Consider the following 227,987-nt stretch of genomic DNA (forward strand, 5'->3'; position numbering starts at 1 on the left):
TTGCGGTTTTACTTGACGCCCAAGTTGAATGGTTACCCATTCGTTTATTGGAATTAAACGTTGACATATTGTCATTCAGTTTTCAATGTTCTGTTTTGACTGCTTATCTATTGTAGCACTTCATCTTTTCGATTGCAACACTTTTTTTCAATTTCTTTTTGGAAGCAATATGCTGTGTAGTGCTTTTTGCCGTCCTTGTTTTGACGACTTTCATATCATACCAAGCACACACATAAGTGTCAACGATCTGAGTGATTTTAATATTGTAGTGTTACACAATGAGAAAGGAGTAGTGGTCTCCACTACTCCTCAATCCTTGTCACGACGCTTATTTTGACGTGTTTTATTTTTGTATTTCAAACTGTTCCTTTTGTCGATCTGAGCTTTTTCTTTCTGTTGCTGTTGATGCTCTGCTTGTTGTCGTGTGATTTTTTTCTGCTCATTAAGCTCTGCTTTAGTCACTCTTCCCCGCTCTGCTTTTTCCTTTTCCGATGCCTCTATATATTTTGGTAGCATTATAAGCTGGAATGCATTACAAATGATCAATGTAAATATTGAACGGTATATCCATGAAGTGTCTTCTACGCTTAGAAATGGGATCAATCCAATAGAAGTCATGAATATCATGAAGAAGAGTGCCGGAATAAACAAATTGCTACCGGGTGATTCCTTCGCTTTCCACCTGGCTACGATGAAGCCTAACACGATAACAATGATTGGAATCCAAATATAGTTCCAGACATGGCCCGCTTCCACACCCAACCTATAGAACCTAACATAGAATAGATCAAATATGGCGTACATCACAAGAAGCAGTTGAGCATACGGCCATAACTTTTTGAAGATGCCGGATCCAAGTGGGTGTACGAATAAATATATGAAGAAAGAGACTTGGCTAATCGTCGCAATTAAAAGCCCATAACCGAGAAACCATATTAGCCCAGCCAGAAACTCTCCGATATTTCCTTGAAAAAGGTAGCGTGTTACATTCTGATATTCGGTAAACAAGCTCACGATCGCCGTAATTACCATACCAAGAAGCAATGTCCTGAAATAGAATCTTACTAGGTATTTCGATGTCATACTGTAGTTCCTCCGCGATTATTCGCTTTCTTTAATTACGTTGTCCGCAATACTTCTATATATACTTCCAATTTTATGTGTTCCAGAATACACTGAAGGTGCAAAGTCTTGCTCATTCCATTCGGGCTGCCCTAAAGGAAGTTGTCCAAGTAGCGGTGCTTGAAGTTCACGCGCTAACTTCTCTCCGCCACCTTTACCAAAGACGTACTCCTTCTCGTTGGTAAGTTCACTTTCGAAGTAGCTCATATTTTCGATTACACCTATGATTTCATGGTCTGTATGCTGAGCCATAGCACCTGCGCGCGCTGCAACAAATGCTGCTGTCGGATGTGGCGTAGTTACGATAATCTCTTTACTGTGTGGTAGCAGCTGGTGAACATCAAGTGCGACGTCTCCTGTTCCAGGCGGTAGATCGAGTAGCAAGTAATCAAGCTCTCCCCATGCTACTTCATTGAAGAAGCTACTGATCATTTTACCAAGCATGGGTCCTCTCCATATGACGGGTGTATTCTCCTCCACGAAGAAAGCCATGGAAATCACTTTGACCCCAAAGCGTTCGACAGGAATGATTGTTTTATCTTCTATCCCCGGCTTTTCAGTTATTCCCATCATATCGGGGACACTAAATCCGTAGATGTCTGCGTCTATCAAACCGACTCTCTTTCCCTTTTCTGCGAGTGCCACAGCAAGATTAACTGCGACAGTAGACTTACCGACCCCACCTTTGCCGGAAGCAACAGCGATAAATTGCGTATTGTTTTCTTTAAACCTATTTTCCACTTCACTGCCCGCTGTACCCCGGTGTTTCTCAATCACAGATTCTTCAAGCTCATCAAATCGCAAGCCGACAGTCTCTGCACCCGCTTCTTTGAGAAGGTTGACCACCTTCATCTGAAGATCAAGCTGCTCCTGACCGCCAAGGCGACCGATTGCTACTTTGACACTGACATGCTTCTTTTCTTCCTTTATACTAATTTCCTTGATACCATCCGTCTCTTTAATTGGAACGTTGAGAATGGGATCATTTATATTACCAACTATTTCTTCAACTTGTTCTTTAGTGACCATTGGAAATTCTCCTTCTGTGAGCTAGATTCAATACCATCATGATAACATATCGCGATATGCATAAAATACAAAAGTTCTTAATACTTTGTGATAAGTCAGCAGAAGACCTTCGTTTCTCTAGTTCCTTCTTCAGCACCTTCGTGTTTATTTTTTGCTTCTATGATTACATACCGTATTAATAGGCTATATATAGGGACAATCTAATAGAAAAGGACGTTGACCACTTATGAATTTCTCACTTATGCAGTATTTTGAATGGTACATACCAGACGATGGTAAGCATTGGGACCGTCTAAGGGACGATGCACACAAGATTAAAGATATGGGAATCGATGCTGTATGGCTTCCGCCACCAACCAAAGCTGATAATCCATCCAACCCGGGGTATTCGGTTTACGATGTCTACGATTTGGGAGAGTTCGACCAAAAAGGTGCCGTACGCACTAAATATGGGACGCGAGAACAACTTGAAAACGCGATAAAAGCATGTAAAGAAGCAGGACTAATGGTATACCTCGACCTCGTTATGAACCATAAAGCAGGCGGGGATGAAACTGAAACTTTCAAAGTCATTGAAGTCGACCCAGATGACAGGAACAAAGAAATCTCCGAACCATTTGATATCGAGGGTTACACACGCTTCACCTTCCCTGGACGTAAAGGTAAGTATAGTACATTTGAATGGGACTTCACTCACTTCGTCGGTGTCGACTACGATGCTAAGGAAGACCGTACTGGGGTATTTAAGATTGTCGGTGAGGATAAAGATTGGAGCGACAATGTTGATGAGGAACATGGCAACTTCGATTACCTGATGTTTGCAGATATATATTATGACCACCCTGCCGTTAAAGAAGAGATGATAGAGTGGGGGAAATGGCTTACAGATACATTGGACGTCGACGGTTTCCGACTAGATGCGGTAAAACATATAGACAGCCAATTCATCAGTGACTTTATTGATGCTGTGACAGAGCATGCAGACCGAGATATCTACTTCTTCGGCGAATTTTGGAACCCCGAAGTCGAAGCGAAAGAAGGGTTCCTAGAAGATGTAGAGTTTGACATCGACCTATTCGATGTTGGTCTTCACTACAATCTATTCGGTGCCTCGAACGAAAGAGAAGATTACGATCTAAGTAAGATTTTCCAGGGAACACTTGTCGAAGAATCTCCGTGGAATACGGTGACCTTCGTGGACAACCACGATACACAACCGGGGGAGTCACTTGAATCGTTTATTGAGGATTGGTTCAAGCAATCCGCTTATGCACTCATTCTCCTGCGCCGTGATGGTTATCCGTGTGTATTTTATGGTGACTATTACGGAATAGATGGCGAAGGCGAAGAATCCAAAGTAGGTATGCCTGAAGTGATTGATCCGTTGCTCCACGCAAGACACCTGCGTGCTCTTGGAGAACAGGAAGATTATTTCGATCACGCTGATACAATTGGCTGGGTTCGTTTCGGCGAAGAAGAGGTAGAAGGTTCTGGTTGTGCGGTTGTTGTATCGAATGGACTTGAAGACGGTGTTAAAAAAATGTACGTTGGAGAGGAACGGAGTGGAGAAGAATGGGTGGACTTCACAGGCAACCGCGAAGATAAGATCACTATAGATGATGAAGGATTCGGAGAATTCATATCTAACAGCCAAAGTGTGAGTGTTTACGCTCTGCCTGACGAGTAAATTACAAATTTTTTTAAAGGAGAACGCACATGGAATTCATTACAGCAGTGTCGGATTTTCTATGGGGATATCCAATCATCATCATGCTCCTTCTCACAAGCATTTACCTAACGATCAGGCTGAAGTTCTTTCAGTTTGCCTATCCTCTGCATATATTCAAGCAAACGATCGGCAGAGTAGGTAAAAAACCATTTGGCAAAGGAACCATTACTCCGTTCCAAACACTGACGACTGCACTATCCTCGACAATTGGCGCTGCTAATATTGTCGGGGTGCCTGTAGCCATCATGCTTGGTGGCCCTGGGGCGGTCTTTTGGATGTGGGTCATTGCCCTATTCGGGATGGCACTAAAGTTTGGTGAAACGGCGCTAGGCATGCATTATCGTGAAAAAAATGAAATTGGAGATTACGTGGGCGGTCCTACATACTATATGAGAAATGGAATTAAATGGCCGCTTATTGGAAAAATACTAGCTACTTGGTACGCTGCTTTCCTACTGATAGAATTGCTTCCAAGTATCATGGTTCAGAGTAACTCAGTGGCAAGTACAATAGAGGACACATTTGAGTTCAGTCCTCTAATTACAGGAATCATCATGGCAGTTGCGGTAGGTATCGTCGTATTTGGGGGCATCAAGCGTATTGGTAAGGTAACATCTTTCCTAGTACCAATCATGGCTGGATTCTACATTTTCGCAGGATTAATCATCATCTTCATGAACATTTCTTCAGTCCCTGCTGCTTTTGCACTTATTTTTACAGAAGCTTTCAATCCCACAGCAGCACTTGGTGGGGGTGCTGGCGCAGTACTTGCCGAAACTATCCGTTGGGGATTTGCACGTGGCGTATACAGTAACGAAGCAGGACTTGGAACTTCCCCAATTGCTCATGCCGCAGCTAAAACCGACCATCCGATAAGACAAGCACTCTGGTCTGTCGTTGCCATTGTAGTAGATACACTAATCATATGTACTATTACAGCACTTGTAGTCATCATGACAGGCGTTTGGCAACACAATGATGCGCATGAAGACAGTGTCCGTGAATCACTGACAGCACGTGCCTTTGCAGAATCATTTGGACCGATAGGGAGTACAGCCATTTCACTGGCACTCGTCATTTTCGTCTTTTCTACAATCACTGTCGTTGTGTTCTACGGCGCCAGACAAGCAGAGTTCCTATTCGGTCTATGGGCAGGACATGTGATGAAAGGGTTATATGTCCTCTCTATTATTATCGGCGCAATTGGTGGTGCAACGATACTATGGGCCTTCCTTGATCTGACATTATTCTTTGTCATACTCCCGAACATTATTGCAGTCATTCTTCTCTCACCGAAGATTATTGAGTTGAAAGAAGAATACTTCAATTCTAAAAAGTACTATAGAAGAGATTTAGAAAAAGAATAATTTTGCATATAGAAGCCCCCCAGCAGAATTGCTGGGGGGCTTCTAGTCAGTCACGGGTGCTGTCATATTTCATCAGCTGATTCAGTTCTTTACTACTGACTCGCTCTATACCAAGCTTTTTTAAAGTGACTCCTTCTTTGAAATAATCACGTTCAAGGAGCACGCCGGTTAATGTGATCACAGAATCAATCACCGGTGTATGCACATCAACCATGTCACCGATGCTTGCCCATAATACTAAACCATTGGAAACATCTTCTGTTACATAACGATTTTCCAAATCAGTCGGTCCAAGTATATCTTTTAGGACTTTTGAGTTGTTGTATTGCTCCCTTAATGAGGCATTTTCTTCAAAATATCCACTTCTCACGCTGCGCTCCGATTTGGATAATACTTCAAAGCCAAGCGCTTTACAGATTGACTGGCGCTCTTCATCAATACGATGAATGACATTCACCGTATGCTCAGTGATCCCTTCTTTATATAGATAGAACTGATTACCTGCATAATCGATTCTGCCTGCATTGAGAATGGACGGGCCTGGGTGACTTTCAGGGTTCCCGTTGTTTAAAGTCGTTTCGATGATATTCTCGGCCGGCTTTAGATAATCATACATTCGATTTAGAACTTCTAGCATCTCTTCTGTGTGACGTGCAGGGTAAGCTGCAAATAAATTATGCTTGTTGTAGCTGATCAGCTCTGCCTCGTTACGATCGACATGATATCTCGAAGCATAAGTGAGCGACATTGTCTCTCCTACTTTGACATCCACATCGGCCTTCATGTTATGCAGAACACGTTTGAAGCGGATACTGCACATCGCGCTCGCGCTGTTTATGAAAACGTACTGACCATCCTCAAGGTGTGGCGCAATATTTTCAGCGACAGATTCCACCGCAGTGGATGGAATTGCCAGCATTAGTACATCTTGTCCTTTCACAGCTTCTGAGACGTCCCTTGTGAACCTATGAACCTTCACTGGCGAACCTTTAAAGTTGATTTCGCCTGTCTCCTCTATTTTACTCAGATCCTTCTCCGACTGTGGAGACTGGTAGAGCGTCACTTCATGACCTCGCTCTGTCATGTCAACAGCGGCAGTAATTCCACCGTGTCCAGCACCAAAGATACTGATTTTCAAATTCATAGAATCCCTCCTCCTAGTTGTGTGCATCATAGACGATTGTCCCATCGACCACCGTCTTTTCTATTTTCACTTCAAGCAGCTCATCCGCTTCAACTGTCATAACATCTCGATTGAATATGGCGAAATCTGCGTAATACCCTGGTTCGATCAAGCCTGCACGATCTGATTTATAGACAATTTCAGCTGCATTATAAGTATACATTCTGAAGGCATCGTAACGGCTTACAATCTCCTCCTTATTATACACGCCCGCCTTTCCTCTACGTGTCACAAGTGTATGGATACCGAGTAGCGGATTGACTGCTTCGATCGGTGCATCGGAAGAACCTCCGAGCACCAGTCCGTGTTCTTGCATCGTTTTAAAAGCGTAAAGATACTTCAGCCGCTCAGCACCAAGATACGTTTCTACCCAAGGCATATCGGACGTAAGGAATGTCGGTTGGATGTCACAAATTATATTTAGCCTAGACATTCGTTTGATTAGCGACGCATCGAGCAAACTACAATGGATTAAGCGGTCGTGCTTGCCTTCTGGGACAGGGTATCGCTCAATCGTATCCAGAACAAGTTCGCTCGCTTTATCACCGATAACATGCACAGCAATTGCATCGCCATTCTTTCTAGCCTTCTTGACTAGAGATTCGAGTGCCTCTACTGAATGAATCTGAAGACCATGATCCGTAGTGCCCTCATACGGTGCGTTAACGAGCGCCGTCTTGCCACCGAATGCACCATCCATAAACAGCTTCATCGCATCTTTTTCAATCCAATCGGCAACGAAGTCTGGTGCATCTTCTATCATTTCATCGTAGACACGCTCATGTCTAAGTAGATTAACTCGGAATTTTTTGAGGTTCGGACCAAGAGTTCTTCTGTAGGCATCAAATGGTAATTGATAAGGACCATGATACGACATATCTTCAGTATGTGCATTTGTAATTCCATAAGTGTAAAGGTGATCCACTGCCGTCTCGATATCGCCACTCAGGGAATCCACATCATCCTCGACGGTTGCATCGCGGATTGCTTCAAAGGCCTTGTCGTAGACCCATCCTGTTAGCTCTCCGTCTTCATCCCGTTCGTAATAGCCACCCTCGGGGTCAGAGACTGTCCGATCGATACCAAGCAGCTCCAACCCCTGCGTATTGACGACCCCGGCGTGTTGACATACACGGGTCAACAATGTTGGCTTATCTGTCAATTCATCCAGTTCTTTGTGAGAGGGACGATACTGATCCGGAAAATTATTCTCGTCGTAGCCGAGAATGAGGTTCCATCTCTCTTCAGATTCATATGTACTGATCAACCGCTTCACTTCGTCGAGTTTCGTCACCTCGTGTAGCGCAAGCGACTTCAGTTTTTTACCAAGCATGATCAAGTGCTGATGTGTATCCGCCAACCCTGGGAGCATTGTCGCACCTTCTAGATTTATTACTTTATCAGCCAGTCCGAGTAGTCGTTCTGCTGATCCTGTTTCAAGTATTCGACCGTCTTCCTCCATCACCGCTTCTACAGTTTCAAAAGGTGCCTTCATTGTATAGATTGGACCATTGTAGTATACCGTCTTCATTATATTCCTCCTCACAAAAAGTGCTTCATATACAGTTTATATGAAGCACTTTCCATTATACAAATTCATGAACTGAATGCTATTCATCGTCTTTACTTAATTCTTCACTGCGATTCGCTGCTGCATTCAGGGTTGCAGTAAGTATCTTCTTAATACTTTCTCCATCAAGCGCATTAAGACCAGCTTCAGTTGTGCCATTTTTAGACGTAATATTCTTCCTCAACTGACTAAATGGTAGTTCCGAATCCTCGACCATCTTACCGGCACCGATAACCAGATTTCTCGTTAGGAACAGCGCCTCCTCTTCATCGAAACCGAGTTCTACTAGGCTTTCTGCATACTTTTCGTAAATAAAGTAGAGAAATGCCGAGCCTGATCCTGTGGCAGCCGTAATATTGTGCATTACATCTTCTTCAATTACAACCGTAGTACCAAAACTCTCCATGAGCTCCACCAACTGGTCTTTATCTGGGAAGTTTCTAGAATATGTGATGCCATTAACCGAATGCTGCACCATCGCGTTGGTATTCGGCATAATCCTTGCGATTGGATTTTCAGTCCGTAACTCGCGCCGGATGGTCTTGATTTGTGTGCCCGCCATGACTGAGACAATCTTTGTCTTCTTTTCAAGATGCGGCCGAATTCTTTTAGCCACGTCTGGAAAACTCTGTGGTTTACTAGCTAGAATGACATAGTCTGCACCATCCAGAAGCTCAGTATCGTCGTAAGAGACATTGACACCGAGGTTTTCTTTGAAGAACATAATCTTCTCCTGCTGGCTTCTGCTCGTCAAATAGATCTGTTCAGGTTTAACTACATGATTTTCAATCATGCCGATAAAAATGGCACTTGCCATATTTCCAGCACCATAAAAGACGATTTTCATCCAATCAACTCCCGTTTTGATTTCAACATCAACTATCATAACAAACTGCTTGAAAAAATCAAAAAGGCCTGCCAACTACATATGGATGTAGAAAACAATTCCGATATAATGAAGAATACTGGCCAGGATGATAAAGAAGTGCCATATCATATGGAAATACTTGCGTGACTTCTGAGCGTAAAACCATGCGCCTACAGTATAGCTCACACCACCAAGCGTCAGCATAAAGATGAACATCCAGTGCGTGTTACTGATGATTTGGGGAAAGAACAAAACGGCCATCCACCCCATTACCAAGTAGAACCCAAGACTTACTTTACTATTCACTCTAGGACTGAGGACCTTATAGAGAATACCAAAGATCGCTGCCATCCACTGTATGATAAGCGTGACAATCCCCCATGTGCCTCCAATGACGGACAGCGCAACAGGGGTGTAAGTACCGGCAATCGCAACGTATATCAGGCTGTGATCCAACAGGCGCATGATGTACTTATGCTGTGTATTATGTGCCATGGAATGGTAGAGCGTTGAAGTCAGGAACATGAGAAGGATACTAATGACATATACAGAACCCCCTACGGCATGCAATGTCCCGCCTTGCGCATACATATATATTGCTGTAAATGGCAGCATAAATATAAACAATAGTGCTGCAACCCCGTGACTGACACTATTACCTACTTCTTCACCGAACGACAGAGGGACAATGTGCTTCAAAGACTCTTCAATTTTCTCACCCACGCTGTGCTTTTTCCAATATAATTCCTTATGCGATTGATTCTGCCCAAGAAACATTAAAATACGCCTACGTCTATCAGATCTTTGTAGGCTGTCTCGATGCTGTCCTTGCCTACTTTGTTCTTGAGTGGGGAGAATTCACCCTTTCGATCCACTTGTAGCGTCATATGAGTATCGGCATGTACAAAGGCATCAAAGTAGAACTTCTCAAATTTGAGCACTTCTTCTCTTACCGCCTGAAGTGTATGATCCATATGCAGCAACTTCTTTAGAGCAAGATGGTAGGGCATTCTAACATTAGATATTTTCTGCAGATAGTCCATGCTGAACACATGAACACCGATATTGCCATTTTTGAATGCTGCCTCCTCACCTTCCGGTAGTTCAGTGTATTCTACAACACTTTTTCTCCCGTCCACTAAGCATAGCCGGCCGACACTTTCACCTGGTTTCGGTGCGATGGATTTAGAGGTGAGTTCATTTTCATTTTGTATATGGAGACCCACAAGCAGAGGGTCGGCTACTTTTACGACGACATTGTCGATATTATTCATAAATATATGGTTGATGCCCCTGTCTTTCATGTCTTCAAGCACACCACTTTTTTTCAGTGCACTGAAAATTCCCCCGTTACCATTTGGCGTTAACAGAATATCTTTATCCTCTGTAATCAATAGCTCGCCCTCCTTCGAGAGTGCGGGGAAATGCTCTTGTTTAAAGAAATGGATGTTAACAGGATTCAAGCCGAAATAATGATTGGACTCAAAGAAACCTAAAGTTTCACCATGGTTGATATCACTCGTCATGATATACCACTGTATAGGCGTCTTTACTTTATCTTCAAAGTTTTTCAGTTGGCTTGCTTGGAGTTCGAAGAGAGAACGTCCCTCGAAAGAAAATGTCCCTTTGGGTCCTAGGTGTTCGAGGCGCGTTCCCTGACCACCAGCCATAAGCAGAACTGCTACCTGCCCATTGCCCAGAGCATCGTATGCAATGTTCATCAACATCTCTTCATCGAGCGCATCGGCTGTTGTATAGGGTATTTCACTAATGAAATTCATATCGACGGATGATGGGTTCTGATATGTATCTTCATACACATTTCTGATTTCTTCCATATCGAGCCGTTTATATTGCATTTCGAGTTTCTGCTGTTCTTTTTGTTGTAGCAATTCGAATTGAGGTCTCCAGTTCGTAATCATAATTTCATCCTCCGTAGCTTGTTTACCTCATTATAATCCAAACAGGATCAGTCTGTAAAAATAAAAGAAGATGGTGACCGCATCTACTGCGATTTCCATCTTCTATAATGTCACTCTCTACCGAATGTTTCTCTGATGATCTTATATGATTCCTTTAGACGTTCTTCTGACTCAGGTAAGTCCCATTTTTCCCACGTATAGGTTTCAAAGTTTGGCATCCTATTGTTCTCCATAACCGGCAAACTGTCAACGACTTGTTGGTCCTCCATTACGACTACACCGACGCCAATCCCATCAATCTCAGTTGACGCCTCAAGGCCATCTTCAACAATGTCTCCGAGAAACTCTCTTTGACTTGGATCGCGTGCACCAATCAGTCCCCAAGGAAGTCGCATCTCAAGAATGCCTTCTTCACGGTTCCAATTATAGTCTGTTAGAGAGTTGTATCCTTCAGATTCCGGGTTTCCAACACCCTCCCTTAGGAGACCTGTCTCGTATGATTCGAATGGTAACGTTTCGTTTCTATCTGGCAGATAGTATTCTTTGTTCAACGCAAGACGGATAGGATTAAACTGGCCTGAATCTTTTTCAGGGAGACTTCCAGCATCTATCATGTCCAGTGTATGACCGTACTGTACTTCAAAGAAATCGTAGTAGTCGTCCACAGTCACTTTGGACTGTTCCGAGTTGATATCGACAAGAAAGTCGATGCCGTCCTCAGCTTCAACTTGGCCATTCACTTTATGGTTACCCTGGCCTGATACAATGTTCAGCGGGATATTGATGTCTCCCACCATCCCAGGCTCATGTTCCACCTTCATGTAAAGATACCTCTCGTCAGAATCCATCGTTAAGGATTTTAGCGTCCCTGAACCGGTGTATATTGGTTCACTCTCCCACTCAGTAGCGTCACCGTCTACTTGAATTTTGTGAGTGTCAAAACTCAGCAGGCCAAACTGTTGCTCGTTCGTCTGTGCATTAGACCAGAAAGGACGACGATCTGGGTCGTCGTAATCCATCGTATTCCAAGTACGCTTGAACCACTCATCCTGCCAGGTAAAGACAAGACCCCCAAGCGCACCCTCCTCTATAATATCCTCATAAAGGTGGGATACAATTTCTCCTTGTTCCTGCTCAGAATGGAAACCTTGATTCCAACCAGATGGATTACGGTGTGTTAATCCACGAGAACCTGGCACCCCAAATTCAGCCACAAGAACAGGTAGACGATGAGCTTCGATCAGCTCATTAAGATAACCCGCGTAGTTGTTTCTTTCTCCGCGATGATCCGTGTATTCTACATATTTCTCATCATAGTTTAGGAAGTCAGGATAATAAGGATAGATATGATAAGAAGCATATTGTCCGATTTCTTCCATCTCACCTTTTGTATAGATGGCATTCGGATCGACACTCACTAAATCTTCCATATCTGAAGAATCAGAAGGGTGCTCGAGAATATCTGTTGTCACCCAATTTGTAAAACTCATCGGGCGGAGCGAGCCGTATGTTTCATTTTCGTACTTCGAGATGTAATCCATCTTTTCAGCCAACCAATATTCAAACGGTGAGGCATCTTCAGTACGGTAAAATGTACCATCATATTGTCCTATATTTTCGTGCTTCTCGTTGGTTCCAACAACGAATGGTGGATACCACTCCACACCCGTAATCCAGCCGATGACATACCCGGATACATCACTTTTATAATTGCCCGAAGCTTTACCGGGCTCTGCTTCAACAGTTCCACCACCATGGATGGCATCCATTACATTCATCATGTCTTGGTTGAATTCTTCGTTCAAATCAGCATCGAATGCATCGAGACCGTCATGCATCTTTCCTTCGTCTGCCCATAGCCCATGCATAATGTAAATTTTTTCGTCGTTCCTATTGTTGTAACGTGCAAGCGCCTTATAAAATCCTGGGGGATGCAACGTATACACACGTACAGTATTAGCATTCATTTGCCCAATGTCTTCAAACCAGCGATAATATTCATCTTCTGTGATTGCGGCTTCGCCTGGAAAATGACCCGGTTTCGCCATACCGATGTTGACGCCCTTAATAGTCATCTCTTCCCATCCGTCTGGCGTTTTCACTTCAAATTTATCTCCGGTAATGCGTGCGGGCTTTACTTCGTGCGCTGCTATTTCTTGATTATTGCCAAAAACATAATATACACCGACTGCAATGAAAATGATTGAAATAATAAAGAGAATATATTTCTTCATGTCTACCCCTTGTTCCTCCCCAGTCCCTGACGCTCCATTTTGCCCCAGTCGTGTCTTTTACGCATAAAATTGTAGATGCCTTCTATTCTCCAAAATAGAGTCAGTGGACGATACCAGAATGTTTCCAACAGAGCGAGCAGTACCATTATTAAAATCGTACGTGGCCGTGTGTAATTTTTCGTCGTCCATGCTTCAAGTAGCAAGGAAAACGAAGAAAAGATCGAACCATAAAGGATCAGTGCAAGCATCAGCAGGAGTGCCATCTCCACATAAAGATCTCCAAGGAAGAAAGACACAAGAATATAGATATATCCACCGAGCTCAATCAATGCCCCAAGTCCCTCGAACAGCCAAAAGTATGGAAAGGCAAAAAGCCCGATTCTGCCATACTTCGGATTCAATGTCATATGCTTGTGACGCCATAGACTTTCAATAAGTCCCTGACTCCATCTTCTTCTCTGACGTCTTAATACCCTGAGTGAAGTCGGTGCCTCGGTCCAACATACCGGTTCTGGTACAAATTCGATACGCTCGTCCGACTTTGTTCTTCGCAAATGTTCGTGAACTTTAACGACCAGTTCCATATCTTCCCCAATGACACCCGGTGTATATCCCCCAGCCGCGATGACTGTCCGTTTTGAAAAAACACTGAATGCCCCGGATATGATCAACACCATATTGAAGCGACTCAAGAAGATACGACCGAGCATGAACGCTCTCAAGTATTCAATGATCTGCATCATGACGACTGGCCGACGCGTCAGCTGCCGCTCGACAAGTGAACCAAAATGTATATCGTTGCCGTTCGCAATGCGAACATTACCTCCTGCTGCGACCACTTTACCATCAGATGCAATAATAGGTCGCATAACTTTCAGCAAAGAATTTTCATCCAATATGGAATCTCCGTCAATTGAACAGAAGTAAGGATATCTGGCCAGATTGATGCCCGTGTTGAGTGCATCCGCCTTACCGCCATTCTCCTTCATGATCATGAATACTTTTGGATGCAGCCTCGACTGGTACACTCTATTCACTTTTTTAGTCTCTATATGCTGGATGATCTCAGGATAAATCCGCTCCATACTGAAAGCCTCAATAACTGTTTCTGCCGTACTATCTTTTGAACCATCGTCTATGACGACAATTTCTGATTCCGGATATCTCAGATTGATCAAAGAATGCAAACTTTCTACAATACCGGCTTCCTCATTATATGCCGGCACAAGGATAGAAACAGGTTTGGTGAAGAGATTGGTTCTGAGATCATCATCCAGCATTTCGTCATCCAGCAACTTTCTTTTTGAGAGCGCTTGATAGGCAAAAGCCATCATCACAATATAAAAGACAGTGATGAAGAGTACGTAGATCAAAATGATCCACCCAAGTATAAGTCCAATATTTTGCCAATCCATTATTTCTCACCTTCCTTCAGTACAGGCAGTGTCTCCGGTGGAATCGGCACTGCCCATTCAGTCATCGGTTTTTTAAACCTCGACAAGGAGCGGACAGCTTCCTTCCTTACCATCTCGTGAGGATCATCTAGCATTTGTTTAAGTTGAGGGATGACACTCTCCCCAATTAGTGGCGCAATACGTGCAATGAGCATTCTCTCTTCCCACACCTCAGAATTATAGAACTTATCATAAGGCGCTGACTGCTCTACAAGCCCAATTGTCTGTACGGCTTTTAATGCCCGTATACGTACTTCAGGGGTCTCATCCGCAAGTAGTGATTCAAGAAATTCTATGGAAGTACCAGAAGGCATAAGTGAAATTCTGCCGACTAATGCATATTTCCCGGGTAATGGAACTTCTTCGAAACGATTTACCAATACTTCTACCTTTTTATCACTCAACTGGTTAAAAATTTTCTTATTTTCGTACTCTGATAGATCCTGTCTCATGAAGTAGACGTAAGCGAAGCGATCCATATCGAATATGGACAGGTAAGTGAGAAAAAGAAAATATTCGTATCGGCTCAGAATTTTTATCTCTTCATTTGTAAAAATCTTCTCAAAACCGGGCAGTTCGAACTCTATCATCTTGCTTAAAGTGTTAACTCGATATGCCCATTTACCACTTCTGAGTCGCTTTTTGTAGGGTTTTACAAAATGTTCGGTACCAAATTGAACAATGCGTTCATCAATATCCTTTGAAGAAGCGTTCTGCTTGAAGGTAAAAAATATTTTTTCAATTGCTTCTAGATCGGTTGACTTCGATGCAGGCAATTTTTCTATCCCTTCACCCTTTACCAGATAATCATGCCACCCTTCGAGGTGGCGTTCGATGTATTGCTCCACTTCATTCTTCCTTTTGATTCTACGTTGAGACTGGGCAATGAAAACCAAAACAAGTGCTATCAGAATACCAGTTAGCGCAAGGATAATCCAAAGTACAATGCCAAGACTGATACTTACGTCCATAAATTATCTCCCCTGTTGATCAATCGATTGATCCTAGCCTGAAAGACTTTCAAATTGAAAGGTTTGATGAAGTAACTATCGACACCTCTGTTCAATGCATATACCATCTCTTCTTCAGTATTTGAACGTGTCATGAAGTAAATGACACCTTTCATATCTGATTTACGGATATGCTGTACAAGTTCAATACCGTTTTTCTTAGGGAGAATATCGTTGATAATATATATACAGCTTTCTTCCTCATGCTTATAGCGTTCCATGAAGTCATAACCGTCCGAATATCCATGGACACCAACTTTTTGTGTATCGTTTCCATCTTCGAGTGTACGAATTAGAATACGACGAAAGACTTCATCAGGTTCCACTATATGAACTGCAATTCGCTCATTCATTTCTACACTTCCTTGTTATATATATTTCTTCAATTCATATTATACTTACAATCAATGGAATTGGCACTTATTAATCCAATTAAAAATAAATTATTCCATTAAGACAAAAGTAGGATTTTGTTATTTGCAACAAATCGAAGATGTTTCAATACAATGGTATGTTATAGTAGATACTGGTAATCAGGTTACATTATCTCATAAAATACACAAGAGAGATAAACTCTTTTGGGTTCTCCAAAATCCAAGTCCACTTTTATACGTAATAAAATAACTGAGGGAGGGAACTTATGTTTCTGGACATGATGGTACTGCTTTCGATGCTGATTGCATTCTTGTACCTTTACTTTCAGATCAAATGGAAGATGGAGCCGCTACTTCAAAACCGTTTTTACGAAATGACTTTCGGTGGAGCCATGGGCGGGTTCATTTCCATACTACTCAACTACTACGCCGTAAGCACACCTCATGGCGGTTATTTTAGTCTGAGTATGGTTGCGCTTATTCTTGTACTCATGTTCAGTAGTGCACGTGCGTTTCTACTGGGTGCATTCATGTTTTTCATGTGGGTCGTATTTTCACCATGGGCCATTTCGACAGTACCACCCGTCGTTATTTTGACTGTCGTTGGTAGCGTGCTCATTGCTTACAGTATACTAAAAAGATTATCCGACTATGTATTGGGATTGATTCTGGTGTTGGTTGTGGGTGCAATTTATTATTTCACGCTACTCACAAACACAGGAAATATACTTATCTCATTGGAAACAGCTTTCTATTATGTTCTACTAGCCACCGTAAGTGTAGCAGTGAGTGTCTCACTGATAAACTACATGACACGTGCCCACCGGCTCTTCAAGCAATATGAGGAAGAAGCTTCAGTGGACGGGCTGACAGGGCTGTTTAATAGAAGAACTTTCGATAACAAGTTGGACGCACTTAGTCCCAAAGAAAGGGCATCCCTGCTGATTCTAGATATAGACTTCTTCAAATCATTCAACGATCGCTACGGTCACCCGGAAGGAGACAAGATGTTAAAAGCGGTCAGTCGTAAGATGCGATCGGTTGTCGGTGAAACCGGTGTACTCTCCCGTAATGGCGGCGAAGAATTCGCTATTATACTGAAAGAGCAAACACGTGAAGAAGCATCGGAGATTGCCGAAAATCTCAGAAAAGCCATTGAAAATAGCCGCTATATTCTACAAAACGGAGAATTTGTCGGTGTCACAGTATCTATTGGTCTTGCATCCTATCCGGAGCAGGTCGATAGAATTGGAAAGTTATACAAAACAGCTGATGAACACCTTTATATTGCAAAAAAACTTGGCCGTAACCAAGTGTGTTGTGAAGATCTTACTATAACAGGAACACCCCACACATAGATAAAGAGGCTCGCTGGTAGTACTCTTAGAAATTAAATCGTGATTCTAACTTCTAAGAGTAAATTACCAGTTTCGAGCCTCTTTATTTTGTAACGATTTGTTTAATTAAATCTATCTTATTTCGGGTTTCACCAATCGTGTAGTTGTCGATGATCTTCTTTTCTACGTCTGCAACATCTTCTCTGTTGCTGTGGATAATAGCAATTGTATCACCTGATTGCACTGAATCTCCGACTTTTTTCTCGAGGACCAGACCAACCGCAAGATCAATTTCATCTTCTTTAGTCTGACGACCTGCACCGAGCATTGCAGATGCAATACCAATTTCCTCAGCAGCAATCGCTTCTACGAAGCCACTTTTATCTGCTTTCACTTCAAATTGGTATTGTGCTTGTGGGAGCCTCGACACATCGTCTGCAACGGACGCATCGCCTCCTTGGCTTTCGAGGAACACCTTGAATTTCTCAAGTGCCCGTCCGTCATCAATGGCATCCTGAAGCTTCTCTTTGGCCTCATCCAATGTTTCTGCTGCACCACCAAGCACCGCCATCTGCGCACCAAGTTCCAGACACAATGCTGTCAAATCCTCTGGACCTTCGCCCTTGAGTGTGTCAATCGCCTCTTTGACTTCAAGCGCATTACCGATGGCATATCCAAGCGGTTCTGACATGCTTGATATAATCGCCATTGTATTACGTCCTACGTTATTTCCAATCGCTACCATTGCTTCTGCCAGTGCAATCGCATCTTCTTCATTCTTCATGAATGCCCCATCGCCTGTTTTGACATCTAGCACGATGGCATTGGCACCGGCTGCGATTTTCTTACTCATGATTGAGCTTGCGATGAGTGGGATTGAATTGACGGTCGCCGTGACATCACGCAGAGCGTAGAGTTTCTTGTCTGCTGGGGTGAGGTTACCGGACTGGCCGATAACCGCAACCTTATTTTGATTCACAAGATCCGTGAATTCTTGTTCACTAATCTCAACGTGAAACCCTTCGACTGCTTCAAGTTTATCGATTGTTCCACCTGTATGACCAAGACCCCGACCACTCATCTTGGCGACTGGCACATCAAGTGCTGCAACCAGTGGCGCGAGTACGAGTGTTGTCGTGTCACCGACACCGCCCGTGGAATGCTTGTCGACTTTTACACCTTCAATTGCCGAAAGATCAATTTGATCTCCGGATTCAACCATAGCCATTGTCAGATTTGCACGCTCTTCCTCGGTCATATCATTGAAAAAGATGGCCATAAGTAGGCTTGAAACTTGATAGTCTGGAATATCTCCTTTTGTGTATCCGGTGATAAAATAGTCGATTTCTGCTTTTGACAACGCTCCACCGTCACGCTTTTTGGCAATAATGTCTGTCATTCGCATAGATATCTTCCTTTCCACTACATATTTTTGCTTCCGACAGAATGTCTGTCTCTCGCTTCCATATAGAAATCAATCAACCGCTTTGACGTTTCGTCCCACGCATAACCCATCGCTGAATTCCGTGCGTTCTGCCGCATCTCTTCAAGTTTCTCCTCATCTTCAAGCACCGACACTGCTTCTAGCATACTTTCTAAGTTTTCATTCTCAAAAAGCATACCGTTTACGCCATGTTCCACCTGTTCGTTCGTTGGTCCGCTTTTGGCAGCAATTAATGGAAGCCCCGATGCCATCGATTCCAAAATGACAAGGCCTAGAGTTTCCGATACTGAAGGAAAAATGAATGCATCCCCCGATGCAAATGCTTTGGATAAATCTTCTCCATGAAGGAATCCTGTGAAAATGGTGTTCGTTCCTTTGAAACGCTTTTCTATATCTGCACGCGCCGGCCCATCACCAACGATTGCTAGACTGATGTCCGGTCGTTTTTCCAGCAGTGGGAGGAGCTTCGGAATCTCTTTTTCTACTGCAATGCGACCAATGAATACAAGAAGTTTGTTGGAGGGTTTCCCACCTGTCAGACGATTACGCATCTCCTCATCTCTATAGTCCGGATGCCGCCCTACGGTATCGACACCCCTTGGTATGACATCAAGTCTTTCAATACCCTCTGCATCGAGCTCTTCACGTATAGCGTTCGACGTGACCAGGTTGAGATCAGCATTTTTATGGTTACGCTTGATATACCACCACAGCAAGGGTTTTGCCCACTTATATATTTTGTAGTAATCAAGATACTTAGGCAGATGCGTATGATATGAGGAGATGAGCGGGATATCAAGTTGCTGCGCCGCTTTTACTGCACTTGTCGCTAGGAGCACCGGGTTGACTGCGTGTACAACATCGGGCTGGAATTTTTTCAATTCATGATACACTTTACGGGATGGGAAACCCCATTTTCTATACCTGTAAAAAGGGAAAGTGATCGGCTTTATGCCGACCACCTTTGCTCCTTTATAATCATATACACCAAGATCTGGGGCAATGACCAGGACTTCATGGCCTTCCCGTATAAAGTAGTCTATTGCATTTGTCAATCTGGTCACAATGCCATCTGTCGATGGCAGGAATGTCTCGGTGACAATCGCTATCTTCACACGGATTACCTCTCTTTATTTCCAAGTTACTTTTGGAAGGACATTTTCTACAATGATACGATCTTTATGCTCAAGCGCTTCCTTAAGCATTTCTTTGAGGACATCCTGGGTTAATAGATGCGGTTCAAGCCCTAAGTCGATCAGGTTTGTATTAACTGCATTATAGTAGTGATCTTCATTTTCGATACGTGGATTTTCAATGCTTTTGATATTCGCTTCAATATCAAGTTCTGCAGCAGCTTGCTTTGTCTTTTCTGCGAGTTCCTGTACAGAGAAAGACTCTGTAAACTGATTGAAGACCCTGAATTCACCTTGGTCGGCTGGATTCTCAGCAGCGATTTCCACACAGCGTACCGTATCTTTAATATTCAGGAAGGCACGCGTTTGTCCACCTGAACCGTATACTGTCATATCATGACCAATCGCAGACTGGATGACGAAACGGTTTAACGCTGTTCCGAACACACCGTCATAATCTAGACGGTTTGCCAGCACAGGATCTTTCTTAGTTTCTTCAGTATTCAAACCATAGACAACGCCTTGGTTCAGGTCTGTCGCACGAATGCCCCAGATTTTGCAAGCAAACATGATATTATGTGTATCGTGTACTTTGGTGAGGTGATAGAAGGAACCAGGTTGTTTCGGGAATGGTAGCGTGTCTTTTCTTCCTTTATGTTCAATTTCAATATAACCTTCTTCAATGTCGATATTCGGCTGGCCATACTCACCCATCGTACCGAGCTTAATTAGGTGGCAATCCGGTTCAAATTCCTTGATTGCGTAGAGTACATTTAGGTTGCCGAGCACGTTGTTCTGCTGCGTATACACCGCATGTTCACGGTCGATCATGGAGTACGGTGCTGAGCGCTGTTCTGCAAAATGTACGAATGCTTCAGGACGCTCATTCTTGAAGACAAGGCTCAGAAAATCATAGTGGTTCAAATCGCCTTCGTAGACTTTGATCTCTTTTCCAGTGAGTTCTTTCCATTTATCTACGCGTTCTTGTAGAGAGGCGATTGGTGTAACGGAATTGGAATGCAATTCCTCATCAATTTTACGTCTTACCAAGTTATCAACAATCGTCACTTCGTGACCTTTCTCGGAAAGATATAGGGCTGTCGGCCATCCACAAAAGCCGTCCCCTCCTGCTACTATAATTCTCATATGAAAATCCTCCGCTTCAAGTGTTATTTGCAATATTCACAGTATACGGCGAGTATACAATAACCATTATAGAGATAAATATATGCAGGGACAAATTTTTATCGGCGGATTTCTCAAATTAAAGAATAATCGAAAATTTTACTCATGCAATGCTTATTCTCACCTTCAGAATCAGCTCTAATCCACCTTATCATTTAGATGTTGTTGTCCACTCTTTACTGTTACGGTATCGCTTTACGTGTGCATATATGTTATCCCCTGCATAGTCTTCGTTCGTATATATTGTAATATCAAAGTATTTACCATGGGATGAAAATGCTTCGTTGAGATAGACATCTTTAAGATGCTCGAAAAGGTTCTTCATCCCTTCCATATCGAGGCTTGGGTATTCCCTAAGCACTCGCTTGTGAAGTTGTCCATTCTGCTCTGTAACTTCTTGGACAACAATTACGAATGTCTCGTCCTCCTTGATAACATGATCAAAAATGTTCGTTTGTCCGTAGTCCCGCATACTGCCACCTCTTTCTTTAAAGTTCGGATCTCAATTCCCAGAGTTCTGCGAAAAAGTAATCGTCAATGACACGCCTTAAATAATCAACGCCTGAGCTGCCACCGGTGCCTTTCTTAAAACCGATGATGCGCTGGACGGTCTTCATATGTCTAAAGCGCCACTGACTGTACAAGTCTTCCACATCAACCAGTTTCTCGAGCATTTCATATAATTCAAAATACTGGTCGGTGTTCAGGTATATCTGTTTGAACGCTTCCTTGACTGACGGGTGCGGTACATACGTTTCAGTCACTTCACGCTGCAGCACAGCGTCGTCAACTTCAAACCCTGCGCGGACGACTGCACGGATGGCTTCGTCGTAGATGCTCGGTTTCATCAGTTGTGACTTGAGCTGCTCATAGACCACCGAATCTTTTTCATAAATTTTGAGCGCATGTGTCGTCTTGTAGCCGAGACTGAATTCCATCATACGGTTTTGATAGGACTGGAACCCTGAAGCATTGCCGAGGCTGTCACGGAACTTCAGATAGTCACTCGGCGTCATAGTCGACAATACATCCCAAGCCGAAATAATCTGCCTTTGAATATTGGTCACTCTCGCCAGCTTCTTGAAGGCCATCCTGAAATCATCGACCTTTATATCCTCGATTGCAGAATTGATTTCGTGAATGATCAATTTCATCCATAGCTCGGAAACTTGATGGATGATGATGAACAACGTCTCATCGTGCTCATCAGTCAATGCATTCTGTGAGAAAAGAATACGGTCGAGACTGAGGTACTCGCCATACGTCATATCCTTTAAAAAATCTGTTTTTACATCTTCTCCTTCTAATGTGTGGTCCTGATAGTTGCTCATTTAAACTCCTCCTTTGGAACGTAGTGCCGCACGTACAGGCGAACCGTCGCCACCTTTTATCTTCAAAGGCATGGCGATAAAGTCATAATAGCCCGGAGTAATCTCATCCAGCACTGTGTTTTCGATGATCATTATATCCCTTTCATGCAGCAGGTGATGGATATCGAGTGTCTTCGAATCAATTGGATCCACAGAAGCAACGTCGATGCCAAAGAGTTTGATCCCACTGCGTGCAATATGTTCCACCGCCCGCTTTTCAAGGACAGGAACTTGAGCTGGGAAAAGCGTACGCTCAGTATGGTCTTTTGTCTTTATTAGTAGGATTGTTCCTTTAAGTTGAAATTCTTCCAACGCTTCCAATGTAATCGTGTGCTCAGCCGTTATTTCAACAACCGTTGCTTCACCTATATAGCGGTTGATATCCAACTGCTCCACCGTGATGCCGGCATCATCAAAATGAAAAGGCGCATCGATATGCGTACCGATATGCGTACTCGTTTCAATCCTGCCAATATTGACTGAGCCACTCTGTTCTTTCGATACTGTGCGCTCGTAGGTAAATGGAGTATCTTCAGGCCAATGGGCAATATTTTCATCAAGCATCTGTGTAATATCCTGCCACATCAAGCAATCACTCCCCGTCTGTTCTCGTATGCCTCGTAAAGGCGGTTATCCATGATTTCCTTTAGTATCGCCACAGTATGATAGACATCTTCGAATGAATTGTACAATGCCACCGGTGCAATTCTAACATAGCTTGGTGCACGGAAATCCGGAATCACACCTTTTGATTTCAACGCTGCATTAATACCGGCCGCTTGTGGATGCCCAATTAGTATATGACCGCCACGATGCTCAGGTTCCCTCGGTGTTACAACCTCTATGTCATAATCCTCAAGCACTGCATCGATCATAGTCATCATAAAATCAGTAAGTTCGAGCGACTTCTTGCGTATGTTCTCCATACCAGCTTCCTGGAACATTTCCAAGGTACCAAGGAGCGGTGCCATTGAGAAGATATGCGGGGTCCCAACCTGATATTGACTGATATCAGGCGCCTGATCGAAAGTGTGCCCCATATCAAACTGCGTCTCTTTATTGTTACCGAACCAGCCTTTCAGACTTACTCCAACGTCGTGGTGTTTCTCGTGGATATACAATCCGCCAACAGAACCCGGTCCGCCGTTTAGATGCTTGTATGTACACCACATTGCGAAATCCACATCCCACTCCTTGAGCTGATGCGGCACTGAACCGATGGAATGACATAGATCAAAACCAATCAGGATCCCTTTTTCATGTGCCTTTTCTGTCAGTTTCTCCATCTCCAATACCTGTCCACTGCGATAGAGCACAGAGGGTAATAGTATCATCGCAACACTCTCATCCATGTGCTCAATGATCGTATCAGTAGAGAGAGTATGCCCATCGTGGGACGGTACTTTGACCATCCCATCCGGATAGCCGTAATCATCCAGAATCGATTGTACTGCATAGATATCGGATGGAAAGTTAAGATCGTCTACCAGAATCTTATGTCTCTCATCCGTCGGCTGATAGAGCGTTCGGACAGTCTGATGGATGTTTATGGTCGTCGAGTTTGTCGCCAATACTTCATGACGCTCTGCACCGATTATTTGCGCCATCATTTCCCCAATTTTTTCACTCATATAGAACCAAGGACGGTCGCCACGCGTCCATCCATCTATGCCATGCTGCTTCCAATCCTCCATGACATCGAGCAGACTCTGTTCTGCAGGTCTGCTCATCAACCCAAGGGAATTCCCGTCCATGTAATGGACAGCCTCTCCCAAATAGAATTCTTTTTTATACTTGGCAAGTGCATCCTGTGCATCTTTCTTCTGTGCCAGTTCCAACCATTCTTTCATATTAGTGCCTCCTTATCTATACTGCATAATTTTGATTTCATTATACAATGATTCTAACACAAGAAAAGCGTCATCAGTGTCTGAGGAATGTGTATTTGCTACAATGAGATCATAAGTATTATCAAAAAGGGAGAGAAAAACATGCAGAAAATCAGAGGAAAGTACGCTGTCATTACCGGAGGCACGAAAGGTATCGGACTGGCTACCGCTCACGCACTGGCAGCAGAAGGTGTCAATGTCGCAGTCATCGGACGGAATGCAGAGACACTTAAAGAAGCAGTTATAGAGCTTCAAAAACACGACGTGGAAGTCGTTGGATTGAATGGAGACGTTTCAACTAAAGAAGACGTCGACCGTATGATCAATGAATTGGATGAGCCATTTGAACGCATCGATATACTGATCAACAACGCAGGTATCATGAACCCCACTTCTTTCCTAGATAGTTCCGAAGCAGACTTGCGCGAGATGATGGATATCAACGTCTTCGGGATCTATCACATGATGCATGCCGTACTTCCATTGATGAAGGGTCAAGGGCAAGGGGATGTCATCAATATTTCATCTATGTCAGGACTAAAAGGTGGGCCGAACAGTTCGCTCTATTCTGCAACGAAATTTGCAGTCATCGGTATGACTGAGGGGGTCATGCAAGAAATGCGCCAGCACAACATCAGAGTGTCGTACCTGACACCATCAGCTGTACTAACGGATCTTATTGGTGAGACGGGACTTAAAAAGGAAACCATGACACATGCAGAAGACATTGCTGATATCATCGTCAGCCAACTCAAACTGAACCCGAGAACTTTCATCAAGACCAGTCAGATGTGGGCTACCAATCCGATAAAAGAAGACAATTAGAGAATAAATTCCGGAGGCGATAAAATGGCAGGACCAGCACTCAGACAACTCCATGCCCACCGAGCCATCCACGACGCAAGCCTGGGAGGTGCAGAGGACCACGTTGCCGATATGAAAACTCTATTGAATAAGCAAGAACATGAAGCACTCGCTCTAGAGATGCAGTCATTTATCGAATATGTGGAACAGCGTATTCTTACACATGCCGAGAGCGAAGAAGAGGAAAACGGACTTTATCAGGAAGCTGTGGATAAAAAGCCCGCGCTCCATGACAAAGTCCAGCAGCTGACGCGAGATCATGATTTGATGCGTACAATGATTGAACGAATGAAATCCGAACTGTCCAAGGAAGCAGTCGATTTTCAAAAACTTATCGATTATTCCGTCTCCATCATCATTGTGGATGAAATTCACTCAAGAGACGAAGAGCAGTTTCTCCTAGAAGATTAAAATGGCTTGACCGCAATTGCGGTCAAGCCATTTTAATCTTCTACTGTTGTTTTGCGATATGCCAGATGCCTTTTGCATATTCCTCTACGGTACGATCTGAAGAGAATTTTCCTGCGTTGGCCATGTTGATGAAACCTTTTCTATAGAACGCTTTTTCATCTTTAAAATCTTGAGCGATCTGATCCTGTGCCTCTCGATAGCTCTCGAAATCCTCAAGCACGAAGTACTGGTCTTCTTGTATCAGATTGTTATACAGGTTCTGGAACATGCCAGTATTATTGTCTTGGAATGTACCATCCACCAATGATTCGACAACAGTCTTGAGGCCTGGTGTACGTTTTATCGCAGAAGTGGGATCATAATTTTTCCGCTTCTCTACAACTTCTTCTACTTCCATGCCGAAGATGTAGTTGTTCTCTCTGCCTGCTTCCTCCACAATTTCAACGTTGGCACCATCCATTGTACCGACTGTAACTGCGCCGTTCAGCATGAACTTCATATTCCCCGTGCCCGATGCTTCTTTTCCTGCTGTGGATATCTGTTCAGAGACATCTGCTGCTGGGAACAGTCTTTCAGCATATGAGACACCATAGTTCTCGACAAATACCACTTTAATAATATCATTCACTTCCGGATCAGTATTCACACGATTTGAAAGCTCATTAATATACTTAATGATGGATTTTGCCATGTAGTATCCAGGAGCCGCCTTCGCCCCGAAGATGAATGTCCGTTTTGTCCACTCTGCTTCTGGGTCAGCTTTAATACGGTTATACAGATCGCTGATATAGAATGCCATCATCAATTGGCGTTTATATTCATGAAGCCGTTTGATCTGAATATCGAAAATTGAGTCCGGGTCGATATCCACTTCCTCGTGGAACTGAATGTATTCTGCAAGCTCCTTCTTCTTTTCACGCTTTATATCTATGAAGCGATCAAGCACTTGCTCATCATCTTGCATTCCTTCCAGTGCTTTTAATCGATCAAGCTCTGTCACCCATTCATTCGATTCTAGTTGATCTGTAATGAGTTCGCTCAGCTGGGGATTGGACTGGAGCAACCATCTTCTCTGTGTAATGCCATTCGTCTTATTGACGATGCGGTCTGGGAACAGTCTATGCCATGCGCTGATGACATCAGTTTTAAGCAAATCCGTATGAATTGCTGCCACACCATTAACTGCACGTGTTGCGTAGATGGACATAAATGCCATATGGATGCCGTTGTTTTGGATAATCAGGAAGTTATGCCACTCATTTTCATCAATCTTCCATTCCCTCAGTTCTGCAATCAGACGAGAGTTAATTTCCTCTATATACGGATACAGATTGGGCAGTACTGATTTAAAGAGTTCCTTATTCCAAACTTCCAGCGCTTCTGCTAGCAGTGTATGGTTTGTATAGGCCATGGATTTCTGAGTGATATCAAAAGCCTTCTCGAAATCTACACCCTCTTTTTCAAGCAGGCGAATAAGCTCAGGGATAGCCAATGCTGGATGGGTATCATTCAGCTGGATGGAGTGCAGTTTTGAAAAGTCGTCGAAATTCTTGTGTCCGTCTGCTTTATATTTGATCATCAAATCTTGGAGAGAGGCAGAAGTGAAGAAATACTGCTGTTTTAGTCTGAGCTTCTTCCCTTCGTTGGTTGAATCGTTCGGGTAAAGTATACGTGAAATGGTTTCTGCTTCGTCTTGGGCTCTTACCGAGTCGATATACTTGCCCTCATCGAACGCCTTGAAGTCGAATTTATCAATTGCTTCTGCTTTCCATAAACGGAGCGTATTGATGGTATCTCCACCGTAACCTACAATCGGCATATCGCAAGGGACAGCTTCCACCTTGTCAGCATCGCTAAATTCGATGATTCTGGCATCATTACTGTTCTTGATTAGCCAAGGATTACCATTCTCAAGCCAAGGATCGGCAGATTCGACTTGGAACCCGTTAACGAAGTTTTGTTTGAAGATGCCATATTGGTACAGGATACCATACCCGGATAAAGGATAGTCGAGTGTTGCTCCAGAATCCAAGAAACAAGCGGCAAGGCGGCCCAGCCCACCGTTGCCGAGCCCAGCATCATCCTCAGCATCTTCGAGTGCATTGTAATCCACACCCATCTCATCCAGTGTCCTTTTGACCTCATCATTAATTCCGAGATTGACCAGGTTATTACTGAGCGCGCGTCCCATAAGAAACTCAGCAGATAGATAATAAGCTTGCTTCGTCTTGTTGAACTTCCCCTTAGATTCAATCCACTTTGGTACAAGGTACTCCATTACAGCACTGCCGACTACTTTAAATTGTTCCTTTTCATTGAGCGCGTAAAAAGACTGACCATGACTCTCGTAAGCTTTACCTTCGATTCTTTCTTTAAGTTGTAGCGATGTCATAATGACCTCCCGTAGCGTTTATTAAGATTTTTAAGATACGATTTATGCGACTTTAAAAGTGCATCCTGTGTCATGCGCCATTCCCAATTTCCCCCGATGGTTGAAGGCCAGTTGAAACGGGCCGTGTCGTCTAGACCGAGAAGATCCTGAACGGGAATGATAGCTAAGTTGGAAGATGAGGCAAAGACGCCCCTGATACAGCCATTGACGTAGCCTTCGTCATCAGTAAGATTCAGGTAGTTCTTTGCTGTCTCTACAGCTGCTGTGTCTGCAGTATTAAGCCACCCCTGCATTGTTTGTGTATCATGGTTGCCGGTATATGCAATCGAATGCCGTGTGTAATTGTGCGGCATATACTCGGAATCCTCTGCGCCAAAACCAAATTGCATCACCTTCATACCAGGATAACCTGTTGCTTCAATCAAATCATAGACTTCTTCAGTAAGAAATCCGAGGTCCTCTGCAAGAATCTCCTTATCTCCGAGCCTCTCCTTTATTGCTTCAAATAATGAAAGACCAGGCCCCTTGACCCACTTTCCATTCTCCGCTGTTTCATCCGCGGCAGGCACTTCCCAGTAAGCTTCAAAGCCCCTGAAATGATCGATACGAACTGCGTCGAACAGCTCGAAACTCTCTTCGACACGTCTGATCCACCAATGGTAGCCCTCCTGCTTCATTTTATCCCAATCGTAAATCGGATTCCCCCAGAGCTGACCTGTATCACTCATCATGTCAGGCGGAACACCAGCAACAACTTCTGGATGTAGATTTTTATCTAGCTTATAGAGATCCGGTCTGGACCAGACATCCGCACTGTCTGCTGCTACGTATATTGGAATATCTCCGATAATGCGAATCCCTTTTTTGTTTGCATATACCTTTAAATCATGCCAATGTTCGAAGAACAAATATTGGGTGAAGACCCAAAAATGGATATTTTTCTTGTGTGCTTGCCGGAACTCCTCCAACACTTCCCGGTCGCGGAGACGATAGGACTTCGGCCACGCGGTCCAAGCTACGTTTCCGTAAGCTTTCTTGATAGCCATGAAGCATGCGAAGTCAGGGAGCCAGTCTTCATGTACGGCCATGAACTCTTCAAGTGCTTCCTCAATTTCCGGATAGGCACGCTGAAACGCCTTATTCAGTAAAGAGAGCTTTCCTTCGTACAATTTTGCGTAATTTACACTCTCTTCGTCCTCCCCAAGATCTGTCTGTACAATTTCCGATTTTTTCAGCCACCCTTCCTCAACTAATCGATCTAAATCGATGAAGTAGGGGTTTCCGGCGAAGGCGGAGAAGCTTTGATATGGAGAATCTCCAAAACTAGTGATACCAAGGGGCAGTATTTGCCAGTATTTTGTATTTGTAGCAGAGAGGAAATCTACAAATTTATAGGCATATTGACCAAAGTCCCCGATACCGTATTCTCCAGGCAGCGAGGAGACGTGCATCAACAGGCCACTTGAACGCTTTTTCATCGTATCCCTCCTTATGCAAACGTTTGTATCTCTTACATTCGATTATATCATAAATAATGTCAGCCACACTCTGTTCAAAGTATCTAGAACATTATCATTACTTCCAAAATAGGGGCTTCGAACTTTTGTTGCGGTTGTCTCGTTAATGCGTTTCAACTAAGTTCCAAAAAGGATGACCAACTTCTCCTCTTTTTCCGCTCTGTCTCAAATTAAACAATTAAATATCAAACTTAACGTTATTAATAAAGGAAACGAGAGATTATTAAATTTTTAGGTTTGACTAAATAATTTTGTTAGGGTAACCTAAATAAAAAGTCGCGGAGGTGTAGTATGAAGAAAGTATTCGCATTATTTTTGGCCACTTCAGTCCTTCTACTAACTTCTGGATGTAGTGGTCAAAGCAAGGAAGAGGGCAATCCGGATGTCGTAGTAACAACAACATTCATCTATGATATGGTTCAGGTTCTTAGTGAGGACGTCGACGCATTTGATACCTCTCTAATCATTCCAGCAGGTGAAGATCCACATATCTACCAGCCGAAAGCAAGTGATCTTTCGCTGATACTAGATGCCGATACACTACTCTATCAAGGATTAAATTTTGAAGGACGAATGGCGGATGTTTTGGAGAGCGGCACATCCATCACTAGAAATTTTAAAGACGCAACTGTACTTGAAGAAGACGAAGGTGAAGCAGATCCCCATTTCTGGTTCGATATAACTCTTTATAAAAAAGCAATGAACACTGTCTGTGAAAAGCTCTCTGAGGATTATCCCGAATATAAAGACACTTTCGCTCGGAATAAAGAATCTTATTTTGAATCTCTCGACGAACTGAATGACTATGTAGAAAAACGCATTGAAGAAATACCTAAATCATCGAGGCTTGTCATCACCCCTCATGACGCTTTCAACTACCTAGCCGCCAACTACGATTTGGAAGTCCACGCCCCTCAAGGTATTTCTACAGATGCTGAAGTTTCTAACAATACAATCGAAGCAACTGCAGACTTGATTATGGAAAACAATATCAAAGCAGTTTTTGTGGAGACAACTACAAACCCCGATCGGATGCAGCGCCTTGAGGAGATCATCCATTCAAGGGGAGGGGCGGTCGAAGTAGTTGTCACCAACGAAGAGGCACTCTTATCGGACTCACTAGCAGAACCGGGGCGTGAGGGAGACACGTATATAAGTATGTTTAAGCATAATATCGATACGATTACTGATCATCTGAAATAGGGAGATAAATACATGAACTCATTGATTAAGATAAAAGATTTGAACGTTGCCTATCAGGAAAAGCCTGCACTATGGCACGTCAACATGTCCATTCCTGCCAATAGCCGCACCGCCATCGTTGGTCCTAACGGTGCCGGCAAGTCGACACTGATAAAATCCATAATGACACTTATCAAGCCGATTTCCGGAAAGATAGATATCGATGGAAAAGAGGCAAAATACGCCTTAAAAAGAATTGCCTACGTGCCCCAAAAAGGCGAAGTCAACTGGGATTTCCCTGCAACCGTATTAGACGTGGTGTTGATGGGAAGATATGTGCACAAAGGTTGGTTCAAACGCCCGAATAAGAATGACTCGGATATTGCCCTCTCAGCCCTTAAGACTATGAAAATGGAAAGCTTCAAAAACCGTCAGATATCCGAGCTGTCCGGTGGCCAGCGGCAAAGAGTCTTTCTCGCCCGTGCCATTGCCCAGAATGCAGATATCTACATCATGGACGAACCGCTCCAGGGAATCGACATCACTACTGAGAAGTTAATTATCGATGTCATGAAGTCGCTACAAAAAGAAGGAAAAACGTTCATCGTCGTCCACCACCAGTTGGACACAGTAGAAGATTATTTCGATTACGCTGTCATTTTGAACAAGACAGTCATTACCGAAGGGACTGTTGAAGATGTCTGGAACGAGTCGAACATAAAAAAAGCTTACTATGAGACGAGTGGTACGTATGATTGACATACTGACAAGCTATACCTTCATAATTGTGGCACTTGGGACAGTCATCCTTGGCATCGCTTCTGGAATCATTGGTACGGTCAGTGTCATCAAAGGGCAGAGCCTGATTGGAGATGCTGTCGGACATGCGACCTTCCCAGGAGTTGTACTTGCTTTCATGCTTGTTGGGACGCGAGAAACATTGGCTTTGGCACTTGGCGCTCTATTGCTCGGCATCGTTGCCTTCTTCTTCATCCAGGTCATTACAGAACACTCACGTATTACACTTGACGGTGCACTTGCACTCGTCCTTTCCTCATTTTTTGGACTCGGTATGGCCCTGATGAGCTTTGTACAGGGAAATCCAGATTTTGATGGGACACAAGGGCTTTCCGATTATATATTTGGACAGGCTGCCTACATGCTTCGCAGCGACGTATATCTTATATTGGTGGCCTCTATCATCAGTCTGATGATTTTTATAATATTCTACAGCCAACTCAAAATCTACGTGTTCGATCCTGTGTACAGTCGAAGCATCGGCATCAGCAATAAGATGATGAACTTCATGATACTGGCTATCACCATTACATTAATTGCGGTTGGATTAAAAGCGGTTGGCGCCATTCTTATTGTCAACTTGCTGATTGCCCCGGCTGTAATTGGTCAACTCTGGTCCAATAGATTCAGTCATGTACTTGCGATTGCTGGCATAGCAGGCGCTGTCTCAGCTTTTACAGGTACCTACATCAGTACTGCAGGCAATAATATTGCCACAGGACCTGCGATCATACTCGTACTGTCCACCATGGTACTTCTGTCTCTGTTGTTCGCACGAAAAGGTTTGCTCAGACGCAGTATGCTGAAAAAGAAAGCAGGTGAGTACTGATGATGATAGAAGTCCTATTTGTATTAATTGTTACTGCGATGGCCACCAGCCTACTCGGAGTTTTCCTTGTCCTGCGCGGCATGGCAATGGTTACCGACGCAATCAGTCATACAATCTTGCTCGGTATCGTGCTTGCGTTCTTCATTACAAACGACATTCGCTCACCGTGGCTCATCGTTGGCGCAAGCCTGATCGGGCTAGCAACAGTCTATATAATCGAGCTCGTATCAAAAACAGAGCTCGTCAAGCAGGATGCTGCTATTGGGTTTGTCTTTACAGCACTTTTTGCCATAGCCATCATACTTGTCTCAAAATATGCGGGCAATGTACACCTGGATCTAGACGTTGTACTTATGGGAGAAGTCATCTTTGCCCCCTTCAACCGCATTGATATATTGGGGTTCAGTATTCCCAATGCACTCTGGCAACTATCCATCATTCTGCTGATTAACATTGCCTTTGTTACTTTATTCTATAAAGAGTTAAAAGTGACAAGCTTCGATCCAAAATTTGCATATATTGCCGGGTTTTCCGTCGCTTTCATGCATTATGCTCTGATGACGCTGGTTTCCGTTACAGCTGTCGCAGCTTTCGATGCAGTCGGCTCCATTCTTGTGATTAATTTCTTTGTCGCCCCTGCCCTTACCGCCTATCTACTAGTCAGAAGATTAGAAGCAATGATTGTTCTTACGCTGGGCTTTGCTGTACTGAATAGTGTGGCAGGCTACTGCATCAGCTTTTATTTCGATCTTTCGGTCGCAGGAACTACTGCTTTTGTCGCACTGGGTACGTTCATGGTCGTTTTCCTTTTCAACAGCAAAGGGTTGATCAGCAGCCGTCTTCAAAAGATGCAGCAGAAAAAAGCGTTTAGTCGTGCCATGATATTGATGCTCTTGAATGAACAGTCTAATCAATCATTGGCTCAGAAGGATATCTTGACACACTTTAATCTGTCTACTAGACAATTCAAACGGCATATCGATCGCCTAATGAGAAATGGGTATATAGAGAAGGAGTCCGGAACTTACAAGCTCACCGAAAACGGGGAAGAATTCACTCGCTCCATACGTCTCAAATACGAGTTGCCTGCCTAGAGTCTATGCTTCATAATAGTTAGAGGAATTATCGGACTAGAACGGAGGATTATTTTGAGCCCGACTAAAGAAGACTATCTGAAAATCCTGTTTGAACTTGGTGGAAGGACAGAACAGGTTCCAAATAAAGAGATTGCCAACCGGTTGAGTATTTCACCCCCAACAGTAACGGAAATGATGAACAGCCTCGTTAAGTCTGGATGGGTGGTATACACACCTTATAGAGGCAGCAAGCTAACGCATGAGGGTACGGAATATGCAAAGAAGATGATTCGAAAGCACAGACTATGGGAAGTGTTTCTCGTGAAACACCTTGGCTTCTCGATTAACGATGTGCATTCAGAAGCAGAGCTGCTTGAACATACGACGAGCAACGTGCTGGCTGATAAACTCGAGCAGTACCTCGACTATCCGGAGCACTGCCCACATGGTGGTGCCATTTCTGTAGACCGCATGGACGAGCAGGAGGTACGGAGCATTCACCTGACCGAGGCCGAAATAGGCATGCCAGTGAGAATATCCCGAATTGTGGATGACGAAAAACTCCTCCAATACTTCGAAAGCCATAGCCTTGGAATTGGCGATGAAATCACTGTTAAGGAACGGGACAGCGCACTCGATCTGATTGCTCTGCATCACGGTACTTCCGATAAAGAAATACAGATCAGCCAGACAATTGCCCAATATCTCTTTGTTGAATATATAACTTAAAAAACTTCCCTTCGTTGAGAGGGGAAGTTTTTTTACATCTGTTTTATTTATCCTGGTTTGGCAGGGTATTATGCATATATTTCGGAGCCGGATTCAGGACAGGAATTTCCCCATATGCCTTTGGCGTACTTTCGTACTGGAACTCTGCAGCACCGTCTGGTGTTACACCATCCATCCATTCGAGCTGTGAGCTACCTTCACCTTCAGAGAAGTTATAAAGTTTGTACGAGAACTCTGTCGCTTCCATGTTGCTCGTAACTGTAGATGGGGTCACTACGCCTTCTTTTGATTCCAAATCTTTAATTGCTGCAATCCACTGGTTCTGGTGCATTGTGTCTCTAGCCAACAGGAAAGAAAGCATTTTTTTGACGCCAGGATCATCCGTCATTTCATAAAGTCTTGCCACTTGTAGACGACCTTGGGATTCGGCATTGAGGTTTGCTCTCATGTCTGCAAGAATGTTGCCGCTAGCTACGATATATCCGCCACTCCATGGTACCCCAGCACTATTTTCCGGACCCGCACCCAATCCAGTTACAATCGCATGGTGCGGGTTCATACCACTCATGATTGCACCTATTGCCGGGTCTTTCATCGCTTTTTCCTGCTCATCAATCGGTGCACCATCAAGCAACCTTGCTACCATCGTTGCGAGCATTTCTATATGGCCAAGTTCCTCAGTGCCAGTGTCCATGAGAAGATCTTTATATCTTTCATTCCCTCTCGTGTTCCATCCTTGGAATAAGTACTGCATCGCTACTGACATCTCACCATATTGACCGCCAATGACTTCTTGCAACATCTTTGCAAATATCGGGTTCGGTTTTTCAGGCATGGCTTCGAACTGCAATTCTTTTCTATGGTAGAACATGGTATCCCCTCCTTTTCATTATATGTTTTACACATATAAGTTACCCTCTAACTTTTTTAACAAACATATGTAAAAAAAGAGCAGCTGAACGTAATCGTTCAACTGCTCCACTATTCTTACTGTCCTTGTCCTTCTTTGAGCCACTTAGCTATTTCGATTGTGCGTTTCGCCTGGCTTTTCACAGCATCTTCTATATCTCCGACAATGCCATTCTCATCCACCGTTGCAGAAACACCATAAGGATTGCCTCCAGAGGCAAACTGTACAGGATCCGCATACCCTGTAGGTACGATGATTGCCCCCCAGTGTGCCAGTGTCTTATGAATCGACAGCACTGTAGCTTCTTGGCCACCATGCGGATTCTGCGCTGAAGTCATTGCACCAGCGACCTTGTTTACAAGCTTACCTTGAGCCCATAAGCCACCCGTCGTATCGACGAATGCCCTGAATTGTGATGCCTCTACACCAAAACGCGTAGGAACACTGAAAATAATGGCGTCCGCCCAGTCGAGATCTTCTGTTGTTGCCTCTTCGACATTCTGCGTCTTTTCGTGATGTTCTTTCCATGCGGGATTCTGTTCTATGGCTTCCATGGGTGCCGTTTCCGGGACTTTACGTAGTCTTACGTTTGCACCGACACTCTTACCTGCTTCTTCAGCCCACTGGGCCATCTGATGATTTGTACCGGTGGAGCTGTAGTAAACTACAGCCAAATTCAGTTCTGTCATGATATCTCTCCTTAAAAAGAATGGTGTCGCAGATAAGATAGATTACAACGAAACATTTTTCCCTAACTTTTTAAGTAGCTCAATCAGTTCAGCTTTCTCTTCGGGATTGAGACCGTCAGCAACTTGTTCGAGACGCGCTGCATGGTCGGGAAAAATCTTATCCATCAACGATTTTCCTCTACCCGTCAGGGAAACGTATGAAACACGACGATCCGCCTCATACTGCTCCTTTTTTACGTATCCATCCTTTTCAAGATTTGTCACAACATAAGTAATCGAGCTTGAGGAAATCAATACCTTCTCCCCGATATGCTGAACTTGCTGTGGGCCTTTACTGTAAAGTAGCTCCAATACTGCAAAGGCAGTAGGATTTAGTCCGTGTTTTCTCATATCCTTGAATGCTTCTGTTTGAAATGCATGAAATGCATGATGAAGTACCACATAAAGCTTCAATGACAGTTCCCGGTTATTTGATTCTTCCATTTTTCCACCCCCATTTTTAAAACTTTGCTCCGTAATTACGTACCTAGCTAATTGTACTATACCCTTCTAATTATTCTAAATATGAAATTCTATGTTTTAACCTACTATAATTGTTATATATATGTAATATGCGATTAATTTCAAATAATAATATGTAGGGAGCGTTTTTATGTCGGATAAAACAAAAAGGAGTGGGATGAAAGCAATAGACTGGAAAATCTTTTTGCCTTCCTTAATTCTTATACTTCTAGTCAGTGTCCCACTCGCAATTTACGAGACACAATCACTGGAGCTCCTCAACGGTATTTTCGATCAGATCATCGACAACTTCGGTTGGGGCTATATATGGTACGCCACGCTCCTTCTTATCGCCGGTCTTTATCTTTCATTTTCAAAATACGGTAAAGTTGTACTTGGAGAACCGGATGAAAAGCCACGATTTTCACTGATTTCTTATGCTTCTATACTTATTGCCATGGGACTTGGCTCTACGATTATGAGAACCGGGATGGTTCAATGGGCTGAAGTGGCAAACAGTCCTCCGTTTGGTATTGAAGCGGGGTCGACAGATGCATTGCTCTGGGGCAATGCCTACTCCATGTACATGTGGAGCTTTCAGATATTTTCCATATTCGTAATGACGGCACCAGCGATTGCCTACGTCATACACGTAAAAAAACGTCCAATGATGCGCGTTTCGGAAGCGACGCGTGTAATATTCGGCGATCGATTTACAGATGGTATCGGTGGCATATTAATTGATATCCTCTTCTTGGTCAGTATCCTTTCCGGTGCAGCAGTGACCCTAGGACTAGGAACTCCAATCATTACCTCGAATCTCGGTGCCCTTCTTAATATAGAAGTCACCTTTACCATGACAATGATTGTGACCATAATATGGGTGGCATTATTCTCACTGAGTGCCTACCTTGGTATCGAAAAAGGAATCAAACGTCTCAGTGTCCTTAATATATATCTTGCCGCTTTCTTGGCCCTATTCATTCTGGTCATCGGTCCTGGTATATTCATTTTGGACTACTTCACAGATACAATCGGTCACTTGTTGAACAATTACATGACGTATTCTCTATTCACAGATTCCTTGGCACTCGAACAGACAGCTCACATGAGAGATCATATGATTTTCTGGATTGCTTATAGTGCTACTTGGGCGATGCTACACAGTGTGTTCGCAGCGAAAATTTCTAAAGGACGGACCATCAAAGAGATGATTCTAACGTACCTGCTGGCACCAACTGCCCTGTCGTGGATTGCGACCGGTATCCTAGGTGGACTCGGTGTACACAGACAGCTTAATGGTGAACTTGATGTCCTATCATTGGCTGAAGATCAAGAAGCGGTACAGATGATACCGGATATACTGCAGACTCTGCCATGGTCGGGATTCGTTATGGTACTCTACATCATTATCGCAATGATTTTCCTGACGACCACCCTAGATTCCACAACATTTACAATTGCGGCTTACACTAGTCGAAATGACATGAGTGAACAGGATCCATCGAAATTCCTGAGGATTTTCATCGCTTTCGTTATTACAGGTCTAGCACTCGTACTGATGCAGATAGGTGGTCTGGCACCACTTGAAATCATCTCTGGAATGATGGGTATTCCAATCATCATTCTACAATTCCTGACAATCTATGCTGTTAAAAAGATGATAGATGAAGACGAAGCATGGAAGCACAATATCCGAAAACCTGAAGGGTCATCAGCAGATAAGGAATATGGCTACAATAAGCAGTAACATTTACAAAAATTAAAGAAGCCCGGCTCTCCTAGAGAGAGCCGAGCTTCTTTAATTTACTGGGCGACTTCCTTCCCGAGGAAAGATTTAAGCATCCAGTTATTCTTTTCAATATCTGTAACCATGCCGATGAAAATATCGGCCGTACGATCGTCACCGGCCGCTTCAGCCGACTTGATGCCTGCATCGAGTTCTCCAATGACAGCATCGTAGTCTGCTACGAGCTGCTTCACCATCGCGTTGGCATCGACTTCATATTCAGCCTCTGCGATACTTGATCTTTCAATTGCTTCAGACTGTTTACCTATTGGTTCTCCCCCAATTGCTAAAAGTCTTTCAGCCAACTCATCCACGTAGGTGGAAGCTGTACCGTAAAGCTCCTCGAATTTGGCATGAAGGGAGAAGAAGTTCGCGCCCTTTACATACCAGTGATAGTTATGAAGTTTCGTCCATAATACTGTAAAGTTTGCGACCTGTAGGTTAAGTGCATCTCTTACTTCCTGTTTGTTGTCTGTATTGGCCATTGGTCCTCACCTTTCTTTGAGTATGATCATGATAACTATACCCTAAGTCTTTCCCTCAAAACGCTCCTCACCAGTCTTTCACACGGTGTTCACAAATATAGAGAAACTGGAGCCGAACCTCTATTTTCCTATAATTCAGAGCGGTGAGGGGGTGCATAATGATTGAGATAGTTGCTGTTTAAATCATCAACATAACGCTTTAGTATATCATCTATCTCCCTTAACTCAGTCTCGTCGAGAATCCAATTTGTAGTCCCTTCGACATCCTTCAGCTGTTCTGGCTTCCGTGCACCCCAGAGGGCAATGTCGAGTCCTGGCTGTGATAGGACCCAGCGCATCGCAAGTTGGGGTATGCTCTTATTGCGCTCCTTGGCAAAGGCCTCTAACTCTTCAACAGCGTCCATATGCCTGACAAACTGTTCTTTTGAATACATCGGATGCGTACGTCTGATATCCTCTTCAGAAAAGCGTGTCGATTTATCCATCTTACCAGTGAGCATGCCATGAGCCATAGGGGCCCACGCAAGACCGGTCATTTGATGCTTTGCACCATAGGTGAAGCAACTTCTCTGTCCGCGCTGGAGCATATTGAACTGGTTCTGCGTAACATGGAGTGGCGCTTCCTCACGGAATGCATCCATCTCTTCAGGTGTAAAGTTGGTCACCCCGATGGCGCGTATTTTGCCTTTGTCATACAGTTGCTTCATCTTTCCGGCCATTTCTTCCATCGGTACTTCCTTGTCCAGCCAATGGACTTGATATAAATCTAGATAGTCTGTTTTCAGCCGCTTGAGTGTATTATCCACTTCTTCTTCCACTCGCTCAGGACGCATATCGCGATAGACATCTCCATCCTTGGTCCAATCTATGCCTGGCTTTCCTGCAAGAACGATATCTTCCCGCTTCACGTCAGATTGCTCCAACGCCTTACCAATGAATGTCTCCGATCTTCCCAAACCATAGTCGGGAGCCGTATCGATCATATTGATTCCTTGATTGAACGCCTCATGGACAGTCCGTATGGCTGCCGCTTCATCCGGCTCATTTTGCCACATTACGCCACCCATGGCCCAGGTTCCGAGCGCAATGCGTGTCGCCTCTATATCGGTATCTCCAATCTTCACTCTTTCCATCTTCTCATCCTCTCAATTCATCTGGATTGTACATTTCCCTCTTCAGATACCCGGTATCAAAATTTCAAAAACCTTTCACATGGATTCAAAAAAGTGAGACCCCTCTGGATAATAGCCATTAAAAAACCTCCAGAGCACATTTACCCGGGAGGTTTAAAATTTATTCTTGGATCAGTCCAGCTTGTTTCAGACCATTCAGTATACCGTCTTCATCGACATGACTGGTAACGTGTTTGGCGTAGGATTTAACCAGGTCGGTTGCGTTCCCCATTGCATAGCTATTCTCAACAGCAGTCAACATTTCTACGTCGTTCGGCCCATCACCGAAAGCATATTGCCTATCACCAGAGAAATCGAGATGATTTATGATCTTCTCGATGCCATTTGCTTTCGACCCCCCTTTTGGAATAACGTCAACAGATAACGGATGCCACCTGACAAAATCAAATTTATTGTAAGCTTCCTCGTATTGCTGCTCCTCCCCTTCAGGACAAAAGAGTAGCGTCTGATAGAGTTCTTTTTCTTCGTGATAAGAGGAGTCATGAGTGGGTGTAATGCCCAGCTGCAAAGTAGAGAGACCTTCTGTAATATATTCGTGCTCAGGTACATTTGAGCGCATGTCATCTTCGCTCAGATAGATGACAGGATGGTCATTCTCAAGCGCGTGCTCGGTCAAATCTGATAGCGCATGCGCATCTAGTGGATTTTTGTAGATGACCTCCCCTTCCAGTACGACATACTGCCCGTTGCAGCTGATATATGTATCTATATCAAGTGCCTCTCTTAGCTCCTTGTACATAAATGGTGCCCGACCGGTCGCTATTGCGACGATGTGCCCGGCCTTTTTCAGCGCATCCACTGCCTGCCGTGTTGTATCAGGCAGCTTTTTCTCGCTATTTAATAATGTTCCGTCTATATCAAAGAAAATTATACTTTTGTCCTGCATCCTTCGCACCTCATTCTGAAATTTGACTTTGCTCCACCTAATAATACAATACGAAGCACCTTTCATGTTAAAAGAAAGCCTATTCTATATTTGTTCTCAAGTTTTCATACCATGCTCTTGTCACTGCATTCTCTGCGTCATTGACATAAATGTGAGTTTCCCCTTTTTTAATCATCACCATCTCACTCCTCGTATCTTCGATGTTCAGGAAATGGTGTGCACCACCTTCTGCAAAATAACCATGGCGTTGATGCAAGGTTCCGAACACATTGTGGTTGAAAGGGATATCCGGTACTGTGGATATCATTCGTACATCTTCTATTTCGTCATACTCATACTCTACCTCACCAGGTGTTACATTCGCATACCCCTCTTCAAAAGTCATATCGACATCTGCAGTACTGCGTGCGAAAAGAAAAATGAATATACCTACAACCACCCCGGACCATATGATCGCCATAATGAGATGACTCCGGTCGTAGGTTACAGTGTAGAGTTTGAAATCGACAATGAGGCTCAGAAGCATCATTGTCGCAACGAAGGCTCCAAGTATCCATATTGAAAGCACAGGATCGACGAAAATATGGATACCCAACGCTAGAAGTAGGAGAACGAGCATGATAAAAAGAAATACATTCTCCAGTCGGCCGAGGTGCAGACTTTGTACCTTCAAATAGTCGTCATCTGTAAACCGACGGTCGTCAAAGCTGAAATACTTTCTCTTCTCAGATATGTAGCGGGTATGGAAAGATTTGAGGAGCAAACCAGCAAACAATATGTATATCAATGTAAATATCATCATAACGCCTCCTTTGAAAAATTATGCCATACCATGAGCTTAAAAACAAAAAGGCGCAATCTTATTGATTGCACCCCTATTCCATATGCGCTACAAGCTCACTGTACCACTGCGATGTCACTGTCTCGTCACTTGAATTGAAATAGATGTACCGGTCGTGAATGGCCAGTCGTATCATTTTATTTGAGCGATCCTCTATATGGAACGTATATCCTTTATCATCTTTTAGAAAATCCCCGTGGATATGAGGACCAATACCGGACATCCGGTTATCTACTGGAAGCGGCGGAAGCTCCTGGACCATTTCGATCTGATCGATATCGCTATAATGGGTTTTCCACATCTCACCACTTATCATAGCCCCGTCTCCTTCGAATGTTACTTCTACTTTGTCTATACTCAATGACAGCATCATATAGAGGGTCACCGGTATGAGAAGAATCGGCCAGATTGAGTGCCACAAGTGCTTACGCCTGTGCGTCATCCGATATACTTTACAGTTGTTTATTGCGAGCATCAGGAACATGATGATGTAAATTGAAATAATAAACCACACCGAGTTGACTGGGTCGATGTAAAGGTGATGGATGACTGCAAATATGAAGAGACCAAAAATCATAAAAATCGAGAATCTCTCAAAAATGACAACCCAGGAATCTTCAAGCTGCAAGAGCTCCTGTTCTGTAAAATTAGCATCGTCAAAACTAAAATAACGCCTACTACTAGAAAAGAAATGAAGATAAAACGCCTGGATGACAATCGCAAACGTCGTTACGAAGAATATGATTGTTTCCATACTGCACTCCTTCTATTCTACTAATCGATTAGGTCTTCACCGCTGTTCCATCGTCTGCTCATAAAGTACTCCGATTCCCCTGTATTGGCATTAATGTAATAGATCTCATCTTGCCGTTCCCCCCTCAGCACAACTTTCCATAAGGGTAAGTGTACAAGTCTGAGGTCCGAGGACTCGTGATGTGGCTTCTTGAGTACATACGAGCGATCAATCTGCTTTGCCTGTACATCTTCTATATATCGGTCGACCTCAGATTGGTCAATGGTAGCCCGGACGATGCTGTCTTTTTCTACAGCCACTTCGTGTATTGCAGGTACTGTGGAAAGCAGTCCGCGATAGCCTGAGACAGCATCTACGAATATCATATTGGGTGTGCGTTTCGGTTTAAACGGACGCCGCGCGGCAATGACCGTGTTTTTTATAATCCATACTGGGTGATGGATCAGATGGATACTTTCCAACCGCTGTCTGATGACCTCTTCGCTGACTGATACACTGAACTTGCGCATCACTCCAGATGCTCGCCTGATAAAGCGTGGAATTTCGTCTTGCGCCACAGATGAAGCACCAAGCCGTTCGATGTATTTTTCCTGCTTATCAATCAGCATCGACTGGCACCTCCGGAGAACCGGCAGCCGCTTTGCCTTCTGCTTCGATATGCGTATGGTAGCGATCGACCTGGGCCTGAATTTCTTTTGACGGCGCGGGTGTCATCAAACTTACTCCTACAGTGAGAATCAAAGATATCGGCGCGGCAATGATGGGTTCAGCATTCGTCGGAAGTACCTGAACCGAGACAAGTATCAAGAAGACGACGGCGCCCCCGAGCATTCCAGCGAAAGCACCCTGCTTGTTAGCACGCTTCCACCATACACCGAGAACAAATGGCACACCGAAGGAAGATAACAGAAATCCACCGACCCATCCGACCATAATCGCGATCAGTTGTGGGGGGTTGATGGCGATGAGAATGCCGATGACACTAGCTGTCATCATTACGATCAGACTGAGTAGAGTAATGAGCTGCTCGCTCGCATTTTTATTGATGTTTTTCTTATAGATATCGTATGCGACACCAGCTGATACAGCCAGCAACATCGCATCCGCTGATGACATAATTGATGCGAGCAGACCTGCAAGCATGATACCACCGATGATTGGCGGCAAATAATGTTCAACAACAGATACGAAAATCATATCTGCATTGTCCAGCTCTCCAGCAATACCAAGGTTTGCACCGGCCATCGCAACAACCATACCCCCTAGAAAAAGGAGTAGATAGATGAGTGTCCCCCACATCGAAGAGCGCCGGGCAGTTTTGGCATCTCTTGATGCAAAATTACGCATCACCACCGATGGTGAAATGATACCGAACCATAGAAAAGCTATGAATAGACCAAAATAGGCCATCCATGGTTGAGTGACATCGCCGAACGCTGGATCTATCGAGAGTGCGTCGGCGAGCAGTGTCGATATCCCCCCATGGTCGAATAAGATGAACATCACTAGCACAATGACACCGAGCAACATGATGGCGCCTTGGAAAAGGTCAGTATATGTAATGGCCCACATGCCGCCAAGTGCCGCATAGATAGTAAATCCAAGACCGAGGATGATGACTGCCCAGATGTAGTCGATGCCAAGAACGTAAGAGCCGATTAGACCTGAAGCGGTAAGTTGCGGAACCATATAGAATGTCATCGCCAAGACAACGATGATTGCCGCAAGAATCTGAACAGGACGTCCGAACCTCTGATCGAAGAAGTCGGGCATCGTTTTCACCCCTGCCCGCCTCACTTGTCCTGAAATCAGAAACATCGCAAAAGGCAGAATACCGATTGCACCAAAGGCATATGCAAAGAAAAAAGGCAGACCGAGTGTTACTCCGGAACCAACTGCTCCCATCAGTGAACTTGAACTGGCCACAGCCGCAGCAATAGCGAATGCACCGACGAAAGTATTGATATTTGAACCGGCGGTATAGTAGTCGGAAGAAGATGAGCGTGCTCTTTTGTAGAAATATAGTCCGATTCCAATCATGAACAGCAAATATAAAAGGACAATGACCGCTTCAGTAATCCTCATATGCATCCTGCCTTTCTGTTTCTTTCTGCACTAATTTCTCCACACGCTCTATCCATAAGACATAGAGGATTGCCAAGCCGAACCACAGAATAATTCCGGCCAGCATGAGCCAGGCAGTCAGTGCGACACCTGCAATATACGTCTCGTGCGGCCACCATATCCAGACAAAAGCGGAGTATGTCAGTACGACAATAGCGAGTATGAACCCTGGATCTTTGAACTTTGATCGTTGCATCATTGCCACCCTCCAAATATCAAACTTTCACAGATGTTCCTACGTTTCGTTCCTGCGCTTCTTTATATACGCCAATAGCTGATGCAGAGTCGAAATAAGCTGCCCCCACCGATTTGAAGAATGTAATCTCACTATCATTCTGGCGACCTGAGATATCCCCTGTGACCATCCCCATCAATTCACCATGAAGTTTACTGTATGACCACTCATCTTGACTATTTGCATCGATCAATTCACCCGCTTCTTGTGACGCGCCATCAAAGTCGTCGACGACAATCTTATCTGCACATTGGATAAATTCGAAATCTACCTCCCGCATGGAAGGTAAATATGACCCGACGCCATTGACATGTGTACCGGGACGTACATCCTTACCGTTAAATACAGGTACCTTGGATCTTGTACTGCAGCAGATGACATCTGCCTGCCGGACTGCTTCATCCACATTTTTGTGGATTTCGATATCGACTTCAGAGCTGATGCCAAAATCACGCAGTTTGTTCATGAATGAATGTGCTTTTTCAACCGTTGGATTAAAAAGCATGATCCTCGCTATCGTTCTCACTTCAAGAACACCTAGTACCTGTTCGAAAGCCATCGCCCCTGTTCCAATGACAAGCAGTGTATCCGCATTCTCTCTGGCCAGTTGATCTGTAGCTAATCCAGTGAGGGCACCTGTTCTCAGGCGTGTCAGGTAGGATGCATTTAGCATAGCCAGATGACTGCCGTCCTGTGCATCTGAGAGCAGGAGTACACCTTGAGTCGTGGGTTTCCCTTTTGAAGGGTTATTCGGAAATATGGTGACCGCCTTCATACTGATGAATTTTTCATAAATATCCAGGTTCGGCATATAAAGTGCTGATCCATTCGTTTCCTTAGCTTCGATCACAGTACGGTGGGGACTCACGATGCTCCCATCCATCTTATGAACTAGCATGCTCTTGATATCCTCCATACAATGCGACATACCGTAAAACGACTTTATATCCTTTTCACTGAGAATGAGCATTACACACCTCACTATTTGTTTGAATTTTCAAAACATATGTTTTATTAAAATTATCATATCTAATTTTATAGCGCAACACGCATAAAAAATAGACCCTCCCACATTGGAAGTGTCTATTTTACGATTACTACAGGGATACGTGCGTGTTTGACCACTTTATGACTTACACTGCCGAGCACCATCTCTTGAAATATATTGAGACCTCGGCTGCCGATGACCAGCACATCGTAATTTCCTGTATTCGCTTCCTCGATGACTTTTCTTGCAGGGAGTCCACGCCGTATCACGTATTCATGGTCAACTGCCTGTTCATCGAAAAAACGAATAATCGAAGAAAGTATATCTTTTCTCTGCTTATTCAGATGTCGCTCCGAAGTCGACCGCACAACATCTTTTTGTGTATCTTCCGGATCCATGACATGCAGTATTGTCACACTAACTGTATCGGCCAATGCCAGCTTAGCTGCTTCGTATCCCGCCCGCTGGCTATTTTCGGAACCATCTATGGCGAGAAGTATGTTTTTGTACATTTTATCCCCTCCAATCCAGTTCGCTTAATTTGATTGCAAGCCGTGACTATCGTTCAATCACTTGGCTTATCAGAATTACGTATCCTTTGTGTTGATCTTTTCATAAAGAGTGCGTGGACCAGTTTCAATACCGGCCGGCCGAGGAGCTGCAGACTACCAAGCACGAACAGAGCTGTCCCAAAAGTCTGCGTTGCAGACCAGAAGAATAGTATACTCCCTACAGTAAACCATACGCCTAGTGACAGGTCGTTTAAAATGGATAATAAGTTATAGCGTTTCCTAAAGAAAATCTCGAAGTTACCTACATCCATTTCATAAGTGCCTGTTTCATTCTTGAACTCCGCCATATAGCTCACTCCATTTATCAATCGATTGAAAAGCCATTAAAGACAATATACCCCACCAAGACCACTGACAACCTATACCCGGAGCGATTACACGAACAATGGCAGATGCAGTATGTAGCCGGCAACTATGCCTACGAGCACTACCATCCAAGCCGGAAGTTTCCACACAGAGAGTAGGAAGAACAATATAAGAGCAAGCACAAAATCAACAGGTTCGAAAATGGAACTCGTGAAGACCGGGTCGTAGAAAGCTGCCAACAGAATTCCAACGACAACTGCATTCACACCCACCAGAACACCTTGGAATGCATCATACTTTCTTAACATATTGAGAAACGGCAGAGCGCCGATGATCAGCAGGAAGGAGGGTAGAAAGATAGCAATCGTTGCCACAATGCCGCCAGGCACACCGGCCATGATCGTCCCAAGATAGCTCGCGAAAGTAAAGAGCGGACCAGGGACAGCCTGTGCCATGCCGTAACCGGCAAGAAATTCATTTGCTTCCATAAGTCCTGTGGGAACAACTTCACGCTCAATCATCGGTAGAACGACATGACCACCGCCAAACACGAGCGCACCGACCCTGAAGAAGATATCAAAAATATTGAGTAGTGCATGGTCGATGGTCCGGTTGAGCATTGGCAGAAGAACGAGCAGGCCACCGAGAATACCCAAAGCAGCAATTCCCATCTTTTTTGAGATGCTGATTTTAAACACTGCGATATTCGACTCGGCACGCTGTCTGAATATCAGATATCCAGCCACACCGCCAACAATAATGACGATGATTTGTACCCAGGCAGAAGGATAGAGTAGCATGACAGCACCGGCAATAATCGCCATCGCAATTCTTGGTCGGTCAGGTGTTAATTTCTGCCCCATACCAATTAGTGCATGCAAAACTACTGCCACTGCTACAACTTTAAGACTTTGGATGAACTGCGCGCCTTCAAGATTGAGTGCCTGGTACATCAATGCGAATACAATCAAGACCAAAACCGATGGCAAAGTGAATCCAATCCAAGAAAGCAGACCACCAATCAGGCCACCTCTCAGAATACCTATAGAGATGCCGACTTGGCTGCTTGCAGGTCCCGGTAAAAACTGGCACAACGCGATAATCTCTGCATATGTCTTGTCATCAAGCCATTTCCTTCTGTCCACATATTCATCCTTGAAATAAGCAAGATGAGCGACTGGTCCTCCAAACGATGTCAGACCCAGTTTTGTCGATGTTGTAAGTATTTCCGAAAATCGACTCTTCCTATTTCCATTCATCCCTCTACCTCTCCCTGACAATATAGATTTCTTAAACCTATCATGCACATGTCACTAAGACTATAAAACCGACAGATTCAATTTCCACAAGTTTTTACTTAAACACAGCGCTTTAGAGCTTTATCACCTTTTTAAAATACACTATTCTTCAATTGTCAGAGCGATCTTACCCATCATGTCTGCACTTTCCAAGTAGTTAAATGCCACCTTGAAATCGGAGAGCAGATGGTTTTGGTCTATCAGCGGTCTGATTTGATGCTTCTCAGAAAATCTGAGCATATCAAGGAGTTCCTCAGTGCTCGCCATAGTGGAACCAAAGAAATTGAACTGGCCATAGAAGAACTTTCTGAGATTGAAATCTACAGTGTCTCCTGTAGAAGCACCGAATGCAACGATGGTCCCACCTTTTCTGAGCTGGTCGAGTGATTTATTGAAAGTAGAGGCGCCAACACTCTCGATGACCACATCCACCTTCATCCCGTCCATTGCATCCTCCCAGTCCCCTTCACTGTCGATTGCAAAATCAGCGCCGAGTTCGAGCGCCTTTTCTCTTTTCTCCTGTGAACGCGAAGTAACGTAGACGATCGCTCCGGCTGCTTTAGCAAATTGTATAAGATATATCCCTGCGCCACCTGTGCCTCCCGGAATCAGGACGCGTGTCCCCGCTTTTACTGCTCCGCGAGTAAAGAGCGCACGGTAGGCAGTCATAGCAGAAAGAGCGTACACCCCAGCTTCCTGCCAGTCTAGATACTCTGGTTTTGGCACCGCATTCTCTTGTGGTAAGACAATGTATTCAGCAAAAGTACCATGACCCGGAAGACCCACGATTTCGAATCCTTGCGGGGGCGCGTCACTGTTTTTATTCCATCCGAGCGCGGGGTTAACAATGACCGCATCACCAGACTTCACATGCTCTACGTCAGGACCTATCGCGTCCACGATACCAGCACCATCAGAACCGAGAACGAGCGCCGGATCTTCAGGCTGGTGACGATTTGGGATCATAAGGTCTCTGTGATTAAGCCCTGCTGATTTCAACCTGATTCTTACTTCTCCCGGTCCTGGTTCAGGAATCTCCATATCACCATACTTCACACCTGCCATGCCTTTTTCTTTTTCGTGGTAAACTGCCTTCATTCCTCTTCCTCCTTGTTCGGTCTTTCACTTATCATAAATGTACAATGATTATTACAGCAACCAAAACATCTATTTTTCATAAAATTGCGTGTTTTTATTGCACCTGTATAATTAAAGTTAGAAAGGAAGATGATTGATGAAAATAACATTGGCGGCTATTAAAGAAGCGCAGTCTAAGATTGCTCCCTATATCATCAAAACACCACTGATACGGACATATGCTCTAGATGAGATTTTGGGATGCGAAGTCTATCTTAAACTTGAAAACATGCAGGTGACGCATTCATTTAAATATCGCGGTGCAATTAACAAGATGCTTAACCTCACATTAAAAGAGAAGCAAAACGGCATTGTTACTGCCTCTTCCGGCAACCATGGCAAAGCTGTGGCACATGCTGCGAAACAGCTTGGCATCGAAGCTACGGTGGTCGTACCAAATACCGCTTCCCCATTCAAAATTGCCGCCATCGAACAGTATGGTGCTACAGTAGTCGAATGTGATGTAACAGAGCGGTTCGCCGTGAGTGAACGTTTGGCAGAAGTACATGGGTACACACTTTTCCACCCATATGATGATGAGGAAATCATCGTCGGCCAGGGGACAGTCGGGCTTGAAATACTCTCCCAACACCCTGCGCTTGATACAGTTATCGTGCCGACAAGTGGGGGCGGGTTGCTTGCAGGCCTACTCACTGCGATCAAGCAGTCAAACACAGACATCAGAATTCTTGGTGCAGAGCCCTATAATATGCCCCGCTATAGTGAAAGTCTTACCCAAAAGAAAAGAGTGAAGGTGGAAAGCAGAAATACCATAGCGGATGCCCTCGTCACAGCTCAGCCAGGCAAACTTAATTTTCCAATTGTACAGACATATGCCGATGGTATGTTGAAAGTGGCAGATGACGCTACAATAAAAGCTGTAGAGCTCATGCTCATAGAATCCAAAATTTTATCTGAGCCATCCGGTGCCATCGGTCCCGCAGCAATTCTTGACGGGGCCTATTCGCCTGCTTTAGTTGAGAAGGTATGCTTTGTCATTTCAGGAGGTAATATTGGATTAGAACAGCTCTCAAAGCTCGGGGCTGCTCATTAGAATAGAAAATAGCCATCCGGTCCCGGATGGCTATTCTTTCAAGGCCTGTGCAATATACTGATAGGATTTCCGCTTATCTTCTGGGGAGAAAGTAATAGTAATGATCATGAATTCATCCACGCCTGAATCATTTTGGAGTGCTTTTAGCGCGCTTGTAACTTGGCTTGGGTTTCCAATGATCATCTTCTTTTTCATATCGGCGATTTTTTGTTCGTCTTCGGGCGTTATATCGTATGCTTTAGCGGCTTCAATGGAGGGCACTGCGCCGTTTAAGCCATGGGATTGCTGTAACTGCCAGACCAGCCAACTCGAAGCGATCTCCTCAGCTGCCTCAGTAGTCTCAGCACATACGACCGATATGCCCATAATAGTGTATGGAGTATTGTCATGACGCGAGGTATACTTTTCACGATAAATGTTTAATATATCCGCCCCCGCTTCATCACTCATGAACTGGCCAAAACAGTAGGCAAGGCCCTTCTCAGCTGCAAACACTGCACTCTTTCTGCTTGTCCCAAGCATCCATAGTTCGGGCTTGGCTGGTGGCGTCGGGTGTGCTGATACATCTGCATTCGTATCTTCTACATAGCCAATTAGTTCATCAACCAATTCAGGCATTTTAAAGACCTGCCTTAGAAATCCATCTGACAGCGCTTCAGACACCTCTGCAGAACCTCCTGGAGCTCTGCCGATACCGATGTCTACACGGTCTCCAAACAGTGTGGCCAACATATTAAAGTTTTCGGCGACTTTATAGGGTTTATAGTAAGGTAGAAGGACTGCCCCGGAACCGATCCTTATCCGATTGGTCTTGGTACCGACGTAGCCGAGGAACACCTCTGGCGAGCTGGAAGCGAGACTCGACCAGCCGTGATGTTCCGCTACCCAAAAACGTGTATAACCGTACGCATCCCCTGTTTGTGCCAATTTCAGGGAAGCCTCCAGCGCCTCTTTAGCTGTCTGTCCATCTGCTACTGGTGCTTGATCCAATATACTCAGTTTCATATGGCCCTCCCCTTATGCTCCGACTTCCTGAAGTGTGACTCTGAATTCCCCAGTCTGATTTTCTTCGTAGAGATTGTCTAGTGAAGTGGAATAGTTGATAATTGTACCTCTGAACTCAAGCCCTTCCTCTGGAACATTGACATCGAACGTCGCCCTGTAGAGCAGTACTGCGATATCATGATAGTCTTCACTCGATACATCAAAAATGAATGCAACTTCGCGTCGTCCATCCACCTTGTTTAATTCAAGTGCTTTCAGTTTAATTTCTGTATCATCCAATATAATTATGTCAGCCATGGACTCATCCTTTTTCCAAAATAATAACATACTCTACCTTCGCTCTTACACACAGGCGCTCATCTCCATTCAATAGATGAAGGGGGACTATTCAAGAAAAAAAAGAGATTCTACTTTATTCCCGTGTGAGTAGGGTATGGAAAGATAAGTTGAAACCGAAAGGGGTTGTTGAGATGTCCAAGCAACAGACACCAGATATCCGCAGAAACGTTGTATCAGGAGTGTTTTTCGGAATTGGTTTCATGGCTTTAGTTGATGAGATCATTTTCCATCAGCTACTGCAGTGGCATCACTTCTATGACCGCGCAACACCATACATCGGTATACTATCAGATGGCCTGCTTAACGCGTTTGCACTTTTTGCTATCGTTCTGGGACTTTTCATGTTCGCAGATCTAAATCGAAAAGGGACTAGGCATATGGCGACATGGACTGCTGCTTCCTTCATCGGACTGGGTGGATTCCAGTTGATCGATGGCATTATCAATCATAAGATGTTGCAAGTGCATCAGGTGCGCTATGGAGTAGAGCCTCTCCCCTACAATCTTGCATGGAACATCAGTGGCGCCTTGTTGCTCATTATCGGTATCATCCTGATGATTAAAGCAGGCAAGCAACGATCGGGGTGACGTAATGCATACTCACATGAGCCATACCGATTTTGCACCACTTGAAGTTGCAACCGCCATTATAGCGATCATTGCAGTCTGCTTATATCCCCTTGGAATTTTCTTCTCCAATAAAAAACATTCAACATGGAAAAATTCCCGTTACTTATGGTGGTTACTTGGCATCTTTTTCGCCGCGTCAGCTCTGAGTGGACCTCTAGCAGAGCGCGCTCACCACAATTTTAATGCGCACATGATGGGACATCTTCTGCTCGGCATGCTTGCACCGCTACTTATCGTCCTTAGCCGACCCATGACGTTGCTTATGCGGACTCTTCCTGTTAAGACGGCAAAACGTGTCAGCCACCTACTTAACAGCCGATACGTCAAATTAATCACCAATCCGATGGTTGCAGCGACCCTGAATATCGGTGGCTTATACCTACTTTACACGACTAGTCTTTTTACAATAATGCATACATCGCTTTGGCTCTACGCCATTGTACATCTGCATGTATTTCTAGCGGGCTACCTATTTACAATTTCCATACTGTATATCGATATAACGACCCATCGTTACAGCTTTGTACACCGGTCGGTTGTACTTGTGTTGTCCCTCGGACTCCATAAAGTGCTATCGAAGTTAATTTATGCTTACCCTCCGCGAGGCATTCAAAAGACAGAAGCAGAGACTGGTGCAATGCTGATGTATTATGGTGGCGACATCATTGATCTCGCGATTATCATTATACTTTGCTTCCAGTGGTATAGAGCCACTGCCGTAAAAACACAAAACGCGAGTTCCGCTTAAGACGGACCTCGCGTTTGTGATTATTATTTTAAGATGCATTGGGGTTCGATACATACTTGGCATATCTCGAATCAAGCATGTTTGCGAGTAGACGTGTTTCAAAACCGAAAGCCTTCATGACAATCAAATGAATCTTGGCCTGTGTCAACGTATATACAAACCATGGCAAAGTCGGCTCATACTCGTGGATTGCAATAAGTACCTCATCTGTATCCAGAATTCTTCGGAACTCAAGGCGTGCCCGCCCTTTTTCTCTTTCATGAGAAAACTTACCCCCCTTTATATAATAGAGGATTCGGTTTTCGTAAGAACGCGCCTCAGACCTGTCCAAAATAAGAATTGGTGTTTTAAAGAACGGCAAGGCAATCGATGTCACATCTTCTTCTACTTTCGTACTAATGAATCTCCCCCCCATCCGCGACAACCAGTTAACATAATAGTCGGCAGTGTCATCGATAGACCACTGCTTTGGTATACGTATGCGTTGGACCGATTTGACATCATTTCTTTCCACATCTTTCTTTTGCACAATCTCGATACCGGAACTGGAACTAGCATCCATCTCATCATCTAATGCGATGCGTACACTTTCCTTAAAGGTAGTCGGGGCATCGGAAATACCCTCCTCGTAATTCTCTTTTCTCATTACCATACTGTGCGTTAGACTCTCAAGAAGTGGATAGACCATCTCTTTTGGTTTCTGGGCAATCAGACGCACCCAGAGCTTCGATAGGAAAATCGGAATGATCGGCACATCTACCATTGGCAGCTTCTTATCCATAACTTCTGCTGTTTCAACGAACAGCTCCTTATACGTCTTCTCTTCTGGTCCACCGATGTCAATCGACTCGTTATCCTTCGGTTCTCTTTTGACAACTTTCGTTAACCCCGTGATGACATCCTTTAGTGCAACGGGATGCGTACGGTTGTATGCCCATGAAGGCAACAGCATACCAGGCAAGCGTTTGACAAGGTTATGCAGGATTGGGAACGATGACCCTTTCGGACCAACTATTAGGCCCGCACGCAATGTTGTTACAGGTATGCCGTAGCACCCTAGGATTCTTTCACACTCGAGGCGGCTCCTCAGATGTGCAGAGAGTTTGTCGTCTTCAGGAATAATGCCGCTCAAATAAATGATACGCTTAACGCCCTTTTGCTTCGCAGCCCATGCGAAGTTATCGGCAAGTATGGCATCCATGTCTTCGAACTTTGCCTGTGACAATTTTGACGATGGCTGCATGGAGTGGACGAGATAGATGGCAATATCGATGTCCCCCATAACATTCTCGATGTCTATCTGGGAATAGAGATCGGCTTCCTTCCATGTTACGTTCTTTTCATCTTTTTTATTTTCGGTATTTCTTGATATTGCTACAATCTCATAATCTTCTTTAAGACTTTCAAGCAAATTTCCACCGATGTATCCGGAGGCACCAGTCAGTAGTATTTTCATTTATTGAACCTCTCTTCATTTATGATATTTCTCTATACCCCACACTAAGGATTATAGTCGACTCAGGTTGTATCCTTCCTAAAAGTTTGCTACAAAAATTTTCGCACGTTACAAAGACGTTACGAATTTGACATTTCTCGAACATACAGTGATAATACATATCAGGTAAAGCGTTTTCAAAAGAGATTATATCTGTGAGACATGTTATAGAAGTAATTGGTCAATACTTTTCATATTACACATTTATACTCTTGTAATGCCAATGTAATATGCAGTATAATACGAATAGTAAAAAAGGAGTGAATTGTATGAAAAATTTCAAAGCTTTACTGCTTTTCCTGACTCTAACACTCGTTCTCGCAGCCTGTAATTTTGGCGGAGATAACGGTGATAGCAGCGAAGAGAGTACATCAAGTGAGGGAGAATCTGGTGGCGATAAATCCATCAATCTTTCAATCGCTTCAGATCCACCATCTTTCCACCCAGCACTCGCTACTGATACAACATCGGGCGCAATCATGGCAAGTGTCTTTGAAGGATTGACTCGCCTTGACCCTGAAGGTAATCCAGAGCCTGCGATGGCAGAAAATATCGACGTAAGTGAAGATGGCCTTACCTATACTTACACCCTAAGAGACGCACAATGGTCCAACGGTGACCCTGTCACTGCACAAGACTTCGAATATGCTTGGAAATGGGCACTAGATCCTGAAAATACTGCAGACTACGCTTATCAGCTCTACTACATAGAAGGAGCGGAAGCCTACAACTCAGGCGAAGGTTCCATGGATGATGTAGCTGTTACAGCAGTGGACGAGCAGACACTTGAAGTTAATCTCGTAAACCCAACACCTTTCTTTGACGAGTTGACAGCATTCTACACTTACTATCCAGTTAACTCTGACCTAGCCGATGAAAATCCAGATTGGCACACAGATCCAAATGGTGAAAACTACATTGGAAACGGTCCTTTCACGATGGAAAACTTCACAAGTGCAGATGAGATTGTTCTGGCAAAGAACGATAACTACTGGGATGCAGAAAACGTTGCTCTTGATAATATCAGCATCGACATCGTAGAGAGTGAAGCAACTGCACTCAACATGTTTGAAGCTGGCGAACTCGATTATCTAGGTTCACCATTCAATTCCATCGATTTGAATGCGCTCGATCGTTTTAGAGAAGATGGCACACTCAATGTTAGAGACCAAGCAGGTACTTACATGTATGTGTTCAATGTTCAGGACGAAGTCATGGAAAATGAAAACATCCGTAAAGCATTGACACTCGCAATCGATCGTCAGGCACTTATCGATAACGTCACTAAAGGAGAACAAGTACCAGCAACTGGACTTGTCCCACAGACAATGGAAGGTTTTGAGGAGCCAGCTGGTTACTTCGAATCTAACGATATGGAAGAAGCACAAGCAGCACTCGATGCTGGACTGGAAGAACTTGGTATGAGCGATGCTTCAGAACTATCTATCGCACTCTCTTATAATACAAGTGAAGCACACGCAGCGATTGCACAGTTCATTCAACAAGGCTGGAGCGACAATCTTGGTATCAACGTCACACTTAACAATTCCGAATGGCAAGTTTATCTAGAAGAGCTCAATGGCCTCGAACACCAGGTTGGACGTTACGGTTGGCTAGGAGACTTCAATGATCCAATCAACTTCCTTGAAATCTTCAGAACTGAAGGTGGCAACAACAACACTGGATGGACAAATGAAGAATATACACAATTACTCAGAGACGCATCACAAGAAACAGACGAAGCAGCACGTACAGAAATGCTACAAGATGCAGAACAGATTCTGATGGATGACTATCCGATTGCACCAATCTACTTCTACACGAACCTATCTGTTCATGATGATTCAATAGAGAATATGGAGTCTGATCCACTAGGAAACGTTCAATTGAAATACGTAGACATAGCTGAATAAGAATATCAAGACTATACTGTCAGGTGAGTATTTTATATACTCACCTGTCATTTTTGGGAAAGGAGCGCTGAAGATGATCAAGTATTTAGGTCAGCGCCTGATATACATCATCATTGCTTTATTTATAATTGTCACCGCAACATTTTTCCTGATGCGTCTGGCCCCAGGTAACCCCTTCGCCTCAGAACGGGCATTACCACCGGCTATCCAGGAGAGTCTTAATGCAAAGTATGGACTCGACAACCCTTGGTACGTACAATATGGGGAATATCTTTTAAACACAGTACAAGGCGATTTCGGAACATCTATGAAGTATAAATATCGTGAAACAAACGATATGATCGCAGAAGGTTTTCCGATTTCACTAACACTTGGACTTGAGGCAATGTTCATAGCGGTCGGTTTGGGAGTACTTATCGGCACCATTTCTGCTTTGTTCCATAACAAATGGCCGGACTATGTCATGAGTTTGATTGCCGTCATTGGTATATCGGTACCTTCCTTTGTCATGGCATCAGTACTTCAATATTATTTGGCACTGCAAGCTGGACTATTTCCTATCGCAGGATGGAGTGGCTTTATCTACAGCATACTGCCAGCAGTAGCACTCGCTTCCACTCCAATGGCGTTCATCGCTAAACTCACGCGTTCAAGTATGCTTGAAGAGACAAATAGTGAGTATGTAAAAATGGCTAAAGCGAAAGGTATATCAAGATGGGTCGTTGTTTTTAAGCATGCCCTGAGAAATGCTCTGTTACCTGTTGTCACTTATTTAGCACCACTTACAGCTGGTATCATTACAGGTAGTTTTGTAATTGAAGAGATATTTGCCATCCCAGGAATAGGTAAATACTTTGTAACCAGCATCACTAACCGTGACTACACTGTAATCATGGGTACGACAGTGTTCTACTCAATTATCTTGTTGTTTGCAGTGTTGCTTGTTGACATTCTTTACAGTTTCATTGACCCACGCATCCAGTTGAGAGGAGGAAAATCACGTGGCAAATAAAGATATTCCAAAACTCAATTCTTCGGATTTTGAAGTCGTCGGATCCAAAACGGAAGAATCAGAACTACTTGCCAAGAAGTCGATTTCCTTCTGGGGAGAAGTTTTTAGGAGATTCCTTAGAAATAAGCTCGCGCTCGTTGGATTCATTACACTTTTCATTATCATCCTCGGTGCAATATTCGGTCCGATAATTTCAGAGTTTACTTACCGCCAGCAAAATGGCGACTATAACACGTCTCCGAATGGAACCTATTGGTTTGGAACAGACGATCTCGGCCGTGATATCTTCACGCGTGTTTGGGTCGGCGCAAGAATATCGATCTTCATTGGTATTGCTGCTGCAGTCATCGACCTTATCATCGGTGTGGCTTGGGGCTCCATCGCAGGACTCAAAGGTGGCCGTACAGACGAAATCATGATGCGTATTGCGGATATTCTTACTGCAATTCCGTACCTACTTGTCGTAATCATTCTTCTTGTTGTTATGCAACCAGGCTTGATTCCTATGATCATCGCCTTGTCCCTAACGGGTTGGGTAAATATGGCACGTATTACAAGATCTGAAATACTGAAACTCAAAAATCAAGAGTACGTACTTGCAGCAAGAACGCTTGGTGCAAAAAACATGCATTTGATCAGAAAGCATCTGCTTCCGAATGCACTCGGTGCCATTCTCGTTACAATGACACTCACAATACCGAATGCAATCTTCACAGAAGCATTCCTAAGCTATCTGGGGCTCGGTGTGCCTGCACCACTGGCAAGCTGGGGTACCATGGCCAACGACGGTTATCCTGCATTGACGAACGCACCTTGGAGACTATTCTTCCCGGCGCTGCTTATCAGTTTGACAATCTTTGCATTCAATGCCATTGGTGATGGACTAAGAGACGCTCTGGATCCTAAGTTAAGGAAGTGATATAGATGAAAGAACCAGTTCTTCAAATAAAAGATCTAAAAATTGATTTCTCCACCTATGCAGGAACTGTAAATGCAGTTCGCGGAGTAAGCTATGATGTTTATAAAGGTGAAACACTCGCCATCGTAGGTGAGTCCGGATCCGGTAAAAGTGTAACGAACCAGGCGATTATGAAATTACTCCCTCAACCTCCTGCCATCTATTCTCATGGAGAAATTTTGTTTGATGGCAAAAACCTGCTTGATCAATCTGAAAAGCAGATGGAGAAAATCCGAGGAAATGATATCAGCATGATCTTCCAAGATCCGATGACATCGTTGAACCCGACGATGAAGGTCGGCAAACAGATTACAGAAGTAATTCTGAAGCACCAGAAAGTATCTAAAAGCGATGCTAGAAAACGTGCGCTCGAATTAATGCAGATGGTTGGTATACCATTACCCGAACAACGTCTCAACCAATATCCACACGAGTTCTCTGGTGGTATGCGCCAGCGTGTGGTCATCGCCATCGCCTTGGCAGCAAATCCGAAGCTGTTGATTGCAGATGAACCAACTACGGCGCTGGATGTAACCATACAAGCTCAAATACTCGACGTGATGAAGGAGATTCAGCAGAACTCCCAGACTTCTATCATCTTCATCACACACGATCTCGGTGTTGTAGCGAATGTAGCAGATCGTGTCGCCGTCATGTATGCCGGGGAAATTGTTGAAATCGGCACAGTAGACGACATCTTCTACAATCCTCAGCATCCTTACACATGGGGACTGCTCGGTTCTATGCCTGATTTAAACGAAGAAAAAGATCAAAAATTGCGTACAATCGAAGGGTCACCTCCAGATTTGACGAATCCACCAAAAGGGGATGCGTTTGCACCAAGAAATCCCTACGCGATGAAAATCGATTACGAGCAGAACCCACCGATGTTCCAAGTAAGTGAAACACACTTCGCGAAAACTTGGAGATTACATCCCGATGCACCTAAAACTGAAATACCTGACGTAATCAAAAATCGATATATGCAATACTCAGGAGGTGGCAAATAGTGACTGAAGCTATCCTGGAAGTAAAGAATCTTGAGAAGCATTTTGGCTCAAAAAGAAACCCACTGAAGGCTGTTAATAACATTTCATTCCATGTAATGCCAGGCGAAACGCTTGGGTTAGTAGGTGAATCTGGTTGTGGTAAATCCACAACTGGACGTACGATTATTAACTTGTACGAAAAGACTGGTGGAGAAGTGATTTTTGATGGTAAGCCAACTGATAATCTTTCTAGTAAAGAACAGAAGATTTTCAATCAGAACATTCAAATGATCTTCCAAGATCCATATGCCTCTCTGAACCCAAGAATGACTGTTTTTGAGATTCTTGAAGAAGGCTATGATATTCATGGCCTCTACAAGAACAAACAAGAGAGACGTCAGAAGATCTATAATCTACTTGAATCTGTCGGTCTGAACCGTGAGCATGCCAACCGCTATCCACACGAGTTCTCAGGTGGTCAACGTCAGAGAATTGGAATTGCGCGTGCTCTAAGCTTTGATCCTAAAATGATTATTGCTGATGAGCCGATCTCCGCACTGGACGTTTCGATTCAGGCGCAAGTCGTCAATATGATGAAGGAAATACAAGAAGAGCGCGGCCTTGCCTATCTCTTTATCGCTCACGATCTATCAATGGTCAAGTATATTTCCGACCGCATTGCTGTCATGTACATGGGACAGCTACTTGAGATTGGGGATGCATCCGATGTATATATGAATCCAATCCATCCCTACACCAAGTCATTGCTGTCTGCAGTGCCACAACCTGATCCTCGTACCGAAAAGAACCGTACAAGAATCTCCTACGACGCTACACAACACGATTATTCGGAAAACGAAGAAGTGATGCTACGAGACTTCGGTAACAACCATAAAGTCCTTTGTTCTCAGAAGGAATATGATAACTGGAGTCAGTAACATTCAAATAGAAAAAGCCTGGACTGCAATTTTGCAGTCCAGGCTTTTTCTATTTGAACAATATGGCCGTTCTATACATCGTCCCCTTTACACCTTGTTATTTCTTGTAGCACACTGATATGTGTCTATATAATCAGAAGGAGTACTGTATAGCCGAGCATTCCTGTGAAGAAAGCAGGAAAACTGCTCTCCCGCTCTTCTGGCAGTTCCTCCTTCATGACGTTCAATATTACTCCACCGGCAAGAAATGCAGTCAGTATTGAGATGACAAGTATATTTAATTCCGTGAACATACCAATAAGCCAACCGACCGTAATGGCAATTGCGAGAAGCCAGCGGCCGTATCTGTCGTAGTCTTCTTTATGGGCAGACCTTAAGGCTTTGTCGTTTGTAATAAAATGAATTCCCATCGCTACAAAGTAGAACAACATTCCCCATTCGGACTGGTACTCCCCTCTCAGAAGCAAGTAGCCGATGATAGCGTTGTACAACCCAAAAGAAGATATATGAAGCCAGAACACACTAGAGGAGGCTTTGTGTGTCCCTTTTAGATCTCCCTGCCGCTTCGAATTTTTGGCAAGCTGCTCGAGACCATAGAAAACGACGAGACCAAGGAGCGCGATGATATAGATATGGCTTTCTAGAAATTCAAATCCTTCGATTGCGCCTTCAAATTCCTGTTGGTATTCACCTAGTTCGGGCAAAAGATGCATGAATACGTATGCTACTGATATTCCGCCTGCAATGGAGAGAAATTTGCTTCTCGGCGTCACTTTTAGAAACTTCATTTGTTTTGAAACCAGGTGAATGACGACAAATCCTACAACAAACACCAAGCTGAACCATGTCCCCATTCCTTTCGCCTCCTACAAAGTTGATTAATACACAGTTATTCCCGTCGTTTTTTTGCGTAAACAAACTGATACTTAATACGCGAGTAACGCCTAGAACGCTAATATTCAACGTCTAATGCTTGGTCTAATTTAGTTTTCCTCTTATTGATGAATTGCTTGTCCATTTCATGTAATACATCTTTGTCGAACCGGTCATATACATAAAGACTGAATAACTTCATCACTTTTTTTACATCATTCGAGCTGTTGATGGTGATGTTTTCCATCGACTCAAACAATGCCTCTAACACCACGACATCCTGGCGTCCGTAGAAACTGATCTGAGAAAAAGCATTGTATAACTTGTCTTCAACACTGCTCCTTTTGGATATGAGACGCACCATATGCTGAGTATCTTTATATGCGACATAAGTCCCTGTGTACTTGAAGCTTTTAATGAGTGCTTCGGTCATATAGTGGATACATTGCACAGCCGTATTTGGATCATTGATTCCAGGCGAGAGTGCTCTGAGTGAAACATCGACAATTTTGTGTAAACCATAATCCACATCCTGATAGACATTCTGCTCCCGTCCAATTGTTACGTTGCCTATTAGACTTTCCGGTATTTCAGTATCTTCGTCATGGTGGATGGTGAGAATATCCGTCGTTGTTGTCACAAATTCACCGATGAACCGATTAACATGGATTACCGCTTTATTCTTTTCAGCCCACTCGAACAAATCGTCGTGATCTACAAACTGAATAAAACCGAAGCTTTCGGATCTAAGAACAGTAGATGTAGCGTACTCGGTCACCATTTGTGGTTTAATGTCGGCGACTATCACATGATCCTGCTCGATTCTCTTTGCTTCTCTCTCAATCTCTTCTTTGACATCATCCACCAGTGAATCGATCAGGTTACTGACCTGAATACTTGATGCAACAAAATGAATGAAATAGGCAAAGAAGAACAAGCAGAGCACAGCAAGTATAACTGCGACTATTGCAGAAATGACTTCTCCTTCGAAGGTTGCTTGCTGCATAAAAGCAAGTGAAAGAATCGAATACAGGAAACCACCCATGAACACTCCAAGTACCCGCATCGTTCTGTGATCATTTACAAAATTGGTCAAGACACGAGGAGAAAACTGTGAGGAGTAAGTCGTCAGGACTACCATAATAGTAGAGAACGTGATGGTCGTCATAGTAAGGAGTGCACCTGAAATCGAACCGAGTATCTCTTTAGCCAAGTCTACCTCGGTTGCCAAAAAGAATGGCAATTCGAAATCAAGTCTAGGTAGTATATTTATATCGGTATAGACAACAACTAATGCAAGAAGGACCGCAAGCAGACAGTATAATACTGGCGTCACCCATATGCTATTTTTTATTTTTAGTAGATACTTCATCTCAATGCTCCTATTCATTAGATCTTATAGTGCATCATACCCTTCACCATACGGGTTACTCAATTCAAAAATAATAAGAGACCTGCAATCGCAATGATTGCAGGTCTCTCTTAATACTTATCTATTCTGTTACTTCACGCTTGCGACCATTCATCCGGAAATGGCGACGCCCCTCTTTGTTTTCACGGTGCAAGAAGCGATCCAGCCCGAAGCTACCTGCTTTATGTCCAGATACAAGGATGATCATGCCGATGATGATGTAGAGCGGATTCACTGACACTGTACCGGCAAATAGGAATGCAAAGTTCATCATCAAACCGAAGAATGCAGCGTATGCGGTAAATCCACCGAGAATCAGACCCAAACCGACGAATACTTCTCCCCACGGCACCATAACATTGATTACCGGGCTCATTTGTAGAAAGACATTTTCAACCAAGAAGGTGTACCAAGGATATACTGGGTTGCCATCTGGTCCGAGAACCGGATTCTGTACAGCATTTTGCAGGAAACCTGATGCGTCAAAACCACTCGTCACTTTACCAAGACCACTTGTAAACCACCCGAAACCAAGATAGAACCTCAACACCAACAATACAATCTCACTTGCTTTGTGTGCTTTCAACCAATTAATCATAATATTTGCTCCTCTCTTTATGTACCGTTCTTTTCTATAGTTTTATTATATGTGAAATGTATCACAAATGCAATACTTTTTTGTTATTTTTTTCACATAAATTTTAAGCAGACTAATAATAGAAAAACCCCCTTCGTATAAAGGAGGTTTGAGATATAGAAGTGTAACTTACTTTAAGAATTTCAGAATCTGTTCATTTACGTAGTCTGGTTGTTCCTGGTGAACCCAATGCGTCCCATCATCTACCCAAGCTACTGTATTACTGCTTGTGTTATTCAGGCTTTCTTCAGCCAGTTCCTTAGATAGAAATTGATCACCTTTTCCCCAAATAATCTTTACGGGGATTTCGATAGTATTTTTCGGGAGATACTTCGTACTGTAGGGTATGGCACGATACCAGTTGAGCATGCTCGTTAGGGCATAAGGCCTTGCCCATGCTATTCTATAAGCATCTAGCTCATCTTCCGTAAACGTCCCCTCACGACTCGTCTCAACGAGTGCCTGGGCCATATACGCATAATCTTTACCGCTCAGAATCTTTTCAGGTAGTAAAGGAATCTGGAAAAAAGCCATATATGAACTCTTTAGCGCTTGTGACGGTTTTTTTGATAAAACTTTTGGCAGTACAGTAGGGTATGGCATATTGATCACAATCAGACGCTTCACCTTTTCAGGATGTGTCCCAGCAAGCTGCCAAGCCACACCCCCACCCCAGTCGTGACCGATGACTGCTGCATTCTCATATCCGTAATGTTCAATCAGTTCGAGAATATCCTGTTCTAGCTTATCGATACTATAGGCATTTCTACCTTCAGGCTTATCACTCTTGTTATATCCACGTTGGTCCGGTACGACGACTCGGTAGCCTGCATCAGCCAACACACGAATCTGCTTCCGCCAACTGAACCAGAATTCTGGAAAGCCATGAAGTAGGACGACCAGTTCTCCATCTTCAGGTCCTGAAACAGCCACATGGAGCTGAATACCATTCGTCTGAACATATTCAAATTCAATATCTGTTACAGCCACAATTAATCCTCCTGTCATATATTAGATATTCATCTTATTCCCTCTATTCTCAACTGTACCCAGGTTTTTAGCCACAAACCACATTTTGGAATACAAAAAGCCTCTTTGCCATTCGTAGCAAAGAGGTTATATAGTCAAGGTGTCTCACTGCAGAAGACTCACAATGCGTGCAGTGATGAAAATCTGCTCTTTAACTTTTCTTGATAAGTTCCATACAAGACCTTTGGTCAGATCTCCTATACTTTTCTACGTGAGAGCCTGAAAGCGGAAGGAGGGATGAATGACTATTCTTCGTGGATCATCTCTAGCTTCTGTTTAAATAGAGATAGAAACGCAGCTTTATCCTCTTTGCTGAATGGCTTCGGACCTTTTGTCCGGCCGCCACTCTTACGAATCATACTGCCCATATGGCGCGTTGCAAGTAGATTGTCTATATTCAAGTCGTTGTATTCGAATCCCTTGTGATGTAGCACGAAGCATCCTTTAGGTAAAAGCAAAGAAGCCAGCCCATAATCTTGGGTGATAACAATATTACCCTTTTTTGCTAGCTGAACAATTCTGAAATCTGCTGCATCGGGCCCTGCCTCTACGTAGATGGCTTCTACATGTACCGGTAAATCTTTCTCCGAGTAGTGGGAGAGGCTCGATACCAATATCACCGGAAAGCGTAGTCGGCCCGCTTCCTCTATAACGATATCCTTTACTGGGCATGCATCTGCGTCCACGATAATTTTCATTCTTACGTCCTCCTTATCCTATTCAGTATATCAGAGACCGAATGGACACCGCTTCAGTAATTGATTCGATATTTTTCAAGATATACTTAAATGGGACTACTTAATGATAAGAACATGAAACCGGACGAAGAGGCTTCAATGAAAGCTAAAATGAAAAAGGGAAATACTGTTTATTGCTTTAAAGCGACGAACACGAAAGGCTCCTGAATTGGTAATGCGAGTATATCGAGGAAGACATATAGAAAAGACACATAACCTTTGGATGCCAGACCGTCGGAAAAGGCGAACAAGAAAAGGATTTCTATTATAGGATTAATAAGTCGATGCAACTTATGAAACACTTGGGACAGCCTGAACGAACTAATCGAAGACTACTTGAAGTCCATACAGAATTGATTGAAGTGGAAGCATAATTGTGGGACTTATACAGTAAACTCTCCAAGAATAGACACCAGAAAGCCAGAGCAGATGGGGAGGCGACCACTTAAACTGGTTCCACCGCCTAAGCTCTGACGTTGGTCAATCATCGTTTTATCCATACTCCTTTTGGTGTGCTCTCTTCAACTTGAGATAATCTTCATCTTCCCGAACCGTTTTCCACTTTTCTTCAAAAATAGAAGCTGATTCTGCTTTTTCGGAATCAATATCTCGCTCATTCACTTCACCGTTCTTGTCGTACTTTTTGCCACCTTTATAATTTGCGTAGCGTCGAGATCTTGTGTAGCCCATTTGCAAAAATTTCCTCGACATATCCATGCCAACAAAATCATTTTTTTCCTTATAATCCAGATACATCTGATATATCTTGTCAGAAGACTCTCTTGCAATATCTGGTGTCTTGAAACGCCAATGCGGAAGAATCTCACTCTTATAAGGTTCCACCATCAGCACACCCTGCTCGCCTCTTCCTACTCTGTACAGTTCAGGTTGCTCACGGAAGTCAATGTTATCAAAATCCATGTCATAGTCAAAAGCCATTCATGTTCGCCTCACTTTATCTTTTAAACTCATGTACCCGTTATGGATATTCGATATGTGATTGAATCAATTATTTAATAATAAATAATCTGATTAGACAATTGAATTACTACTTTGAAGGTCGCGTTACTCTCTCTGTGATGAGAGCCATACCTTTTCTTGTTATAAATCTACTCACTTGGGCGACCCAGTAATTATTAGCACCATCTACAATGTAACTCTTATTTTTTGCGATACCTTTAAAACCTGTCTTGACGACAGACTCTGGTGTTCCTCTGATTCCTCCCGGCATGTCTGTTGTTCCCATGACATCGAAAAATGATGTCTTCGTAGTACCGGGACAAAGTGCCAAAATCCTTACTCCAAGCCGACGATTCTCTGCATAGAGGGCTTCAGAGAATGACAGAACAAATGCTTTCGTCGCTGCATAGGTTGCCATGTAGGCAAGCGGCTGAAATGAAGCTACAGAGGCTAAGTTTACAATAATACCATCCCTCTGCTGCTGCATATGTGGTAGGAATTGGTGTGTTAGTCCTACAAGTGTAGATATATTGAGTCGAATCATTTCCTGCTCTCGATCAATCGAAATCGTTTCGAAACGGCCGTGTGTACCAAAACCTGCATTATTGATCAAAATATCAACGTTCAATCCAAACTTTTCTATACGTTCTCCTAACTCATGTACTGAATTCGCTTCAGACAAATCTAGCGGAATGACATACGTGTCCACTTTATACTTAAATGATAGCTCGTCTGCCAATGCATTAAGCTTTTCATCAGATCGTGCAACCAGAATAATATCACTCCCTTTGGAAGCAAGTTCTTCCGCGTACGCCTTCCCAATGCCGCCTGAGGCACCTGTAACAAGTGCTGTCTTACCTTTGTATTTCACCATCTCCATAACCTCCACTTTACTTGTATAATAAATAGGGATCCCAAACTTTTTAGAAACCTCTATCCATATTTGCTTTCGCAAATTTCTGCAGGTAGATTTACTTCAATTATATCTACAAGTATCTTCTCTAATATATCAAAATATAATATGTTCTATTTATAATTAAGCTTAAAGATTTGTTTAGATAAAACAAAAAAGCACTTCCCAAGTAATTTGGGAAGTGCTTTGAAACGATAATATCTCGATTAACGTTTTGAGAAATATCTAGATAATTTTCAAGTGTAGCTAATTCATGGAAATCCTTTTATATCAATGTTGCAGGAATTATTATATGGATAAAAATGTATGAAGAAGGATTGAAATTAATATTACTTGAACCAATTTGAACCAAAAAGATGGATGCTAGTTGAATACATCGTTAATTTATCCAAAATAATTCTAGCTTTACTAATTTCACTTTAAATACTTAACAAATTTAAGTACAATGCTAGAATAATGATCTGTTAGTTCTGAGTCCAATTAATATAATTTGCTGCTGTAATATCAATATGTTTCTTACTATACGAATTAATTGATATTTTTAGTACATTCTCAGCAGGCAAAGACATTTTTGACATAAGCAAGTCAGAAAAGTTCTTATTGTGTGTACTTACAATTATTTGTTTTTCTTCGTTATTAATTAGCGAGGTGAGAACATCAATGAACGAATATGTGTTAACATCGTCTAAATGTTGAAAAGGATCGTCAATTCCGATTATGTTCAGATTACTCCAATTTTGTGTAATATTTAAAGATAAGAAGATACTAAGTGCAAGAATTGTGGATTGTGCTGCGCTAAAATTTAGATTCGCATTTACTTCTTGTTTAAGTTGTTCTTTAGTTAGATCATCCAATAGTCCCCAATCATCTTCCTCCGAAAGTAATACGTATAAGTCATTCTCTCTAGTTACAAGTTTGACATGTTTGTAGTATGCGTGAGGAGAGATTTGCCTAAAGAACTGATTAATTATATTGCTATTATCTTTTAGGTACTTGTTAATCAAATCACTCTGAACATTTGTGTGTATTTTTTTTAACACTTCAATATTACTTAAGTTTTCTTCCGCTAATGTACGCTCAAAATCCTTATTCTTTTTAAGCTTAACGATTTTCTCTTTTTGACCTTGTATTTTCGTCAACTTATCTTGCTCTTTGAAAGCTGAAACGTTCTTTAAGCTAGATACAATTTCAGCATCAATATCCAATATCATTTTTGATTGTTGATTAATATATCTTAAACATTCATCAATACTGTAACTTTTGAATGTTTTAGGATAATCTGATTCTAATGTCTTTACAACGAAGTTAATTTGGTCAATTTTATTTCTAATACTATCGATTGTAGATTCCAGTTCAACTGTTTTTAATTTCAACTGTTTAAATGATTTTTTATTTTTATCTAAATAGTTATCCAATTCCTTAACTCTTGTAGCGATTTCATCTTTACTGAATACAGACGTAAACTTACCCTTAAAAGGCTTCTTTAGATTCTCATACTTTTTCTCATTCAAACTGATTTTCTCTCTTACAGATTTCAACTCATTAGACTTATCAAGCACATCCTTAATTAAGTTATAATAATGTTCATGTTCATTTATAAAAGTGTCAATCTCTTTTATTGTAATTTTTATATTTTGTCTATCTAAACCTGACAAATCCAGAATAATAGATTCAAGGTATATTTTCTTACGTTCAATAGTTTTTTTACTTTTCAAAGTTACATTTAGTTTTTCTTCTATTGATTTGATATGCTCTTGTAAAGACTTTATCTCGTTATCTATACTTGAAATTGCAGAAAGTTCTTCGCTAAGCTTTATCTCAACTCCATCATACTTTTCTTGGCCTTCTTTTAGTTTAAATTCAACATGGCTCAAGAGAGCATTTACATCTTTAAAATCACTACCACAGACAGGACACTCTTTCTCGGATTCTCTATTTAAGAGACTTCTTTGTAGTGAGAAAGTTATTTGTTGAAAATTATCTGCACGAATGTCCTTCTTCTTAGATTTTAACTGGTCAATAATTTTATTCTTCTTCTCCCTATTACTGTAAGCTCGTTCAAGTTGTTCTTTTTTGTCTCTAATTTCACTCTCAATACTTTTCAATTTTTTGTTTGTTACCTCTAGTTCTTTAATTTTATTCATTAACTCTAATCTATTTAAATTTTTCTCTTTACTTTCTTTTTTAAATTCAAATTCTTTTATAAAAGTACTGTAGTTATTATACTTTTCGATGATTTTTTTAATTTCTATATTGCTGTTAATATAAGATTGATAGTTTATTATTTCGTTCTCTTTACCTTTTAGATCATTTAATTCTTCTTGCAAACCATTTATTTCATGAAGGTTTTCTTCAAGCAATGACAATTGATTTTTTCTACTTTCAGCTCGTTTTTTTCCCTGTTCTCTTTTTTCTAATTCTCTATTGGTATCTAACAAATGCTTATACGAAGCGTCAAGTTTTGTTTGTTCTTCATTTAAATCGGAATTAGTTATCTCAAATCTATGTATCCTAGAAATCATATTTTGTAATTTTCTATTTTTATTCTCTAAGTTTTCCCTTTGATTTCTAATTTTCTGGATTTCATCTTCTTCCAGGCTTTGGATCTTTAAAGTATCATAACTAACAAAATGTTCTGGTAAAGAATCAAAATATTTATTTAAGTTACTAATTAAATGCGCCTCATTAATTTCACCAGTATATTCCATTATATATTCGTTATCACTATACCGTGTGTCAAGGCGCTTTATTTCGCTTTTAATATCTTTAAGCTCTGAGTCTATACGATTTAATTCATTCTCAAAAGCACCCTTGCTCTTATTAATGTAATTTCTTAATTCTTTCCCATATTTATCAAGACCAAGTATATTTTCAAGTTTTGCATATCTATCAGTTGGTTTATCAACCTTCACAAAGTCTTCTAAAGTCTCTTGAGATAAGATCTGGGTAGAAGCAAATATTGAACTAAAGTTGTTCAACTTTTGTTCTTGATTTAAAAAGTTTCCTTTTGTAATTAGATTGATTATAGCTCTTAATCCATCTCGAATAGTGTACTGTTGACCTTCAACAAAGAGCTTTTTGTCTATATTCCCTGATAATAGTTTACGAACTTCTCTTCTAATAGTACTTACATTTCCATCTCTATTAACTATATCCACTTCTACACTAGATATATAGGTTTGCTTTAGATACTCGTGATTATTAACAAGATAGTTAAATTTGGATTGTTCACTGCTACCAGAAAAACGATTTAATTCGCCTGTGAACACCCAATTTATAGCATCAAATATCGTACTTTTACCGTGTCCATTTGAACCCTCAATTAATATCACTTTCTTATCTTTCAAGTCGAACTCATGGACACCTCTAAATATTCTAAAATTCTCCACTCTAAGTCGACTAATCTTCATCACTTACACTCCTGATTCCTATATTAATGATATCTTTTTCAAGTTTACTAGTTTCTTCTAAGAGGGAATAAGAAGTGAAATAGTAATCTAATAAGTTACTTGCTAGTGAGTAAAAACTATCGAGACTTTCTTTCTCTTCCCCAACAAAATGATTTATCATATTAAAATTTAAGATTCCAGATTTGAACTCTTGATCATAATCGAATTGTGGAATTTTAATAAATTGATTGTTTAAAAAAGGAACATCCGTTATTTCATCTATTGATTGAAAAACATATTTTTTACAAACGTATTCATCTTTAATAACCTTGTTTATGGTAAGCGCTAAATCATCGTCATTATTCAGATCAAAGTTAAGAATCATGAAAAAGTAAATATTATTTTTGTGATTTGCAGAAAGATAATTATAAATGCTTGCTATAAGTGGCTGTTCGGAAATATACCAGTCAAGAAATAACGATTTTGCCTCGTATTCTTTTACAAAAATCACTCTTGAGTCCTTTACCCACATCTGTATCCCACTATAAGACATGTCCTCCTGAAAGGGTTCAAACTCCATTAATTCATAATCCATCTGCTTAAATTTAATAATCAACTCTTCAATTTGCAAAGAGATCACCTACCCCTCTGATAAACTCAATTTCCAATGAGCCTCTATTTCTTTATCCTGAAACGTGGGAACACTCTCTCCAGTTGTATTACTAAAAAACTCGAAGAAAGCATCCACTTCGTCTTTATTAATAAATTTCAAGTTTTCAGGTGGATCAATTATTGATATGTCATCTCTTTCAACTTTAGCAACAGTAAACCTTGCAGCAAGTCTTTCACTAGTCTTGGATTTCTCAGTTTTTTGTTCTTTCTTCTCATCAATTATTAAACTGAATAAATCTTGATTAATGTTAGAACCGTACTCACATTGTTGCAAAGCAGAGACCACAGTATTTTTTACAATAACAGTATCTGATCTATTTCTGGCATTATAAATAGTAAATAAAAGTTTTTCATTTTCTATTTCCCCTGTGTGAAACAATAACTGAGAGTTTTGGAATTCCACTTTCCTAGAGGGATAGAAAACTAAACAACGGATGATATACGATAGAGAACTCTTAATATGCTGCTTGTTCTTATCATTATTGAACTGCTCAACTTTGATTATGCTTTGTAAGTTAAACAATTTGTTTAGAAATACTAAGCAATATTTTGAGTCCTTTCTAAACTGCTTCTCAAATTCTGTTCTAAACCAATCTAATGTCTCAATTAACTCCTTAAGTAACATTTGATTAGACTTAAACTCATCTTGATACTCGCTCCGAAGCGCTTCTAGCAGATATTTAATTGTTCTTAATAGAGAATCGTCATCTAAATAATTCGAGGCGTCGTCTTTCAATGACTCACTCCATGTGTAAATTAATGCTTTTACATCTTCTCTTTCAAAGACTAACTCAGTCTTATCCATTTCTGGATCATCTCTGTAAGTTCGTTGTGTTATTTCAGCCAATAAATTACTGAAGATTCCTCCAACAATTGTTTTCTTGATTGGGTGTGTAATTCCAATAATATCTTCTATTAGACCTTCAATTGTATTTTTTAATGAATCGAAAGAACCAAGCTTATTAATGTATAACTTTTCTAAATAAAAATTCACTGGTTTTGAAAAAACTTCACTGAATTGTATATCCTTATCTTTAATAATTACTGGAGTTTCTATTTTTGGCTTTAGAATATTGTCGTCTAAAAGATCTGCTTTAAATGATGTATTAAGTGTAAATACTTCTAAACCTTCAAGACTATTATGGGGTGTATTACTTACAAGTTCAAACTCCGGATTAACAAAGGGCATTTCTTCCATGTAGCCTTCAATTAGCGACGCTGGGTCTTTATCCATAAAGACATCATAATTTTTAAATAGTTTCTCTATCCATGAATTAAAATGATCATATTCACTATCCACACGTTTTTTTTGACTTCGTGAATAGATATCGTTTGGTTGCAATCTATTTGAACTGTTCTGTCTCACAGTCTTAACTTGAATAAAGCGAATCCTATCGTTTCGCAGTAATGCGACATCATCAAAATATTCAAATACAACTTTGTCCCACCAATTATTTTTAGGGTCTTGTACCATCTTAAGAATATAATATATTGTCACGTAATATTGATACACAAATCCTCTAATTGCAGTTATTCCACCTAAATCTTCAAAGTCTCCCTCCATCAGTTTGCTAATTATGTCCTCTTCCTCAATTCCTTCGAAATCTTCCCCACTTTGCTCCTGATATATCTTGAACTTTTCTAAATGATACTGATATGCCGAATCTTTATATGTATTTACCATTATCATACCCCCAAATAATCACTAGATAACTTGTAATCTCTCATGAAAATTTTACCATATATTCGGATTTTTTAATGTGTAAATTCAGAAAATCCCTATTACCATTTCATTTATAAACGATCTCAATCCTTTATAGATTGTACATACCTGTTATACTAAACTAATCATTACCTCAATAAGTTTGTTCAATAGAATTCTGAATTTTCTTATCCACATATCTATTAAGCAGATGTTGATAAAATAAATAATGTCCATCCATAGTCTCTATAGAAAATCTATCTTTTTCTAAAACTGAAAAGATAAGGTTTGAAAATTTAGTATCCGTAATTACATCATTAAATAATTCATTTTTTATTTCTTTATATTTAAGGTCTGACTTTATTATTCTGTTGAATAAATTCCCTTCGAAATATTCTATAAATAATTCCTTATGCCGTCTCCACATTTTTTCAAACGCATTTGCAAAAATATAAAAATTATTTTTATCCCCTATTAACGTTCCGCCAATCATCCCTTTATTTTCTAGAAAAGAATATACAACATCATTAGATTCATTTATTTCACATACCTTACTCATTCTTAAGATATAGTAATTTGCAAATTCTAAATCACCCATCAATAGTTTAATTAATAAATTAGAAATTAGTTCTATTCTGGAATGAGGTTCGCCTAAAAGAAATTGATATTTTTCATATACTTTTTCATTTGTAAAAAAAGGGTACATTTCTTTAACCTTGTTTAAACCGCTTATAGTCCTTAGATACATTTCATTATTTTCACTTAAAGTTACTATTTTATTTTTACTTTCACTTGATTTCTTCTTAATGCTTTTTCTTAACTCCGGACTATTTTTCTTCCCAAATAAAAAGTCCATAAAAGGGAGAATATATTTCCCTTCCTCGTCTTTTTCACTATTCATTATTATTGCTAATAAAAATATTTTCACGCTTTCTTCTTCATCAATATGATTGCCAAAAATCAATTCTTTCTTTTCGCAATTAAGTAACTCAGTAAATCCCTCTAACTGAGATTCAGTTAATAGATGGGGATTTTTCTTTTTATGTGGTCTACCATTTTCAATAGCAGATAATCTAGAAGTATCCACACTTATGTAATAATCAGTCTTTAGTTTTGCAACAAGTTTGTCTTGCTTGACCCCTAGCTTCTTAATTCTATAGTTTTTGATTCTCGACCCTATACCTTTATATAAAAACGTCTCAAAATCAAATATTATCTTCACCCCCAGAACATGGTAGATATTCTTCTATCAAACTACCAAAAGCATACCATCTTTACATAAATATAAAAAGTTAATATATTACTAGGCCTTATAGAAAATGAAGATAGTGACTATCAATATTAAATGGAGGTGCTAGTCTTGCCAAAAAAAATCGTTCTTTGAATTAAAAAGTATAAAAAATAAATGAGAAGAGGAATTTAATATGCCAATTGCAAATGCATGGGTTTTTACTGAAACCAAATTTAAAGCAGATGAGTTTCTAACAAATACAAACAACCTTTATCGATTAGTAACACAACGACCGTATATAAGTAAGAAAGATCCTAATGAGAGTGGTGTCACTTTAACGTTATCAATCACTAAGGATATAACGGATTATGGAGTAGATAAAAAAAGTGGCTTAAAACGTGACAACAATGTTCTAAATACTTTTGATGTAACTGTTCTAAATAATAAGACCTCTATCGAAGTTCAAAAAGGTGAATACGTACAACTTATAAATTTCATTCCAGAAAAATCTTTTGTTATAGAGTTTGATTTAATCCTTAGATTTGAAGATGTGGAGAAAGTAAATGTTAATAAGAAATAGAAATATAAGTACAAGTAGAATACAAAATGGTATCTACTTAAACACAACACTTATCTTACTAACAGGATTTACATTGATTATCTCGGTTATTGATAATTTATTGAATATAGGGTTTACGAAATTCAGTAACCCTTTTTTAATAACTATTATCTTTTCAATAATTGCAGTTCAAACTCTTATTTGGATGATAAGAAATAAAGGTTATAGAGGGATAAAGTATTCCTTTATCCACTATTCTACTGTAATGAATTTGAGAAAAGCCTTTTTAGATTCCAAGTATTATAACATAAGATTTCACCTTAATAAAAAAATAGCACAATTACCAAAAATCAAGATAGACTTTGAAAAAGGATTATCCATTGGTAAGTTGTATATTGAAAATATTCAATTAGATAAAGATCTTAGTTCTAGCAATATATCGTTTGCTTTAAATAAATATGTTGTAGAGAGAAGTTATTTATCCAGAGATGAAAAATATTTTATATTTGAAATTTACGATAGTAACATTAACCGTCAGCTTACATTTGAAAATTTAAAAGAATTTCAAGAGTATTCATCCAAAACAAAGGAGCAGCATCTATTCATTGATAAATTCACTGACATACCGATGCACAGCTCATTGATTGCTGGTCAGTCAGGGTCAGGGAAAACTTACGCTCTGTATACATTGGTACTTCAAATGCTACTTAAGAAAGATTTATATAATCTTTACTTTGCTGACCCTAAAAACTCAAGTCTTGCAGTTATCGGTGAAGAAATAGCTAGTAACAATACTGCAAGTAATTTTGATGAGATCATTCATTTATTAAAGACATTTAATGAGTTAATGGATAATAGAAAAGCTTATATGAAAGACAAACTAAACTCTCGACTTGAAGCAACATATGTACACTTTGGATACTCAGCACATGTTTTAATGTTTGGTGAATTTGCTAGTTTTCAAACCATATTGCAATCAATGGAGAAAAAGAAACGTGACGAGGTAATGAAGTTAATATCCCAAGTCGTTTTACAAGGAAGACAATTAGAATTCTTTATATGGTTTGTCATGCAAAAATCAGATTCAAATCTATTACCAACATATATAAGGGAAAATCTAGCATTTAAGTTTTTTATTGGAAATTCCGAAAAACAAACATATATAACTGCTTTTGGTCCAGGGATTAACATCAAAGAGAAGGGTTTTCAACTAGGAGAAGGTCTGTTTACTTGCCCTATAATTGCAAACAATCCAAAGATTTGTCATTTCAGTTATTTAGACTTTGACATATTTGAAGCTATAAGAAAGCTTCGATAGTAAGCGGGGGTTATGTAATAACCCCCGCTCCAAAACAAATAATAGTTTGTTCGAGGTTGTTTTACCAATGTTTCATGACTTGAAAGGAGTGATATTTTGTTAGATGTCCAAATCGATGAATTTACATTGGTATTGCAGACTACAAAAAGACCTAATTCCATCGAAACATGGTCTGGTATGGCAATTTCTTTAATTGATGAGTTTACTCAATTAGCAAATATTGAGTTAATACTTGGAGAATTAGAGGATTCTACTGATTCGCTACCTAGAGGTTATTCACACGGATTGTCTTGCAAAAATACACCGTATTATTTTTCAATTGCTTATCATACAGATTTTATCCAAATGGGCGTTTGTATAAAGTTTTCTGCATATGCTTGGATGAAATACAGAGAACAATACGAAGCATTATTTACTCAATCAATACAAATACATCAATTTATATCGAGTATAGATAATACTAATTTGTACACTTCTAGACTTTCAAGAATTGATATTGCAATTGATTTTATTGAAGAGGATATTTCTGTTAATACAATTTATAATCAACTTTCTAAAAAGAATCAGATTGTTCGAACTGCATCCGGAAGAAATAATCTATCTAATCTATCAGCATTAACCAAAAATAATGAAACATCCACCTTTTATCTAGGTACTAGAGGCAAAAATATAAAAGCATTATTGCGGGTTTATGATAAGAAGATGGAGCAAAAAGAAACGATGGGAACTCGCTACAAGGAATCTCTCCACTATAGTAACTGGGTAAGATTCGAAGCAGTTTATAAAGGTGCCTATGCTCATAACATATCCGATAAATTAAAGAGCATAAAAGACAATGTAGAATTAAAAGATCTTCTTGTATCTGCTTTAACTGATCGTTATCAGTTTTATTATGCAAAGTCTAATAAACTAACTACGTATAGTAAAAGTATGCTTGATTTACTTGATAAAAAATCCTTTATGTTTAGTTCGCCCTCACCTCGAATGAACTTATTAGAACAATCCCAACAACATATTTTAAATGGTTCTGGTTTGTTTCCATATTTATTTAAAGTTAGACATATCTGGGGAAAGGAAGGATTAAAAGAGTGTGTAGCGTTTCTTCATAATGAATTTAACAATTACGAACCAAACGATGATGTTATGGTGTGGCTAAAAAGATATTCTACCATCTATGCACAGCAAGGCTATCCATTCAAATAACAATGAACTCATTTTCAAGGAGATGATATATATTGAAGGTTACGACAAAACCAGATAACCGCCCATATCTACTAACACGTGAACAAGCATCAGATTTTTTAGGGATAGACCCAAAGTCCTTTGATAAATACATCCGACAACACGATGAACTAGAGCGCTTCATGATCGGCAAGCATGAACGATACACAATGAAATCCTTAGTGCACTTTATTGAAGAACACTCTGTTTAAAATGTAGACAGTTGATAAGATGCTAGTTTAGAAATACAATATAAATGTATTCAACTAGCATCTATCAACTATTTTTATGAAGGGAATTGATAGCATGGCTAGTATTTTAAAAAGAGGAAAGTCATATAGAGCACAGGTTTCTTTATACAGATATGGAGAGTATAAAAAGCTTACTAAAACATTTGCGACCAAGACGGAAGCAAAGCTTTGGGCATTGGAAATGGAATTAGCGAAAGGAGAAGGTAAAGAACTTGCTCATAGAACAACCACATTTGCAGATTTCTTCGAAAATTGGATTTTTCTTGTTAAGGTCAACGATGTTAAAGAAACGACATTTCAAAATTATGTTCGTACTTAGGCATTATTAGGAACTTATTTCAGGATATCCAAATGAAAGATTTAAATGATATTGTTGTTCAGAAGAAAATTGACGAGTATGCGAAAACACATTCACGAAAAACAACACATGAAGTGCTTCTTAAAATTAAAACATCTTTACGTGATGCATACGCTCGTGGTTATATTACAAACGATTTTGCTCGTTTAGTGAAAACACGAGGAGTAAACCCACCTAAACGAAACAAAGCGTTATCTATTACAGATTTTAAAAAGCTTCGTAATTACGTTTTACAGCATCCAGAAAATGAATTCAACATACTTGTATTACTAGCATTAGAAACAGGTATGCGGCGTGGAGAACTACTAGCAATACGCCCAGAGAGTCTTTATGAATACGGAATAAAAGTTAGACATTCCATCAGTCCTACTTCTGAAGACACTTCATTAAAGACACAGAATTCAAAACGTGATATTTCTATAAACAAAGAGGTGTATGACCTTATTCGTCAAATTCCTGTTAAAGAGAATGGCTATATCTTTAGTTTTGGAGGCTTTAAACAGTCTGAACAATTAGCAGAGTTATTAACAGAATTGGACATTAAAAAAACAACGTTCCACGGTTTGAGAGATACGCATGCATCATTTTTATTCGCCAAAGATATAGACATTGCCTATGTATCCAAACGATTAGGACATATAAATATACAAACAACACAAAACTACTACCTAGTTTTAATGCCTGAACAGGAGCACCAGCAAAACAGTGAGGCTTTAAATTTATTAAATTCATTATAGAAAAAGACACCAGCAAAATGCTGATGTCTTGATATTAATGTTGATTTACACCAATTTGCACCAAAAAATCTTCGCAAACGTTGTTATATCAACAATCCTATTAACGTTTTGAGAACTGTGGAGAACGACGGGCTTTCTTGAGTCCGTATTTCTTACGTTCTTTCATACGTGGGTCACGTGTAAGGAGTCCTGCTCTCTTAAGTGTACCACGGTTTTCTGGGTCTGCTTCAAGAAGTGCTCTCGCAATACCATGACGGATTGCTTGTGCTTGTCCTGTGAAGCCACCACCATGTACATTTACCAATACATCGTAGTTACCTTCTGTTTCTGTAACTGCGAATGGCTGATTCAAGTCAAGAATGAGACTTTCGAATGGAAGGTATTCTCTCATGTCACGTCCGTTTACTGTGACGTTACCTTCACCTGGTACGAGACGTACTCTAGCTACTGCGTTCTTACGACGACCTGTTCCTTTGTATTCTACTTTAGCCAATGAATTAACCTCCTATTCCTAACCGCGAAGTTCGTAGTTTTCTGGTTTTTGTGCTTCATGTGGGTGCTCACTCGCAGCGTATACATGAAGTTTCTTGCCTTGCGCGCGTCCAAGTCTGTTTTTCGGTAGCATACCTTTGATGGAGTTTTCCAACAGGCGTACAGGATTCTTTTCTCTCAGTTCACCAGCAGAGATGGATCTGATTCCACCTGGATGTCCAGTGTGTCTGTAGTAGATTTTGTCCTTCGCTTTGTTACCAGTCATTTCGATCTTTCCAGCATTGATGATGATGACGTTGTCACCTGTATCAACGTGCGGTGTGTATGTCGGTTTGTTCTTACCGCGCAGTATGGATGCAACTTCAGAAGATAGACGACCAAGTGTCTGTCCTTCTGCATCGATAACATACCATTTACGTTCAATGTTGGCTTCGTTTGCCATAAATGTTTGACGCATTTCTAGTCCTCCTAAATATATCAGTGGTTCTCTCGTTTATGCTCTCCAAAATAAAAAAAGCTTCGTTTACTTTATATCTCATTCACAATAAGTTTCCGGGGCTCATCGTGGGTGATATAAAATTATACCGTTGTCTATGATAACCTTAATAGGGTATTTTGTCAATGTCTTAGCGGTTTCTTTTTAATTTTTCAAGTGCCGCTTCACGTTCTTTCTCGGTAAGAAATACACGCTCAAGGTATAATCCTTCGGCCGGCGCTGTTTTAGGCACCATCGTCCTATCTTTGGCGGCGATCACTTCAGGCGTCCTTGCCCCATCCCATCGCCCTTGGCCTACCTCAAGTACATAGGCGACTAGAATCCGCACCATATTATATAAGAACCCTGAACCGACAATGAGGAAGTCGTAACCCTTCTCCGTTCTAATCAAATCGAAACGGTAGATTTGACGTACCTTATTTTCTATCGGTGATTTGGCACTGGTGAAGCTGGTAAAGTCATGGACACCTACGAAAAACTGCATCGCGTTCCGCATTTTAGCTTCATCCAGATCATATGTGTAATGGACTCTGAGACCTTTTTCAAAAGGATCGCGTACACTACTCTGGTAAATCCGGTAGCGGTATACTTTCCCTTTTGAATGATGTCTTATGTGGTAGTCAGAACTGATAGTAGTCACTTCGTGGACCGCGATATCGCCTGGCATTGCACTGTTTAAGGCGTGCTGCCATTTGGACACAGGGATATTAAGCTCAGAATCGAAGTGAAAGTATTGTTCAATCGCATGTACACCGCTGTCTGTGCGACCAGCCGGATGTATTCTGATCGGCGTCTTATGCATACGATTTATTATCTTCTCTATCTCACCTTGCACAGTGCGCCCTTCCATCTGGTACTGGAAGCCATTGAAGCCGGCACCATTATAACTGATTCTAACTAGATAGCGCATATGCTACTCCTCACTGTCTGATCATCCAGAGGATGATGCCGAATATAATCATCGCAATCAAAGCTACCGTATCACGAATCTGCCAGTTCAGAATACGATAATGCGTCCGTCCTTCTTCACCCTGATATCCCCTGACTTCCATAGCGATGGCGAGTTCCTCAGCGCGCTTGAAAGAGGAAATGAAAAGCGGTATGAAGATTGGCGTCAATGCTCGCAACCTCGATCCGAGACTACCGGTCATGAAGGTCGACCCACGAGCACTTTGCGCTTTAATGATTTTTTCCGTTTCGTCCATCAGTGTCGGGATGAAACGAAGACTGATGGACATCATCAGCGCAATCTCGTGCACGGGCACTTTAATGGCCTTCAGCGGCTTACAGATGCGTTCTATGGCGTCTGTAAGCTGCAGAGGGCTTGTGGTCAGAGTCATGATTGTCGTGATCAGCACAAGCAGGACAAGACGTGTAGTGATGTATAGACCATTGATGACACCTGCAGACTCGATGGTAAAGAAACCCCCATTTACAAGTACCGTACCGCCCTTGGTGAAAAAGAGGTGCATGAAGAAGGTGAAAAGTAGCAGAATCAATATCAACTTCAACCCATTGAAGAGGAAACGGAGTGACAGACCAGCGCTCTTCGTCAGCATGATAATAAAAAGGACAAGTAGTCCGTAGCCAGTCCAATGATTCGCAAAGAATACAATAATCATGAATAGCACTACGGCCAATATTTTGGCACGGGGGTCGAGAGTGTGTATGATGCTTGACCCAGGGATATACCTGCCAAGTAGCATCTTACTGAGCATGGGTCGCCCTCCACTCTTCATAAAGTCCGATAAATGCTTCGGTGTTCTTTGGCATCTGTTCGAACCAGATGTCTTTTTCCCACAGGTCATGAACGAGTTTGACGATATCCGGCGGTTCAAGTGAGTACTTCCCAAGCAGTGTTTCATCCGTGAGCAAATCCGCTGTCTTACCTTCCTTAACAAGATGACCGGCGCTCAGTATTTTAACTTCGTCGGTATACTCGAAGACGTCGTTCATATCATGTGTAACGAGGATGACAGTGATTCCCATATCGCGATGGATTCTCTCAAAAAGCGACATCGTTTCTATGTGACTCTTTGGATCAAGACCGGCAGTCGGTTCATCCAAGATGAGCACTTGCGGTTCCATCGCTAGGATACCTGCAATGGCCACTTTGCGCATCTGCCCTCCGGAAAGATCGAAAGGAGAAGTATCGAATAGTGACGCGTCAATGTTGAGCAAATGGAGATAATATTTTGCCTTCTCCTCCGCAGTTTCTCGGTCCATACCCATGTTCTTCGGCCCAAACATAACATCCTTAAGCACAGTCTCCTCAAACAGTTGGTGTTCTGGAAACTGAAAAACCATGCCAACATGCTTTTTTATCTGATGTACGTCTCGTTGTTTCGTCTTCTTCTTGAGCAGGATATCCCCCGCACTTACTTCTCCAAACGTAGGTAGAAGCAGTCCATTTAAAGTTTGGATCATTGTAGACTTACCGCTGCCGGTGTGTCCGATGATACCGTAGTATGTGCCTTCTTTAAATGTAGTGGTGATGTCGTTAAGGGCCAGGTGCTCAAATGGTGTATTCTGATGATAGATGCTTGTGAGGTTTTTGAATTCGATGTTCATAGACGCTCCACCAATGTTTTATATGACATGTATTCACCATCAAGCAGCCTTTTGGATAGTTCCATGTGGAAAGGTAGCACAAGCCGGCTTGCTATTAGGGCATCTGTATCCTGATATATCTCGTCTATAGTACCCTCACTGATGATGCGACCCTCGTGCATGATGACAGCATGATCACTTTGCTCAATCTCTGCCAGATCATGAGTAATATAGATAAGAGTCGTTTTACCTTCATGATGGATCTTCTGCAGAATCTCCAGGACCTCACGACGGCCTTCCGGATCGATCATCGATGTTGCTTCATCCAAGATTAGAACATCGGGCGCCATGGCAAGCGCACTAGCGATGGCGACACGCTGCTTCTGGCCTCCTGATAGCCTTGATGGTTCATGATCCTTGTAGGGATACATATTCACAGCTTTGAGTGCTGCTTCTGTCCTTCTGACCATTTCGGTTCTTGGCACACCCTTATTTTCAAGGCCGAATGCCACATCGTCTTCGACAGTGGCACCGACAAACTGGTTGTCGGGATTCTGAAAGACAATGGCAAATCGTTTCCTAAGTTCAGCCCGGTTATCTTCATCCAATGCTGTACCATTCACTCTGATTGTACCTTCATAATCTTCCAATATCCCCATCAGAATCTTTACCAAAGTGCTCTTACCCGAACCATTATGACCTATTATGGAGACCCATTCACCCTGGCGGATGGATAGGGAAATATGATCCAATGCCTTGTATTCACCTGATCTATAACTATAGGTTAAATTTTCAAATTCAATCATATCTCCACCGCCGTTTTTATGTAATAAAAAAGCGCGTACCCTGCACTTGGGAGTCGCGCGTTTATTCTGTATAGCCTTGCAGGGTACGTTGAGCTAGACAATATAATCCCATAGAGACATATTATCGTAACACTCATTTTGCTTTTATATGATTACGCTTCTTCAGTCGTTGCTGCACCTTGTACGAACTCGATTACTACGAGTTCTGCACCGTCGCCACGACGTTCACCAAGTTTCTTGATGCTTGTGTAGCCACCTTGACGATCTTCAAAACGTGGTGCGATATCTTCAAAAAGCTTTTGAAGTGCGTACTGAGTTGTACCATCTTCGTTTGCGATTTCAACGTTGCGTACTGTCTGACCTGCACGACGTCTCGCTGGAAGATCTCCACGCTTACCGAGAGTGACAAGCTTGTCTACGACTCTGCGTAGTTCTTTTGCTCTCTGTTCAGTTGTTGTAATGCGTTCGCTTACGATAAGGGATGTTGCCAAATCACGAAGCATTGCTTTTCTTTGATCGGATGTACGTCCTAGTTTTCTGTAGCCCATTGCAATTTACCTCCTTTATCAGTCTTCTTTACGGAGCCCCAGACCGAGGTCCTCGAGTTTAAATTTGACTTCTTCAAGAGACTTACGTCCCAGATTTCTTACTTTCATCATATCTGCTTCACTCTTATCAGTCAGTTCCTGTACAGAATTAATTCCCGCACGTTTCAAACAGTTATAAGAACGTACTGACAGATCCAGTTCTTCAATGGACATTTCCAGAACTTTTTCTTTCTGGTCCTCTTCCTTCTCGATCATGATTTCAGCATTTTGTGCTTCATCAGTGAGTCCAACAAATATATTCAGATGCTCTGTCATAATTTTAGCAGCAAGAGAAACACCTTCCTGCGGTGTAATAGAACCATCTGTCCAAACATCTAGAGTAAGCTTATCGAAGTTTGTCATCTGACCTACACGCGTATTTTCAACCGTGTAGTTAACACGCTCGATTGGCGTATAAATGGAGTCTACCGGAATGACACCGATTGACATTTCACTTTTGTTATTACCATCAGCAAGAGTATACCCTCTGCCACGATCTGCGATCATGCGTACTTTGAACTGTCCACCATTGGATACTGTTGCGATCTTTAGGTCTCGGTTCAAAATTTCAACGTCACTATCGTGGGTAATATCGCCAGCTGTAACAACACCTTCTCCGTTAAAGTCGATTTCGAGAACTTTTTCTTCATCAGAATAGACTTTGAGAGCCAACTTTTTGATATTGGTAACGATTGTTGTAACATCTTCCACAACATTTTCGATTGTAGAAAATTCATGCAGTACATTTTCTATTTCTATCGTTTTGACTGCCGCACCAGGTAATGATGATAAAAGAATGCGACGTAAGGAGTTCCCAAGTGTTGTTCCATATCCTCTTTCAAGAGGTTCAACAACAAACTTACCAAACTTAGAATCTTCCGATACTTCGACTGTTTCAATTCTAGGTTTTTCGATTTCTATCATTTGTCTACTTATCCTCCCTTTAAACGTCGGAAATATTATGCAGCCATGTGTTTTACATTACACTCGGAATTGTCCTGTGACAAGTAATTATACACGGCGACGTTTAGGTGGACGGCAGCCATTGTGTGGTACAGGAGTGACATCTTTGATTGCTGTGATTTCAAGACCAGCGGATTGAAGCGCACGGATCGCTGATTCGCGACCTGCCCCAGGACCTTTTACTGTAACTTCAACAGATTTGAGTCCGTGTTCCATCGCTGCTTTAGAAGCAGTCTCAGAAGCCATCTGTGCAGCGAATGGTGTTGATTTCTTTGAACCTCTGAAACCAAGTGCACCTGCTGATGACCATGACAGCGCGTTACCAAAATCGTCAGTGATTGTGACAATTGTATTATTGAAAGTTGAACGGATATGAGCAATTCCAGTTTCAATATTCTTTTTCACTTTACGTTTGCGTGTTTGTTGTCTACGAGCCATATTTTCTCCTCCTTTTCCCTAATTATTTCTTCTTGTTTGCTACTGTTTTAACTGGACCTTTACGTGTGCGGGCATTATTTTTAGTGTGCTGTCCACGCACTGGAAGTCCACGGCGATGGCGGATACCTCTGTATGATGCAATTTCCATCAAACGTTTGATGTTGAGGTTCTGTTCACGACGAAGGTCACCTTCGATTTTATAAGTGTCAACGACTTCACGAATAGTGTTGAGTTCGTCTTCAGTAAGATCTCTTACACGTGTACTTTCAGATACGTTCGCTTTTTCAAGAATTTCTTTCGCTCTTGTGTTACCGATACCGTAAATATAAGTGAGAGAGATTACAACACGTTTTTCACGTGGTACGTCTACTCCTGCAATACGAGCCATATGTTACACCTCCGATATTATAATATTAACCTTGCTTCTGTTTATGCTTAGGGTTCTCACAGATTACCATAACTTTGCCTTTTCTGCGGATGACTTTACATTTTTCACAGATAGGTTTGACTGATGGTCTTACTTTCATGTGTTTTACCTCCTTAGAATGTGGAGTCCATTATTTAAAACGATAAGTGATCCTGCCACGTGTGAGATCATAAGGTGACATTTCAACTGTTACTTTATCGCCAGGAAGAATACGTATATAGTTCATACGGATTTTACCTGAAACATGAGCGAGAATCTCATGTCCATTTTCAAGTTCCACTTTGAACATGGCATTCGGCAATGTATCTAATACAGTGCCTTCCAACTCGATAACATCTTGTTTACTCATTTCGAATTCCCCCTTTACAGCTCTAATCTCTATTAGAAATTCACTTCAGGTGAAGATTGGACTACACTTAACGTCAAAATATGAACTTCAATATTTTTCGTTATTACACAAGTAACATTCACCTAGAAGCGTCTGAAAAGGTGAATATCCTTATATACTTTGCAGAATCGCATCAACATCGTTGAATACTTCATCAATGTCGCGTGAGCCATCCACTTTAACAAGCACGCCCTGATCTTCGTAGAAGTCGAGCATAGGCGTTGTCTGCTGGATGTTCACTTCCAGACGATTTGCAACTGTTTCAGGGTTGTCATCTTCTCTCTGATACAACTTGCCACCATCGAGATCGCAAACGCCCTCTTGTTTCGGCGGGTTGAAAACAAGGTGGTAGGTGGTTCCACAGACTTCACAGATACGTCTGCCAGTCAATCGGTTCATCAGTTCCTCTTCGGTCACTTCAACATAGATTGTTCTATCAATCTTAGTACCGAGTTCTTGCATGATACCGTTCAAAGCTTCGGCTTGCTCTACAGTGCGCGGAAATCCATCCAGCAAAAAGCCGTCTTTAGCATCACTTTGACTCAAGCGCTCTTTGACGATACCAATCGTTACTTCATCCGGAACAAGCTCACCTTTATCCATGAAGGATTTGGCTGCCTGACCGAGTTCTGTACCGTTCTTAATTGCAAGGCGGAACATGTCCCCTGTTGATATATGAGGGATCGGGTATTTCTTTATAATCTTGGACGCCTGTGTCCCTTTTCCAGCACCAGGTAGTCCCATCAATATAATATTCATACGCTTTTCCTCCTACCTACGCTTTCTGAAACCGCGGTATTCCTTTTGGTTTGCTTGAGCTTCCAACTGTTTCATAGTCTCAAGTGCGACACCAATAACAATCAGAAGACTCGTACCTCCAATTTGAATCGCCTGAGGCAGGTCCATGAACTTAGTCACGAGTAGTGGCAGTATAGATATGCCGGCAAGGAATAGTGAGCCTACAAATACAAGTCTGTATAGTACAGATGTAATATAGTCCTGTGTGTTTTTCCCCGGACGAATGCCAGGTACATAACTTCCTTGCTTCTTGAGGTTATCTGCCATCTTTTCAGGATTAACCTGGACAAACGAATAGAAGTACGTGAATGCAATAATCAGAGCGACATAGAAAACCATGCCTATCCAATCGGACGGATCAGCAAATCTTGCGACCGTCTGAGCCCAATTGGCGTCAGGGAAAAATAGCGTCAGTGTCTGCGGTAGCATGAAAAATGCCATCGCAAAGATGACCGGTATTACCCCTGCCGGGTTCACTTTAAGCGGCAAGAAAGTCGATTGCGGTGCTAGCTGTGACGATGTTCTTTGACGTTTGGCATATTGGACTGGAATTTTACGTACCGCCTGCAAAATGAATACAGCAAATGCCGTAATCAAAATGAGGAAGATGAAAAGTCCGACCATTTGTATAACTGCCATTGTCGTATCATCAGCACCGACGAAATTCTGTTGGTAAAGTTGAACAATTGCATTAGGAAGTACACCGAGTATACCTGCAAAGATAATGATTGAGATGCCGTTGCCGACACCGTGCGTTGTTATCTGTTCGCCCAACCACATAAGGAAAGCTGTTCCCGTCGTAAGGACAAGGGCGATGAGCAGATAGGACCCAACATTTGTGCTGTCCAGCAGTGTACCGCCGAACATCCTATTGAAAGCAAAGGACATTCCAAGCGATTGTATAAACGCAAGTACGATAGTGAAATAGCGCGTAAACTGACTGAGCTTACGTCTGCCAACTTCACCTTGTTTGGCCCATTCAGCAAATTTAGGTACAACGTCCATTTGGAGAAGCTGTACAACGATTGATGCTGTGATGTAAGGCATAATACCCATTGCCAGTATAGAGAAGTTCATCAGTGCGCCACCACCGAAGGTGTTCATTAGATCAAGCACGCCCTGTTGACCCGCTCCCATATCGAACACACTCGGATCCACTCCTGGAACCGGGATATACGTGCCGATTTTAAAGATGACGAGCATTGCCAAAGTAAATAGAATTTTACTTCTGATTTCTTTAATCTTAAAGAAATTGGATAACGTGCCGATCATTAGATCACCTCGTAGCTTCCGCCCTGTTCCTCAATTGCTTTTACAGCTGAACTTGAAAACTTATGAGCTTTTATTGTTAATTTCTTCTCAAGAGTACCATTGCCTAATACTTTGATACCAGATTTTTCATTCTTAACAATACCATTCTCTTTCAGCATTTCAGGTGTAACTTCAGTACCTTCTTCGAAACGATTCAAATCGCTCAGGTTAAGCACTGCATATTCTTTACGGTTAATGTTCGTGAATCCACGTTTTGGAATACGACGGAATAGTGGAAGCTGTCCACCTTCAAACGTTGGTCTAACTCCACCACCGGAACGTGAATTCTGACCATTATGACCGCGTGCAGAAGTCTTACCATTACCAGAAGACATACCACGACCTACACGATTACGGCTTTTACGAGCACCTTCAACTGGTTTCATCTCATGTAATTTCATCTTCGCACCTCCTATATCATAATATCATTAATTTTCTTCAACTGAAACTAAGTGGCTGACTTTAGCAACCTGACCTCTGAGCTGAGGTGTATCTTCAAGCTCAACACTGTGCTGAAGCTTTCTCAGTCCGAGAGAAGCAACTGTTCTTCTTTGAGTTTCAGGCTTCCCGATCAAGCTTTTTTTGAGGGTTATTTTAATTTTAGCCATATCTGTAAATCCCTCCTTAATTTTGTAGCTCTTCTACTGATTTGCCACGCAATTTAGCGACTTCTTCTGCGCTCTTAAGCTCAGTAAGACCTGTCATTGTTGCACGTACTACGTTGATTGGTGTGTTAGCACCCAGTGATTTACTGAGGATATCAGAAACACCAGCAAGCTCCAATACGGCACGAACAGGTCCACCAGCGATAACTCCTGTACCAGGTGCTGCTGGCTTCATGAATACTCTACCGGAACTGAAACGTCCAATGATTTCATGTGGAATAGTACCATCTACTAGTGGTACTTCGATAAGATCTTTCTTGGCAGCTTCGATAGCTTTTTTGATTGCTTCAGGCACCTCTTGGGCTTTACCTGTACCAAAGCCGACACGTCCTTTTTTGTCTCCTACTACAACAAGTGCAGAGAAACGGAAGCGACGTCCACCTTTTACAACTTTAGCGATACGGTTGATTGTAACAACGCGTTCTTCGAACTCCTGTACTTTCTCTTCTCTACGAGCCATAAATGTCATTCCCTCCTTCGATTAGAATTGCAGACCGTTTTCACGAGCAGCTTCTGCGAGTGCTTTCACGCGTCCGTGGTATAGATATCCACCGCGGTCGAATACTACACTTTCAATACCTTTGTCTTTAGCACGTTTTGCAATCAGTGCGCCGACTTCAGCAGCGGCATCTACGTTTGATCCGTTGTTGCTGTTAAACTCGGAATCTTGTGTAGAAGCACTTGCCAATGTTACTTTTTGGCTGTCATCAATCACTTGAGCATAGATATGCTTGTTAGAGCGATAGACATTAAGACGTGGTCTTTCTGATGTACCAGAAAGTCTGCTACGTACACGCTGATGTCTCTTTTGACGCACTTTGTTTTTATCAATCTTAGCGATCATTGATGTTCACTCCTCACTTTATAAATTATTTACCAGTTTTTCCTTCTTTACGGCGTACAAGTTCGCCTTTGTAACGGATACCTTTTCCTTTATAAGGTTCAGGTGGACGTACGGCACGGATTTTAGAAGCAAGAGCGCCAACACTTTCTTTGTTGATGCCTTCAACCTTAACGTTCGTATTGCCATCCACTGAAATGGAAAGGTCCTCGGAAGGTTCGAATTCAACTGGGTGAGAAAGTCCAACGCTAAGTACCAATTTGCTACCTTGCATCTGCGCACGGTAACCGACACCAACAAGCTCAAGTTCTTTAGTGAATCCTTCGGATACACCAACAACCATATTGTTGATTAGGGCACGCGTTGTACCATGATTCGTACGATGTTCTTTGGATTCACTTGGTCTTACGACCTGCAGTGTATTGCCTTCCATTTCGTAAGTCATTTCTTCGTTAAATGTGTTTACAAGCTCACCTTTGGGACCTTTAACAGTAACAGTAGATCCATTGATGTCAACTGTAACATCATTTGGTATTTCAATAATACGTTTACCTACACGGCTCATTTATTTGCACCTCCTGTTAATTGATTACCAAACGTACGCGAGAACTTCCCCGCCGATATTTCTTTTGCGCGCTTCTTTGTCTGTAAGCACACCTTCGGATGTCGAGATTAGGGCAATTCCAAGACCATTAAGGACCTTTGGAAGCTCTTGTCTTTGTGCGTATACTCTAAGACCAGGCTTTGAGATACGTTTCAATCCAGTGATAACTCTTTCATTCTTGCTACCATATTTGAGGAATACACGGATGACTCCTTGCTTATCATCTTCGATATATTCTACGTTTTTGATAAAACCTTCTGATTTAAGAATCTCTGCAATTTCCTTTTTAATGTTGGACGCAGGGATTTCAAGTGTTTCATGCCTCACGATATTCGCATTTCTGATGCGAGTCAGCATATCTGCAATTGGATCTGAGATTGTCATTACTAATTGCCTCCTTTCAATTTATGGCGATTACCAGCTTGCTTTTTTGACACCAGGAATCTGACCTTTGTAAGCAAGTTCACGGAAACATATACGGCAGAGCTTGAATTTGCGAAGAACTGAATGTGGTCTTCCGCAACGTTCGCAGCGTGTGTATTCTCTAACTTGGAACTTTTGTTTCTTTTGCTGTTTAGCAATCATTGATTTTTTAGCCACAATTTTGCCTCCTTATAGCTTACTTTTGAAATGGCATACCGAACTGTGTAAGCAGCTCACGTGCTTCTTCGTCTGTGTTTGCTGTTGTAACAACAACGATGTCCATTCCTCTTACTTTAGATACTTTATCGTAGTCGATTTCAGGGAAGATAAGCTGTTCTTTAACACCAAGTGTGTAGTTGCCGCGTCCATCGAACGCTTTTTTGGAAATACCTCTGAAGTCTCTTACACGTGGCAGGGATACTGAAATCAGTTTATCCAGGAAATCATACATTCTTTCTCCACGAAGTGTAACTTTAGCTCCGATTGGCATACCTTCACGTAGTCGGAAAGTTGCGATGGATTTCTTAGCTTTAGTAATTACTGGCTTCTGACCTGTAATTGCTTGTAGTTCTTCTACTGCAGTATCGAGTACTTTAGAGTTCTGAACCGCATCGCCGACACCCATATTAACAACAATCTTATCGATTTTTGGTACTTCCATTACAGAAGAATAGTTAAATTTGCCAACAAGTTCGTTTTTAATCTGCTCATTGTATTTTTCTTTTAATCTTGCCATTGGATGGACCTCCTTCCATTAATAATTAATTTTTTTCGTATTTTACTGTCGGAATTTCTTTTCCTGATTTTACAGCAATTCTCACTTTAGTTCCGTCTTCTTTAACTTCTTGACGGATACGAGTGCGTTCACCTGATTCAGGGTCAACGTGCATAACGTTGGATACGTGGATAGCCGCCTCAGTTTCGAGGATGCCGCCTTCAGGGTTCATCTGTGATGGCTTAAGATGTTTCTTCATCATATTGACGCCTTCGACGATGACACGGTTTTTAGCTGGGATTGCTTTGAGTATAGTGCCCTCTTTGCCTTTATCTTTACCGCTGATTACAACGACTTTGTCTCCAGATCTTACGTGCATGGGAATCGCACCTCCTTGTTTAAATGTCGATTAAAGTACTTCTGGCGCAAGTGAAACGATCTTCATGAAGTTGCCTTCACGGAGTTCACGTGCTACTGGACCGAAGATACGAGTACCTCTTGGACCTTTATCGTCACGGATGATCACGCATGCGTTCTCATCGAATTTGATATAGGAACCATCTTCACGGCGTACACCAGATTTAGTTCTAACTATTACAGCTCTTACTACTTCACCTTTTTTAACAACGCCACCAGGTGTTGCATTTTTTACAGTTGCAACGATGACATCGCCAATATTTGCAGTCTTGCGACCAGTTCCACCCAAGACTTTGATAGTCAGCACTTCACGTGCACCTGAGTTATCTGCCACTTTTAAGCGGGTTTCCTGTTGGATCATGCGAATAGACCTCCTTTATCCTCGATAGTTTAGATGACTACTGCTTCTACAACGACTTCCACAAGGCGGAAACGTTTAGTTGCTGATAGTGGACGTGTTTCTTCAATTCTTACTACGTCACCAGTTTTAGCAGTATTGTGCTCATCATGCGCTTTGTATTTTTTAGAATATTTGACACGTTTGCCAATGATCGGATGTCTTTTTTGTGTTTCAACGACTACTGTGATCGTTTTGTCCATCTTGTCAGACACTACGCGACCTTGGTAAACTTTACGTTCGTTTTTACCTTCCACTGTATGAGCCTCCCTTTAATATTATTGGCTTGCTTTCGCTTCGTCGATCTCTCTCGCACGGATAGTTGTTTTCATTCTAGCGATAGTTTTTCTAACCTCTTTGATACGAGCAGTGTTCTCTAGCTGACCAGTAGCTAGTTGAAAGCGTAGGTTGAAGAGCTCTTCCTTCAATTCTTTGACGTTATTTTCAATTTCAGAAGTTGTAAGATCACGGATCTCATTAGCTTTCATTCGTATCACCACCTAATTCTTCACGTTTAACAATCTTAGTTTTTACTGGAAGTTTGTGGCTCGCAAGACGAAGTGCTTCTCTAGCTACTTCTTCAGGGACACCTGAAACTTCGAACATAATACGACCGGGCTTAACTACTGACATCCAGCCTTCTACAGCACCTTTACCGGATCCCATACGAACTTCTAATGGTTTTTTAGTGTAAGGTGTATGCGGGAAAATAGTAATCCATACTTTACCGCCACGCTTCATATAACGAGTCATTGCGATACGTGCAGCTTCAATCTGTCTGGAAGTGACCCAAGCAGTTGTTGTTGCCTGCAGTCCGTATTCACCAAAACTTACTTCAGTTCCGCCTTTTGCACGTCCTTTAGTGTCTGGACGATGTTGACGACGGTATTTTACTCTTTTAGGTAATAGCATTGTTATTTTCCTCCTTTACTTTTTGTCATTCTTGACAGGAAGAACTTCTCCACGGTAGATCCATACTTTAACACCGAGTTTACCGTATGTTGTATCTGCTTCTTCATGTGCATAATCTATGTCTGCACGAAGAGTATGCAGTGGAACTGTTCCTTCACTGTAACCTTCAGAACGTGCGATATCTGCGCCACCGAGACGACCTGAAACTTGTGTTTTAATACCTTTAGCTCCAGCTTTCATCGCTCTTTGCAGTACTTGTTTCTGTGCTCTACGGAAAGAGACACGGTTTTCAAGCTGACGTGCAATATTTTCAGCAACAAGCTTTGCATCCATATCCACTTTTTTAACTTCTACAACATTAATGTGGATTTTTTTGCCTGTAATATTTGTCAGTGCAGTACGCAACTTGTCGATTTCACTACCGCCTTTACCAATAACCATACCTGGTTTGCCAGTGTGAAGTGCAAGATTTACACGGTTTGCAGCGCGTTCGATTTCAACTTTAGAAACTGCTGCATCTTTAAGGTTGTTTTCGATATATTCACGGATTTTGAGGTCTTCGTGCAGTAGATCTGCAAAGTCTTTCTCTGCATACCACTTAGCCTCCCAATCACGGATGATACCAGTACGAAGTCCAATAGGATTTATCTTCTGACCCAAATTAATTCCCTCCTTGTAGTTTTATGCGTTCTCTTCTACTTTTGTTTCTTCTGTTTCTTGAACTTCTTCAGTTGAAGGTTCTGAAACAACAATAGTGATATGACTTGTACGTTTGTTGATCTTAGTCGCACGGCCTTGCGCACGTGGACGGAAACGTTTCAATGTTGGACCTTCATTTGCATATGCTTCAGAAACATATAGGTTATCAATGTCCATGTCGTAGTTGTGCTCAGCATTCGCTACTGCTGACTTGAGCAACTTTTCAACTACTGGCGAAGTTCTTTTGTTTGTTAGTTTAAGAATTGCAATCGCTTCTCCGACTTCTTTACCGCGAATGAGGTCAAGAACCATTCTCGCTTTGCGGGGAGCAATTCTAACTGTTTTTGCAACTGCTTTCGCTTGCATCTTTCGTTCCTCCTTTATTCCGTCTTAATACCTTATCGTCTTGTTTTCTTGTCGTCGTTTCCGTGGCCTTTGAACGTTCTAGTTGGAGCAAATTCTCCAAGCTTGTGTCCGACCATATCTTCAGTTACATAAACCGGTACATGTTTGCGTCCATCATATACAGCAATTGTATGCCCGATGAAGTTAGGGAAGATTGTAGAGCGACGTGACCATGTTTTGATTACACTTTTCTTGTTATCTTCGTTGAGCTTTTCAACCTTTTTCATGAGGTGATCGTCAACAAAAGGTCCTTTTTTAAGACTGCGAGCCATTTTGGCGCCTCCTTCCAATAATGCGTGCGGATGAATCATCCGCACACTACTTTGGTTTCTTATTTCTTCTTGCGTCCTCTTACGATGAGCTTATCAGAACGGTTTTTACCTTTACGCGTCTTCTTACCAAGGGTTGGTTTACCCCATGGAGACATTGGTGACGGGCGCCCGATTGGCGCACGGCCTTCACCACCACCGTGTGGGTGGTCGTTAGGGTTCATAACAGAACCACGAACTGTCGGGCGCTTTCTCTTCCATCTTGAACGACCAGCTTTACCAATATTGATAAGTTCATGCTGTTCGTTACCAACAGAACCGACTGTTGCGCGACAAGTCGAAAGGATCATACGTACTTCACCAGAACGTAGTCTAACGAGAACATATTTACCCTCTTTACCGAGTACCTGGGCACTTGCGCCTGCTGATCTTACCAGCTGGCCACCTTTACCTGGTTTAAGTTCGATATTGTGGATTGTTGTACCTACAGGAATATCAGTAAGTGCCAGTGCGTTACCAACTTTGATGTCTGCTTCTGGACCACTCATAACTTCGTGTCCTACTGTTACACCTTTAGGTGCAAGGATGTAGCTTTTCACACCATCTGCATATACAACCAGCGCGATGTTCGCTGAACGGTTTGGATCATATTCAATTTGAGTGACACGACCTGGTACACCATCTTTAATACGCTTGAAGTCGATTACTCTGTATTGACGTTTGTGTCCGCCACCTTTGTGACGTACTGTGATTCTACCTTGGTTGTTACGTCCCGCTTTTTTCGGAAGCGGCTGTAATAGTGACCGTTCTGGCGTCGTTGATGTAATCTCGGAGAAGTCAGAGCCAGTCATATTACGACGAGCGTTGGTGGTCGGCTTATATTTTTTAATCGCCATCTCGTTTTACCTCCTTATTGGTAAATATTGATTAGAATATTTCAATAGTGCCTTCTTTGAGCGTCACTATTGCTTTTCTTCTTTTTCTTGTATAGCCGCTGTAACGTCCCATACGTTTTTTCTTCGGCTTGTAGTTCATTATATTCACTTTGTCGACTTTGACATCGAAAATGTTTTCAACTGCATATTTAACTTGTGTTTTGTTTGCTTTTACATCCACATCAAAAGTGTATTTATCCATGGACATCAAGTCAGCAGAACGCTCAGTGATTACAGGGCGTTTAATGATATCGCGTGCATCCATTACAGAAGCACCTCCTCTGCTTTATTGATTGCACCTTCAGTGAAAATAACACGGTTTGCAGAAAGGATATCGAGTACGTTGAGTTGCTCTGGTGTCAATACTGTAACACCTTGCAGGTTACGAGATGAAAGTTCGACGTTTACATCTTCATTCTCAAGTACAAGAAGTACTTTTTTGCTTGCGTCCAGATTTTCAAGAATTGCCAAGAAGTCTTTTGTCTTCGGTGCATCAAGCGACAGACTGTCAACGACTGTCAATGCTTCTTCATTAACTTTTGCGGACAATGCTGAGCGAAGAGCCAGACGGCGCATTTTTCTAGGCATTTTGTATGAGTAGCTTCTTGGCGTAGGGCCGAATACTACTCCACCTCCACGGTAGTGAGGCGCACGGATTGTACCTTGACGCGCATTACCTGTTCCTTTTTGTCTGAATGGTTTCTTACCACCACCGCTGACTGCAGAACGGTTCTTTACTGAGTGAGTTCCGCGGCGAAGTGACGCGCGTTGCAGATTGACTGCCTCAAACAGCACATGCTGGTTTGGTTCAATACCGAAAATATCCTGGTTAAGTTCTATAGAATTAACTTTTGTTCCTTCTTTAGTTAATACATCTATACTTGCCATTGTGTTAAATCCTCCCTTCCTAGATTACTATTATTTAACACCTTTTTTAATTGCTGTCGCGATTTTGACATATCCTTTACGTGGGCCAGGCACGTTGCCTTTTACAAGTATAACGTTGCGCTCTGCGTCCACTTTAACAATTTCAAGATTCTGTAGTGTAACAGTTTCTCCGCCCATGCGTCCTGGCAATGCTTTGCCTTTGAATACGCGTGATGGGTCAGCACCTTGTCCCATTGAACCAGGTCTTCTGTGGTAACGGGAACCGTGGGACATAGGTCCGCGGCTCTGGTTGTGACGTTTGATCGCACCCTGGAAACCTTTACCTTTGGATGTTGCTGTCACGTCTACCAAGTCGCCTGCTTCAAATGTATCTACAGTGACTTCTTGACCGACTTCGAATTCATCTGCTGCGAGATTTTTGAATTCGCGTACGAAGCGCTTAGGAGCTTTACCGGATGCTTTAGCATGTCCTGTTTCAGCCTTGTTTGCATATTTGTTTGTTCTCGCACCTGCAAAGAACTCACGTTTGTCGTCGAAACCGATTTGTACTGCGCTATATCCATCAGTTTCTTCCGTTTTCTTCTGCAGCACTACGTTGCCTGCTGCTTCAACTACAGTTACTGGAATGAGTTCTCCGTTTTCTCCGAAAACTTGAGTCATTCCCACTTTTTTACCTAAGATTCCTTTGGTCATCGAAAGTCGCACCTCCTGCTATAATTTATAATTTGATTTCGATGTCCACACCTGATGGCAGGTTGAGTCCCATTAGGGCATCTACCGTTTTTGGTGTAGGGTTTGCAATGTCGATAAGACGTTTGTGTGTACGTTGTTCAAACTGTTCACGTGAGTCCTTGTACTTGTGCACCGCACGGATGATTGTGTATACAGTCTTCTCAGTTGGAAGTGGAATCGGTCCGGAAACATCTGCACCAGAACGTTTTGCTGTTTCAACAATCTTCTCTGCTGACTGATCGAGCACTCTGTGATCGTACGCTTTCAAACGAATACGAATTTTTTGTTTTGCCATTATTTAACCTCCTTTTGGTCGTCATCATTGATTGATAGACTTCTCCACGAAAATTCTCTTGCACGCTGCCATGGCAAAGCGGCCGGGCGTGTCAGTAACCTCTCGCTTCATCGATTCAGAAACGCGCACCCTCTATAAGACGGCGGTGTATTCTTTAACATGGACATGTCACGTCCATTTCAGTCCAACGTTAGATATATTACACGAAAAGAGTGAAAAAATCAATAGATAAGCCAAGATTTTTTCACTCTTTTTCACCGGACTGCCAATACGCTGTCCAATTATATAGTATTCAGTTACAAATTACAACATCTACTCAGTCATAAATATGAAGTACAATAAGAAAACAATAAAGAGCCCGTACATCATTGGATGAATTTCTTTCCTTCTGCCAGCCATAATCATCGTAATTGGATAGAACACAAAACCAATGGCGATACCCGTAGCGATACTGTAAGTCAGTGGCATCATAAACATTGTTAGGAAAGCGGGCACCGCAACTTCAAACTGGTCCCACCTCACCTTCGCCAGATTCGATACCATAAGAGTTCCGACGATAATCAGAGCAGGTGCTGTCACCTCCGAAGTAAAAGTAACAATGAGAGGCGATAGGAATATGGCTAGGAGGAACAACACACCTGTTACGACGCTTGCAAACCCTGTTCTCGCCCCTGCCGCAACACCCGCAGTGGATTCCACATAGGATGTCGTGGTTGATGTTCCAAAGATTGACCCAGCAATTGTAGCGATGGAATCTGACAGCAAGGCACGACCGCCTCTTGGCAACTTATTATCTTTGATCATATTGGCTTGGCTGGCTACACCGACAAGTGTACCTGCAGTATCGAAGAAATCAACGAATAAAAAGGTGAGTACAACAATCAGGAATTGTATATTAAATATTTCAGCCGGGTTCGAAAATGCTTCGAAAGCAGCACCAAAGGTCGGTTCCATACTAGGTACTGATCCAACAAAACCTTCAGGTAGTGGCACAAGACCGAATGCAAGGCCAAGAATTGCTGTGATAATCATACCGAAGAATATTGCACCTGGCAGTTTCCTCGCCATCAGTATAGCTGTAATGATTAGACCCGCAACCGAAAGTAGGACCGTTGGATCATGCAGAACCCCGAGTCCGACTAAGGTGGATTCGTCTGTCACTATTATGCCCGCACCTTGCAGCCCGACGAAGGTAATGAAGAAACCGATACCCGCGCTGACGGCCATTTTCATCTCCATTGGTATGGAGTTAATGATATACTCTCGCACGCCGCTGATCGTTAACAGCGCGAAGATCACACCGGAAAACAGCACACCTGTCAATGCAGTCTGCCAAGGTATACCCATGGTCAGTATGACAGTGAAAGCGAAAAATGCATTCAGACCCATTCCTGGGGCCAATGCGATCGGGTATTTTGCGTATAGTCCCATCACGAGACAACCGATGAATGCAGCTAATGCTGTAGCGACAAATACTGAGCCCATGTCCATGCGCATGGAATCCGGTATGCCCTCAACGCCCTGAAGGGATAAGATGGACGGGTTGACAGCGAGTATGTATGCCATGGATAGGAAAGTGGTCAACCCTCCGAGTATTTCGCGTCGATAGTTCGTACCATTTCCTTCGAAGTCAAAAAACTTTTTCATAACCTACTCCATTCTTTGATTAATTTGTTTACAACTATATTATCTTGATAATCTCTTTGTCTTCCCCACCTAAGAATCTGACGAGTAGACGACGTGTAAGAGGGAGCCATGCTTCGATAAGCTTACCTAGCGATAAAATAATAATGAGGGTACCGATAAATACTGGCCCACCAAGTAGAAAGCCTGCTACAGCGGCACCAAACTCCATAATATTCCTTGCCATCGATATTTTCAATCCGAATTTTTCGACCAATAACAACATAAGAGTGTCGCGCGGGCCTGCACCCAGATTCGGTGTGATATAGAAAGCAACGCCAAAAGCCATGACAATGAGACCAATCGTGAAAATTACGATGTGCTGAATCCATCCACTAAATTCAGGAAGCAGCCAGTTAAATACGTCAATAAATAACCCCACAGCCACCATATTGATATAGACACCAATTTTAGGAAGGCGCCGGGTTACTATGGCAGTGAACAGCACGATGGAAGCACCAGCGATGATTGCCCAGCTCCCAATCGTCAGACCGAAAGTTTGCCACAAGCCGTAATGTAAGACATCCCACGAGCCGAGTCCGAGAAGTCGACCTTTTATAGTCATCGATATGCCGAATGCAAGAATGACGAGCCCCACTATATAGAAGAGCCAACGTTTTGCTGTATTGCTGAACATGTAGACCTCCCCGACTTTATTAATCTAGACCAGTTTACGCCCATGTGATGAAAAACGCAATATCATTCACTGCCACCTTAATTAGGTTTAATACAACTTTATAGCGGGAATTTTATAAAAAACTAAATAAATAGGGGGGAGAAGGTATGACTAATAGATATAAACTTGCAAGCGTGCTTTTATCTGCATCTCTCGTTATGGCAGCATGTGGAGATAACGAAGATATCAGCGAAGACACGAATGACGAGATTAGTGAAGATAGCAGTGCGGAAGAAACAGAAGTGGACGAAATCGTCGAAGAGGGCGAAGGTGATACTTCGATGGAGACGGTTGAAGACAGTTCAAACGACGAACCTAGCATGGATTCAGATAGTATTGCTGCAGTAGAAGATATCCCTAATGAGGCTTCAGAAGCAATAGACGCCGCTTCAGGAGACTTCGATGGAGAGCTCAAAGAACTTGAATTCGAAAATGAAGATGGACAGTGGGTTTATAAAGTGGATATGGAAAATGAGTCTGAAGAGTACGAAGCGACACTCTCTGCTGAGGATCTCTCCATTATTGAGGCCGAGACAGATGGAAACGATGGATATGACATGGAGGAGCACCTCGACTACAATAACCTAATAGCTGCTGAGGAAGCAATACAGACGGCGATGGATGAAAACGGTGGTGAACTGGAAAGCTGGACGCTCTCCACCGATGACGGACAGCCTGAATATGAAATTGAACTTACTGATGGTGATGTGACTATAGATGCCCAAAATGGCGAAATATTGGAAACGGACGATTGAATTAAAAAGGGCCACCATTGATGGTTGCCCTTTTTAATTTGCTGTGATCTTCATAAACCGGGAAAGTTTTTCGATATCCAAATCATCTTTGATGCGATATCCCTCATAAAAATGCTCTAAGTATTTATTTCCAAGGTGCCTTTCAATATCACGTGTCATAACAGCAAGATCGAAGTAACGATCTCTAACACCGATGCCTGATACGTCAACACTACCCGTAATATAGTTCTCGTTTACGATTATGTTGGAAAGGCTGAAATCGCCGTGACTGAATACCAGGTCCGTATGAAGGCCCTCTTCCGAATATACAAATGGACACCCATCGATACTCTGCTTATGGAAGAAACTCAAATATCTTCCGATCTGCTTGAGGGTCGAAATAATCGTTTCAGACGACTCGCTATGGAAAAATGTCTCTGCATCTCTGCCCGGTAGGGCAAGATAAAATAGACACGCTTGATCTTCTTCATATAGAGTCACTGGTTTTGGTACACCGTTTACTCCATTCAGCTCCATCCACAACAAACGCTTGTATTCTTTGCGGGTCCTACTAGCATCCTCTGGATATGACTTGGCTATCAGAGACTCTTTGGGCTGATATATATTCGGTGCGTCCTCCCCTCCGTACTCGAGCATGTAGGTTTGCGCCTCAGAACCACTCTTGAGTGGTATCCAATCATAGTATTCTTCATATATCTCAAAAGTGTGCATCCAAAGTCCCTCCATTCCCTATCATTCTACTTTAATTATCGTTAGAATGACATCAGTGTTTCCCCTAATATCAATTGCATTATGATATGATACAACTATAATTCAAGGTGGTGAAAGTAATGGATTTGAACTATAGACTCATGGAACTTAAGAATGAGTATATAAGGATTCAGGGCGACCTCGAAAAGCTAGAGTCCACCGGCAATAGTACATCTAAAATGGAAGAACGTCTTGTTCAGCTAGAAACGGAGATTTCCCAAACAAAAAAGGAAATCAGAAATAATCAGTAGGAAGTGCAACCATGAAAAAAATGATCCTTTTCATTATGATCATACAATTTCTCATATATTTCGGCTTCAGTATGATAATACCGGTCATTCCGGAACTGGTAAAAGAGCTTGGTGTATCTACTCTGCACATGGGCTGGCTGCTTGCTGTCTACTCCATTGCCAGTTTCCTCTCTGCCCCCTTCTTCGGGAAACTCAGTGACCGTCATGGGCGCCGGGTGATTCTGTTATATGGACTATTAGCTTTCAGTTTCAGTTTCCTATTGTTCGGCATGTTCATCGACGTGCTTTGGGTTCTTTATCTGAGTCGGCTAATCGGGGGTGCCGCTTCTGGTGCACTTTATACAGCAACCACCAGCATGGTGGCCGACCTAACGACCCGTGAAGACCGCACACGATTTATGGGTCTGATTGGTATGTCAATCGGCCTCGGGTTCATCTTTGGTCCAGGCGTCGGTGGTCTGCTCGCCCAGATCAGTCTGAGTTTTGCATACTACATGACGACTCTCGTCATCGTCGGTGCATTGATATTCAGCATGCTAAAAGTCAAAGAAACCTATCGCCCAGGCAATAGGACAGCCAAGAAGATCACTATGCCGAGAGAGTATTTCTTGAAACCAGTCGGTATTCTTCTCATCTGTACTTTCTTTATCATGTTCACGATGAGTGGCATGGAGAGTACATTTCAGCTGCTTGGCATCGACCGGATCAATATCACACCCGCACAAATGGGCGCTTTGTTTGTAGTGGGAGGCATATTTAACGCTGCAGTACAGGGTGGGTTCATCGGTCGGCTCAAAGATGGGCAGGAGTATCCCGTAATGATCACTGGACAGGTTCTGACGCTGGTCGCCTTTATCCTACTGCCGTTCATGTCGAGTCTCCTGTACGCAGGTGTGTGCATCGTTCTTTTGATGACTGGGAACGCACTCGTCAAAACACTGCTTACTTCCCAGATCACAAAAGAGGCGCACAACGACGAGATGGGACGAATGACGGCCACTACATATTCTCTAGATAGCTTGGGTAGAATATTTGGCCCTATCGTCTTCAATATCCTATTTGTCGCTACTTCAGGACTGCCCTTCCTGTTCGGAGCAGTTGCAACGCTGCTATCCACCTACTTCATTTTCCAATACTTCAGGAAGAGGAGGAATTTCGCTTGATTCTGATTATACTCATGATGCTTTTGTATCTGGTCATTAGTGCAGCAACCATACTTTATGTAAGAAGCCGACTGATGGATGTACTCAGACTCGTCGCCGGCATCGCTTTTATGCTAATAACGACCATCACTGCCATCAGCATCCCAAATCCCGACGGCACTCTCATTTTTTCACTTGCTGCCTGTCTACTAATATCAGTCGAAATCACTGGCTTCAAGGAAGCCAAGGGAGATCATGCACGTCTATTCATGATACATGCCTTTACACTCATGATTTCCGCTGTCCTAATCATCATGCTACTGACGCAGTAAGAAAGAGGTGGAAGTTTGAGACGCGTTATATTGATTCTACTTATCCTCACACAGGCCATGTTTTTCATAAACTACATCATCAATGACGGTGTCATATTCTTTAATATATACGTCTGGGCATCACTCAGTCTCATATCACTCATCGCCGGATGGAGAGCCACGATCTCTGAACCAAACCTTTATGAGAACGGACGTATTCACCTTACACTGTCTATAACGCTACTACTCATGTCACTCATGTCCCTGATATTCATACTGCTCATCGTTATTACCCGTCCATATTTTCTATGACCGATAAGAAGCCTGCCTCCTTTTGGAAGCAGGCTTCTTATCGAATTATTTTCGATCTTTTAATGCTTTTAGTGTTTGATTGAGCTTCACTTTACCTTTTTGGAACAGTGGCACTCCCTTCTCTGCCAACGCATATAAAGGACGATGGAGGACATAGTCAAATTCCCCAACTTTTTCACTCACTTCTGTTCCCCAAATTTTCTTGAATTGCCATAATCCGAAATGGGCAGAGTCTTTCGGTGGCGCGACACTGACACCACCAAAATCGTATGTCTTTGCGCCGTTATCACGGGCGTACTTCATCATTTCATACTGCATATGGTGGTTTGGGAGGTAGTCTCTATAAAGGTCTGATGATGCACCGTATAGATAGTAGGCCTTATGTCCAGACTGCGCAAGTAGCGCACCCGAGAGTACAATGCCATCTGGATGATCCTGCTGTAGCTGCTCAATCTCCTGCTGTTGTTCTCTCAACTTATCTCTTCGATTATTCAGATCTTTGAGTTGATTTTCCTTCTTGATGCCATCCTTTTTCTTCTCGGCCTTCAAGAACTCCTTCTCAACTTTGGAAACATCTTCTTCGAGCGAGGCCGAAACCTGTTCAGGTACGAGTCTGACAAGGAAGAGCTCCATATGTCCATTGGCGTGGAGATTATTGTACAAAGATTCAAAGTAGGTGATATCCCGTGTAAGGAAACCGTCACGCTGGCCGGTCTCCTTCATAAGACTTACAAATATCGGTAAGTCACCCCCGGTAGCCTTGTAGACTTCCGTACCACGACGAATGGCACTACGGACTCTCGTTCGATTGTTCCGCTCGTAGCTCTTGAGCAACTCCTCATCATTCTTGTCAATTGTAGCCACCATTGTCTGGCGGGGCTGAATATTGTCTTTGCTCATTCCATCTTTCAGACCCCGATGTCTAAAGCCAATCGACTCAAGATACTCAATGGTCTGTCGGTGCGCGTCAAGCGGCAGATCCGGATCTATTTTGAGAGCATAAGCCTTCTCGTCTTTCGCAATCTTCAGCGCTTCTGTCAGCATAAAATTGACTAGCTCCCTGTTCTGATAGTCGCATACAAACCCCCTCGATATGTAGCACAGCGTTTGTTTCAATTTCGGAAGTCGCTTAAAGAGCAGAAGTGCGACACCTTGCACTCCTTCATCATTGCCGACTGCAAGGCGTCTTGCATACCATCCAGTGAGACGCTTCGAATCCGCCCAGTCAGTCAATTGCAACAGATCTCCATGTGGGTGGGCTTCTACAAATTTATTATGTTCATCTTCTGTCAGGTTCAATAATTTAAGCATATTGATCTCCATTCAAATAAAATCTGATATAATTATTTCATGAAAGGTGGTCCTATCATGAGACAAGGTATTTTAATACTTCTTCTGCTCATTAATATCATCAGCATCGTACAACTTGGACAATATGCCAACGGTGACCTCATTGGTCTGATGAGTGTCAGAATTATTCTAAGCGTCATCACCATCATGCTGAGCATCGCATATATACTCGTCAGAGCTTCAAAGTCCATTGTCATCCTTAGTATTGTTACGGTACTTTCAGCCCTGATCCATCTTGCTTCAATCGTCTATATAAACTTGTAGGCTGCACCTTTGTATACAACCGGCTCTCCATCCATCCCCACTTCCAGAGTGATGGATGGTTTTTTACTTTCCGAGAGCGTAATGGTGGTGTGGGCATCGACTTCTCCCTGCCATATACCGATGACATCGAAAAAAGCTTCCCATGATGCCTTGTCCAGGACTTCATGATGAATATTCATTTTGGGGCTCAAAAGGTTGCCGCGCAACTGTCTGATTCTCTCCAGTCGTTGATCCTTCGATTCTTCCCACTGAATGAAGAAAGGGAAGATTTCTGTCTCATCTTCGATATACAGTAGTTTCCAGCGGATGGTTTCCGCACCTGTCGTCCGTTCCATATCCACTGGACCGATAGGCGTGAAGCCCTGAGCCCGGTAACGATCCGCCAATTGATGAATTTCATCTGTACTGAGCGCATATCGTATAAATCCTTCTTCGTAGTTCATGTCGTCGATCGTTCTGGCAAACGAGTCTTCTGCCATCTCCAGATGACGATTAAAAAGCGTCTGGTCGTAGATTGTTAGATACTCAACGTACCTTTGGTCGAAGTATGAAAGTCGGTTCTCCGTACCGAGCCATCCATGCCTGCCTCCTGAGTGGACGGGTAGGGGCCCATCAGTCTCAACTTTAGTAAGGTCTTTTACATAATGAATAATATGATCGAATTCCGTCACGTCGCTCACCTCTTTTTCACTATATCATAATACCATGCATCAATCCCGAAAACCAAAAAATGCAGCCTGCCCTCTGCGGGCAGGCTGCTCTTTCTATGCTTTGATGATGTCTGGTGCGTCCTGCTCAAGACTTTCTTTTTCACGTATGCGCTCTTCTCTCGTGACAATCCGTTTTTCGGTTTCACTATCAAAGAAATGCCCTTTGTTCATATCAAAGGCAAACTTTATCACATCACCTGGCTCCAGTTCATTTCGTGCATCTACACGGGAAATGAATTCTTGGCCTTCAAGCTCGGAATAAAGCATGATTTCAGAACCAAGTAGTTCACTCACCTTCACTTCTGCGTTGAAAGCCGAAGCAAGCTCCGATTCTACAAAAACAGCTTCCTCACGAATGTCTTCAGGTCGTATGCCAAATTTAATCGGATGGTTGTCATAGCCTTGATCAACTAGCATACGTCGTTTGGCCTCAGGAATTTTTATTGTTGTATTGCCGATGATCAATTCCCCATTCTTGATTTCCCCATCAAAGACATTCATAGCAGGGGAACCGATGAACTGGGCAACGAAGACATTTTCAGGGAAATCATAAACTTCCTTAGGCGTACCAACCTGCATAATGTCCCCTTTGTCAAGGATGACAATGCGTGTCGCCATGGTCAGGGCCTCCGTCTGGTCGTGTGTAACATAGACTGTCGTCGTTTTCAGGCGCTTGTGCAACTTCGTGATCTCAGCGCGCATCTGCACCCTCAGTTTGGCATCAAGGTTGGAGAGTGGTTCGTCCATCAGAAATACTCCCGCATCCCTGACAATTGCACGACCAAGAGCCACACGCTGTCGCTGTCCACCGGATAGTGCTTTCGGCTTGCGGTTCAAGAAGTCTGTCAGACCAAGTATTTCTGCTGCCTGCTCTACGCGTTCCTTTATTTCTGCTTTAGGTGTCTTGCGTAACTTCAGACCAAATGCCATGTTATCGTAAACGCTCATATGCGGATAGAGTGCGTAGTTTTGAAATACCATAGCGATATCTCTATTCTTTGGTTCTACATCGTTCATTTTCTTATCATCGATGTAAAAGGCACCATCAGTAATCTCCTCAAGTCCCGCAATCATTCGCAGTGTGGTAGATTTACCGCACCCTGAAGGCCCGACGAGCACAATGAATTCTCCATCATTGATTTCGAGGTTGAAATCGTGCACGACTGTTGGCCCGTTATCATATTTCTTTTTTATATGTTCAAGTTTTAGTTCTGCCATCCCCAACCACTCCTTTAAGCCCACCACATATCAGTCGGCGTTTCTCTGATTATAACATTCTGCAAATTCTTTACAGCAGTCTGAAAGCCTTCTTCGATGGACATCAGTCCATCTTCATGTTCAATCGATACAACATAATCGTAATCATAAGTCCTGAGTGCGCTCATCATGTTCGCCCACTCCTGGATGCCGTGTCCGAGACCGACACTTCTGAAAGTCCAGCTTCTGTTCTTGATCTCGCCATACGGGTTCATATCGAGATATCCATACATGTTCAGGTTATCGTCATCGATGTAAGTATCTTTAGCATGGAAATGATGGATCGCATTCTCGCGTCCGAGTATTTTTATCGCTGCTACAGGATTGATTCCTTGCCACCACATATGACTTGGATCGAGGTTTGCACCAATATATTCATTCGTTTCTTTCCTCAGTTCGAGCATCGTATGTGGCGAATGTACAAGGAAGCCACCGTGCAGTTCGAGACCAATCTTAACGTCATGCGCTTTTGCCAGCTCTGCTATGTCTTGCCAATATGGGATGAGCTTGTTTTTCCACTGCCACTCCTTGATTTGGGAGTATTCTTCAGGCCATGGCGTGACCGGCCAGTTGACAGCTGTATCCGTTTCATTACCTGCCGGTGTACCGCTGAAGGTATTGACTACTGGTACATCCAGAAGTGCGGCAAGTTCGATCGATTTGCGCAAAGCAGTATCTGATGCCTCGCGCAAGGAGGATTCCGGTGAAATCGGGTTACCGTGACAGCTAAATGCACTGATGATTAGGCCACGTGATGCAAATTTATCAATATAGGCATTTCTAGCAGATTCCGATTCCAGCAGTTCATCAAGGTTACAGTGCTTACTACCAGGATAGCCGCCAGTTCCAATTTCAACTGCATCCAGACCGGATGCTTTGACATAATCTAGCATTTCTTCGAGTTCCATGTTCTGGAACAATGGGTTGAATACTCCGAGTTTCATCTATTTGCCTCCTATAGTCTGATGCTACGTTGTTCCTTTGAGCTCAAGTAGATTGCTTCTATGATCTTCGATACTTCCTTTGCTTCTGTCGACTTTACTGTCAGTGGTGTATTATATTTAATTGCTGAAATAAAATTCTCCGCTTGCAATCTGCTGAAGGTTTCATCGACTTTTATGTAGTCGATGCGCATGGTCGTCATAAGATCTTCGTCTGCCTGATTGACCTTCATATCGAAAACATCCAGTCCCGCTTTCGCACCCGAAATACTGATATGGTTCTCATCCTCCGGGATATTTGCGGCCCAACTTGTTTCAAACAGCATCGATGCGCCATTGTTGAAGCGGATGAATGCACTGACATGGTCCTCGACTTCAAAAGAATCCCGATTGAATTGTCCCCATTCGTTGACTGTATTGGAGCGGCTCAGTTGGTTGTAGGTCGAGCTCGACACTTCTATCGGCTTTACTTCTCCCATTAGATACATTGCTAAATCGAGTAGGTGGCAACCATAATCAATCAACGCACCGCCACCTTGGAGTTCCTGATTGGTGAACACGCCCCACCCAGGCACCTTACGGCGTCTGAGCCCTTTTACACGGACGACTAATGGCTCACCGATCGTTCCCCGTTCAATAATCTTCTTGGCTGCGATGGCTTCCTTCATAAAGCGATAATGGTAGGCGATGTGCAGCTTCACACCGTTCTTTTCCTCTGCTTCGATCATTGCATTGCATTCCTCTGTCGTCATTGCCATCGGTTTCTCACAGAGTACATGCTTGCCGTTGTTCATGGCATCTATGGCAATTGGCGCGTGATACTTATTTGGTGTGGAAATGACCACCGCATCCACATGGGAATACATATCTTCGACATTAGAAAAGACCTCAGGAATACCAAGCTCATTCGCCACTTTCATGGCACGTTCCTGGTTGACATCCTGAACCGCCGTAATATCTACTTCGTCGAAAGTTCTGAAAGTGGGGATGTGGCGCCCCGTCGCTATCCCACCGACGCCTATGAAACCCAGTCTGATTTTGGACATTTACAACACCTATTCTCCAGTTATAATCTTATTCGTTCTATCTGATTCGAATGCAGCCAGTATGATTTCAACTGATTTCCTGGCATCTTCAGCCGTTACAGGTACACGCTCTTCCTTTGCAAGTGCGTCGATAAAAGCTTCCATGACAAGCGATTTCTTGCTCTGGCCTTCGTCGTCATTCGTCTGAATTCCGCCATAGTTCTCGCGGATTACTTCTCCTTTGTCGCTTGTAAAGATGAAGGAATGCTCAGTATCATCGAGGAGGTTAAGCACGCCCTTCTCGCCATATATGACCGTCGAGTTATCTTCCTCTCCATTGAATGACCAACTTGCTTGGAGCGTACCGACTGCGTTCGATTCTGTACGCAGAATACATACAGCATTATCATCAACATTAGAGAATGCTTTTGCTTCCTGCGAAATGAAACCACCGACATCAACGATCTCCTCGCCAAGGATGTAGCGCATCAAATCTGCCTTGTGCACGCCTAGATCTCCCATGGCTCCCATTGCTGCCTGCTCTTTTTTAAAGAACCAGCTATCTTTACCATCGACACTCCAGCCCTCCGGACCACCGTGACCAAATGTAGTTCTAAAAGCGTAAATCTTGCCAAGCTTCCCCTCGGCGATATAGTCGCGTGCTACTTGATGTTCTTTAATCAGACGCTGGTTGTGTCCGACCATCAACTGCTTGCCAGACTGCTTTTCAGCTTCAATCATACGATCCATCTCGTCCACGGTAATGCCCATCGGTTTCTCACACAATACATGCTTGCCTGCTTTGAGCGCAGCAATGGATATTTCAGCATGTTTGTAATTTGGTGTACAGACACTGACAGCGTCGACGGACTTGTCGGCTAGAAGTTCATTGTAGTCCCTATACACCTTGCCTCCATAGATCTCTTGCTGAGCCTCAGCCCGTTCGATAACCGGATCACAGAAAGCAACCAGCTGTACATTTTCAATATCGGTATATTCTGCTATATGCCGTTTGACTCCAATGCTGCCGCACCCGATAATACCAACGTTAATCATTATGATTTCTCCTTTATCTGTTCCAAAGGTTGGTGGTTCCCGTAGACATGCTTCCTACCGTGCCCGCTGCCGACCCAGTCCACACCATTTTTAATGACCGTTTGGACATTTGCATCGTAGTAGGTCGGATGGGTTTCATGACCTGGACGGAAGTAGAATATTTTACCGTTACCTCGCTTGAAAGTACATGCACTTCTGAACACTTCTCCACCTTCAAACCAGCTGAGCATGATTAGTTCGTCAGGTACAGGTATATCGAAATGCTCACCGTACATCTCTTCTTGGGGCAGTTCAAAGTACTCCCCTAATCCGTCTACAATTGGATGTGTTGGATCTACTACCCATAGGCGCTCCTTCTCCTGAGCTTCCCGCCACTTCAAGTCACAGGATGTCCCCATGAGTAATTTGAAGGGTTTAGAGAAGTGTGCGGAATGGAGCACGACGAGTCCCATACCATCCCATACGCGTTGCTGCACTTTTTCGGCAATTTCATCTGATACTTCATCGTGCGCCTTATGGCCCCACCATACGAGCACATCTGTATTATTCAGTACTTCGTCTGTCAGACCATGTTCAGATTCGTCGAGTGTTGCTGTTGTTACCTCGTGACCGTCAAGAAAACTTGCGATTTGCGCATGAATACCTTCAGGATAGATGTTTCCTACCTCTTCATTTTCTTTCTCGTGCCTGTATTCGTTCCAAACCGTGACTTTCATTTAACTTCCTCCTTGTGTAGATTGCCGCTCTATAATGCGCGTCGGCACAGTGATGTTCTTTTTGGACCTATTGGGATCCTTTATCAGCATGATGATTTCCTCGCCCGCCTCTCTACCGAGTGTTTGAGGGAAGATATCCACCGTTGTCTGGGGCGGGGAGGCAAGCTTAGTCAGTAATGAATCACTGAATGTTGCAGTAGCAACATCACTTGGAATACGTATTTCCAATTGATAGAGATAAGAGAGGATTCTCGAATTCAGTACGCCATCTAAAGTCAACAGGGCTTGAGGTCGACCGTTGCGGAAAAGAGATTCCAACATATGACGAATGGACTCCCCTTCATCTTCGCATTTTACCACTCTACCCCTCTCACTCAAACCAAATGTCTCCATAGCCACTTCGAACCCTTTAATTCTATCTTTCGCGACAGCGAAAACGTCGTTATCTACGACCATTACAATTTCACTATACCCTTTTCGAATCAATAATTCAGTGATTGCATATGCTGACTGAACATTATCATTGTCCACATGGGTAATGTCGTTATTACCGAAAATATTCTTCCCTATGACGACATAAGGAAAACCTTCCGTATTGAGGAAATGCGCTATAGGGTCGTCCATTCTCGAATAGAGAAGAATAAAACCATCCACTTGTTTAGAACCAATTAGTTCTTTTACTTCTGTCAGAAGACTATCATCGTTCGATGCCGAGGTGGTCAAGGTCGAAAAACCATTTTCTCTGCAAGCTTTTGAAACGCCAAGATTTACTTCGGAGTAGAAAGGATTCAAATTTACTTCATGAACACCACTTTTGATTACCAAGCCAATGGTATTAGCCCGATTCGTCACGAGGTTTCGTGCTGTAATATTCGGTGTGTATCCGATCTCTTCCATTATTTTTTTTACTCTTTTTTTTGTAGGTGTGCTGATACCTTCATGATCTTTGATCACTCTGGAAACAGTGGAAGGAGAAACCCCTGCAAGTTTAGCTACATCTTTTATTGTCACCATTTCACACTAACCCTTCTAGTTACTTAACCGCACCATCCGATACCCCTTTGATGATATGCTTTTGGGCTATGAAGTATCCGATAATGACAGGAATGATGGAAATCGTCAAACCCGCAAGTGCCAATGTCCATTGCTTGGTGTACTGTCCAAAGAAGAGGAACAATTTGAGCGGGATTGTTTCATCCCCTCGACCAAGTACCAGACTTGGGAGCAGGAAGTCGTTCCAAATCCATATTACGTTCAAAATGGCCACTGTAATACCGATCGGTCTCAGTAGTGGGAAGATGACATGCCAGAACGTCTGCCATTTTGTCGCACCGTCAATTTTTGCTGCTTCATCTAAAGATATCGGTATATTTTTAAGGGCACCATGGTAGAGGAATAGCGAAAGACCTGATCCAAAGCCTATGTACATGAAGATCAGTCCCCACTTATTCAGACTTTGTAACTCACTGAATATCTTAACCAATGGAATCATTACCGATTGGAATGGAATAAGCATCGAAGCGACAAATAGAAAGAATATCAGGCCGCTGACCTTACTCTTATTCCTTGATAACGCATATGCAGCCATAGCTGAAAAGAAAACAATGCATATAATACTGAGTGAAGTGACCAAGAAAGAGTTGAAGAATGTTCTCAGAAAATCAAGTTCTTGGAATGCCTGAACGAAGTTCTGAAACACAGGCTCACTCGGTGGTGCCAAAGTATTTTCAAACATTTCGCGTTTTGTCTTGAATGCATTTACGAGCATGATGTAAAAAGGGGAAAGCCATAGAAGCGCGAGCAGTATGCCGACAATCTCTAGAATGATACGGCCGGTGGTCTTTTTCTTCTTCATTACAGCTCCACCTCTTTTTTCTTATTATAGTAGACTTGTGTAAGACTTAATATCGCGACGATGATGAAGAACACAACAGCCTTGGCTTGTGCCAGCCCCATAGTATTCATAGCAAATGCCGTATCGACGATATCCATCGCTATCATTTTCGTGGAGCCGCCAGGCCCGCCGCCAGTGAGTGAGAGGTTCTGATCATATATTTTAAATGCACCAGAAAGCGTCAGGAACATACTTACTGTAAACGCAGGTGCAACCAACGGCATGATTACGTTTTTGAGCTTCTGTCCATAGCTTGCTCCGTCTATGTCGGCTGCTTCAAGAAGTTCATCAGGTATGCTCTGCAAGTAGGCGATATAGATGATCATGATGTAGCCAGCCATCTGCCAGACGTGAAGAATCACGAGCCCCCAAAACCCTGTTGCGGGTGTTGCGAGCCAACCTTGGAGCATTTCAATACCAAGAGCGTTACCTAGAGCATTGAAAATATTCGTAAATATGAACTGCCAGACAAACCCAAGAATTAGACCGCCGATCAAATTCGGCATGAAGAATATCGTCCTCAGGAAATCCTTAGATTTTATGTAGCTCGTTACGATAAGAGCCAATGAAAAGCCGACAATATTGATGAGTATCACGGTTACTATCGCATACTTAAATGTAAACCAAAGCGCACTTAGAAAAGTAGGATCGGTTAATAGATTCTGGTAGTTCTGTAAACCGGTGAACACCGGTGTCTGCGCCATGTCTCCAGTCCAGTCAGTTAGAGAGTAGTAAATCCCCCACACGAATGGAACTACAACAACAATCAATAAGGCAGCCAGAACGGGAGCAACAAACACCCAATACATGATATTTTTGGTTTTCACATTAACACCTCATTTAAGAAATAATGGAGCAATATAATTGCTCCATCATCATTCCTATTGTCTATTATCTTCCCAATATGTTTGAGAGTTTTCTATAACTTCTTCCCAAGTAATGTCACCAGAGATATACTGTTGCACATTATCGCCAAATATATCTTCAGAGAAACCGGTTGGATAACCTAGGAATACCCAGCCGCTTGTGTTTCCTTCTTCAGAGTACTCATAGATCTCTTTAGAAAGTGGATCTGCAATCTGACTTGTATCATAATCTTCGAATGCTGGAATGAAGTTAAAATCGTTCAGGACAACGTCCTTACCTTCGTCGGAAGTATACATCCAATCGAGGAAATCGACTGCTGCTTCTTGAACATTATCCTCAGCACCGGAGTTTACTACCCAGTACTGTGGCACACCTACAGGCATTTTAGATTCTCCCGCAACCGGGATGGGGATGATTCCTGAGTTTTCTGCTACATCCGGTGCAATCTGCTCGATGGATGGATACGCCCAGTTTCCTTGCTGGATCATCGCCACCTTTTCCATGGAGTACAATGCTTCGACCTGTTGGGAGTAGTCAAGGCTCAGTACAGGCTGCTCCGAATATTCAACTTGCATGTCGATATAGTTTTTAAGTTCGTCAGAAAGTTCAAATTCAACTGTGTCGGACTCGAATGCTTCTGTCACACTGTCATTAAATTCAGGTGCCAAGAAAGAACTACTGGAGTGGTTACCGTACACCCATCTCTCTTTACCCGGGAATGCGAAAACTGCATCTAGACCAAGTTCTTCTTTCATACCGTCCAGTGTTTCAACGGCACTCTGTAGATCTTCCATTGTTGTCAACTCGTCAGGATTGATGCCTGCCTCCTCGAAAATCGATTTATTGTAAATCAACCCATAACCTTCGAGATTGTAAGGGATTCCATAAACTTGATCATCTATGGTGACTGACTCAAGTGTACCTTCGAGTGCTGCATCTACAGCTTCGGAGTTTTCAATCGGTGCAATGCGGTCCTTGTGATCTTCATAGGCTTGCGGTCCACCGATGTTGAAAATATCAGGCTCATTTCCAGAAGCGATTTTCGACTTCAGTGTCGCGCCATAGTCGTTACCGCCCCCTACTGTTTCGACGTTGATTGTAACGTTGGGATTCTCCTCTTCGTATTGTGCCACGAGACTTTCAAATTGCTCTTTAAACTCAACTTTGAACTGATAGAGGTCTATCGTTACGCTATCTCCTTCAGCGCTGTCTCCCCCGGTTTCTTCAGACACTGAACCGCCGGCATCTCCGCTATTTCCACAGGCGCCAAGCATCAGCATTGTTGCGAAAAGAAAAGCATAGTTCCACTTGAACTTCTTCATCTTTACATCCCCTCTCATATGTAAGCGTTATCATTTCGCTTATAAATTAGATTTTATATTCGAAACAATGGTAAGTCAACACTTTTCTGCAAACGATTGCACAAATAATTTTCAGTATCATAAAGCATTGATGAAAAGTACCAAGACGCTAATACAAAAAACTACCGAAGAAAAGCATTTCAGTATGTCAGAAAGAAATAATATAGGTATACGCTTTTTACTTAGTATGGATCACCTACACGATGTATGCTAAAAAATATTTTGGTATATTTAGAAATACTATATAGAAAAACTAGATATAGAATTTACAGATTTAACTAGTAAGTATACATTTGAGACATTAAAATGATAATGATATTTATTTAGATTCATAAGTTGGATTTCCTAGAAAGAAAGTTGTGTAAGTTTAATCGGATTAACTATAAGAGGATTGCAATAAACTTCGCAGAATAGGGGGGTGCTTTTATGACTTTGGATAATAATATTGAAGAAAATACGGTAAAAGGTAGTAAGGACGAGGAAGTACAACAATTCAAAACAACATCAATGCGTATCGACAGTGAAGTAAAGAAGAATCTTGAAAGTGTACAATGGGATGTACAAGCTAATGAGAGAATCCGCCTGTCTCTCTCCGATACAGTCCAATGGTTAATCAATCAGTATGAGAAGAATAAAGATAAGTAATAATTGCAATATGATGAATTACTAATAGAGATGTTCCTTTCAAATAAATCAAGGATTTGTACAGTGAACACCGTTAATAGGATGTAAAACTGTTCTAAGTAGCTATATAGGAGCTTGCCTATATAGCTTTATTTTTTTGTTGTGTGACTGAATAAAATATACTTCAATCAGTCACTACATAAAGGTTGATTCTAAAGGGTTTTAAACGTCCGAAAAGGGTGTCTAAAATGACAAAGATCGGTTACGCAAGGGTAAGTACAATAGGACAAAACGAAGAACGACAAATCAAGCCGCTTAAAGGTTATAGTTGCGAAAAGATTTTTATAGATAAGCAATCGGGAAAAGACTTCAATCGGACAGAATATAAGAATATGAAAAACTATGTAAGAGAGAAAGACACCATCGTTTTTGTAGAGCTTGATCGTCTAGGTAGAAATAAAAATGAGATCAATAAAGAATGGGAATATTTTATTAATAAAGATGTTGATATTGTTGTTCTGGATATGCCTTTACTTGATACGACAAAATATCAAGATGACCTGGGAAAACTATTACTTAATCTTGCGAAAGAAATAATATCTTACAATGCTGAACAGGAACGAATAAGGATACTCGAAAGGCAAACACAAGGCATCGAGATTGCCAAGCGTGAAGGAAAATATAAAAGTCGTAGCAAAAGCTATAGTGCCACTAGCAAAAATAAAGAAAAACGTCGGTTATATTTTTTAGTCATCGAGTATCTAAATAAGAAGAAGCCTATAAAACAAATTGCAGAAGAATTGAGCATGAGTAGAGATACTGTTTACAGAATCAAAAATGAAATAGAGAACAAATAATTTTCGTTCTCTTTTTATTTAAGAAAATAAAAATAACGAGCTATTATAGCTCGTTATTTGTTTTATTCTTTTTATTTCTTGTATACAGCATAGTTAGTAGGGTTACTAATAAAGAAGAAATGATCGATATTCTTAATAACTGCATAACGTATTCAAAAGCAGTTAAACCACTAGCTACTTTTGTTCCATCTGCACCTCTTACATACATACCAGGATGAAGTAATATCCCTAAACAAAGACCAATAACAAACCCATAGAGTAAAGCTTTGACAATTTTCCTTTCATGGATTTCTAAAAAATTAAATGTTCTTTCCATGTATATCTCAACTTTCAAAATTTTATTGTTTCCCTTCTTCACATAACAACATACAAAGATTCGTCGTTAATATCGCAGTATATTCTTATTGTATTCTATCTTTTCCGTGTGAGTAATCCTAGTAGGGATACTGTGTACGGAATAAATAAATAGAGAAAGAGGACGAATAATTATATCGTCTTCTTTTTTGTCCTAATATAGTACAGCATAGTCTTTAGAATCGACTTGAACGGTTTCCCAAATATCATCTGGGTCTACGCTATCAATATCTTCTTGGATAATATCATTGTCTAACACGTTGATTGCTATATCTGTAGGTACATGTATTTCCTCTTGTGCGATGCTGACAAAAATTTGATATTGCAAGTCACTCATTTTTCCTAACAGTAAGACGGTTTCCGTTACGTCATCTAAACTTGTGTATTCATCACTTTTCTCCCACTCACTTTTAATGCAAGTGATTGTATAGTCATACCCTTCTGCCATCAGCTTATCTTTGTACTCGTGAGCTTTTTTTACATCACATGGATTGGACAAGTCGAATGACAGTGCTGTTTCACTTCTTTTGTTATTACTGATAGTAATTTTCATTATTATTCACTCCTGTTTTAATTAAGGTTTGAGGAACTTAATTTCCCTTTGGCTAAGCGCTAGCGTGTGCCGAAGGGCATTAATTTTCCCTTTGTTCATGGCGACAGGAATAAATGACGCAAAAAGCTGTAAACAGAAAAGCAGCCCTTGATCGCATTGAATCAAGGGCTGCTTTAGCCAAAACAAGTTTTTATAGTGACACGTTAAGTAAAAAGTTTTTTGCGACTGTTTACTGATTTTATGAAACACAGATAACACCGTGAAAAGAGACGGATACTTTCACGGTGTTTGCTGATGTTGAATGTCATTTATTATTAACAAGCAATTTAATTGCGAGTGTGTCGCTTAGAACAAAGGGAAATCTTATATTGCCTTATATAGACTTCTTCTAAAAAAGTAAATAAAGGTGAGTTCGGCAACAAGTTACCGAACTCACCTCATTTTAAAAATCCTAAAAATCTATTTTACTTTTAGTACCACATCAATTTCTTAACTGCCATTATATTTGGTAAGTAGTATAACAGAAACCAATTGCTTGTAAAGTATTACCGGAACCTGCATTGACACCAAAAATATTGGAAACATCAAATGCATAGTTATTGTAAGCAGTGTAACCATCAATTTGATACGCATTTCCATTAGTTTCTATTTCATGGACTGCTGTTCGACTGACACTACTAGTCACGTCAAAGCTAACAGTTGCATTAACTGCTGGAGCACTCACTCCAACATTAGCACTAAAAGAGTTTTCAATCTGGTGTTTCCCACTAAGTCTTAGAATACCATCAGCGCCTCCTAGACCCGAAGTTCTTGCGCTCGCAACACTACTGTAACCTTCTCCTACAAATGTAACATTGCTTACGGAATAGTATGAAGGTAAAGCATTCATTATGATGTCGTTAGGTATGGTGTTATCCAATTCTTTCGTGTCACCCTCGTTATAAGTTACTTTTACGACTTCAACTAATTTAGCATCTAGATGAGGCTTCTCCCATCCCATTTTTCAATAAATTTGTCAGGATCATCGGGAGTAATTACTTCCTTGTTAACCTGACTTTCATCGAAATCAAATTCTGCTACATTAGTTTCTAACGATAGAAAACCTACGGACAAAGTGACTACATTGAAATTGAATATAAACTTTCCCTTACAGTGTTGGTGGTAGAAATACCCTTTTTTGTTTATTTGTTACACACAAAGTGCTACACTACTAATTATTGGACCCCCCCCATTCAGAAAAGGAGAAATTAAAATGAAACGTTTACTAATAGGAATCGCATTGCTAACATCATCTACCTTGTTGTACTGTTCTAATATAGTAGCTGCAGCAGTATACTCTGAAACGAAGCATAATACTAGTTGGACTACAGATTTAGGCGTTTACAAATCTGCCTTAAGAGAAGTATCAATAATTCCTATGTTTGTAATTTTTATCCTCATGCTTGCTGGTTTGGTAATAATATCTATAGAAGTTTATAAAGAATTTGAAAAAAATCAGCACTCTAAATTATAAGTAATTGAAAACATATTGGGCATTTAGAGAGTAACTACTTTAAATATTTATAAAGATATTCTAGATAATGAACGCTAAATTTCATTGGACATCTTTTAAACTAAAACGGTAGTTTAAGTAACAATATTCTTATGGAAGGATATTTTCCTTCCTACACTTCAACTTGATTTTCACCATCGAGCCAGACGGCTAAGCTATCAGACCTCTCAGGTTGTACTGATGTTTCTCCTGAATCATTAGATGCATCCTCAGAAGCTTCTCCACTTTCTAGTCCGCCAGGATGTCCACACGCTCCCAATACCACGACAATAAGTAAAACCAACGTCAAAAACCACTTATAGCTCTTCATTTCCTTTCTCCCTTGATTGTGTGTAAAAGATATATTCGATTTAATATTAAATCGCTCTCATAAAAGTTCAATGCTTTTATTGCAAACGATTGCATAATATTCCACATCTGGACAGCTTATTAAAATTATCCAGACAGATGTTATAAAAAAGAACGCCTCAGCACAGCTAGGACGCTCACGTTATCGATGATGCTTGATGACTTCTCTTGCAAAGTCATTCATATCGCCGACGTATTCAAATGTACCTTTCATTACGGGATAAATATTTTTTATACCGATCTCTCCGAGGGAGGAAACAACGAAGGTGACTACATTCAGCTTGCGCATCTTGAAGATGGCCCCAAATATCGAAGCCAGATGATTGATGTAGTCTGTCGGTTTCTTCATGCCTTTGTCGGTATTCTTGGCACGGTTGATGTAGGTCGCTGCCCTTGGCATCTCTTGTCCGATGATTGCACCATCTGATTCCGACAAGTGATAATGTGATTCGGTCATCTCCTCTATAGATCTATAGGCACGACTGAGGATAATATCTTTGAATCCCGGCGAGAGGAGCTTAGTGGCAAGACCATTCATCTTTCTCGTCAGGAAACTTTCAAGGTACTGTGCACTCTGTACTCTTTCTTGAAACAGTGCGTCCTTGCTTTCGAAGATTTCATCCAGCGCATCTTTCAGTTCGGTGATGCCCGCTTCATCTTTGATACTTGTGAAGTGATAGCATAATGGCTGGTCGAGCTGCTTTTTGAATGTTACATGCAGTTCGGTGTCCTTATCGTTCATCAGGGTTTCCTGAGACCTTTTGCCCGAAACATCGACGAGCGTATCACTTTTATTGTAGACGAAGGTGATACGGGCCCCTCTTTTTGCAAGATACTTGATAGTGGCCTCATCTGCGTCCCGGATTTTCGAGGAGAATACATACAGCACATGCTTGATGTTCGTTTTCGATATTAACTTTCTGTACTGCTTTGGTGTATATTCAGTCGTTCCAACGCCGGGGAAATCTAAAATCTTTCCCCTCTCTCCGTATGGGTGTTCTGTAATGGCACGTGTCGCATCGGTCTGTGTGGATACATGGGAATTCCCGCCCGCCAATTTGTTTACGAGCGCGCTTTTGCCAGCATCGACTTGACCGAGAACTGCAACGCGGTAATCGATTGTAGATTGTATATAGTCATGGTAGGCCGTGACCAGGGGGTGACGTTCCATGTACTCACCTCAATTCATATAGTCTCCTTATTGCGTGTACCCATGAACCAGCTGATCGTAAACCCTAGGAACGCAGCAACCATTGTCACAAGCCAAGATAAGCTTGTTTCCGGCAGACCTGGGTAGATTGCAAAAACGGATCCAACGACCAGGCCGAGAATGAGGGCATAGGTCAGATACGTATGGTTTCTAAGCATATACTGGATGACTCGACTCGCAAGCAGCAGACCAAGAACAATTCCCAAACCTACAGCAATTAATACAGGCAATATTTCCAAGTTGAATGCTTTAAGCTGATTTATGGAATAGATCACAATACTATAGGAACCGAGGATCAATAAGACCAAGGAACCTGATATTCCGGGAAGCAGCATGGTCATTGAAGCCAAAATACCACTGAAAAACATCTGGAGGAGAAGCGGCACAGTCACTACTAAAGTTTCAGGAGGTACCTCATTGCCCCTAATCATACCGATTGAAAACAGCAGTGCCACAGCCACCAGAACCAATATATAGTGCGGAGCTTTGAATTCCACTCTATAGTTGGAGATTCTAAGCATCATCGGAACGACACCAAGCACGAGTCCGATAAAGAACCAGTGTGTGGGAATCATATGATGCTCTAGCAAATATTCTATCAATGAAGTGAGTGTCAAAATGGCAATTCCCATGCCGATTAGCAACGGTAATAGGAATAAAATGGCCTTTTTGTAACTTTTCGTTACGATTTTGCTGACTGCTCCGATGAATTCGTCATAGATGCCGAGCAGCAATGCCATTGTCCCACTGCTGACACCGGGGATTAATTCACAAATGCCCATCAGAAAACCTTTGAATATATTTATCCATCTAATCATTCAATATATACCTCGACTTTTCATTTTATACCATCTGATTGTAGCATATCTACAGCTTTTAGTTGCTAAACGATATGCAAGTGGATTTGATTAACCGCTTCTATACTGATATAAATGGTTTAACACTTAAATCGTTAGGAGACTGCACTTTGAGAGATCTAGGTATTTATTTCGGGACGTTCGCTCCATGCCATGTGGGTCATTTCGAACAGATTATTCGAGCAAAGAGAGAAAACAGACATGCATTCGTCATCGTTAGCGGCTATGTGGGCGACCGCGGAGACAATTATGGCATGACATTAGACAGTCGGGTCAAAGCAATGCGGCAACTGCTTGGACCGGATGATAATGCTACAGTACTTAAGCTCGACGAAACACACATTCCAAGATATCCACATGGCTGGGAGCCGTGGCTTACCATGCTTCTGGACACCATTGCAGATGAAATGCACGAGCTTCCTTTTGGTGTAGGAGAAATGACTTTCTATGTAGGGGAAGCGGAGTACATTGAACCACTGGAGCAATTCTTATTCAGAAAATATCCGGAAATCGATGTGAAGATTACAATGGTGGATCGTAAAATACTCGGTATCAGCGGGACAAATATCAGGGAAGCACCCATACTGAACTGGGATTATGTCATGCGACCATTTCGGAAATTCTTCGTACAGAATGTTCTCGTTATCGGTGCTCCAGGTACGGGGAAAACTTCGATGGTGCAGGATTTGGCCAGACGTTATTCTACTAGCTATTCCACCGAATACACAAAAGCCTACTGTGAAGAGCAACATATCACAGAAGACGAACTGGATGTAAGGGATTTCCACGCCATAGGAATCGGCCAGTTCGAAAACAACAGACGCCACATCCATTCTCCGGGAACACGCAAAGTCTTTTTTGCCGATACCGATGTTTTAACCACTAAAGTTAAAATGAAAATGTACGCAGATGGAGAGGAATTTAACCGCCTAAAATCAGTTTTCGATTACTATATCCATCTGCAACACTGGTCGCTAATACTAGTGCTACCCCCAGAAGCGTCTGAAGATAATCAAGCAGTTGTCAGTTACGGAAAAACAGTGCACGATCTGATAATCAAAGAGCTTGAACAACAAGGTCTAACTCCACTTACACATATCTTGGAAGGTGCGTCGTATAGAGATCGTTATCAAGATGCACATCGCTTAGTGGATGAAATTCTCAAGGAAGGCAAAGATAACTAATGTAAACGCTTTAGGTTGTATTTTTACATTTTAGCTGAATTTTTTTCAGTGTATTCATGGAAAATACAGAAAAAACTGATATTATAATGTACATCTATTCTATGGAGGATGAACAAATGGAACCTAAACTGCTACTTACACCTGGACCCACGCCTATCCCCCCACAAGTCACCCATGCCATGTCTGCCGGGATGATCGGACACCGCTCTTCCGACTTCACTTCTTTGATGGAGAACGTGCAATCGAGTATCAGACCTTTGTTTGGAACAGATCACCCTGTTGCCATCCTTACCTCCAGTGGCACCAGCGCACTGGAAACTTCGATGGTCAATCTGGTGGAGCCCGAGGAAGCGGTCCTCATCATCGTCAGTGGTGCGTTCGGCGACCGTTTCAGAAGCATCGCAAAGTCCTACCCTTATGAGGTACACATATACGAAGTCCCATGGGGAGAAGGACTGGATATTGAAGATTTCAAAGATTTTCTTGCAAGCAAGCAGAATATCAAAGCCGTCTTCTCCCAAGCCTGTGAAACTTCTACGGCTGTAGTCCATCCGATAAATGCACTGGGTAAGTTAGTAAAAGACTACAGTGAAGAGACATTATTTGTAGTTGATGGTGTAAGCGCAGTCGGTGGCATGAAGTTCGACATGAAAGCCGATGCGATAGACTGTCTCGTTACGGGCAGCCAGAAGGCACTGATGCTGCCTCCGGGCCTTGCTTTTGTAGCCATGAATAACACAGCAAGAAAACGGGCTTCAAATAATAAGCTGCCCAGATTCTATTTGGACATCAACAAGTATTTCGATGCATTAGAAGATCACTCCACACCGTTCACCCCAGCTGTTTCACTTATACAAGGGTTGGATCAAGTTTTATCGCTTTATAACGAAGAAGGCATAGAGAAGGTATTTGACCGGCACTTAGCGATGCGCAATATGCTGAGAGCTGGGCTCAAGGCACTGGACCTTGAGCTTCTGGTGGAAGATGCATATGCCTCCCCAACCGTTACTGCTTTCAAATCTGATGAAAATGAGCTCTCACATATTAAAGATGCGCTTAAGAACAAACATGGCATTACCATTGCTGGTGGGCAGAAGCATCTTAAAGGGCGGATACTTCGTATCGGACACATGGGTTACATGTTTCCAAAAGACATGCTGACAGTCCTAGCGGCACTTGAGGCGATTTTAAGCAAGCATCGCAATAAGCAGTACTATGGTAAAGCATTGGCTGCTGCACAGGAGGCATACTATGAATAGATTCAAAGTACTCGTACTAGATCCGATCAGCGAGGATGGTATTAAGGAGTTACTCAATCATCCGAACTACGAAGTCGATGTGAACACAGGGCTGTCGGAATCGGAAATTTTGGAAATTGTAGGCGACTACCATGCGCTAATCGTCAGAAGCCAAACCACCATTACTGAAAAGATTATCCAACACGCACGGCCACTCAAGGTGATTGCACGCGCAGGTGTCGGTGTCGACAACATCGATATTGATGCTGCTACAAAATATGGCGTCATCGTTATCAACGCACCGGATGGTAATACAATATCTGCTACTGAGCATACCCTGGCAATGATGTTGGCACTTACACGTCAGATACCAGCGGCCCACAAGCAGTTATCGGAAGGCGTCTGGAACAGAAAAGCCTATAAAGGAACCGAAATGTACGGCAAGACGCTTGGAATCATTGGTGTTGGCAAAATCGGCTTCGGTGTTGCACGCCGCGCTAGAAGTTTCGGTATGAAAATTGTTGCTTTCGATCCATACTTGTCAGATGAAAAGGCAAGGGAAGCGGATATAGAGAAGTTGGAAATTGATGAGATTGCAAAACATGCGGACTTCCTTACAGTCCATACACCGCTGACACCTCAGACGAAGGGCATTGTAGGCAAGGAATTCTTCAATATGGCAAAGCCTGGACTTAAAATTGTCAACGTTGCACGTGGAGGCATCATCGATGAAGCTGCCTTGCTTGAAGCACTTGATGCAGGGCAGATCGATGGAGCCGCCCTTGATGTATTTGAAAGCGAGCCATCAACCAATCAAGCGCTTCTCGGTCATCCGCAGATTGTGGTTACACCACACCTTGGTGCTTCGACAATTGAAGCACAGGAGAAAGTGGCTGTGAGCGTTTCCCGGGAAATAATTGATATTCTCGAAAACAATGTAATCATCCATGCTGTAAATGCACCAAGAATGAACGAAAATATCAACGAGGAGCTCAGACCCTATATCAACATTGCGTCGCATATGGGTAAGGTTGCCATCCAACTGATGAACAGGCCGCCTTCTGAAGTCAAGCTCAAGTACCACGGTGAACTTGCGCTTGATGATACGAGTATTCTGACCCGTTCATTTGTTTCCAACATGCTAAAACCTCACCTTGGAGAAAACGTCAATATCATCAATGCCCTATACCTTCTGCAAGAACAAGGGGTGACGTATAAGGTTGAGAAACAGGCTCAGACACATGGCTACAACAACTATCTAGAAGTTGAGCTGGTCAATAGTGAAGAGACGCTGACCCTTGGTGCGAGCGTATTGAACGGCTATGGTGAACGCATCGTCAAAATCAATGGGTTCCAAGTAGATATCAAACCGACAAAGCATCTCCTTTTCATCAAACATATCGACCGTCCCGGAATCATAGGGGAAATGGGGCATACTTTGGGCAAGTACGATATCAACATCGCAACCATGCAGCTTGGTCGCAGAGATGAAGGCGGGGAAGCCATGCTTTCATTGCGACTCGATCAGACAGTTGGTGCAGAAGCATTAGAAGAACTAATAAAAATTGAAGGGTTCGATCAAGTTAAACAAGTTGACCTTTCCTAATTAAAAAACCATCACTTAAGAGTGATGGCTTTTTAATATGATTTCTTCGATTTCAAGAACTGTATCGACCATGTGCTCCACTCCCAGAGATTCAAACCTTGGAATGATTGCACGTCCTGTCAGTCCTGTAAGTGTTGCGATGAACTCACACCCGATCGCTTCGGCACAATAGTAATCGGCTACCGAATCTCCGATGATGTAAATCTGTTCGTCTGAAGTGTTGTTCTGATTTACCGCGTCTTTGAAACGGGTATCATCGTGAGCGTACAAGCTCCATAGATAACTATACGGGTGAGGCTTGGCAAGTGATACCTCTACTCCATCTGCCGCTTCGGCAGCGAGCACTTCGGAAGCGGTGGATATCCGATTGTCTCGGAAAATATCTGTCAGCCTTTCTTGCTGGAAAGGAATGATCGTCTCCTGCCTTGGTCGCCCGGTGGCCACACCGATCTCTATCCCAGCATCAAGGAGACGGTTTAGCAAAGCTCTGATATCTTCGGGATCTACAATCCATTCTTCATCATGTATAAAACCGGTCTTATCCGTCTCTTCCGCCTCCATACCCGTCGAAGTTTTTACGTCCCTACTGCCCAAGTACCATTCTTGATATTTATACTGTCCTGTCCGCCATATAGGTCCGGACATTTCAAATGCACTTGCATCCTCTATACCGAGACTCAGCCTCGCATACTCCATCAAAGCTTCGTAGATGGTATCCTTGGTATAATCATCAGCTTTTAGGAAATCGACGACTTTACCATAGTCTGCATTTTGCAAACCGAGCATTTCACCAATACTGTGGACATCCGCGATGTCCACGTTCTCAACATTGAGTTTTGCATCCTTTATTAATTCAATGTAGACAATGGAAAATGTAACAAAGAGCATATCCCAGTTGGAATTCAATCCCATCTGCTTGAAGCGGTCAAGCACCTCATCATTGCTGAACACTTCAGCTCTGATATCTTTTATTTCCTGATCATTGTAATCGGTACGGAATTGATATGTATCCAAGTTCAAATATCTCGGACTATACAGAAGTTCATGCACTGCCAATGCAGATACATCAAAACATCTTTCCTCACTTAAAAAAACACCGTCTACATCAAATAGTACGACCGTCACTATCATGTCCTCCTCATCCGCATTTCATTTAATCTTAATTTTCTCACATCACACCAAGATTGTCGATATTCCTTTGTACTGACGGTGGAAGATAGAACTGAAGGAACTGAATTCGAAATATCCATTTCAATACAGTGGATGATTCTACAGATTAGCGCAAAGAAATGCGGGAATATTAGAAGGAATATCGAGAAAAGCTTTTACCTCAAACATATTATATTAACTCGGATTAATTTTTTTATTTTGGTGCATTTTAATACATTTAACACTATAATGTAAGTCGTAATATAAACAGTAAAGATTACGTTAAGATCATTAATATAATGTTAAGGTATCCGATACCTGGGTGGAGGAATATTTATGGAACTTAGTCCGATGGAAGTCATCTTTCTATTTCTCGGAGGACTTGGTATTTTTCTTTATGGTTTGAAACAGATGGGAGACGGACTACAGGCAGCAGCAGGAGATCGCTTGCGTGAAGTACTGAACCGTATGACTTCCAACCCCATCAAAGGAATATTGGCAGGGATAATTGTTACTGTCCTTATTCAAAGCAGTACCGGCACAACAGTAATTACGATTGGACTGGTATCTGCAGGATTCATGACCTTGCGCCAATCAATCGGAGTCATCATGGGGGCCAATATTGGTACCACCGTCACTGCATTCATTATCGGCCTTAAAATAGGTGACTATGCATTGCCGATACTGGCGCTTGGCGCTTTTATGATTTTCTTTATGAACAAGAATCCAAAATTCAATAACATTGGACGGGTTCTATTCGGTTTCGGTGCCCTTTTTTATGGTCTCGATCTTATGGGACAGGGTGTCAAACCGCTGGCTGACCTGCCGAGCTTCGGAGAACTCATGCTCAACATGTCCAATAATTCATTTCTTGGTCTCGCGGTCGGTACGTTACTGACTGTCATCGTCCAAAGTTCCAGTGCAACAATCGCCATACTCCAAGGTTTCTACTCCAACGATCTTCTCGATCTGAATGCGGCTCTGCCGATTCTTCTCGGTGATAACTTGGGTACGACGATTACAGCCGTTCTCGCTGCCCTGGTCGGTTCGATTGCTGCTAAAAGAGCAGCAGCTGTCCATGTCATATTCAACGTAATCGGTGCTATCATATTCATGATCATCATGCCGTTTTTTGTCCAGCTGATGACATATTTGAGAGAACTTCTCGAACTCAACCCAGAGATGACCATCGCATTTGCACATGGTTTCTTCAATGTTTCCAATACGCTGATCCAGTTGCCGTTCATTGCGATACTTGCTTGGATTGTAACGCGGATCGTACCAGGCAAAGATTTTTCCGAGGACTATAAGCCGAATCATCTTGATCCCCTCCTGCTGAGACAATCTCCTGGACTTGCCCTTCAAGGTGCGCAGAAGGAAGTAAAGAATCTTGGCAATCTCACATTGAGCATTCTCGATGATACAAAAGCATTTAGTGAAACAAATAATCCTAAACTCTACAAGCAGATTAAAGAAAAGATAAATGTTGTCGATACGCTCCAGGATAGCCTTAGATCCTATATCATCGATGCATCCAAGTCCGATATTTCACCAGAAGACGCAGAAAGGCAATCCACGTTGCTGGAAGTAACGCGCATCTTCTACAAGGTCAGCGGACAGATCGACGAATTCGCAGACCTCTACAATCGTAAGCATCGGGAAAATATCGACTTGTCCGAACCTGCTCAAGAAGGGCTCAAGGATCTGTTCGACCATGTATATAAATCCTTTAAGAAGTCGATAGATTCTCTTGATATTTACAGTCCTCAAGACTTAGAAGAAGTCATCAGGCTCAGCCAGAAATCTTACAAGATTGAGAACAAACTAAGAAAACAGCACGTGAAACGTCTGAATAAGGGCATCTGTTCTACTGATGGTGGTCTACTCTATGTCGATCTCATTAGTACGCTTGAGCGCATCGGCTACAATGCCAGAAATATTTCTGAAACAAACTTGAGTGATGAAGTAGAAGATCTTGCTGAAGACTTTACAATATATGAATAGATTATAAAAGCTAGGCCAATATTGGCCTAGCTTTTATATTTTTCCCTTCAGTAATGCGTGCCAGTACATGAGTGGCAGCATATTTTTCTTGAACTGGTAGAACATCCATTTGTCGTCAGCTTGGTTGAGAAACGTCGTCTCCTCGGGAATTTTGTTGTAATCGAACTCAGCGAGTATTAGATGGCCGTATTCGGTGGCTACTGGACATGCTGTCTTACCATCATATTTATGTGATGGTGTCTGATCTTCCATTCGTTCTAGCAGATTCTTAACCAGGATCGGCATCTGTGATTTAACTGAGCTCCCCATTTTGAAGGTCGGCAGACTTGAAGCATCACCAAGCGAGAAAACCGTCGTATACGTATTGTGCATCATGGTATACGGGTCAACACTCACCCATCCCTCAGGATCAAGGAGCCCTGAGTTTTTGAGTATGGATGGGCCGTGCATCGGTGGTGTAACAACCAACATCTCGAAAGGAATTACTTGGAGTTCTCCTGTCGAAAGATCTTTGAAAACAGCTTCCTTGTGTTCACCCCTGATTTCGACAAGCTCCTGTTCAAGTTTATAGTCTATCCCTTTTTCATCTAGTTGAGCCACGAGATTGTCGTTATATCGTTTTACAGGAAAAACTTCATGACTTCCGCTTCTAAAGACGATATTGATATCTAATTCATGATCTTTGACGTATTCATCCATGGTGAACAGTGAATTCTCTGCTGAAACGCCCCCTTTAATTTTGGACTGCGGTTTGGTCACTATTAAGTTGCCGGTTTTTAAGTGCTCCAAAGTCTCATAGGTGTAGTTCACTAGGTCGTATATATAGTTGGTACACACGCCATTCTTCCCCAAGGATTCCTTCGCCCCTTCAATAGCACCATAGTCGAGCTCTAGTCCCAAAGCTACTACTAGATAGTCGTATTTGACGACCCGACTCCCTGTTTCAACCTCCCTTTTGACAGGATCGACATTTTCAACTGCTTCCTTGAGCCACCTTGCACCTTTAGGCATTACTTTGCTCATCGGTTTACGTGTCGATTTGAGTTTCATTTCACCACTGCCAACAAGTGGAAATCCGGGTTGGAAATAGTGATCATCACGAGGTTCTATTATCAATATATCATTCGTCAGTCTCTTATCTTCGCTCAGTATACGATTGGCTGTAGAAATACCTGCTGTCCCGCCGCCGAGTATGACCAGTTTATAATGTTCTTTCATCCCTATCGCCTCCATTTTATATGCTTTTCCCATTTAAAAGGGTGTTTACTCAATAAACTGTGGCACTAATCTACTTTTTTTATTAATATGTAATTAAAGACAAAGGTGGGAAAGTTATGAATGTTGAAAATATATTGGAAAATTTCAAGAAAGAAATAAGTAAAGTGATCGTTGGACAAGAGGAAACGCTGGACTTAATCTTCATAAGCATTCTACAAAGAGGTCATATACTTTTTGAGAGTGTGCCTGGTACAGGGAAGACTACATTATCAAAAGCACTGGCCAAAACAATTGGTGGTTCTTTCAGAAGAATTCAATTTACCCCAGATTTACTGCCAACCGATATAACTGGTTTAAATATGTACAATCCAAAAACTCACGACTTCGAACTCCAGATTGGTCCCGTAGATGCCAATGTGCTCTTGGCAGATGAAATAAACCGGGCGACACCACGTACTCAATCCGCACTGCTGGAAGTTATGGAGGAGAGGCAAATTACAATAGATGGAGAAAGAATAGACATTGCTGATCCGTTTATTGTTCTGGCTACCCAGAACCCGATAGAATCGACCCAGGGCACATTCAGTCTGCCTGAAGCACAGATGGACCGTTTTCTGATGCGTATCAATTTGGGTTACCCTTCCCCAGAGGAGGAGCTCGATATGATGAATCTATACAGAGATAATAGTACCCCACAGACCATTGAGACTGTCTTTAACGAAAAGACAATTACAAAGATGCAGAATACAATGGTTAATATCACAGTGGATCCATCCGTTATGCAATACATGCTCGATATCGTCCACCGCTCAAGGCACCATGACCTCATAGGCACAGGCGTATCGCCACGCGGTACACTAGCTCTAATGCATGCGGTACAAGGCGTCGCGATGATTCGGGATAGAACCTATGTAACGCCCGACGATGTAAAATATATCGCCCCATATGTACTCGCCCACCGCCTCGTCCTAAACCTTGAGGGACTAACTGTTTCTGACCAGAGTACTGTGCTTGAAAGTATTATCAACGAAGTTGAAGTGCCTGTCGAATACGGGGTATCACGAGATGCGTTATAAGATCGAGTATCGTCATTCAAAGACTATGTCATTCTTTATAGGATCTGTACTTATCCTTCTCGTTCTAAATATTTTCTACAACATAAACCTGAACCCCTTTTTTACACTCGTGCTCGGCCTATTCGTATCATTCTATACACTTGATCGACTTTATGAAAAGGTTGTACCCGATAAACTTTTGGTTGCCTTGCAAAGCGATGAAATCAGGTTATTTAAGGACCAGGAAAGTATGATGGAAATAGAGATTAGAAATGATGGATGGCTGCCCATTCTCAGTGCTACCCTCAAGCTCACTGCAGGCGATGATATACAGTTTGAAAAAGACATTTCTTTAAATACTAGAAATCATACCGAGACCATCGCGCATTTTACAGTCATGCCGAAAAGCAGTACTATCCTAAGAGTACCGTTCCATGCTAAAAAGAGAGGCGTAAGTAAAATTATAAGCACACAGATTGAGATACCGAGAATTTTCGGATTCGGTTCTCTGCTACTTGTTCAATCTAATAGATCACTGCATGAAGTACTCGTCTACCCTGAGCAGCTGCTAGTACCCCCGTTCGATATGAGAAATAAATCAACTCAGGGACTATTTATTCAGAGAAAAGCGTTGTTTAGCGATCCGATGCTTACAATAGGTACGAGGGAATATCATCAGAGCGATGGCATAAGGGATGTGCATTGGAAAGCCAGCGCCAGAACTGGAGAGCTGCAGACAAGAATTTACGAAAAGACAACACACCTTTCCTGGATGGTTCTGATCAATTTGAGGTCTGAAAAGAACTATGCACCACCAATGAATATTGAAGAAAGTATTGAAAAGATCGCCTATCTTACAGGTCGGGCGGCCGAGTTACAGATTCCATATAGTCTCTATACTAACTTGTCCTCTTTTGACTCCGGCAGTTTTCTCAGTCGTAGTGAAGGAAGTGGGGGGTTACATTATAGAAGTACGCTCGAGATGCTTGCTAGAATCAATACTCTCTCCTTCACGCTAAGCTTCGATAGACTTTTAAAACATATATATTTGCATAAGGAGCTACCTTCGCACCTACTGTTCACAGGCAAAACTGATCCCTCAATCGAAGAAATGCTTCAGTTGTTCCAGGCCAAAGGTGTACAGATTTTCCAAATAGATACGTCGGGTATCTCACCGTACAATGCCTATAAGAGGAGTCGCAGTCATGTCTCGATTTAAATATTATCTAGCTTTCTTCCATGCATATATGACAAATATGTTCCTATTGGCTTTTATAGTTTTTTTCATAAATACCCACAATGGTAAGCCGCCGTCTATAGGACTTTTCATACTTATTACTATCGTTGTACTACTTGCCGCTTGGTGTATCGCACACCACTTTAAGCTTCGTTATATCTATTTTCTCTTGCCGATTATACTAATTACTACCCTGATACTCGATTTCCACTGGTTATCGGCTCTATTAATCAGCTACCTTTCGGTGTTGCGCATTGAATACCTTTTTGATGATCCAGAAAATACCATGGTCGAATCTTCACTCATCACCTCTTTTCTTTTATTAATTGCTGTATCAGTATTTCAGACAGAAACGACGTCGCAGTTGATAGCAACATATTATATTCTATTCATTGCTCAACTATTGTTTTATTTTGCAGGAAGATTACTCTACCTGCTACTTGACAACGGTTATACCATTACGAGAAAAACGATTGTATTTCTAACATTAATATCATCCTTTATAACGCTTGGCATTATCTCGTCAATCGCTTATCGTTATGGTGTTTATGTGGCACAGTATATCGTTTATATAATGCTAAGCATTATAGTTTTCTTGATGAGACCTTTCTTCGGATTCATGGAGACTATTGAGCTTGAAATGCCTGATTGGCCAGAAGGCGAAGCTACTGATCAACAGAGAGAGGATCAAACGGAGATGATTCAGCAAGAATCACTCTCTTCTCAGCTGCCACTCGATTCAATCATAACCATCATACTGATCATGCTGGCCGCCGCCGGGCTTTACTTTTTTTATAAAAACAGACAAAAACCTACTGATCACCCTGAAAAACCGGGATCTATCGAACAGCACAATAGCACGAATGACATCCAAAAGGAAAAGCGCAGTGCATCTAAAGCACCGCAAAATAAAATTAGAAAACTTTATTACGAGTTCGAAAAATGGCTTGCTGTCAAAAGTATGGGAAGATATCGAAACGAAACGATAGACGAATGGATTAGTCGTCGCCAGTTAGAGGATATCATCGATACGACTACTCTGGAAACATATCGTAGGACTCGCTATATGAGTAGTGAAGTGTCAGAAGATGAGTACAAAACATACAGGCAAGCGATAGGGAGAATGAAAAAGGAAATCAATACCCACATAAAAAAAGAGCGATGAGATCAATATCTCATCGCCTTTCACATATTAGTAGTGATTCAAATATTGCTTTAGCTCCCAATCGGAAACTTGTGAACGGTACATATCCCACTCAACGTTCTTATTGCCATTGAATTGCTTGTAGATATGTTCACCTATTGCGTCTCTGACGACTCTGTCTTCGCGTAGCGCTTTAAGTGCTGTATAAAGAGTGGAAGGTAGGTCTTCAACGCCAACTGCTTCTCTTTCCTCTCTTGACATCTCATAGATGTTCTCGTTTACCGGTTCAGGAAGGTCGGTTTTGTTTTTGATACCTTCAAGGCCTGATTTGAGAATAACAGCAAGTGCCAAGTAAGGATTTGCTGAAGGGTCTACAGATCTTACTTCAGCACGTGTAGATAGACCACGAGAAGAAGGAATACGCATCAGTGGAGAACGGTTTTTACCACTCCATGCGATATAACTCGGCGCTTCATAACCAGGTACGAGACGCTTATAAGAGTTAACAAGTGGATTACAGATCGCTGTGAATCCACGCGCGTGTTTTAATATACCGGCCATGAAATATCTCATATCTTGGCTTAGACCAAAATCATCGTTCTCGTCATAAAATGCATTTTCGTTACCATTGAACAGAGAAACATTGAAGTGCATACCATTACCATTTAAACCAAACAATGGTTTAGGCATGAATGTTGCGTGTAAGTTGTGCTTACGTGCCACTGTTTTAACGACAAGTTTGAAAGTTTGGATGTTATCACACGCTGTAATTGCATCCGCGTACTTAAAGTCGATTTCATGCTGTCCTGGAGCAACTTCGTGGTGGGAAGCTTCGATTTCGAAGCCCATATCCTCAAGCTCGAGTACGATATCTCTACGGCAGTTCTCACCAAGATCGGTCGGTGCAAGGTCAAAATAGCCACCTTGGTCGTTCAACTCAGTCGTTGGTTGACCTTTTTCATCCAGTTTGAAAAGGAAGAATTCCGGCTCAGGTCCGAGATTGAAAGCAGAATAGCCCATGTCTTCCATCTCTTTGAGTACTCGCTTAAGGTTCGTTCTTGGATCGCCTTCAAATGGGTTACCTTCGACATCATAGATGTCACAGATCAACCTTGCTACTTTGCCTTTACCCGCTGTCCAAGGGAAAATAGACCATGTATTCATATCTGGAACTAGATACATATCGGATTCTTCAATGCGGACAAACCCTTCAATTGAAGAACCATCGAACATCATTTCTCCGTCCAATGCTTTATCCAACTGGCTGATTGGTACTTCAACATTTTTAATTGTTCCAAGGATGTCGGTGAACTGCAGGCGCAGATACCTCACATTTTCTTCTTCTGCAATACGGACGATGTCTTCTCTAGTAAATTCGCTCATTGTACACGCTCCTGTAAATTATTGGAAAAATCTAGATAGGTCCCCACGATTGATCAGTGGTTTCCTGTACTCGCTATGCTTCAGGACTTCAGGTGTATCGACTTTTTTAGGTTCATTAAGGATTTCCCCTATCCGCTTCATGGTAAACCCTTTTTCCATATAATCCTGAATTGCCAGAAGCAGATCCAGATCGTTCATGGAAAATATACGGTGATTACCTGATGTTCTTTCGGGTGTAACAAGAGACAAAGATTCATAATATCTTATTTGCCGTGCCGTCAGACCTGTCAACTTCATTGCCGACGACATAGGAAAAATCGCGAGATTACGCCTCATCTGATCTCTATCCAAAATGATCACCTCTAATCATATTCACAATATTAGCACAAAGAATTTCAAAAATCTAATCGATGTTAGAAAATCTAACATATCATTTAAACTAATTAAAAAATCCCTTTAAGTGTGCATTCTCAAGCACCTTCTTAAAGGGATTTTGTATTAGTTTTATACTTATATTTCTTTCATTTGTTTATTCACTTAAATAAAAGAGAAAAGAGCGTTATCCGAAAATACTAACTGCGAACACAAAGAGTATTAAAACTGGAAGAACAAATCTAAGCATTATAATCCAAAATTTGTATAGTCCGTACATTTTACTACTAGTATCTACGTTGAGCTGCTGCATCACTACACGCTTGTTTACGACGTACCCTACAAATAAAGTAGATGCAAGTGCACCAATTGGCAATACAATGTTGGATACGAGGAAGTCTACGTTGTCGAATATCGATCTGCCAAATATGAGGAAATCACCCAAGATCCCATACGAAAGTGCAGAAGGGATACCGGCTAGGAAGATGAAAAAGCCAAAAACGTAAGCCATTTTACTACGTTTTCTCTCATCGCCTTTGATGGCGTTAGCCACATTAATCTCGATCATAGAGATAGAAGAAGTCAAAGTTGCAAACAGGAATGCAGCAAGGAAAAGAATGTAGAAAAGCATACCTAATGGTATTTCACCAAATACTTGCGGTAAGACGATAAACACGAGTCCTGGTCCTTCAGCCGCTTCAACACCCAGTGAAGCAATAGCTGGGAAGATGGCGAGCCCTGCCATGATGGAAATAGCAATGTTCATCGCAACGATAGACAATGAAGACTGGGTTAAGTTGTGTTCTTCACCAAGGTAGGAAGAATAAGCCACCATCGTTGTCGCTCCGACGCTTAACGCGAAGAAGGACTGGCCAAGTGCGTATAGAATTGCTGTAGAATCGATTGCGCTTACATCTGGAGTCAGAAAGAATGTAATGCCTTCCATTGCGCCAGGTAGCGTAACTGAACGAATGATTACCAGCAGGAAGAGTATAAACAGAAGCGGCATCATGATCTTCGAACCGCGCTCCAAACCTTTTTGAACACCTTGGGCCACAATGAAAGCCGTCAAAAGAATAAATATTCCTTGAGCAACAACAACATATAAAGGATTAGCTATGATGCTGTCGAAAGTAGCACCATAGTTATCAAATTGAACTAGGCCGAATGCTTCTCCAAAAGCGACCACTAGATAGATCAGTATCCATCCTCCGATTACGCTATAAAAAGACAAGAGTAGAAAAACGCCTATATTTCCGAGCCAGCCCAATATTCTATAGGCTTTTTTTCCTCCTAAATAATGAAAGCCCTCAATCGGGTTTTTTTGGCTTGCCCTTCCAATGACAAATTCAGCCAGCAGCAGAGGCATACCTATAAAGAGTGTCATCAATAGAAATACAAGCAGGAATGCACCGCCACCATGTTCTGCCGTCATATAAGGGAAACGCCATAGGGCACCAAGTCCAATTGCCGAACCAGCCGCAGCCAGAACGAAGCCTAACCTAGACCCCCATCTTACATTGTTCATAAACCAACCTCACTTTATAATTGTATTCATTTTTTATAGAGTTCCTAACATATTAGCACATTCGATATGATCTTGAATACACTACGGTTCGAATTATGTACAAATACACAACAAATCACAAAAAATACCGCTCTGAACGCCTTTCTTAAAACAGTCATTACTTCTATGAGTCTCTATTAAATTGCAACAGGCAAACACCTTCAATATAATGAACAAAAGGAGGGAAAATGATGAAGCCGACTTTCAATAGAAATATTACGCATTATCGCAAAAATCATATGTCTGAGATTGAAGATACAGTAGCTGAAGAATTCCCCCTTACCATCTATTTAAATGATGTAGAGTTTGCAACTCTTGTATGCACCCCTGAGCATCTCGAAGAACTCGTTATCGGCTTTCTTGCCTCTGAAGGCGTCATAAGACGCTTTGAACATATAAAAAAGATGAATTTGGACGAACACGGCGGTTTTTGTCACATTACATTGGCCGATTATATATCGACAGATCATTTTGTGTATTCCAGGCGGATTATCAGCTCATGCTGTGGAAAAAGCAGACAGTTCTATTTTCAAAACGATGCAAAAACTTCAAAGACTTCCTTGTCAAAAACAAAACTCACTCCCAACCAATGCATTAAGTTGATGGAGCATATGCAGCAGGAGAGTAAAGTTTTCATGGAAACAGGCGGCATACATAACGCAAGTATTACCACAGCAGAAGGACTGATCGTTCACCGAGGCGATATAGGTAGACACAACGCGCTCGATAAACTATATGGATATTGTTTACAGAATCATATCGACGTTCGAGATAAAGCGCTCGTTTTCAGCGGACGTATTTCATCTGAAGTACTGACAAAATCAGCGAAAATTGGTGTTGGCCTCGTCTTAAGTAAATCAGCACCGACGAATCTCGCAATTAAAATGGCTGAAGATCTGAACATTACGACTATCGGCTTCATCAGAGGAGATTCCTTCAACATATATAGTCACCCTTGGCGTATAAAAGAAGATCCCGGTTCGTAAACCGGAATCCTCTTTATTGATAGTATTCTGTTATGAACCGATCAGCTTCCTTATCAAAGCGAATGTAATGAGATTCTAATATACGACCAATTTTGATTGCCCACTCTATATCCGTTGCATAAAGATGTGTGCCTGGATGCTGTGGATTCCAGCGCATCGCATATAAAGTTTGCTGCTGATTTTCCAGATAGTTTTTGCGAATAAATGCTGCTCCTCCCATTATTGCTGCTTCGGGAGTGGACCAGTCAGCTTTTGCAGCGTAACTCGAACCTTCCTCAACTGCTCGCTGGTCGAATGCACCAATACCGAAAAAATTGTAGTAGATGCTACCATCCACTTCAATACCCTGGGCGAGTTGGGATTGTCCATTGCCTGTTTCGATCTGGGCGTGACTAATCAGATAAAATACATTGACACCGTGCTTAGACTGAGCCTCAAGAAACGTTTCTTCTGTACCATCCAGTATGCCTCTTCCTTCCAGGAGATCTGCAATCTCCTCGGAACTGACATCTACTTTCTCAGTCAAATCAAGAAACTGAAATCTCGTAGGACTATTATCTATAGACATGGCCGCTCTCACCCTTTCTTCCTTGGCAGTTGTCATAGTTCCACCCTCCAATTCAACACCAACTGTTCCATTCTGAAGGTTATTTTCTACCGCTTCATCGAAACTGGCCACAGGGGATGCTTCCTTAGGCGTGCCTGCTTCAGATATGACGAAAGCTAGAAAAAAAATGAACATCATTATTAACAATATTAAAATGGGTATATTTTCCTTCAATCTCTTATCCATCCATGTTTCCTCACCTGTTCGTATTGAATCAAACATTAAAGAAACATCTGATTTACTATCAGATGTTCACCATCTCTGTATGGGACTGGCGAACCAGCCCATCAATCATTACGCTTAAACGCTCCACCAATTCGTCGTTATATAAATGATATCCTTCATTGATTTGCTCAAAATCAGTATCACATGTGCAAACCTGGAGTGGAAGTACTAAAGCATGGACCCCGCGCATCACCATTCTGAGCTGGGTTAGCGGATCGGAATTCCTCATCCCGCCGCTATTACAGTAGAGACCGACAGGTTTCATCTCAAATTCATCTGTGGAGAGATGGTCCAATGCGTTTTTCAACAGCCCAGAGAAAGAGGTGTGATAGTTCGGTGTCCCTATTATTATTGCGTCTGCGTTTTCAGCAAGTCGCTTTAATGTTTCGACATCTTCTGTTTTGCCCTGTCCAAAAATAGGAAGGTGAAGCTCTCTTAAATCAAGGTGTGTAACAGTGTGTTCAGGCTGCTCTACGAGCGAAGCAATCTTACTGGCGACTGCATGTGTATGGGAACCTGGGAAAGCACTTCCCGAGAGTATCAGTAGGTTCATTGGAAAAGCTCCTTTATACGTGTATATGTATAATATGTTACCATCTGCCCCACTCAAATTAAACCGTCTAAAGTCGTATTAAACAAAAGAGATCGGCTTATGCCGATCCCTTTTACTAATTCATTAATTTATCATTTAAAACTCTCAACTTATCTATCGTCTCTTGGTCTAATTCAGCAATATCAACTTTTTTCTCTATGATTGATTGAGCAAGATCAATGGAAATATCCACAGCTCTGCTTATCTGATAAGCGGTCAGCTTATCGGTCATCAATTCAAAATTCACACCAGTGTCCATAAGTTCACCTTCCTCGATCAATCAAATAATTCATTGACCTGAATTCAATTATATCACACGTATAACATTAAACAATGAATGCGTATTACATGTGCCATTATTTTTGTTTTGAAATTTCTTATTTACTGTTGGATGACATAAAATAAAGGCAAAAGGGTACATGTGAACAAAGATAAGGAGTGGTTAAAATGTATGAATCAATTTTTAATAGACAAAAGCAATTTTATCAATCTGGTAAAACGAGAACACTCGCTTTTAGAATAGAAGCCCTTAAACAATTGAAAAGAGGCATCCAGTACTATGAATCGGATTTGCTTAAAGCCATGAAGAAAGATTTCAATAAAGGTGAGGCAGAAGCCTACCTAACTGAAATTGGATATGTCTACAATGAAATCAATTATACTATCAAAAATCTTGAGAATTGGGCAGAAACGACGAAGGTGAAAACGCCGGCGACACATACCGGTTCGATATCGAAAGTTTATAAAGAACCTTACGGAGTCGTATTGATTATTGCACCTTGGAACTACCCGTTCAATCTGACCATTGCTCCCTTAATTGGTGCCGTGAGTGCGGGCAATACTGCTATTCTCAAACCCTCAGAGCACACACCTACGGTTGCCGGTGTAATTAGCAATATCATAGCGCTTGCCTTCCCTGAGAAGTACGTTGCCTCAGTAGAAGGTGGAATCGAAACGAACCAGAGTCTTTTAAGTTTGCCATTCAATTATATATTTTATACAGGAAGTTCTCACGTAGGCAAAATCGTGATGCAAAGTGCAGCGAAACACCTTACTCCCATCACACTCGAACTCGGAGGAAAATCGCCAGCGATTGTAACGAAGAATGCCGATATTAAGATTGCAGCAAAACGTATAGTCTGGGGAAAATTCCTCAATGCAGGCCAGACGTGCGTAGCTCCCGATTTCGTTTATGTCGATGCAAGTGTAAAAGCATCTCTTATCTATCATATGAAACGATATACAAAAAAATTCTACAACAATGCCTTTAAAACCGGCACGTATATGAATATTGTCAACGAGCAGCACTTCGAGCGCCTTAATGACTTGATTCAGGGGAATGTCGTCTATGGAGGCACGGCACGCCGAGCTACACTGACAATAGAGCCAACCATCATTGATGATGTCGATTTCAGCGATGACATTATGCAAGAGGAGATATTTGGTCCAATACTTCCTGTCCTTGAGTTCCGTTCACTCGATAAAGCGCTGCTAGATGTACGTGATCTTCCTGACCCTCTGGCCTTATATATATTTACAGATAAGAAGTCGGAAGCTAAAACAGTCATTCGCTCCGTCCCATTTGGCGGAGGGGCAGTGAATGACACTGTTTTCCACCTCGCTAACCCACACTTACCGTTTGGAGGGCGTGGTAACAGCGGTATGGGCAAATACCACGGGAAGTACTCCTTTGATACCTTTACCCACGAGAAGAGCATACTGCATCAGACGACCGCTTTCGATTTCCCGTTCAGGTATCCAAACGCCAAGCTATTCAATAAATTCATAAAATACCTCTGGAAATAAAACAAGTCCCATCGCTGTAGCGATGGGACTTGTTTCATTGGAACTAGTTGATAGGCATACCGCCTGTAATTCCATATATTTGTCCTGTTATATAACTTCCGCTATCAGAAGCTAATAGGACGTAAGTGTCTGCTAATTCAACAGGTTGACCTGCACGCTCGAGCGGAGTCGTCTGACCAAATTCCGGGATATTCTCAGGAGGCTGTCCGCCAGATATCTGCAGTGGTGTCCATACTGGTCCCGGCGCAACGCCGTTTACACGGATACCCTTTGATCCAAGCTGCTGAGCCATGGATATGATGAACGATCTTTGAGCAGTTTTTGTCATGGCGTAATCAGCTAGTATATCTGATGGTGTGAATCCCTGGACGGATGTTGTGATGATGACACTGCCGCCTTCTGGCAGGTGATCCAGTGCTTCCTGTAGCATCCAAACATTTGAAAACACATTAATAGTGAATGTGTCTTTCAGCTGCTCAGTTTTTAAATCTCTTATATCCTTTTGATACTGTTGCATACCTGCATTCATAACAAGGATATCGAGTCCATCAAGTGCTTTAGCTGCATCGTGCACAAGATTTCTGGTGAAATCTTCGTCTCTCAGATCACCGGGTAGCAATATAGCTTTTCTACCTTGAGCCTCAATGACATCTTTTACTTCCTGAGCATCAGTTTCTTCATCGGGCAGGTAATTGATGGCCACGTCTGCTCCTTCTTTAGCATACGCGATTGCTGCTGCACGACCGATACCCGAATCGCCTCCAGTAACGAGCGCCTTTCTGCCTTCGAGTTTGTTGTTACCTTTATAAGATTCTTCGCCACAGTCCGGCACCGGCTCCATCTTGTTCTGGATACCTGGGTATTCCTGTTCTTGCTTTTCAAATTTATCCTCATAGTATTTATGCTTCGGGTTGTTCAACTCAGTCATTTTAATTCTCCCCTCTTTTTCAATACATCCATCTATTGCTCATTTTGACCAGTTCTAAACATATTTTTCTTTTCTATATGTTTTAGACGGATGTAAAAACCAAAAGCCGCACATGTGAGACCGAGAGAAATGCCGATCCAGAATCCATATACACCGAGAGAAGTGTAGGCCGAAAGGAGATAACCCGTCGTTAGACCAACCAGCCAATAGGAAATGACGGCAATCACTGAGGGAAAGACAACATCTTTATACCCTCTTAATATGCCTTGGAATATTGCTTGCAGTGCATCTGAAAACTGATATACGATGGCAAATAGGAACAAAGGCACAGTGATTGCTACAACTTGCGGATCATCTGTATAAAGGTATGAGATCTGTTCCCTGAATAGAAATAGGATAATGCAGGCAATACCTACTATTACAAGACTCGATACAACACCAATCATCTTATAGTACCTAGCGTCATCGTACCGCCCCCCGCCAGCACTGAAGCCGATTACAATGGTCATTGCCATGGAGATGCTAAGTGGCACCATGAAGAGCATTACGGAGAAGTTCAAGACCACTTGGTTAGCTGCAATTACATTCGTTGTAAACATTACTCCAATAAGCAGAGTCATAAGTGAGAAAATGCTCGTTTCCACAAAGATGAGAACACCGATTGGTATACCGACTGCGAGATGATGGCGAATGGTGGACAATGAGGGTGCTGAAAACTTTCTAAATATGTTGAAGGATTTTAACGCGTCTACCTTTAATACCATCAGAGCGATAAAGAAGAAAATGAGCCAGTAAGTAATAGCAGTTGCAACGCCTGCACCAATCCCGCCCAGTTCAGGAAAACCAAAGTTGCCGAAGATGAAACTATAATTGAAGAAGATATTTAATGGCAAAGATGTTGCTATAACGTATAGCGATATGCGAGTAAGTCCTTGTGCATCAACAAAATTACGCAAGACATTAAAAAGAAATAACGGCAATATACCGCATGATAATCCAGCGAGGTAGTAAAAAGCAATATGGTGTACCGAAGAATCAAGATCCATAAATCCAAGAACCTGATCGAGAAATAGAACTCCTGCTAACAGAACAAGGATTGTGAGCACCAAAGTAATATATATGGCCTGATTAATATTGTGATTCACTCTGTCCTTCTGACCTCCACCGAGGAGCTGGGCAACAATGGCTGTCACTGCAAGAAGAATACCGCTTATACCTGTGGAGACTGGGGCCCACAGACTAGAACCGATTGCGACACCAGCAAGGTCGGCGACACCAGCTCTGCCTGACATCATAGTATCAATCATATTCATCGAATAAAGCAACACTTGGGTAGTCATGATCGGCCATAGAATACCAATGAACTGCCGATACATTTCCCTTTTTGAATCTGTATGGAACATGTCTTTCACCTTTTTCTATTAACATGATTTCAAACGGTATAAATAAGATGCCTACTATAGAATTATCCCTGCAACAAATCCCGCCATCAGAACTGGTATGTTTAGAAAGATGAAGGTAGGAACACAAGTGTCCCATATGTGGTCATGCTGGCCATCTGCGCCTAGGCCGGCTGTAGGCCCAAGAGTAGAATCGGATGCTGGAGATCCTGCATCTCCAAGCGCACCCGCTGTTCCTATGATGGCAATTATAGCTGGCAGGGATAACCCCAGCTCCATACCCATTGGAACGAAGATACTCGCAATAATAGGAATTGTAGCGAAGGAAGAACCAATCCCCATCGTTACAATAAGACCGACCAGCAACATTGAAGCGACAATCAATATTTTATTTCCTGCAAGCGTTTCTGCGATACCATCTACTAGAGGAGTGACATGTCCAGTCTCTGAAATAACACCGGCAAAACCATTTGCCGCAAGCATGACAATGCCAATATAAGCCATCATTTTAATACCTGAGACCAGTTCATTGTCCAAACGCTTCCACTTAAATTGAAATGAAATAAAGAAAATCATAATACCAGCCAAAGCACCGAATATCATTGAATCGGTGAGTACTTGGACGCCAAAAGTCGCAATGATAGCCACTAGCGCAATTATAATGGTACCAAAATTTGCTTCTGTCTCATTTACGGGACCGGAATCCTTCGTCTCATAAGTACGATGTTTTCTATAATAGAACAGCGCCAAAGCGAGCCCGACGACAAACCCGCTAGCAGGGATAACTAGAGCAGGGGCCACCTGGCCAAAAGTAATTTCTACTCCTGCCGATTCGAAACCATTAACAATTGTATTTTGGAAAATTTGTCCGAATCCGATTGGGAAAAGGACATATGGAAAAGTAAGACCAAAAGTGAGCACAATTGCGAGCAATCTCCGATCAAAGCCGAGTTCGTTCATCAGGCTGAGTAGTGGCGGAATCAGAATTGGAATAAATGCGATATGTATCGGGATGACGTTTTGACTCATGATCGACACCATAAGTAAAGCGGCAATAATAGACACTTTCGCTATGACTCTCGCTTTTTGGGATTCCTCCTTCTTCAACGCCCTGATAATGAATTGTACAAGCACTTCTGTAATGCCGCTATACGCAATCAAGGCTGCAAATCCTCCAAGGAGTGCATAGCTGAGTGCAATTTCTGCACCTCCTGTAATCCCATCGGTAAAAACACTAATCACTTCGCTATATTGCATACCTGCAACCAGCCCACCAGAAAGTGCACCGATGAATAACGCGAGTACTACGTTCAATCTGAGTAGGCTGAGTGCAATCATTATAAGCACTGCTACGACCACTGCGTTCATACTCATCCCTCCTCATTAGAATTTTACAATATTGCTATACTAAAGATTTTAATCGCATTTGTCAATGTTACTATGTTTAGCATTACTTTAATGGGGAAAGCAATGTAATGTAATGCTAATCAACTCAGGAGGGATTTTAACATGAAACCATTCATCAAAGCGTACACTAATGACGAAACACTAAAAGACGATATTAAAAAATTAACATCAAAAGACATCAGTGCAGATGATATTTATGTCATCTCCCACGACAACGACCGTACTAAAAGAATTACCAAAGCCGCTGAAGTCAACACAATTGGCGTAAGCGAATCAGGCGTTGCCGATACTGTCAAATCCACATTTGAAAAGCAAGGTGACACACTTCGTAAGCAACTTCAGAGTATCGGCTTTTCCGAAACAGAAGCTGAGAACTATGAGAGCGACATGGACGAAGGTAAAGTCTTCTTGATCGTAACAAATAATGGAGATGTCGGTCAGCATCTCGCATAAATAAACCGCCCTTAGGGCGGTTTATTTTATTACATATACGAACATGCCCAGCAGAATCGAAATTGCAAATATCAGAGCGAAAGGCTTCAAAGCTCGCCCTGCTACATCTTTAATACTGATATTAAGCCCAAGGGCAATCATTGCCATCGTCAGAAGCAACGTGGTCAACTGTGAAATAAGCTCCATAACTTGGTCAGAAATTTCCACATAGTTTCCTATTACGTAGCTGTTGGCAAGACTCATTAGCACGAACCCAATAAGGAAGTAGGGAAAGGCCACCTTGCTGGTACCCGTCCTATTTTCTTTACGACGCATGTACCATATGAAGAAGAGACACAATGGAACGAGTAGAAATACCCTTGAGAGCTTAGCAAGGAGGGCAAAACTGAGTGCTTCTTCTCCGGCAGGTTCTGCAGCAAGCGCAACATGCGCTAGCTCATGCAGACTTAAACCAGACCATATGCCGTAAGCTACATCTTCTATAGGCAGGTACGGTCTAACCAGAAGATAGAATACGGAAAATACAGTTCCAAGTAGCGCAATGATGCCTACGCTGACAGCAGTATCCTCATCTTTTGCTTTGATGATTGGTGCGACTGCTGCAATCGCTGCCGCACCACAGACCCCGGTACCTACTCCGAGAAGCATGGATAATGTCATATCCGCTTTGAATAGTTTCGCCAAAATATAGGACATAATTATTGCGAGCATAATAACAAATGAGGATTTTACAATTAGGGGCAGCCCCTCATTGAATACGACATCTATATTCAATTTTAAACCATATAATATGATAGCAGCACGCAGTAAGATCTTAGCTGAAAACTGTATACCATTTTTAAGCTTATGCGGGTAGCCGAAAAACTGTCTATAGAAAAAGGCGAGAGCAATAGCGGTCGCCAAAGGGCCAATGTAATTGAAAACCGGAAGCTGGGCAATGCCGAAACTGACGATTGCTATAAGCAAAGTAAACCCTATACCATAAAAAAACTGTAATCGATTGGAATTCATAGTGTATCCCTCCATCTATTATGATAGAAGGCTTCTTCACATAAGTGAAATAGTATATCATGATGTTAATCATAACCTATTACTTATGGAGGTCGCATTTTGATAAACCAAGCTATTAAAGTTTTCGTGGCCGTTGTCGAGGAGAAAAGCTTTACAAAAGCAGCGCAACAACTGCATATGACACAGCCTGCAGTGTCTAGTTATATAAAGCAACTTGAAACAGAGCTTAATATTACATTGGTTGAACGTTCTACACGAGGAATCCGTATGAATCCAGCAGGGGATATCTACTATCATCACGCTAAAGAAATGATAGCACTCGAAATGCGGATGCATCAATTGATCCTTGACCTACAAGAAGAAACAAAGGGACCTATCAAAATAGGTGCCAGTTATACTTATGGCGAATATATACTGCCGTCTATGCTGGCATCACTTGTTGAGAAGTACCCTGGTGTCGTGCCTGAAGTGCAGATTAGCAATTCAGCAGCCATTATGAATGGCATCAGATCTGCTACGCTTGATATTGGTATCATCGAAGATGAGATCCTCAACGCAAAAGTAAATATGACTCGACTACTCAAAGATGAGATGCACGTGGTAGGGAATAAAGGATTCACTAATCGACCAACCCGTCAGTCCTTGGAGGAAGCAACTTGGCTGATCCGGGAAGAAGGTTCTGGGACAAGGAACTATCAAGAGCAAGTATTCATCAATCTTAAAATTCAACCTAGGACCATCACCTTGAGCAGTACACAAGCAATCAAAAATGCTGTAGCAAGTGGAATGGGCATTTCACTGCTGTCGAAGCACACAATCCAGCATGAGCTCGAGACTGGTCTTCTGAAACGTATAAACTACGACAACACATCACTCGAAAGACATTTTTACTTACTCACCCCTGATGTAAGGTTCCACTCAACCAGTACGCTCGCAATGCTGGATGTATTCAATAGCATTGCTATTGAGCACCATGAAGTTTCCCAACAATTTTTATCATGAAATCAATTTTAGACCTACTACTGCACAAACAATAAGAAGAATAAACACTATTCGCTTCCAGTCTTTCGATTCTTCAAAAAAGACCATACCGAGTAGCGCGCCACCCGAGGCACCGATACCAGTCCATATCGCATACGCAGTACCCATCGGCAATACTTCTAGGGCGATTGCTAGGAACAAAAAGGAGAGCCCGAAACACATAAGCAACAAGAAAAGTGAAAAAATCGATTTATCTTTGTGAAGCTTATTGATTGAAAGCACTCCACATATTTCAAAAAGACCTGCTAGAAAAAGTGATATCCATGCCATCACGAAACCTCCCCTTCCGACTTCTCATCGGTCACTATCTTCAGACCAGCAACACCGACAAGTATCAGCACAATTAGCAGTATCTTAAGCGGAACGAATGGCGCGCCAAAAATAACAATTTCAGAAAGTACAGTTCCAAATGCACCTAAACCCACAAACACAGCGTAAACTGTACCAACTGGCAGATACCTGCCAGCGTCAATCATTAAATAGAAGCTGAGAACAATGGATATCAAAGTGAATATCCATTCATACCACTCGGTAGCATGGGTGAGACCAATTACCCAACTCACTTCAAATATGCTTGCGATTAAGACTTTAAGCCATTGCTTCTTCATACAAATCCTCCTTTAAAATAAAAAGCCTGGGAGAGAATATCATTCTCTCCCAGGCTTTTGTCCCTCCGTGTCATGAAGCTGCTTCATGTGTCATCTCTCGGACCAGACCCATTATAAATGACGGAACCCTAGATAACTTTTTATAAGATTACCTCTATCATACGAGAAGCATGCTAAGTTTTCAATTAAAGCGGTGTGAAATGGCACTAATCGGGTATTTATATAATATATGCAAAAGTAATATATTATAGGGAGTGTAGTAAATGCTCATTGCCATAGATCTTCAAAATGATATTTTCGATAAAAATGGTTCCGGTTACGCAGAATCCACAGAAGCAGTACGGGATGGTATTGAATCACGTATCCAACATGCCGTAGATCAGGGCGAGCCAGTCATCTATACGCAGAACTTCTACCCAGAGTTTGAACAGGAGTCACGTAGCCTTGAAAGCATACGTTTCGACGAAGCGATGTTTCCTCAATTTCGGGAGCTTCTTGAAACACACGGAGATAGATATGAAAAAACATTTTATGGTATACCCCCAGAGGAAGCCAGAAAGATACAGAAGAAATATGAAGATGATGTAGAAACTGATCGCACTATTGAATTCATTGGTGCAGAAACCAATGTATGTGTATTAGCAAACATCATGGTTATACAGAATATATTTCCTCAAGCGAATATCACTCTAAATAGGGAGCTTATAGCCAGTACTAGTAAAGAACTTGGAGATAAGACCATCGATGTTCTCTCTAATATGAATGTATTTATTATTGGAGACGGTAAGTAATATAAAAATCACCTCATCGTTGAGGTGATTTTTTTGTTGAGACCAATTTCAACCATTTCATCAGCATCGCAACACCAAGTATCAGTCCCACATATCCCATAACAGGATAGATTGTACCTACAAGATCTGCAAAACCGACAAAGCTTAGTATATAACCGATGACGAGCGATACAGGGAGCATTATTTTGTAACGTCGACTGCCAGGATGGCTGAATCGATTCAAGAAGGGATAGAGCATGCCTACCGCTGTATTGTAGATGACCAACAACATTGCTACCGAGAGCAACAGCCCAAGTACCGGATGTATTTCATTAGCCAGAAGTAGCATCGGTAGCTCCACCGTGTTCACTTCATCCATCTGCGCCATTAGACCGTTATTGATTAGGAACATTAAGAGTATGATGATGATACTACCGATAATACCACCCCACCCAGCGACTTTCCTAGAGTCCGATCGAGACCCCATCATAGTCAAGAAACTAAAAGCAACAGCAATAGTAAAACCACTATATGTAACGGCATTCCACCACCAAGGTCCCGGTGGTGTGGCTTCCGGGTTGGCATACTGATCCACTTCACTTAGTGGTAGAGAAGGATTCAGAAAGTTGACGATGGCAATGATGACGACAATCGCCAGTAGATAAGGCGTAATTGCACCTAGTGCCAGTACAATACGATCGAAATCAAGATTCAGAGTAATAAATACAGCCAAGATTAATATCAATGAACCAATCCATGGAGATACACCGAAGCTTTCGTAGAATGTGGAACCAGCACCCGCAAACATAATAACCGCTACACCATAGAGGAAGAAAGAAAGTACAACATCAATGATGCGTCCAAAAGTCTTCCCGAACATATTCAGCAAAGAATCAATGTATGATTCGGCCTTGATATCGAATCCAACATCTGCTGTCCACTTGCCCGTAAATAGTACCAGTAACCCCGAGAGAAGAACGGCGAAGATACTCACTGCTCCATTATTTGTGAAAAACTGCAATATTTCCTGACCTGTCGAGAAGCCTGCACCGACCACTACACCGGTGTAGGCGAATCCTATTTTGAGGACTTGCTTCACATTGGACACCTTGACCACTCCATAAATTTTCAAATTTTTGCTATGCAGTATCCATACTATACTTTGGGTGCTGCATTAGCAATTGGAAGAGAACTGAAGTTCTACTGGGAGCCTATGACGACCCGACTGTACATGTAGTCCGCTTCAGGTCTCTCTAGGCCATAATCTTTCATAAGCAAAATTATTATCTCCTCTTTCGATTTCCCTTCTTCTATATACTTTAAAATACCGTAATGCATCTCCTTCATACGATTACGATCGTCTATTCTTATCCTAGTCTGCACCAACATACGTCGACTGTAAATAAATAGTACGAATGTCACAAGCATAAGTAAAATAATAAAGACATCCATCTATCTCACCTTCCCACTTGAAAAGTTGAAAAATTAAAAGTATTTGACAAACTTACTTCCATCATAGTACCATAGTTTTTAATTAAATAATTGCTTATCCAGAGTGGCGGAGGGAATGGCCCTACGAAGCCCAGCAACCTTTTCAGTAAGGTGCTAAATCCAGCAGGTATTATCCTGAAAGATGAGTGACTCGCGAGTCTTCCTTTATCTTTGGGTAGGCTCTTTTTTTATTAATCTGTTCTTGGAGGAATGTAAAATGGCTAACAATCACCGTTTTGAAACAAGACAACTTCATGCTGGACAAGAAATTGATGGGACAACAAATTCTCGAGCACTGCCTATTTACCAGACGACCTCCTATGTATTCGATGACACCAAACATGCTTCAGAATTATTCGGCTTGCAAGATAGCGGCAATATATATACGCGTATTATGAATCCTACAACGGCAGCCTTAGAGACCCGGGTAGCTGAACTTGAGGGTGGTGTCGCTGGCCTCGGTGTCGCTTCCGGCATGGCGGCCATCACTTATGCCATACAGGTTTTAACCAACAGTGGAGATCACATCATTTCTACAACGAGTCTATATGGTGGCACACACACACTTTTCACCCATACCTTTAAAAAGTTCGGTATCGAAACATCCTTAGTCGATATTAAAAATCCGGAGAATGTTTCACGTGAAATCAGAGATAACACCAAAGCCATCTTCATTGAGACAATCGGTAACCCGGAAGGAAATGTTGCAGATATACAAGCACTTGCGGAGATTGCTGAAAAGAATGATATCCCTCTAATTGTTGATAATACTTTTGCTACACCTTACCTGTGCCGACCAATTGAGCATGGCGCACACGTTGTAGTCCACTCTGCGACCAAGTTTCTCGGTGGACACGGCACTTCCATTGGCGGTGTAATTGTAGATGGTGGCAATTTTAATTGGGACAACGGCAAGTTCCCAGGTCTTACTGAACCAGATGAATCCTATCACGGTCTGATATTTACTGAAGCGTTTGGGCCGGCAGCCTACGCTTTCAAAATAAGAACCACACTCCTCAGAGATACAGGAGCTGCTCTTTCGCCATTCAATTCATTCCTGCTAACACAAGGTATAGAAACATTATCACTCCGGATGGAAAGACACGTAGAAAATGCAGAAAAGGTTGCTGCATTTCTCGAGCAGCATGAAAAAGTGGAATGGGTCGACTACGCCGGACTTGAGTCTAGTAGATATTATGCTGCTAAAGAGAAGTATCTTCCAAAAGGCGCCTCTTCGATATTTACTTTCGGTGTAAAAGGCGGCTATGAAGCAGGAAAGACATTCATCGAAACTTTGGAGCTCTTCTCTTTACTTGCAAATGTAGGCGATGCCAAGTCTCTTGTCATACATCCAGCTTCCACTACACATTCGCAATTGAATGAGGAACAACAACTCGTAGGAGGCGTCAAACCGGAGACCATCAGATTATCTGTGGGTCTTGAGCATATCGACGATATTCTGGATGACCTTAAGAAAGGGCTGGATGCAATCTAATGCCGATTAAAATTATTGAAGGTCTGCCTGTAACGGAACGCCTTCATAAAGAAAATGTTTACACTATAGAAGCGAAGCGGGCCTATACCCAAGATATACGACCGCTTCGCATAATCATCTTAAACCTGATGCCAAAGAAAGAAGAAACCGAGCTCCATTTACTTAGACTACTCGGGAATTCACCCCTTCAGGTGGATATCGATTTCATGTATATGACAACCCACCATAGCAGGAACACACCAACCAGCCACCTACAGAAGTACTATCACACTTTAGAAGAAGTGCGAGATAGACGTTACGATGGCATGATCGTTACGGGCGCCCCTGTTGAAACACTGGATTTTGAGCAAGTAAATTATATAGAAGAACTCCGTGAAATCATGGAATGGTCACAGACCCACGTTTTCTCCAGGTTCTTCATCTGTTGGGGCGCGCAGTTTGCATTGAACCACTATTTCGGCATTCGAAAATCGCTCTTGCCAAATAAATTGTTTGGCATTTTCGATTATAATAATGAAATGCCAAGCCATTCATTAATGAGAGGATTCGACGACACATACCGCGTCCCCCAATCTAGACACACACAGGTCGACAGAACAGCCTTGGAAAATGTAGAAGCGCTCGACATACTATCCTCTCACCCCACTTTTGGACCGGATATCATATGTACGAAAGACCAGCGCAACCTCTTTATATTTGGACATCTTGAGTATGAGCGCAACACCCTTAAGAACGAGTACGACAGGGATCATGAAGCAGGTGAAGAAATAGCTCTACCTAGCAACTACTTCCCAGAAGATGATCCATCGGCCGATCCTTTATTTACCTGGAAAAGTCATGGACATTTGCTTTTCGGCAACTGGATTAATGAAACCTACCAGAATACCTACTACGACCTCTCAGAACTAAAATAGCCTGCGATAATATCGCAGGCTATTCTTCATATCTTATGGGAGACATTGTATTTTCTTAAGTTTTCATGCTGACGCTTTTTGGAGAGTGCCATGAGATGTCTGAAAAACGAGTCAGCATAGATCTCCAGACTTTGATCTTGCAATCTTTCTACATTTCTACAAACAACTTGCTCTTCACGCGCTTCATCGAATACTGGAATATCATTTTGTATCTTATACTGAGCGATATTCTCTGCAACTTGCATCCGTGCTTCGAAAAGCGCAATGAGCTCTGCATCCAGTTCGTCAATTTTATATCTCAATTTTTCATGTGTATTCATGGCTACTCCTCCTTATCTAGTGCTGCACAATCTGTTTGCCTGTGGCCGTCTTCTTCTCCACATCAAGCAATACATTGATTGTCTGCATCAATTCTGCGAACTCGTCTGGTGTCAGACACTGTTGTCCATCACTCCATGCATTTTGAGGGTCTTCGTGCACTTCAATCTGCAGCCCATTTGCACCTGCCATCACCGCTGCTTTTGCCATTGACGGGATGAGATGTCTTACTCCAGCTGCGTGACTTGGATCTACCACAATAGGAAGGTGGGATTCCTTTTGGATTACAGGCACTGCTTGGATATCCAATGTGTTTCTGGTTGCCGTCTCGAAAGTTCGGATACCTCTCTCACAGAATATGACGTTATCATTTCCGCCAGCCATAACATATTCTGCAGACATCAACCATTCTTTCATTGTGGCAGACATACCACGCTTCAATAGAACAGGTTTGTTCGTCTCTCCAACGGCTTTTAGCAAATCGAAGTTTTGCATATTACGTGCACCAATCTGAATGACATCCACCATCTCGACGAAATCATCGATGTAATCCGTAGACATCAGTTCCGAGACGATTGGTAGTCCTGTTTCTTCTTTGACGACGTTAAGAATGCGCAATCCCTCGAGTCCAAGGCCTTGGAAAGCGTACGGTGACGTTCTCGGCTTGAAGGCGCCACCTCTGAAAGTATTTGCGCCTGCTGCCTTGAGCTTTTTGCCAAGCGCAACCATGTCATCCTCGTTCTCGACTGAACAAGGCCCAGCACATACCATGAAATTTTCTGCTCCTACTTTGACACCATCGATGTCTATGACGCTATCATCTTCGTGAAATTGTCTGTTTGCTTTCTTGTATGGCGCTTGGATACGATGAACCCCCTCAACAATCCTGTATTTTGCAAAATCATTTTCCGTAACTACCGATGTATCGCCAATCAGTCCGATGACTGTACGATTTTTACCATCTGACCGGTTAACTCCAAAACCTGCCCCCTCGATATTCTTGACCAGCTCTTCAATTTCCTGTTCCTTAGCATCGTGCGCAACATGAATAATCATAATAAAACCTCCCATTGAATTTATAAAAATAAAACCGCCACTTATTTATATAAATAAGTGGCGGTAGTTTGAATAAGATGATATACCGAACCCTAGCCACTTATTGATATAAATGGCTAGACATCACAAAATGCTTTAGCCATCATTGATACAAACAGAATTTGTTTTACGTTTGTACGCAATGATGGGTACAAACGGTATCAAAAATAGCTAAAGTAGGATTGATTATGTTGTTGTTGTCTGGTGAGTAACATAAAATCGCCTCTTTTGGGATGTGTTGAAAGTCATTATAGCCCCCTTATATCACTTTGTCAACATAGAATTGTCAGAAAATCAGAAATATCCAGTTTGCGTTGGAAAACCAATATAGTTATACTTCTCTAATATAATGAACGTGGAGGTAGAATCATGAATATTACTATTGTTGGTCTCGGAAACATTGGTGGATCTTTTGCGCTATCTTTAAAAGAGAATGCGCCAGAACACGATGTATATGCGATAGATGTAAATAATGGCTCACTACGCAGCGCCGAACAGAATGGAATCATTATACAGGGGTATACCGGACCTGAGGAAGTATTACCGAAAACTGATTTGATTATCTTTGCAGTCTATCCGCTACTTCTGGAGTCGCTAGTCAAAAAGTATAAACCTCACCTTAAAGAAGGTGTCATACTTACCGATGTTACTGGCATCAAGCGATCGATTATCAAACAGATTGAACCGCTCCTGCCGGAGGATGCAGACTTTATTTTCGGTCACCCGATGGCCGGTAGGGAAAATAGAGGTCTCCAATATGCCAGCGGCGAAGTATTCAAAGGTGCAAACTACCTCTTCACACCGACTGCCAGGAACAGACAATCGAACATCGATATGCTCTTTACCTTAGTCGAGCAGCTCGGTTTTAAAAATATATCTACAGTGACACCCGAATTCCACGATGATGTCATTGGCTTTACAAGTCAACTGACACATGTCATCGCACTGTCTCTCATCAACAGTGACGACACAAAAAGAAATACAAAAGAATACACTGGGGACAGCTATAGAGATCTCACTCGTATTACGAACATCAACGAAAATCTTTGGCCTGAACTCTTCGTTATGAATAAGGACTATCTGGTTGAGCATATTGATCAGTTCAAATCTCAAATGGATTTACTCAAGCAAGCAATTGAATCAGAAGATATAGATACGATGCAAGAAATGATGATTGAAGCGAGACGCAGATACCATGACCTGCATAATCTGGAGCTCCCCGAATTGGATTAAGTAAATAAAAATAGAAAGAGCCATTCACATGAATGGCTCTTTCTATGCTTAATAGACCTTATCTCCGTTAAATATCGAATTCTTCACCGTCACATAGTCTACAGTGCGAATGGATTCCAGTGTAGTACCACCTGCATACGATATTGAAGATTGGAGATCCTGCTCCATTTCTTCCAGCGTATCCTTGAGTGGTCCTTTATAATCTACAAACATCTTCTTACCTTCGACGTTCTTTTTCTCACCTTTTTGGAACTCGGATGCTGAACCAAAGTACTCCTTGTACTTCTTGCCGTCACGCTCAACAGTTTCTCCAGGCGATTCTTCGTGTCCTGCAAACAGTGAGCCGATCATTACCATAGAAGCACCAAAGCGTACTGATTTCGCAATATCGCCATGCGTTCTGATACCACCGTCAGCGATGATTGGTTTTGTTGCAGCCTTTGCACACCATCTGAGCGCAGCAAGTTGCCATCCGCCCGTACCAAAGCCCGTTTTAATCTTAGTGATGCAGACCTTTCCTGGTCCGATACCGACTTTCGTTGCATCTGCACCAGCGTGCTCCAGTTCACGAACCGCTTCAGGTGTACCTACGTTTCCTGCAATCAGGAAGGTTTCAGGTAGTTGCTCCTTAATATACTGGATCATTCTGATAACACTATTGGAATGCCCATGGGCAATATCTATCGTAATATAGTCTGGCACTAGCGATTCTCTTTTCAACATATCGACAAATTCAAACTCTTCATCTTTTACACCTACGCTAATGGACGAAATAAGATTTTTACTTTTCATCGACTTGATGAAATCGATGCGTGCCTCTGGCTGGAAGCGGTGCATGATGTAGAAATAGCCTCCTTCAGCCAGTTTAAGTGCAATCGTATCATCAATGATTGTCTGCATATTAGCAGGAACTACAGGCAATCTAAATGTATGTTTACCAAGAATTACTGACGTGTCGCATTCTGCTCTACTATTTACTATGCATTTATTCGGAATTAACTGGATATCTTCATAATCAAACACATTTTCCATTAAAAATTCTCCTTAAAATACGAATATTATCAATAATAATTAATTATTATGTTCGCCATTCGGTAGTTTATGATATTTCGAGTACAAAGTCAAGTTTCGAATATAAAATTATAATATATTTTATTAAAATAAGTTTTTATGCATTATTTTAAATATTTATTTGATTTTAGAGTGTATTAATGTATAATTATTTTTAATCAATTTTAAAAGGAGATGATGGTTTGGTAGCGGCTAAACAACTAGACCTAATCAGTTTCTATGGTAAAAATTTTCTGAAGGAATATGACTTCAACAAAAATGAGCTTGAAACACTGATTAATCTGTCAGAAGATCTCAAAACTAAAGAAAAGCATGGTATCCCTCATCGCTTCATGAGTGGCAAACACATTGCGCTCATATTCGAAAAACAGTCCACACGCACACGTTCTGCATTCACTGTAGCTGCAGGCAAACTGGGTGCAAACGTCGAATATTTGAGTAAGAATGATATGCAGCTTGGTGCGAAAGAATCTGTAGAGGACACCGCTAAAGTACTTGGGATGATGTTTGACGGCATCGCATATAGAGGGTTTGATCAGGTAACAGTCGAGGCACTCGGTGAGCACGCAAATATTCCTGTCTGGAACGCACTGACAAACGAATGGCATCCAACGCAGATGCTTGCAGACTTCCTGACTATCAAAGAACATTTCGGCACCTACCACGGTAAGACAGTTACCTTTGTCGGAGATGGTAGAAACAATGTTGCTCACTCCCTACTTATTACAGGTGCCATTCTCGGGGTAAATATCAACATCGTCGCACCAGAATCGCTGCAACCAATCTTATCGGTTCAAAAACTCGCCAAAGATTTACAACATCACTCGGGCAGTAAATCTGTAATTACCTCAAATGTTGAAAAGGGAATCAAAAACAGTGATGTAATCTATACAGACGTCTGGTGCTCAATGGGCGAGGAAGATGCGCTTGACGAACGCTATAATCTGCTTCACCCCTACCAAGTGAACCAAGCACTCGTAGATATGACAGGAAAGGATACGATCTTCTTGCATTGTCTACCGGCAATACACGACACGACGACTGATGTCGGTCAACTCGCCTATGAGAAGTTTGGTGTCCACGGCTTGGAAGTGACGGACGAAGTTTTCAGAAGTGGCTATTCGAAAGTATTTGAACAAGCCGAGAACCGCATGCACACAATCAAGGCATTACTTGCTGCAACATGCGGTGATGTCCATTAGAAGAGCAACTTCATAGTTGCTCTTTTTTTGTGGGATGAGTAGTATATCCCTGCCTCTTTATTGCAAGGAATGAGAACGCAGTTTATGATAGAAAAGGAGTTCCCTTCCTATGCTCAACCGACGCTTAGTAAGCTTTATTTAAATATGTAGCAAGAATCATCTCTATGCCAGAAAGTCCTTACTTAGTAACTAAAATAACCAAGGAGTGTGGCTTAATGTTCTTCAAACAATTTTTTGATCAGAAACTCTCTCAAACTTCTTACATGGTTGCTTGCCAGAAAACAAAAGAGGCAATCATTATTGATCCTAAGCGTGTTCTCGACGAATATGCCGAAGTTGCACAATCAGAAGGGTTTACTATCACTTCGGCGACAGAAACTCACATCCATGCAGACTTCGCATCTGGCCTCAGAGATTCTGGCAGACGTTTCAATGCCAGACTTCTAGTATCGGGTGAGGGAGATGAGACTTGGCAGTATCGTCACATGCCTGAAGACACTCAGTATTTGAAGGATGGCGATGTGTTTGCTGTAGGAAATGTAGAATTAGAAGTCATCCATACACCAGGACACACTCCTGAAAGTATTTCGTTTGTCCTCACAGATCGTGGAGCCGGAAGTGATGAACCTATGGGTATGTTTACAGGAGATTTCCTATTTGTCGGCGACATTGGACGACCAGATCTGCTAGAGGCGACAGTAAATACGGAAGGGGCGACAAGGGAAGGTGCCGTTGCCATGTTCGATTCTCTGAAAAAGTTGAATGACTACCCAGATTTTATGCAAATATGGCCTGGGCACGGCGCCGGGAGTGCATGTGGTAGGTCACTAGGGGCAGTCCCACTTTCGACATTAGGGTACGAACGAAGAAATAACTGGGCGTTTAAGTTTGAAGACAAAGAAACTTTCGTTAAAGAATTAACAAGAGACCAACCGGAACCACCGAACTATTTTGCTCGGATGAAAAAGGTCAATAGGGACGGATTATCCGAGTTCAGCATAAAGGAAGTTGCCGTCCATTCGCCCGATGAACTCTCGAATCAGATATTTGACCTTAGAAATAAAGAGGACTTCAGAAAAGGATTCAGAAACGGTGCCATCAACGTGCCCTATGACAGTAAATTTCTTCAATTTGTGGGATGGTATATCGATTATGATATGCCAATGACTGTATTCGCTAATCCGGAAGATAGCACAAGACTGCAGAAAGATTTAGCTTCCATAGGATTCGATAATCTCCAACTAATTGTTCCGATAGAAGAAAGCGATAAGTACTACGACGATACTTATGATAATCTCTCTCCTGAACAACTTGTGCAAGGACATCAGAATAAAAATATTCTGGATGTGCGTTCCACCTCGGAATACAAGACGGGGAGCCTTGGAAATTCTCACCATATCCACTTTGGACAACTCGATAAACACGATCTACCTTTCAACAGAGAAGAAACAATCTATGTACATTGCCAATCCGGAATACGATCAGCAATTGCCTTGAGTATACTTAAGAGACTTGGGTATAAGAACGCTATTAATATCGAAAAAGGCTACAAGGGCATTAAAGAAGCAATGCAATAAAATTGTCTTCTCAAGAAAATTTTCAGAAAAAAGAGCCCTCCGGTTCATACCGGGGGGCTCTGTTTGCCTAATCACTCTCAGGGTCCTTTGCAGTTGATATTAAAACATATATAAAGCTCAGCACAAGCCACCATTGGATAATACTTAAACCGATTAGCTCAGGACCGCTATATATAAAGAACCTTGTAATTAACTGTACTATAAATATCGTTATTGAAATAACGAGTATCGCTCTGAAACGTCGCCAGATGAAGTATATAGCTATAAGCGCTAAGAGCGTTATAATTGTTAGGGCAATATAATGCCACTGCATCAGACTTCTGAACTCGAGGATACCATAGAGAGCAAGAAAAGAAACTGCAAATATGCAGTACCCTTCTACGTGAAATAGGCTTTTAGACTTGTAAAACAAATAGCCGAATGCTGCTAGTAGAGCAATTAGAAGCCCCTCTGTCCCTCCACTATAGTAAATCACTCCAGAAGGATTATTGATGAAGGAATTCCAATCAAAGAAAATATATGTAATCTTATAGATCAGAAACAAAATGACGAGGGTAATGGTCCACTCCCTGAAAAGGGAACGCTTTTCATCCGAATCCCATAACATCAAATAGGTAATAATCAGTGAAAGAAGAATCGCCAAGTAAGTTAGAGAGAGTGTAAAAACGCCGAAGGTAATAGTTTCGAACATGCTATCATTCCAATTCAAAGAAATTTAACGACTTTCATAATAGTGACATGTATCTCAATTTGATGAAAGTCCGGCGCTTCATAAAATTATGGAAACTTTAGTGCATCCTTCTAATTGCCTCTTTTACTATGGCATCATATAGCACCGGTGGTAGAAACTTACTCGCTAAATTCAAAGCTAGAGAGCCCCGTGTCGTACGATAAATAGATTTTACACGCTGGTTGGTTAGGGCTTCTACCATAATATCTCTTGTCCGCTCGACACCAGGTGCCTGATCAAGTGCATTTAGCATGAATGCTTTCACCTGCTGCATCTGGTTATAATAGGCAGAGCCTTCGACTGCCATGTAGTTCTCATCGAGAGCAACCTGACCAAAAGCAGTCTTTACAACGCCAGGCTCTACCATGACCACCTCAATTCCCAGCTCCCGTACTTCCTGCCTTAGAGCTGTGCCAATCGCTTTAATGCTATGCTTCGTTGCAGCGTAATATCCCATGCCTGCACTGGAAACATGGGCTGCTGAAGAACTTGTCAATACTATACGTCCTGCACCTTGCGCTCGCATAGTAGGCATCACATTCCGTATCGTTTCAACTGCACCAAAGACATTAACTTCAAACTGGCGCCTCATAGCTTCCTCCGGTACTTCTTCGATAGCTCCGTACACGCCGAAACCTGCATTTACAAGTACTGCGTCAATCGTACCAAAATCTTTCTGTATGGAAAGGCACACTTCCGCCAACTGGCGACCTTCCGTGACGTCAACAGGATAGGCATGGGCACCTTTTTTGACAAGAACATCGAGCAGATGTGCTCTTCTGGCACTAACACAAACGATGTGATCAGTGTCTTGTAACAGCTTCAACGCAACCGCCATACCGAATCCGCTTGATGCACCTGTGATCCAAATTACTTTTGGCATATTAAAACTCCAGTTCTATAAACTCAATTCTATTTTTTAAACATACTAAACAGCTTGCTGAAATACCCACTCTTTTCTTCCGAATTGTGATTCGGCAGCTCTTCAGCCTGAGACTCTTCTTTCTTATCCGCTTCGAGGTCGGCATAACTATTCATATCAACATTAGAAGAGGCTTGCTTAGACTGAGCTTCAGAATCGTCTGTAGATATCGTATTCCCAGCCACTTCTGTGTGTTCTTCATGCTCCGGAGCAGGCTCTTCAATTGCAGAATCTTCATGAAAAGTATCTTCAGCGGCTTTGGAAGCAGGTAGATCTTCATCCTTTAATTCATCGCTATCATCACTGTACTGTAAAGAAAGTGTCTGTGAATACTTACCATATTCATCAAGCTTCTCAACCAGTCTATGTACATTATTCTTAAGCTCTCTGTTTTCCTGCTGCATCGATTCAAGTTTATCCATAACAACACCAAGCATATGATTGATATCATTATTAGTAATGCTTGCCGGTATATTTTGAGATTTTTCCGTAATAATCTCAGGTACTTTGTTGATGATTTCATCAGCTGCTGTTTCGAGAGTATATCCAGGTTGTTTTGCCAATCTGATGAATTCCTTCATCACAGCTACATCTCCCTGTGAGAAAAGCCTTCTATTATGTTCATCCTTAGCTACTTCGTAATTCCTGTCTTCCAGTAGCCTTACATATTTGCGGACATTTTGGTCTGACAGCTCGACCTTATCTTTCATCTGTGCAGTTGTATAATAAACTGTTTGATTCATCTCTTTCATAATTAATCCTTCTCCCATAACTATAGTTACCATTATTATAACATTATATTTGTAAGTGTCCATGTCATCGTGTAAATTGATTTCTTTATTTTATAACGTATTTGTATCGCTGGTGCTATATGCGTTATATAAGAATAAATACACTTATATATAAGACTTTAATGCAATACTTAGACGATACTTTACATAGATTTAGTCGTAACGCTTAAAAGATGGTGTTTATTGATTTTACAAGAGTGTCTTCTAACCTATAGCATTACTATTATGTGCATTCCAACTATTTTAAAGTATCTGAAAATGCGTTTGACTTTGCGTCTATAAATTTGTATATTGGTTTAGATAAATAATTTAATATAAATGTTAAATAAGGTGAGGGTTCTCTAAGCTGTCTAATCACTTGAAAGAATACTTTAAAGCCCTGAGAAACCTAGGGAACTATTTGTACCTTCCCTCATTACAAAACATGTTCTGAATGATGGATAATATGTAGGCTGGCATATTCCACAACATGTGATGTGTAATGCGCTTAGCTTTCATTCTCCCGGCAGACCACTCTCTGCGGATAGGATGAAAGCTTTTTATTTATATAAAACAGGAGGAATACTATGGAAACAAAACTGGCACAGATCGGCATGACTAAAGATATCACAGGAGCAACAACAAGCCCAATATATACAGCTAGCGCCTATAAACATGAAAAACTCGGAATGTCGACAGGATTTGATTATACGAGAACTAAAAATCCGACACGCTCACATTTTGAAGAAGCTTTTGCAGACTTGGAGCAAGGAACTTATGCTTTTGGTACTTCAAGTGGCATGGCAGCCATACAACTTGTATGCAATCTGTTTAAACCGGGAGACGAAGTACTTGTAAGCTTTGATCTTTACGGGGGAACATTCAGGATTTTCGAATTCTACGAACAACAGTATGGTGTGAAATTCATATACGTGGACTTCGATGATATTGAAGCGGTCAGAAAATCCATTCACGGCTCCACGAGAGCTTTCTTCATCGAACCAATTACGAATCCGTCAATGATTGAGGTTGCGCTTGAACCTATTTATAAGCTGGCAAAGGAAAACGATATCATGACCGTCGTTGACAACACATTCCTGACCCCCTTCTATTACAAGCCACTGACTGAAGGTGCTGACATCGTATTGCATTCTGCTACAAAGTATATCGGTGGCCATAACGATGTCCTTGCAGGGATTGTAACCGTACGGGATGAGTCTCTAGGCAATACACTGGGAATGCACCACAACATGATTGGGGCGACACTGTCTCCTTTTGATGGGTATCTGCTACTCAGAGGTTTGAAAACACTTCACCTCAGAATGGAGCGATCGACTGAAAATGCACGGGCGTTATCTGCATACTTTACAGACCATGATGCAGTAGATGAGGTATTATATTCTGGACGCACTGGAATGATGAGTTTGAGACTTGGCAAGGATTACGATGTAGGTGCTTTTCTAGAGAACATAAAAATTTGTACTTTCGCAGAAAGTCTAGGTGGCACTGAAACTTTCATCACGTTCCCATTCACTCAGACACATGCCGATATGCCAGATGAAGAGAGAATCAAACGTGGCATAGATGAACAACTAATTAGATTGTCTGTAGGAATCGAAAACATTGAAGACATTAAAGGGGATTTAATACAGGCCCTAGCTAAAGCGAAAAGGGGGGCATAGGATGGATTACAAAAAAGAGACGGACATGATAATAGACGACAAACGTGGAGTGGATTATCAGACCGCTAATCAGCCTTTGTATTATTCCACTGCGTTCCTACGCCCAAGTCTTGATTCCGAAGAGGGACACCTCTATGTACGTCACGGAAATCCGAACAGAGAAAAACTTGAAGAGAAGCTTGCTAGGCTTGAACATGGTAAGTTTGCTTTTGCCTTCAATTCGGGCATGTCGGCCATTAGTGCAGCCCTTATGACTTTCTCCCCCGGTGACCACATTATAATGCCGAATGATATGTATGGAGGCACATACCAGCTTGTTAAAACAGTATTAAAACGCTTTGGTCTGGAGTTCACTTCAGTAGATCAAAGTGATATCACCAACGTTATAGATACAATCAAAGAAGATACGAAAGCTATATATATGGAAACACCTTCAAACCCAACCCTGCAAATAACAGATATAAAACGTATGGTTGAAGTTGCTCGAGTCAGAGATATCAAGGTAGTTGTGGACAATACATTCATGACACCACTTGGTCAGAACCCACTTCTACTTGGCGCAGATATGACAATACACAGTGCCACTAAATTTTTAAGTGGACATAGCGACTTGATTGCTGGAGCTGTAATTGTAAACGATCCATCTATCAGTGAACAGCTTCAGGAACTTCAGGTTGCAATGGGGCTAGGTTTAGGCACATACGACTGTTGGATGCTCAATCAGCACCTTAAAACACTGACTTTGAGATGGAAGCAATCTACTGAAAATACGGAGAAAGTACACACGTTTTTAAAGGATCACCAGAGTATCGCACACGTCTACTATCCTATAGAAAACGAAGTTCATATGTCCCAGGCTACCCATGCAGGGGCTGTTATCAGCTTCAAACTGGCAGAAGAGAACAAAGCTCAGAGTTTTGCAGATCACCTCAACATCCCTCTCGTATCTGTCAGCCTAGGCGGCGTTGAGTCCATTCTTTCTCACCCAGAGACTTCGAGCCATAAAGACTTACCAGAACACGAACGCATTGAAAAAGGAATCACAAAAGGTCTTTTTAGACTTTCCGTAGGTATTGAGAATGTTGAAGATCTAATAGATGATTTTGAACAGGCTCTAAAAAATATGTAGGCACAATGACTGTCTTCCACGACGGAAGACAGTCATTATTTAATTTTATTGCTTTATTCGGATATTGCAATTCAAGAAAACGATATGTCTATTGGGGGGCATATTAGCTAGCTGGACATTCTGTAGTGCCTGATTGTTTTCTCAAGCTTTGGTATGCCAATTTCAGTAACGGCATCATATCTATTGCCGAAACCGATTTCAACAACTGGCACATGATCTACTCCATACTTGACCTTGAGTACCTCTCTTAACGCATCGTTTCCAGATACATCGACAATTTGGTACTCAAAGCCACTGTCAGCCAAATGTTGCTTTACTTCCTCACAGTACGGACAGTCCTGCTTTTCCCAAACAACAACGCTTACTTTTTTATTCATTCTAGTTCCCCCTTTCCAGGTTACTACCAAGCTTTTTATATAAAATATCTAACAAAACATTACTTTAACGTTACAACTAAAGATTACAACGAATATCGTGTGCGATATGTCAGCTAAATGTTAATTATAACGCTTAGAACAGAAATTCAACAATTAATAACCTATTATAATAGTATGAATTAAAAAAGTAAATGGCGTTCTAAACAAAAAGTAACAGGACTCGAGTCCTGTTACTTTTTGTTTGCTTCATTGACCGCTTTCATTGCCTTGATAACACTATTTCTGAAACCCTGGTTTTCGAGTTCCATGACACCTTGTATCGTGGACCCTCCTGAAGTTGTAATCTGATCTTTGAGTACTCCTGGATGTGTTCCGGTTTCCAGTACAAGTTTACCAGCACCTATAACTGCCTGTGCAGCAAGCTTATAGGCTTGCTCACGTGAGAAACCGACACTTACAGCCTGGTCAGCCATTGCTTCAATCATAAGAAAGCCATAGGTAGGCGAAGAACCTGTAAGTGACGGAGTATACTTCATTAGCGATTCATCTACCCAAGCAACAGTACCGATTTTACCAAATACACTCTCAGTAAACTGCCTATCTGCTTCTATTAAACGTTTATTAGCAGACATTACCATTACACCTTCTTGTACCGATACTGCAATGTTTGGCATACTGCGAATGATTTTCCTATCTCCTAATATCGTCTCCATTTCTTCAATAGTCACACCTGCCGCAATAGATATGTAAAGCGCATCTTTTTTACCATGATTTTTAATTTCACCGAATACACTCAGAATCTGATTAGAACTGACACCATTTATAATAATGTCGCAATCAGCAAGTTTATTGTAGTCCGTACTCACTTCTACTTGCTTGTCTGCTCTGAATTTTTCGAGCTTATCTAAACTTCTTCCTGTAACGAGAATTTTCTCTTGCATTTCATGATCTTTCAGTAGCCCGCTGACAATATGATTAACCATTTTACCCGCACCAATAAATCCCAATTTATACTCCATAGATCATCCTCCTCAATCTTTCTGAATATTTTAGCATGTATTGTCTTATAACTGTTTATAATTTGTATAAAACATTCTAAATGCTATAATATCCTCAAATAAAACCATCCATTCTATGTTACTACCGAAAGGAGTATCTTATGAATATTTTTTACGTACTGTTTCTGCTTATACCGATACTCGGTTTCTTGGGAGTATACCTAACCACCGGCAACCTGACCTACGCTATCATTCTACTTCTTATCATCGATGTGATTTTTACATTTCTCTTCGTCACTCGAAAGCGTAAAAATAATAGGTAGACCACACGAAGAAAGGAATAGAATTATGTCTAAATCACAAAAAGAACTCCAGAAAGAAAATTATAGACTGCTCGAGAAGTTGGATCCTCGTTACAACAAGTCATGTATGGAAATCATCACATATATCAGGGTAAATACTGCCGCTCGGAGCCGAGAAACAGAAAAGGTTCTAAATGAATTTCTAAAGCAGCTTATCCAGGCACAAAGAGAAGGTAAGAGCATTGAACAAGTCACTCGAGGAGATTCTAAAGCTTTTGCAGATGATCTAATTGAACGGCTGACCAAGAGGAATATACTTAGTCTTGCGGCAATTCTCGCTGTAATACTTACTGGACTAAACCTCTTATTCGACTACACAATTGAAATACTTTTTCGGTTGATTGACGGAGCGGCTTTCATAACCACTTTAAGTATTCTTCCTTTCCTAGCAGAAATGATTCTTACCGCTAGCTTTGGAGCTACATTCGTTTACCTGGTCTTTTATATTTACCGGAAGATCGCCTTCAGGGACTGGCCGTTGTGGAGAGAATATGGGCTCTATTTCCTTGTAGGCGGAGGACTTTTTCTGGTCTACCTCTTATTCAGTCATCTTGCATCTTCTATCAATATAGGACCATCATTCGAATTAAATATGTTTTTTATAGTATTGCTTGGTATAGCGTTTATTGTATCAGGTATCGTTGCTTTCAGGTCTGAAAATAATGCCTAGCGTTACAAAATAATATAACGATAGGTGTTATAAAAGGAGGAGCTACTCCTCAATCCCATTAAAAAATCCCGTAACGAAAGCGTTACGGGATTTTTGTCAGCTTAGCAAGGCGCCTTCTTCTTGAGGTTTCAAATTCAACTTTCTCGATACCATTTCATTGATCTCCTCGAAAATGTCAGGTTGCTTTGAAAGGTTGATGCCATAGGAAGGAATCATTTCTTTAATCTTTCTTTCCCAGTCAGGAAACTCCTCTGGGAAGCATCGTTTCAAGACATCAATCATAACTTCCACTGATACGGATGCACCGGGAGAAGCACCAAGCAAAGCTGCAACGGAGCCATCCTCTGAGGTGATAACCTCTGTGCCGAATTGGAGCGTCCCCTTACCTCCTTTATCTGTATCCTTGATGACCTGAACACGTTGACCGGCCACAACAATCTGCCAATCCTCACTCTGAGCCGAAGGAACAAACTCCCTTAGATCATTCATTCTTTCTTCACTCGATTGCATCACCTGTTGGATAAGATATTTTGTTAATCCCATTTCTTTGGCTCCGGCAGAGAGCATTGTAAGCATATTATTCGGTTTTACGGAACCAATCAAATCGAAATACGAACCGGTTTTTAAAAACTTAGGTGAGAACCCTGCGAATGGTCCAAAAAGCAACGTCTTTTTTCCATCAATATAGCGTGTATCGAGATGAGGCACAGACATTGGCGGTGCTCCAACCTTAGCCTTACCGTAGACTTTCGCATTGTGCTTTTCTACAACTTCAGGATTTTGGCAGACCATGAATTGCCCACTTACAGGAAAACCACCAATTTTTTTTGATTCAGGTATGCCTGTCTTTTGAAGAAGTGGTAAACTGCCTCCTCCCGCACCAATAAAGATGAACTTAGATGTATAGTAAGCAGTTCTGTTAGTTTTCAGATCCTTCACCTTAACCTGCCACTTTCCATGTTCAGTTCTTCTAATGTCCTCTACTTCGTGCCCGAGATTAAGTGTCACTCCCTTTTCTTCAAGAATTGAGATAAGTTTACGTGTCAAGTTACCGAAATTGATATCCGTACCGGTTTCTATACGCGTTGCAGCAATCGGTTCATCAGTTTTACGATCCTGCATCATCAGAGGCATCCATTCTTTTAAAGTGTCAAGGTCATCTGTAAACTCCATCCCGTCGAATAGTGGGTTTTCAGTTAAAGCCTCTACACGTCTTCGTAAAAAGTCGACATTCTTCTGACCTTCCACAAAACTGAGATGAGGTACAGGCATAATAAAGTCTTCAGGCTTTTCAAGCATCTTCGTTTCAACTAGATGGGACCAAAACTGCTTAGAAAGCTGGAACTGTTCATTTATATGAATAGCTTTAGTAATGTCTAAAGAACCATCTGCTTTTTCGGGTGTATAGTTCAGCTCACATAAGGCAGAATGCCCCGTCCCCGCATTATTCCACGCGTCTGAGCTCTCCTGTGCCGTTGCTTCGAGTTTTTCAAAGATTTCGATATTCCATTCTGGCTTGATTTCTTTAAGAAGCGTTCCAAGTGTCGCACTCATGATTCCGCTTCCAATAAGAATTACGTCGGTATTATTTATCATACTTTTCATAATAACTTCAAGACCCCTTATCAAGATTCAAATATATGGATACTACTAGTGAGGTGATACAAACATGCCAGGCGCATTCCCATTCATTAATACTCCAATTCGAAAGCGAGATGGTATATAATGAATAATCAGTCGTAAAAAGTTGATCATTATCTGTTAATTATACCCTTTTTTATTAATATGTAAAAGCTTTCAAATGTTCGTATGTCCCGTTTGGTTATGTAATACACTACCTACGTAAAGGAGCACTCCATGAAACATATTTCCATGTTCATTATTGCCCCGGTAATACTATTCTTTTTCCTCATTCTCATCACAGATGTGGCCAATGCTGCTGGAGGTATATTCATATATCTACTTATCATATCTGCTAGGTATCTATATGACAGATATAAAAACAGTAAAATAGAACATAAAAAAGACTCAGGAGAATAGTACCCTGAGTCTTCTTTTACTTATTTCACTTTATCATTCACATACTCTATGAATGCATCAACATCGCCTTGTACGACATCGATCATAGCCACTTTTCCCATGCCTTGAGGGAACTCAATGAAGAGTGTATTGTTTTCGATCGTCGCCTGTAGTATATCTTGATAACTGAAGAAGCGTCTGTAAGATTCACCATTCATATCTACGTTCATAACGACACGTTCATTTGTAGTAATATAAGCACCTTTAAAGTGGGTTTGATCACCTACTTTGTAGATTATTGTGCCTTCTATTGAAGGACCGAGTTTCTCTGTAGGGTAAAGTTCACTTGCATCTATATCAATCAAACTCATACTATCACACTCCATTAGTCTAATTTACCATCCTATTCTATCACGTAACCAAGTACTAAGACTAATATTCGACCTAGTCGGTATGAATCTGCCACTGATTTCTGGCAGCAATGGCTTTGAGCCTATCGTCTGGTTTTACTGCTACCGGTCTGCCGACTAGCTCGAGCATCTTGAGGTCCGTGTGGCTATCGCTATATGCCTCACTGTTCTTCCAGTCGATTTGCTTGTCTGCAAAGTGTTGTCTGATGATATCAATTTTCCGGTCGGCATAGACGCGTTCAAAGCGTGATCTATAATCCAGTTTGTCGCCCTTATACTTTATTTCCGAGCCAACAATGCAATCGATATCAAATCCTTCGAACACTGCTTCAAGAAGGGGGATAAAAGCCCCGGATATAAGCATTATATAATAGTTGTCCTGTTTCAACTGCCTCATTTTTCCAACCAACGGCGCCCTCAAGTCATCTATCATATCACTAGCGACTTCCTTAAAAAAAGACTCTATTTCACTTCGTGTATTATTTTTAAAGGACAACAAATAGTATTCCATCGCTTTATTCTGCATCTTCGATTTTTTGACGATTTTCATTTTATATGCAAAATAGATAGGCGCAAACTTCCTTACAAAACGACCATAGTTTGTTTTGTACCTAGGGTGGTGCTTCAAATGATCTATCAAAACGTTGAATGTTTCATACGGATACAAGGTGCCATCAAAATCAAATAAAGCCACTTTCATATTACATATCCCTTTCTACTACAGTAGTTGATATATGACTATTTGCTTCCATTCTACCATACAAACATAGGTTCCGTGCTAGCTTGTTTCTCGTGAAACATCAACGCATATGCTGCGTCCGCGCCCTCAATTCTTCGAGGTACAGACGTGCCATGCGGCTGAGCTCAACCTTCTTGCTGATCACCCATCCTACTTTGATTGTATCCTCTACTTCCAATGGAACTTGAACAATCTCTGGACTATCTAAATCTTCGCTGAGGATTCCTGTTGAAATGGTATAACCATCAAGTCCGATCAACAGGTTGAACAATGTCGCCCGATCACTAACCTGGATGCTCTTCAAGCTTTGGATTGTGCTATAAATTTCTTCGGAATAGTAAAATGAATTGAACTCCCCTTGTTCAAAAGCAAGTCTTGGATAAGGCTCAAGGTCTTCAAGCGTTACTGATCTCTTTACCGCCAATGGGCTGCTTCTGCTAATGAAAACATGTGGAGTAGCTTCAAAAAGTTCAGTGAATTCGAGCCCTTTTTCACTAATAAGTTGAAGTAGTACCTTTTCATTGAAAGCACTGATATAGAGAACTCCGATTTCACTTGTCATATCCTTTACATCATCAATAATTTCATATGTCCGTGTTTCTCGGATCGCAAACTGATACTTCTCCCCGCCATACTTGCTGATCATGTCCACAAAGGCATCCACCACAAAGGAATAATGCTGAGAGGAAACTGAGAATAATTGTTGTGAAGGCTCGGCATTGAAATAGCGCCGGTCTAGTAATTCGACCTGCTCATTAATCTGGCGAGCATAACTCAGAAACTCAGCCCCATCACGGGAAAGCGAGATGCCTGTGGATGTCCTTATAAAAAGTACAATCCCAAGTTCGTTCTCCAGTCCTTTGATTGCTTTAGAGAGCGTAGGTTGGGATATGTACAACCTCCTTGCTGCTTCGTTAATGGAGCCGCTCAACACGACTTCTATAAAGTATTTCAACTGTTGAAGTTTCATGACACATCTCCCAGATATAGCTATTAGTTATAACGCACTATAATATTTAACCGTTACACTATATCTTATATGCATGATAGGATTTATACAACATCATTTTGAAAGAGGGATTTTGTGAATACACTGGATACGAAATACATATATAGAGCAGACCATGTCGGGAGTCTACTGCGCCCTGAAAAACTTAAAAAAGCAAGACAGCAGTTTTCGGAAGGAAACATCAGCAAAGCAGCTTTAAAACAAGTTGAAAACGAAGAAATTAATAGAATCATTGAAAAGCAGAAGTCTCTTGGACTGAAAGCAATTACTGATGGAGAACTAAGACGTTCATGGTGGCACTTCGATTTTCTTGAAGGACTTGATGGTGTTGACGGCTACTGGTCAGGGGAAGGGATTGCTTTTAAAGAAAAAACAACGAAATCGAGAGCTATCAAAGTGACTGGAAAACTCGATTTCACTAATCATCCGATGCTCGAAGATTTTAAATATGTCGCTGAACAAGCGAAAAATCATACTGCCAAATTTACAATTCCGAGTCCAAGTATGTTGCATTTTCGTGGAGAAATTGATCCGGCAATTTACCCCGATGAAGATGTGTTCTTTGATGATTTGGCGAACGCATATAAGAAAGCTTTGAATGCTTTCTATGATGCAGGCTGCCGCTACCTTCAGCTTGATGACACCTCATGGGCATACCTCTGTTCTGAAGAACAGAAAACGCAACTCAAAAACAAAGGACTTGATCCCGGTCATCTTGTACAAAAGTATCTCGAGACTCTGAATAGGGCTGTTGCCGATCGACCGTCAGATCTTAAAATTACAATGCATATTTGTCGTGGAAACTTCCGTTCTACATGGATTTCTTCAGGTGGCTATGAGCCTGTAGCTAAAGAAATATTCGGCAAGCTCAATATTGATGCATTCTTTCTTGAGTACGACAGTGACCGTGCAGGTGACTTCAGACCATTACGTCATGTCAACCGCAAAGATCTTACTATCGTACTTGGCCTCATCACTTCAAAGCACGGTGAACTCGAGAGCAAGGATGAAATAAGAAAAAGAGTCGAGGAAGCAACCCAGTATGTGCCTTTGGAACAGCTTGCACTCAGCCCCCAATGCGGCTTTGCATCTACCGAGGAAGGCAATCTACTGAGTGAAGAAGAGCAATGGAAAAAGCTTAAGCATGTTGTGGAAATCGCACAGGATATCTGGTCTTAAGTAGGCAGTAGGGAGGAAAGCAATGCGCACAGTTCAATTGGAAGCAGTCATCGATGAGAGTCGCTTCAACAAATTTCATTTGCTTGTATTCATATGGTGTTTCTTTGCGATATCATTCGACGGCTTTGATATCGCACTCTATGGCATTGGTCTACCACTGATGACTCAGGAATTTGGCCTCAGCGCCGCACAAGGCGGCGCACTCGGTAGCTATGCCTTGATTGGCATGATGGCCGGCACATTTATTCTTGGCTCTCTGTCGGATGTGATCGGACGCAAAAGAGTAATGGCATCATGCTTGCTCATCATCAGTCTATTTAATATGCTCGCTGGGTTCGCCCCGAATGAGACAGTTTTTATCATCCTGCGCTTTATTGCTTCAATGGGAATGGGTGGACTCATGCCTGTTGTCATCTCTCTCATGACAGAGTATTCACCGAAGAAGAATCGGGCAATGATTGTGGCGATTATGTATTGTGGCTATTCCTTCGGAGCAATCTTTGCGTCCATTATCGGCATGGTGCTACTTGAAGCTCTCGGATGGCGTTTCATGTATTGGATCAGCGTTCTACCACTCCTGGCGCTGCCATTTTTTCTAAAACAGTTTCCAGAGTCCTTGTCCTATCATGTCCCGAGAAATCAAGGAAGCAAGATTGCAGACATCCTTAATCAGATCGATCCCAAAGGTAACTACCAGGCAGCACATCGGTTCGAGCTCGCTACTGTCACAAGCACTGGCAGGGGGATTCCGGTGAATAGGCTGTTCCAAGAAGGACGTGCTCTCACGACCGTGGCTTTCTGGATCATGGTATTTAGTTGCTTGATGATGATCTATGGCCTTAACACGTGGCTTCCCACTATCATGATGGAATCTGGCTTTGGTGTTGCTTCAAGCCTCTCCTTCATACTCATTTTGGCAGTGGGACAGATTATCGGTTCGCTGGCGGGTGGCTCCCTCGTAGACCGCATCGGCCATCGCAATGTGCTTCTATTAATGTATCTCATTGGTGCTGTTAGTTTCGTTGCTCTAAGTGTCACGCAGACGCCTATACTCCTATATGTATTAATCGCTATTGGCGGAGCCTGCACAGGCGGTACCCAGAACCTTGTCAACCCTTATATCAGCACCTTCTATCCGGCTGACATAAGGGGCACAGGACTGAGTATGGCAGTAGGTATCGGGCGTCTTGGCTCGATTTGCGCTCCAATACTGATTGGATTAGTACTTATGACAAGTATCTCTCCTCAAACGGCATTCATGGCTTTCGCCATACCGAGTCTGGTCGGATTCACAGCCTTGTTACTGGTTCAGGAAAAGAATACAGTGGCGGCTAAAGAAGAAGTTGTGTCCGGTACATCCGGATAGATATATGATTTTAATACAAAAAGCACATCAGCTATTACTGATGTGCTTTTTGATTTACTGTATATTTTAGAGACTGCTTTAGTCTAATCGAAGTCTGTATTGCGAACAGGATAGTTCCTGAAAAAATGGCTACCGATATAACCGACAATACCCGATATTACTGCTACGATGACTGCATATATAATGACTTGAGTTGCAGGATTGTAACCAAAGAGCACAAGGAGTCCAGCCGTAGGTGTTGCGGTGCCTGGCGCATCATTGATAAGCCCTGAATAAGCAATGACAATACCACTTAATCCTCCACCGATGAAATTCGTAGCATATATGGGGATTGGGTTGGCTGAGACGACATCTGCTTTTGATAAAGGCTCCACTGCGACCGACAGCACGGATTTCATATTCCCTATCTTAAGTTTATGAAATAGGGTTCCATTTATGAATGCAGAGCCAAAGGCTGCCAGACTTCCCACAGCCATCGGAATACCTGTCAGCCCAAGAAGTGCCGTAAGTGCCATTGAACTGAGAGGAGAGGTTCCGACTACAGTAATGATGCCACCTAACATGAGCCCCATGAGGATGGGACTTGTATCGGTAGCGACCACGATAATATTACCAATATTGAGCAGTGATGCATCTATCAGCGGGGAAATCAACAGGCCGATCAATCGCGTGACTGGTACGATGACTATGATGACCACTATAAAATCTAGCCCGTTGGGAATTTTTTGCTCCATATACTTTACAACGAAAGAGATGAGGTAAGCCGCAAAAAAGCCCGGTATGAGTCCGATACCACCGCAGGAAACAGCGATAAGTGCGGAATTGAGTGGATTGACACCCATCGTCAAAGCTACGAGAAAAGCAACAATAACGCCACTCAGTAAGCCTGCTTCAGTGCCTGCTTCCTGAAAAAATGGAAGGCCGAAAATGTCCCCGATCACAAAAGTTTGGAGCGCCTCCACCAAAAATGTGGCAATTGCTGCTGCTGCGAGCGCGCCCATAGCCTTACCACCGTGTGGGGCGTAGTAGGTGAAGACTGTAAAAAAAGCGAGTAAAAGTACGAGTAATCCAATACCAACTATCTGATCCATTTATTCTCCTCTATGTTCAAACGAAATTTGATAAGATTCGACTATAGCACATACATGCTCAGTATATCCAGACTATTCTTCCACTTGGAAGGCTGGTTCAAGGTGGTCTTCTTCACTCAACCCGTTCAGGTAGTCATATACTTCTTGTGAAGTGAATGCTTCCCTGAGTGCCTGGATTGCTTCTGAGTCCTGGTTATCTTCACGTGCCACAAGCTGAATAGCAAACGTATTATCCTCGTCTTCTTCAAGCAGTACCGCATCTTCAGGCGTGAGATCGATACTTGAGATGTAAGTTGGATAGTTGAAAACAAGCTCGACGCCATCTTCATATGCACCCGTCAGATTAAGAAGATCGACATGCGTAAACTCCAGGTTGTATGGATTCTCTACAATATCATCGACACTTGCACTGTGCTCGGCTCCAGACTCCAAGGTAATGATGCCGTGATGGTCGAGAATCATCAGTGCACGGGCTTCATTTGTTGCATCTGAAGGTATTGCAACCTCTGCGCCATCCTCTAGCGATTCTATGGAATCATATACAGGCGAATAGAAACCGACAATCGCATTGTAAAGCGGCTGTAGTGCTACTAGATCGGCATCGCGCTCTTCATTGAATATTTCCATGAAAGGTTGATGTTGTGCAAAGTTGGCATCGACTTCTTCATTGAGAAGCGCTTCATTGTATTGGATGTTATCTGATACTTCGACCAGTTCGACTTCGTATGGTGCTTCTATCGCATCTCCGGCAATCTCTACGATATCCGTCATTGGAGGGAGATGGGATGCCACTTGTATGACGACTTCCTCTTCAGAAGCACTGCTATCTTCTGGCGCTTCCTGTGTACTTTCTTGTCCGCCACATCCGGCCAGAAGCAATGCAAATCCACTTAGTAATAATCCTTTTTTCAACATATTAATAATCTCCTTCTACTTTTATCTTTTATCTAACTTTCTGGCAATCTTCAATCCAAGCCACTGGGCTAGGATAACAAATATGATGATCACAACGATCGCAGTATACATAATATCTGTTTCATATCTTTGGTATCCGTAACGGATAGCAAAATCACCAATGCCGCCACCACCGACTACACCCATGATGGTGGAGTAGGAGATGAAACTGACGAAGGCCGTAGTGAATCCGATGATGAGAGAGCTTCTTGCCTCAACGTACAGGAATTTCCATACGAGCTGAGATGTCGTTGCTCCCATGGATTGTGCCGTTTCCGTCACACCTCTTGGTACATCGTGGAGAGACTGTTCTACAAACCTCGCATAAAGCGCAATCGCAATAAGCATCATGGGGAATGAGGCTGCAACTGGGTCTCCTGTAGCACGGCCGTAAAGCAGTCGGATTAATGGTTGCATAACAACGACCAACAGAAGAAATGGAAATGAGCGCACAATGTTGACGAATATATTAGCCAGTTGGTAAAGAAGCTTGTTCTCCATCGGTTTCCCCTTAGAGGTAAGATAGAGCAGCGTACCGAGAGGAAGGCCTAGTAAGATTGCGGCGACCATAGCAAATATCATCATGATTCCCGTTTCGACTAGGCTCTCAGATAATCTCGGTGCATATTCGACAACACGCTCAATATAGAGGTTGAAGCTACTCATTTCTCAGCACTTCCATTATACGTTCATAATACGACTGGCTCGATCGCGGTCCGCTCTCCCGCACAATATCTATTGTATCCACAAGCTTCCCTTTCTCTAAAACTGCTGCCCGATGACACAGAGCTTTTATTACACCCAATTCATGAGTGACAATGACAACGGTCATATCGTATTCGTCCCGTGCTTTATTGAGAACATCTGTAATTTCGTAGGTTGTATTTTCATCGAGCGCAGAAGTAGGCTCATCGCATAACAGTATGCGCGGACGTGTAATAAGCGCTCTTGCGATACCAACACGTTGCTTTTGGCCTCCAGAAAGTTCAGCGGGGTAACTATCGCGCTTATCGGCAAGACCAGTAAAATTTAGAACCTCATCGATGGTTAGGGCTTGGTCATACTTATGCAACTTCAGAGGCAGAAGAATATTGTCCATCACTGTTTTGTTAGCTAGGAGGTTAAAATGTTGGAATATCATCCCTATATCCTTTTGGTGATTCCTGAGATTTCTTCCTTTAAGTTTATTGACTGTCGCGCCCCCGACTATAACTTGGCCGGAGTCTGGTGTCTCCAAAGCATTGATAAAACGCATCAATGTCGACTTACCGGCGCCACTTTCACCGATAATGCCGAATATCTCCCGCTCCCTAATAGACACATTAACATCATCCACGGCTTTGAACTGACCTTCCTTGCCGAGAAAAGATTTAGAAACCCCCATCATCTCTATCATAAAATGTACCTCCACGGTTTCAATTCCTTCATTTGCTGTCGGATTTCAATAACATCACATAAACCCTCACAAGATAGAAGGAACTAAAATATTCTTTCAGCAATCCTGTTTCAAATTTTATCCTTCTACAGAGTGAGTTCCGCTACCAATGCACGAGGAATGGTTCAACCAGTCAGACCATCTGCAGCCAAGGAACCTTCAGTCCAAACCAAGTCTTTCTTTATAACATTTTCTGCAGACCGGTACGTACTCCTCATCGCCAATCTGTATCGTTTCACCAACATTGGTCGGACTGCCACCGAGAAGCCGCATATTCAACGTCGCTTTCTTATTACAGAACTGGCAGATCGTCTTCAGTTCATCAATCGCATCTGCCAGTTCAAGCAGCACTTGGCTCCCTGTAAACAGTTGGTTGCGGAAATCCGTCTTTAAACCAAAACATATGACAGGAATGTCGAGCTCGTCCGCGATATCACTTAGACGATAAACGTCCCTTTTCGACAGAAACTGCGCCTCGTCGACGACTACCGCATGCACCTGATTCTTCTCGTGGAGAGCTTTCACATCTTGGTATATGGTTTCTGTCACATACTCACATACCAGTTCAAGACCAATTCTGGACTTGATTTTTCTATATCCGCTTCTTGTGTCTATAGGGGTGGAATAAGCAAGGCACTGCTTCCCCTGCGTTGTATATTGGTGATGAGTCGTAATAATCTGATTACTTTTGTTGCTCTGCATCGTCCCATACCGGTAGTATAACTTCGCCACTTGAATACCTCCGACTTCATTTGTGCAAGGCACTTTTCTCATTGCTGTCCCGAGTGTGCAGATCCAGCATCCTAATGCTTCAATATTATACCTTCTTTTCTGTTTCACTACAATTGTGCTGTGTGCAGAAAATACTTTGTTCATCTGTCACACTTAATTCTTGACCTAAATACTAGGATATAATAAAATGTCCAGATATTAAACAAACTTTTCTTTACAAAAGGGGTTCTATCCATGTCGACTAAGGTCCAACCAGTAAATGAAGTGAGAGATCCGGTAGCACGCCGCTCCCTCACTCTCGATCCGCCTCAAAAGTTGCTTGTTAGCGGTGGGCTCATTGCTAGCTCTATGCTATTTATATATCTTGCCGTTACACAATCAATCGCCCAGCCCATACTCATGCTCCTCGGATTGCTTCTCGGGTTTACATTATTTCATGCGCGCTTCGGTTTTACTTCTGCATTTAGGCGCATGATGTCCGTCGGCAACGGTCAGGCACTACGTGCTCATATGCTCATGTTGGCTGTTGCTGTCACGTTGTTCGCTCCAATCCTTGCATTTGGAATTTCATTCTTTGGCCAAGAAGTCGCTGGCTACGTCTCGCCGGTCGGCATCAGCCTGATTGTCGGGGCCTTTATATTCGGCATCGGCATGCAGCTCGGCGGGGGATGTGCCTCGGGGACGCTTTATGCCATCGGTGGCGGACGCACGGTCATGTTCATCACCTTGATTTTCTTCATCATAGGTGCAACAGTTGGCGCGTATCATTTACCTTTTTGGACTGAGGAATTGCCCGCCTTTGAACCCATTTCACTTGCCACGTCCACAGGCTTCGGCTACGGCGGGGCATGGCTCGTTTCTATTATATTGTTCGGCCTGATTGCTTGGGTGACGGTCCTTATCGAAAAGAAGAGAAAGGCACCCAGAATAGCCCCCCTACCAACCACACAGGGTTGGAAGCGAGTATTCAGAGGTTCTTGGCCACTTTTTGCAGCAGCCATCGCACTGGCTGTGCTTAACGCCCTTACATTGATGACACGAGGGACACCTTGGGGCATAACATCAGCTTTTGCGCTCTGGGGATCAAAAATAGCAGATATATTCGGTGTAGACGTTGCTTCTTGGGGATACTGGCAAGGCGAAAATGCTATAGCACTGGAATCTTCAATTTTCGCAGACTCTACTACTGTCCTCAATTTCGGCGTCATTCTTGGTGCTTTTATTGCCTCAGCAGCGGGTGGCTTGTTCAGATTCAGCAAAATCACACTTGGTAATTTTTCTGCATCCGTTATTGGTGGACTGCTTATGGGATACGGTGCACGTCTTGCATTTGGATGCAATATCGGAGCATATTTCGGTGGCATTGCATCATTCAGCCTACATGGCTATATATGGGGAATACTGGCACTTGCAGGAACATTCCTAGCACTTTATCTTCGCCCGCTTTTTGGTCTTTCAGTGCCTAAATCCAATGACTCAGTATGCTGAACAGAGCAGGTTATCCCAATCGGGATGGCCTGTTTTTTAATTTTTTTTGCCACCATGATTAGAACCGTATCATTTAGGATAAAAGAAGAGTAAATAAAAGCTTTAAAGGGGAATAACACAATGAGAAACCAGACAAAGCAGTATATAAATGGTGAGTGGGTCGATAGTAATAGTGGCGAAACAATTGATGTCATTAACCCTGCCACAGGCGAGGCATTCGGTAGAATTGCTAAAGGGAATTCCGATGATGTCAACCAGGCCGTAGAAGCGGCGCACGCCGTTTATCTGGAGTTCCGTCATACACCTGTAGAGGATAGACGCGCACTGCTCGATCGGATTGTGACGGAGTATGAAAATCGCAAGGAGGATCTGATTGAAACGATTACGGATGAACTTGGCTCTCCACTAAAAATGTCCGAAGAAACACACTACCAAGCCGGACTCAACCACTTTCAGGCTGCTAGAGACGCGCTAGATACTTTTGAGTTCGAAGAACAAAGAGGAGAGCACTTGGTCGTCAAGGAAGCTATTGGTGTTGCTGGTTTGATTACACCATGGAACTTCCCAACTAACCAGACCGCACTGAAGTTGGCAGGCGCCATCGCTGCTGGTAGCCCTGTCGTTATGAAGCCGTCCGAAGAAACACCATTTGCGGCAATTATACTTGCTGAGATTTTCGACAAGGCCGGTGTGCCGAAAGGTGTCTTCAACCTCGTTAATGGAAACGGAGAAGGTGTCGGCGATCCACTTAGTGAACATCCGAAAGTACGCATGATGTCCTTTACGGGATCCGGACCTACCGGTTCCAAAATCATGGAAAAAGCAAGTAAGGATTTTAAAAAGGTCTCTCTTGAACTGGGTGGTAAATCTCCGCTCATAATCTTAGAAGACGCCGATATTGCGGAAGCTGCAAAACTTGCAGTAAGAAAAGTCGTTGCTAATTCTGGGCAGGTGTGTACTGCAGGGACAAGGACATTGATACCTGAATCGAAAAAAGAAGCCTTTCTTGAAGCTGCGAAACAGGAGATGGAGCAAGTCAAAGTAGGTGAGCCACGTGAAGAGGGGACGACAATAGGTCCATTAATCAGTAGAAAGCAGTTCGATACAGTCCAATCCTATATTGAAGAAGGGACAAAAGAGGGGGCCACTCTGTTCTATGGCGGTAGTGGACAACCCGAAACCCTAGATAAAGGGTACTATGTTAAGCCAACGATATTCTCTGACGTTACAAACGACATGACGATTGCACAAGAGGAGATATTTGGACCTGTAATGTCAGTCATCACATATAAAGATCTTGATGAGGCCATCAAAATTGCCAACGACACGAAGTACGGCCTTGCTGGATATGTATTTGGTGAAGATATGGAGACACTCAAGCACGTTGCCCGCAGTATTGAGGCAGGTACCGTTGAGATTAATGGTGCAAAAGGTCGTCCCGATTTGCCGTTCGGTGGCTACAAGCAGTCAGGTCTCGGCCGTGAGTGGGGCGATTATGGCATCGAGGAATTTCTCGAAATCAAATCCATCAAAGGTTATTTTAAATAATAAGCGATACTACCCCGATTCGTTATGAATTGGGGTATAAGTATTGGTGAGAAGGAGGAAAAGGAATGAAAAAACTTGTGAATCAACGAGAAAATTTTTTGGGCGATATGTTAGATGGACTAAAATTGCGCGATTCGAACATCGAAATCCTAGAAGAAACGATTGTAGTGAGGAAGGAAAGGAAAAAGAGTGGTGTTGCACTTGTTTCAGGTGGTGGAAGTGGACACGAACCAGCGCACGCAGGCTATGTTGCTGAAGGGATGCTAGATGCTGCGGTGTGTGGAGAGGTGTTCACTTCTCCAACTCCAGATAAAGTACTCGCTGCAATAAAGGCAGTAGATAACGGAGACGGTGTATTGCTCATTATTAAGAATTACAGTGGCGATGTTATGAACTTCGAAATGGCACAGGAAATGGCACAAGCAGAAGGCCACAATGTAGCTTCTATTATTGTCAAAGACGACGTAGCGATTGACAACGAAGAACAGAGGCGTGGGGTTGCAGGTACTGTCATTGTCCATAAGTATGCTGGGTACCTGTCGGATCAGAACTTGTCGTTAGATCAAATCACCGAGAAAGTGGAAACAATGATGGAAACCCTTTATTCCATCGGTATGGCAATAGAACCCTGTTTAGTTCCAACCACTGGAGAATATGGCTTTAATCTTGCTGAAGATGAGATGGAGATCGGTATTGGTATACACGGGGAAAAGGGAATATACCGTGAGAAGTCGGAAACTGTAGATAAGATTGTGAACCGATTATTGGAAGAACTTTTTAAGCACACAAAAAGTTCACGATTGATTGTTATGGTTAACGGTATGGGTGGTACGCCGGATAGCGAGCTCAGCATAGCTGCAAAATATGTGATGGAAAACCTGAGCTCTCGCGAAGTTACTGTTTCGAAACTACTCGTTGGAGACTATATGACTGCACTCGATATGCAAGGGTTCTCGCTTACTGTCCTAGATGAGAACCAAACAGTTTTGGATGCTCTAGAAGCAAAAACTGATTCCAAATATTTCAAATAGGAGGTTCTAAAAAGTGAATGGTGACCAACTGCTTCGACAGATGCATGGATTGAAGTCTGTTTTTGAGAATAAGGAAAGTGAGCTCACAAGTCTTGATCGTGAAATTGGCGATGGTGACCACGGCGTAAATATGAAACGAGGGTTTTCGGCTGTCAGCGAGAAAGTCTCAGCAGGATCCGCCCCAGAAGTTATGAGGCAGACAGGGATGACCTTAATGAGTTCAATTGGTGGAGCAAGTGGACCACTTTATGGTTTCAGCTTTGTGAAAATGAGCGAAGTCGCCAAAGAAGATATCGACAAAGAAAACCTAATTGAAATTCTAGATACTTTTGCTGCTACAGTAGCCAGCAAGGGGAAGGTAGAGGGGGGCGAGAAGACAATGTACGATGTCATTTCCAAATCCTCAGAGCTTCTACGTAAAACCGGTGCGCTCAAGCTCGATGACCTTCAATCCTTGGCCCAAGACACAGAAGAGATGATGGCGACCAAAGGTCGTGCTGCATATTTCAAAGAACAATCGAGAGGCACGATAGACCCTGGTGCACAAAGTGCTGTCTATGTTATCCACGCCTTAGGAGAGGGTGTTGCAGAATGACGGAAATTTTGATTATCAGTCACAGTAGAGATATAGCTGAGGGGACTAAAGCGCTCATTTCTCAAATGGCAAAAAAAACAGTTGTTCAAGCCTCAGGTGGCATGGATGGCGGTATCGGTACTAGCGTCGATCAGATCAATGATATGCTTAGATATGTCCAGGAAGATACGATTTGCTTCTACGATATTGGTTCCAGCAAAATGAACCTTGAAATGGCAGTAGAAATGTATGAGGGCAATCACACACTTCATATTTCCGAGGCACCCATCGTTGAGGGTAGTTTCTTAGCTGCTGTTGAAAATAGCATCGGTACAGAGATTCACACTATCATTGATAAGCTGAATGAAATGAAGAAATAAACGAGATAATTCGCAGTTTTCATATAGAACTGCGGATTTTTTAGTTTTCTTTATTTTACAACTCACAATATACTATTTTGAGTGAGTGAAGCGGTCTATTATATAACGATGCAACGGCGTTATATAAATAATGATATACACCTACATACAGCAATTCACAATGTTAAAAGGAGCAATGTATCGTTCTTCTAATAATATGTCCTCGTTATGGCGACTACGAATAGCCTCATCTCAAATTCCATTTTATGTTTGTTTTAGCATCCATTTTAATGTTATTTTAAACTATATTGTGCGCTTATCATTTTACAAAACCCTTACATATCATTGATAATTATAAATACCAACAGTATCTTAAGTGCTACTGACTACTGATGAATCATTTCCTCAGGAGGGCAGAACAAAGAGACGATAAAAATAAAATACAGTATAATTGATATCTTGGATTCCACTCTGTCGCCGCCCTTCTTGTTAGGAGGAGCTACAAAATCTTACCATTACCTACTTGTCTATGGAATCCATTGTTCATCCGTGGCTAAATCATGTGAACCATCTGAAAGTAGAGAAATTGAAAAGGAAGGCTGAGTGGAATGAATAGAGAGATCGACTTGAGAAGCCAGAGAAAAGACGAACACGTTAGACATGCTCTTAATCAGAATATTGATGGAATAGATTCTGATTTCAACCATGTTCATTTTGTTCATCACTCCATCCCTTCCTTCAATATGGAGGAAGTAGACCTTTCGACTCGTATCGGTCCACTAGAAATTAGCCAGCCACTCTACATCAATGCCATGACAGGCGGTAGTGAATGGACGCGAACAATCAATGGCAAACTAGCCGAAGTTGCCAATGCCACAGGAGTACCTATGGCAGTCGGCTCCATGCATGTTGCTCTGAAGCACCCAGAACTTGCAGATTCTTTCACTATTGTCAGAAGTCGCAATCCAAATGGTCTCATCTTTGCGAATGTCGGGGCTGATGTTTCGCTAGAAGGTGCAGAGCGTGCAATTGAGATGATTGACGCAGATGCGTTACAAATCCATATCAATGCTCCACAAGAACTCATCATGCCAGAGGGTGATCGCAACTTTAATATATGGCGTAGTAATATCGAGAACATCGTACAGCACGTCAAAGTCCCTGTCATTGTTAAAGAAGTTGGATTTGGTATGAGTAGGGAAACACTTCAGATCCTCAAAGATATCGGTGTTAAATACGCAGACGTGAGCGGGAGAGGTGGTACGAATTTCGCTTCAATAGAAAATACTCGTCGCGAGAATAAGGACATGGACTACCTCAAAAACTGGGGCCTTTCTACAGCAATTTCGCTGCTCGAAGCTGAATCATTCGTTGATGATATGTCGATCCTAGCCAGTGGAGGCGTCAGAACACCGCTTGATGCCATGAAATGTCTTGCTCTTGGTGCCAAGGCGGTAGGAATGTCTCGGACAATGCTCGAAAAGGTGGAATATAATGGTGTTGAGTCAGCGATTGAGTATATTCATCAATTCCGTCGCCAGATGGACAAAATTTCCGTTATGATCAATGCAAAAAGTATGGAAGAAATCACTAGAAGCTCGATTGTTTTCAGCCCTGAAATTCTTTCTTGGCAGAAACAGCGTTCGCTACATACCCGAGGGAGCCATTAAAATGACAAAAACAATAACTATTATCGGTGCAGGAGTTGCAGGACTTGCAAGTGCAGTGCGTCTACAGAATGAAGGATATGATGTCATTATCCTTGAGAAGGAGTCTACGCCAGGGGGTAAGATGAACCGTATCGACGTCGATGGATATTACTTCGACCTTGGACCTACCATCGTGATGATGCCTGAACTTTACAGAGAGGTGTTTGAACTCGCGGGCCGTGATCCTGAAGACTATATCCCAATGCAGCGGCTTGATCCCATGTACAGTGGATATTTCGACAACGGAACCAAGCAATATCAGGTCACTAACGATCTAGTAAAAAACATTGAAATGTTTGAAGAGATCAGTGATAAGGATGCTGAAGGCTTCATGAGATACTTGAGTGATCTGTATGGAAGGTTCAACGTTGCTAAAAAACATTTTCTACAAAGGCCATTCAGAAGTCAGAAAGATTTCTATAACCCCTTTATGATTGGACAGGGGCTCAAATTGCGTACACTGAGCAACGCTGAAAATCTGATGAAGAAGTATATCAAAGATAAACGTATGAGACAGATGATAAGCTTTCAAACCCTCTACATCGGTGTATCTCCTTTTAAAGGACCCTCGCTCTATACTATTATCCCAATGATAGAATTTTTATACGGTGTATGGTTCATTAAGGGCGGCATGCGTACCATGGCTTCCGGTATGGAACGACTGTTCCTCGAGCTCGGAGGTAAAGTTGAATACGATTCAAGTGTGGAACGTATTGTCATAGAGGATAATAAGGCTATTGGTGTTTCAGTAGATGGAACTTTCGTCCCTTCAGATTATGTTATGTGTAATGCTGACTTCCCTTACGCTTTAAAACATCTTGTAGAAAAGCCGGAACATAAAGGCAAATACGTGGATGAGAAGATAGATAAAATGGATTATTCGTGTTCCTGTTTCGTGCTTTACTTAGGCATGGATAGAAAATATCCTGAGATTGACAATGTGCACAACTTTGTTTTTTCAGAAGATCTCGACACGAACATCAACCAAATTTTTGATGGTGACATACTTGAGGACCCGTCACTTTATATGTACGTTGCTTCAAAAATTGATCCTTCTCTTGCTCCAAAAGATAAGGATGGCATTTATATACTAATGCCAGTCTCCGACCTCTCTACGATGAAATACGAATGGACTGATGAAATAACGCAGTTATATCGCGATAAGATCATTGAAAAAATAAAAATGCTTCCAGGAATGGCGGATTTTGATCAAGAGATTGTTACAGAGAAAAGAATGACCCCCCATGAATTCGAAGGTCGCTTCAATGCTTATAATGGTGCAACTTTCGGACTTAGACCAACTTTGACACAAAGTAATCATATGCGTCCTCAAAGTAAAGCGACACACTGCGACAATCTATACTTTACTGGAAGCAGCACACATCCAGGCGCTGGTGTACCGATTGTACTATTGTCTTCAAAGATTGCTGTTGGAGAACTTTTGAAGGATGAAAATCATCGATAGGAGATGAGGATATGATGGGACCCCACACACCCTCACTGGAAAACGACTACAAGATATGCGAGTCCATAATAAAGGAACACTCCAAAAGCTTCTACTATGCTTTCTCCAGCTTACCCGAACTGGATGCAAAAGCGGTGTATGCCATCTATGCCTTCTGCCGAATGGCAGACGATGCTATTGACCATGCAAGTGATAAAGCACATCGCTTAGAAAATCTCGACAAGCTGAAATCGGAACTAAACGCATTCCTTGCTGGGAATCGACCTGATACGCCAATGTGGCGCGCATTAGAAGATACATGTGACCGCTATGATATTGACGAATCCATGCTCTATGCTCAAATCAGAGGCCAAGAAATGGATGTAAGCTTCGAACAGCCAGAAAATTTGGAGGCACTCATTCACTACAGCAATCATGTTGCGGGATCTGTCGGCAGGTTGCTTTTGCCAATATTGTGCAATGATCCATCAGCCGAACGAAAAGTTAACGCAGAGAAACTTGGAGTAGCAATGCAGCTCACCAATATATTGAGAGATGTCGGAGAAGACTTTAGACAACATGGGCGTGTTTACATACCGACGACCACGTTGAAACGCCACGGTTGTTCTATGAATCAGATTGAACAGGGAAGAGCTGACCAGGCTTTCGTTGACGTATGGGAAGACCTTGCCGCCGAAGCAGAAGCATTATATGACAGCTTTAGAGATGAGATCAGTCATTACAAAAAGGAAGCACAGCTACCACTTTTGATGTCATTATCTGTCTATCGAGAAATTCTAAATGAAGTGCGTAAGAATCGTTACGATTGCTTTACAAAGCGGAATGTTGTCTCCATGACACGAAAAATGAAAATTAGGAATGAAGAAATGCGGTTTTTGAAAAAAATAAAAAATGTTTGAGAGGCGGAAGATTTATGACTGGAAATAAGACAGCGCTGGTTATAGGAGCTGGACTAGGCGGCTTATCTGCGGCCATCACATTGAGCCAGAACGGTTTTGACGTCAGTCTGTATGAAAAAAATGAACACCTCGGAGGTAAACTTAACCGCCACGAACAGAATGGTTTCGGTTTTGACCTCGGCCCCTCTCTACTCACCATGCCCTACATATTTGAACGATTGTTCACTCAAAGTGGTAAAACAATGGAAGACTACGTTGAAATCGAGGAACTGCCGTTACAATGGCGTTCCTTTTTCACTGATGGGAGACGGATTGACCTGTATAAGGACCTAGAACAGATGGCGTTCGAGAACCCTGAACTCACGGATCAAGATTTAAAAGAGTATCGTAAATTTCTAGATTATGCAGGGAAAATTGATCGATTGACACTGCCCGGTTATTTCGAAAGAGGGCTGGATGACATTCGTTCAATCATCCGGTTTCACGGACCATTGACGGCTCTGAGGGGATTCGACTATTTCTCAACCATGCAGCAAGGCATAAATAAACGTGTTAGTAACCCTCATTTGAGAGATATGCTTGGATATTTCATCAAGTATGTTGGCTCTAGTTCCTATAACGCTCCAGCAGTACTGAATATGATGGCTCATATGCAATACGAGCAGGGTGTATGGTATGTCAAGGGAGGTCTGCATAAGTTGGCAGAAGGCATCGCTCAACTGGCTCGCGATATTGGTGTGAAAATACATACTGGTCAGGCTATAAAAACTGCTGTTACCAATAATGAGAAAGAAATTCAGCATATCGTGCTTGAAGACGGCAGCAAAGTAAGTGCAGACTACATCGTCTCCAATATGGAAGTATTGCCATTCTATCGCCGTATTCTAGATACTCCACCTAGGAACCTGACATCTCTTGAAAACAAGTTTGAGCCTGCGAGCTCGGGACTCGTTCTCCACTTGGGCGTAGACCGTACGTATCCACAACTCAGTCATCACAATTTCTTCTTTTCCAGAAATTCAAAAAAGAATTATGAAGAAGTGTTCAACAAAAAAATAATGCCGAGCGATCCAACCATCTACCTTGTGAATACAAACAAGACGGACGCTTCGCAAGCGCCTGAAGGATATGAAAATTTAAAAATACTTCCTCATATCCCGGCTCTTCAGAAAAAGGAATACACCAAAGCTGACTATCTTGCGTTCAGGGAAACTGTCTTAAAAAAGCTCGAAGATATGGGACTGACGGACCTTAGGAAGCATATCGTTTCAGAATACATGCTCACTCCGCACGATATACAATCTCTCTACTTTTCAGACCATGGGGCGATATATGGTACGATATCCGATCGAAAAAAGAATAGAGGATTCAAGCATCCTAAAAAAGCAAAGGATATTTCCAATCTCTATTTTGTCGGCGGTACAGTTAATCCAGGAGGCGGTATGCCGATGGTCACACTGAGTGGCCAACAAGTGGGTGCAATGATTGCAGATAGAGAAAGAAATGGAAAATGATATGATTTGGCATCTAGTCTGGACGATACCTACTCTGATCTGTATGATTTCTGGCTGGATTGTTTTTGCCCGTCCACAACTCATTCAAAAAAAAACGGATCAAGGACGATGTGTTACTATCATCATCCCAGCACGCGATGAAGCACACAATCTTCCCAACCTGCTACGCAGCATAGATAAGCAACAAGGACTGACCGTTGAAGTGATTGTGGCAGACGACGGGTCGACCGATGGAACTCGAGATATTGCCCGTGAATTCAATGCAGAAGTCGTCGCAGTTCCAACAGGAGAATGGCGTGGTAAGAGTCATGCATGTCATCACGGTTCACAGTACGCACAGTACGATACATTTATATTCATGGATGCAGACACAGTTCTTTCAGATGAGACCTCACTGATGCGCATAATCGCCCAGTATCGACATCAGAAAAATAGTGGTGTACTTTCAGTTCAGCCGTATCACCATACAGAGAAAACATATGAGACCTTTTCCGCACTTTTTAATATTGTTACCGTACTCGGCATGAACATATTTTCTCTCTTCAAAGAACGCGGACACACAGACTCCGTCTTTGGACCTTTTCTGATGACTAACCGCAATGATTACAGACTTACAGGCGGACATCGGAACGCCCGGGAGACTATAATAGAAGGCATGGGTATCCACCAAGGCTATCAAGACAAAGGTCTCCCTATCACATTATATATGGGGTATGGCGTATTGCATTTCAGGATGTATCCAGAAGGACTAGGCTCCGTCGTTAATGGATGGAAAAAACATATCGCAATTGGAGCTAGTAACGCTCAGCCTTGGGTTATGATGATGATAATGATTTGGATTGGTGCAGGCATTACTTTGCCGATCTATATTATTGCGACTTGGTTCAGTAGTTTCGGCATGATTGGACTTCCTTTAGTTCTTTATCTCATATACGCCATTCAGTTCAAATGGATGTGCCAGCGCCTGATTCGCCTTCCTTGGCTCTTAGCATTGTTCTATCCCTTGTATATTCTCTTTTTCTTCCATGTTTACGGAGCTTCCTTCGTACGTGTCCATCTGTTCAAGAAAGTAGAATGGAAAGGGCGCGAAATAGACCTTAAGAAAAATGGACGACATTTTTCAGATAATAGGAAAGACGCAGAAGATTAGTCTTCTGCGTCTTTCTTATTATTCTTGACCTTATGTGCATCTTTAAGGACACCTATTATGCCATTTTCTGTATAACTCAGTTCACCAATAATCGTTTTAAACGTAGTATTCTTATTCTCGTCGATATGATAGAGCACAATATCGTCTTCTGTAATACTCCCGGAATCAGAAGCCTCCACTTCGGTTATTTCGTACTTGTCTATAAATTGGCTATACCAATAGTAGTTAAACGCGTCGTCGAAAAGTATATGGTGTCTGATGACTGGCTCTATTTTATCGCGAGCTCTTTCACTTTCTACAGGTGGCGGTAGCATACCTACATTTCTCAACCCGAATTCTTGTGAAAGTTCATTGAATGCGAGGTGGTTAAAAGTATAGGAGCGCGTTAGCAACAGACATTGCGTATACTCCGTAAGATCCACCCGGATACGCTCTTCCTTGGAAAGAAGATTACCTTCGAACGTTTCCAGTCCATAGTCTTGGGCTTTCTTTGTATCCGAATTTAAAAGATCTGAAATGAGCACTGGAATGTCGTGTTTCTTTAGTTTGTTTGCTAGAGCCAAGGAGAATCTGTTCTCACCAAGAATGATGACCCCTGGTGGATTAGTACTAGAGAGCTTCAACCACTTGCTCAACGGCTTGAAGCTGAATCCGTAGATAACAACTGTTACGAATACGAAACCGAAAGTAACAGGCACGATAAAGTCCGCCATAGGGACCTCTTCTCCAATGAACAGACTAGAAAAGAATTCTGCTACAGCGAGAGCAACAATTCCTCTAGGTGCCACAAGAGATATAAAAGAGCGTTCTCTCAGAGATATTTCAGTATTGATGGTCGAGAGGAAGACATATAATGGCCGGACCACTAAAATCATGGTCACGCAGAAGATTACAAGTTGCCAATTGAGTACTTCACCCAGAACTTCTCGTGTCAGAGACGAAGTGATTAAAATAAAGACAGTTGAAAGCAGTATCAGAGTCATTTCCTCTATAAAATGATCCGATTCCTTGTAGATTAGACTATGATTTTTAAGCCGTGCCATAGCAAGACCAAAAATGGTCACAGCGAGCAGACCCGATTCATGAAGGATAGTGTGGCTAATGCTAAAGATCAGCAGTATAAAAATGAACTGGATCGGTGCCATCAAGTTTTGAGGAATGAAATCTCTCTTAATCAGCCATCTGAACAAATAAGAGGCACCAAGGCCAAGGATGAAAGCTACAGCAAAGCCAATGATGTAATCCATAAGGTAGGCGAGACCAAAACCTTCGTTTATAATCTGAAACATATAGAATGCAAAAAGAGCGAAAAGTGGACCGATTGGATCCACAATTATACTTTCCCATCTTAATATAGAATTCACCGAATTTTTGACCTTAGCCTGCTTGAGTAGCGGCTGAATGACAGTAGGACCTGTCACTATGAACAGCCCTCCCATTACAAATGAAATGGACCACGGGAACCCTAGTATGAGATACATGGCTAAAGCTCCAAGTAGCCAAGACAATACTGCTCCGATAGTGATGATTCGGGTAACAGCTTTAGACACACCTGGAAGTTCTCTGTAGTCCAGATTGCTACTACCTTCAAACAGAATAATGGCTATAGCAAGTGACACGATTGTAGTGAATAGTTCACTACCTATCATTTCTTGCGGGTTGACCAGCTGCAGTCCTGGTCCGACGAGCAGTCCTACAATGGACATTACTACAATCGGTGGCCATTTAATCATTGCAGCGAGCCATTGGCTGAGTATCCCTAAACTGATGAATATTACAATCACCAGTATTAATGGTATTTCCATGTTCGATTCACCCTTTCTTTAAAACATCGGCAGCAGGGTGCCGGGTGGGTATATAGATTTATAAAAAGACAGAGCCGGCATCGTGTTCTCAATTCCGTCTCTGTCTCCTACCCTTTTTTATTACTTTACTATCATCACAGGAATATTCGCTCGTTTGGCAACCTTGTGGCTGACGCTGCCAAGCACCATTTCTTGGAGACTGTTGAGTCCTCTTGTACCCAGTAGCACTATGTCGAACGCACCAGAGTTGGCAACTTTGACAACAGTTTCTTTAGGTTCTCCGTGCTCGAGAAGTGTTTCGTAGTGAATGTCGTTTTCATCAAAGAATCCAGTGATCTTTGCAAGCTTCTCGAGTCGTTCTCTTTCAAGACTCTTACTATTTGATCCGTGAAGCACATCTGCTTTGGAATCTGCATATCCGATAATATTGAGAATGGTGATTGTGGCACCTTCATGATAGAATTTTTTTGCTTCCTGGGCAGCTCTGTAGCTGTTTTCAGAACCGTCGGCTGCAAGCAAAATTGCTTTATACATTCAAACTCCCCCTTATATCAGTTCTTCCTTATTGACCATGCTGAGTTCGTTAATGATTTTACGGCTGTCCTTGTTGAGATTTCTAATGGAGACCCGATTCCCTTTGCGTTTCAGTTTGGTAACCATTGAATCGATGGCATCAACACCCGAATCGTCCCAGATATGCGCATGGGTGAAATCAAGTTCGATTACTTTGTTCTCTTCATCAAGATTGATCTGATTCATCATCGTATCAACAGATGCAAAGAAAACCTGTCCGTTGAAACGATACCTTACTCCATTATCTCCCTCAGTTCTCTCAACTTCAACATTGGATATCTTTGTTGCAAAAAAGAGGGCACTCAAGATGACACCAGTGACGACACCGATGGCGAGATTATGTGTCATAAGTACGACTGCCACGGTTACAATCATGACTATCGCATCGGTTCTCGGTGCTCGGACCATGTATTTGAACGAACCCCAGTCGAATGTACCGATGGCAACCATCACCATGATACCTGCTAGAATCGGCATCGGTATTTGTACGACCAGGTCACCGAGTACGATGATCAGGAAGATCAAAAAAGTCCCTGCAGTGAACGTCGAGAGTCTCGTTGTTGCACCTGATCCGACATTAATGATTGATTGGCCAATCATGGCACAACCACCCATACCACCAAAAAAGCTTGCAATGATATTCGATATGCCTTGCCCTCGAGATTCACGGTTTTTGCTACTGAAAGAATCTGTTGCGTCATCTACGATTTTCGCCGTCAGAAGACTTTCAACAAGGCCGACAATCGCCATGGAGACGGAGAATGGCAAAATGATTCTCAGGGTTTCGAGCGTATAAGGTACGTCTGGAACAATGAAGCTCGGCAATGAACGTTCAATTGTGCCAAGATCTCCTACCGTCCTGACTTCAGCCCCCATAAACATATAGATTGCTGTCAGCACGACAATCGCGATAAGTGGTGCCGGCAGTGCTTTGAATATACGCGGCAACAAGTAAACGATAAGCAATGTTAATGCAACATAAACATATGTGGTAATTGAAATCCCAAAAATATGCTCAATCTGAGCAGTGAATATTAGCACAGCGAGTGCGTTGACGAAACCAAGCATGACCGATTTTGGAATGAACTTCATCAGTTTACCTATTTTGAGGATACCGAGGACAAGCTGGATTAGACCCATCAACAAAGTTGCAGCAAGCAGATATTCCACACCATACTCGCTGACTAAAGGCGTAACGAGCAGTGCAATCGCCCCGGTCGCTGCAGAAATCATTGCAGGACGGCCTCCAAGAAACGAAATCGATACGGCAATGACGAAAGATGCGTAGAGTCCGACCATCGGATCAACACCCGCGATGATCGAGAAGGCGATGGCTTCCGGAATCAGAGCCAGTGCAACAACAATACCCGCCAGTATATTGGTTTTTGGATCAGTTAACCATTCTTTTTTTAAAGTATCTATCATTTTTTACGCTCCTATTTTATAATTCATAGAGTCTATTATAATTGCCAAAGTTTCATATGTATACCCCCTTTTGAGATTAACAATTCCCAGTTGAATGATTAGGAGTGTTTGAAATGAAGTACGGATATGTCAGACCTGTTGAACTTAACGATTCAATCGAGCAGCAGAAGAAGATACTGCACACAACGGTCGATTATGTATATCAAGAAGCGCATGATAAGACTAAAAGAAGAGAGCAACTGGAATCTCTGATGTCTTCTATTCAATCAGGCGATACATTATTTGTTACTGATTTTTTTATTCTTGCTGATTCTACAAAACAATTGGTAGATCTAATTAACGAAGCTATCAATAAAGGCGTGGTGATTACTATCTTAAATAAGGAGCTCGTCATCGACTCTGAAAATACTTTTACTTTCAGACATTCACTTAATCTCATTTCAGAGTTCCAAAGCGATGTCGTCAAATTCAGGACACGTCTCGGAATGAATGAAGCGGCTACTAAAGGAAAACAATTAGGCCGGCCGAAACGTAGTGATGATAATATTAAACAGGCAATTAAAATGTATATGTCTAAAGAATACACATTGGATGAAATTAAACAACAGACGAATATAAGCCGAGCAACACTCTACCGGCATCTCGATCTTTAAATAAAAACATGCGCGGGCACGAACCCCGCGCATGTTTTTATACGTAAACCAACAGATAACGGTACGCTTACTTTTACGTTTCCACCTTGTACAATATGATCAATTCGATCTACACAGAAGACCGCCTTTCGACCTCGGTAGAATGTAATATCCTAAGATGACCTAGTATATTAAGGGGCGGCACACAAAGATTTGCCTGCATACTCGATTATACTTACTTTCCTAAGAACAGCGAATCTAATGGCTATGAGCGATTCTCCCATCAAGTGAATCGATATTTGAGGCGACTACACTGCCCAAAGTATGACGGCTTTAATCACATATCAAATCAATATCTTTGGCATAAAGCAGTATGAGCTCTACAATAGACATGAACGTACTTAAATGGAGGTAAATCACATGAAAAATGAACAGATCGTCCTTGCGAAAAGACCGGAAGGTGTACCTGGAGATGACGTTTTCCGCTTTGAAGATACCGAGGTCAAGCAACCAGCTGAAGGAGAAGTGCTGATTAAAGCTTTGTATGTCTCTGTTGACCCTTATATGCGTGGACGGATGTCCGATGCTAAATCATATGTCGCACCTTATGAACTGGATAAACCGCTCGAAGGTCACATCGTCGGAGAAATTGTAGAATCAAAAGACAATGATTTCGAAGAAGGAGATTACGTTGTTGGGGTGCTTCCATGGCAACGTTATATCGCCGTTGCAACGAATCGCGTTACAAAAATACAGAATACAGATGTGCCGCTTCACCTTTACTTGAGCACACTCGGTATGACTGGACAAACGGCTTACCACGGACTATTGAAGATAGGACAGCCTAAAGAGGGGGAGACGGTTGTCGTTTCAGCCGCCTCAGGTGCTGTTGGGTCTGTAGTCGGTCAGATTGCGAAGATAAAAGGGGCAAGAGTCGTTGGCATTGCCGGTGGCGATGAAAAAGTGAAATACCTAACTGAAACACTCGGCTTCGATGCAGGCATCGACTACAAGTCGAATGATTTTGCGGCCTCCTTTGAAGCTGCAGTACCAGACGGCGTCGACGTCTACTTTGAGAATGTCGGCGGAGAAGTCTCTGATGTCGTTCTTAAACACCTCAATACTTTTGCACGCGTACCTGTATGCGGTACAATTTCTAGCTACAATAATACAGGAGAAGATATTGGCCAACGTGTCCAAGGCATACTTGTAAAGACACAAGCCTTGATGCAAGGTTTTGTCATCGGCAACTACAAGGATGATTTCCAAGCGGCTGGAAAAGAACTTGCTGAATGGGTTCGTAACGATAAAATCCACACAGAAGTTTCAGTGGAAGAAGGATTCGAAAACATACCAAAAGCTTTCCGTGACCTCTTCGAAGGTAAAAACTTTGGCAAACAAGTTGTAAAAATATAAATATGCCATATAAAAGAAGCCTCGGATGATACCATCCGAGGCTTCTTTTATACTATCCGTTTAGCATCGAGACCATAAAGAATGATTAGGAAAATATTTCATCGATTCTCTTGATTTCCGATTCAGTCAGCTCGATTTCAGCGGCCCTCATGTTGGAACGGATTTGTTCACCATTTTTAGCGCCTGGTATCAAAAGATCTATTGAAGGGCGGGTAAGGTAGAATGCGAGCACAATATGCGCGACTGCTTCACCTTTATCTTCTGCTATCTTTTTAAGTTCGTCGACTTTTCTCAAGTTTTCCTTGAACTGTTCCTCCTTATAGAAGGGAAGATCTGCTCTCAAATCTTCAAATTTGGTATTTTCATCATACTTTCCTGCTAGTAGACCTGCAGCCAGTGGGAAGTAGGGAACAAAGGTGATCTGATTTTCCGCTGTATATTCGAGCAGATCTTTCTCTGCCGAACGATCAAACAGATTATATTGTCCTTGGTAAACATCCACATGTCCATTACTATTGGCTTCTCGCAACTGTTCAATGGAGAAGTTGGATACTCCGATTGAGCGTATTTTACCTTGTGACTTCAATTCAGCCAAAACTTCTACTGCTTCATCCTTCGGCGTGTCTTCATCAGGAAAATGGATATAGAAAAGATCGATGTAGTCGGTCTGCAGTCTTTTAAGTGCATCTTCTACAGATTGTCTTAAAAATTCCGGAGAGTTGTCGAAATACTGTTCGCCTGACTCATCAAATGCATGTGCCGCTTTTGTAGCTATGACGATGTCTTCACGATTGTATTCCTTGACGACTTCACCAACCAGTTCTTCGGAACGTTCCGGTCCGTATATATAGGCTGTATCGATCAAAGTGACACCTGCATCAATTGCATCCCTGACGACCTGACGACCTGACGCTTCATCGAGATTCTGATACAGATTATGACCGCCGACTGCGTTTGCACCTAGAGCAATGGGATGAACCTTGATGCCTGACTTTCCAAGTTCAGTAAAACCTGCCATGATTAAAACTCCCTTTCTATAAGTGGTTCATTCTAATCATATCTTTTTACTCAAGTTCATGACAAACCAGTTGCTTACCAGAGCCGACTCATACCACCGATGCGGTTTTTCCATCGAAATCAACTAATTTATAGGCACATTCGACATCCGCCTCGACTGGAGGTTCGATATCATTCAGCTTATAGGGTACACCAAGGGCTTCCCACTTATGGACACCGAGCTGGTGATAGGGCAGGATTTCAAACTTCTGTACATTGCCGAGTGCGTTGAGGAACTTGCCCAGATTGGCCAGGTCTTCCGGATCATCGGTGAGACCGGGTACGAGCACGTGCCTCACCCAGATTGGCTGACCCCGTTCAGAGAGGCGCTCTGCAAATTTGAGAATCTGTGTATTGGGCTTAGTGGTGAGTCTGGTATGTTTTTCACTATCAATATGCTTGATATCAAGGAGTAGGAGATCCGTATACTTGAGCAAGTCATCCATTTCCTTCATATAGGCTTCACTGTCGTCTACGCAGCCAGCCGATGTATCAATGCATGTGTGGATGCCTAGAGCCTTCAGTTCTTTGAAAAGAGCAGTCAGAAAAGAGAGTTGCAGAAGCGGTTCTCCACCGCTGACGGTCACGCCGCCTCCTGAAGCTTTGAAGTAGGGCATATAAGGCTTTATCTCCTCGACCATCTCCTCTACAGTAACAACTCTTGATGCCCCCCTCATTTTCCAGGTGTCTGGATTATGGCAGAATAAGCACCTCAGCAGACACCCTTGCGTAAACAGTACATAGCGCAGCCCTGGACCGTCCAGCGTACCGAGACTTTCTACAGAATGAAGATTTCCTTTGACCATGACAAACCCCTGCCCATCTATTGATTTCTACATTTTTTCGTGGAACGTACGTGCAATGACATCCAGCTGCTGTTCTCTCGTCAATTTGATGAAATTGACGGCGTACCCGGAGACACGGATGGTCAGCTGAGGGTATTCCTCAGGGTGGGCCATCGCATCGATTAGCGTTTCCCTATTGAATACGTTGATATTCAAGTGATGTCCATGCTGCATGGCATAGCCATCAAGAATTCCGACTAAGTTCAATTCCTGGATCCTTTCCTCTTTGCCGAGTGACTTCGGTACAATACTGAATGTATTGGAAATGCCGTCTTTACAACTGTCATATGGCAATTTGGCAACGGACGATAATGAGGCCAATGCGCCTTTCTGATCTCGCCCGTGCATTGGATTTGCACCTGGTGCAAACGGTTCGCCAGCCTTCCGTCCATCCGGTGTATTGCCGGTTTTCTTGCCATAAACAACATTTGACGTAATGGTCAGGACGCTCATTGTATGTTCTGCATCACGATAAGTGCGGTGTTTGCGAAGCTTTGCCATAAAGCGTTCGACCAGACTGATAGCGATATCGTCGACACGCGCATCGTTATTGCCGTATTTCGGGTAGTTGCCTTCCACTTCGAAGTCAATCGCGATACCTGATTCATTGCGAATCGGCCTCACTTTGGCATATCTGATCGCAGACAAGGAATCGGCTACGACCGACAACCCTGCAATACCGGTAGCCATCGTCCGATGCACGTCGGTGTCGTGCAGCGCCATTTCGATTCTTTCATAGCTGTACTTGTCATGCATGTAATGAATGACATTAAGAGAATTGATATAGACACCAGCAAGCCATTCCATCATTACATCGAACTTTCTATCCACCTCTTCGTAATCGAGCACTTCTGATGTGATGGATGAAAATGCAGGACCGACCTGGGCACCGGATTTCTCATCCTTGCCTCCGTTGATTGCGTAAAGCAGTGTCTTTGCCAGATTTGCTCGGGCGCCAAAGAACTGCATCTGTCTGCCGATCCGCATTGCAGACACGCAGCATGCAATACCGTAGTCGTCTCCGTAGCTCTCGCGCATCAGATCATCATTCTCATACTGAATGGAGCTTGTTCTAATACTCATCTTCGCACAATAGGTCTTGAAGTTCGCAGGCAGCTGTTCGGACCATAGGACCGTCAGGTTTGGTTCCGGTGCAGGCCCCAGATTATCCAATGAATGCAGGAAACGGAATGAGTTTTTCGTTACAAGCGGGCGGCCATCGATGCCGACACCACCAATGGACTCTGTCACCCAGGTCGGATCGCCAGAAAACAATTCATTATAATCGGGGGTGCGGGCAAATTTCACGAGACGTAGTTTCATGATGAAGTGATCTATGATTTCCTGTACCTCGGTTTCGGTGAGCATTCCTGCCTCGATATCACGGGATGCATATATATCCAAGAAAGTTGATGTACGACCTAGACTCATCGCTGCACCGTTCTGTTCTTTGACAGCTGCGAGGTATGCAAGATATGTCCATTGGACTGCTTCCTTGAAATCACGTGCTGGACGGGAGAGATCAAAACCGTAAGTCTCACCCAGACTCTTGAGTTCTGAAAGTGCACGATACTGTTCCGACATCTCTTCACGCAGACGAATGATCTCCTCAGTCATGACGCTCGTCATGCTGTCATATTCTTTCTTTTTCTCGGTCATGAGGAAATCAACACCATACAGAGCGACTCTACGATAGTCTCCGATGATTCTACCGCGTCCATAGGCATCGGGAAGACCAGTGATAATACCGGCCTTGCGACATGCCATCATTTCTTTCGAGTAGGCATCGAATACGCCCTGATTATGGGTCTTACGGTAGTTCGTAAAAATTCTTTCAGTCTCTTTATCCAGTTCGTATCCATAAGCATCACATGCCGCTTTTGCCATTCTTATACCACCGAATGGCTGCATAGATCGCTTGAATGGTTTTTCAGTCTGAAAACCGACAACCGTTTCCAGCTTCTTATCAAGGTAGCCTGCCCCATGGGAAGTAATGGTGGAGACGACCTTTGTATCCATATCCCACATACCGCCCCGTTCGCGTTCCTCTTTCGACAATTCCATTACTTGTTTCCATAGATGCTCCGTTGCTTTAGTAGGACCCGCCAAAAATTCATCTGTACCTTCGTATAGCGTATAGTTGAGTTGGATGAACGTTCTGACATCCACCTTTTCGCTCCATTGACCTGTTACGAACCCTTCCCATGCCTCATTTCTCGCGATTCGATCCTTTAACATAATAACTCCTCCAGTTATTGTTCAATTAATCACAAGTTTAGTATAGCACTATAGTGAATAAATTCACATATTATTTTTATAAATTTGTGACAACTTATCGTCTATATAATTGAGTTCCGACCCATTATTATGAGATAATGGAATAAATAGGATTATAGAAGATTTCTTTATTTTCAGGAGGTTTTGGGAGATGACACGATGCGCGCATTGCGGAAACCGCTGGACAATCGGAGATAAACTGAGAGAGTCGTTCAAATTTTCGTTTGATCGCAGTATGACCTGTCCCTACTGTGGGGAGAAACAGTATCTTACGCGTAGATATATGAAGAAAAGCATGCTTATTACTTTTTTAATGAGCTTGATCATGTTTCTACCATCCTTTTTCAGTGTGACATGGCAGGTTCACGTTGCATTTATAATCATTTCAATACCCACTGCTTTTTTTCTGATTCTATATACCTTTGAACTCACTAGTGCGTATGAAGGGGATTTTTGGGATGACCAGATACGGTAGAAATATCGCTGTGATTGCCTTGTTACTTTCTATCCAATTGTTTATCTTCAATTATTGGCTGGATTTTGTGTGGTGGGGCAATGTATTCTTGATTATAGGGGCGTTATTTGCCATAGGGACTAATGTTGTAGCTATATGGCATGCTAGAAAGTATAATTATGATATTAGCGATAACAACTATATGAAAGGGATATAGATACGGATATTGAAAGGTGGCAATACAATGTGGTTATTGTATCTGATTTCAAACCTGTAGTTTAGAACAAATTACAGGAGGAGATAAGAATGACAAAAAATTGGGCAGAGAAGTTTTATGAAACACAGTATCGCATACTGAGGCAAGAGGGCGAAATCACTGATTACGAAAAACATTTTGCTAAAGATATAAAAGAGCAGCTTGGCAAACCGCTTGGCAATATACTCGAACTCGGTGCCTGGGACGGCAGGTTAGCCCGCACCTTGGCTGCCCATGCTGAAAGCATTACTACAGTTGAGCTGGTTCCAGAGATGGTCTCAGTGGCTAAAAGCCATTCTACGCCCAATATAATGGCGTTATGCGGCAACTTCTATGAAATTGAGCTTGATAATACTTTCGATACAGTGCTCTACATGGATGGATTTGGTGTCGGTGAGGATAGAGACCAGTTGTTATTACTTGAGCGAATACGCAATTGGCTAAGCGATGAAGGTACAATCATAATCGATGTCTATAACCCCGTACATTGGATAAAAGCGGATGGACAGACGATGCGACCTGATCCAGTAAACCATCCCACCGTACAAAGGCGTTACGATTATGATCACAAGAATAATAAGATGATTGATACGTGGTGGCAAACTGATGTGGCTGAAGATGCAGTCTCACAGTATTTAAAATGTTATACACCAGAAGAGATTTACATGTTATGCCAAAGAGCAGGACTTGATATTGTAGGTTACTTCCCTAATGGCGCTATGGATTATAACGCATGGCGGTATTATGATAACGCTTCGCTCCGGGAATGTCTTTCCTATCGTATTAAAGCCAAAAGAAATTAAGCTTTTCGTTTCTATATAGTAGCAATATATTAATAGAAGCCATGGTGTAATTGCCATGGCTTCTATTTTTCTTTCTATTCTGGGTGGTGCTGAACAAATACTTCGTAGGTTGACAACTCGGCACCGATTATCGGATTATCTTCTGGCTTACTCTCCTGCTCAGTCGATGCATGCGTTTTCTGAGTTGCTCTGCTTTCTCTCCAGGTTTTGAAACTATCGTGACTCTCCCATGTTGTGCACACCTCAATAACATCTTCTTCTTTTGTACCTTCCTTGATCAACACTTCCATTAATATGAATCCTTTAAAGGTATGGATCGACTTCGCTTTGGAGAATCTTTCTGCAACTTCATGTGCCCGCCCTTTTTTAATACTGATTCTATTTACTGCTTTAATCATAAGCATAATAGCCCCCTTAAAGTGGTATATAAAATAATATACCACGAGTGATGTTATTCAATAAAATATGAGATTTTAAATCAGTATTATTTACTTTCAGTAAGTGTGCCATGTAAAATATATAGAGTCGGAGAAGAAATATTTCCAGGAATAAGCAAAGGCGACCATGTGAGTTTGCCGTCAGCCGAGATCTATCTATAGGGATCGGAGCCGATTACATACCTGGGGCCGGTATCAGTATGATACTTGATACCGGTATTTCTAGCTAAATTAATAATGAAAAAAGTATATCTGGAGGCAAGAACGTGATACTTATCGATCAGGAAAAAAACTATAGGGTGGTCGTCAAAGAGAACTTTGCATCCATCCGTACTAGCACAGAAACAAAATACTACACGATCATCGAAAGTCAGGGCGAAATTGAGAACAGTGGATATTGTGTCCTTAACAATGTCTACGTAAATGAAGGCATGGAAGGCCCTTTCGAAGCACGTTTTCTCAGTCGCCAATCGAACCTTGGTACAGTAGACGGATATAAGGCACTGCGTGTAATGAAATCAGAGGCCGACATGTATTACGTCATCCTTTCTCTCTGGGAAACAGAAGCAGCCTTTCACAATTGGCAAGATTCCACCCAGTACAAATCGACTCATAAAAACAGAGGTACTAAGTCGGGCTTGGATCGGGAAATAGTCGACAGAGAGAAATCTTTTAATTTTCGTTTCTATCTCGGTGGAGAGTAGAAAGTAGATTCTTGCAACACTACTTTTCATATTGAAACGAAGGATCTTAAGCAAACAATAAGAAAAGAAGTGTTACATATAGAACATTCTCTGGAACACGTTCCACCGCAATTTGTAGCACACTACTCAGTCTCTTATCCTTGTAAATCTAAAATCTCCATCGAATACTAACGTTCGCTCTATCTTTTATTATGTGTACAGAGCCATTCGTTTATGTTTTAACTCGTCACACGATTTTTACTAGCCGAGATAGTTTTAAAAGCAGTCAATTACACCATTGATGCGCATCACGTGACTGCCATTAATCTCGATACTCTGAAGAAAACTGAGCTTTAAGCAAGTACGTAACAGGGTTGTCCTTAAATACCTCTTCAGCACTCCTAGAACCGTCGTTTATTACTTCGGGAATAAATCCAGTAATATTGGTGTTTACGTCGGCATACTGAATGATACCAATAACAACAGCCTGTTGGTTACTGAAATCGGCGTCATTTATCTCGTTATTGTATGTCCAAGCGTCAATTCCTTCTTTATCCAATATAACGTCATACATACTACTAGATGATCCAGTATTTTCGCCGTCAATCCGTATAATGCTCATTGTTCTCTTTTCAGATTCCTCACCTGTTTCTTGAATTAAAAAATATAAATGTTCGTTCTCACTTTTTTCTGTTCTCACCAAACCATGTGATAACAAATCTTCTTCCTGTTTTTCGCCATAGTTATACTCTTCAACCCAGATATTCAAATGAGGATTCTCCAAGTTTTTGTGCTCTAGCTCATAAGCAAAAGTGATTTCTGCTAATGCATTCGCAAGATGACTCTCCCTATCTGAGAGTGATATCGTTTCTATTGAATTTCTCTCATTTCCACACCCGGTGAGAACAATCAAAACAGTTATGATGCACAAACTCATTTTCTTCATAAATGCCTCCAATTTTAATATCAAATGACTCATCACAATTCTTAATGGACATCTAAAATGATACACTGGTTATAACAATATTTTAACATTGAGGTGGATTATGAGTAGGGCAGAAATGGTAATTCTTACAAATATGTGCATGATTGAAAATGACAAGGGCCAGATATTAATTCAAGATAGAATGAAACAGAACTGGCCTGGAGTGACTTTTCCAGGCGGTCATATCGAAAAGAACGAATCTTTTCATGACGCTGTTGTACGTGAAGTATTCGAGGAGACTGGACTCACTATCAGAAATCCAAAACTTTGTGGAGTAAAGCAGTTCCAAACTGCTAACGAAGAACGGTATATTGTGTTCTTCTACAAGGCGAAGGAATATGAGGGAGAATTAACAAGTTCTGCGGAGGGGGAGGTCTTCTGGATAGAACCTGATGCACTGAAAAATTACACGCTGGCTAATGATTTTGAAGAAATGTACAAAGTATTTTCGGACGAAGCTATATCTGAATTCTATTATAACGAAGAGTGGGAGATTGCTCTCATGTAGTTAAAAGCGTTATCGATATATTATAACGATGTGCGATATAACCAGGATACCTCAAGTATTACATAGCATTTCGGTGATAACGTTAAACATTATCGTTCGACCGCGAAGTTTGGTAGTGCTATACTAGAAATCCAAGAGAGTGCATCAAGTCTAGTATAAAATCATTTAAGGAGAGATGTAAAATGGCTTACGAACCGAGACCCTCCAATAGCCTTTTCGACATGAATCCGAGCGATATCTTTAGAGATTTTGGACGTCAGTTGTTCCCACAACTACCGGAGAGCACGATGAAAACAGATATTCGTGAATACGACACCACCTATGTACTCGAAGCAGAACTCCCAGGTATTGAAAAGAAAAACATTAATATAGAATACACAAACGGTATACTTTCCATTTCGGCTAATCAATCAACAGATAATGAAGTAAAAAATGACCTCGGCCGCATCATACACCGGGAACGTAGCTTGAGCACAATCAAACGACAATTTACGTTCGATAATATTAGAGAGGACGGTATTACAGCTGATTTTAGCAATGGGGTACTAAAAGTGACCCTACCCAAGACCAGCAGAGCGATGCATTCAAAACGTATTGAAATCAACTAGACAAATTTGCGTTGTGAGTTTAAGAGCATGGATCTTCTGATCCATGCTCTTTGTTCATAGCTCTTTTCTTGAAGTAGTAGAAAAAGTATAATTTCAGCTAAAGCAGAACTCGAGATATATAATCAAGACAACCATTCATCCAAAAAGTTTATTTCATTTCAATCAGTAGCGCTACATATGTCATTTACGATCTCTTTCTACACTCCCAAAGACAGTGCATCAACCAAAAAAATCTTTAGGGTCTTTAATAACTATTCTATTGGCTATGCGACTTTTATGCTAGCTTTCTGAACTTTTAAATGAGTACTTTATGCAAGGAATACGAGAAGTCTATGTCACACCGTAGAAATTTCAGTATAATGGAAGGTAACATTTAACAGGAGTGGATACTATGGTTCATGCTTTTGGTAGCGATCTCAAATACCAGACGATTGGAAAAGATAAGGATATGAGAGCGAAATATCTTGATCTGCTCTCTGAAAAGTTCGATAGTGAGGAGAAAGTTGTAACAGAAATCATCAACTTAGAGTCTATTATGGACCTCCCGAAAGGCACAGAACACTTCGTCAGTGACCTCCATGGAGAGTTTCAGGCTTTCCAGCATGTACTCAGAAACGGTTCCGGCAATGTTCGGGTTAAAATTCACGATATCTTCAAAGATAGACTGACCGAAGAAGAGATAAGTCAGTTTGCGGCACTCGTCTATTATCCTGAAGATAAGATCAAACTAATTAAGAATCAGATTGGTTCCAAGGAAGCATTAAACGAATGGTATAAAACGAAGATTCACCATATGATTGAACTGATATCATATGCCTCTTCAAAATATACACGATCAAAACTGAGAAAAGCTTTACCTAAACAATTTGTTTACATTATCGAAGAGTTGCTCTATAAGACTGACGAAGATACTAACAAAAAACCCTACTACGAAAAAATTGTTGAGAAAATAATCTCTCTCGATCAGGCCGATAAGCTGATTGTTGGATTGTCACATACAACTCAGCGCCTTGTCGTCGATCATCTCCATGTTGTGGGAGATATATACGATCGTGGACCGGAACCAGACAAGATCATGGATACACTGATAGACTACCACTCCCTCGACATCCAGTGGGGTAACCACGATGTATTATGGATTGGTGCCTACGCCGGATCCAAGGTGTGCCTTGCGAATATCCTCAGAATCTGTGCACGCTACAACAATCTTGACATCATAGAGGATGCTTATGGTATCAATTTACGGCCACTACTTAATCTGGCGGAAAAATACTATGGAGACAATGCAGCATTCCATCCAAAGCAACAATCCGATAAGATAATGTCGGAACAGGAGAGGCATCAGATTACAATAATGCATCAGGCAATTGCCATGATTCAGTTCAAGTTGGAAAGTCCGATTATCAAGCGCCGTCCGTACTTTGATATGGACGAGCGGCTGGTTCTTGAAAAAGTAGATTATGACAAGCAGGAGATAACAGTTTATGGACAGACATATCCTCTGCAGAATACATGCTTCGCGACTATCAATAAAAATAATCCGGCAGAGTTGCTTGAAGAGGAACAAGAAGTTATCGATAAGCTTCTCCTCTCTGTACAGCAGTCCGAAAAGTTGAAAAGACATATGAGTTTCCTAATGAAAAAAGGGAGTCTCTATTTGAATTATAATGGTAACCTGCTTATCCATGGCTGTATTCCGGTGGATGAAAATGGGGATATGGAAGAGATGGAAATCGATGGAGAAACCTACAAAGGAAGGGAACTGCTAAACCAGTTCGAATATCATCTGCGTAAAGCATTTGCCGATGTCGAATCGACGGATGACCTATCGACCGACCTCGTTTGGTACTTATGGACAGGCAAGTATTCTTCCCTATTTGGCAAGCGTGCCATGACTACTTTTGAGCGGTATTTCATTGAAGATAAAGCTTCTCACAAAGAATTAAAGAATCCGTATTATCATTTGCGAGAAGATAGCGAAATGTGTAAGAAAATGCTTGCAGAATTTGATCTCGACCCCGAGCAGGGACACATCATCAATGGTCACACCCCTGTAAAAGAAAGAGATGGTGAAAATCCAATTAAAGCCAATGGCAAAATGATTGTCATCGATGGCGGATTCTCAAAGGCCTACCAGAAGACGACAGGTATCGCAGGCTATACACTGCTCTTCAATTCCTACGGTATGCAGCTTGTCGCTCACCAGCACTTCAATTCCAAGGAAAATGTTTTGATGAATGGTGCTGATGCCATGTCCGTTAGAAGATTGGTCGACGAAGAACTTGAAAGACAGTTGATTCGCGATACCAATATTGGTGCAAGACTGCAAGAGGAGATCGAGATGCTCCAAGCTCTTATGTCCTATCGTTATATCAATTAAAAAATACATTAAGTAAGCATTTAACATGACAAGCTTCTCCATTTCTGAGAAACTGGAAAACATGAAAAGGAGAGGATAAAGATGATCCACTATCTATTAAATGCTTTCATCGGAAAAAATATTATTGAAAGCGGACTAACAAAAGTTGAAAATGAAGGGCAAGTTGGCGAGGATTTTGAAAAAGAATTCAAAGTTAACTCTAATCAGATGAAAATTGCAGGTTACCTAGAAGCCGTCGGCGCAATGTTTCTGTTCGCCTCTTTCCTTGGAAAATCATTCACTCGACTGGGATCCTTGATGGTTGGAACTGTCATGGGTGTCGCAGCATATAAGCACTATAAGGCTGGCCATGGTTACGAAGGCAGCAAAGGTGCACTTAAATTTCTTGGTCTCAGCGCCTTGAGCTTTGCAAGTACGTTTAAGAAAAAATAGTGTTTTTCTAATTTAAGTATATTGTGCAAAACAGCGGATCCTACAGATCCGCTGTTTTTGTATTGAGCATTATTATTCTGCAGAGAATCAAATAATTGTATAATTTTATTAATATAAAAATCATAAATCGAGATGGGGGTGCGTTCCACGTGAAAAAAATAGCTGTCCTTCTCTCCGTCTTCATCCTTGTTGCTGCTGGACTCTTCATTGCAGATCGCAATACTGAAAAAGGCCTTTTAGAAACAATAGAATACATGATGCTGCCGGACCCTATGGCTAATAACACTTATGATGAGGGACAGTGCACCTATTATGTATTCGATAAGATAAAAGCCCAGGGAGACATGATTGAGACAGGATGGTGGAATGCAGATTCTTGGGCAAAACGTGCAAAAGCAGATGGCTACACCGTAAATAACAATCCTGCAGAGGGTGCCATTCTTCAGACTTCAAGAGGCGAAATCGGCCATGTTGCATATATTGAGACTGTAAATGATGATGGTTCCATAGAAATATCAGAGATGAATTATAACGAACCTTACGAAGTAACGGAACGCACCATCGAAGCTGAAAGAATTAAAGAGTATTCATATATACATCCTAAAACGAATCCTCGACCGAAAGATTTAGAAAACAAGGTTTAATAATGCTTACTAATATACCTTATCGTAACGCTATGCATAATAATTAGGCAGTTAACCTTTGTTCTTTGGGTCTTATTAGCGTTACAATGGCGCACCATCGTGTTCTACTATTATACTCCGTTATCATCTTATACTGCTATTCATTTGTATTTATATTTCAGAGATTGCTATACTCCTACCATATCCACCAATAGGAGGTTAAAGAAATGAACGAAGCTATAAAGACACTGAGAAATCACAGATCCATACGATCATATAAAAGTCAGGACGTTAGCAATAAACAGTTGGATGAGATTATTAAATCTGTCCAGGCATCTCCCAACTGGATTAATGGACAGCAGTATACAATCATCGCTGTAAAAGATACTGAACGTAAAAAGAAGATTGCTGAATTGTGCGGAAATCAGAAGCATATTGAAGAAGCACCAGTCTTTTTCGTTTTCTGCGCTGATTTCTATCGCACTATGCTCGCCAGTGAAATGGAAGGGACATCTTTAAATGTCAAAGATGATATCGACTCATTAATTGTAGGAACAACAGATGTTGGCATTGCTCTCGGAACAGCAGTTGTGGCCGCAGAATCAATGGGGCTTGGTACAGTCGCTATAGGAGGGATTCGCAGACAAGCGAAGGAAGTTATAGAAATGCTCAACTTACCTGAGTATGTCGTGCCAATTTCTGGACTGTGCATCGGTCATCCAAATGAAGATGTCGATCAAAAGCCGAGACTACCGAAAGAAGCGATATATCACTTAGAATATTATGATCAAGATTTAAAACCAATTCTTGAAGCTTATAACCATACCTATAGACAGTATCTGCAAGAGCGGACTAGCAACAACAGGGTAGGGACATGGACTGAATTCGTCGCCACCTTCTTCAGTAGACCATACTATGTTGGTATAGACGAAATGCTTAACGAACAAAATTTTCCCGGAGGAAAAAAATCATCTGAGCGATAATGCTTAGGTGGTTTTTAGGTTTCAACAACTATTTGAAAAATGACACTATAGACTTTATGAAATCTTTGAAAAATATAAAGGAAAGAAACCCTAGAACCATTAATGTAGTAGACGCTGCACCATCGAAAAGAAAAATACCAAGTACTATCAGAATGAGACCAATATAAAACCCAGGATCGTTGGTTTGTGATATTTTCATGTCTTCAGCAATACTGATTTTGTCTTGCAATTCCTTATCACTTCTAATCATCTCATCGATCGTGACACCAAATATATCGCTTATTATAATTAAGTTTCTAATATCTGGATACCCCCTGCTGCTTTCCCATTTATAGACCGCTTGGCGTGACACGTGCAACTCTTTAGCCAACTGGTCTCGGCTCCAGCCCTTAGATTCTCTAAGCACCTTCAACTTCTTGCCAAATACATCATCCATAACAGAACCCCCCTCGGCATAAACTTTACAATGTTCTAAATAATCTTTGTATAAACCATTTGTTACATGGACAAACTAATAGTTAAAAACATGTTCTACAAAGTTCATTTCACTTTTTGCGTCTAGGTTTAAACGCCTCGGATCCATGTGTTCCAACGAGGTGTAGAAGAGGCCACCACGCATTATTATGACGTCTGACAGATTTGCCCTGCGCTATTCTTTTAAGTTGCATAGCGTAATAAAAATTACCCACAGCGGGACCGATTTTCACATCAAGAGCGTGGAAGCCTGTGGTGAGGTGTTGCGTCGTTATTCCGACGTTACTTCCCGCTAAGATCTGATTGGGAAGATGAGGTTCAAGTGCAAGAGGCCGAGCGATACCAATCATATCTGTGTGATTTTGCTCGAGTGCAATCTCCATACTTTCAAAAGAACGAAATCCTCCCGTTACAACGACCGGTATATCCATTCTTTCTTTCAATTTCTGCGCATAATCTATGAAGAATATCTCAGAATCTGTACCGGTCGACATTTTAGGTTTTTCATAGTTGCCTCCTGATATTTCAATTAGATTCAGTCCAATTGATGCCATCTTTTCTACTACTTGTAACGATTCATCTTCAGTGAAACCCATTGTATTAAAGTCGGAAGAATTAAGCTTTAGCGCGATAGGATAACTATGACCTAAAATTTCACGCATGCCTTCGTATATCTCTATGAGGAATTTCATTCGATTCTCTAGACTACCACCATACGCATCTTTTCTACGATTGTCATGGGGAGAAAGGAACTGATTTATAAGATAACCATGAGCCCCATGAATCTGTACTCCTGTAAACCCTGCTTTCTTGGCGATTCTTGCTGTATTAACAAATCTAATGACGAGATTTTTAATTTCCCCTTCTGTCAATTCCCTGGGGGGACTGAAAGCTCCTTTGTATTTATTTGCCATTGGTACGGCACTCGGTGCCACCGGCTCCTTAGACATAGATTTAGGTGACTGCTTGCCTGGATGGTTAATCTGCATCCACAACTGGGTGTTGTTTTGCGTACCGTAACGTGCCCATTCTCGAAGTATGTCTATATCTTGCTCATCTTCTATAACAACATTGCCCGGTTCACCCAAAGCGTTGCGGTCCACCATAACATTTCCAGTCACCACCACCCCAGCCCCGCCTGTTGCCCATGCACGATATAACTGGATGTGCTTTTCGTTTGGTTGATTTCTTTTATTTGCCATTGTCTCGCTCATTGCTGATTTAAAAAACCGGTTCTTTAGTTCCACACTATTTTTAAGTTTCAATGGTTCTGCTACTCTCATTATTTTACTCCCCCTGTCATAGCGCAACTATTAACTTGTATAAAAGCTCACGACACTTTTCCCCAGATGGTTCTCCGACAATCAAGAGATATGAAATTAATTGAAAATATCATCATATAATGGAATAATTTAGCATATATATTATTGGGGGGAGAAAAATATGATTCGTCGTAAATATTGGCGTGCCACTCTTGCATCGCTTTATTCCATTGTGTTCTTCGCACTAGTAACGCTCTTATACTATCTATTTACAGCAAACCTCACGAATGCACTTGTCTACTTCTTCATGATTTCTTTTAGTCTTCTCATTGTAGCCATTACTTCTTTTTATTTCAGTAAGCTCACAAAAAAACATGATCCTGGATTTTCAAATCTCGATTATAGTGAGATAGCAGAAGTAATTATGAAAACCGATGTCTGGTATTTTAAAAGGCTGATGATATTCGACTATGAGGGCAAATACATTGGTAGAGTCTCGATTAAAGTCGATAGTCTAAAGACTTTCATTTTCTCATTCCTCTCCTACTTCAATGTCATAGTGCCTGTTGATTACATGCTGACTGATCACGAGAATAAATTAATTTGTAGATTTCGCCGAAACGGCTTTAGAAGCGCCAATGTGAATATATACGATGATAGCGATACACTTATAGGCAAAATTAAATTCGATGAGCTAAAAATACTCTTAAAGTTTAAAGGAACAGCATTTGTAAATGGCGAATCCTTTCCCATATCATCCGAATATCTCTTCGAAGACGCTCACTCCAATGGGATCATGTCACTTTCGTCTTTTAGCAGCCCGATAAGCCATCATTATATCTTTAGAGAGATGAATAATGAGGTTGCCACCTTCGATGCACCAATTGATAGTAATCTTGGAAAAACAGCGCTTTCTTTAACAGCACTTATCTATTTTTTGCGTTATAATAATTAGTGAAATATACTATTCTAAAATGTTCGAATTTTAAGTAAAAAATGAGAATGTTTAAGATGACAAAGGGGAATGATTATGAAAGGTTTCTTTGAGTTCAAACTTAATGGCAATACAGAGCATGCTGCCACTAATAGTTCCATACTCGATTATTTAAAAGATACAAATACGGAACCTCCAAGTTTATGTTACCATCCGGACCTTGGGGCTTTAGAGACGTGCGACACATGTATCGTCAAAGTTAACGGTGAGTATGTGCGATCTTGTTCGACCGAATTAAAAAATGGGGATATTGTCGAGACAGTTGGTGACGATGTCCACGAAGCTCAGTTGATTGCGATGGATAGAATTCTCGGTAATCACGAACTCTACTGCACAGTATGTGATTTCAACAATGGGAATTGCGAAATACATAATACTGTTAAAGAGCTTCGAATCAGCCACCAAGAAACACCACATGAAAGTAAAGATGCAGGCGTGATGCGAAATGCATTTTATCGCTACGATCCAGACCAGTGCATATTATGTGGCCGGTGTGTAGAAGCATGCCAAGACCTACAAGTGAACGAAACATTGCTCATCGATTGGACTTTAAAAAAGCCTCGTGTCATTTGGGATAATGGTACAACGATTGACGAGTCTTCGTGTGTAAACTGTGGACACTGCTCAACAGTATGCCCATGTAATGCGATGATGGAGGTTGGCATGGAAGGAGAAGCTGGCTTCTTAACTGGTATGGCTCGTGACGCATTCAGACCTATGGTAGATATTACGAAAGAAGTAGAAACAGGCTACCAGTCCCTTATAACGATTTCCGATGTAGAAGCTCAGATGCGGGAAGATCGTATTGAGAAGACAAAAACAGTGTGTACCTATTGTGGGGTCGGTTGTTCATTTGATGTCTGGACGAAAGGACGCGAAATACTGAAAATTGAACCGCGTAGTGAAGCACCAGCAAACGGTGTATCTACTTGCGTCAAAGGGAAGTTCGGCTGGGATTTTGTAAACAGTGAGGAGCGTCTAAAGAAACCACTCATTCGTGAAGGAGATGCATTCAGGGAAGCTGAGTGGGAGGAAGCACTCGATCTTATCGAAAGTAAGTTCAAATCGACACTCAACGACAAAGGTCCAGACGCGCTAGCATTCATATCCTCATCCAAGTGTACAAACGAAGAATCCTATCTAATGCAGAAGCTCGCACGTGGTGTTATTGGAACGAACAACATAGACAACTGTTCAAGATATTGTCAATCCCCGGCTACTATGGGACTATGGCGTACAGTCGGTTATGGCGGAGACTCTGGTAGCATTACAGATATTGCACAGGCGGAACTCGTTATTTCCATCGGTTCAAATACGGCAGAATCTCACCCTGTACTTGCAACGCGTGTGAAACGAGCACAAAAACTACACGGCCAAAAAGTGATTGTCGCTGACATTCGTGAACACGAGCTTGCAAGCCGTGCCGATCTTTTTGTCAGACCTGCACCTGGCAGTGATCTTATCTGGCTCTCAGCAGTAACTAAATACATTATAGACAAAGGATGGCATGACGAATCCTTCCTACGCGATCACGTCAATGATGTAGAGGCTTATTTTGAAAGTCTTAATAAATATACACTGGATTACGCATCCGAAGTTACGGATATGACAAAAGAAGAATTAATCAGCATCGCTACTTCTATCCATCAAGCGAAGACTACGTCTATCCTGTGGGCCATGGGTGTGACGCAACATGGCGGTGGTAGCGATACGAGTACGGCCATCTCCAACCTACTTCTAGTTACGGGTAACTACATGAAACCTGGTGCAGGCGCTTACCCACTTCGCGGACACAATAACGTGCAGGGCGCAAGTGATTTTGGTAGCATGCCAGACCGCTTCCCTGGATACCAATATGTCAGCGATGATACAGTACGTGCCAAATTTGAAAAGAACTGGAACACTCAAATTCCGAGCGATCCCGGACTTAACAATCATGAGATGGTAGAGTCTATACATGATGGTGAACTCGAGGTTCTTTATCTAAAAGGGGAGGACATGGGAATCGTCGATGCCAACCTAAACCACGTCCACTCAGCTTACGAAAAACTGAAGTTTTTCGTTGTACAAGACATATTCTTTTCTAAAACATGCGAATATGCAGACGTTGTCCTGCCGGCAAGTCCAAGTCTAGAAAAAGAGGGGACATTTGTAAATACTGAGCGCCGCTTCCAGCGTTTGTATAAGGTCATGGATCCGCTCGGTGACTCAAAGCCAGACTGGGAAATCATCAAGGAAGTCGCCAACCGCATGGGGGCTGGCTGGGACTATACACATCCAAGTGAAATAATGGATGAGGCAGCTGCTCTTACACCATTATTCGCAGGCGTTAGTTACAACCGTCTTGAGGGCTATGACAGTCTGCAGTGGCCGGTTGCTGAAGATGGTACTGATACACCACTTCTATTCAAAGATAAATTTCCACTTCCAGAAGGTAAGGCCAAATTGTGGCCAGTTGAATGGACAGAACCTTTGGAATTTGACAGCCAATATGACCTGCATCTCAATAATGGCAGACTTCTTGAACATTTCCACGAAGGCAACATGACCTATAAGTCTAGAGGTATCACGGCTAAGACACCAGAAGTATTCTTGGAAGTCTCACCTGCCCTCGCCAAAGAACGTGAGATTGAGGATGGCACGAAAGTACGCCTTACATCTCCTTACGGCAGCGTGAAGGTCAGCTGCATCGTCACAGATCGTGTTTCCGGTAAGCAACTTTACCTTCCGATGAACACTAATGGCGAAGGCGCCATCAACTATTTGACAAGTTCTCACTCTGATAAGGATACTGACACTCCAGCTTATAAAGAAATCTCTGTAAAGATGGAAGTGCTTGAACCGAAAGGGAAAAGTCCACTACCCAAGATTAATCACAGATACGGCAATCCTCAACCTCAGATTGGTGTCCGCGTGGAAGAAAAATGGGCTAGAGAAGATTATATATTCCCTGGAGACTTGGTCAAGGCGAGAAGGGGGCAAAAGTAATGGCGAAAGCAACAAAGGTCGTCCATAAGATGAAAACCGATCCAGAGAAAGAACATAAGAAAAGTGTGCAAGAGCTAGAAGAGTTATTGGTAGACAATCAAGAAGTGTTAAAGGATGTTTTTAGTATCCTAGAGAAGGTCAGAGATCATGAGTTTCTTAACATGGCTGATAGCGGTCTCAGTCAAAGTGACAAAATTCTTACCCGGATTGTAACGGCAGTTGAAGCCTCTGATACACCTAAATCCATGAAGAACACACTACTACTTTTTCAGTTCCTCGCTAACATTGATATGGAGGACCTAGAGCCTATTGTAGTTAAAGTGAATAGTGGAATTTTAAAGGCAACAGAATATGAGAAGAAAGAACAATCCGCAGGATATGTGGGATTGATCCGCTCTTTAAAAGATCCGCAAGTGGTGGAGGGAATGAATATTCTCCTTGAGTTCCTCAAAGGCATGGGTGAGAAGCAAGGTAAAAAAGAACGCATTCAACCGCAAAATAAAAATTTCGAAAATAGTATCCAGGGAATGAGTGAAGTCCCTACAGAAAGTAAAGATACATCCGCACCTAAGAAATCCAACAAGCGGTGGTACTTACTTGCAGCAGGGGCGTGGAGTATTGTAGTCCCACTACTTCTTAAGAAGAAAAAGATCAGAAGTTGAACATTATATGAGTCTCCATAGATGACAGATGATAAGCATTAGCATTCAACAACGGTACAAATTCCCGTGAAAAAATAAAATGCTTGAATCTGAACACAATAGGGTAATAGCTATCAGTTGAATATTTGTCTATAGTCAATCTACAATACTTCAAATAGGAGTAAACAAATGATCGAATTTAAAAATGTAACGAAACGTTATGGAAACAAAGTTGCCGTGGAAGATGTTAGTTTCAATATTAAAGAAGGGGAAACATTCGTGCTAATCGGTCCTTCCGGTTGCGGGAAGACGACGACTCTGAAGATGATCAACCGGCTGATACCGCTTAGTGAGGGTTATATATATTTTAAAGATAAACCAATCAGCGACTATCCAGTCTACGAAATGCGGTGGGACATCGGTTATGTACTTCAGCAGATCGCTCTTTTTCCGCATATGACCATCAAGGAGAACATTGCCCAAGTACCTCAGATGAAGAAGTGGGAAGACAAAAAAATCGACGAAAGAATCGATGAGCTATTAACAATGGTAGGGCTCGATCCCGAACAGTATAAGCATCGTACACCTGACGAGCTTTCTGGTGGGCAACAGCAACGTATCGGAGTCGTAAGAGCGCTGGCTGCAGATCCACCGCTTATACTTATGGATGAACCTTTCAGTGCACTCGACCCAATTAGCAGGGAGAAATTGCAGGATGATCTGGTCAAACTGCAAAAGAAAATCAAAAAGACAATCGTCTTTGTAACCCATGATATTCAAGAAGCACTCAAACTCGGTGACCGTGTCTGTCTCCTAAAAGAGGGACACATCGAACAGATTGGTACGCCTGAGGAATTCATGTCGAACCCGAAGAATGACTTTGTCAGAGAATTCATCGGTAACCTCGAGTCATATAGAATGCAGCAAGTGACAATTGGCGATATCATCAGAGCACATGCGACTGTTGCGCCTGAAGATATCTCGAATTACCCCGAAGTTGCGAGCGATGCGACACTACAAGATGTCTACCACTATCTCTCAGACTACGAAGGGGTGCACATCAAAGAGGATGGTCAAACGAAAGTACTCAGACATCGCGATGTCTTCAAGTACTTGGCGACCAGTCAGCGGGGTGAGAGTTAATGAATACATTCCTTGAAACACTCGATGCAAGAAAAGGTGAATTGTTGACAACACTGATTGAGCATATCCAAATCTCTTTCATTGCCCTTGTGATCGCAGTCATTATCGGTTTACCTCTCGGTATCTTGTTAACAAAGACAAAAAAGGTATCCGAAGTCGTCATCAATACAGCTGCCGTACTTCAAACAATTCCATCCTTGGCACTCCTCGGTCTCATGATACCTATTTTCGGAATTGGTAAAGTGCCGGCGATCATTGCCTTGACTGTATATGCACTGCTTCCCATTTTGCGTAATACTTATACTGGTATAGACGAAGTAAATGATTCACTTGTAGAAGCCGCTAAAGGAATCGGCATGAAGCCGATGCGTCGCCTCACAAAAGTTGAATTGCCGATTGCAATGCCAGTAATCATGGCAGGGATTCGCACAGCGATGGTTTTGATTATCGGTACTGCAACGCTTGCTGCATTGATTGGCGCGGGTGGTCTTGGCGATCTTATACTGCTTGGTATCGACCGAAATAATACTTCTCTCATCATTATTGGTGCCATTCCTGCAGCGTTGCTGGCGATTTTATTCGATGTGTTATTGCGAGTTGTTCAGAGGTTATCTTATAAGAAAATCATCATTACACTTGGAACGATTCTTGTAGTTATGTTAGCAATTACTGTTGCGCCACTCGTCGCTCAGAGAGAAGGTTCAATCACTATTGCAGGGAAACTCGGAACGGAACCTGCGATCATCACGAACATGTATAAAATCCTTATCGAAGAAGAGACCGATTATACAGTAAATGTTCAAGACGGTCTCGGCCGAACCACTTTCCTGTTCAATGCGCTCAGGTCAGATGATGTCGATGGTTATCTTGAATTTACAGGAACCGTGATCGCCGAGCTGACTAAAGAGGAACTTGAATCGAATGAAGAAGCAGCTGTATATGAACAAGCCAAATCCGGACTTGAAGACCAGTTTGGTATGACACTTCTAGAACCGATGGAATATAATAATACTTATACACTGGCTGTCGCCCGAGAATTTGCAGAAGAAAATAACCTCGAAACGATCGGCGACTTGAGAAGGATAGAGAACCAAATTGATCCAGGCCTTACAGCAGAGTTCAATGACCGTGAAGATGGTTTCCCAGCTGTAATGGAAGCTTACAATCTCAGTCCTAATGAAGCAGTAACTATGGAACCGAGCTTGAGATACCCTGCGGTTGAAGCTGGTGATATCAACTTGATAGATGCATATTCCACAGATGCCGAACTACAACAGTACGATATGGTAATTCTTGAAGATGATCAGAACGTCTTTCCGCCTTATCAGGGCGCTCCACTATTCAAGCAAGCATTTCTTGATGAGCATCCTGAAATTATTGAGCCACTAAATAAACTTGGCGGTATGATTAGCAACGAAGAAATGCAAGAGATGAATTATCGTGTTGCAGAAGAGAGCGAAGATCCTTATGCTGTTGCCGAAGAATATTTAAGAGAAGCAGGACTGATAGAATAGTCTCCAAACAAATTACCCTCCCTACGCTTTATTGTGGGGAGGTTCTTTTATTAGAAACTTAATTACTCTAGAGAAAATGCGAAAACGAAGTATCGCAATAATAGAAACTACAGTGGTACTAATGGAAATCAATATATTTCCTGGGAAATATCAATGTGTCAAACCATTTTGACGGCCGCTATATGGTCAGTGTCAAAAGAAGTTGGTAGTATGTAGAGTATATTCCCATTAATCTAGAAATGAGAGCGTCAAAATGAAAGTCAGTACTCAAATTAAAAAGTATCGACAAATGGGTTTAGTGTTAAATTTTATGAGTCTTTTAGGATTAATAATGCCCACCTTTACATTTGCAGTTGCTTACTTCGCCGCAATAAAAATAGAAAGAATTAAAAGTACCTATGCCTTGGAAACATATGAGAAGGTTGTTGCGTTCAGCGAAGGTCAGCCGATAGAAAAGCTAACATCACAAAAGACATGGAAAGATACGATGAGCGTAGTCGGTGTGCCCGCGACTTTCCTTATCGTGTTACTATTTAGCTTCTACGTATTTTCTTTGGTTTAGCGAGTAATAGTTGTTGGAATCCAAACAGATCCATAGAAAAACGCCTGAAATAATCAGGCGTTTTTTTATTCAACGACGCAGCTTCTTAAAGCTTACGACTATAGCTGCAATTAACAGTGCAATGCTGCTTACAAGTAATGTGATACTGATACTTGTGTACTCGTCACCGCTCTCAGCGTAAATGCCGTAGTATGGCCAAATGATTACGAGCGGGTAGAGCCAGTCTTTAAAATGGAATGAGATGATTAAACCGATCAGTGTGGCCACTCCAAGAATGATAATGGTCCATCCAAGTTCATTGAGCCCAAGGATAGTATCTACATTGTATGACACCGTGACCGTGAAGATATTGACAATGGTCGCGACGGTTACCCATGCAAAGTATATTGAGAATGGCAAGCGGTCAAACCAATGATACCCTGACTTAGTTATATTGGAATACATTTTTGCCAGTGTGAAGAGCAATGCCGCGATGACGATTGTTGAAACGATGAGCCACTGCTGAGTAAAAACAAGAATCCATGTGCCATTGAGTAGAAAATTAAGGATGGGCCAGAACTTCAAACGATATGCCATTGAACCTTCCCATGTTTTCGAAAAGAACACTTTTATAATCCATATGAATAGTAACACATAGATGAGACCCCAAATTGAAAATGCAAACCCTGCAGGTTGAATAATGGACTGGTTATCGTCCGCTACGAACCCTACATTCGTTGCACTCCAGTAGTTAAAAAAAATCATAACAGCGAAGGCGACAATGTATCCAATTGCCCACTTTTTCTGTTTCGCCATATGTACTCACATCCTATTCCATTTACTTTTCTTATCTATTTACTTTACACCGGTAAACTAAACAATAGATGTAGAAATAATGTATTTGCAGTTAGAAAAGAAAGTGGATAGCGACTAGTATAAACATTGAAATGCCAAGTCGGATATGCAGTTTCCTGATTCTGATTCTTGGATCGATCAGTAGCCGATACCAGCCGGATAAGACAAGAACCATCATATTTAACGATGCGAGGAAACCCGTAAGAATTTTCATATTGGTCAGATCAAATCCGTAAAGATGGATAATCGCTAAACCATGAAGAACTACCATAACCAGAGCCGAACTCCCCACCCATCTGTGATAGGGTCTGATTTGCTTGGACATTCTTGCCAGTCTGACTTTTGCATGTCTTGTTTTCGCATTGCGAATTGTAGAAAATACAGCATTACGTGTCCAATTGAATATGAAAAGCAAAAAACCGGCAAAGCCTAGCAGTATATGTATATATGAAGAATAACTCGATATCCCCAAGGAGACGTTCCAGATTGCCCAGAGAAGCAGTAAAGCATTTAATAGAAACCAGATGCTCATTTTATTACCCCCAAAAATGGTACTTATGTAATCAACAATGACCCTAGAAAGAAATTATATAGAAGTTCCTTGAAATGTCCATAGGACTTATCGAGGTCTTAATACCATTGCAATATCCAAAAAATAAGAATAATCTTAGAAGACATTCAGGACCGCGAATTTTAAATTAAGATGCTGCAATCACTAATACTTAAAAGGTGATGCTGGGGATAGTAGAAGTGACAGTATGTTTCTCGCTGAGACAACTCACTTTACACTTATACCCTATGGGGGTATAATGGTATTAATAAATAATCTGAAAGTAGTGGATAAATGTGAGTGACCACCGTCAGGAGTTTGCGACAGAACCTAGAACAGTGGATGAGAAGATCAAAATGCAAAATCGCCTCAGCCGTATAGGAGGACAGGTTCGTGGAATACAAAAGATGATTGATGAAGACCGCTACTGTGTGGATATCCTAGTACAATTGAGCGCCGTCCAGTCAGCTTTGAAAAATGTTGGCTACAGTGTAACTGAAAGGCACATGAAGCACTGTGTCACGGACGCAATCGAAAAAGGAGAAGGTTCTGACTCCATTGAGGAACTGATGACAGTCCTGAAACAGTTCTCAAAGTAAATTCAACCGATATTCTACAAAGGGGGGAGAGATTTTGTCGAGCAGCAAGCATATTGTATTAAACATCACAGGAATGACCTGCGCAGCGTGTTCAAGTCGTATAGAAAAAGTGTTGAATAAGATGGAGGATGTCGACGCCAGAGTCAATCTCGCGACCGAAAAAGCCGATATCAACTACAATCCAGATCATGTGGAAATTGAAGATATCACCAACAGAATTGATAACCTCGGTTACGGTATTGAATACGATACAGTTGAACTCGATATTACAGGAATGACTTGCGCAGCATGTTCAAGTCGTATAGAAAAAGTGCTGGGTAAAACCGATGGGGTAAACAATGCTGCAGTGAATCTGGCCACAGAAAGTGCTGTCATAAAATATAATTCGAGTCTCGTTTCAAGAGACGATATCATCAATAAAGTCGGCAACCTTGGCTACCAAGCGAAGATGAAAAAAAACAGCGAAGATAAAGGCCTTAAAAAGGAACAGGAACTCACACGGATGAAGTGGAAAGTTATTATATCAGCGGTATTATCTGCTCCTCTTCTAATCACTATGCTTGATCATTTATTTGGCATCAATCTTCCGGCCATATTCATGAATCCGTGGTTTCAATTGGTATTTGCCACACCTGTACAATTCATTCTAGGGTGGCAGTTTTACGTCGGGGCCTACAAGAATCTAAAGAACTTCAATGCCAATATGGATGTACTTGTCGTAATGGGTACGAGTGCAGCATTCCTATACAGTCTTTACGGAACGTATACATGGATGACTGGTGCAACAACGCATCCTCATCTCTATTTTGAAACAAGCGCCATCATTATTACGCTAATCCTATTCGGTAAATACTTGGAAACGCGTGCCAAATCCAATACTACGGGGGCTATCAAAGCACTTATGAAACTCCAAGTGAAAGATGCAAGAATCATTCGCAATGGTGTGGAACTGATGGTCCCTGTAGAAGAAGTGATAGAGGGAGACCATCTCTCTGTCAAGCCGGGCGAGAAGTTTCCTGTAGATGCGGTCATTGTCAAAGGGCATACCTCCGTCGATGAATCCATGATTACTGGTGAATCCATTCCTATAGAAAAAGAAATTGGCGCCGGAGTAATCGGTTCGACAGTCAATCAAAATGGTGCAGTGGAAGTTCAAGCGACCAAAGTAGGCAAGGATACGGCCCTTCAGTCCATCATTAGAGTCGTTGAGGAAGCACAAGGCAAAAAAGCGCCAATCCAAAGAATGGCTGATATGATTTCTGGTTATTTCGTCCCTATTGTCATCTTAATTTCACTCATTACATTCCTGGTCTGGTTCTTCTTGGCAAGTCCAGGCGATTTCGAGCCCGCACTCATCGCAGCGATTTCCGTACTCGTGATTGCATGTCCGTGTGCACTTGGACTAGCAACACCAACTTCAATCATGGTCGGTACAGGTAAAGGTGCGGAAAATGGGATTCTATTCAAAGGTGGTGAGCATCTTGAGAAAACCCATTCTCTCGATACAGTCATCATGGATAAGACAGGTACAATCACGAAAGGTAGACCTGAAGTAACTGACTTTACAGGTGACACAGATACACTTAGGCTGCTCGCTTCAGCCGAGAAAGGTTCCGAACACCCGTTGGCCCAAGCAATTACAAGCTATGCGACGGAAAATGATATTACTATGGTCGATGTAGAAACGTTTAACGCAATACCCGGACATGGTATAGAGGCAGTCGTTGAAGGCAGTCGGATTCTGGTTGGAACACGGAAGCTGATGTCTGAAAATAACCTGAACATAGATCATCTTGAAGAGACAATGGTTCAATTGGAATATGAAGGCAAGACAGCCATGATTATTGCAACCGACCATCAGGTCAAAGGTATCGTGGCAGTGCAAGATACAGTCAAAGACAGTGCCGAAGCGGCTATCAAAGCGCTGCGTGATCAAGGACTTCAAGTGGTTATGCTAACAGGTGACAACACACGTACAGCGACAGCTATCGCAAGACAAGTCAACATTGATACTGTCATTGCTGAAGTCTTACCCGAAGAAAAAGCATACTACGTCAAAAAAATACAGGATGAAGGTAGGGTTGTGGCTATGGTCGGGGACGGCATCAATGATGCTCCTGCACTTGCGACTGCAGATATCGGCATCGCCATCGGCACAGGTGCAGAAGTTGCGATTGAAGCTGCCGACATCACAATCCTAGGTGGAGAATTGACGTTACTTCCGCGAGCGATCACCTTGAGTCACAAAACAATAAGAAATATCAAACAGAATCTATTCTGGGCCTTTGCCTACAACACGGCAGGCATTCCAATTGCAGCACTCGGTTTCCTTGCTCCTTGGGTAGCAGGTGCTGCGATGGCATTCAGTTCAGTCAGTGTCGTTTCAAATGCACTTCGACTGAAACGCACGAGAATCTAATTTGAATCGTAGGAGGGTTCCATAATATGAAACATCAGACAATTAAAGTGGAAGGTATGACTTGCAACCATTGCAAAAGCTCAGTAGAGAGTGCGTTAAATAGGCTGGACGGTGTCGATAGTGCGATCGTCAGTCTCGAAGATAATCAAGTAACCGTTCAATACGATGATAGCCGAATAGATAGTAGTGAACTAAACGCAGTAATCGAAGAGCAAGGATACGATATCGAAAAGTAGTTTAATCAACGTTGAAGAGAAATCTCCCTTTCAAAGAATGGGGGATTTTTTATTGTTCAGACTTAAAAGAGCCCTGAACACTTTAACATTTCGATTCTTTAAAAATGACGCTATGCATTACTTAAAAAACTCTTTCTTAAAAGGACTTCTTTCTTTTATTGTAACGTTAAAATAACGTCATATATTCATGGAGATCTAGCATATATCATTTACAAGGTTGTACTCAATGTGTAAATCTAGTAGTATGAATAAGTTATTTAATTGCACTAGAACTAAGCAAAAGGGAGAGTAAGATATACTCCCATAAATATTAAGGAGCAGATCAATGAAGGATTCTTCAGATCCCAGTAGTAGAAAATTAACGAAAGTGTTCATCTATTCCGTCATAATCGTTGCATTACTTGTCGTCATCGGTGCATTCAATCCTAATCAATTTGGTGCGGTTTCTGGATCAATAGCAGATTGGGTAAGTAAATATTTTGGATGGTATTATATGATTGTCACATCCGCTATGCTATTCTTCTGTGTCTTTCTCATCTTCAGTCCGATCGGTAAGCTGAAGTTAGGTAAGCCTCATCACGAACCGGAATTCAGTACACGTTCGTGGTTGACAATGCTATTTAGTGCGGGCATGGGTATTGGCGTCGTTTTCTACAGTACATCCGAACCTATTTCACATTTCGTCACACCAGCCACTGCTGAGCCTGAGACAGAGGAAGCGGTATTGGAAGCTATCCGCGCAACTATTTTCCACTGGGGAGCGCATGCTTGGGGGATGTTCGGTGCCGTAGCATTATCCCTTGCCTACTTCCAGTTCAGAAAAGGTGAAACTGGATTACTTTCAAAAACACTCCGCCCAATCCTTGGAAATAAGGTCGACGGTCCAATCGGAATCGTAATCGACGTACTTACAGTATTTGCGACGGTTATTGGTGTTGCCGTTTCCCTCGGTGTCGGTACCACACAGATTAACGGTGGTCTAAACTATCTGTTTGGTATGCCGATAAATTTAACGATGCAGGGACTTATAATCGCTGCCGTCACCTTTCTTTTCCTAGCCAGCGCTTGGAGCGGGCTGACTAAAGGTATTAAATATCTGAGTAACACTAACATGATAGTGGCTTCAATATTACTTTTGACTGTGTTAGTACTCGGTCCAACACTACTTACATTGAACATGCTTCCAACTGCTACGGGGGAATATATTAATACCTTCGTGGCACGTACTTTGGATGCAGCGCCACTGAATCCTCAAAAAAATGAGTGGCTTCAATCATGGACGATATACTACTGGGCATGGTGGCTAAGTTGGAGCCCATTCGTCGGTATATTCATTGCGAGAGTCTCTAGAGGTCGCACAGTACGTGAATTCGTGCTCGCTCTATTGAGTGTTCCAACGACTATCGGCATTATCTGGTTCACTGTTTTCGGTGTCACCGGCATCGAAGTCGCTGACCGTGTGCCGGAAATCGTCAACCTTGGACCTGAGACACAACTATTCGCTATTTTTGACCAAATGCCACTCAGTGTGCCGATGTCAATTCTAGCTATTATTCTCGTCTCATCGTTTTTTATTACTTCAGCAGACTCAGCAACTTTTGTACTTGGAATGCTGACTTCAGATGGATCTTTGCGTCCATCGGTAAAAATCAAGGTGGTATGGGGAATTAGCCTATCTTCAATCGCTTACGTCCTGCTTCTCTCGGGCGGAGAAACAGGACTTGAGGCACTCCAATCAGCGGCCATTATAGCAGCGTTGCCGTTCAGTGTCGTGTTGCTCATGATGATGTTCTCATTTTATAAAGATGCCAATAAAGAAAGAAAGTATCTAGGGCTCACAATCACCCCGAACAAACATCGTATGAAAGAGTACTTGAATAAAGAAGAGGAAAAATATCAGGAACAAAAGAATTCAGGCGTAGATGAAAGAGATCTATAATCATTGCTACTGCACCAGACCCAGCGTCTGGTGTTTTTTTATACCTAGGCTTGTCAATTATCTGTAATAGAGATAATTACTTTGTTGAGTAAATTTTTGTCCATAGCGCTGATTGAAACTCATTATCTAGGGGAAGAGGTAATTAAATAAATAATAGAAGGTGTAACGATGAACCACAGAAAATGGTGGGAAGATGCTGTCATTTATCAGATCTACCCAAGAAGTTTCAATGATTCAAATGGAGATGGCATTGGAGATATAAACGGAATTATTGAAAAATTGGACTATATTGAATCACTCGGTGTAAATACAGTATGGATCAATCCGATGGTTCTATCCAATCAGCAAGACAATGGATACGATGTCATAAACTATACAAAGGTAGACCCTATCTTCGGAACCGAAGAAGAGGGTAGAAAACTAATCGAAGAAATGAAAAAAAGAGACCTTAAAATCATTTTCGATTTTCCTCTAAATCATACATCCGATCAACATCCTTGGTTCCAAGAGGCTTTGAAAGGGAAGGATAACCCGTACCGAGATTATTATATTTGGGCAGAGGCACAAGAGAACCGGCCCTATCCAAATAACTGGACTGCAGGTTTTGGTGGGTCTGCGTGGAGTAGAGCACTTAACGAAGATCAGTATTACTTGCATCTCTTTAAGCAGTCCATGCCCGATCTGAACTGGTCACATCCCCCACTCAGAAAAGAAATGGCCGATGTACTGAATTATTGGATTGAAAAGGGTATTGATGGCTTCAGACTGGACGCTTTCATCTACATGGATGTTGACCAGAGTTTCCCGGAATATCCTGGAGAGCAGGGCCCAGGCCAAGACATGAACGAACACGGAAGCAACATTAGAGACTATCTAAATGAAATGAGCCAGTCTATCAGTCGTCATGAGAAAGAAGTGTTTTTTGTAGGCGAAGCAACTACTGCAGATGCAGAATTGACAAAGCAGTACACAGCTCCTGATCACAACCTAGTAGACAAAATCATCACACTTCAGTATTTCCCTGAGAAAGACAATGAGATTGTCGACTCTGTTCCTGAATCTAACCAATTCGCCCCCCTTGATCTAAGAAAATTTAAAGACGTTCAGAAGGAATTCCAGGAAGCCGAAGGACCCGATGGCGGACCGGTACTTTTCTGGTCAAACCACGATATGCCGCGTTTGCCACACAAATACGGAAGTACGGATACCGCTTATCGGGATAATAGCGCCAAAATGATGGCGACTCTCTTGTATCTACAAAAAGGTATTCCTATTATATATAATGGGGAAGAAATCGGTATGAAGAACGTTGCCTTCGGCGATCCAGGTAATATCACGGACGCAGGCGTGATGCAATTTTATCAGGAAGCGACTCAGGCGGGGTGGGACCACAAGAAGACCATGCATCATATAAATTTCACTGCACGGGATGTCAGCAGAGGGATCATGCAGTGGGATAGTAGTGAGAAAGTTGGATTTACAGATGGTGTCCCTTGGATGCTTTACAACCAAGAATCCATCTATAATGTAGAAGACCAGGAGAAAGATGCTAACAGCATCCTCAACTTCTATAGAAATCTAATTGAATTGAAAAAAACAGAACTCTTCCAGCAAGGTTCCTACGAGATGATAGAAACAGATGATACGATCTATGCCTACGAACGTACATTGAACAATCAAAGAGCACTCATCTACTGCAACTTCTCTGAAGAAGTCGAAACCATTAATGTAGGAGATGAATGGCAACAGGAGCAGGTTGTCATGCAGAATGATGGTAACAAATTGACACAAGGTCATCTACAGCTTTCACCATATGGCGCCGTTGTACTTATACAAAATTAAAAAGATTACCTTAGCAGTTTTCCTTATTAGGAAGACTGCTTTTTTTATTTGATTAACATCGAATGAAACTGTATCAATTGTCCAAACAGCCTCTTAAGCAAGAAATTCAACCACTTAGGAAAATTTCCCCACAAGGAAATAAGTATTCAATATAATGGAAAAAAAGAGAAAAGGAGTTTGGAAATGAATGAAGGTTATAGAATACAAGTGTCCTTAGAAGAAACGATGCCAGAAGATCATATTCTGATTCAGTGTAGAACACATACTGTAGGATCAAAAGTCATGGCCAGCTTGCGTGATATGACTTTTGATAGTCGTTCGATAGTTTTAAAACAGGATGAAACTTATATCATCGTGGATAAATTAGATATTGTCTTTGCTGAAGTCTATCAAAAAGAACTTACTGTCTACACAATAGATGAAGAAATAAAAACATCTCAATCTTTATCCTCATTTTACGAAAACCTACCTAAAGAGTCCTTCGTTCAAGTGTCTAAATCGTCTATATTAAACATCCATAAGATAAAAAGAGTGGAAGCACACTTCTCAGGAAATCTTCTATCTCATCTATCCAATGGTATGAAGACCAGTATATCGAGAAGATATGTTGCTAAATTGAAAGAAAAGTTAGGAATATAGGAGGAAATAACATGAAGCGTATAATTTCTTATGTATTGAAAGGAATGTGTGTTGGTAGTTTCATTTACTTGATAAGTTTAATTGCTTATGACGGTTTGGATACAGTCAGTGTACGAGGAATCTATAGTATGTGGATTGCTTCAGCTGCAATTGGTGTGGCAAACATCGTATACGATTGTAAATGGTCCAAACTCTTTAAGCATACCTTCCAATTTGGAGTAGTGTTCTTTTCCATCCTTTTTGTTAATCTTTGGCATGGGTGGATAGAGATATCTTTTCTAGTCCTTCTGGATAAAGCACTATTCGTTCTATTTTTAATGTTGGTTTCATCGGCTATTAATTACCTACTAGCTGCGAGAGACTCTAAATTAATCAATCAACTTTTAAACAAAAAATAGTCTGTCCTCACTCCATTAGAAGGGAGGGACTTTTATGTGTCTAAAACGTGAACCATAATGAATTATTCAGAAAGAATACAGACGGGTTTCAATATTACAACCTTTAGTACAAATTGTAACCTTGTTATTATTAGCCTGTAACACCTTACAGATAAATTCATGATATAGTGTGTCTTGTCTTAAAAATAAGGTTTGAAAAACGACACGACTTAACAATTCAAATAAACACTTATTTATAAATATATCTGGAGGATGAATTATTTATGAGAAAAACGATTCTAACTACAACATTGGCTCTAGGACTCGGCGTTACTGGTATAACAGCAGGTCAAACTGCAGAAGCTTCCGATATCAATAAGCAGGAACTCGCAGAAATGGCTCTAGCGAATTCTAGTGAGCTCAACAATGCGCCAATTCACGAAGGTGCATATGACTATGACTTCACACTTGATGGTGTGAACTACAGCTTCGAATCAAATGGTACGAGCTATACATGGGCTTACAATAGTTACGGTGATGTTCAACCACAACAAACACAAGTTCAAGAACCTGTACAGCAGAAAGCTCCAGTACAGAAACCTGCACAACAGAAAGTTCAAGAACCTGTGCAAGAAGAAGTTCAAGTACAGGAAACGAAACCTGAGTATAATGTACAAGAGGTTTCTAATACACAAGCACAGCCTGAAACTACTCAAGCAGCTGCACCACAACAGTCAACTAGCGGTTCAACTAAATCACAGTTCCTAGCTGCTGGTGGTACAGAAGCAATGTGGCAGAACATCGTCCTACCAGAATCAAGTGGTAACCCGAATGCTGTTAATCCACTGGGTTACAGAGGTCTTGGACAAACAAAAGAAGCATGGGGCACAGGCTCTGTTGAAACACAGACTAAAGGCATGATCAACTATGCTCAAGAACGTTACGGTTCCGTTGAAGCTGCAATGGCTTTCCGTGCGCAAAATAACTGGTGGTAAAATTTTAGATTAACTAATAACCCGTATGACTTGGATGTCCCCAAATCATACGGGTTATTTATATACAGCTATAAAGTTAGAAGCACCAATGACTATTTAAAACCTCGCATGAACTCAGTCGGAATTTTTGATTCAAACCGCAATGATTCACCTGTCTTTGGATGTCTAAAAGCAATGACATGGGCGTGCAGTCCAACTCTTTTAATAGGGTTGCTACGTGATCCATACTTCTTGTCCCCTACAATGGGATGACCCAAATCCTGCATATGCACACGGATCTGGTTTTTACGACCGGTTTCCAAGTTGATTTCCAGTAATGAGAAGTTTCCATTGTACTTCATTGGTTTATAGTGGGTAATCGCCTTTTTACCATTATTCGGATGCTTACTGGAGCGCATTATCAGCTCTTTATTCTCTGTCAGCCAAGAAGTGATTTTACCACCTTTATCCACTTTACCTTCAACAAGTGCAATATATGTTCGTTCAGAAATGATATCTTTCCAGTTATCCTGCAGATTCTGTTGTATCTGCTTATTTTTCGCAAATAACATGATTCCTGAAGTTTCTCGGTCCAATCGATGCACGATGAAAATGCGATTTCTAGGATTGATACTTTGTACATAATCTGACAATTGGCGATAAGCGGTCATCTGCTGCTCTTTCTCTGATGCGATCGAAAGAAGCCCGGCGTCTTTTTCAATGATGATAATGTCTTCATCCTCATAGAAAACTTTAATGCCTCTAAGCTTAACGTTTTTGGCCGCGGAACGTATTTCAACACGATCTCCCGGTTCAAGAGCGTCGTTGAATTGAGTTGTCCCTTCACCGTTTACAAAAACTTTTCCTCGACTCAGTGTTTCTTTTACAGCTTTCCGGCTGCGTGAGGACATCACTTCAAAGAGAAATTTCAACAGTTCCGTTGATTCTTTAACAATCCATTCTTGATCCTGTCCATTTGATTTCTTCTTTTTGTTCATCATAAACTTCCTTTTACCTTATATTATCCTTCATCATGAACTTTTAGCCAATGATTAATAAGCAATACCTACACGCGATTTTATATATCTGTTTTCTGCTATCTGGCTGTATGCAAATTCTGCTGTATCTGGGACTGAAATCATTTCCCCATTTTCGGGAAGAAAATCACGCTCTATTCGATATTCTCCT

General features: G+C 42.0%; 246 protein-coding genes and 2 riboswitches (1 of these 248 running past the window's edge). Of the genes, 94 read left to right on the forward strand and 152 right to left on the reverse strand.

The features are described from left to right. Positions 1 to 309: 309 nt before the first annotated feature. A complete protein-coding gene (locus ACFOJ8_RS10475; protein WP_380650391.1) occupies positions 310 to 1,083 on the reverse strand; it encodes a KinB-signaling pathway activation protein in 774 nt (257 codons plus the stop codon). Positions 1,084 to 1,101: 18 nt separating this feature from the next. Further along, entirely contained in the window at positions 1,102 to 2,151 is a 1,050-nt protein-coding gene (locus tag ACFOJ8_RS10480) for an Mrp/NBP35 family ATP-binding protein (RefSeq protein ID WP_380650393.1), read from the reverse strand. Positions 2,152 to 2,392: 241 nt separating this feature from the next. Here ACFOJ8_RS10480 and ACFOJ8_RS10485 point away from each other — a divergent pair, with 241 nt between their 5' ends. Together ACFOJ8_RS10485 and ACFOJ8_RS10490 are read left to right on the forward strand one after the other, a co-directional pair. Then, positions 2,393 to 3,838, forward strand: a complete 1,446-nt coding sequence (locus ACFOJ8_RS10485) for an alpha-amylase (protein ID WP_380659926.1) — start codon at positions 2,393 to 2,395, stop codon at positions 3,836 to 3,838. A 29-nt stretch (positions 3,839 to 3,867) separates the two neighbouring features. Further along, positions 3,868 to 5,247 (forward strand): alanine/glycine:cation symporter family protein, encoded by a 1,380-nt coding sequence (locus ACFOJ8_RS10490; protein ID WP_380650397.1) that lies wholly within the window; start codon positions 3,868 to 3,870, stop codon positions 5,245 to 5,247. A gap of 46 nt (positions 5,248 to 5,293) precedes the next feature. Here the strand turns inward: ACFOJ8_RS10490 and ACFOJ8_RS10495 are convergent, their stop codons facing one another. The 9 genes from ACFOJ8_RS10495 to ACFOJ8_RS10535 all read right to left on the reverse strand — a co-directional run bounded on the left by ACFOJ8_RS10495 (position 5,294) and on the right by ACFOJ8_RS10535 (position 15,841). Beyond that, complete coding sequence (locus tag ACFOJ8_RS10495; RefSeq protein WP_380650399.1) at positions 5,294 to 6,391, reverse strand: NAD/NADP octopine/nopaline dehydrogenase family protein; 1,098 nt, start codon at positions 6,389 to 6,391, stop codon at positions 5,294 to 5,296. 13 nt (positions 6,392 to 6,404) lie between these two features. Next, positions 6,405 to 7,961: an amidohydrolase gene (locus ACFOJ8_RS10500; RefSeq protein ID WP_380650401.1), complete on the reverse strand. Its 1,557-nt coding sequence runs from the start codon at positions 7,959 to 7,961 to the stop codon at positions 6,405 to 6,407. Positions 7,962 to 8,040: 79 nt separating this feature from the next. After that, a complete protein-coding gene (proC, locus tag ACFOJ8_RS10505) occupies positions 8,041 to 8,847 on the reverse strand; it encodes a pyrroline-5-carboxylate reductase (RefSeq protein WP_380650403.1) in 807 nt (268 codons plus the stop codon). A gap of 75 nt (positions 8,848 to 8,922) precedes the next feature. Continuing rightward, positions 8,923 to 9,645 (reverse strand): PAQR family membrane homeostasis protein TrhA, encoded by a 723-nt coding sequence (gene trhA / locus ACFOJ8_RS10510; protein WP_380650405.1) that lies wholly within the window; start codon positions 9,643 to 9,645, stop codon positions 8,923 to 8,925. After that, positions 9,645 to 10,790, reverse strand: coding sequence for a UTP--glucose-1-phosphate uridylyltransferase (locus ACFOJ8_RS10515; protein WP_380650407.1), 1,146 nt, complete (start codon positions 10,788 to 10,790; stop codon positions 9,645 to 9,647). The genes trhA and ACFOJ8_RS10515 overlap by 1 nt, the downstream gene beginning before the upstream one ends. 110 nt (positions 10,791 to 10,900) lie before the next feature. Next, positions 10,901 to 13,024 (reverse strand): hypothetical protein, encoded by a 2,124-nt coding sequence (locus ACFOJ8_RS10520; RefSeq protein ID WP_380650409.1) that lies wholly within the window; start codon positions 13,022 to 13,024, stop codon positions 10,901 to 10,903. 2 nt (positions 13,025 to 13,026) lie between these two features. Next, positions 13,027 to 14,439: a glycosyltransferase family 2 protein gene (locus ACFOJ8_RS10525; RefSeq protein ID WP_380650411.1), complete on the reverse strand. Its 1,413-nt coding sequence runs from the start codon at positions 14,437 to 14,439 to the stop codon at positions 13,027 to 13,029. Further along, on the reverse strand, positions 14,439 to 15,449 hold the full coding sequence (locus ACFOJ8_RS10530; RefSeq protein WP_380650413.1) for a HEAT repeat domain-containing protein: 1,011 nt from the start codon (positions 15,447 to 15,449) through the stop codon (positions 14,439 to 14,441). Before ACFOJ8_RS10530 ends, ACFOJ8_RS10525 begins: the two co-directional genes overlap by 1 nt. Continuing rightward, on the reverse strand, positions 15,440 to 15,841 hold the full coding sequence (locus tag ACFOJ8_RS10535; protein ID WP_380650415.1) for a response regulator transcription factor: 402 nt from the start codon (positions 15,839 to 15,841) through the stop codon (positions 15,440 to 15,442). The genes ACFOJ8_RS10530 and ACFOJ8_RS10535 overlap by 10 nt, the downstream gene beginning before the upstream one ends. 287 nt (positions 15,842 to 16,128) lie before the next feature. On the opposite strand from ACFOJ8_RS10535, the gene ACFOJ8_RS10540 reads away from it, so the two are divergent. Beyond that, positions 16,129 to 17,220: a GGDEF domain-containing protein gene (locus ACFOJ8_RS10540; RefSeq protein ID WP_380650417.1), complete on the forward strand. Its 1,092-nt coding sequence runs from the start codon at positions 16,129 to 16,131 to the stop codon at positions 17,218 to 17,220. Positions 17,221 to 17,302: 82 nt separating this feature from the next. Here the strand turns inward: ACFOJ8_RS10540 and ACFOJ8_RS10545 are convergent, their stop codons facing one another. The 7 genes from ACFOJ8_RS10545 to kynU form a co-directional block, all read right to left on the reverse strand. After that, positions 17,303 to 18,604 carry a pyrimidine-nucleoside phosphorylase gene (locus ACFOJ8_RS10545; protein WP_380650419.1) on the reverse strand — a complete coding sequence of 434 codons (1,302 nt, stop codon included), beginning with the start codon at positions 18,602 to 18,604 and terminating at the stop codon, positions 17,303 to 17,305. Between the two features lie 17 nt (positions 18,605 to 18,621). Next, positions 18,622 to 19,758 carry a glycosyltransferase family 4 protein gene (locus tag ACFOJ8_RS10550; protein WP_380650421.1) on the reverse strand — a complete coding sequence of 379 codons (1,137 nt, stop codon included), beginning with the start codon at positions 19,756 to 19,758 and terminating at the stop codon, positions 18,622 to 18,624. A gap of 15 nt (positions 19,759 to 19,773) precedes the next feature. Next, positions 19,774 to 20,922, reverse strand: a complete 1,149-nt coding sequence (locus ACFOJ8_RS10555) for an NAD-dependent epimerase/dehydratase family protein (protein ID WP_380650423.1) — start codon at positions 20,920 to 20,922, stop codon at positions 19,774 to 19,776. Positions 20,923 to 21,112: 190 nt separating this feature from the next. Next, on the reverse strand, positions 21,113 to 21,433 hold the full coding sequence (locus ACFOJ8_RS10560; protein ID WP_380650425.1) for a hypothetical protein: 321 nt from the start codon (positions 21,431 to 21,433) through the stop codon (positions 21,113 to 21,115). Positions 21,434 to 21,449: 16 nt separating this feature from the next. Beyond that, positions 21,450 to 22,292, reverse strand: a complete 843-nt coding sequence (locus ACFOJ8_RS10565) for a tryptophan 2,3-dioxygenase (RefSeq protein WP_380650427.1) — start codon at positions 22,290 to 22,292, stop codon at positions 21,450 to 21,452. Then, positions 22,293 to 22,916, reverse strand: a complete 624-nt coding sequence (gene kynB / locus ACFOJ8_RS10570; RefSeq protein WP_380650429.1) for an arylformamidase — start codon at positions 22,914 to 22,916, stop codon at positions 22,293 to 22,295. After that, on the reverse strand, positions 22,916 to 24,181 hold the full coding sequence (gene kynU / locus ACFOJ8_RS10575) for a kynureninase (RefSeq protein ID WP_380650431.1): 1,266 nt from the start codon (positions 24,179 to 24,181) through the stop codon (positions 22,916 to 22,918). Before kynU ends, kynB begins: the two co-directional genes overlap by 1 nt. A 141-nt stretch (positions 24,182 to 24,322) precedes the next feature. Between kynU and ACFOJ8_RS10580 the strand changes: the two genes are divergently transcribed. Further along, a complete protein-coding gene (locus ACFOJ8_RS10580) occupies positions 24,323 to 25,045 on the forward strand; it encodes an SDR family NAD(P)-dependent oxidoreductase (protein WP_380650433.1) in 723 nt (240 codons plus the stop codon). A gap of 24 nt (positions 25,046 to 25,069) precedes the next feature. Continuing rightward, the gene (locus ACFOJ8_RS10585) at positions 25,070 to 25,495 is read left to right on the forward strand and encodes a hypothetical protein (protein WP_380650435.1); all 426 of its coding nucleotides are present in this window, start codon (positions 25,070 to 25,072) and stop codon (positions 25,493 to 25,495) included. 40 nt (positions 25,496 to 25,535) lie between these two features. On the opposite strand, the gene ACFOJ8_RS10590 is transcribed toward ACFOJ8_RS10585, so the two are convergent. Both ACFOJ8_RS10590 and malQ read right to left on the reverse strand, forming a co-directional pair. Continuing rightward, positions 25,536 to 27,887 (reverse strand): glycogen/starch/alpha-glucan phosphorylase, encoded by a 2,352-nt coding sequence (locus ACFOJ8_RS10590; protein WP_380650437.1) that lies wholly within the window; start codon positions 27,885 to 27,887, stop codon positions 25,536 to 25,538. Further along, positions 27,884 to 29,365 (reverse strand): 4-alpha-glucanotransferase, encoded by a 1,482-nt coding sequence (gene malQ, locus ACFOJ8_RS10595; protein WP_380650439.1) that lies wholly within the window; start codon positions 29,363 to 29,365, stop codon positions 27,884 to 27,886. Before malQ ends, ACFOJ8_RS10590 begins: the two co-directional genes overlap by 4 nt. Positions 29,366 to 29,695: 330 nt before the next feature. Between malQ and ACFOJ8_RS10600 the strand changes: the two genes are divergently transcribed. From ACFOJ8_RS10600 to ACFOJ8_RS10620, 5 genes are read left to right on the forward strand one after another with little or no spacing between them, the layout of a single operon-like run. Then, positions 29,696 to 30,607, forward strand: coding sequence for a metal ABC transporter solute-binding protein, Zn/Mn family (locus ACFOJ8_RS10600; RefSeq protein WP_380650441.1), 912 nt, complete (start codon positions 29,696 to 29,698; stop codon positions 30,605 to 30,607). Positions 30,608 to 30,619: 12 nt separating this feature from the next. Then, a complete protein-coding gene (locus ACFOJ8_RS10605; protein WP_380650443.1) occupies positions 30,620 to 31,345 on the forward strand; it encodes a metal ABC transporter ATP-binding protein in 726 nt (241 codons plus the stop codon). Continuing rightward, positions 31,320 to 32,213, forward strand: a complete 894-nt coding sequence (locus ACFOJ8_RS10610; protein ID WP_380659927.1) for a metal ABC transporter permease — start codon at positions 31,320 to 31,322, stop codon at positions 32,211 to 32,213. Before ACFOJ8_RS10605 ends, ACFOJ8_RS10610 begins: the two co-directional genes overlap by 26 nt. Next, a complete protein-coding gene (locus ACFOJ8_RS10615) occupies positions 32,213 to 33,307 on the forward strand; it encodes a metal ABC transporter permease (protein ID WP_380650447.1) in 1,095 nt (364 codons plus the stop codon). The genes ACFOJ8_RS10610 and ACFOJ8_RS10615 overlap by 1 nt, the downstream gene beginning before the upstream one ends. 54 nt (positions 33,308 to 33,361) lie before the next feature. Continuing rightward, positions 33,362 to 34,018 (forward strand): metal-dependent transcriptional regulator, encoded by a 657-nt coding sequence (locus ACFOJ8_RS10620; protein ID WP_380650449.1) that lies wholly within the window; start codon positions 33,362 to 33,364, stop codon positions 34,016 to 34,018. Between the two features lie 43 nt (positions 34,019 to 34,061). Here ACFOJ8_RS10620 and ACFOJ8_RS10625 read toward each other — a convergent pair whose 3' ends face one another. The 3 genes from ACFOJ8_RS10625 to ACFOJ8_RS10635 form a co-directional block, all read right to left on the reverse strand. Continuing rightward, entirely contained in the window at positions 34,062 to 34,889 is an 828-nt protein-coding gene (locus tag ACFOJ8_RS10625) for a manganese catalase family protein (RefSeq protein ID WP_380650451.1), read from the reverse strand. 116 nt (positions 34,890 to 35,005) lie between these two features. Beyond that, positions 35,006 to 35,617, reverse strand: a complete 612-nt coding sequence (gene wrbA / locus ACFOJ8_RS10630; protein WP_380650453.1) for an NAD(P)H:quinone oxidoreductase — start codon at positions 35,615 to 35,617, stop codon at positions 35,006 to 35,008. Between the two features lie 42 nt (positions 35,618 to 35,659). Continuing rightward, positions 35,660 to 36,100 carry a MarR family winged helix-turn-helix transcriptional regulator gene (locus tag ACFOJ8_RS10635; protein ID WP_380650455.1) on the reverse strand — a complete coding sequence of 147 codons (441 nt, stop codon included), beginning with the start codon at positions 36,098 to 36,100 and terminating at the stop codon, positions 35,660 to 35,662. 169 nt (positions 36,101 to 36,269) lie between these two features. Between ACFOJ8_RS10635 and ACFOJ8_RS10640 the strand changes: the two genes are divergently transcribed. Then, positions 36,270 to 37,868 carry a BCCT family transporter gene (locus ACFOJ8_RS10640; RefSeq protein ID WP_380650457.1) on the forward strand — a complete coding sequence of 533 codons (1,599 nt, stop codon included), beginning with the start codon at positions 36,270 to 36,272 and terminating at the stop codon, positions 37,866 to 37,868. A 56-nt stretch (positions 37,869 to 37,924) separates the two neighbouring features. Here ACFOJ8_RS10640 and ACFOJ8_RS10645 read toward each other — a convergent pair whose 3' ends face one another. From ACFOJ8_RS10645 to ACFOJ8_RS10705, 13 genes are all read right to left on the reverse strand, one after another. Continuing rightward, entirely contained in the window at positions 37,925 to 38,392 is a 468-nt protein-coding gene (locus ACFOJ8_RS10645) for a Dps family protein (protein ID WP_380650459.1), read from the reverse strand. Positions 38,393 to 38,520: 128 nt separating this feature from the next. After that, on the reverse strand, positions 38,521 to 39,525 hold the full coding sequence (locus ACFOJ8_RS10650; RefSeq protein WP_380650461.1) for an aldo/keto reductase: 1,005 nt from the start codon (positions 39,523 to 39,525) through the stop codon (positions 38,521 to 38,523). A 160-nt stretch (positions 39,526 to 39,685) separates the two neighbouring features. Beyond that, positions 39,686 to 40,471, reverse strand: a complete 786-nt coding sequence (locus ACFOJ8_RS10655; protein WP_380650463.1) for a Cof-type HAD-IIB family hydrolase — start codon at positions 40,469 to 40,471, stop codon at positions 39,686 to 39,688. Positions 40,472 to 40,550: 79 nt separating this feature from the next. Further along, positions 40,551 to 41,270, reverse strand: coding sequence for a hypothetical protein (locus ACFOJ8_RS10660; RefSeq protein ID WP_380650465.1), 720 nt, complete (start codon positions 41,268 to 41,270; stop codon positions 40,551 to 40,553). 76 nt (positions 41,271 to 41,346) lie between these two features. Then, on the reverse strand, positions 41,347 to 42,066 hold the full coding sequence (locus ACFOJ8_RS10665; protein ID WP_380650467.1) for a hypothetical protein: 720 nt from the start codon (positions 42,064 to 42,066) through the stop codon (positions 41,347 to 41,349). Between the two features lie 20 nt (positions 42,067 to 42,086). Further along, positions 42,087 to 42,674, reverse strand: coding sequence for a hypothetical protein (locus ACFOJ8_RS10670; RefSeq protein WP_380650469.1), 588 nt, complete (start codon positions 42,672 to 42,674; stop codon positions 42,087 to 42,089). Then, entirely contained in the window at positions 42,664 to 44,151 is a 1,488-nt protein-coding gene (locus ACFOJ8_RS10675) for a sodium:solute symporter family protein (RefSeq protein WP_380650471.1), read from the reverse strand. The genes ACFOJ8_RS10670 and ACFOJ8_RS10675 overlap by 11 nt, the downstream gene beginning before the upstream one ends. Then, a complete protein-coding gene (locus ACFOJ8_RS10680; RefSeq protein ID WP_380650473.1) occupies positions 44,138 to 44,389 on the reverse strand; it encodes a hypothetical protein in 252 nt (83 codons plus the stop codon). Before ACFOJ8_RS10680 ends, ACFOJ8_RS10675 begins: the two co-directional genes overlap by 14 nt. 16 nt (positions 44,390 to 44,405) lie before the next feature. Then, positions 44,406 to 45,395 (reverse strand): ornithine cyclodeaminase family protein, encoded by a 990-nt coding sequence (locus ACFOJ8_RS10685; protein ID WP_380650475.1) that lies wholly within the window; start codon positions 45,393 to 45,395, stop codon positions 44,406 to 44,408. Between the two features lie 113 nt (positions 45,396 to 45,508). Then, positions 45,509 to 45,925 (reverse strand): universal stress protein, encoded by a 417-nt coding sequence (locus ACFOJ8_RS10690; protein ID WP_380650477.1) that lies wholly within the window; start codon positions 45,923 to 45,925, stop codon positions 45,509 to 45,511. Positions 45,926 to 45,978: 53 nt separating this feature from the next. Beyond that, positions 45,979 to 46,272: a YrhK family protein gene (locus ACFOJ8_RS10695; protein ID WP_380650479.1), complete on the reverse strand. Its 294-nt coding sequence runs from the start codon at positions 46,270 to 46,272 to the stop codon at positions 45,979 to 45,981. 87 nt (positions 46,273 to 46,359) lie between these two features. After that, entirely contained in the window at positions 46,360 to 47,550 is a 1,191-nt protein-coding gene (gene chrA / locus ACFOJ8_RS10700; RefSeq protein ID WP_380650481.1) for a chromate efflux transporter, read from the reverse strand. 141 nt (positions 47,551 to 47,691) lie between these two features. Next, positions 47,692 to 48,687, reverse strand: coding sequence for a zinc-binding dehydrogenase (locus ACFOJ8_RS10705; RefSeq protein ID WP_380650483.1), 996 nt, complete (start codon positions 48,685 to 48,687; stop codon positions 47,692 to 47,694). A 136-nt stretch (positions 48,688 to 48,823) separates the two neighbouring features. On the opposite strand from ACFOJ8_RS10705, the gene ACFOJ8_RS10710 reads away from it, so the two are divergent. Further along, positions 48,824 to 49,780, forward strand: a complete 957-nt coding sequence (locus ACFOJ8_RS10710) for a threonine ammonia-lyase (protein WP_380650485.1) — start codon at positions 48,824 to 48,826, stop codon at positions 49,778 to 49,780. Between the two features lie 30 nt (positions 49,781 to 49,810). Here ACFOJ8_RS10710 and ACFOJ8_RS10715 read toward each other — a convergent pair whose 3' ends face one another. Both ACFOJ8_RS10715 and ACFOJ8_RS10720 read right to left on the reverse strand, forming a co-directional pair. Next, positions 49,811 to 50,785, reverse strand: a complete 975-nt coding sequence (locus tag ACFOJ8_RS10715; RefSeq protein WP_380650487.1) for an LLM class flavin-dependent oxidoreductase — start codon at positions 50,783 to 50,785, stop codon at positions 49,811 to 49,813. Positions 50,786 to 50,797: 12 nt separating this feature from the next. Then, on the reverse strand, positions 50,798 to 51,082 hold the full coding sequence (locus ACFOJ8_RS10720; RefSeq protein WP_380650489.1) for a DUF3219 family protein: 285 nt from the start codon (positions 51,080 to 51,082) through the stop codon (positions 50,798 to 50,800). A 173-nt stretch (positions 51,083 to 51,255) separates the two neighbouring features. Between ACFOJ8_RS10720 and ACFOJ8_RS10725 the strand changes: the two genes are divergently transcribed. Next, on the forward strand, positions 51,256 to 51,711 hold the full coding sequence (locus tag ACFOJ8_RS10725) for a DUF2243 domain-containing protein (RefSeq protein WP_380659928.1): 456 nt from the start codon (positions 51,256 to 51,258) through the stop codon (positions 51,709 to 51,711). A 4-nt stretch (positions 51,712 to 51,715) separates the two neighbouring features. Continuing rightward, positions 51,716 to 52,501 (forward strand): cytochrome c oxidase assembly protein, encoded by a 786-nt coding sequence (locus ACFOJ8_RS10730; protein WP_380659929.1) that lies wholly within the window; start codon positions 51,716 to 51,718, stop codon positions 52,499 to 52,501. Between the two features lie 28 nt (positions 52,502 to 52,529). On the opposite strand, the gene ACFOJ8_RS10735 is transcribed toward ACFOJ8_RS10730, so the two are convergent. Then, positions 52,530 to 53,957 (reverse strand): NAD(P)H-binding protein, encoded by a 1,428-nt coding sequence (locus ACFOJ8_RS10735; RefSeq protein WP_380650495.1) that lies wholly within the window; start codon positions 53,955 to 53,957, stop codon positions 52,530 to 52,532. Positions 53,958 to 54,265: 308 nt separating this feature from the next. Here ACFOJ8_RS10735 and ACFOJ8_RS10740 point away from each other — a divergent pair, with 308 nt between their 5' ends. From ACFOJ8_RS10740 to ACFOJ8_RS10760, 5 genes are all read left to right on the forward strand, one after another. Further along, on the forward strand, positions 54,266 to 55,909 hold the full coding sequence (locus ACFOJ8_RS10740; protein WP_380650497.1) for a peptide ABC transporter substrate-binding protein: 1,644 nt from the start codon (positions 54,266 to 54,268) through the stop codon (positions 55,907 to 55,909). A gap of 73 nt (positions 55,910 to 55,982) precedes the next feature. Next, complete coding sequence (locus tag ACFOJ8_RS10745; protein ID WP_380650499.1) at positions 55,983 to 56,921, forward strand: ABC transporter permease; 939 nt, start codon at positions 55,983 to 55,985, stop codon at positions 56,919 to 56,921. Between the two features lie 4 nt (positions 56,922 to 56,925). After that, entirely contained in the window at positions 56,926 to 57,840 is a 915-nt protein-coding gene (locus tag ACFOJ8_RS10750) for an ABC transporter permease (RefSeq protein ID WP_380656920.1), read from the forward strand. A 5-nt stretch (positions 57,841 to 57,845) separates the two neighbouring features. After that, on the forward strand, positions 57,846 to 58,889 hold the full coding sequence (locus ACFOJ8_RS10755; protein ID WP_380650501.1) for an ABC transporter ATP-binding protein: 1,044 nt from the start codon (positions 57,846 to 57,848) through the stop codon (positions 58,887 to 58,889). Continuing rightward, on the forward strand, positions 58,889 to 59,806 hold the full coding sequence (locus ACFOJ8_RS10760) for an ABC transporter ATP-binding protein (protein WP_380650503.1): 918 nt from the start codon (positions 58,889 to 58,891) through the stop codon (positions 59,804 to 59,806). The genes ACFOJ8_RS10755 and ACFOJ8_RS10760 overlap by 1 nt, the downstream gene beginning before the upstream one ends. 125 nt (positions 59,807 to 59,931) lie before the next feature. On the opposite strand, the gene ACFOJ8_RS10765 is transcribed toward ACFOJ8_RS10760, so the two are convergent. The 11 genes from ACFOJ8_RS10765 to ACFOJ8_RS10815 form a co-directional block, all read right to left on the reverse strand. After that, entirely contained in the window at positions 59,932 to 60,660 is a 729-nt protein-coding gene (locus tag ACFOJ8_RS10765) for a hypothetical protein (protein ID WP_380650505.1), read from the reverse strand. A gap of 98 nt (positions 60,661 to 60,758) precedes the next feature. Further along, on the reverse strand, positions 60,759 to 62,051 hold the full coding sequence (locus ACFOJ8_RS10770) for a DUF2254 domain-containing protein (protein WP_380650507.1): 1,293 nt from the start codon (positions 62,049 to 62,051) through the stop codon (positions 60,759 to 60,761). 121 nt (positions 62,052 to 62,172) lie between these two features. After that, positions 62,173 to 62,688 (reverse strand): DoxX family protein, encoded by a 516-nt coding sequence (locus tag ACFOJ8_RS10775; protein ID WP_380650509.1) that lies wholly within the window; start codon positions 62,686 to 62,688, stop codon positions 62,173 to 62,175. 168 nt (positions 62,689 to 62,856) lie between these two features. Continuing rightward, positions 62,857 to 63,717 carry an alpha/beta fold hydrolase gene (locus ACFOJ8_RS10780; RefSeq protein WP_380650511.1) on the reverse strand — a complete coding sequence of 287 codons (861 nt, stop codon included), beginning with the start codon at positions 63,715 to 63,717 and terminating at the stop codon, positions 62,857 to 62,859. Positions 63,718 to 64,001: 284 nt separating this feature from the next. Continuing rightward, entirely contained in the window at positions 64,002 to 64,454 is a 453-nt protein-coding gene (locus ACFOJ8_RS10785; RefSeq protein ID WP_380650513.1) for a YaiI/YqxD family protein, read from the reverse strand. Positions 64,455 to 64,985: 531 nt separating this feature from the next. Then, positions 64,986 to 65,432 (reverse strand): DUF4385 domain-containing protein, encoded by a 447-nt coding sequence (locus ACFOJ8_RS10790; protein WP_380650515.1) that lies wholly within the window; start codon positions 65,430 to 65,432, stop codon positions 64,986 to 64,988. Positions 65,433 to 65,541: 109 nt separating this feature from the next. After that, positions 65,542 to 66,327 carry an SDR family NAD(P)-dependent oxidoreductase gene (locus ACFOJ8_RS10795; protein WP_380650517.1) on the reverse strand — a complete coding sequence of 262 codons (786 nt, stop codon included), beginning with the start codon at positions 66,325 to 66,327 and terminating at the stop codon, positions 65,542 to 65,544. Positions 66,328 to 66,830: 503 nt separating this feature from the next. Then, positions 66,831 to 69,776 carry an AAA family ATPase gene (locus tag ACFOJ8_RS10800; protein WP_380650519.1) on the reverse strand — a complete coding sequence of 982 codons (2,946 nt, stop codon included), beginning with the start codon at positions 69,774 to 69,776 and terminating at the stop codon, positions 66,831 to 66,833. Then, positions 69,766 to 70,386, reverse strand: a complete 621-nt coding sequence (locus tag ACFOJ8_RS10805; RefSeq protein WP_380650521.1) for an ABC-three component system middle component 1 — start codon at positions 70,384 to 70,386, stop codon at positions 69,766 to 69,768. Before ACFOJ8_RS10805 ends, ACFOJ8_RS10800 begins: the two co-directional genes overlap by 11 nt. 9 nt (positions 70,387 to 70,395) lie before the next feature. Then, entirely contained in the window at positions 70,396 to 72,111 is a 1,716-nt protein-coding gene (locus ACFOJ8_RS10810) for a dsDNA nuclease domain-containing protein (RefSeq protein ID WP_380650523.1), read from the reverse strand. Between the two features lie 172 nt (positions 72,112 to 72,283). Further along, positions 72,284 to 73,351: a hypothetical protein gene (locus ACFOJ8_RS10815; RefSeq protein ID WP_380659930.1), complete on the reverse strand. Its 1,068-nt coding sequence runs from the start codon at positions 73,349 to 73,351 to the stop codon at positions 72,284 to 72,286. Between the two features lie 202 nt (positions 73,352 to 73,553). Between ACFOJ8_RS10815 and ACFOJ8_RS10820 the strand changes: the two genes are divergently transcribed. The 6 genes from ACFOJ8_RS10820 to ACFOJ8_RS10845 all read left to right on the forward strand — a co-directional run bounded on the left by ACFOJ8_RS10820 (position 73,554) and on the right by ACFOJ8_RS10845 (position 77,804). Then, positions 73,554 to 73,940 (forward strand): hypothetical protein, encoded by a 387-nt coding sequence (locus ACFOJ8_RS10820; protein WP_077595837.1) that lies wholly within the window; start codon positions 73,554 to 73,556, stop codon positions 73,938 to 73,940. Beyond that, entirely contained in the window at positions 73,924 to 75,237 is a 1,314-nt protein-coding gene (locus ACFOJ8_RS10825) for an FtsK/SpoIIIE domain-containing protein (protein WP_380650527.1), read from the forward strand. Before ACFOJ8_RS10820 ends, ACFOJ8_RS10825 begins: the two co-directional genes overlap by 17 nt. A gap of 96 nt (positions 75,238 to 75,333) precedes the next feature. Then, entirely contained in the window at positions 75,334 to 76,440 is a 1,107-nt protein-coding gene (locus ACFOJ8_RS10830; RefSeq protein ID WP_380650529.1) for a replication initiation factor domain-containing protein, read from the forward strand. A gap of 32 nt (positions 76,441 to 76,472) precedes the next feature. Then, complete coding sequence (locus tag ACFOJ8_RS10835) at positions 76,473 to 76,670, forward strand: helix-turn-helix domain-containing protein (protein ID WP_077595840.1); 198 nt, start codon at positions 76,473 to 76,475, stop codon at positions 76,668 to 76,670. Positions 76,671 to 76,746: 76 nt separating this feature from the next. Then, complete coding sequence (locus ACFOJ8_RS10840; RefSeq protein WP_380650531.1) at positions 76,747 to 77,028, forward strand: hypothetical protein; 282 nt, start codon at positions 76,747 to 76,749, stop codon at positions 77,026 to 77,028. Positions 77,029 to 77,060: 32 nt separating this feature from the next. Further along, positions 77,061 to 77,804 (forward strand): site-specific integrase, encoded by a 744-nt coding sequence (locus ACFOJ8_RS10845; RefSeq protein ID WP_380650533.1) that lies wholly within the window; start codon positions 77,061 to 77,063, stop codon positions 77,802 to 77,804. 100 nt (positions 77,805 to 77,904) lie between these two features. Here the strand turns inward: ACFOJ8_RS10845 and rpsI are convergent, their stop codons facing one another. From rpsI to ACFOJ8_RS11030, 37 genes are all read right to left on the reverse strand, one after another. Further along, a complete protein-coding gene (gene rpsI / locus ACFOJ8_RS10850) occupies positions 77,905 to 78,297 on the reverse strand; it encodes a 30S ribosomal protein S9 (RefSeq protein WP_380650534.1) in 393 nt (130 codons plus the stop codon). A gap of 18 nt (positions 78,298 to 78,315) precedes the next feature. After that, positions 78,316 to 78,753, reverse strand: coding sequence for a 50S ribosomal protein L13 (rplM, locus tag ACFOJ8_RS10855; RefSeq protein WP_380650536.1), 438 nt, complete (start codon positions 78,751 to 78,753; stop codon positions 78,316 to 78,318). A 169-nt stretch (positions 78,754 to 78,922) separates the two neighbouring features. Further along, on the reverse strand, positions 78,923 to 79,702 hold the full coding sequence (truA, locus tag ACFOJ8_RS10860; RefSeq protein ID WP_380650538.1) for a tRNA pseudouridine(38-40) synthase TruA: 780 nt from the start codon (positions 79,700 to 79,702) through the stop codon (positions 78,923 to 78,925). Between the two features lie 10 nt (positions 79,703 to 79,712). After that, complete coding sequence (locus tag ACFOJ8_RS10865) at positions 79,713 to 80,510, reverse strand: energy-coupling factor transporter transmembrane component T family protein (protein ID WP_380650540.1); 798 nt, start codon at positions 80,508 to 80,510, stop codon at positions 79,713 to 79,715. Then, positions 80,500 to 81,363 carry an energy-coupling factor transporter ATPase gene (locus tag ACFOJ8_RS10870; protein ID WP_380650542.1) on the reverse strand — a complete coding sequence of 288 codons (864 nt, stop codon included), beginning with the start codon at positions 81,361 to 81,363 and terminating at the stop codon, positions 80,500 to 80,502. The genes ACFOJ8_RS10865 and ACFOJ8_RS10870 overlap by 11 nt, the downstream gene beginning before the upstream one ends. Then, positions 81,360 to 82,148, reverse strand: a complete 789-nt coding sequence (locus ACFOJ8_RS10875) for an energy-coupling factor transporter ATPase (RefSeq protein ID WP_380650544.1) — start codon at positions 82,146 to 82,148, stop codon at positions 81,360 to 81,362. The genes ACFOJ8_RS10870 and ACFOJ8_RS10875 overlap by 4 nt, the downstream gene beginning before the upstream one ends. Before the next feature lie 152 nt (positions 82,149 to 82,300). After that, positions 82,301 to 82,696: a 50S ribosomal protein L17 gene (gene rplQ, locus ACFOJ8_RS10880; RefSeq protein WP_380650546.1), complete on the reverse strand. Its 396-nt coding sequence runs from the start codon at positions 82,694 to 82,696 to the stop codon at positions 82,301 to 82,303. 18 nt (positions 82,697 to 82,714) lie between these two features. Next, positions 82,715 to 83,659 carry a DNA-directed RNA polymerase subunit alpha gene (locus ACFOJ8_RS10885; protein WP_380650548.1) on the reverse strand — a complete coding sequence of 315 codons (945 nt, stop codon included), beginning with the start codon at positions 83,657 to 83,659 and terminating at the stop codon, positions 82,715 to 82,717. A gap of 87 nt (positions 83,660 to 83,746) precedes the next feature. Next, on the reverse strand, positions 83,747 to 84,136 hold the full coding sequence (rpsK, locus tag ACFOJ8_RS10890; RefSeq protein WP_145288016.1) for a 30S ribosomal protein S11: 390 nt from the start codon (positions 84,134 to 84,136) through the stop codon (positions 83,747 to 83,749). Positions 84,137 to 84,158: 22 nt separating this feature from the next. After that, entirely contained in the window at positions 84,159 to 84,524 is a 366-nt protein-coding gene (gene rpsM, locus ACFOJ8_RS10895) for a 30S ribosomal protein S13 (RefSeq protein WP_145288012.1), read from the reverse strand. A 25-nt stretch (positions 84,525 to 84,549) separates the two neighbouring features. Further along, positions 84,550 to 84,663 (reverse strand): 50S ribosomal protein L36, encoded by a 114-nt coding sequence (rpmJ, locus tag ACFOJ8_RS10900; protein ID WP_003156543.1) that lies wholly within the window; start codon positions 84,661 to 84,663, stop codon positions 84,550 to 84,552. Positions 84,664 to 84,693: 30 nt separating this feature from the next. Next, positions 84,694 to 84,912 (reverse strand): translation initiation factor IF-1, encoded by a 219-nt coding sequence (infA, locus tag ACFOJ8_RS10905; protein ID WP_017547668.1) that lies wholly within the window; start codon positions 84,910 to 84,912, stop codon positions 84,694 to 84,696. A 150-nt stretch (positions 84,913 to 85,062) separates the two neighbouring features. Then, positions 85,063 to 85,710, reverse strand: coding sequence for an adenylate kinase (locus ACFOJ8_RS10910; RefSeq protein WP_380650550.1), 648 nt, complete (start codon positions 85,708 to 85,710; stop codon positions 85,063 to 85,065). 12 nt (positions 85,711 to 85,722) lie between these two features. Continuing rightward, positions 85,723 to 87,021, reverse strand: a complete 1,299-nt coding sequence (gene secY, locus ACFOJ8_RS10915) for a preprotein translocase subunit SecY (protein WP_380650552.1) — start codon at positions 87,019 to 87,021, stop codon at positions 85,723 to 85,725. Then, positions 87,021 to 87,461, reverse strand: coding sequence for a 50S ribosomal protein L15 (rplO, locus tag ACFOJ8_RS10920; protein WP_145288001.1), 441 nt, complete (start codon positions 87,459 to 87,461; stop codon positions 87,021 to 87,023). The genes secY and rplO overlap by 1 nt, the downstream gene beginning before the upstream one ends. Before the next feature lie 27 nt (positions 87,462 to 87,488). Then, positions 87,489 to 87,668: a 50S ribosomal protein L30 gene (gene rpmD, locus ACFOJ8_RS10925; protein ID WP_380650554.1), complete on the reverse strand. Its 180-nt coding sequence runs from the start codon at positions 87,666 to 87,668 to the stop codon at positions 87,489 to 87,491. Positions 87,669 to 87,684: 16 nt separating this feature from the next. Then, entirely contained in the window at positions 87,685 to 88,185 is a 501-nt protein-coding gene (gene rpsE / locus ACFOJ8_RS10930) for a 30S ribosomal protein S5 (protein WP_031547067.1), read from the reverse strand. Between the two features lie 21 nt (positions 88,186 to 88,206). Beyond that, positions 88,207 to 88,569 carry a 50S ribosomal protein L18 gene (rplR, locus tag ACFOJ8_RS10935; protein ID WP_380650556.1) on the reverse strand — a complete coding sequence of 121 codons (363 nt, stop codon included), beginning with the start codon at positions 88,567 to 88,569 and terminating at the stop codon, positions 88,207 to 88,209. Between the two features lie 25 nt (positions 88,570 to 88,594). Next, positions 88,595 to 89,131 (reverse strand): 50S ribosomal protein L6, encoded by a 537-nt coding sequence (gene rplF / locus ACFOJ8_RS10940; protein ID WP_380650558.1) that lies wholly within the window; start codon positions 89,129 to 89,131, stop codon positions 88,595 to 88,597. A gap of 24 nt (positions 89,132 to 89,155) precedes the next feature. Continuing rightward, on the reverse strand, positions 89,156 to 89,554 hold the full coding sequence (gene rpsH, locus ACFOJ8_RS10945; RefSeq protein WP_380650560.1) for a 30S ribosomal protein S8: 399 nt from the start codon (positions 89,552 to 89,554) through the stop codon (positions 89,156 to 89,158). Positions 89,555 to 89,584: 30 nt separating this feature from the next. Next, positions 89,585 to 89,770, reverse strand: coding sequence for a type Z 30S ribosomal protein S14 (locus tag ACFOJ8_RS10950; RefSeq protein WP_380650562.1), 186 nt, complete (start codon positions 89,768 to 89,770; stop codon positions 89,585 to 89,587). Between the two features lie 19 nt (positions 89,771 to 89,789). After that, positions 89,790 to 90,329: a 50S ribosomal protein L5 gene (rplE, locus tag ACFOJ8_RS10955; RefSeq protein WP_380650564.1), complete on the reverse strand. Its 540-nt coding sequence runs from the start codon at positions 90,327 to 90,329 to the stop codon at positions 89,790 to 89,792. A 25-nt stretch (positions 90,330 to 90,354) separates the two neighbouring features. Further along, on the reverse strand, positions 90,355 to 90,687 hold the full coding sequence (gene rplX / locus ACFOJ8_RS10960; protein ID WP_380650566.1) for a 50S ribosomal protein L24: 333 nt from the start codon (positions 90,685 to 90,687) through the stop codon (positions 90,355 to 90,357). Between the two features lie 30 nt (positions 90,688 to 90,717). After that, on the reverse strand, positions 90,718 to 91,086 hold the full coding sequence (rplN, locus tag ACFOJ8_RS10965) for a 50S ribosomal protein L14 (protein WP_145287975.1): 369 nt from the start codon (positions 91,084 to 91,086) through the stop codon (positions 90,718 to 90,720). A gap of 29 nt (positions 91,087 to 91,115) precedes the next feature. Then, entirely contained in the window at positions 91,116 to 91,379 is a 264-nt protein-coding gene (rpsQ, locus tag ACFOJ8_RS10970) for a 30S ribosomal protein S17 (protein WP_380650568.1), read from the reverse strand. 21 nt (positions 91,380 to 91,400) lie between these two features. Further along, positions 91,401 to 91,610 (reverse strand): 50S ribosomal protein L29, encoded by a 210-nt coding sequence (rpmC, locus tag ACFOJ8_RS10975; protein WP_380650570.1) that lies wholly within the window; start codon positions 91,608 to 91,610, stop codon positions 91,401 to 91,403. Then, positions 91,600 to 92,034: a 50S ribosomal protein L16 gene (gene rplP / locus ACFOJ8_RS10980; protein WP_380650572.1), complete on the reverse strand. Its 435-nt coding sequence runs from the start codon at positions 92,032 to 92,034 to the stop codon at positions 91,600 to 91,602. Before rplP ends, rpmC begins: the two co-directional genes overlap by 11 nt. Before the next feature lie 15 nt (positions 92,035 to 92,049). Continuing rightward, a complete protein-coding gene (rpsC, locus tag ACFOJ8_RS10985) occupies positions 92,050 to 92,694 on the reverse strand; it encodes a 30S ribosomal protein S3 (RefSeq protein WP_380650574.1) in 645 nt (214 codons plus the stop codon). 21 nt (positions 92,695 to 92,715) lie between these two features. Further along, on the reverse strand, positions 92,716 to 93,099 hold the full coding sequence (gene rplV / locus ACFOJ8_RS10990; RefSeq protein WP_380650576.1) for a 50S ribosomal protein L22: 384 nt from the start codon (positions 93,097 to 93,099) through the stop codon (positions 92,716 to 92,718). A gap of 32 nt (positions 93,100 to 93,131) precedes the next feature. Beyond that, complete coding sequence (gene rpsS, locus ACFOJ8_RS10995; RefSeq protein ID WP_031547047.1) at positions 93,132 to 93,410, reverse strand: 30S ribosomal protein S19; 279 nt, start codon at positions 93,408 to 93,410, stop codon at positions 93,132 to 93,134. A 59-nt stretch (positions 93,411 to 93,469) separates the two neighbouring features. After that, positions 93,470 to 94,303 (reverse strand): 50S ribosomal protein L2, encoded by an 834-nt coding sequence (gene rplB, locus ACFOJ8_RS11000; protein ID WP_380650578.1) that lies wholly within the window; start codon positions 94,301 to 94,303, stop codon positions 93,470 to 93,472. Between the two features lie 31 nt (positions 94,304 to 94,334). Further along, on the reverse strand, positions 94,335 to 94,607 hold the full coding sequence (gene rplW, locus ACFOJ8_RS11005; protein ID WP_380650580.1) for a 50S ribosomal protein L23: 273 nt from the start codon (positions 94,605 to 94,607) through the stop codon (positions 94,335 to 94,337). Next, complete coding sequence (gene rplD / locus ACFOJ8_RS11010) at positions 94,607 to 95,230, reverse strand: 50S ribosomal protein L4 (RefSeq protein ID WP_380650582.1); 624 nt, start codon at positions 95,228 to 95,230, stop codon at positions 94,607 to 94,609. Before rplD ends, rplW begins: the two co-directional genes overlap by 1 nt. A gap of 30 nt (positions 95,231 to 95,260) precedes the next feature. Beyond that, positions 95,261 to 95,923 carry a 50S ribosomal protein L3 gene (gene rplC / locus ACFOJ8_RS11015; protein WP_380650584.1) on the reverse strand — a complete coding sequence of 221 codons (663 nt, stop codon included), beginning with the start codon at positions 95,921 to 95,923 and terminating at the stop codon, positions 95,261 to 95,263. Between the two features lie 25 nt (positions 95,924 to 95,948). Further along, a complete protein-coding gene (gene rpsJ / locus ACFOJ8_RS11020; RefSeq protein WP_145287947.1) occupies positions 95,949 to 96,257 on the reverse strand; it encodes a 30S ribosomal protein S10 in 309 nt (102 codons plus the stop codon). Between the two features lie 312 nt (positions 96,258 to 96,569). Next, positions 96,570 to 97,904 (reverse strand): NCS2 family permease, encoded by a 1,335-nt coding sequence (locus tag ACFOJ8_RS11025; protein WP_380650586.1) that lies wholly within the window; start codon positions 97,902 to 97,904, stop codon positions 96,570 to 96,572. A gap of 34 nt (positions 97,905 to 97,938) precedes the next feature. Next, entirely contained in the window at positions 97,939 to 98,577 is a 639-nt protein-coding gene (locus ACFOJ8_RS11030; RefSeq protein ID WP_380650588.1) for a YczE/YyaS/YitT family protein, read from the reverse strand. A 146-nt stretch (positions 98,578 to 98,723) separates the two neighbouring features. Here ACFOJ8_RS11030 and ACFOJ8_RS11035 point away from each other — a divergent pair, with 146 nt between their 5' ends. Then, positions 98,724 to 99,371, forward strand: coding sequence for a PepSY domain-containing protein (locus ACFOJ8_RS11035; protein WP_380650590.1), 648 nt, complete (start codon positions 98,724 to 98,726; stop codon positions 99,369 to 99,371). A 33-nt stretch (positions 99,372 to 99,404) separates the two neighbouring features. Here ACFOJ8_RS11035 and ACFOJ8_RS11040 read toward each other — a convergent pair whose 3' ends face one another. After that, a complete protein-coding gene (locus ACFOJ8_RS11040) occupies positions 99,405 to 100,082 on the reverse strand; it encodes a phosphotransferase (protein WP_380650592.1) in 678 nt (225 codons plus the stop codon). Between the two features lie 119 nt (positions 100,083 to 100,201). Between ACFOJ8_RS11040 and ACFOJ8_RS11045 the strand changes: the two genes are divergently transcribed. From ACFOJ8_RS11045 to ACFOJ8_RS11060, 4 genes are read left to right on the forward strand one after another with little or no spacing between them, the layout of a single operon-like run. Further along, complete coding sequence (locus ACFOJ8_RS11045) at positions 100,202 to 100,372, forward strand: SE1832 family protein (RefSeq protein ID WP_380650594.1); 171 nt, start codon at positions 100,202 to 100,204, stop codon at positions 100,370 to 100,372. 11 nt (positions 100,373 to 100,383) lie between these two features. Beyond that, positions 100,384 to 101,535, forward strand: coding sequence for an MFS transporter (locus ACFOJ8_RS11050; RefSeq protein ID WP_380650596.1), 1,152 nt, complete (start codon positions 100,384 to 100,386; stop codon positions 101,533 to 101,535). Continuing rightward, positions 101,532 to 101,846, forward strand: coding sequence for a membrane stabilizing protein MspA (mspA, locus tag ACFOJ8_RS11055; protein ID WP_380650598.1), 315 nt, complete (start codon positions 101,532 to 101,534; stop codon positions 101,844 to 101,846). The genes ACFOJ8_RS11050 and mspA overlap by 4 nt, the downstream gene beginning before the upstream one ends. A gap of 15 nt (positions 101,847 to 101,861) precedes the next feature. Beyond that, positions 101,862 to 102,137: a hypothetical protein gene (locus tag ACFOJ8_RS11060; RefSeq protein ID WP_380650600.1), complete on the forward strand. Its 276-nt coding sequence runs from the start codon at positions 101,862 to 101,864 to the stop codon at positions 102,135 to 102,137. Between the two features lie 45 nt (positions 102,138 to 102,182). Here ACFOJ8_RS11060 and ACFOJ8_RS11065 read toward each other — a convergent pair whose 3' ends face one another. Beyond that, on the reverse strand, positions 102,183 to 103,448 hold the full coding sequence (locus ACFOJ8_RS11065) for a lipid II:glycine glycyltransferase FemX (RefSeq protein WP_380650602.1): 1,266 nt from the start codon (positions 103,446 to 103,448) through the stop codon (positions 102,183 to 102,185). Positions 103,449 to 103,505: 57 nt separating this feature from the next. Here ACFOJ8_RS11065 and ACFOJ8_RS11070 point away from each other — a divergent pair, with 57 nt between their 5' ends. Continuing rightward, positions 103,506 to 103,751, forward strand: a complete 246-nt coding sequence (locus ACFOJ8_RS11070) for a hypothetical protein (RefSeq protein WP_380650604.1) — start codon at positions 103,506 to 103,508, stop codon at positions 103,749 to 103,751. Here the strand turns inward: ACFOJ8_RS11070 and ACFOJ8_RS11075 are convergent. The 10 genes from ACFOJ8_RS11075 to ACFOJ8_RS11120 form a co-directional block, all read right to left on the reverse strand. Then, positions 103,736 to 104,422 (reverse strand): VOC family protein, encoded by a 687-nt coding sequence (locus ACFOJ8_RS11075; protein ID WP_380650606.1) that lies wholly within the window; start codon positions 104,420 to 104,422, stop codon positions 103,736 to 103,738. The two genes, ACFOJ8_RS11070 and ACFOJ8_RS11075, sit on opposite strands and share 16 nt — an antisense overlap. Before the next feature lie 93 nt (positions 104,423 to 104,515). Beyond that, the gene (locus ACFOJ8_RS11080) at positions 104,516 to 105,679 is read right to left on the reverse strand and encodes an ABC transporter ATP-binding protein (RefSeq protein WP_380650608.1); all 1,164 of its coding nucleotides are present in this window, start codon (positions 105,677 to 105,679) and stop codon (positions 104,516 to 104,518) included. 14 nt (positions 105,680 to 105,693) lie between these two features. Continuing rightward, entirely contained in the window at positions 105,694 to 106,662 is a 969-nt protein-coding gene (locus ACFOJ8_RS11085; RefSeq protein WP_380650610.1) for a sugar phosphate isomerase/epimerase family protein, read from the reverse strand. Between the two features lie 11 nt (positions 106,663 to 106,673). Next, the gene (locus ACFOJ8_RS11090) at positions 106,674 to 107,705 is read right to left on the reverse strand and encodes a Gfo/Idh/MocA family protein (protein ID WP_380650612.1); all 1,032 of its coding nucleotides are present in this window, start codon (positions 107,703 to 107,705) and stop codon (positions 106,674 to 106,676) included. 9 nt (positions 107,706 to 107,714) lie between these two features. Beyond that, complete coding sequence (locus tag ACFOJ8_RS11095) at positions 107,715 to 108,746, reverse strand: Gfo/Idh/MocA family protein (protein ID WP_380656923.1); 1,032 nt, start codon at positions 108,744 to 108,746, stop codon at positions 107,715 to 107,717. Then, entirely contained in the window at positions 108,740 to 109,456 is a 717-nt protein-coding gene (locus ACFOJ8_RS11100; protein WP_380650614.1) for a ThuA domain-containing protein, read from the reverse strand. The genes ACFOJ8_RS11095 and ACFOJ8_RS11100 overlap by 7 nt, the downstream gene beginning before the upstream one ends. Beyond that, the gene (locus tag ACFOJ8_RS11105; protein WP_380650616.1) at positions 109,457 to 110,470 is read right to left on the reverse strand and encodes a LacI family DNA-binding transcriptional regulator; all 1,014 of its coding nucleotides are present in this window, start codon (positions 110,468 to 110,470) and stop codon (positions 109,457 to 109,459) included. Positions 110,471 to 110,489: 19 nt separating this feature from the next. Then, entirely contained in the window at positions 110,490 to 111,311 is an 822-nt protein-coding gene (locus ACFOJ8_RS11110; RefSeq protein WP_380650618.1) for a carbohydrate ABC transporter permease, read from the reverse strand. Then, positions 111,311 to 112,177, reverse strand: a complete 867-nt coding sequence (locus ACFOJ8_RS11115; RefSeq protein ID WP_380650620.1) for a carbohydrate ABC transporter permease — start codon at positions 112,175 to 112,177, stop codon at positions 111,311 to 111,313. Before ACFOJ8_RS11115 ends, ACFOJ8_RS11110 begins: the two co-directional genes overlap by 1 nt. Positions 112,178 to 112,231: 54 nt before the next feature. Further along, positions 112,232 to 113,539, reverse strand: coding sequence for an ABC transporter substrate-binding protein (locus tag ACFOJ8_RS11120; protein ID WP_380650622.1), 1,308 nt, complete (start codon positions 113,537 to 113,539; stop codon positions 112,232 to 112,234). Between the two features lie 465 nt (positions 113,540 to 114,004). On the opposite strand from ACFOJ8_RS11120, the gene ACFOJ8_RS11125 reads away from it, so the two are divergent. Together ACFOJ8_RS11125 and ACFOJ8_RS11130 are read left to right on the forward strand one after the other, a co-directional pair. Further along, entirely contained in the window at positions 114,005 to 114,223 is a 219-nt protein-coding gene (locus ACFOJ8_RS11125) for a hypothetical protein (protein ID WP_380650624.1), read from the forward strand. Between the two features lie 227 nt (positions 114,224 to 114,450). Next, positions 114,451 to 115,059, forward strand: coding sequence for a recombinase family protein (locus tag ACFOJ8_RS11130; RefSeq protein ID WP_380650626.1), 609 nt, complete (start codon positions 114,451 to 114,453; stop codon positions 115,057 to 115,059). Between the two features lie 43 nt (positions 115,060 to 115,102). On the opposite strand, the gene ACFOJ8_RS11135 is transcribed toward ACFOJ8_RS11130, so the two are convergent. The 3 genes from ACFOJ8_RS11135 to ACFOJ8_RS11145 form a co-directional block, all read right to left on the reverse strand. Next, complete coding sequence (locus ACFOJ8_RS11135) at positions 115,103 to 115,375, reverse strand: hypothetical protein (RefSeq protein WP_380650628.1); 273 nt, start codon at positions 115,373 to 115,375, stop codon at positions 115,103 to 115,105. Positions 115,376 to 115,567: 192 nt separating this feature from the next. Further along, the gene (locus ACFOJ8_RS11140; RefSeq protein WP_380650630.1) at positions 115,568 to 115,966 is read right to left on the reverse strand and encodes a hypothetical protein; all 399 of its coding nucleotides are present in this window, start codon (positions 115,964 to 115,966) and stop codon (positions 115,568 to 115,570) included. Between the two features lie 499 nt (positions 115,967 to 116,465). Further along, positions 116,466 to 116,966, reverse strand: coding sequence for a hypothetical protein (locus ACFOJ8_RS11145; RefSeq protein WP_380650632.1), 501 nt, complete (start codon positions 116,964 to 116,966; stop codon positions 116,466 to 116,468). Positions 116,967 to 117,218: 252 nt separating this feature from the next. Here ACFOJ8_RS11145 and ACFOJ8_RS11150 point away from each other — a divergent pair, with 252 nt between their 5' ends. Continuing rightward, complete coding sequence (locus tag ACFOJ8_RS11150; protein WP_380650634.1) at positions 117,219 to 117,479, forward strand: hypothetical protein; 261 nt, start codon at positions 117,219 to 117,221, stop codon at positions 117,477 to 117,479. A gap of 151 nt (positions 117,480 to 117,630) precedes the next feature. On the opposite strand, the gene ACFOJ8_RS11155 is transcribed toward ACFOJ8_RS11150, so the two are convergent. The 3 genes from ACFOJ8_RS11155 to ACFOJ8_RS11165 form a co-directional block, all read right to left on the reverse strand. Continuing rightward, positions 117,631 to 117,828: a hypothetical protein gene (locus ACFOJ8_RS11155; RefSeq protein WP_380650636.1), complete on the reverse strand. Its 198-nt coding sequence runs from the start codon at positions 117,826 to 117,828 to the stop codon at positions 117,631 to 117,633. Between the two features lie 180 nt (positions 117,829 to 118,008). Continuing rightward, positions 118,009 to 119,037, reverse strand: coding sequence for a GTPase domain-containing protein (locus tag ACFOJ8_RS11160; RefSeq protein ID WP_380650638.1), 1,029 nt, complete (start codon positions 119,035 to 119,037; stop codon positions 118,009 to 118,011). A gap of 14 nt (positions 119,038 to 119,051) precedes the next feature. Further along, positions 119,052 to 119,894 (reverse strand): DUF368 domain-containing protein, encoded by an 843-nt coding sequence (locus ACFOJ8_RS11165; protein WP_380650640.1) that lies wholly within the window; start codon positions 119,892 to 119,894, stop codon positions 119,052 to 119,054. Positions 119,895 to 120,043: 149 nt separating this feature from the next. Between ACFOJ8_RS11165 and ACFOJ8_RS11170 the strand changes: the two genes are divergently transcribed. The 3 genes from ACFOJ8_RS11170 to serA all read left to right on the forward strand — a co-directional run bounded on the left by ACFOJ8_RS11170 (position 120,044) and on the right by serA (position 123,961). Next, complete coding sequence (locus ACFOJ8_RS11170; RefSeq protein WP_380650642.1) at positions 120,044 to 121,117, forward strand: AAA family ATPase; 1,074 nt, start codon at positions 120,044 to 120,046, stop codon at positions 121,115 to 121,117. A gap of 116 nt (positions 121,118 to 121,233) precedes the next feature. After that, positions 121,234 to 122,376 carry a pyridoxal-phosphate-dependent aminotransferase family protein gene (locus ACFOJ8_RS11175; protein ID WP_380650644.1) on the forward strand — a complete coding sequence of 381 codons (1,143 nt, stop codon included), beginning with the start codon at positions 121,234 to 121,236 and terminating at the stop codon, positions 122,374 to 122,376. Continuing rightward, entirely contained in the window at positions 122,369 to 123,961 is a 1,593-nt protein-coding gene (gene serA / locus ACFOJ8_RS11180; protein WP_380650646.1) for a phosphoglycerate dehydrogenase, read from the forward strand. The genes ACFOJ8_RS11175 and serA overlap by 8 nt, the downstream gene beginning before the upstream one ends. Before the next feature lie 15 nt (positions 123,962 to 123,976). Here serA and ACFOJ8_RS11185 read toward each other — a convergent pair whose 3' ends face one another. Beyond that, a complete protein-coding gene (locus ACFOJ8_RS11185) occupies positions 123,977 to 125,086 on the reverse strand; it encodes an HAD family hydrolase (protein WP_380650648.1) in 1,110 nt (369 codons plus the stop codon). A gap of 360 nt (positions 125,087 to 125,446) precedes the next feature. Between ACFOJ8_RS11185 and ACFOJ8_RS11190 the strand changes: the two genes are divergently transcribed. After that, positions 125,447 to 127,114 (forward strand): Na/Pi cotransporter family protein, encoded by a 1,668-nt coding sequence (locus ACFOJ8_RS11190; RefSeq protein WP_380650650.1) that lies wholly within the window; start codon positions 125,447 to 125,449, stop codon positions 127,112 to 127,114. A 33-nt stretch (positions 127,115 to 127,147) separates the two neighbouring features. Here the strand turns inward: ACFOJ8_RS11190 and ACFOJ8_RS11195 are convergent, their stop codons facing one another. Beyond that, the gene (locus ACFOJ8_RS11195; protein ID WP_380650652.1) at positions 127,148 to 128,332 is read right to left on the reverse strand and encodes an NAD(P)/FAD-dependent oxidoreductase; all 1,185 of its coding nucleotides are present in this window, start codon (positions 128,330 to 128,332) and stop codon (positions 127,148 to 127,150) included. Positions 128,333 to 128,448: 116 nt separating this feature from the next. Between ACFOJ8_RS11195 and ACFOJ8_RS11200 the strand changes: the two genes are divergently transcribed. Genes ACFOJ8_RS11200 through ACFOJ8_RS11210 form a run of 3 tightly spaced genes read left to right on the forward strand, consistent with a single transcriptional unit; the run spans position 128,449 to position 131,789 of the window. Beyond that, the gene (locus ACFOJ8_RS11200; RefSeq protein ID WP_380650654.1) at positions 128,449 to 129,408 is read left to right on the forward strand and encodes an AAA family ATPase; all 960 of its coding nucleotides are present in this window, start codon (positions 128,449 to 128,451) and stop codon (positions 129,406 to 129,408) included. Then, positions 129,398 to 130,606 carry a DUF58 domain-containing protein gene (locus ACFOJ8_RS11205; RefSeq protein ID WP_380659931.1) on the forward strand — a complete coding sequence of 403 codons (1,209 nt, stop codon included), beginning with the start codon at positions 129,398 to 129,400 and terminating at the stop codon, positions 130,604 to 130,606. Before ACFOJ8_RS11200 ends, ACFOJ8_RS11205 begins: the two co-directional genes overlap by 11 nt. Further along, complete coding sequence (locus ACFOJ8_RS11210; protein WP_380650658.1) at positions 130,593 to 131,789, forward strand: hypothetical protein; 1,197 nt, start codon at positions 130,593 to 130,595, stop codon at positions 131,787 to 131,789. The genes ACFOJ8_RS11205 and ACFOJ8_RS11210 overlap by 14 nt, the downstream gene beginning before the upstream one ends. Positions 131,790 to 131,816: 27 nt before the next feature. Here ACFOJ8_RS11210 and glnA read toward each other — a convergent pair whose 3' ends face one another. The 3 genes from glnA to ACFOJ8_RS11225 form a co-directional block, all read right to left on the reverse strand. Then, positions 131,817 to 133,151: a type I glutamate--ammonia ligase gene (glnA, locus tag ACFOJ8_RS11215; RefSeq protein WP_380650660.1), complete on the reverse strand. Its 1,335-nt coding sequence runs from the start codon at positions 133,149 to 133,151 to the stop codon at positions 131,817 to 131,819. 18 nt (positions 133,152 to 133,169) lie between these two features. Continuing rightward, positions 133,170 to 133,487 carry a MerR family transcriptional regulator gene (locus ACFOJ8_RS11220; RefSeq protein WP_380659932.1) on the reverse strand — a complete coding sequence of 106 codons (318 nt, stop codon included), beginning with the start codon at positions 133,485 to 133,487 and terminating at the stop codon, positions 133,170 to 133,172. A gap of 223 nt (positions 133,488 to 133,710) precedes the next feature. After that, entirely contained in the window at positions 133,711 to 135,051 is a 1,341-nt protein-coding gene (locus tag ACFOJ8_RS11225) for a sodium-dependent transporter (RefSeq protein WP_380650664.1), read from the reverse strand. Positions 135,052 to 135,281: 230 nt separating this feature from the next. Between ACFOJ8_RS11225 and fdhD the strand changes: the two genes are divergently transcribed. Continuing rightward, complete coding sequence (gene fdhD / locus ACFOJ8_RS11230; protein ID WP_380650666.1) at positions 135,282 to 136,076, forward strand: formate dehydrogenase accessory sulfurtransferase FdhD; 795 nt, start codon at positions 135,282 to 135,284, stop codon at positions 136,074 to 136,076. A gap of 13 nt (positions 136,077 to 136,089) precedes the next feature. On the opposite strand, the gene ACFOJ8_RS11235 is transcribed toward fdhD, so the two are convergent. The 3 genes from ACFOJ8_RS11235 to ACFOJ8_RS11245 form a co-directional block, all read right to left on the reverse strand. Continuing rightward, positions 136,090 to 136,905 (reverse strand): N-acetylglucosaminidase, encoded by an 816-nt coding sequence (locus tag ACFOJ8_RS11235; protein WP_380659933.1) that lies wholly within the window; start codon positions 136,903 to 136,905, stop codon positions 136,090 to 136,092. Between the two features lie 22 nt (positions 136,906 to 136,927). Further along, positions 136,928 to 137,461: an NADPH-dependent FMN reductase gene (locus ACFOJ8_RS11240; RefSeq protein WP_380650670.1), complete on the reverse strand. Its 534-nt coding sequence runs from the start codon at positions 137,459 to 137,461 to the stop codon at positions 136,928 to 136,930. Positions 137,462 to 137,576: 115 nt separating this feature from the next. Further along, positions 137,577 to 137,759, reverse strand: a complete 183-nt coding sequence (locus ACFOJ8_RS11245; protein WP_380650672.1) for a hypothetical protein — start codon at positions 137,757 to 137,759, stop codon at positions 137,577 to 137,579. 188 nt (positions 137,760 to 137,947) lie between these two features. Here ACFOJ8_RS11245 and ACFOJ8_RS11250 point away from each other — a divergent pair, with 188 nt between their 5' ends. Then, entirely contained in the window at positions 137,948 to 139,306 is a 1,359-nt protein-coding gene (locus ACFOJ8_RS11250) for an aldehyde dehydrogenase (protein ID WP_380650674.1), read from the forward strand. Positions 139,307 to 139,349: 43 nt separating this feature from the next. On the opposite strand, the gene ACFOJ8_RS11255 is transcribed toward ACFOJ8_RS11250, so the two are convergent. The 3 genes from ACFOJ8_RS11255 to ACFOJ8_RS11265 are packed head-to-tail and all read right to left on the reverse strand — an operon-like array spanning position 139,350 to position 143,002. Continuing rightward, the gene (locus ACFOJ8_RS11255; RefSeq protein ID WP_380650676.1) at positions 139,350 to 140,234 is read right to left on the reverse strand and encodes an SDR family oxidoreductase; all 885 of its coding nucleotides are present in this window, start codon (positions 140,232 to 140,234) and stop codon (positions 139,350 to 139,352) included. Positions 140,235 to 140,266: 32 nt separating this feature from the next. Continuing rightward, complete coding sequence (locus ACFOJ8_RS11260) at positions 140,267 to 141,637, reverse strand: MATE family efflux transporter (RefSeq protein WP_380650678.1); 1,371 nt, start codon at positions 141,635 to 141,637, stop codon at positions 140,267 to 140,269. 54 nt (positions 141,638 to 141,691) lie between these two features. Further along, the gene (locus tag ACFOJ8_RS11265) at positions 141,692 to 143,002 is read right to left on the reverse strand and encodes a Na+/H+ antiporter family protein (protein WP_380650680.1); all 1,311 of its coding nucleotides are present in this window, start codon (positions 143,000 to 143,002) and stop codon (positions 141,692 to 141,694) included. A 141-nt stretch (positions 143,003 to 143,143) separates the two neighbouring features. Between ACFOJ8_RS11265 and ACFOJ8_RS11270 the strand changes: the two genes are divergently transcribed. Next, entirely contained in the window at positions 143,144 to 143,494 is a 351-nt protein-coding gene (locus tag ACFOJ8_RS11270) for a general stress protein (protein ID WP_380650682.1), read from the forward strand. Positions 143,495 to 143,515: 21 nt separating this feature from the next. Here the strand turns inward: ACFOJ8_RS11270 and ACFOJ8_RS11275 are convergent, their stop codons facing one another. Further along, entirely contained in the window at positions 143,516 to 144,505 is a 990-nt protein-coding gene (locus tag ACFOJ8_RS11275) for a YeiH family protein (RefSeq protein WP_380650684.1), read from the reverse strand. A gap of 99 nt (positions 144,506 to 144,604) precedes the next feature. Between ACFOJ8_RS11275 and ACFOJ8_RS11280 the strand changes: the two genes are divergently transcribed. Beyond that, positions 144,605 to 145,507: a LysR substrate-binding domain-containing protein gene (locus ACFOJ8_RS11280; protein ID WP_380650686.1), complete on the forward strand. Its 903-nt coding sequence runs from the start codon at positions 144,605 to 144,607 to the stop codon at positions 145,505 to 145,507. On the opposite strand, the gene ACFOJ8_RS11285 is transcribed toward ACFOJ8_RS11280, so the two are convergent. Continuing rightward, a complete protein-coding gene (locus tag ACFOJ8_RS11285; RefSeq protein ID WP_380650688.1) occupies positions 145,502 to 145,816 on the reverse strand; it encodes a DMT family transporter in 315 nt (104 codons plus the stop codon). The genes ACFOJ8_RS11280 and ACFOJ8_RS11285 overlap by 6 nt on opposite strands. Further along, positions 145,816 to 146,154, reverse strand: a complete 339-nt coding sequence (locus ACFOJ8_RS11290) for a DMT family transporter (protein ID WP_380650690.1) — start codon at positions 146,152 to 146,154, stop codon at positions 145,816 to 145,818. The genes ACFOJ8_RS11285 and ACFOJ8_RS11290 overlap by 1 nt, the downstream gene beginning before the upstream one ends. A 44-nt stretch (positions 146,155 to 146,198) precedes the next feature. Continuing rightward, positions 146,199 to 146,297, reverse strand: a riboswitch (guanidine-I (ykkC/yxkD leader). A 120-nt stretch (positions 146,298 to 146,417) separates the two neighbouring features. Between ACFOJ8_RS11290 and ACFOJ8_RS11295 the strand changes: the two genes are divergently transcribed. Further along, entirely contained in the window at positions 146,418 to 146,945 is a 528-nt protein-coding gene (locus ACFOJ8_RS11295) for an isochorismatase family protein (protein ID WP_380650692.1), read from the forward strand. Positions 146,946 to 146,958: 13 nt separating this feature from the next. Here ACFOJ8_RS11295 and ACFOJ8_RS11300 read toward each other — a convergent pair whose 3' ends face one another. Together ACFOJ8_RS11300 and ACFOJ8_RS11305 are read right to left on the reverse strand one after the other, a co-directional pair. Then, entirely contained in the window at positions 146,959 to 148,056 is a 1,098-nt protein-coding gene (locus tag ACFOJ8_RS11300) for a YkvI family membrane protein (protein ID WP_380659934.1), read from the reverse strand. A gap of 68 nt (positions 148,057 to 148,124) precedes the next feature. Beyond that, positions 148,125 to 148,376 carry a hypothetical protein gene (locus ACFOJ8_RS11305; RefSeq protein WP_380650696.1) on the reverse strand — a complete coding sequence of 84 codons (252 nt, stop codon included), beginning with the start codon at positions 148,374 to 148,376 and terminating at the stop codon, positions 148,125 to 148,127. A gap of 91 nt (positions 148,377 to 148,467) precedes the next feature. After that, a riboswitch (SAM riboswitch) is annotated at positions 148,468 to 148,564 on the forward strand. A gap of 68 nt (positions 148,565 to 148,632) precedes the next feature. Here ACFOJ8_RS11305 and ACFOJ8_RS11310 point away from each other — a divergent pair. Next, positions 148,633 to 149,910 carry an O-acetylhomoserine aminocarboxypropyltransferase/cysteine synthase family protein gene (locus ACFOJ8_RS11310; protein ID WP_380650698.1) on the forward strand — a complete coding sequence of 426 codons (1,278 nt, stop codon included), beginning with the start codon at positions 148,633 to 148,635 and terminating at the stop codon, positions 149,908 to 149,910. After that, positions 149,910 to 150,824 (forward strand): homoserine O-succinyltransferase, encoded by a 915-nt coding sequence (locus tag ACFOJ8_RS11315; protein ID WP_380650700.1) that lies wholly within the window; start codon positions 149,910 to 149,912, stop codon positions 150,822 to 150,824. The genes ACFOJ8_RS11310 and ACFOJ8_RS11315 overlap by 1 nt, the downstream gene beginning before the upstream one ends. 26 nt (positions 150,825 to 150,850) lie before the next feature. Here ACFOJ8_RS11315 and ACFOJ8_RS11320 read toward each other — a convergent pair whose 3' ends face one another. Both ACFOJ8_RS11320 and aroF read right to left on the reverse strand, forming a co-directional pair. After that, positions 150,851 to 151,144 carry a chorismate mutase gene (locus ACFOJ8_RS11320; RefSeq protein ID WP_380650702.1) on the reverse strand — a complete coding sequence of 98 codons (294 nt, stop codon included), beginning with the start codon at positions 151,142 to 151,144 and terminating at the stop codon, positions 150,851 to 150,853. Between the two features lie 16 nt (positions 151,145 to 151,160). Continuing rightward, entirely contained in the window at positions 151,161 to 152,198 is a 1,038-nt protein-coding gene (gene aroF, locus ACFOJ8_RS11325) for a 3-deoxy-7-phosphoheptulonate synthase (protein WP_380650704.1), read from the reverse strand. 408 nt (positions 152,199 to 152,606) lie between these two features. Here aroF and ACFOJ8_RS11330 point away from each other — a divergent pair, with 408 nt between their 5' ends. Next, complete coding sequence (locus ACFOJ8_RS11330) at positions 152,607 to 153,470, forward strand: prephenate dehydrogenase (protein ID WP_380650706.1); 864 nt, start codon at positions 152,607 to 152,609, stop codon at positions 153,468 to 153,470. A gap of 48 nt (positions 153,471 to 153,518) precedes the next feature. On the opposite strand, the gene guaC is transcribed toward ACFOJ8_RS11330, so the two are convergent. Beyond that, entirely contained in the window at positions 153,519 to 154,502 is a 984-nt protein-coding gene (guaC, locus tag ACFOJ8_RS11335; RefSeq protein ID WP_380650708.1) for a GMP reductase, read from the reverse strand. 221 nt (positions 154,503 to 154,723) lie between these two features. On the opposite strand from guaC, the gene argF reads away from it, so the two are divergent. Further along, positions 154,724 to 155,743 (forward strand): ornithine carbamoyltransferase, encoded by a 1,020-nt coding sequence (gene argF, locus ACFOJ8_RS11340; protein WP_380650709.1) that lies wholly within the window; start codon positions 154,724 to 154,726, stop codon positions 155,741 to 155,743. Positions 155,744 to 155,958: 215 nt separating this feature from the next. Continuing rightward, positions 155,959 to 157,320 carry an MBL fold metallo-hydrolase gene (locus ACFOJ8_RS11345; protein WP_380650711.1) on the forward strand — a complete coding sequence of 454 codons (1,362 nt, stop codon included), beginning with the start codon at positions 155,959 to 155,961 and terminating at the stop codon, positions 157,318 to 157,320. Between the two features lie 67 nt (positions 157,321 to 157,387). Here ACFOJ8_RS11345 and ACFOJ8_RS11350 read toward each other — a convergent pair whose 3' ends face one another. The 3 genes from ACFOJ8_RS11350 to ACFOJ8_RS11360 all read right to left on the reverse strand — a co-directional run bounded on the left by ACFOJ8_RS11350 (position 157,388) and on the right by ACFOJ8_RS11360 (position 159,724). Beyond that, positions 157,388 to 158,011: a hypothetical protein gene (locus ACFOJ8_RS11350; RefSeq protein ID WP_380650713.1), complete on the reverse strand. Its 624-nt coding sequence runs from the start codon at positions 158,009 to 158,011 to the stop codon at positions 157,388 to 157,390. 97 nt (positions 158,012 to 158,108) lie between these two features. Next, a complete protein-coding gene (locus ACFOJ8_RS11355; RefSeq protein ID WP_380650715.1) occupies positions 158,109 to 158,933 on the reverse strand; it encodes an SDR family NAD(P)-dependent oxidoreductase in 825 nt (274 codons plus the stop codon). A gap of 29 nt (positions 158,934 to 158,962) precedes the next feature. Further along, complete coding sequence (locus tag ACFOJ8_RS11360; RefSeq protein ID WP_380650717.1) at positions 158,963 to 159,724, reverse strand: hypothetical protein; 762 nt, start codon at positions 159,722 to 159,724, stop codon at positions 158,963 to 158,965. Between the two features lie 605 nt (positions 159,725 to 160,329). On the opposite strand from ACFOJ8_RS11360, the gene ACFOJ8_RS11365 reads away from it, so the two are divergent. Both ACFOJ8_RS11365 and ACFOJ8_RS11370 read left to right on the forward strand, forming a co-directional pair. Beyond that, positions 160,330 to 161,424 (forward strand): PLP-dependent transferase, encoded by a 1,095-nt coding sequence (locus ACFOJ8_RS11365; RefSeq protein ID WP_380650719.1) that lies wholly within the window; start codon positions 160,330 to 160,332, stop codon positions 161,422 to 161,424. A 1-nt stretch (position 161,425) separates the two neighbouring features. Further along, positions 161,426 to 162,553: a trans-sulfuration enzyme family protein gene (locus ACFOJ8_RS11370; RefSeq protein WP_380650721.1), complete on the forward strand. Its 1,128-nt coding sequence runs from the start codon at positions 161,426 to 161,428 to the stop codon at positions 162,551 to 162,553. A 107-nt stretch (positions 162,554 to 162,660) separates the two neighbouring features. On the opposite strand, the gene ACFOJ8_RS11375 is transcribed toward ACFOJ8_RS11370, so the two are convergent. Together ACFOJ8_RS11375 and proC (ACFOJ8_RS11380) are read right to left on the reverse strand one after the other, a co-directional pair. Continuing rightward, positions 162,661 to 162,930 carry a glutaredoxin family protein gene (locus tag ACFOJ8_RS11375; RefSeq protein WP_380650723.1) on the reverse strand — a complete coding sequence of 90 codons (270 nt, stop codon included), beginning with the start codon at positions 162,928 to 162,930 and terminating at the stop codon, positions 162,661 to 162,663. Positions 162,931 to 163,160: 230 nt separating this feature from the next. After that, on the reverse strand, positions 163,161 to 163,949 hold the full coding sequence (gene proC / locus ACFOJ8_RS11380; protein WP_380650725.1) for a pyrroline-5-carboxylate reductase: 789 nt from the start codon (positions 163,947 to 163,949) through the stop codon (positions 163,161 to 163,163). A gap of 140 nt (positions 163,950 to 164,089) precedes the next feature. On the opposite strand from proC (ACFOJ8_RS11380), the gene ACFOJ8_RS11385 reads away from it, so the two are divergent. Both ACFOJ8_RS11385 and ACFOJ8_RS11390 read left to right on the forward strand, forming a co-directional pair. Further along, positions 164,090 to 164,251 (forward strand): hypothetical protein, encoded by a 162-nt coding sequence (locus ACFOJ8_RS11385; protein ID WP_380650727.1) that lies wholly within the window; start codon positions 164,090 to 164,092, stop codon positions 164,249 to 164,251. 25 nt (positions 164,252 to 164,276) lie between these two features. Continuing rightward, a complete protein-coding gene (locus tag ACFOJ8_RS11390; protein ID WP_380650729.1) occupies positions 164,277 to 164,960 on the forward strand; it encodes a hypothetical protein in 684 nt (227 codons plus the stop codon). Positions 164,961 to 165,056: 96 nt separating this feature from the next. On the opposite strand, the gene ACFOJ8_RS11395 is transcribed toward ACFOJ8_RS11390, so the two are convergent. After that, positions 165,057 to 166,565, reverse strand: coding sequence for a malate:quinone oxidoreductase (locus tag ACFOJ8_RS11395; RefSeq protein WP_380650731.1), 1,509 nt, complete (start codon positions 166,563 to 166,565; stop codon positions 165,057 to 165,059). Between the two features lie 252 nt (positions 166,566 to 166,817). On the opposite strand from ACFOJ8_RS11395, the gene ACFOJ8_RS11400 reads away from it, so the two are divergent. Then, complete coding sequence (locus tag ACFOJ8_RS11400; protein ID WP_380650733.1) at positions 166,818 to 167,000, forward strand: hypothetical protein; 183 nt, start codon at positions 166,818 to 166,820, stop codon at positions 166,998 to 167,000. Between the two features lie 20 nt (positions 167,001 to 167,020). Here the strand turns inward: ACFOJ8_RS11400 and ACFOJ8_RS11405 are convergent, their stop codons facing one another. From ACFOJ8_RS11405 to ACFOJ8_RS11415, 3 genes are all read right to left on the reverse strand, one after another. Continuing rightward, positions 167,021 to 167,350: a hypothetical protein gene (locus ACFOJ8_RS11405; RefSeq protein ID WP_380650735.1), complete on the reverse strand. Its 330-nt coding sequence runs from the start codon at positions 167,348 to 167,350 to the stop codon at positions 167,021 to 167,023. 73 nt (positions 167,351 to 167,423) lie between these two features. After that, positions 167,424 to 168,089, reverse strand: a complete 666-nt coding sequence (locus tag ACFOJ8_RS11410) for an HAD family hydrolase (RefSeq protein ID WP_380650737.1) — start codon at positions 168,087 to 168,089, stop codon at positions 167,424 to 167,426. A 100-nt stretch (positions 168,090 to 168,189) separates the two neighbouring features. Next, complete coding sequence (locus ACFOJ8_RS11415) at positions 168,190 to 169,098, reverse strand: LysR family transcriptional regulator (protein ID WP_380650739.1); 909 nt, start codon at positions 169,096 to 169,098, stop codon at positions 168,190 to 168,192. Positions 169,099 to 169,212: 114 nt separating this feature from the next. On the opposite strand from ACFOJ8_RS11415, the gene ACFOJ8_RS11420 reads away from it, so the two are divergent. After that, entirely contained in the window at positions 169,213 to 170,316 is a 1,104-nt protein-coding gene (locus ACFOJ8_RS11420) for a 5-methyltetrahydropteroyltriglutamate--homocysteine S-methyltransferase (RefSeq protein ID WP_380650741.1), read from the forward strand. A 22-nt stretch (positions 170,317 to 170,338) separates the two neighbouring features. Beyond that, positions 170,339 to 171,682, forward strand: coding sequence for an MFS transporter (locus ACFOJ8_RS11425; protein WP_380650743.1), 1,344 nt, complete (start codon positions 170,339 to 170,341; stop codon positions 171,680 to 171,682). A gap of 83 nt (positions 171,683 to 171,765) precedes the next feature. Here the strand turns inward: ACFOJ8_RS11425 and ACFOJ8_RS11430 are convergent, their stop codons facing one another. From ACFOJ8_RS11430 to ACFOJ8_RS11450, 5 genes are all read right to left on the reverse strand, one after another. After that, positions 171,766 to 172,773, reverse strand: coding sequence for a PTS sugar transporter subunit IIC (locus tag ACFOJ8_RS11430; protein WP_380650745.1), 1,008 nt, complete (start codon positions 172,771 to 172,773; stop codon positions 171,766 to 171,768). 72 nt (positions 172,774 to 172,845) lie between these two features. Further along, positions 172,846 to 173,688 (reverse strand): MetQ/NlpA family ABC transporter substrate-binding protein, encoded by an 843-nt coding sequence (locus ACFOJ8_RS11435; RefSeq protein ID WP_380650747.1) that lies wholly within the window; start codon positions 173,686 to 173,688, stop codon positions 172,846 to 172,848. A gap of 21 nt (positions 173,689 to 173,709) precedes the next feature. Further along, positions 173,710 to 174,393 (reverse strand): methionine ABC transporter permease, encoded by a 684-nt coding sequence (locus ACFOJ8_RS11440; protein WP_380650749.1) that lies wholly within the window; start codon positions 174,391 to 174,393, stop codon positions 173,710 to 173,712. Beyond that, on the reverse strand, positions 174,386 to 175,123 hold the full coding sequence (locus ACFOJ8_RS11445) for a methionine ABC transporter ATP-binding protein (RefSeq protein WP_380650751.1): 738 nt from the start codon (positions 175,121 to 175,123) through the stop codon (positions 174,386 to 174,388). The genes ACFOJ8_RS11440 and ACFOJ8_RS11445 overlap by 8 nt, the downstream gene beginning before the upstream one ends. Positions 175,124 to 175,321: 198 nt before the next feature. Next, a complete protein-coding gene (locus tag ACFOJ8_RS11450) occupies positions 175,322 to 176,038 on the reverse strand; it encodes a thymidine kinase (RefSeq protein WP_380650753.1) in 717 nt (238 codons plus the stop codon). Between the two features lie 90 nt (positions 176,039 to 176,128). On the opposite strand from ACFOJ8_RS11450, the gene ACFOJ8_RS11455 reads away from it, so the two are divergent. The 10 genes from ACFOJ8_RS11455 (at position 176,129) to ACFOJ8_RS11500 (ending at position 187,631) form a co-directional block, all read left to right on the forward strand. After that, entirely contained in the window at positions 176,129 to 177,382 is a 1,254-nt protein-coding gene (locus tag ACFOJ8_RS11455) for a YeeE/YedE family protein (RefSeq protein WP_380650755.1), read from the forward strand. A gap of 120 nt (positions 177,383 to 177,502) precedes the next feature. Beyond that, positions 177,503 to 178,930 (forward strand): aldehyde dehydrogenase family protein, encoded by a 1,428-nt coding sequence (locus ACFOJ8_RS11460; protein ID WP_380650757.1) that lies wholly within the window; start codon positions 177,503 to 177,505, stop codon positions 178,928 to 178,930. Positions 178,931 to 178,995: 65 nt separating this feature from the next. Then, positions 178,996 to 179,961 (forward strand): dihydroxyacetone kinase subunit DhaK, encoded by a 966-nt coding sequence (dhaK, locus tag ACFOJ8_RS11465; protein WP_380650759.1) that lies wholly within the window; start codon positions 178,996 to 178,998, stop codon positions 179,959 to 179,961. A 13-nt stretch (positions 179,962 to 179,974) separates the two neighbouring features. Further along, complete coding sequence (dhaL, locus tag ACFOJ8_RS11470) at positions 179,975 to 180,556, forward strand: dihydroxyacetone kinase subunit DhaL (RefSeq protein ID WP_380650761.1); 582 nt, start codon at positions 179,975 to 179,977, stop codon at positions 180,554 to 180,556. Continuing rightward, positions 180,553 to 180,915, forward strand: a complete 363-nt coding sequence (gene dhaM, locus ACFOJ8_RS11475; protein WP_380650763.1) for a dihydroxyacetone kinase phosphoryl donor subunit DhaM — start codon at positions 180,553 to 180,555, stop codon at positions 180,913 to 180,915. Before dhaL ends, dhaM begins: the two co-directional genes overlap by 4 nt. 587 nt (positions 180,916 to 181,502) lie before the next feature. Continuing rightward, positions 181,503 to 182,564: a type 2 isopentenyl-diphosphate Delta-isomerase gene (gene fni / locus ACFOJ8_RS11480; protein WP_380650765.1), complete on the forward strand. Its 1,062-nt coding sequence runs from the start codon at positions 181,503 to 181,505 to the stop codon at positions 182,562 to 182,564. Between the two features lies 1 nt (position 182,565). Then, entirely contained in the window at positions 182,566 to 184,068 is a 1,503-nt protein-coding gene (locus ACFOJ8_RS11485; RefSeq protein ID WP_380650767.1) for a phytoene desaturase family protein, read from the forward strand. 11 nt (positions 184,069 to 184,079) lie between these two features. Further along, positions 184,080 to 184,967, forward strand: coding sequence for a phytoene/squalene synthase family protein (locus ACFOJ8_RS11490; RefSeq protein WP_380650769.1), 888 nt, complete (start codon positions 184,080 to 184,082; stop codon positions 184,965 to 184,967). Positions 184,968 to 184,981: 14 nt separating this feature from the next. Continuing rightward, positions 184,982 to 186,481, forward strand: coding sequence for a phytoene desaturase family protein (locus ACFOJ8_RS11495; protein ID WP_380650771.1), 1,500 nt, complete (start codon positions 184,982 to 184,984; stop codon positions 186,479 to 186,481). After that, positions 186,453 to 187,631 (forward strand): glycosyltransferase family 2 protein, encoded by a 1,179-nt coding sequence (locus ACFOJ8_RS11500; protein WP_380650773.1) that lies wholly within the window; start codon positions 186,453 to 186,455, stop codon positions 187,629 to 187,631. Before ACFOJ8_RS11495 ends, ACFOJ8_RS11500 begins: the two co-directional genes overlap by 29 nt. On the opposite strand, the gene ACFOJ8_RS11505 is transcribed toward ACFOJ8_RS11500, so the two are convergent. The 3 genes from ACFOJ8_RS11505 to ACFOJ8_RS11515 form a co-directional block, all read right to left on the reverse strand. Continuing rightward, entirely contained in the window at positions 187,628 to 189,436 is a 1,809-nt protein-coding gene (locus tag ACFOJ8_RS11505; protein WP_380650775.1) for a cation:proton antiporter, read from the reverse strand. The genes ACFOJ8_RS11500 and ACFOJ8_RS11505 overlap by 4 nt on opposite strands. Positions 189,437 to 189,556: 120 nt before the next feature. After that, positions 189,557 to 189,970 carry a universal stress protein gene (locus tag ACFOJ8_RS11510; protein ID WP_380650777.1) on the reverse strand — a complete coding sequence of 138 codons (414 nt, stop codon included), beginning with the start codon at positions 189,968 to 189,970 and terminating at the stop codon, positions 189,557 to 189,559. A gap of 12 nt (positions 189,971 to 189,982) precedes the next feature. Next, positions 189,983 to 191,434, reverse strand: a complete 1,452-nt coding sequence (locus ACFOJ8_RS11515; RefSeq protein ID WP_380650779.1) for a SulP family inorganic anion transporter — start codon at positions 191,432 to 191,434, stop codon at positions 189,983 to 189,985. Positions 191,435 to 191,547: 113 nt separating this feature from the next. On the opposite strand from ACFOJ8_RS11515, the gene ACFOJ8_RS11520 reads away from it, so the two are divergent. After that, complete coding sequence (locus ACFOJ8_RS11520) at positions 191,548 to 192,087, forward strand: recombinase family protein (RefSeq protein WP_380650781.1); 540 nt, start codon at positions 191,548 to 191,550, stop codon at positions 192,085 to 192,087. Positions 192,088 to 192,486: 399 nt separating this feature from the next. Next, entirely contained in the window at positions 192,487 to 193,482 is a 996-nt protein-coding gene (locus tag ACFOJ8_RS11525; RefSeq protein ID WP_380650783.1) for an NADP-dependent oxidoreductase, read from the forward strand. Positions 193,483 to 193,567: 85 nt separating this feature from the next. On the opposite strand, the gene ACFOJ8_RS11530 is transcribed toward ACFOJ8_RS11525, so the two are convergent. The 3 genes from ACFOJ8_RS11530 to pflB form a co-directional block, all read right to left on the reverse strand. Further along, positions 193,568 to 194,500 carry an aldo/keto reductase gene (locus ACFOJ8_RS11530; protein ID WP_380650785.1) on the reverse strand — a complete coding sequence of 311 codons (933 nt, stop codon included), beginning with the start codon at positions 194,498 to 194,500 and terminating at the stop codon, positions 193,568 to 193,570. 88 nt (positions 194,501 to 194,588) lie between these two features. Next, positions 194,589 to 195,344, reverse strand: coding sequence for a pyruvate formate-lyase-activating protein (gene pflA / locus ACFOJ8_RS11535; RefSeq protein ID WP_380650787.1), 756 nt, complete (start codon positions 195,342 to 195,344; stop codon positions 194,589 to 194,591). A gap of 27 nt (positions 195,345 to 195,371) precedes the next feature. Further along, on the reverse strand, positions 195,372 to 197,621 hold the full coding sequence (gene pflB, locus ACFOJ8_RS11540; protein ID WP_380650789.1) for a formate C-acetyltransferase: 2,250 nt from the start codon (positions 197,619 to 197,621) through the stop codon (positions 195,372 to 195,374). A gap of 190 nt (positions 197,622 to 197,811) precedes the next feature. On the opposite strand from pflB, the gene ACFOJ8_RS11545 reads away from it, so the two are divergent. The 3 genes from ACFOJ8_RS11545 to ACFOJ8_RS11555 all read left to right on the forward strand — a co-directional run bounded on the left by ACFOJ8_RS11545 (position 197,812) and on the right by ACFOJ8_RS11555 (position 199,173). Continuing rightward, positions 197,812 to 198,135: a TIGR04104 family putative zinc finger protein gene (locus ACFOJ8_RS11545; RefSeq protein WP_380650791.1), complete on the forward strand. Its 324-nt coding sequence runs from the start codon at positions 197,812 to 197,814 to the stop codon at positions 198,133 to 198,135. After that, positions 198,119 to 198,331, forward strand: coding sequence for a hypothetical protein (locus ACFOJ8_RS11550; protein WP_380657146.1), 213 nt, complete (start codon positions 198,119 to 198,121; stop codon positions 198,329 to 198,331). The genes ACFOJ8_RS11545 and ACFOJ8_RS11550 overlap by 17 nt, the downstream gene beginning before the upstream one ends. 89 nt (positions 198,332 to 198,420) lie before the next feature. Then, a complete protein-coding gene (locus ACFOJ8_RS11555) occupies positions 198,421 to 199,173 on the forward strand; it encodes a class I SAM-dependent methyltransferase (RefSeq protein ID WP_380650793.1) in 753 nt (250 codons plus the stop codon). A 74-nt stretch (positions 199,174 to 199,247) separates the two neighbouring features. On the opposite strand, the gene ACFOJ8_RS11560 is transcribed toward ACFOJ8_RS11555, so the two are convergent. After that, positions 199,248 to 199,571: an antibiotic biosynthesis monooxygenase gene (locus ACFOJ8_RS11560; RefSeq protein ID WP_380659935.1), complete on the reverse strand. Its 324-nt coding sequence runs from the start codon at positions 199,569 to 199,571 to the stop codon at positions 199,248 to 199,250. Between the two features lie 305 nt (positions 199,572 to 199,876). Between ACFOJ8_RS11560 and ACFOJ8_RS11565 the strand changes: the two genes are divergently transcribed. Next, on the forward strand, positions 199,877 to 200,314 hold the full coding sequence (locus tag ACFOJ8_RS11565; protein ID WP_380650797.1) for an antibiotic biosynthesis monooxygenase family protein: 438 nt from the start codon (positions 199,877 to 199,879) through the stop codon (positions 200,312 to 200,314). A gap of 301 nt (positions 200,315 to 200,615) precedes the next feature. Here the strand turns inward: ACFOJ8_RS11565 and ACFOJ8_RS11570 are convergent, their stop codons facing one another. Further along, complete coding sequence (locus tag ACFOJ8_RS11570; RefSeq protein WP_380650799.1) at positions 200,616 to 201,239, reverse strand: hypothetical protein; 624 nt, start codon at positions 201,237 to 201,239, stop codon at positions 200,616 to 200,618. A gap of 139 nt (positions 201,240 to 201,378) precedes the next feature. On the opposite strand from ACFOJ8_RS11570, the gene ACFOJ8_RS11575 reads away from it, so the two are divergent. The 6 genes from ACFOJ8_RS11575 (at position 201,379) to ACFOJ8_RS11600 (ending at position 206,812) form a co-directional block, all read left to right on the forward strand. Next, complete coding sequence (locus ACFOJ8_RS11575) at positions 201,379 to 201,786, forward strand: 8-oxo-dGTP diphosphatase (RefSeq protein WP_380656925.1); 408 nt, start codon at positions 201,379 to 201,381, stop codon at positions 201,784 to 201,786. A 182-nt stretch (positions 201,787 to 201,968) separates the two neighbouring features. Next, positions 201,969 to 202,394 carry an Hsp20/alpha crystallin family protein gene (locus ACFOJ8_RS11580; protein WP_380650801.1) on the forward strand — a complete coding sequence of 142 codons (426 nt, stop codon included), beginning with the start codon at positions 201,969 to 201,971 and terminating at the stop codon, positions 202,392 to 202,394. 448 nt (positions 202,395 to 202,842) lie between these two features. Next, a complete protein-coding gene (locus ACFOJ8_RS11585) occupies positions 202,843 to 204,774 on the forward strand; it encodes a fructose-1,6-bisphosphatase (RefSeq protein WP_380656928.1) in 1,932 nt (643 codons plus the stop codon). 81 nt (positions 204,775 to 204,855) lie between these two features. After that, positions 204,856 to 205,206 carry a hypothetical protein gene (locus ACFOJ8_RS11590; RefSeq protein WP_380650803.1) on the forward strand — a complete coding sequence of 117 codons (351 nt, stop codon included), beginning with the start codon at positions 204,856 to 204,858 and terminating at the stop codon, positions 205,204 to 205,206. A gap of 149 nt (positions 205,207 to 205,355) precedes the next feature. Continuing rightward, complete coding sequence (locus ACFOJ8_RS11595; protein WP_380650805.1) at positions 205,356 to 205,850, forward strand: CHAP domain-containing protein; 495 nt, start codon at positions 205,356 to 205,358, stop codon at positions 205,848 to 205,850. A gap of 206 nt (positions 205,851 to 206,056) precedes the next feature. After that, positions 206,057 to 206,812: an NADPH-dependent oxidoreductase gene (locus ACFOJ8_RS11600; protein WP_380650807.1), complete on the forward strand. Its 756-nt coding sequence runs from the start codon at positions 206,057 to 206,059 to the stop codon at positions 206,810 to 206,812. A 28-nt stretch (positions 206,813 to 206,840) separates the two neighbouring features. Here the strand turns inward: ACFOJ8_RS11600 and ACFOJ8_RS11605 are convergent, their stop codons facing one another. Together ACFOJ8_RS11605 and ACFOJ8_RS11610 are read right to left on the reverse strand one after the other, a co-directional pair. Then, positions 206,841 to 207,248: a helix-turn-helix transcriptional regulator gene (locus ACFOJ8_RS11605; protein ID WP_380650809.1), complete on the reverse strand. Its 408-nt coding sequence runs from the start codon at positions 207,246 to 207,248 to the stop codon at positions 206,841 to 206,843. Between the two features lie 109 nt (positions 207,249 to 207,357). Continuing rightward, a complete protein-coding gene (locus tag ACFOJ8_RS11610) occupies positions 207,358 to 208,569 on the reverse strand; it encodes an NADH:flavin oxidoreductase/NADH oxidase family protein (RefSeq protein ID WP_380650811.1) in 1,212 nt (403 codons plus the stop codon). A gap of 160 nt (positions 208,570 to 208,729) precedes the next feature. Here ACFOJ8_RS11610 and ACFOJ8_RS11615 point away from each other — a divergent pair, with 160 nt between their 5' ends. The 6 genes from ACFOJ8_RS11615 to ACFOJ8_RS11640 all read left to right on the forward strand — a co-directional run bounded on the left by ACFOJ8_RS11615 (position 208,730) and on the right by ACFOJ8_RS11640 (position 216,390). Beyond that, the gene (locus ACFOJ8_RS11615; protein ID WP_380650813.1) at positions 208,730 to 209,503 is read left to right on the forward strand and encodes a hypothetical protein; all 774 of its coding nucleotides are present in this window, start codon (positions 208,730 to 208,732) and stop codon (positions 209,501 to 209,503) included. Between the two features lie 75 nt (positions 209,504 to 209,578). Next, the gene (gene fdhF, locus ACFOJ8_RS11620; protein ID WP_380650815.1) at positions 209,579 to 212,530 is read left to right on the forward strand and encodes a formate dehydrogenase subunit alpha; all 2,952 of its coding nucleotides are present in this window, start codon (positions 209,579 to 209,581) and stop codon (positions 212,528 to 212,530) included. Further along, entirely contained in the window at positions 212,530 to 213,192 is a 663-nt protein-coding gene (locus tag ACFOJ8_RS11625; RefSeq protein ID WP_380650817.1) for a DUF1641 domain-containing protein, read from the forward strand. The genes fdhF and ACFOJ8_RS11625 overlap by 1 nt, the downstream gene beginning before the upstream one ends. A gap of 168 nt (positions 213,193 to 213,360) precedes the next feature. Then, entirely contained in the window at positions 213,361 to 214,314 is a 954-nt protein-coding gene (locus tag ACFOJ8_RS11630; protein WP_380650819.1) for an ABC transporter ATP-binding protein, read from the forward strand. After that, a complete protein-coding gene (locus ACFOJ8_RS11635) occupies positions 214,314 to 215,828 on the forward strand; it encodes an ABC transporter permease/substrate-binding protein (RefSeq protein WP_380650821.1) in 1,515 nt (504 codons plus the stop codon). Before ACFOJ8_RS11630 ends, ACFOJ8_RS11635 begins: the two co-directional genes overlap by 1 nt. Positions 215,829 to 216,159: 331 nt before the next feature. Further along, entirely contained in the window at positions 216,160 to 216,390 is a 231-nt protein-coding gene (locus tag ACFOJ8_RS11640) for a hypothetical protein (RefSeq protein WP_380650823.1), read from the forward strand. A 69-nt stretch (positions 216,391 to 216,459) separates the two neighbouring features. Here ACFOJ8_RS11640 and ACFOJ8_RS11645 read toward each other — a convergent pair whose 3' ends face one another. Beyond that, on the reverse strand, positions 216,460 to 217,185 hold the full coding sequence (locus ACFOJ8_RS11645) for a tryptophan-rich sensory protein (RefSeq protein ID WP_380650825.1): 726 nt from the start codon (positions 217,183 to 217,185) through the stop codon (positions 216,460 to 216,462). 91 nt (positions 217,186 to 217,276) lie between these two features. Next, positions 217,277 to 217,756, reverse strand: a complete 480-nt coding sequence (locus tag ACFOJ8_RS11650; protein WP_380650827.1) for a hypothetical protein — start codon at positions 217,754 to 217,756, stop codon at positions 217,277 to 217,279. 374 nt (positions 217,757 to 218,130) lie between these two features. Between ACFOJ8_RS11650 and ACFOJ8_RS11655 the strand changes: the two genes are divergently transcribed. The 8 genes from ACFOJ8_RS11655 (at position 218,131) to ACFOJ8_RS11690 (ending at position 226,820) form a co-directional block, all read left to right on the forward strand. After that, positions 218,131 to 218,373, forward strand: coding sequence for a metal-sensing transcriptional repressor (locus ACFOJ8_RS11655; protein ID WP_380656931.1), 243 nt, complete (start codon positions 218,131 to 218,133; stop codon positions 218,371 to 218,373). Positions 218,374 to 218,404: 31 nt separating this feature from the next. Next, positions 218,405 to 220,792, forward strand: coding sequence for a heavy metal translocating P-type ATPase (locus ACFOJ8_RS11660; protein ID WP_380656933.1), 2,388 nt, complete (start codon positions 218,405 to 218,407; stop codon positions 220,790 to 220,792). A 26-nt stretch (positions 220,793 to 220,818) separates the two neighbouring features. Next, a complete protein-coding gene (gene copZ / locus ACFOJ8_RS11665; RefSeq protein WP_380650829.1) occupies positions 220,819 to 221,028 on the forward strand; it encodes a copper chaperone CopZ in 210 nt (69 codons plus the stop codon). A 325-nt stretch (positions 221,029 to 221,353) separates the two neighbouring features. Next, positions 221,354 to 222,967 carry a BCCT family transporter gene (locus tag ACFOJ8_RS11670; RefSeq protein WP_380650831.1) on the forward strand — a complete coding sequence of 538 codons (1,614 nt, stop codon included), beginning with the start codon at positions 221,354 to 221,356 and terminating at the stop codon, positions 222,965 to 222,967. A gap of 168 nt (positions 222,968 to 223,135) precedes the next feature. Further along, the gene (locus ACFOJ8_RS11675) at positions 223,136 to 224,809 is read left to right on the forward strand and encodes a glycoside hydrolase family 13 protein (RefSeq protein WP_380650833.1); all 1,674 of its coding nucleotides are present in this window, start codon (positions 223,136 to 223,138) and stop codon (positions 224,807 to 224,809) included. A 183-nt stretch (positions 224,810 to 224,992) separates the two neighbouring features. Continuing rightward, on the forward strand, positions 224,993 to 225,448 hold the full coding sequence (locus ACFOJ8_RS11680) for a LytR/AlgR family response regulator transcription factor (protein ID WP_380650835.1): 456 nt from the start codon (positions 224,993 to 224,995) through the stop codon (positions 225,446 to 225,448). 11 nt (positions 225,449 to 225,459) lie between these two features. After that, positions 225,460 to 225,846, forward strand: coding sequence for a DUF3021 family protein (locus tag ACFOJ8_RS11685; RefSeq protein ID WP_380650837.1), 387 nt, complete (start codon positions 225,460 to 225,462; stop codon positions 225,844 to 225,846). 263 nt (positions 225,847 to 226,109) lie between these two features. Next, positions 226,110 to 226,820 (forward strand): aggregation-promoting factor C-terminal-like domain-containing protein, encoded by a 711-nt coding sequence (locus ACFOJ8_RS11690; RefSeq protein ID WP_380650839.1) that lies wholly within the window; start codon positions 226,110 to 226,112, stop codon positions 226,818 to 226,820. Positions 226,821 to 226,912: 92 nt separating this feature from the next. On the opposite strand, the gene ACFOJ8_RS11695 is transcribed toward ACFOJ8_RS11690, so the two are convergent. Then, the gene (locus ACFOJ8_RS11695; RefSeq protein ID WP_380650841.1) at positions 226,913 to 227,797 is read right to left on the reverse strand and encodes an RluA family pseudouridine synthase; all 885 of its coding nucleotides are present in this window, start codon (positions 227,795 to 227,797) and stop codon (positions 226,913 to 226,915) included. Positions 227,798 to 227,851: 54 nt separating this feature from the next. After that, on the reverse strand, positions 227,852 to 227,987 hold the 3' portion of the coding sequence (locus ACFOJ8_RS11700; RefSeq protein WP_380650843.1) for an NAD(P)-dependent oxidoreductase. 485 nt of this gene lie beyond the right edge of the window; the window shows 136 of its 621 coding nt (coding positions 486-621); its start codon lies off the right edge, out of view — the gene reads right to left on this strand; the stop codon is at positions 227,852 to 227,854.

Source organism: Salinicoccus sesuvii (assembly GCF_042648145.1).
Lineage (GTDB): Bacteria > Bacillota > Bacilli > Staphylococcales > Salinicoccaceae > Salinicoccus > Salinicoccus sesuvii.

Excerpts from the sequence above, each read along its gene's own strand:
- ACFOJ8_RS10475 (WP_380650391.1), bottom strand. The coding sequence starts at position 1,083 with ATGACATCGAAATACCTAGTAAGATTCTATTTCAGGACATTGCTTCTT.
- ACFOJ8_RS10480 (WP_380650393.1), bottom strand. The coding sequence starts at position 2,151 with ATGGTCACTAAAGAACAAGTTGAAGAAATAGTTGGTAATATAAATGAT.
- ACFOJ8_RS10485 (WP_380659926.1), top strand. The coding sequence starts at position 2,393 with ATGCAGTATTTTGAATGGTACATACCAGACGATGGTAAGCATTGGGAC.
- ACFOJ8_RS10490 (WP_380650397.1), top strand. The coding sequence starts at position 3,868 with ATGGAATTCATTACAGCAGTGTCGGATTTTCTATGGGGATATCCAATC.
- ACFOJ8_RS10495 (WP_380650399.1), bottom strand. The coding sequence starts at position 6,391 with ATGAATTTGAAAATCAGTATCTTTGGTGCTGGACACGGTGGAATTACT.
- ACFOJ8_RS10500 (WP_380650401.1), bottom strand. The coding sequence starts at position 7,961 with ATGAAGACGGTATACTACAATGGTCCAATCTATACAATGAAGGCACCT.
- proC (WP_380650403.1), bottom strand. The coding sequence starts at position 8,847 with ATGAAAATCGTCTTTTATGGTGCTGGAAATATGGCAAGTGCCATTTTT.
- trhA (WP_380650405.1), bottom strand. The coding sequence starts at position 9,645 with ATGTTTCTTGGGCAGAATCAATCGCATAAGGAATTATATTGGAAAAAG.
- ACFOJ8_RS10515 (WP_380650407.1), bottom strand. The coding sequence starts at position 10,790 with ATGATTACGAACTGGAGACCTCAATTCGAATTGCTACAACAAAAAGAA.
- ACFOJ8_RS10520 (WP_380650409.1), bottom strand. The coding sequence starts at position 13,024 with ATGAAGAAATATATTCTCTTTATTATTTCAATCATTTTCATTGCAGTC.
- ACFOJ8_RS10525 (WP_380650411.1), bottom strand. The coding sequence starts at position 14,439 with ATGGATTGGCAAAATATTGGACTTATACTTGGGTGGATCATTTTGATC.
- ACFOJ8_RS10530 (WP_380650413.1), bottom strand. The coding sequence starts at position 15,449 with ATGGACGTAAGTATCAGTCTTGGCATTGTACTTTGGATTATCCTTGCG.
- ACFOJ8_RS10535 (WP_380650415.1), bottom strand. The coding sequence starts at position 15,841 with ATGAATGAGCGAATTGCAGTTCATATAGTGGAACCTGATGAAGTCTTT.
- ACFOJ8_RS10540 (WP_380650417.1), top strand. The coding sequence starts at position 16,129 with ATGTTTCTGGACATGATGGTACTGCTTTCGATGCTGATTGCATTCTTG.
- ACFOJ8_RS10545 (WP_380650419.1), bottom strand. The coding sequence starts at position 18,604 with ATGCGAATGACAGACATTATTGCCAAAAAGCGTGACGGTGGAGCGTTG.
- ACFOJ8_RS10555 (WP_380650423.1), bottom strand. The coding sequence starts at position 20,922 with ATGAGAATTATAGTAGCAGGAGGGGACGGCTTTTGTGGATGGCCGACA.
- ACFOJ8_RS10560 (WP_380650425.1), bottom strand. The coding sequence starts at position 21,433 with ATGCGGGACTACGGACAAACGAACATTTTTGATCATGTTATCAAGGAG.
- ACFOJ8_RS10565 (WP_380650427.1), bottom strand. The coding sequence starts at position 22,292 with ATGAGCAACTATCAGGACCACACATTAGAAGGAGAAGATGTAAAAACA.
- kynB (WP_380650429.1), bottom strand. The coding sequence starts at position 22,916 with ATGTGGCAGGATATTACACAGATGCTTGATGAAAATATTGCCCATTGG.
- kynU (WP_380650431.1), bottom strand. The coding sequence starts at position 24,181 with ATGAAAGAATGGTTGGAACTGGCACAGAAGAAAGATGCACAGGATGCA.
- ACFOJ8_RS10580 (WP_380650433.1), top strand. The coding sequence starts at position 24,323 with ATGCAGAAAATCAGAGGAAAGTACGCTGTCATTACCGGAGGCACGAAA.
- ACFOJ8_RS10585 (WP_380650435.1), top strand. The coding sequence starts at position 25,070 with ATGGCAGGACCAGCACTCAGACAACTCCATGCCCACCGAGCCATCCAC.
- ACFOJ8_RS10590 (WP_380650437.1), bottom strand. The coding sequence starts at position 27,887 with ATGACATCGCTACAACTTAAAGAAAGAATCGAAGGTAAAGCTTACGAG.
- malQ (WP_380650439.1), bottom strand. The coding sequence starts at position 29,365 with ATGAAAAAGCGTTCAAGTGGCCTGTTGATGCACGTCTCCTCGCTGCCT.
- ACFOJ8_RS10600 (WP_380650441.1), top strand. The coding sequence starts at position 29,696 with ATGAAGAAAGTATTCGCATTATTTTTGGCCACTTCAGTCCTTCTACTA.
- ACFOJ8_RS10605 (WP_380650443.1), top strand. The coding sequence starts at position 30,620 with ATGAACTCATTGATTAAGATAAAAGATTTGAACGTTGCCTATCAGGAA.
- ACFOJ8_RS10610 (WP_380659927.1), top strand. The coding sequence starts at position 31,320 with ATGAGACGAGTGGTACGTATGATTGACATACTGACAAGCTATACCTTC.
- ACFOJ8_RS10615 (WP_380650447.1), top strand. The coding sequence starts at position 32,213 with ATGATGATAGAAGTCCTATTTGTATTAATTGTTACTGCGATGGCCACC.
- ACFOJ8_RS10625 (WP_380650451.1), bottom strand. The coding sequence starts at position 34,889 with ATGTTCTACCATAGAAAAGAATTGCAGTTCGAAGCCATGCCTGAAAAA.
- wrbA (WP_380650453.1), bottom strand. The coding sequence starts at position 35,617 with ATGACAGAACTGAATTTGGCTGTAGTTTACTACAGCTCCACCGGTACA.
- ACFOJ8_RS10635 (WP_380650455.1), bottom strand. The coding sequence starts at position 36,100 with ATGGAAGAATCAAATAACCGGGAACTGTCATTGAAGCTTTATGTGGTA.
- ACFOJ8_RS10640 (WP_380650457.1), top strand. The coding sequence starts at position 36,270 with ATGTCGGATAAAACAAAAAGGAGTGGGATGAAAGCAATAGACTGGAAA.
- ACFOJ8_RS10645 (WP_380650459.1), bottom strand. The coding sequence starts at position 38,392 with ATGGCCAATACAGACAACAAACAGGAAGTAAGAGATGCACTTAACCTA.
- ACFOJ8_RS10650 (WP_380650461.1), bottom strand. The coding sequence starts at position 39,525 with ATGGAAAGAGTGAAGATTGGAGATACCGATATAGAGGCGACACGCATT.
- ACFOJ8_RS10655 (WP_380650463.1), bottom strand. The coding sequence starts at position 40,471 with ATGCAGGACAAAAGTATAATTTTCTTTGATATAGACGGAACATTATTA.
- ACFOJ8_RS10660 (WP_380650465.1), bottom strand. The coding sequence starts at position 41,270 with ATGATATTTACATTGATATACATATTGTTTGCTGGTTTGCTCCTCAAA.
- ACFOJ8_RS10665 (WP_380650467.1), bottom strand. The coding sequence starts at position 42,066 with ATGGAAACAATCATATTCTTCGTAACGACGTTTGCGATTGTCATCCAG.
- ACFOJ8_RS10670 (WP_380650469.1), bottom strand. The coding sequence starts at position 42,674 with ATGCTGATTGATAAGCAGGAAAAATACATCGAACGGCTTGGTGCTTCA.
- ACFOJ8_RS10675 (WP_380650471.1), bottom strand. The coding sequence starts at position 44,151 with ATGAGGATTACTGAAGCGGTCATTGTCCTTTTATATTTGCTGTTCATG.
- ACFOJ8_RS10680 (WP_380650473.1), bottom strand. The coding sequence starts at position 44,389 with ATGATGCAACGATCAAAGTTCAAAGATCCAGGGTTCATACTCGCTATT.
- ACFOJ8_RS10685 (WP_380650475.1), bottom strand. The coding sequence starts at position 45,395 with ATGCTCATTCTCAGTGAAAAGGATATAAAGTCGTTTTACGGTATGTCG.
- ACFOJ8_RS10690 (WP_380650477.1), bottom strand. The coding sequence starts at position 45,925 with ATGTACAAAAACATACTTCTCGCCATAGATGGTTCCGAAAATAGCCAG.
- ACFOJ8_RS10695 (WP_380650479.1), bottom strand. The coding sequence starts at position 46,272 with ATGGCGGAGTTCAAGAATGAAACAGGCACTTATGAAATGGATGTAGGT.
- chrA (WP_380650481.1), bottom strand. The coding sequence starts at position 47,550 with ATGAATGGAAATAGGAAGAGTCGATTTTCGGAAATACTTACAACATCG.
- ACFOJ8_RS10705 (WP_380650483.1), bottom strand. The coding sequence starts at position 48,687 with ATGAAGGCAGTTTACCACGAAAAAGAAAAAGGCATGGCAGGTGTGAAG.
- ACFOJ8_RS10710 (WP_380650485.1), top strand. The coding sequence starts at position 48,824 with ATGAAAATAACATTGGCGGCTATTAAAGAAGCGCAGTCTAAGATTGCT.
- ACFOJ8_RS10715 (WP_380650487.1), bottom strand. The coding sequence starts at position 50,785 with ATGAAACTGAGTATATTGGATCAAGCACCAGTAGCAGATGGACAGACA.
- ACFOJ8_RS10720 (WP_380650489.1), bottom strand. The coding sequence starts at position 51,082 with ATGGCTGACATAATTATATTGGATGATACAGAAATTAAACTGAAAGCA.
- ACFOJ8_RS10725 (WP_380659928.1), top strand. The coding sequence starts at position 51,256 with ATGTCCAAGCAACAGACACCAGATATCCGCAGAAACGTTGTATCAGGA.
- ACFOJ8_RS10730 (WP_380659929.1), top strand. The coding sequence starts at position 51,716 with ATGCATACTCACATGAGCCATACCGATTTTGCACCACTTGAAGTTGCA.
- ACFOJ8_RS10735 (WP_380650495.1), bottom strand. The coding sequence starts at position 53,957 with ATGAAAATACTACTGACTGGTGCCTCCGGATACATCGGTGGAAATTTG.
- ACFOJ8_RS10740 (WP_380650497.1), top strand. The coding sequence starts at position 54,266 with ATGAAAAATTTCAAAGCTTTACTGCTTTTCCTGACTCTAACACTCGTT.
- ACFOJ8_RS10745 (WP_380650499.1), top strand. The coding sequence starts at position 55,983 with ATGATCAAGTATTTAGGTCAGCGCCTGATATACATCATCATTGCTTTA.
- ACFOJ8_RS10755 (WP_380650501.1), top strand. The coding sequence starts at position 57,846 with ATGAAAGAACCAGTTCTTCAAATAAAAGATCTAAAAATTGATTTCTCC.
- ACFOJ8_RS10765 (WP_380650505.1), bottom strand. The coding sequence starts at position 60,660 with ATGGGGACATGGTTCAGCTTGGTGTTTGTTGTAGGATTTGTCGTCATT.
- ACFOJ8_RS10770 (WP_380650507.1), bottom strand. The coding sequence starts at position 62,051 with ATGAAGTATCTACTAAAAATAAAAAATAGCATATGGGTGACGCCAGTA.
- ACFOJ8_RS10775 (WP_380650509.1), bottom strand. The coding sequence starts at position 62,688 with ATGATTAATTGGTTGAAAGCACACAAAGCAAGTGAGATTGTATTGTTG.
- ACFOJ8_RS10785 (WP_380650513.1), bottom strand. The coding sequence starts at position 64,454 with ATGAAAATTATCGTGGACGCAGATGCATGCCCAGTAAAGGATATCGTT.
- ACFOJ8_RS10790 (WP_380650515.1), bottom strand. The coding sequence starts at position 65,432 with ATGGCTTTTGACTATGACATGGATTTTGATAACATTGACTTCCGTGAG.
- ACFOJ8_RS10795 (WP_380650517.1), bottom strand. The coding sequence starts at position 66,327 with ATGGTGAAATACAAAGGTAAGACAGCACTTGTTACAGGTGCCTCAGGC.
- ACFOJ8_RS10800 (WP_380650519.1), bottom strand. The coding sequence starts at position 69,776 with ATGAAGATTAGTCGACTTAGAGTGGAGAATTTTAGAATATTTAGAGGT.
- ACFOJ8_RS10810 (WP_380650523.1), bottom strand. The coding sequence starts at position 72,111 with ATGGTAAATACATATAAAGATTCGGCATATCAGTATCATTTAGAAAAG.
- ACFOJ8_RS10820 (WP_077595837.1), top strand. The coding sequence starts at position 73,554 with ATGCCAATTGCAAATGCATGGGTTTTTACTGAAACCAAATTTAAAGCA.
- ACFOJ8_RS10825 (WP_380650527.1), top strand. The coding sequence starts at position 73,924 with ATGTTAATAAGAAATAGAAATATAAGTACAAGTAGAATACAAAATGGT.
- ACFOJ8_RS10840 (WP_380650531.1), top strand. The coding sequence starts at position 76,747 with ATGAAGGGAATTGATAGCATGGCTAGTATTTTAAAAAGAGGAAAGTCA.
- ACFOJ8_RS10845 (WP_380650533.1), top strand. The coding sequence starts at position 77,061 with ATGAAAGATTTAAATGATATTGTTGTTCAGAAGAAAATTGACGAGTAT.
- rplM (WP_380650536.1), bottom strand. The coding sequence starts at position 78,753 with ATGCGTCAAACATTTATGGCAAACGAAGCCAACATTGAACGTAAATGG.
- truA (WP_380650538.1), bottom strand. The coding sequence starts at position 79,702 with ATGCGCTATCTAGTTAGAATCAGTTATAATGGTGCCGGCTTCAATGGC.
- ACFOJ8_RS10865 (WP_380650540.1), bottom strand. The coding sequence starts at position 80,510 with ATGCTCAGTAAGATGCTACTTGGCAGGTATATCCCTGGGTCAAGCATC.
- ACFOJ8_RS10870 (WP_380650542.1), bottom strand. The coding sequence starts at position 81,363 with ATGAACATCGAATTCAAAAACCTCACAAGCATCTATCATCAGAATACA.
- ACFOJ8_RS10875 (WP_380650544.1), bottom strand. The coding sequence starts at position 82,148 with ATGATTGAATTTGAAAATTTAACCTATAGTTATAGATCAGGTGAATAC.
- rplQ (WP_380650546.1), bottom strand. The coding sequence starts at position 82,696 with ATGGGCTACAGAAAACTAGGACGTACATCCGATCAAAGAAAAGCAATG.
- ACFOJ8_RS10885 (WP_380650548.1), bottom strand. The coding sequence starts at position 83,659 with ATGATAGAAATCGAAAAACCTAGAATTGAAACAGTCGAAGTATCGGAA.
- rpsK (WP_145288016.1), bottom strand. The coding sequence starts at position 84,136 with ATGGCTCGTAGACAACAAACACGCAAACGTAAAGTGAAAAAGAATATT.
- rpsM (WP_145288012.1), bottom strand. The coding sequence starts at position 84,524 with ATGGCTCGTATTGCAGGAGTAGACGTACCACGTGAAAAACGTGTTGTA.
- rpmJ (WP_003156543.1), bottom strand. The coding sequence starts at position 84,663 with ATGAAAGTAAGACCATCAGTCAAACCTATCTGTGAAAAATGTAAAGTC.
- infA (WP_017547668.1), bottom strand. The coding sequence starts at position 84,912 with ATGAGTAAACAAGATGTTATCGAGTTGGAAGGCACTGTATTAGATACA.
- ACFOJ8_RS10910 (WP_380650550.1), bottom strand. The coding sequence starts at position 85,710 with ATGAATATTATATTGATGGGACTACCTGGTGCTGGAAAAGGGACACAG.
- secY (WP_380650552.1), bottom strand. The coding sequence starts at position 87,021 with ATGATCGGCACGTTATCCAATTTCTTTAAGATTAAAGAAATCAGAAGT.
- rplO (WP_145288001.1), bottom strand. The coding sequence starts at position 87,461 with ATGAAATTACATGAGATGAAACCAGTTGAAGGTGCTCGTAAAAGCCGT.
- rpmD (WP_380650554.1), bottom strand. The coding sequence starts at position 87,668 with ATGGCTAAAATTAAAATAACCCTCAAAAAAAGCTTGATCGGGAAGCCT.
- rpsE (WP_031547067.1), bottom strand. The coding sequence starts at position 88,185 with ATGGCTCGTAGAGAAGAGAAAGTACAGGAGTTCGAAGAACGCGTTGTT.
- rplR (WP_380650556.1), bottom strand. The coding sequence starts at position 88,569 with ATGATCGCTAAGATTGATAAAAACAAAGTGCGTCAAAAGAGACATCAG.
- rplF (WP_380650558.1), bottom strand. The coding sequence starts at position 89,131 with ATGAGCCGTGTAGGTAAACGTATTATTGAAATACCAAATGATGTTACA.
- rpsH (WP_380650560.1), bottom strand. The coding sequence starts at position 89,554 with ATGACAATCTCAGATCCAATTGCAGATATGCTGACTCGCATCAGAAAT.
- rplE (WP_380650564.1), bottom strand. The coding sequence starts at position 90,329 with ATGGCAAGATTAAAAGAAAAATACAATGAGCAGATTAAAAACGAACTT.
- rplX (WP_380650566.1), bottom strand. The coding sequence starts at position 90,687 with ATGCACGTAAGATCTGGAGACAAAGTCGTTGTAATCAGCGGTAAAGAT.
- rplN (WP_145287975.1), bottom strand. The coding sequence starts at position 91,086 with ATGATCCAACAGGAAACCCGCTTAAAAGTGGCAGATAACTCAGGTGCA.
- rpmC (WP_380650570.1), bottom strand. The coding sequence starts at position 91,610 with ATGAAAGCTAATGAGATCCGTGATCTTACAACTTCTGAAATTGAAAAT.
- rplP (WP_380650572.1), bottom strand. The coding sequence starts at position 92,034 with ATGCTATTACCTAAAAGAGTAAAATACCGTCGTCAACATCGTCCAGAC.
- rplV (WP_380650576.1), bottom strand. The coding sequence starts at position 93,099 with ATGCAAGCGAAAGCAGTTGCAAAAACAGTTAGAATTGCTCCCCGCAAA.
- rpsS (WP_031547047.1), bottom strand. The coding sequence starts at position 93,410 with ATGGCTCGCAGTCTTAAAAAAGGACCTTTTGTTGACGATCACCTCATG.
- rplB (WP_380650578.1), bottom strand. The coding sequence starts at position 94,303 with ATGGCGATTAAAAAATATAAGCCGACCACCAACGCTCGTCGTAATATG.
- rplW (WP_380650580.1), bottom strand. The coding sequence starts at position 94,607 with ATGGATGCACGCGATATCATTAAACGCCCTGTAATCACTGAGCGTTCT.
- rplD (WP_380650582.1), bottom strand. The coding sequence starts at position 95,230 with ATGGCAAGTATAGATGTATTAACTAAAGAAGGAACAAAAGTTAATTCT.
- rplC (WP_380650584.1), bottom strand. The coding sequence starts at position 95,923 with ATGACCAAAGGAATCTTAGGTAAAAAAGTGGGAATGACTCAAGTTTTC.
- rpsJ (WP_145287947.1), bottom strand. The coding sequence starts at position 96,257 with ATGGCAAAACAAAAAATTCGTATTCGTTTGAAAGCGTACGATCACAGA.
- ACFOJ8_RS11025 (WP_380650586.1), bottom strand. The coding sequence starts at position 97,904 with ATGAAAAAGTTTTTTGACTTCGAAGGAAATGGTACGAACTATCGACGC.
- ACFOJ8_RS11030 (WP_380650588.1), bottom strand. The coding sequence starts at position 98,577 with ATGTTCAGCAATACAGCAAAACGTTGGCTCTTCTATATAGTGGGGCTC.
- ACFOJ8_RS11035 (WP_380650590.1), top strand. The coding sequence starts at position 98,724 with ATGACTAATAGATATAAACTTGCAAGCGTGCTTTTATCTGCATCTCTC.
- ACFOJ8_RS11040 (WP_380650592.1), bottom strand. The coding sequence starts at position 100,082 with ATGCACACTTTTGAGATATATGAAGAATACTATGATTGGATACCACTC.
- ACFOJ8_RS11045 (WP_380650594.1), top strand. The coding sequence starts at position 100,202 with ATGGATTTGAACTATAGACTCATGGAACTTAAGAATGAGTATATAAGG.
- ACFOJ8_RS11050 (WP_380650596.1), top strand. The coding sequence starts at position 100,384 with ATGAAAAAAATGATCCTTTTCATTATGATCATACAATTTCTCATATAT.
- ACFOJ8_RS11065 (WP_380650602.1), bottom strand. The coding sequence starts at position 103,448 with ATGCTTAAATTATTGAACCTGACAGAAGATGAACATAATAAATTTGTA.
- ACFOJ8_RS11070 (WP_380650604.1), top strand. The coding sequence starts at position 103,506 with ATGAGACAAGGTATTTTAATACTTCTTCTGCTCATTAATATCATCAGC.
- ACFOJ8_RS11080 (WP_380650608.1), bottom strand. The coding sequence starts at position 105,679 with ATGGCAGAACTAAAACTTGAACATATAAAAAAGAAATATGATAACGGG.
- ACFOJ8_RS11085 (WP_380650610.1), bottom strand. The coding sequence starts at position 106,662 with ATGAAACTCGGAGTATTCAACCCATTGTTCCAGAACATGGAACTCGAA.
- ACFOJ8_RS11090 (WP_380650612.1), bottom strand. The coding sequence starts at position 107,705 with ATGTCCAAAATCAGACTGGGTTTCATAGGCGTCGGTGGGATAGCGACG.
- ACFOJ8_RS11100 (WP_380650614.1), bottom strand. The coding sequence starts at position 109,456 with ATGAAAGTCACGGTTTGGAACGAATACAGGCACGAGAAAGAAAATGAA.
- ACFOJ8_RS11105 (WP_380650616.1), bottom strand. The coding sequence starts at position 110,470 with ATGGTGACAATAAAAGATGTAGCTAAACTTGCAGGGGTTTCTCCTTCC.
- ACFOJ8_RS11110 (WP_380650618.1), bottom strand. The coding sequence starts at position 111,311 with ATGAAGAAGAAAAAGACCACCGGCCGTATCATTCTAGAGATTGTCGGC.
- ACFOJ8_RS11120 (WP_380650622.1), bottom strand. The coding sequence starts at position 113,539 with ATGAAGAAGTTCAAGTGGAACTATGCTTTTCTTTTCGCAACAATGCTG.
- ACFOJ8_RS11125 (WP_380650624.1), top strand. The coding sequence starts at position 114,005 with ATGACTTTGGATAATAATATTGAAGAAAATACGGTAAAAGGTAGTAAG.
- ACFOJ8_RS11130 (WP_380650626.1), top strand. The coding sequence starts at position 114,451 with ATGACAAAGATCGGTTACGCAAGGGTAAGTACAATAGGACAAAACGAA.
- ACFOJ8_RS11135 (WP_380650628.1), bottom strand. The coding sequence starts at position 115,375 with ATGGAAAGAACATTTAATTTTTTAGAAATCCATGAAAGGAAAATTGTC.
- ACFOJ8_RS11140 (WP_380650630.1), bottom strand. The coding sequence starts at position 115,966 with ATGAAAATTACTATCAGTAATAACAAAAGAAGTGAAACAGCACTGTCA.
- ACFOJ8_RS11145 (WP_380650632.1), bottom strand. The coding sequence starts at position 116,966 with ATGGGATGGGAGAAGCCTCATCTAGATGCTAAATTAGTTGAAGTCGTA.
- ACFOJ8_RS11150 (WP_380650634.1), top strand. The coding sequence starts at position 117,219 with ATGAAACGTTTACTAATAGGAATCGCATTGCTAACATCATCTACCTTG.
- ACFOJ8_RS11155 (WP_380650636.1), bottom strand. The coding sequence starts at position 117,828 with ATGAAGAGCTATAAGTGGTTTTTGACGTTGGTTTTACTTATTGTCGTG.
- ACFOJ8_RS11160 (WP_380650638.1), bottom strand. The coding sequence starts at position 119,037 with ATGGAACGTCACCCCCTGGTCACGGCCTACCATGACTATATACAATCT.
- ACFOJ8_RS11165 (WP_380650640.1), bottom strand. The coding sequence starts at position 119,894 with ATGATTAGATGGATAAATATATTCAAAGGTTTTCTGATGGGCATTTGT.
- ACFOJ8_RS11175 (WP_380650644.1), top strand. The coding sequence starts at position 121,234 with ATGGAACCTAAACTGCTACTTACACCTGGACCCACGCCTATCCCCCCA.
- serA (WP_380650646.1), top strand. The coding sequence starts at position 122,369 with ATGAATAGATTCAAAGTACTCGTACTAGATCCGATCAGCGAGGATGGT.
- ACFOJ8_RS11190 (WP_380650650.1), top strand. The coding sequence starts at position 125,447 with ATGGAACTTAGTCCGATGGAAGTCATCTTTCTATTTCTCGGAGGACTT.
- ACFOJ8_RS11195 (WP_380650652.1), bottom strand. The coding sequence starts at position 128,332 with ATGAAAGAACATTATAAACTGGTCATACTCGGCGGCGGGACAGCAGGT.
- ACFOJ8_RS11200 (WP_380650654.1), top strand. The coding sequence starts at position 128,449 with ATGAATGTTGAAAATATATTGGAAAATTTCAAGAAAGAAATAAGTAAA.
- ACFOJ8_RS11205 (WP_380659931.1), top strand. The coding sequence starts at position 129,398 with ATGCGTTATAAGATCGAGTATCGTCATTCAAAGACTATGTCATTCTTT.
- ACFOJ8_RS11210 (WP_380650658.1), top strand. The coding sequence starts at position 130,593 with ATGTCTCGATTTAAATATTATCTAGCTTTCTTCCATGCATATATGACA.
- glnA (WP_380650660.1), bottom strand. The coding sequence starts at position 133,151 with ATGAGCGAATTTACTAGAGAAGACATCGTCCGTATTGCAGAAGAAGAA.
- ACFOJ8_RS11220 (WP_380659932.1), bottom strand. The coding sequence starts at position 133,487 with ATGAGGCGTAATCTCGCGATTTTTCCTATGTCGTCGGCAATGAAGTTG.
- ACFOJ8_RS11225 (WP_380650664.1), bottom strand. The coding sequence starts at position 135,051 with ATGAACAATGTAAGATGGGGGTCTAGGTTAGGCTTCGTTCTGGCTGCG.
- fdhD (WP_380650666.1), top strand. The coding sequence starts at position 135,282 with ATGAAGCCGACTTTCAATAGAAATATTACGCATTATCGCAAAAATCAT.
- ACFOJ8_RS11235 (WP_380659933.1), bottom strand. The coding sequence starts at position 136,905 with ATGTTTGATTCAATACGAACAGGTGAGGAAACATGGATGGATAAGAGA.
- ACFOJ8_RS11240 (WP_380650670.1), bottom strand. The coding sequence starts at position 137,461 with ATGAACCTACTGATACTCTCGGGAAGTGCTTTCCCAGGTTCCCATACA.
- ACFOJ8_RS11245 (WP_380650672.1), bottom strand. The coding sequence starts at position 137,759 with ATGGACACTGGTGTGAATTTTGAATTGATGACCGATAAGCTGACCGCT.
- ACFOJ8_RS11250 (WP_380650674.1), top strand. The coding sequence starts at position 137,948 with ATGTATGAATCAATTTTTAATAGACAAAAGCAATTTTATCAATCTGGT.
- ACFOJ8_RS11255 (WP_380650676.1), bottom strand. The coding sequence starts at position 140,234 with ATGACTGAGTTGAACAACCCGAAGCATAAATACTATGAGGATAAATTT.
- ACFOJ8_RS11260 (WP_380650678.1), bottom strand. The coding sequence starts at position 141,637 with ATGTTCCATACAGATTCAAAAAGGGAAATGTATCGGCAGTTCATTGGT.
- ACFOJ8_RS11265 (WP_380650680.1), bottom strand. The coding sequence starts at position 143,002 with ATGAACGCAGTGGTCGTAGCAGTGCTTATAATGATTGCACTCAGCCTA.
- ACFOJ8_RS11270 (WP_380650682.1), top strand. The coding sequence starts at position 143,144 with ATGAAACCATTCATCAAAGCGTACACTAATGACGAAACACTAAAAGAC.
- ACFOJ8_RS11275 (WP_380650684.1), bottom strand. The coding sequence starts at position 144,505 with ATGAATTCCAATCGATTACAGTTTTTTTATGGTATAGGGTTTACTTTG.
- ACFOJ8_RS11285 (WP_380650688.1), bottom strand. The coding sequence starts at position 145,816 with ATGGCATGGATATCACTTTTTCTAGCAGGTCTTTTTGAAATATGTGGA.
- ACFOJ8_RS11290 (WP_380650690.1), bottom strand. The coding sequence starts at position 146,154 with ATGAAGAAGCAATGGCTTAAAGTCTTAATCGCAAGCATATTTGAAGTG.
- ACFOJ8_RS11295 (WP_380650692.1), top strand. The coding sequence starts at position 146,418 with ATGCTCATTGCCATAGATCTTCAAAATGATATTTTCGATAAAAATGGT.
- ACFOJ8_RS11305 (WP_380650696.1), bottom strand. The coding sequence starts at position 148,376 with ATGGATGTCTTTATTATTTTACTTATGCTTGTGACATTCGTACTATTT.
- ACFOJ8_RS11310 (WP_380650698.1), top strand. The coding sequence starts at position 148,633 with ATGGCTAACAATCACCGTTTTGAAACAAGACAACTTCATGCTGGACAA.
- ACFOJ8_RS11315 (WP_380650700.1), top strand. The coding sequence starts at position 149,910 with ATGCCGATTAAAATTATTGAAGGTCTGCCTGTAACGGAACGCCTTCAT.
- ACFOJ8_RS11320 (WP_380650702.1), bottom strand. The coding sequence starts at position 151,144 with ATGAATACACATGAAAAATTGAGATATAAAATTGACGAACTGGATGCA.
- aroF (WP_380650704.1), bottom strand. The coding sequence starts at position 152,198 with ATGATTATTCATGTTGCGCACGATGCTAAGGAACAGGAAATTGAAGAG.
- ACFOJ8_RS11330 (WP_380650706.1), top strand. The coding sequence starts at position 152,607 with ATGAATATTACTATTGTTGGTCTCGGAAACATTGGTGGATCTTTTGCG.
- guaC (WP_380650708.1), bottom strand. The coding sequence starts at position 154,502 with ATGGAAAATGTGTTTGATTATGAAGATATCCAGTTAATTCCGAATAAA.
- ACFOJ8_RS11345 (WP_380650711.1), top strand. The coding sequence starts at position 155,959 with ATGTTCTTCAAACAATTTTTTGATCAGAAACTCTCTCAAACTTCTTAC.
- ACFOJ8_RS11350 (WP_380650713.1), bottom strand. The coding sequence starts at position 158,011 with ATGTTCGAAACTATTACCTTCGGCGTTTTTACACTCTCTCTAACTTAC.
- ACFOJ8_RS11355 (WP_380650715.1), bottom strand. The coding sequence starts at position 158,933 with ATGCCAAAAGTAATTTGGATCACAGGTGCATCAAGCGGATTCGGTATG.
- ACFOJ8_RS11360 (WP_380650717.1), bottom strand. The coding sequence starts at position 159,724 with ATGAAAGAGATGAATCAAACAGTTTATTATACAACTGCACAGATGAAA.
- ACFOJ8_RS11365 (WP_380650719.1), top strand. The coding sequence starts at position 160,330 with ATGGAAACAAAACTGGCACAGATCGGCATGACTAAAGATATCACAGGA.
- ACFOJ8_RS11370 (WP_380650721.1), top strand. The coding sequence starts at position 161,426 with ATGGATTACAAAAAAGAGACGGACATGATAATAGACGACAAACGTGGA.
- ACFOJ8_RS11375 (WP_380650723.1), bottom strand. The coding sequence starts at position 162,930 with ATGAATAAAAAAGTAAGCGTTGTTGTTTGGGAAAAGCAGGACTGTCCG.
- proC (WP_380650725.1), bottom strand. The coding sequence starts at position 163,949 with ATGGAGTATAAATTGGGATTTATTGGTGCGGGTAAAATGGTTAATCAT.
- ACFOJ8_RS11385 (WP_380650727.1), top strand. The coding sequence starts at position 164,090 with ATGAATATTTTTTACGTACTGTTTCTGCTTATACCGATACTCGGTTTC.
- ACFOJ8_RS11390 (WP_380650729.1), top strand. The coding sequence starts at position 164,277 with ATGTCTAAATCACAAAAAGAACTCCAGAAAGAAAATTATAGACTGCTC.
- ACFOJ8_RS11395 (WP_380650731.1), bottom strand. The coding sequence starts at position 166,565 with ATGAAAAGTATGATAAATAATACCGACGTAATTCTTATTGGAAGCGGA.
- ACFOJ8_RS11400 (WP_380650733.1), top strand. The coding sequence starts at position 166,818 with ATGAAACATATTTCCATGTTCATTATTGCCCCGGTAATACTATTCTTT.
- ACFOJ8_RS11405 (WP_380650735.1), bottom strand. The coding sequence starts at position 167,350 with ATGAGTTTGATTGATATAGATGCAAGTGAACTTTACCCTACAGAGAAA.
- ACFOJ8_RS11410 (WP_380650737.1), bottom strand. The coding sequence starts at position 168,089 with ATGAAAGTGGCTTTATTTGATTTTGATGGCACCTTGTATCCGTATGAA.
- ACFOJ8_RS11415 (WP_380650739.1), bottom strand. The coding sequence starts at position 169,098 with ATGAAACTTCAACAGTTGAAATACTTTATAGAAGTCGTGTTGAGCGGC.
- ACFOJ8_RS11425 (WP_380650743.1), top strand. The coding sequence starts at position 170,339 with ATGCGCACAGTTCAATTGGAAGCAGTCATCGATGAGAGTCGCTTCAAC.
- ACFOJ8_RS11430 (WP_380650745.1), bottom strand. The coding sequence starts at position 172,773 with ATGGATCAGATAGTTGGTATTGGATTACTCGTACTTTTACTCGCTTTT.
- ACFOJ8_RS11435 (WP_380650747.1), bottom strand. The coding sequence starts at position 173,688 with ATGTTGAAAAAAGGATTATTACTAAGTGGATTTGCATTGCTTCTGGCC.
- ACFOJ8_RS11440 (WP_380650749.1), bottom strand. The coding sequence starts at position 174,393 with ATGAGTAGCTTCAACCTCTATATTGAGCGTGTTGTCGAATATGCACCG.
- ACFOJ8_RS11445 (WP_380650751.1), bottom strand. The coding sequence starts at position 175,123 with ATGATAGAGATGATGGGGGTTTCTAAATCTTTTCTCGGCAAGGAAGGT.
- ACFOJ8_RS11450 (WP_380650753.1), bottom strand. The coding sequence starts at position 176,038 with ATGAACAAAGTATTTTCTGCACACAGCACAATTGTAGTGAAACAGAAA.
- ACFOJ8_RS11455 (WP_380650755.1), top strand. The coding sequence starts at position 176,129 with ATGTCGACTAAGGTCCAACCAGTAAATGAAGTGAGAGATCCGGTAGCA.
- ACFOJ8_RS11460 (WP_380650757.1), top strand. The coding sequence starts at position 177,503 with ATGAGAAACCAGACAAAGCAGTATATAAATGGTGAGTGGGTCGATAGT.
- dhaK (WP_380650759.1), top strand. The coding sequence starts at position 178,996 with ATGAAAAAACTTGTGAATCAACGAGAAAATTTTTTGGGCGATATGTTA.
- dhaM (WP_380650763.1), top strand. The coding sequence starts at position 180,553 with ATGACGGAAATTTTGATTATCAGTCACAGTAGAGATATAGCTGAGGGG.
- fni (WP_380650765.1), top strand. The coding sequence starts at position 181,503 with ATGAATAGAGAGATCGACTTGAGAAGCCAGAGAAAAGACGAACACGTT.
- ACFOJ8_RS11485 (WP_380650767.1), top strand. The coding sequence starts at position 182,566 with ATGACAAAAACAATAACTATTATCGGTGCAGGAGTTGCAGGACTTGCA.
- ACFOJ8_RS11490 (WP_380650769.1), top strand. The coding sequence starts at position 184,080 with ATGATGGGACCCCACACACCCTCACTGGAAAACGACTACAAGATATGC.
- ACFOJ8_RS11495 (WP_380650771.1), top strand. The coding sequence starts at position 184,982 with ATGACTGGAAATAAGACAGCGCTGGTTATAGGAGCTGGACTAGGCGGC.
- ACFOJ8_RS11505 (WP_380650775.1), bottom strand. The coding sequence starts at position 189,436 with ATGGAAATACCATTAATACTGGTGATTGTAATATTCATCAGTTTAGGG.
- ACFOJ8_RS11510 (WP_380650777.1), bottom strand. The coding sequence starts at position 189,970 with ATGTATAAAGCAATTTTGCTTGCAGCCGACGGTTCTGAAAACAGCTAC.
- ACFOJ8_RS11515 (WP_380650779.1), bottom strand. The coding sequence starts at position 191,434 with ATGATAGATACTTTAAAAAAAGAATGGTTAACTGATCCAAAAACCAAT.
- ACFOJ8_RS11520 (WP_380650781.1), top strand. The coding sequence starts at position 191,548 with ATGAAGTACGGATATGTCAGACCTGTTGAACTTAACGATTCAATCGAG.
- ACFOJ8_RS11525 (WP_380650783.1), top strand. The coding sequence starts at position 192,487 with ATGAAAAATGAACAGATCGTCCTTGCGAAAAGACCGGAAGGTGTACCT.
- ACFOJ8_RS11530 (WP_380650785.1), bottom strand. The coding sequence starts at position 194,500 with ATGGCAGGTTTTACTGAACTTGGAAAGTCAGGCATCAAGGTTCATCCC.
- pflA (WP_380650787.1), bottom strand. The coding sequence starts at position 195,344 with ATGGTCAAAGGAAATCTTCATTCTGTAGAAAGTCTCGGTACGCTGGAC.
- pflB (WP_380650789.1), bottom strand. The coding sequence starts at position 197,621 with ATGTTAAAGGATCGAATCGCGAGAAATGAGGCATGGGAAGGGTTCGTA.
- ACFOJ8_RS11545 (WP_380650791.1), top strand. The coding sequence starts at position 197,812 with ATGACACGATGCGCGCATTGCGGAAACCGCTGGACAATCGGAGATAAA.
- ACFOJ8_RS11550 (WP_380657146.1), top strand. The coding sequence starts at position 198,119 with ATGACCAGATACGGTAGAAATATCGCTGTGATTGCCTTGTTACTTTCT.
- ACFOJ8_RS11555 (WP_380650793.1), top strand. The coding sequence starts at position 198,421 with ATGACAAAAAATTGGGCAGAGAAGTTTTATGAAACACAGTATCGCATA.
- ACFOJ8_RS11560 (WP_380659935.1), bottom strand. The coding sequence starts at position 199,571 with ATGATTAAAGCAGTAAATAGAATCAGTATTAAAAAAGGGCGGGCACAT.
- ACFOJ8_RS11570 (WP_380650799.1), bottom strand. The coding sequence starts at position 201,239 with ATGAAGAAAATGAGTTTGTGCATCATAACTGTTTTGATTGTTCTCACC.
- ACFOJ8_RS11575 (WP_380656925.1), top strand. The coding sequence starts at position 201,379 with ATGATTGAAAATGACAAGGGCCAGATATTAATTCAAGATAGAATGAAA.
- ACFOJ8_RS11580 (WP_380650801.1), top strand. The coding sequence starts at position 201,969 with ATGGCTTACGAACCGAGACCCTCCAATAGCCTTTTCGACATGAATCCG.
- ACFOJ8_RS11585 (WP_380656928.1), top strand. The coding sequence starts at position 202,843 with ATGAGAGCGAAATATCTTGATCTGCTCTCTGAAAAGTTCGATAGTGAG.
- ACFOJ8_RS11590 (WP_380650803.1), top strand. The coding sequence starts at position 204,856 with ATGATCCACTATCTATTAAATGCTTTCATCGGAAAAAATATTATTGAA.
- ACFOJ8_RS11600 (WP_380650807.1), top strand. The coding sequence starts at position 206,057 with ATGAACGAAGCTATAAAGACACTGAGAAATCACAGATCCATACGATCA.
- ACFOJ8_RS11605 (WP_380650809.1), bottom strand. The coding sequence starts at position 207,248 with ATGGATGATGTATTTGGCAAGAAGTTGAAGGTGCTTAGAGAATCTAAG.
- ACFOJ8_RS11610 (WP_380650811.1), bottom strand. The coding sequence starts at position 208,569 with ATGAGAGTAGCAGAACCATTGAAACTTAAAAATAGTGTGGAACTAAAG.
- ACFOJ8_RS11615 (WP_380650813.1), top strand. The coding sequence starts at position 208,730 with ATGATTCGTCGTAAATATTGGCGTGCCACTCTTGCATCGCTTTATTCC.
- fdhF (WP_380650815.1), top strand. The coding sequence starts at position 209,579 with ATGAAAGGTTTCTTTGAGTTCAAACTTAATGGCAATACAGAGCATGCT.
- ACFOJ8_RS11625 (WP_380650817.1), top strand. The coding sequence starts at position 212,530 with ATGGCGAAAGCAACAAAGGTCGTCCATAAGATGAAAACCGATCCAGAG.
- ACFOJ8_RS11630 (WP_380650819.1), top strand. The coding sequence starts at position 213,361 with ATGATCGAATTTAAAAATGTAACGAAACGTTATGGAAACAAAGTTGCC.
- ACFOJ8_RS11635 (WP_380650821.1), top strand. The coding sequence starts at position 214,314 with ATGAATACATTCCTTGAAACACTCGATGCAAGAAAAGGTGAATTGTTG.
- ACFOJ8_RS11640 (WP_380650823.1), top strand. The coding sequence starts at position 216,160 with ATGCCCACCTTTACATTTGCAGTTGCTTACTTCGCCGCAATAAAAATA.
- ACFOJ8_RS11645 (WP_380650825.1), bottom strand. The coding sequence starts at position 217,185 with ATGGCGAAACAGAAAAAGTGGGCAATTGGATACATTGTCGCCTTCGCT.
- ACFOJ8_RS11650 (WP_380650827.1), bottom strand. The coding sequence starts at position 217,756 with ATGAGCATCTGGTTTCTATTAAATGCTTTACTGCTTCTCTGGGCAATC.
- ACFOJ8_RS11655 (WP_380656931.1), top strand. The coding sequence starts at position 218,131 with ATGCAAAATCGCCTCAGCCGTATAGGAGGACAGGTTCGTGGAATACAA.
- copZ (WP_380650829.1), top strand. The coding sequence starts at position 220,819 with ATGAAACATCAGACAATTAAAGTGGAAGGTATGACTTGCAACCATTGC.
- ACFOJ8_RS11670 (WP_380650831.1), top strand. The coding sequence starts at position 221,354 with ATGAAGGATTCTTCAGATCCCAGTAGTAGAAAATTAACGAAAGTGTTC.
- ACFOJ8_RS11675 (WP_380650833.1), top strand. The coding sequence starts at position 223,136 with ATGAACCACAGAAAATGGTGGGAAGATGCTGTCATTTATCAGATCTAC.
- ACFOJ8_RS11680 (WP_380650835.1), top strand. The coding sequence starts at position 224,993 with ATGAATGAAGGTTATAGAATACAAGTGTCCTTAGAAGAAACGATGCCA.
- ACFOJ8_RS11685 (WP_380650837.1), top strand. The coding sequence starts at position 225,460 with ATGAAGCGTATAATTTCTTATGTATTGAAAGGAATGTGTGTTGGTAGT.
- ACFOJ8_RS11690 (WP_380650839.1), top strand. The coding sequence starts at position 226,110 with ATGAGAAAAACGATTCTAACTACAACATTGGCTCTAGGACTCGGCGTT.
- ACFOJ8_RS11695 (WP_380650841.1), bottom strand. The coding sequence starts at position 227,797 with ATGAACAAAAAGAAGAAATCAAATGGACAGGATCAAGAATGGATTGTT.